Source organism: Streptomyces sp. NBC_00490 (genome assembly GCF_036013645.1).
GTDB lineage: Bacteria > Actinomycetota > Actinomycetes > Streptomycetales > Streptomycetaceae > Streptomyces > Streptomyces canus_F.
The window spans coordinates 173,015-403,700 of the sequence record NZ_CP107869.1; the positions used below are offsets into that span (position 1 = coordinate 173,015).

Here is a 230,686-nt window from a genome sequence, read left to right on the forward strand (position 1 = left end):
GCTTCCATGCTCTGGGTCAGAGCGGGATCCACCCGCAGACCGGCATCCTCCAGTGCCTGCCGGTATCCGGTGTGGCGCAGGATGGACATGTCGGACAGCGCCGCCAGTTCGTTCTCGCGCAGCGCACCGGTCTGCTCGATGCTCACCCGCAGGTCGTACCGCACGGCCGCGGCGACGATGGCGGCAGCCAACTCGCCGTAGTACGCACTGTTGACCCCCGGAACGGCGAGACCGATGATGCCGGTCCGGCCCTTGCGCAGGTTGCGGGCTGCCAGATTGCCGCGGTAGTCGAGCCGGGCCATCGCCTCGAGGACCTTCTCCCGCGTCGCCCTGCGCACGTTCGGGTGATCATTGATGACATTGGAGACGGTCATCGCCGAGACCCCGGCGGCCTTCGCCACGCCCTGGATGGTTGCCACGTTTACCCTCGGTCGATGGTGGGCGCAGACGCAGCGGCAGGCCTCAGCGCAGGTGGGCCACGGGTGCCTGGATGGTGAGGAACGAGTGCGGGGGAATCGTCAGCACCATTCCCTGGCCGGTTGACTTCACCGCGTCGAACGGGCGCGGGGCAACCGCCTCGGGCATCTCCGCGGTGTTGTGGACCTGAAGCCGGTCCGCGGTCAGCAGGCGGCCGGTCGGCTCGCCGACGGAGCCGCCCCGCAGGTCGAGTGTCACCTCGGCGGCCTCCTCGGCGTCCAGGTTGGTCAGTGAGATCAGCACCGTGCCGTCCTTGATGCTGGCGGAGGCGGAGAGCGTGTCGAGTTCGCTGTCCCCCACCCGGCGCTGGGCGTTCTGGGCCTGCACGTGCACGGCGAGCGAGGTGGCGTCCTGATGGCCCTTGTTCATTTCGAAGACGTGGTACGTCGGGGTCAGGACCAGCGCGTCGCCGTCGGTGAGCAGCATGGCCTGCAGGACATTGACGGTCTGGGCGATGTTGGCCATGTACAGGCGTGCCGCGTGCCGGTGGAAGATGTCGAAGTGGGTGCTGGCCACGAGCGCGTCGCGCAGGGCGTTCTGCTGGAACAGGAAGCCCGGATTGGTGCCGGGTTCCGTGTCCCACCAGGTGCCCCACTCGTCCAGGACCAGCCCGACCCTGCGGCCCGGGTCATAGCAGTCCATGACCGTGGAATGGCCGGTGAGGATACGGTCGATCCGCTTGGCCTCCAGCATCGTGCGGTAGTAGTCGTCCGTGTCGAAGTCGGTGGCGCTGCCCTTCGCTTCCCACGGGCCGATCACCGTGTACTGGTGAACGGACAGGCCCTGGAAGAAGTTGCGGGGCGTTGCCTCGCAGCCGAAGCAGCCGATCTGCTGCATCAGCGTCTCGGTCCACTTGTAGTCGTCGCCGGTCGCGCCGGAGGCGATGCGGTACAGCGTGTTGCCGCTGTGGTCACGGCAGTACGTGGCGTACTGGCGGGCCAGATCGGCGGAATACTCCGCGCGCATGTTGCCGCCGCAGCCCCAGGTCTCGTTGCCGATACCCCAGAACTTCACCCGCCACGGCTCCTCCCGGCCGTTGGCCTTGCGCAGCCGCACCATCGGGCTGTCGCCGTCGCGGGTCAGGTACTCCACCCAATCGCTCATCTCCTGCACCGTGCCGGAGCCGACGTTGCCGCTGATGTACGGCTCCGCACCGAGCAGCTCGCACAGGGCCATGAACTCGTGGGTGCCGAAGTGGTTGTTCTCCTCCACGTTGCCCCAGTGGGTGTTGACCATGCGGGGGCGCTGGTCCCGGGGGCCGATGCCGTCCTTCCAGTGGTACTCGTCGGCGAAACAGCCGCCCGGCCAGCGCAGGTTCGGGATGTTCAGCGCGCGCAGAGCCTGCACGACATCCAGGCGGATACCCCCCTCGTTGGGTATCGGCGAGTCCTCCCCGACCCAGAAGCCGCCGTAGACACAGCGGCCGAGGTGTTCGGCGAAGTGACCGTAGAGGTGGCGGCTGATCGTCGGGCCCTCGATGTCGAGGTTGATGACAGCGGTGGCGGTGGCAGTGGGCACGGGGTGGCTCCAGGGAGTGGGATTTGTATCGATGGAAGGGGCGGCCACGAGGGCTCCTCGGGGCCTGGGGAGCCCCGGCCGTCGGAGGTCTCCGGCGGCCGGGGCGTGGTTGACGGATGGTCAGCCGACGGTGCCGGTCACCTTGCTGCCATTCTTGGTGACCTTGTAGGTGGCGGTCTGGCCGCTGTAGAAGTGGAAGACCAGCGTGGCCGTGTCGCCGTCACGCAGCGAGTTGAGGAACAGGGGGGTCAGCACGATCGTGCTGTTGGGGTAGTCGGGCGAGAACGTCTCGTTGAACGTCTGGTAGGGGGTCCAGTCGGTCGGGCCGGCGTTGGTGCCGTCGGCGTAGGTGGCGTGCATGGTCGCCAGGTTGTTGCCCCGGTACTGGGTGGGGATGGTCAGGCCGTCGGTGGTACCGGTGGCAGCCGCCACCGACGGGTTGTCGTTGGTGACGATGTCGATGTTCCACGGCACCCCGGTGGAGAACCGGGCCTGGACCGTGGCGTCGGTGCCGTAGGCGCGGCTGCCGACCAGGCGGGTCAGCGCACTGGCGGTGAAGGTCAGCGTGGTTCCGGAGACGGTGTATTCCCTGCCCGGGCGCAGCTTGGTGTTGCCCTGCCACACGCCCAGGAAGTGGGTGCCGTTGGGGTTCAGGGTGAGCGACTCGGCGGTGATCGGGGCGGACTTGGAGACGAAGAGCTTGTCGAAGGAGGCCGTGCCCGAGCGGGTGGTCCAGCTCGACTTGATCATCGCGATGATGTCCGGGTCACGCCACTGGAGCGTTTCACGGTTCAGGTAGTTGAAGGCGTCCCACAGGGCGGTGGTGACGCCGTACTTGCGCGCCGCGTATCCCAGATGCTCGTAGTACTTCAGCTGCTCGCCCCGCTCGACTGATTCGGGCCAGAAGTAGTTGGGGCTGGTCAACAGGCCGTACTCGCCGAGGTAGACCGGGATGCCCTTGTCGATGAAGGTGTCGTGCATATCGGCGAAGGAGTCGTCCAGGTATTTCTGGGCGATGTCGCCGTACAGGGTGCCGCCGGCGATGTTCGCGCTGAACGGGTAGTAGCTGTAGAAGTGCACGGTCGCCACCAGCTGGCTGTCGTGCAGGGAGTTGATGGTGGTGGACAGGTCGTCCAGGAGGGGCTGGGCGCCATCGCCGCCCACGGTGGGCAGGACGAGCATCCTGGTCGCGTTCGCCCCGCCCGAGGCGCGGACCACGGTGTGGAAGGAGACGTTCAGCTCGTTCAGGTACTGGGTCGCCTGCGCGGTCGTGGCACCGGGGAACCGCGGTTCGTTGATGCTCTCGAAGAGCAGGGTGCGCGGCTCGGACTTGAAGGCCTCGGAGATCTGCGACCAGGTGGAGGCGAAGCGGGCCATGACATTGTCGTGGTCCGTGACGATGTTGTTGACCCAATTCACCGAGTCGTGGTGGGCGTCGAGCACGACGTACAGGCCGTCGGCCTGCGCCCAGTCCACGACCTGCTTGACCCGGGCCACGAAGGTGGCATCGATGGTGTACGGCGCGGTGGCGGACTGGTGGGTGCCCCAGGTGACCGGGATGCGGACGCTGCGGAAGCCATTCGCGGCGATGGTGTCGAAGATCGCCTTGGTGGTCAGGGGGTTGCCCCAGGCGGTTTCAGTGGGGGCGTCCAGGGAGTTGCCCAGGTTCCAGCTGGGCTGCATCTGCGCCACGGCGTCGATGGCCTTGGCCGGGACGCGGACGACCGGGTGCCGCGCCGCGCCGTGATCGTCGGTGGCGCCGAAGGCGGCGGTGCCGGACAGGCCCAGCATGACGGCCAGGGCCGTCAGCAGGGCGGCCAGGCGGCCGAGGCCGCGGCCTCTGGCGCGCCGGTGCGCGGGTGGCTGGATGTCGCTCATGCCATGTGCCTTTCTCGAGATGAGTGGATCTCTGGCGAAGTGCGGGTCAGGAAGTCTGTGTGGGGCGGGCCGGCTGCCGCAGGCGCAACAGCACGGCGGACGGTGCCGCCGGCAGGGTCACGGTGAGCTCGGCCGCATCCGGATCCCAGGCGCAGTGCGGTCGCCCGCTGCTGGGGTAGAGCAGGTCGGTGCTGACATCGGCTCCCCGCAGCCGGGGCAGCCGCAGGACTGCGGTGTCGTCCGCTCCGGGGCGGCGCCAGACCGTGAGGTAGGTGGTGGCCGGAGTGTGCAGGGCCAGGGCGATCCATGGGTCCTCCCAGGCCGGCAGGCCGAGCGGCCAGGCGGGGACGGCCTGCGGCAGGTCGGCGCGGATGGACTTGTACACCGCCACCCCCTCATGGACCAGCGCTCGTTCTCCGGCCCCGAGCTCGGTGATCTTCCCCGAGAGGTGGATGCGGCCCAGGAGGGCGTTGGCCATGGTGAAGGCGACCTCGTCGGAGGAGTGCTTGGCCTGCGGGTAGGACCAGACCGCACCCTGTTCGGGGGTGACGGCGGTGGGCGCGGAGGCGGCGATCGGCGCATAGAGCAGCAGGTCCTCCTGGTCGCTGGTGGAGTGGAGCTGCAGCCGCGAGAGCATGGCGTGGTCGGTGCGCATGCCGCCCGAGGCGCAGTTCTCGATCACCAGGTCCGGGTAGCGGTCCAGGACGCCGTCCAGCCAGTCGAGCAGGGCCCGGTTGTGGCCCAGCAGCCCGTCGGCCGGGGCCTCCTCGGGGTGGCTGCTGGTGCCGCGGGCGAAGTCGGTGTTGTGGTCGAGCTTGAGGTAGCCGACGCCCCACTCGCCGACCAGACGGTCCACGACCTGGTCGAGGTGGGCCCGGGCGGCGGGATGGCGCAGGTCGAGGTGGTACCGGTTGCCGCCATCCCCCGCACGCTGCCCGTCGCGGCGGAAGAACGCCTCCTCCGGCAGGGACTTGGCGACCGGGCTGGACACGCCGACCCCCTCTGGTTCCAGCCAGATGCCGGGCACCATCCCCCGCTCCCGGATGCGGTCCATGACCTCGTGGATCCCGCGCGGCCCGGGGAAGCGGCTGGCGGCGGGCTCCCAGGTGCCGACGGAGCTCCACCAGTGGCCGTTGTCGTCGTCGTACCAGCCGGCGTCGATGACGAAGTACTCCGCCCCCGCCTCGGCCGCAGCATCGACCAGCGGCAGCAGCTTGGCCGTGGTGGGGTCGCCCATCAGGCAGTTCATGTAGTCGTTGAAGATCACCGGCAGGTGGAGGTGGTCCCGGTGCGGGCGGCGGGTGATCCGGCGGTATCGGGTGAGCACGGCGAATGCCTCGTCGGGGCCGCCGTCCGCAGCGAGAGCGAGCGCCACCGGCACCGTGCGGAACTCGGCCCCCGGCTCCAGCAGGTGCCGCCAGCTGTGATTGGCGTCGGTGGGACCGAACAGGGCCACGTAGGCCGTCTCGTCGCGGACGCCGCACTCCGAGCGCCAGCCTCCGCCGTTGTGCTCGATCTGCCACAGCCAGGTGCGACCCGATTCACGGTCGGTCAGGCCGCCCATGGGGAGGAACCGGCTGCTGGACCGGACGCCCCGGCCGGTCATGACCCGGCCGTTGAGGGCGGGCGAGGACTCCCGCAGCGGCTCCTGCTTCCAGCGGAGCTCGGTGAACCACTCGTTATCCGCCCACATCAGGTCGGCGGAGTCCAGGCCCGCCGGTCCGTCCTGGGTGAGGCAACCGGTCACCAGCGAGCTGACCGACTCCAGTTGCAGCGCACCCGGCCCTTCATTGCGCAGGACCACCTCGCTGCGCAGCACCGGCAGGCCGTCCGGGGAGCGGTAGCGCACCTCGGCGGTGAGCCCGGTGCCGGGGTCGTGGAGTTCGACGCTCAGCGTGTGCCAGTCGCCGTCACGGCCCGCGCGGTGGGAGCGGTGCCGCAGCCGCGAGGCGAGGTCGGTGTCGATGAGGTGCCGGCCCTGGCCCCCCACCGTCACCTCGACCAGCGGCAGCGGTGCGCCGGGGCGCCTCGCGCCGTCCGCCTCCCCGGGTGTCCCGAGGTGGACGAGTCGGGCGGCGCCGTCCTCGTCCAGGGCGATCTCCATGGCCAGGGCCGGGTGGCCCCAGCGGATCGTCTGCGCTGTGCCGTGCGTCACTGGGGTACGTCCTCTCGGGTGGTGCCGGGCGCCAGGCCGCGCTCGCGCAGCCAGGCCAGTTGGATCCCGGGGGTGGAGCCGTAGCCGCCGCCGTGGTCGGCGAACGGCCAGACGGTGATGGTGCGGTCCACGCCTGCGTGGTGGTTGAAGGCGGCGTAGACGGTGGACGGCGGGCAGATGGGGTCCATCAGGCCGACGCTGAACAGCGCGGGGGCGGTGGCCCGCTGGGCGAAATGCACGCCGTCGAAGTAGTCGAGGGTGGCAAAGGTCGGCTGCGCCTTGTGCCGGCTGTGCCAGCGCAGGTACTTGACGAGCTCCTGGTAGGGCCCCTCGAAGGCGATCCGGGCGCCCTGGCGGAAGTGGCACAGGAAGGGCACGTCGGGGAGTACAGCGGCGATGTGATCAGTCATCAGGCCGGCCACGGCGAGGGAGAGTCCGCCGCCCTGGCTGCCGCCGGCCACGATGATCCGGCCGCCGTCGATCCCGGGAAGCCCGGCGACCGCGTCCACCGCGCGCACGCAGTCGGTCATCAGCCGCCGGTAGTAGTAGTTCTCGGGCGAGTCGATGCCCTTGGTCATGAAGCCCTCGGACCACTGGGTGCCGTCGCCCATCCCCCGGTCCGGGGTGTCGTGGCCCTGACCTCGGGTGTCGACGACCAGCTGGGCGTACCCGGCAGCCGACCAGAACAGGTGCTCGGTGGGCAGTCCGCGGCCGCCGCTGTAGCCCTGGTAGGTGACGACCACGGGCAGCGGGCCCTCCACCCCGCGCGGGCGCAGCAGCCAGGCGGCGACCGGCTCGCCGTTCCAGCCGGGGAAGCGCACGTCGTCGACCTCGACGGTGCGCAGTCCGTACTGCTCGGTGACCCGCTCGGTCTTCACCGCGCCGCCCTGGGCGCGGGCCTCGGCGAGGGTGCGCTGCCAGAAGGCGTCGAAGTCGTCGGGGGCTGGGGACTCCGGCCGGTAGCCGACCAGGTCTTCGGGGCCGGGGTCAGTCAGGGGCATGTCGTGTTCCTCACGTCCCGGATCGGGGGTGGGCCGGTGTGAGTCGTTGCGCATCACGGCAGCCGGAGCACGGCAACGCCTCCGGGGGGGCAATGTCACGCCCCCATCCGCTGCCTGACGGTCCGTCAAGACCTCCCAGCCGACGACCGGGACGTGCCAGGGCTCACGGCCGTGGTTGAGCAGGAAGAGCCAGGAGCGGCCGTCGTCGGCGCTGCGGCGGACCGCCTCCACGCCGGGCGGCAGGCCGGGCACGAGGGGTCGGACCTCGGCTTCGGACAGCAGGCGGCGCACCAGTGCGGAGTAGCCGGCGTCGTCCAGCCGGGTGGAGAGGTACCAGCCGGCGCCCTCGCCGTAGGCGGCGCGGGTCAGTGCGGGGCGTCCGTCGGCGTAGGCGGCGACGGTGTCCGCGCCCTCGGTGCGGAGGTACTCGCTCCAGGCGCCCGCCGCCGTGCCGTCGGACAGGCTCAGCACGGCCCCCGCCGCCAGCGGGCGGTGCTCCTCGACCCGGATGCCCAGCGCTTCACGCAGTGGCTCGGCCGGGTAACCGCCGGTCCTGGCCCGGTAGTTCTCGTCGACGACGCCGCTGAAGTACTGCACCAGCAGGGTGCCGCCCCGCTGGACGTAGCCGCGCAGGTTCTCGGCCGCGGCGTCGGAGAGCAGGTGCAGTGCGGGCGCCATGACCAGCCGGTACGCGGACAGGTCGGATTCGGGGTGGGCGAAGTCGGCAGTGACGCCGGCGTCCCACAGGGCGCGGTGGGCGCGGCGCAGGGTGCCGGGATAGTCGAGATCCTTGGACGGCAGGCCCTGGCTCTCGAGTCCCCACCAGGAGTCGGTGTCGTGCAGCACGGCGGCCTCGGCGACGACCCGTGAACCTGCCACCTCGGCCAGCCGCGCCACCGCCTCCCCGGTTTCGCAGACCTCGCGGAAGATCCGCGAGTCCGCCCCGGCGTGCGGGACCATCGCCGAGTGCCAGATCTCGGCCCCCGAGCGGGACTGGCGCCACTGGAAGAACAGCGCGCCGTCGGCGCCGTGGGCCAGGTGCTGCACCGAGTGCCGCAGGATCTCGCCCGGCTCCTTGGGCAGGGTGGCGTTCTCCCCGTACACCGTGGAGGTTCCCTGCTCCATCAGCAGCCAGGGCTTTCCGCCGCCGAAGGAACGCGCCCGGTCGCCGCCGAAGGCGGTGTCGGCGGCGGCGTCCACGCCCGGCGCGATCGGGTAGTGGTCGATGCTGACGAAGTCCAGCTCACGGCCGAAGGCCCACAGGTCCAGGTTCTGGTAGCCGGGCAGCATCAGGTTGGTGGTGACCGGCAGTTCACTGTGGGCGCGGACGGCGTCACGTTGCTCGCGGTAGGCGGCGAGGGCCTCGTCGGACCAGTAGCGCCGGAAGTCGAGCACCTGGGCCGGATTGTGGTGCCACTGGGTGGCCCGGGGCGGCAGGATCTCCTCCCAGCTGCCGTAGCGCTGGCTCCAGAAGGCGGTCCCCCAGGCCGCGTTGACGGCATCCAGGCTGCCGTGGCGCTCGCGGAGCCAGCGCCGGAAGCCGGCGGCGGCGTGGTCGCAGTAGCAGATCGCGGCGTACTCGTTGTGGACATGCCACAGGGCGAGCGCCGGGTGCTCGCCGTAGCGGGCGGCCAGGGCGGTGGCGATCCCGCGCGCGGCCCGCCGGTAGGCGGGAGCGGCCAGGCAGTAGGTGTCCCGGCTGCCGTGGACGAGCCCGGCTCCCTCGGCGGTGACCGGCATCGCATCCGGGTGCGCCAGGGTGAACCAGGGCGGCGGGGAGGCAGTGGGGGTGGCCAGGTCCACGGCGACGCCGTAGCTGTGCAGCCGGTCGAGCTGCTGGTCCAGCCAGGAGAACTCGTACCGGCCCTCCTCGGGTTCCAGTAGCGCCCAGGAGAAAACGCCGAGAGTGGCGAGGTTGACCCGCGCCCGGCTCATCAGGGCGTCGTCCTCCTTCCAGGTCTCCTGATCCCACTGCTCCGGGTTGTAGTCGCCGCCGAAGGCGAGGCCGCCCAGCCGGGCGGTGAGTCTGCTGGTGCTCACTTCACACTCTTTCGGGTAGGGGCGAGGCCGGGGACGGGCTGCGTGCGCCGTGCCGGACCGGTGACCGCGGTGAGCCGCGGTGAGCACTGCTCGGCCAGGGCCTCGGGGCACAGCGCCACCACCGAGACGTCCTCGGGGACGACCCGCCCGTAGGCCCGCAGCAACGAGAGCAGCGGCTGGATCGCGCCCTCGTTCTGGACGACGAATCCTGTGGTGTCGGGACGGTCGGCCAGGATCCGGCTGACCACCCCGGCCACAGATTCGAAGGTGCCCTCGCAGGGACGGTGCAGGACCCCCAGGCCGAGGGCCGCCGCGTCCTGGAAGCCGGTCAGGGTCCGTTCCGCGTAGCCGGAGTGGCACCGGTAGACCGTCGGCGCGTAGCCGATGAACGCGACGTCGTGATGCCCCAGCTCGGCCGGTGCTCGGCGCAGAGCGCGCCGGCGTGGGCGAAGTCGTGGTCCGCGCAGGCGAGTCCGACGGGGTCGCTGGGCAGGCCGATCAGGGCGGCGGGGATGCCGGTCTCGCGCAGGACGGCGATGCGGGGGTCGTCGAGCTGGACGTCCATGAGGATGACGCCGTCGGCGAGACCGCTGGCGGCGACGCTGCGCACCCTTCCCGATCCCTCGTCATGGGTGAGCAGCAGGACGTCGTAGCCGAAGCGGCGGGCCGCCGTGGTGACCGAGATGGCGATCTCCATCATCACCGGCACGTAGATGTCGGTGCGCAGCGGGACCACCAGCGCGAGGATGTGCGAGCGTCGTCCGGCCGGCGCCCTGGCACCGGCGTTGGGGTGGTGGTCGAGGCGGGCGATCGCCTCCTCGACCCGCTTCTCGGTGGGGGTGGAGATCGCCCGCTTGCCACTGAGGACGTAGCCAACGGTGCTCGGGGAGACGCCTGCCGCCTCGGCCACTTGGGCCACTGTCACCATGCCGGTCAGCCCTTGATCGCGCCGGTGAGCATGCCGGTCTTGAAGTGCTTCTGCATGAAGGGGTAGACCATCAGGATCGGCACCAGGGTCAGCACCACCACCGCCATCTGCAGGGAGAGCGGCGCGGTCTGGGTGTGCAGGGAGCCGAAGCCGCCGTTGGTGGCGCCCGGCATGGTCATCCCGTTGCTGACGTACTGGAGCAGCACGTACTGCAGTGGCCACTTGGTGCTGTCGGTCGGCATGTAGAGCATCACGTTGAAGAAGGAGTTCCAGTAGCCCACCGCGTAGAAGAGCGCCACCACCGCGGTGACCGCGCGGGAGGTCGGCAGCACGATCGACCACAGGATGCGCCACTCGGTGCAGCCGTCCATGCGGGCGGCGTCGATGAGGTCGGAGGCGGTCCCGGAATAGAAGGAGCGCAGCACCAGGATGTTGAAGACGGAGACCGCGCTGGGCAGGATCAGCGCCCAGTACTGTCCGTAGCCGCCGAGGGCGGTGACGACCAGGTAGGTGGGGATGAGGCCGCCGCCGACGAACATGGTGATGACGAGCACCAGCAGGATGGCGCGGTGGCCGAAGGAGCGGGAGCGGGACAGCCCGTAGGCGCACAGCACCGAGACCACCATGGAGAGCAGGGTGCCGACGACGGTGATGCCCAGGCTGACCAGGACGGCCCGGGTGACCGGCCCGTCGACGAGCATCTGGTGGTAGGCGGCCACGGTCAGTCCGTCGGGCCAGATGACCAGGCCGCCGGCCCGGTTGATGGCGCCGGGGGTGGACAAGCTGGTGACCACGACGATCCACAGCGGCACCAGGACCGCTGCGAGCACCAGCAGCAGCACGCCGCCCTTGAGGCCCTGCCCGACGGCCGTGGGCGGTTCCTCCCACACCGGGCGGTTGGGATGCCGGTCAGGACGGAGCGTCAGGGCCGGGGTCGGGGTGTCACTGAGTGTCTGGCTCATTTGCGGTACAGCCCGTCCTCACCGAAGGCGTGTGCGAGCCTGTTGGCTCCCCAGATCAGCAGCAGCGAGATCACGCTCTTGAACAGTCCGGCCGCCGCGCCGTAGCTGTAGTTGTTGGTGGCGATGCCGTAGTAGAAGGAGAAGGTGTCCAGGACGTCGGCGGTGTCGTGACCGACGGCGTTGCGCTGGATCAGGAACTGCTCGAAGCCGACGCTGAGCGCGTTGCCCAGCCGCAGCACCAGCATCAGCACGATGACGCCGCGCATGCCGGGCAGGGTGATGTGCCACATCCGCCGCCACCGGCCGGCCCCGTCCACCGCGGCGGCCTCGTAGAGGTTCTGGTCCACGGCGGCCAGCGCGGCGAGGAAGACGATGATCCCCCAGCCCGCTTCCTTCCACACCGCCTGGCCGGAGATCAGCAGCGCGAAGGTGCGGGGGTTGGTCATGATGTCCCAGCTGCCCAGATTGTGCTGGGCGAGCAGGTCGTTGAGCACGCCGGCCCCGCCGAGCATCTGCTGGAAGATGGTGATGGCCAGCACCCAGGAGAAGAAGTGCGGCAGATAGACCACGGACTGGATGAAGTTGCGGATCCGGGGGCTCATCACCGAGTTGAGCATCAGTGCGAGGGCGACCGGCACCGGGAAGAAGAGGACCAGCTGGACGAAGCTCAGCCACAGGGTGTTGCGCAGCGCCGCCCAGAAGACCGGGTCGTTGAACAACTGCTGGAACTGGTCGAGACCGGCCCAGTCGCTGTGCATCACCCCGACCAGCGGGTCGTAGTACTCGAAGGCGGTGATCAGGCCGAACAGCGGCGCGTAGTTGAAGACCAGCAGCAGTGCCACGGCCGGGAGGGTCATGATGATCAGTGACTTGTCCCGGCGCAGCCGGATCCGCCAGGTCGTCCTGGTCCCCGGGAGGCTCTTGTCCGCCCGGCCGCTCCGCGCGCCGGCCGCTCGCTCGGCTCTGCGGCTCCCCTGGGTCTTCTTGGGTTTGATGGTGGATGTCACGGTCGCGGTTCCTCCTTGCGTGGCGCCGCCTGCTGGTGCGGGCTACTGACCCGTGCCGAGCTTGTCGAGGATCTCGGTCTGGTACCACGCGTTGAGCCGGTCACCGCCGCTGCTCTTCCAACTGGCCAGTGCCGCCTGGTAGTCGGAGACCTTCTTCAGGCCGTGGGTGACGTCCTTGATGGCGTCCTGGACGGACTGGGCGTTGGCGATGGTGCTGAAGCGCGCCGGCAAGGTGATGTTCATGCCGTAGAAGACCGGCTTGTAGGCGTGCTTGCTCGCAGCAGTGCACCAGGCGAGGGAGTCGCGGGTGACCTGTTCGGCGCCCGGATTGAACACCACCGAGGGACCCGCGCCCAGGAACGGGAAGGTCTTCGACAGAGCGGTCTTCTTGCCCTCGGCGGTGTACGTGGGCAGACCGTTCTGCAGGGTGTAGTGGACGCCCTCGACGCCGTAGTTGGCCATCGTGTACTCGGCCGAGCCGAAGGGGGCGGACAGGTAGTCGGCGACCGCGAGCAGTTCCTGGATCTGGTCGCCGGAGAGCTTGGCGTTGAAGTAGCTCAGCATGCTGGTGGAGGCGCCGAGGAAGACCTGAGGGTCGGACTTGCCGTCGGCGGCGATGATGTTGAAGGCGTCCCGGCGGTAGTTCTTGTTCGCGGCGGTTCCGGACTGGTAGTCACTGAGGCTCCAGGCCCCGGTGCCGCCGCCCTGGATCAGGGCCTTGCCCGAGTAGAAGCGGGTGCTGGCGTTGTTGGTGTTGCCGGCCAGCGCGTCGGGGTGCACGTATCCCGCCTTGGCCAGCCGGTAGTGCCAGTCGAGGGCCTCCAGCATTTCGGGCATCTCGTAGAAGTGGACCAGCTTGCCGTCCACCACCTTGTATTTGTCCGGGAGTCCCCATGCCTGGTACAGGGAGGTCCAGACCTCGTCGAACGCCCAGACTCCGCCCTTGGCGTCGGTCAGCTCCTTGCCCAGGTTCATGTAGTCCTCGGCGGACTTGACCTGGTCGGCGGTGATCCCCTTGGCCTCCAGGATGTCCCGGCGGTAGAACACCGTTCCGGACAGCGGCATCCCGCTGGCGAAGGTGGGAATGCCGTAGATCTTGTCCTGCCAGGCGCTGACCTGCCAGGCCAGGGTCGGGATCGCCGCCAGGTTGGGGTACTTCTTGATCTTCTCCCCGGCCAGGTAGGGCGTGAGGTCCGCCAGCTGGGTCCCGACCAGCCCACCCATGTTGAAGGTGTTGTTCCACCAGCTGGGCAGGTTGATCCAGTCCGGCAGCTTCTTCGCCGCGGTCATCGTCGGGACGATGGTCGCGTAGTCGTTGCCGTTCGCTGGCTTCATGGTGAGGTTGATGCCCAGCGCCTTGTTCATGGCCTGGTAGAACGAGTTGCCCGCGGGCGGGAGGGTGTCCCACATGGGGATGACCGCGGTGTAGCTGCCGCCCTTGCCCGGTATGCCGGAGACGGTGGCGACCGGGTGGGCCGGGTAGGTCAGGTAGCCCGGGTCGGTGAAGGAACCTGCGGCCCCGGTCACCGAGGGAATGTCCGGCTTGACCGCCGTGCTCGCCACGTAGGCGGGAAGCGCCGCGGCCAGACCGGTCTTGCTGTTGGCGCCGCCCTTGCTGCTGGAGGACTTGCCCCCGCCGCAGGCGGAGAGCACCGGGGACAGGGCGGCTGCTCCCGCCACAGCGACCGCGCCGTTCACGAAAGTTCTGCGACTCATGGCGATGCTCATGGGCTGCCCTTCGAGGGTGGGTTGAGGAGTCGAGCGTCGTGCAGATGCGCTGTAGTGCAGCCGGACCCTTGCAGGGAACTGACGGCCTGTCCGCCGGAAGCCGTCGAAGCGCTTCGATGTTGCCGAGAGGTTAAGCGCCACTTTCCCCGGAGGGCAAGGCATGCACAGAGAAACGACAACTTAAAGTTTCCGGTGGCTACCACGAAACTTTCTCTTGACGCTGGTGTGATCGCCTGTCAGCGTCGAAGGGCTTCACCACCGGCAGGGTTGCGCGACCGCGCCTGTCGGCCCGACTGCCCGTTCTGCAAGGGATCCTCACCTGTGAGCACTGCCGCCGTGTCCGCCACGCCCCACTTCCGCGATCCCGGGCTGCCTCTGGCCCAGCGCGTCGACGAGCTGCTCTCCCAGCTCACGGCCGAGGAGCGGATCGCCATGCTGCACCAGTACTCCCCGGCGATCCCCCGGCTGGGAGTCGGCGAGTTCCGTACCGGCACCGAGACCCTGCACGGCGTCGCCCGGCTGGGCGAGGCCACCACCTTCCCGCAGGCCGTGGGCCTTGGCGCGAGCTGGGACGAGAGCCTGGTCCGCGAGGTCGCCGAGGCCGTCTCGGCCGAACAGCGCGCCTTCCACCACCACCGCCCGCCGGCCGTCGGCACCGGCCGCACCAGCCTCCAGGGCTGGGCGCCGGTGGTGAACCTGCTGCGCGACCCGCGCTGGGGACGCAACGAGGAGGGCTACTCCGAGGACCCCGCGCACTCCGCCCGGCTCGGCGACGCCTTCTGCCGGGGCATGTCCGGCGACGACCCGGAGCATCTGCGCACCGCCCCCGTGCTCAAGCACTTCCTCGGCTACAACAACGAGGACGGCCGTTGCACCACCTCCTCCGGGCTGCGCCCCCGGGTGCTGCACGAGTACGACCTGGCCGCCTTCAGGCTCGCCATCGCCACTGGCGCCGCCACCGGCGTCATGGCCGCGTACAACCTCGTCAACGGCCGTCCCTGCCACGTCAGTCCGCTGATCGAGCAGCAGCTGCGGCGCTGGGCCGAACCCACCGGGCACGAGCTGTTCGTGGTCAGCGACGCCGAGGCTCCCTCCAACCTGGTCGACCCCGAGCACTACTACGAGGACCATGCCGAGTCGCACGCTGCCGCCCTCAAGGCCGGCATCGACTCCTTCACCGACCACGGCGAGGACTCCTCCGTCACCATCGGCCGAATCACCGAAGCTCTGGACCGCGGCCTGCTCACCATGGACGACGTGGACCTGGCCGTGCGCCGCCAGCTGTCGATCCGCTTCCGCCTGGGCGAGTTCGACCCCGAGCACGACCCCTACGCCGGCATCGGCTGGGAGGTCGTCAACTCCCCCGCCCACCAGGAGCTCGCTCTGCGCGCGGCCACCGAATCCGCGGTGCTGCTGAAGAACGAGGGGCTGCTCCCACTGCCCGCCGACCGCCGGGTCGCCGTCGTCGGCCCACTGGCCTGCACCCTGTTCGAGGACTGGTACAGCGGCAGCCACCCCTACCGGATCACCGTCGCCGACGGCCTCGGCGTCCAGGGCGTGGAGGGCGTGGACCGGATCGTGCTGCGCACGGCGGACGGCCGGGCGCTGACCGCCGCAGGCCCGGAAGGGATGCTGACCGTGGCGGATGCCCAGGACAGCGACCCGTCCGCACAGTTCGACCTCTTCGACTGGGATCTCGGAGTGCTCACCCTGCGCTCGGCCGCCACCGGCCGCTACGCCTCCCTGCGCGACGCCGACCGCCGGGTAGCCGCCGACCGGGACCAGCCCGGCGACTGGTACGTCCGCGAGACCTTCCGGCTCGAACCCGACGGCGACGGGGGCGAGTTGCTGCGGAGCGTCCTCACCGGCCGGTACGCGCAGGTCCACGCCGCCACCGGCGTTGTCACCATGTCCGGAGAGTCGCCGGAGGTGGCGGCAGTCCTCACCCGCACCGTCGTCCGTGACGGCGTCGCCGAGGCCGTCGCCGCCGCAGCCGCGGCGGACACCGCGGTCGTCGTCCTGGGCAACGACCCGCACATCAACGGCCGGGAAACGCAGGACCGGGCCGGACTGAACCTCCCGCCGAACCAGGACCGCCTGCTGCGCGCGGTCCTCGCCGCCCAGCCGGACACCGTCCTGGTCGTCATGTCCAGCTACCCCTACGCGGTGGACTGGGCCGCCGAGCACGTCCCCGCGATCCTGTGGACCTCCCACGCCGGCCAGGAGACCGGCCGCGCCCTCGCACGCGTGCTGCGCGGGGATGCCGACGCGTCAGGCCGCCTCCCGCAGACCTGGTACCAGGGCAACGACCACCTGCCCGAGCGCCTCGACTACGACATCATCAAGGCCGGCTGGACCTACCAGTACCACCGCACCCCCGCCCTCTACCCCTTCGGCCACGGGCTCTCCTACGCCGACTTCAGCTACTCCCGGCTCGCCCTCGACGCCGACCGCCTGCCCCAGGACGGAACGGTCACGGCCCGGGTCTCCCTGGGCAACCGGGGCGAGCGGGCCGGAATGGAGACCGTCCAGCTCTACGTCCGCGCACTGGACGCACGCTACGAGGCGCCACTGCTGCGCCTCGCCGACTTCCGCAAGGTCCGGCTGCAACCCGGCGAATGGGCCGAGCTGGAGTTCCGGCTGCCCCTCGAGCAGGCACTGGCCCACTGGGACGTCGCCACCGGCGCCTTCACCGTGGACCCCGGCCACTACGAACTGCTCGTCGCCCGCAGCGCCGCCGACCCCGTGCTCACCGCCCGGTTCACCGTGGACGGACCTGCTCCCGCTCCCCGGCGGGTCGTCGGCCGGCCACTGCGTGCCGTGGACTTCGACGACTACCGCGACGCCGTCATCGTCGACGCCGGCCGCACCGACGGGGACGCGGTGACGCCTGCCGCGAACCAGGCCGCGCGGCTGGTCTTCCGCAACGTGGACCTCACCGGCGCGGCCACGCTGACCGCCGAGGTCTCCCGCACCGCGCCCGGCCCGGCCGGCCTGGACGTCTACGCGGACGGACTGCTGCTCGCTGCACTGCCGGTGGACTCGACCGGCGACCGGTACACCTGGACCACCGTCAGCGCCGCCCTGGGCCACCAGCACAGCACGGTCGGCGAACTGACGGTCGTACTCACCGGTGAACAGCGTCTCGCCGCGCTGACGTTCGCGCCCTGAACGGCGCCCACCCACCCGCCCACCACGCCGCCAAGGACTTCACACCGATGACCTCCGCCACCAGCCCGGTGATCCCGGGCTTCCATCCTGACCCCAGCGTCTGCCGGGTCGGCGAGGACTACTACCTCGTTTGCTCCAGCTTCGAGTACTTCCCCGGCCTGCCCGTCTTCCACAGCCGCGACCTGGTCAACTGGACCCAGATCGGCAATGCCCTGGACCGCCCCAGCCAGCTCGACCTCCCTCCGGACACCCCCTCCTCCGGCGGCCTCTACGCCCCTACCCTGCGCCACCACGACGGTCGCTTCTGGCTGATCGTCACCAATGTCGCCTCCGGCGGCGGCAACATGGTCTACACCGCGACCGACCCGGCAGGCCCCTGGTCCGATCCCGTCCGCGTCCCCGGCGTCCCCGGCATCGACCCCGACCTCGCCTGGGACGAGGACGGCACCTGCTGGTGCACCTACGCCGGGGTCGCCCAGGTCCGCCTCGACCCCTCTACCGGCGAAATCCTCGGCGAGCCCTACCCCGTCTGGTCCGGCACCCCCGGCTCCATCGCGCCCGAGGCGCCGCACCTCTACCGCATCGGCGACCACTGGTACCTGATGCTCGCCGAGGGCGGCACCGAACGCGGCCACAGCGTCTCCATCGCCCGCGGCCCCTCCCCCAGCGGCCCCTTCGAGCCGTGCCCGGCCAACCCGATCCTCACTCACCGCGGCACCAACAAGCCGGTCCAGAACACCGGCCACGCCGACCTGGTGCAGGCGCCCGACGGCAGCTGGTGGATGCTGCTGCTGGCCGTCCGGCCCCAGGGCGGCACCCCCGGCTGGCACGTACTCGGCCGCGAGACCTTCCTGGCCCCGGTCAGCTGGGAGGACGGCTGGCCCGTCATCGGCGAGGTCGGCGTGGAGCGCGCCGAGCTGCCCTGGCCGGTGTCGGCCCCCACCCCCGAGCCGGAGCGGGACGACTTCGAGCCCGGCGACCTGGCACACCACTGGATCTCCCTGCGCGACCGGCCCACCGAGCTGGTCAGCACCAAGGAGCGCGACAGCTGGCTGACCCTGCGCGCCCGCGGCGCCTCCCTGGACGAACCCGACGTGGTCCTGCTGGGCCGCCGCCAGCAGCACCTCGCCTTCCGTGCCCGCACCCTGATCGATACGGCCGAGGGCAGCGGCGGACTCGCCGTGCGCCTGGACGAGTTCCACCACTACAGCATCGAGGCGACCCCCGGGGGCCGACTCTCGGTCATCGCCAGGATCGGCTCGCTGCGCACCGTCACCGCCGAACACACCCTCCCGGCAGGCCCGGTGACCCTCTTCGTCCGCACCGGACCCGCCCCCGAGCCGCACGACGCGCGCACCGGCCCGGACTCCCTGGTCTTCGGCTTCGAGTCCGCCGACGGAACGGCGACCGACCTGGCCACCCTGGACGGCCGCTACCTCTCCACCGAGGTCGCCGGCGGCTTCACCGGACGCGTCATCAGCCTCTACGCCGCCACCGGGACCGCCCACTTCGACTGGTTCGACTACGCACCCCTGGTTCGCTAGGGCCTGCAGACACCTGTGGCGGTCCCGGTGCCTCCGGACCGCCACAGGCCCCCACCCACCCGTCCGAAGGGACAGCACGTGCACTCGACCGGCTCCACCAGGGGCTGGTGAACCGTCGTCAGCGGCGGCTCCACCCAGGAAGCCACCGGCAGGTCATTGAATCCGACCACGCTCAGATCGCCGGGGATGGTCAGCCGCAACTCCCGAGCCGCCTGGTAGCCGCCCAGGGCCCGCAGATCGTTGGCGGTGAGAACGGCGGCCGGCCGATCGGCGCGGCCCAGCAGCACCAGCGCCGCCTCCCGTCCAGCCTCGCCGGCCGGCTCCGTCCGCACGAGTCAGCGCACGCTTCCAGCCCGCACCATGACGCACCCCGTACGAACGGAGCACCCTCCTGATGAAGTTCACCGACGCCTACTGCGGGCGGCCAGCCCACCGGCTTTGGCCAGGAGCGGTATGCCCATCGGAACGAAGTCGAGCGCCTGATCGGCAAGCTGAAGATCCACAGGGCTGTTGCAACACGCTTCGACCAGCGGGCGTTTGTCTTTCAAGGCACGGTCACCCTTGCCACGATCCGGCTCTGGCTCCGCTCGTGAAGCTCAGCGAGGGAGTCGAGTCACGGTGCCGAAGCCGGCGGCACGACCGTGGTGACGGAATGCGAAAGGCTGGGCTTCCTCCAGGGCAACCGGTTCTTCGAGGGTGACTGTCACTTCGGCCCCGTGAAGCGGCCGCACCACATCGCCCCCGCGAAGCGTGACAGTGCCACATACTGCGGCGCTGCGGGTGTGGAATCGAAGGCGATCGCCGGATACTACGTCCGCACCGCCCTGTTCCTCGGACAGCAGGGTGATGTCCGCAGCGAAGCAGGCGTGGGCGCTGATCGAGCCCGGAGTCGCAAGCACGTGGCCCCGCTCAACCGCATCCGCTGTTATGCCACCCAGCAGTACCCCCACGTTCATGCCCGCACCGGCCTCGTCGATACGTACGTGACTTGCGTCGATGTCCGCCACACGGGCAGTCGCGCCACCCCCCAGACCGACGATCTCCACCTCGTCACCCTTGCGTACCCGCCCACGCTCGATCCGGCCCGTGAGCATGACCATCCTGCCCTGCTGCAGGCCAAAGACGTCCTCGACGGACATCAGGAATGGCTTCTCCACCGCATTCACCACTGACTGACCTACGGATCCACCCACGGCTCCCCCCTGGCCCCTACGTGACTACCCACAGCAGGGACTACCAAGGGCTGAGACTAACAATCTGCCCGTACAGCCGAGGGGCTGCGGCGCAGTCCAGCCTGCGACCTACCGGACACGCTCCAGGCGACTGCGGAGTCCAGCTCGTTGAGCGCGGCCAGCAGAACCTCCCCCACGACCACGGTGTCCCTGCTGGCCAGCCCGCTCGGCCTGACCTCCGAGCACGTCTCCGCCGTATCCGCCACCCGTATCGCCGCGTCCGATCCGGCGGTGGCGACGACCGTGGGCATGCTGGAGCCGCTGGTCGACGGGGCTGGGCACGCTCACCCGACGGCAGCAGGGGAAGCGCCTGCTGAATCCTGCGGGGTCCGTCATCCCGTACACGGGTTCGACCAGGGCGATGTCCTCACCGCTCCCGCGGCCCCAGCCACCCGAAAAGATCTGGCGAGGGGGCGCCCCGGGCGGCGGCCGGCCTGCGCGAGCGGATCACGGCGGTCAGCGTCTGACCGGCACGCGACACGTGCGGACAAGACCCCCGTCGCAGCAGTTCGGAGACTCCCGCCCGCAGCCGGACCTCCCCCACCTCAGTGCGCGAGGGTCCGGCTCGCCGAGATGGCGCTCGACATAGTCCACGGCGCTGTGACGCGGCGGCCGCGCGGCCGCGCTCGAGCCGGGAGTGCAACACCGAGGCCGCCATGGCCATGTGGGTGACCCGGAGCCGGTCGAGCTCACCACCGTGATCCGACCGCGGACCTCCGGCCGCAACGGGGTGAAACGGAGGGGGGGCGTAAAGGTCGCAGAGCACGTCCTGCCAACGCGCCGACCGGCCGGCCGTGGGCCACTGCTCCGCATCGATCACGGTGACCATTCCGACCTCTTCTGTTTCGATGCCGCCGGACAGCGCCGCTCCTGCCAGGCGACGGCCCCGTCGCGCTGCGCCGGGTGTTCACATGTGAACTCCGGCCTCTCGACGGCAGGAAGCCTCATGCGGGGGCGCTCGTCCCGCTGAGCTGCCCCGCACTCATCCGGCTCCCGCGAGCCTTCGTGCCGGCGCCACGCAGGGTGGTTTCAAAGTCCTGATGCTCAGGATGCTGGCGGCTCGGTAGGTCTTCGTCGGCGCGTAGGCCTCGCTGATCCCTCCGAGATCGACACCAGGCGTGGTCCGCTGCTCGTCGCCCAGATCTGCGAGCTCTCGGGCACCCGTCAGACGCCCACGGGCAAGACCATCTGGGTGGAGCAGGCGCTGCCCACCGGGACACCGGAACCATGATGCGCCGCCGCCCGGTGATCGCCGACGGCGGCGCGCAACACGCCCTCGGGCGCGTTCAGTTGCCCATGGTCAGCAGTGTCGTACGTCCTTCGTCAGGACGCCCTGTTCCGTGGCGAGCGTGTGGTCGTAGCACACCCCCGCTCCGCTGAGCCGGTACCGCTCGCTCGTCGTCGCCACGGCATGCCGGTCCTCTCGGGCCACGCCCAGCGTGAACGTCGCGTCTCCGGCGTACTTGTCGTCGCTGAGGATGCCGTCCGTGCGGGCATGGTCGTCGATGGACATGATCACGCGGAGCCGGTTGTCCGTGTCGATCGTGGAGCGGCCGTCCAGTGTGTACGTGCGGTCGGTGCGCGAGGTGTGGCCGTTCACGGTGACCTTCTGGGCGTCGGTCCAACGGCCGCTCTGGTTGTCGGTGTTCTCGTCCGGGGTCCAGTGGTGGGTGATCGCCGTGGTCAGGGACCGGTCGACCGTGGTGGTGACCCGGCCGTGGGAGGTGTCGAGGTAGCCGGAGACCTTGAGGCTGTGCGTGCCCTCCGTCACCAGGCTGCGCAGGGATCCGTCCTCGTAGGTGTTCGTCACCTTCGGCGCGGACGACGCCTTGTACGAGGTCAGCGCGCCCGTCACCACCGACTTGTGGGTGTCCTGCCACACCAGGATGTTCGTCGGGGCACTCCAGCCGGTCTGTCCGCTGGGCACCCCAAGCACGGACACGTCGACCGTGTGCGCCTTGCCGTCGTTCAGCTCACCGGCGAAGGGGGTCAGGTCGAACTCCAGCGGTCGTACGTCCAAGGCGGTCGGCGACGGGAGCACCGACCACAGGTACGGCGACCAGCCGCCGGTCCACACGTTCGGGTAGGGCGAGGCGACCCCGGCCACCTTCCCGTCGATGCTGACCTCGACCTCGCGGTACGGGCCGTCGTCCCCGCCCTGGCAGGAATACGATGCCGACGGCGTGACCGCCGAGTACCAGAACTCCTCGCAGCCGCCGCCCGATCCGGTCGCGTACACCTCGGCGAGGATCCGCTCGGAGTTGCGCGGAGTGGTGAGCTTGGCGCCGCTTGTCACGCTGTCGGCGTCGCTGAGCGGGATGACCTGGTCGGGAGCCGATGCGGCCGACGTGGCCGATGCGGTGCGGTTCGGCTCGGGGGCGTAGAAGGTGAGCGTGACCTTGACGTCGAGGACACCGGTGTAGGTGTCGTTGACAACGTTGCCGATGAGCATGTCGACGGACTGCTCACCGCTCAGCGTCTTCTCATACCGTGTCACGTCCTTCTCGACGGACCAGTCGATGCCGTCCTGCGACGGTTCCGGCGTCGACGTGCGGAACACCTCGACCCCGCCGATGTCGAGATACCCGAGCCGGTCGTACTGCCGCCCGGCCACGCTGCCGTCCATCCGCAGGACGACCTTCGACCAGTGGCCCGGGGTGCCGCAGCCGGTCGGCGGGGTGTAGGTGCCGGTGTAGGGGGTGAAGTCCTTGAACTTCGCCTCGGCGACCGTGACCGAACAGGACTTGGTGTGCGGCGTGGTAATCGCCGGGGCGGCGGTGAGCGGGTCGTGGTAGTCGGTGCCGAACTCGGCCGGCACCGTCACGGCCCCGGCGGGCGAGGCCGCGCCCAGGGTCAGGCCGAGCGTGGTGGCCGCAGCGGCGAGAGCGAGCGCCGTCCGGCGCAGTCGTCCGCGGGTCGTCAGTTGTTCCATGCAGCGCAGTGAACCCACCCGTCCGATGTCATCACCAGACATGCCAGGGAGGATTGAAGAGGTCTTGACCAATCGGCGGCCTGGCGAAACCGTGCAGCAACACATCCGACCCATGACCCCGGTCGGCGGGCTGCTCAGGGGGCACGACTCCGAACCGAAGCGAAAGTCAGTGACCAGAGCGCTTCGTCGGCGCGCCACACGGGCGCCGCCGACGGTCCCGGCCGCCACAGTCTGTTCAGCGAGGACGGCCGCCAGCGCCAACTACTCTCTGCCGGCAACCGCCGAATCTCATGAAGACCGACGTGCCCGGTCGACACGATGCCCACTTGGCGACCGCACCGACTGCCGGATTACCAGTTGCGTGCTCAGCACGACGTGGTCGTCGGCGAGAGACTTCTCTCGCTCCAGCGCCAGGCGGACCGCGGTGCCTGCGAGCTCTTCGTAGGGCACCCGAACGGTGGTCAGCGCGGGGGTCAGATCGGTGGCGAAAGGCACGTCGTCGAACCCGACCAGGGAAACGTCGGCGGGCACGGACAGATCCGCCTCACGCAGCGCGGCCAGAGCGCCGACGGCAACCATGTCGGTGCCGTCGAAGATCGCCGTGAAGTCCAGCCCCTCATCCAGCGCGGCCTGGGTCCGCTGATAGCCGGAAACCCGGGTGTACGACCCGGAGACGTCCAGATCTTCGGTGTAGGCACAAGGTCGCCGCGGAAGCCGCTGGTGGGTGCCTGGAACAGGGTGCCGGGCGCGCTGAAGAGCATGTGGTCGCGCAGGATCCCTTTCACCGGGGCGCGCGAGGACGAAGGTCTGCCCCTCGACGGCGTACACCAGGCTGACGGCGGTGTTCGCCTCGGGCCCGAGCGCCGTCGCCATGCCCCGGTACACGGAGAAGCTCGGCGAGGAGGCGACGTGGATCTGCTCGCCCTTGTTGTACATCATGTACTTGGTGAGCGGCTGGATGTGCTCGGCGCAGTTCAGCGCGCCCAGCCGGCCGAGTCTGGCCGAACGGCACTGTACAGCTGCGGGTCAATGGGCACTTGGTCCCTCCCACACCGCACGACCGGGGGCCTCCCACAGTACGGGCGCTGGGAGGTGCCGTCGAGGCGGCTTGCAGGACGTGCAAATCCCTTGCGCAGCAGGATGGTTGACCACCACCGGCGCGTCGGTGCGGTGTGCTGGGTGCAGCGCCCCGACCGTGCGGAGCCCGGTCCCTGGGAGGCATCATGACAAGCGCAGCCGCGGCCACGTCGGCCATCGACCCGGTGCTCGGCCCGGTCCGTTCCGCCCGCGAGGCCGTCCCGCCCCAGTTGTGGGAGAAACAGGTCCAACTCCTCGTGCGGGACTACCCGCACGACACAGTCATGGCGGCCAGGGTCCTCGACCAGGGCTACGCCTACCTGCTAACCGCGATGACCCACCGGGGCGAGTCCCTGGGCCTGGCCCCGAGCAAGCTCGTAGACATCGGCGTGCACACGATCATCCTCGACACCGTGGCCTACGCCGAACTACGCACCGCTTGCATGACCACGCCTCGTCTCGGTTTGACGAATCCTGCCGGTCCCCGGAGCCGCCCGCGGTCCATACGAAGGTGCTGCGGGACGAACTCGTCTCGGCAGCCGAGTGGGTCGCCCAGTATCTGAGCGAACTGCCCCACGGCCCGGTGAGCCGTCCGCTGCCTCCACCAGTGCAGTCGCGACTGCGTGAGGGCCGGCTCCGGCACCACAGCGCAGCGGCGGAGTGTGCAGGACTTCGTGCGCGATGAGATCGCGCCGTACCCGACCGGGAACGGGCACCCTGCCTTCTTCGCTTGGGTCAACTCGCCGCCCGCACCGGCCGGGATCGTCGCCGACCTGCTGGCCTGCGCCGTCAACGCGACCTGCGGGATGGGCGAGAACGCCCTGATGGACCTGGAACGCGGCACCGTCCGCATGCTCGCCGACCTGGCGGGCCTGCCCGATGGCGCGGCGGGGTACTGACCAGCGGCGGCGCCATGGCCAACCTGCTCGCCCTGGCCACCGCGCGCACCTGGTTCCTCACCCGGCGAGACTCCGCGGACGGCCCCGCCTACGACCGCGACCACGCCCGCCTCACCCTCTACTGCAGCGCCCAGGCACATGTGTCCGTCGCCAAGGCAGCCGCCTGCATCGGTCTGCCCGCCCACCGGCTGCGCCCGTCGCCACGGACCCGCACGACCGCCTGGACCCCGCCGTACTGCGCGCCGCGGTCACCGCCGACCTGGACGCAGGCCTGCTGCCCTTCTGCACGGTCACCACGCTGGGCACCACCGCCACCGGCGCCGTGGATCCGCTCGAACCGGTCTCGGAACTGTGCCGGAGCGTGGGCATGTGGCACCACGTGGACGGGGCCTGGGTCGGACTCGGCGCCGCCGTGCCAGCCCTAAGGCCCTGGACAGGGTCGGGCGCCGGGTTGCCGGCCCGGGCCCGACCCTGTGTTGGTTCAGCTCTTGCCGGTCAGGCGCCAGACCTGGTTCTTCTTGGTGGCCAGCGCACTGGCGGAGTCACAGGTCCACTGGTGGACCAGTGCTCCGACGGCGGTGGAGATCCCGCTGACGTCCACGCACTTGCCGCTGTGCACCGCGACGAGCTGGTAGTCGTTGGCGGCGACCTGCCGCAGCGTGAACTGCTGGTTCGTGCCGCCGTGACAGGTCCACTGATGGACCGCCGCGCCGTCGGCGGTGGAGGCGCCGGCGATGTCGAGGCACTTGCCGCTGTAGTGGTTCACCAGGGTGTAGGTGTCCGCCACCCCTGGCACCGGGCGGAAGTCGAACCGCTGTTCCTCACCGCCGCCGCAGGTGTACTGCCGGTACTGAGTGCCGTCGGCGGTGCTCTGGTTGGGGTCGTCCAGACAGTACCCGCTGTGCTGGGCGACGGCGGTTGACGAGAAGGTGGGCTGGTTGGTGTTGAACTGCCACCAGTCCATATTGAACAGGTACCCGCTGCCACCGGCGAAGCGCAGGTACAGATCGTGGGTCCCGGTCGCACCGGTAACAGGGCACGAGACCGTGCTCCAGGTCTGCCAGCCTCCGGTGCCCGACACAGTGCATGTCCCGACCGTTGGCCCAGTAGGACTGTCCAGGTGCAGCTCAACTCGGCCGCCGCTGGTGCTTGAGGCCACCCTGGCGGTGAACGAGCTGGCACCGGTGCCGAATGCTACGCCCTTGACCTTGATGTAATCGCCGTCTTCAATCCAGCTGACGTTCATCCCGCCCTCGCTGGAGGGTTCGGTTTCGATGCCGCTGCCCCACGCGATGGTCTCGGCTTGCTGACGGATATAAGGATCGAGCGTGCCGGCTTGCGGCGCCCCCTCCGTCGTCATATTGATCGCTGGAATGGTGCCGTCGGCGTTGTAGCTGAACTTCTCCACGGCGACCGAGCGGGTGAAGTTGCCGCCGCCTGGGAGGGCGCCGTTTTGGTAGAAGAAGTATGAGTTGCCCTTAAAGTCCACGATGCCGGCGTGGTTGGTGAAGCTGTTGCCCTGTGTGGGCATGACTGTTCCACGGTAGGTCCACGGCCCGGTCGGGCTGGGTGCCGTGGAGTAGGCGATGAACTCCGAGCAGCACTTGGCCGCGTACACCATGTAGTACAGGCCGTTCCGCTTGTAGATCCAGGGTGCTTCTTCGTACAGCGTGGGGCGGTCGGGGTTGTCGGTGCGGGTTCCGAAGCCGGCGGTGGTGAGCGGGATTTGGGTGGGGCTGCCTGCGTAGGAGGTCATGTCCGTGTTCAGCTTGACGTACCAGAGGTTCGGGTTGCCCCAGTACAGGTAGGCCTGGCCGTCGTCGTCGATGAAGACGGTCGGGTCGATCTCGCTGTTCTCTATCAGCGGGTGGCCGAGGGCGTCGCGGAACGGTCCGGTGGGGCTGTCCGACACGGCCACGCCGATGGCCATCCGGCCGGTCGCCCGGGCCGTCACCGGCACATACCAGTAGAACTTGCCGCCGCGTTCGATGGCCTGGCCCGCCCACGCGTCGGTCGACGCCCAGCTGAAGGTGTTCAGGCTGAGCGGCGAGCCGTGGTCGGTCCAGTTGACCATGTCGGCGGAGGACCACACCCGCCAGTCCTTCATCACGAAGGAGGTGGAGCCGTCCTCGTCGTGCCCGGTGTAGAGGTAGACCCGTCCGTTGTAGACCAGCGGGGCAGGGTCGGCGGTGTACACGTGCTGCACGATCGGATTGTCCGCCCTGGCCGCGGTGGGCTGCACCACGGCGGGCACGACGGCGAACACCAGCAGGAAGCCCACCACCCAGGCGGCCGCCCGGGTGAGTCTCCTACCGGTGGCGGGTGGTCTCCCTGCGGTCGGGTGAGCCGTTGGCATGAGGACGGCGGTACTGGCCATGGTGTGGTCCTTCCTGGTGCTGCGGGTCGGGGACTGAGCAGCTGGTCAGAAGCGGGGGAGGAACGTTGCTGCGCTCGGGGTGTGGTCAGTGCGGACCTGCGATACGCGCCAAGCCGCCGCGTGTCTGCGCGGCGTAGCCCGTGACTTCGGCGCTCGCGACTTCGGCGCCGGTGCCAGTGCCGGTGGTGTTCCAGTTGCTGTCCGTCGCGGATCGTCGCGTAGTCCAGCTGGATGGTCGCGGTGGAGGTGGGTCCCTGAATCCGGTGGGTGAGGGTATTGCGGGCCCAGTACAGGTCGGTGGTGGCTCGCGGTGCGCAGGGTCAGGCCGTTGTTGACGGACCACTTGCCGTGGTCCGGATTGTGGTTCGATTCCCGCTTCGGTTTCACGGTCGTTCCGTCGAAGGCGTCGCCGCCGGTCAGTGGGTTGGCCTGGCGGGATGGGGGCGGCGGAACGGGGCTGGGATACGACGTGCCCCAGGCACGGCCTACGAGTTGGGCGACGGGCCGGCCGCGCCAGGCCTGACAGGAGGACCACGGCCGCGCGGCGCGGGCGCGGGCATGGTGCGGGCGACGTCACACGATGCTCCGGGAGGCGATCGGGGCTCGCCGCACGAATGCCGGGTGCACCTTCCAAGTCCGGCACTTGGCGTGTGGGGGGAGAGCCTTACTGGTACGGATGATGCGGGTGCTGTCATGCCCGGCATGTGCACCATGCGCAAGCCGCTTCGGCCGGGCGTGGTCGATATTGCGAACGTCAACCGATCCTTCGGACGGCATGGATCCTAGGAGTTGATAGCGGACAGCACAAGATCCTTGATCGACCCATTCATGCCGAAGATTGAGGAGTGGCTCGACCGGTCGCAGCGCAGGATGCGAGCCGACAAGCTCACGAACGCCTCCAGCTACGGGGTTCACCGGGGGCGAGCGGACGACGCGGTGGGCGAGCGGCGGGGTACCGCCCTGTCTGCTCACCGACAACGAGAAGACGATGACCATCGACCGGGTCACCGGGATCGCGGTCCGTCATCCTCAAGTCGTGGCAGCGGGACGCCACTACGGCCTGCGAGTACACGCCTGCGTCCCGTTCGACCCGGAGTCCACATGGGGGCGGCGAGGCCACCGTTCGTATCACGAAGACGGATCCGATTCCGACCTCCGCGAACCCCGTGACCCCTCGCACCCTCAACTTGGGCTGTGCGGCAACCTTTTCGGGAGCGGTGGCAACCAGTACTGCAACGGTGCCTGTCCAAGCCTGCCCGTACCGCTACCTGGCCCTCGCGTCAAAGTCCCTTGCAATCAAGGGACTTGTTGTCGCCTGGTTTCAGTCTGCGAAAGTTTCTGCCCGCGGGTTTCGTCAGAGGTATTGACGTTATTTGTGGGATGCCTAGCATTCTCTTGCTCGATACTTCGACCTTTGTTCGGTATGTCGGACACGGTCGTGTCACGTCGGCGTCCGGGCAGCCTCTGACGGGGTGGACCGGAGTCGCTTGCTCAGGGATAACGAGGTCCTCATGCGCAGACATGGTTTCCGTCGCGGACGTCCGTCGGTGGTGCTCGCCGCCGTGGTCGCGGCCCTGGCCGCGTTGGCGGCGCTGCTCGTCGCCGGCCCGGCTCAGGCAGCCACCACCAGCGATGTGCGCGGTGTTGATTCCGGCCGGTGTCTCGATGTGTCGGGCGTCAGCCAGACCGACGGTGCGAACGTGCAGATCTGGGACTGCCACGGCGGCATCAACCAGCAGTGGACGTTGACGGACAGCGCCCAGCTGACCGTGTACGGCAACAAGTGCCTGGATGCCCGGGGCGGCGCCACCACGCCCGGGACCCCGGTGCAGATCTGGACATGCAACGGCAGTGACAACCAGCAGTGGCGGGTGAACCCCGACGGCACGGTCATCGGCGTGCGGTCCGGGCTGTGCCTGGAGGTCTCGGGCTGGGGCAAAGCCAACGGCACGGAGGCGCGGCTGTGGTCGTGCACCGGCGGCGCCAACCAGAAGTGGACCGGTCTGTCCGGGGCGAGCAACGCGTGCGCTCTTCCGTCGACGTACCGGTGGGCATCGACGGGCCCGCTGGCGGAGCCGAAGGCGGGGTGGGCCTCGCTGAAGGACTTCACCAGCGTCGTCTACAACGGTAAGCACGTCGTCTATGCCACGACGCACAACACCCTCGCCGGTAACGACGGGCGCTGGGGATTGACGACCTTCAGCCCCTTCACGAACTGGTCCGACATGGCCACCGCCACCCAGAACACGATCCCCTTCGACGGCATCGCGCCGACGCTGTTCTACTTCGCCCCGAAGAACATCTGGGTGCTCGCCTACAACGGGGCTTGGCCGTACAGCTTCGGCTACCGCACCTCGAGCGACCCCACCAACCCCAACGGCTGGTCCGCGCAGCAGGAGCTGTTCACCGGCACCCTCCCGAAGGGCGGCCCCCTCGACGTGACCCTCATCGGCGACAACACGAACATGTACATGTTCTTCGCCAACGACGAGGGTGACATCTACCGCGCCGGCATGCCCATCGGCAACTTCCCGGGCACCTTCGGTTCGGCCACGAAGATCATGAGCGAATCGTCGCTCGACCTGTTCGAGGCGCCGGAGGTCTACAAGGTCCAGGGCCGGGACCAGTACCTCATGATGGTCGAGGCCCAGAACTACACCGGGTACGGTCGCTACTTCCGCGCGTTCACGGCCACCAGCCTCGACGGCACGTGGACACCGTCACCGCAGGCCAACACCGTGACCAGCCCCTTCGCCGGCAAGGCCAACAGCGGCGCGACCTGGACCAACGACATCAGTCACGGCGATCTGGTTCGCACCAACCCCGACCAGACCAAGACCATCGACCCCTGCAATCTGCAGTTCCTCTACCAGGGGCACGACCCCAACATCGACGGCATGGACTACGGCCTCATCCCTTACCGGCCGGGCGTGCTGACACTGCAGCGCTAGCCGGTGGCATGACACAGGTCCGGCTCCGGTGTTCCTGACGTTCGCGGGCAACGACGCCCGCCGAACCGGGCCCGGAGCCCGACTGAACCATGCCTCGACACACCGTCAGGCCCTACCCACCCGACAACGTGACAACGCCCACCCGTGGCCGGCCAGTGCTGTCACTGCGAGGGGGCTGGGCATGCCCGCCCGCTGTGGGAGCGGTCGCGGACAGCCGGCTACGCACAGGTTCCGCACCACGCCGTTCCACCAGTACGTCATCCGCCGATGCCAACGGGACGACACAGCAGCCGAGTCGCCGACACGGACGGCGAACAGCCCCCGCCAGATTCAGCACTCACTCGCAGAACAGGACGACTGCATGAGAAAGCCTTGGATCCTGCCCCTCATCACGCTGGCCATGGCCGCGCTCGGGATGACGGCAGCAGGTGTGGCACCTGCCACCGCCGCCTCGAACACGCCCTTGCGGGTCATGCCACTCGGCGACTCCATAACCTGGGGCGTGGGAAGCAGCACGGGCAACGGCTACCGGGCCCCGTTGTGGGACATGCTCGCGGCAGACGGCCATCCGCTGGACTTCGTCGGCACGGGGCGGGCCGGTTCGATGTCCGACCCCGACAACGAAGGTCACCCCGGATACAAGATCCATCAGATCGCCGCGCTCGCCGACGCCTCGCTGACCCGCTACCGGCCCAACGTCGTGACGCTGATGATCGGCACCAACGACCTCAACGAGAGCTACCAGGTCTCCACCGCCGCCGACCGGCTGAAGTCGCTGGTCAACCAGATCACCGCTGACGTCCCCGACGCCACCGTCCTCGTGGCCTCCCTGGTCGTGTCCACCAGCGGCTCGGAGGAGCAGTACCGTGCCGCCTACAACCAGGCCATCCCCCAGATCGTGAGCGAGGCACAGGCCGCGGGCAAGCACGTCGCATACGTGGACATGAGCAGCCTGACCACGGCCGACCTGGACGACTTCCTGCATCCCAACGACGCGGGCTACCAGAAGATGGCCGACGCCTTCCACAGAGGCATCCAGTCCGCCGACAGCGCCGGATGGCTGAGGAACCCCGCCCCCGCTCCCTCACGTGTGCAGTCCGAGTTGGGCGGCAAGTGCCTGGACGTCAGCGGCTTCGGCACGGCCGACGGGACCGCCGTCCAGACCTGGAGCTGCACCGGCGCCGTCAACCAGGTTTGGTCCGCCTATACCGACGGCACCCTGCGCTCCATGGGCAAGTGCCTCGACGCCGCCGGCTTCGGCACGGCCAACGGCACCAAGGTGCAGCTCTGGGCCTGCCACGGCGGCACCAACCAGATCTGGGAGCCCTACAACGGCGGCTACCGCAACCCCGCCTCCGGCCGCTGCCTCGACATTCCGGGCTCCTCCACGACCGACGGCACACAGCTCCACCTGTGGGACTGCCACGGCGGCTCCAACCAGAAATGGACCACTCTCACCGCCGGATGACCCCCGCTCCCGGGACCCGAGCCCCTCCCCGCCCCGGTTTCTCGATCGTCTCGATCTTGTCCAGCAGCCGGATCTCGATGAACTCGGCCGACTCCGCAGGACTCGTCTCAACTCGCTCGGACGGTGTGTCGAGGGGCCGGACGTACTCGTTGCGCTCCATGGTCACTTCCCTTCGCTGGGTCGGGTGAGGGTGCACGGGAATCCTCCGCCTTGCACCTTTCACCGACCTTTCAGCCGGCGTGCGCGCCTCCCCGACCCCTGTGCCTCCCCGCGGCCCAGCCGAGGGTGGGGATGAAGTGCGTGCCGCAGGCGTCGAATTGGTCGACGTCGAGGGACTTCTGGTGCCGGAGTTTCTACCGGTAGTTCGTTAAATCCGGCGGTAGAGGTCAATGCCGTGTCCGGTGGTGACCGCGTCGATCAGGGCCTGGAGCTCGGAGGGTGGATCCTTGTCCGTCCAGGCTCTCCACCATCGGTTGAGGGTGGTGGCGGGGGTGAGCCAGGAACGGATGGCTTGTAAGGCCCTGGGCCAGCAAGGCTGTTGGGGCTGGTGGGACGGAGCCGGTCCCCCTCTCTGGCCCCTCGTTGGGGCACGGGTCCGGCGCGGTGGCATCCAGGGGTCCGGGTGGGGCGAACCACTGGTCCCAGCAGAAGGAGAAGGCGCAGTTGACCAGGGTCTGGTGGCGGCGGATCGCGCGGTCGGAGGGGACCTGAAAGTCGGCCCAGCCGAGTTCGTCCTTGATCTGCTTGCAGCTCTGCTCGATCCACGACCGCAGGCTGTAGAGGCGGACGATCTCGGCGAGGTCGGCCGGCGGGTGCGGGCCGGTGGCGGCGTGGGGTGCGTCGGGGTGGGGCAGGTTGGTGGCCAGGTGCCAGGTGGCCTTCTCCGGCAGCCGGGCTGGGTCGGTGGTGGCCACGACCAAGCGGCAGGGGGAATCGGGTCCGTAGCCGCCCAGGCGGGCATCGGCGGCCCACCAGGTCTCGGTGTGCCCGGCGCGGAAGTGACGTTCAGCGGGGTCCAGTCGCCGGGACGTTTGGCATCGCGCCAGGTCAGAGCGTGGGCCGCTTCGATGGGGATGTGCGGCTGGTCGCCAGACATTGTCCGCGGCTACTTCGGCGGCCCGTACGTTCGCTACATTCTCGAGAGAACCCTTTGACTTTCGGATCAATAACAGAGCCTGCATGAGACCGCGTCATGGGGCAGCCGCGCATCGCATCTTCAGCCGTACTCTCGCCTTACAGCAAAGCATTCTTTCACTCCGGCCGCCGCTGGCGTCTCACTTCACGGACACTTTCATTCCGAACAATTTCTCCGCATTTCGGAACGCAATCTTTTCCTTGTCTTCGCGTGGCAAATCGACTCCGCGGAACCAGTCGGTCTGCTCCTTTATGTCCGCGAACGGGTAGTCGGTCGCGAACATCACTCGATCCACGCTTATGTACTTCAACAGGAGATCGAGCAATTCGGTCTGAGGGAATGCGCTGGTGGTGACCCAGAAGTTGTCCTGAAAGTATTGCCCGATGGGCTTCTCGAGCGAGTCTTTGGTCGGCTCACCCATGTCATTGACGATCCGCTCGTAGTAGAAGGGAAGACCCTCCCCCATGTGGCCGATGATGATTTTCAGTGTGGGGAATCTGTCGAAAACCCCGTACGTGATCATCCGAATGCATTGGGTCAACACCTCCTGGTGCCAGCCATATCCAGACCCACTGAAAATGTAATCTTGGTACTCTTCCGTGTATTTAGACCGTGTGGTGCTGTAGTAGATCTTGAAGACCTCGTCAGCTGGATAGCCGGGATGTAGGTAGATCGGCACATCGAGAGCAACGGCACGTGCCAGCACAGGCTCGAAATCGGGATGATCGAGATACTTCTTCGCGATGTGTCCGTTAGTCAGTGCGCCCAAGAAGCCATCTTCCCGAACCGAGCGTTCCAGTTCGTCCGCCGCCGCCTCCGGGCTCTGCAAGGGCAAGGTGGTGAAAGCCTTGAAGCGGCCCGGATATCTGGCGATTGGCCCGTCCACGAGTTGCCGGTTAAGACGATAGGCAAGGTCGATGCCCCTTTGCCCAGGGACATTTTGCACAGAGGGTGTATGGGCAGAGAGGATTTGAACGTTGAGTCCCCCCGCATCCATATCGCCGATGCGGCGTTGGCCTAGATCCGAAAGACCAATTTCCTCAAGGAACGCTATGTGATCCCGATTGATGGAGTTCAGCTTCAACAACGTGGGAGTCGAAAAGGTCTCCTCCGTGCCGATGAAGGGCAGGTCCTGGTCCCGCCGTGAAATGTCCGAAGTCTTGTCCGAAGTCTCGTTCTCGCTCACTTCCGAGACGATGGCGTGCGTGGACAAGCCGGCACCAATGCCAAGTGCCGTGCTGGCGGTGAGAAAACTGCGGCGTCCCATGGGCTTCATGTCTGTCCCTCTCTTCAGGCGCTTATGTGGTGAGGCATCCGTACGGCATCCGTCTGCGAGACGCTTCAGGGGGTCTTCGCGTCCTGCTCGCGCACCACGGCAGCGCTCAGGTCGACGAACCGCTCGCCGGTGCGCAGCGGCTGTGGTGGAGCTGACGACCGCCCGCGTGCGCGCTGTGCGGGCCGACCGCGGCGGGCCCGCACAGTTGTCGGCGTGTGACCCCGCATGCGGCGACAGGGAACGCCGTCGCCTGCGCCCTGGTGGCCGCCTCGAACCGCAACCGGCCGGGCTGCGCTTTCCCCGATGGTGCTGCGTCGACTGCCATCACTAGCCTCCTGCATACGGAGTGCATCGCTTATCCGCATGCCGACTTCCTACCGAGCGAACCTGAGACGAACGTTAAAGAGCCGCTCACACGCCCTGCTAAATGATCAATTGTGGGAGCTTCTCGAGCCGTTGCTTCCGCCGTGGCCCGATGAAGGCGCCCGGCAAGCGGCTGGTGCCGGATCGGCAGTGCCTGCAGGGCATCTTGTACGTGCTGCGTACCGGGATCGGCTGGGAAGACATTCCGCAGGAACTCGGCTTCAGGTCAGGCATGACGTGCTGGCGTGGATCAACCCCGGGGTGTCCGAAGATCTGCCTCGGATCCAGCTTGCCCAGCTGAACGCGGCAAACGAGATCGACGGATCCTGGGCGGTGATCGACGGCAGCTACATCGACACGAAAGAGGGGGCCCTGGATCTTGAGTTCGCACCCATTTCTAGCCCCCACGTGAGCGGAGTCGAGGACCAAGGAGCCGGCGGTGCGCGGTCGCATTCGAAATATCGAGCGAGCGGCTCGGCCGGCACAGTTGGAAGATCGAGCGGTCGATCGCCTGGCTGTTCGGCTTCCGCCGGCTCACCGTCCGTACGAGCAAAAGGGACCTCACTTCCTCGCCTTCCTCGGCCTCGCAGCCGCCCCCTCACCTGCAAAGCTCGCGACGTGAGACAACCTCTTAGCTGTCAAATCCGCAAGCTGCCTGAAACCGCCACACAGTCTCCGTCGGCTCGACCGCCATCGACCCCAGTAAGCGACATGCCTGACGACAGGCTTCCTCCCCACATACTGGAAACGCGCCATCGCCGAAAGCGTCTGTGGAGGCTCCGGACTGTCTCGAATTGAGTGGAGTCGAGTTACTTGATTTCACGCTACTGGTGGTGGGGTACGGAGTTCGCACTCCGGCGGGCTGAGCACGCCCAGGGTGGAGGTGTAGCCCGCGTCGTGGGATCGCCGACTTCTCGTAGTAGGAGCGAGCGCCGGGTGAGGCGTTCAAGGCGGAGAACGCCTGGCGTTGCAGGGTATCGGCAAGCCGGTTGTTGCTTGCGAAGCGGGCCTGGACGGCGTGCGTCCTACCGGCGGTGTCAGCGGAGCAGTGGCAAAATATGCTGATGGGGGTGATCGAAAGCGACAGCCAGGCCGCCCAGTACGTACGGTTTCAGTCGCCTCACCGGAACAGTCGAGGCCACTTCACCGGCGATTTCGGGCTCGCCAATGCTCTGGCGAGCGAGGGAAAGCTCCGGTCGCGCCGAACCGGACGTGATGGTTTCCCGTCATCCGGCTCTAGAGAGTCATTGAAACTCCGTAACGTGCGGCACGGAGCCGGCCCACTTCGGCGAAGGCACTGCGGCTGCTGTCGAGCGGGGACGCGCAGGCTCCGGCACCCGGCACCCCGAACGCACCGGCCGGAGCGCCGTGGAGCGGGGGCCGAACTAGGCTGGAAGCAGCCGCTGGAAACCAGCCCTGACGGGGCACGGCTGTCCGGACGGAGGCGTGGTGCGTGGAAATAGCCGACAAGCAGGATGCCCCCACTGCCGCTGTCGTGGTGGACCCGGACGGCATGGTGAGCGGCTGGAGCGAGGGGGGCCGACTGCTGCTGGGCTGGACGGCTGAGGACACCGTCGGGCGCCCCGTGACCGACCTGCTGGTCAATCCCCCGCCACCCGGCTTCCCCGAGGGCTACGGCACCGGCCCCACAGGGTCTATCCCCCTACGCCACCGGGACGGTTCCACGGTGAACGCCGTGGTGACGGCTCACCCGCTGCTCGGCCCCGACGGGCGGACACAGGGCCACGTGGTGACCATCCAGCGCTGGGGACGCCGTCCGGTGATCGCCGACCGGGCATTCGAGCAGTCTCCCTTCGCTCTGGGCGTTTACGACCCCGAGCTGCGGTTCCTGTGGATCAACGCCTCCTCGTGCCGGGTGATCACGCACTCCGAGGAGCAGGTGCTCGGCAAGAAGTACCGCGAGGTGCTTCCCGAATTCGACCGCACGTTGTTTCCCGAACGAGACGACAAGCCCTACACCGACGCGCTCGCCCAAGTGGCGAGGACGGGAGAGCCCACGCGTCTGATCACCGTATTCCGCCCACACGGCAGCAACTACGCCAACGCCTGGGCCACCAGCATCTGGCCCGTCCGGGATACCGAGGGCAGGGTACGCGCGATCGCCAACTGGGGATTCGACATGAGCGCCGAGTACTGGGCTCGGCAACGCCTGCTCATCCTCAACCAGGCCAGCGGCGGCATCGGCCGGACACTCGACGTGATCGGCACCGCCCAGGAACTGGCCATGACCCCCGTGCCGAGATTCGTCGACCTCGTCAGCGTGGATCTGTTCGACGAGGTACTGCACGGAGAGGAACCGCCCTCCGTGTCCGCGTTCTCGCCCGGCGAGACGATCAGGCTCAGCCGTGCCGCCCAACACAGCGCGAAGGACAGCGCCGACCGGGCTCCCGGGCCCACGAATCCCGTCACGCACCGACCCGGTTCCGTCGCCGCCCGCTGCATGGCCACCGGAAGGTCCACAGTCGAGCTCGCGGCTGACCCCGGCCAGGGCGGCGAGTGGGCCTTCGGACCTGGGCTCGCCGCCGACCCGGTCCATTGGCCACCGGGCAATCCGGTGATCGACGAGTCCATCGCCGCGGACGGGCTGACGGGCCGCATCACTGTGCCGCTCCGGGCGCGCGGCGCGCTGCTCGGCGTCGTCACCTTCTCCCGCCTCGACCGGCCCGAGGCCTTCACCGCCGACGACCTGATCCTCGCCGAGGAGCTGACCGCCAAGGCAGCCGTCGCCATCGACAACGCCCGCCGGTACTCGCGCGAGCGCTCGACCGCGCTGACCCTGCAACGCAGCCTGCTGCCGCAGGGACCGCCGGTCCAGGAGGCGGTCGAAGTGGCCTCCCGCTACCTGCCCGGCGGGACCGAGGCGGAAGTGGGCGGTGACTGGTTCGACGTCATTCCGCTGTCCGGCGCCCGCGTCGCCCTGGTCGTCGGCGATGTTGTCGGTCACGGACTGCACGCCTCGGCCAGCATGGGCCGGCTGCGTACGGCGGTCCGCACCCTCGCCGATGTCGACCTGCCGCCGGACGAGTTGCTGACCCACCTGGACGACCTGGTTCTCCACCTCGCCAGCGACCTCCAGCCCGACAGCCACTTCCAGCCCAGCGGCGAGTCCGGCGCCACCTGTCTCTACACCGTCTACGACCCTGTCTCCCGGCGCTTCACGCTGGCGAGCGCCGGCCATCCGCTGCCGCTGATCGTCTCTCCGGACGGCACCAGGACACCCGTAGCCGCACAGCCGGGACCGCCGCTCGGCATCGGTGGGCTGCCTTTCGAGGCCACCGAGCTCGAGCTGCCCGAAGGTAGTCTGCTCGCCCTCTACACCGACGGCCTGGTGGAAAGCCGCGAGCACGACATCGACCAGCGGATCACCGAACTGCAGCGGCTCCTGGAACACTCGGCCACCTCACTCGAGGCCCTGTGCGACACGGTGATGAACGTCATGCTCCCCGAACGCCGCACCGACGACGCCGCCCTGCTGCTCGCTCGCACTCACGCGCTGGATCCCCACCACGTCGCCGACCGGGACATCGAGCCCGACCCCGCGCAGGTACCGCGTGCCAGGAAGTTCGCCGTCGACCAGGTCGACGCCTGGGGCCTGGAGGAGGCGGCCTTCGTCACCGAACTGGTCGTCAGTGAGCTGGTCACCAACGCCATCAGATACGGCGAACCGCCGATCAGGCTGCGGCTGATTCGCGATACATCCCTGATCTGCGAGGTCTCCGACGCCAGCAACACCGCTCCGCACCTGCGCCGGGCTCGCGCCTTCGACGAAGGCGGCCGGGGCCTGTTGCTCGTCGCCCAGCTCACCCAAGGGTGGGGCACCCGGCACACCACCAACGGCAAGACGATCTGGTGCGCGCAGACCCTCCCCCAGCCTGAGCCGCACTGAGCATCAAGCCCACGGACCGCCGCCGGCCGCACGGCACGGCAACGGCACCGCACCTGGTGCTGGGTTCCTCACCCCGCCAAGTGGTGTATCGCCCGACGCAAGCCCGTGCTTCGACTTCCTGGACCGTGTCCGCGCCGCCCTCGCCTATGCGGCACTCGGTGATGGCCGCATCGCGCTACGGTCCGCCCCAGGACGCCTTCACCAAGACGCCAGAACGCGAGCACCAGCTCAGGGTGGTGGCGGTGACGAGGCTGCTGAATCTGCGGCCGCCCCGGTTGGCCAGCTGAGACGCGGATGCTCGGCCGGGACCAGAGCGGGGCAGGCCGCGCCCGGTACGGCAGCAGGGCCCGGACCACGTGTCGCGGTCCGGGCCCTGCCCGGTGCGGTGCCGCCCTGCGGTGGCGGTGCGTCAGCTCTGTGCGGTGTTGTCGCCCGTCTGCCCGGTGCCCTCGGCTGCGGCTGCCTTTTCGCGCATCTTGCGCAGCAGCTCCGCCTTCTGGTCGGCGGCACCCTGGCGGTCGAGGTTGCGGTGCGGACCGTTGTTCTGCCGTTCGGCGCGGGACAGCTTCTTGCGCTGGCCGCCGCCCATGCCCACGGGGTTGTTGATGTTCTTGCTCACGGGTTCTCCCGGAAGGTTGTGAAGTGATCTACGGATTCATCGGTGGGGGACGGGCACGGCGACGTCGAAGGACGTCAGCAGGGGCCCATCACGCTCTCACTCGTAAATCGGCGTCTGGAAGAACATGAGCAAGACGTTACCTGGTCCCGTCGGCTCCGCATGCCAGGTTTTTCGCCGCCCCGGCGTCGGCCGGGCCTTCGGTGAGCGCCCAGGGGCAGCCGTTTCCTTCCAGAGCCAGCGGGGCTCTGCAGCGCCATTCCTGCCCCGCCTTTGCCACGCTGAGGCGGAGCGAAGGATGTGGCCCGGCTCGGGTTGCGGGCTCACGCATACGGCTGCCTGTCCTGTGCTTCCGCAGGCCCGTCGGCGACTTGCTCAATGAGCCGTCGCCGGTCCTTCGGCTCGGAGGCGCAGGCGTCCATTCCTACGGCGGCCAAGGGATGAGTGGTTCTGTCTCGAGATCGCCGTGCAGGCACAGCAGTACATGGTCGTCACCGACCAGGCAGTCGGTGTATGGAAGGGCGTGCGACAGAAGGCGGGCTGGACGGGGACACCGCGAACCCTGGTCAAGATGGGGAGACGGGCGGCCCTGGAAGGCCGGCCCGCCAGAGGGTGAGGGAGTCGCACCTGTTCAGTGCTGCTGCTCGCCGTGGTAGCGCTCGGCGAGGCGTGCGAGTGCGACAGCGGCGAGGAGGAGGCCGAAGTCGCGCAACGCGATGTCGTAGTAGTCGGGGATGGTCAGGAGGTTGACGATGATGCCGGCCAGCCACCCGGCCACCAGCCAGGCCCCGAAGCGGGGCGCGAGGGCCACGGCGATGCCCGCCACGATCTCGATCGCGCCCACTGCGTACATGGCCGCCTGGGCACTGCCGGGAACGAGGTCGTTGATCCAGGGCGCGAGGTAGGCGGGCCAGTCCACGAGCAGGTTGGCGAACTTGTCCAGCCCGAACAGGATCGGCGCCACCGTGAACGCGGTGCGCAGGATCACGAACGCCTGATAGCCGGGATCGGCGAGCAGCGCGCGCCGCGGGGCGGCGGACGGGGTGCTTGTGGTTGCGGAGGACATGGCGACCTCTCCTTCTATCGACAACTCTCATTACTTATAGAAGCTCCGATCTCTTCTTTAGTCAATGGCTGTGGGTTTTACACTGGTGTTCGTGGACGACCCGAACGAAGCACGTGACGCCGACGTCTCCGCCATCGCCGCTCTGGACGAGCCGACACGCAGGAGGCTGTACGACCATGTGGTGCGGCAGCCCGGCCCCGTCGGCCGGGACGAGGCAGCCGCGGCGCTGGGTCTGGCGCGGCAGACCGCGGCGTTCCACCTGGACCGCCTGGCCGAGGAATCCCTGCTCGACGTGGTCTATGAGCGCCGCAGCGGACGGGCGGGGCCGGGAGCGGGCAGGCCGGCCAAGCTGTACCGGCGTTCGCCGAAGCAGATCGAGGTCAGCCTGCCGGACCGGCGCTACGAGCTCGCCGGACGGCTCCTGGCACAGTCGGTGGAGGAATCCACGGCAACCGGTGCGCCGGTACAAGAGGTCCTGCACCGGAGGGCCGAGGAACTCGGCAGGCTGCTGGGCGAGCCAGGCAGCCCTGGACTTCTCGACCTGCTGGAGCGCTACGGGTTCGAGCCGCGGCACGAAGAAGACGCCGTCGTACTGGGCAACTGCCCCTTCCACGCCCTGGCCCGTGAGTCCACGCAGACGGTGTGCGGCATGAACCTGCATCTGCTGCGCGGTGTCCTTCACGGGCTGGGCGAGTGTGGGTACGTGGCCCGTCTGTCGCCCAGCCCGGGCCGGTGCTGCGTCCGGTTGGAACATGTCGCCTGATCGACCGGCGCGACACAGACCGCCAGCCGCCTATGTGCGGCGCTTGTGCAGCTCGATGGCCAGTGGTGTGGCGGTGAACATCGAGGAGTAGGTGCCCACCGCGAGGCCGATGAGCAGGGCGAGGGCGAAGTCGGTCAGGGTGTCGCCGCCGAGGACGGCCAGGGCGGTGAGGATGAATGCGGCGCCCATGCCGGTGTTGACGGTGCGGGGCAGGGTCTGCAGGAGCGCCTGATGGCAATGCGGGCGAAGGGCATCTCGCGGTAGCAGCGGGCGAGTTCCCTGATCCGGTCGAAGACGACGACGGAGTCGTTGACGGAGTATCCGATGACGGTCAGCAGCGCGGCCAGGAAGATGCCGTCAACGGGCTTGCCGGGCCAGGCGAAGAGGCCAATGAGGATCGCGACGTCGTGGGCGAGGGCGGCGACCGCCGAGGTGCCCCGCGCTGGTCGAAGCGGGCGGCTGCCTTCTCTACGTCCTTGCCGGTCAGCAAGGGTGCCTGAAGGCGCCGAAGTTGGCCGGACTCGTCGGCCCTGACGTGCTCGCGGAGCCGCTTGGGCAGCGGATCGGCAGATCGTCGGCGTTGGCCGCCGTGCCGAGTACCTGGTGGAAGGTGAGCTGGGCGGTCCGGCCGAGCACGTCGGCCGCCTTGCGCGGATCTTGCAGGCCGGGCCGTTCGACGACGATCCGGTCGCTGCCGGAGCGGGCGATGCTGGGTTCGGCTACACCGAGCGCGTCGATGCGGCCGCGCAGCACCTCCACGGTGCGGTCCGTGGCCGCACCGTCGGCGTCGGCGTCGGCGTCGGAGCTCGGGCGGGTCTCCAGCACGATCTGGGTGCCAGCCCGCAGATCGAGCCCGAGATGGACGGGCACGGTGAGCGCGGTGTACAGGGACAGGGCGACAGCAGCGAGGGCGATCAGCCCTCTGATGTGCGCGAATCGGTTCACGGCGGGCCCTCCGGAAGGCACACCGCGGCCAGGGCAGTGGCCGCGGCCAAGAAGGGTGAAGAGGTGACGGTTCAGATGCCGAAGAGCACCGGTGGTGCCCGGACCCCGTGCCGGAGTGCCGGTTGCTCCGATTCAGGCGGGCCTACAGCTGAAAATGAGAGCTGTGCGAACCGGAACGGGTCGGCGCCCATGCCAGGCGACGCACCCGGGGTGGAGATCGGCGGAGCATGACTTCCACCGGCACCGTCCCGATGGCTTCGATCGGAAACTGTGGTGACCGCAGGGCTCACACCGTCTGCGTACGGCTCACCGTGCGCCGAATCCTTCTCGGCCGCGAGCAGCGTGCTGACCGGTGCGCCATGGCGCGCACTGCCCAGGGTGGGTGGGCTGAGCAGGGCGATGAGGACGGCGAGCAGGGCGGCCCGAGCCGGGGCCCCGGGTGCGCGAGACAGTGTGCGTGACGCGGGCCACCACCGCCCCCTTTGCCTGTTCGTGGCCTTCCGCCCCGGGCAGACCGGCAGTCAGTGGGCTCAGGCTTGGATGAGGCCGGCGCGGATCGCGTAGCGGGTGAGTTCCAGCCGGTCACGAAGGCCGAGCTTGTGCAGCAGGTTCTCCCGATGCCGGTGGACGGTCTTAATGCTGATGAACAGCATCTCGGCGATCTCCTTGGACGAGTGGCCCTCGGCCACCAGCTTGAGCACCTCCTCCTCGCGCGGGGTCAGCACCTGATCGGGCGGCTCCTCACCGTGGCGGACCCGGTCGAGGTAGTTGCGGATGAGCGCGGTGACCGCCCCCGGATAAAGGAAGGGCTCGTCGCGCATGGCGGCGCGGCATGCGGCCACCAGGTCGCGGTCGGCCACGGACTTGAGCACATATCCGCCGGCGCCGGCCTTCAGCGCCTGGAAGAAGTACTGCTCGTTGTCGTGCATCGTCAGCATCAGCACCCGCACGCCGGGCTTGAGCGCGAGAAGTTCCCGGGTGGCCTGCAGACCGGTCATCCGGGGCATGGCGATGTCCATCACCGCCAGATCGACCTCATGGGTGCGGGCCAGCTCGAGGGCCTCCGCGCCGTCCCCGGCCTCGGCGACGACCTCCAGGTCCGGCTCCCGGTCGAGGATGAGCCGCACCCCGCGCCGTACCAACGCATGATCGTCGGCGAGGAGGATACGGATGGCGGATGTATGCGGCGTGGTCATGACTGCTTCCTGAGGGGCACGGTGAGCCGGACCGTCGTGCCGGACCGCGGCTGGGAGGTGACATCCAGAGTGGCCCCGATGAGCAGGGCCCGCTCGCGCATTCCGCGCATTCCCGCGCCTTCGCAGGCCGCCCCGGTGCCTCGGCCGTCGTCGACAACGGCCAGCACCACCGCCTGGCCGGTGTGGCGCAGGCTCACCTCGACCTGGCCGGCCTCGGCATGACGCGCCGCGTTGGTCAGCGCTTCCTGCGCGACGCGGTACAGCACCAGCTCCGTCTGATGGTCCAGCGCGGGCAGGCCGTTCTCGAAATGACGCACCACACGTATCCCCACGTGGGTGGCGAACTCGCCGGTCAGCGAGGCCAGCGCGCTGACCAGACCGAGGTCCTCCAGTACGCCCGGCCGGAGCCGACGCACCAGGCGCCGTACCTCGTCCAGGCTCCCCCGGGTGATCTCCTGTACGTGCCGTAGTTCACCGCGCAGGGGCTGGTCCGCGTCGTCGGCGGCCCGCTCCAGCGACAGCTGGATCGCGGTCATGCTCTGGCCCACCTCGTCGTGCAGTTCCTGGGCGATGCGGCGCCGTTCGGCTTCCTGCGCGAACAGGGCGCGGGCGCTGCTGGAGGCCCGTTCGTGTTCGAGGCGCTCGAGCATGGCATTGAAGGTGCGGATCAGTTCGGCGGTCTCACCGCGTCCCCCTTCCGGCAGCCGTTGCCCGGGGCGCAGCAGATCGACGGTGGTCATCAGCCGGGTGAGCCGGTCGAGCGGGGCCAGGCCGATCCGCAGCAGGGCCGCGTTGGCGACCAGCATGACGACCAGACCGGACACGAGGATGATCGCCTCGGTCAGGACCACCGGCACAGACACGGTCACCGGTGCCCACAGCAGCAGCGCGGTGGCGCTTCCCAGCACCACCGCGTTGAGCGCGAAGATCCGCCAGAACAGGGACACCGGGATGACGCCTTTCTCCGGGTGACACGACGTTGTCTCTACTGTCGGTCACCGCGCACCGAGCGTGAACTGCGTCCACTGGTTCCCGACCGGCGTGCCGTCCAGGCTGCCTGCTGCCGGTCCGCGCGGCCATGGGCTCCAATGCCCAATTCCCGGGCCCGGCCTGCCCACGCCGCGATGGGTCATACGACCTGCCATAGATGGGTATCGCGCCCGATGGGCTTTGCGCCGCATCGCGGCCACGGTAGAAGCACAAACCGCCACTCGTGATGTGCCGACCCTCACCGTCTCTAGGAGACACCATGTCACTCGATATGTCTCTGGCCGAAACCCGCCTTCAGCGGCTGACGGCGCACGAGGCCCTCCAGCGCCTCGAACACGAACGTGCTTCCCGCCTCACCCAGTTGCGGGCCATCGACGAGGCCGAGGCGGAAGCGGAGGAACAGGTGATGGCCGCGCAGAAAGGCACCATCCAGCGAATCCTCACCGAGGTCGAGGCTGCCGTCGCCCGTGTCCAGGACGGCAGCTACGGCACCTGCCAGGGCTGCGCCAAGCCCATCCCGGTCGAGCGCCTGGAAATCCTGCCCTACACCCGGTTCTGCGTCCCCTGCCAGCGCAACGCCGCCTGACGACCGCCCGTCCGCCTTCCCTCTCCCGCCCTGCCCCAGGGGTGAAATGGTGAACCATCAGATCATCGACGACGACCGCAGCACGACCCTGTCGATCGAAGACCTCGTCGCACTGCGCGAAAACCTGCACGAGCAACGCCTGTTCCGCCAGGAACAGCTGCAGCAGCTCTCAGCCGCGGCCACGATCCGCACCGACGCGTTGCGCGCCCAGCAGACCGCCTCCCAGTTGGAGGTCCGCGTCAAACTCACCGCCTCCGCCCGCATGGTCCTCGCCGACGTCGAAGCCGCCCTCACACGCATGGACCAGGGCCGCTACGGCACCTGCCATCTGTGCCGCGGACCCATCTCCCGAGAACGACTGGTGATCGTGCCTCAGGCCCGCTACTGCGCCCAATGCCAACAGGTCAGGGAGGCCAGCCGGTGATGACCTCGTCCGGGCCCCACCCGGTGACCGCCCGGCACCGCACCTGGCCCTGGTGCCGGCAGTGCACCGGCATCGCCCTCGACCTGGGCAGCGCCCGCACCCGCGCCTGGACATCAGGTCGACGGATGATCCTGGACGTGCCCACGGTCACCTTCCCGGGCACCGGTGCCACCTACCCCATTCAGCGCGGCAGCATCGTCGACACCCCAGGAACCGCCCGGATGCTCGACCGGCTGCTCGGCCAACGCCTGCCCCGCCTCGGCCGTCCCCTGGTCGTCCTCACCACGCCCGTCCTGGGCGGAGTCGCCTACCGGGCCCAAGCCCGCACCGCGGTCGAGATCCTGCGCCCGCGCACGGTTCTGACCGTCCCCACCGCACGCGCCGTGGCCACGGCCGCGGATGCCGACCTGACGCGCCCCCTGCTCGTCGTGGACCTTGGCGCTCACCTCACCGAGGCCACGCTCCTGGCTGACGGCGCAGTGATCGACGCTCACCACATCGCCCTGGGCACCAGTGATCTGGAGAGCCATACCCCGCCTGCGCAGATCGCCGACGCGGTCGTCGAGATGGTGACCGCCATGCTGGACCAGGACCGCACCTCCCAGACGCTCGACGCCCTCCAGCGGGGCGCGCTCCTCGCCGGCGGAGGCGCGCTGCGCCCCGACCTCACCAACCGCCTCACCAGTCGGCTGCCCGCCCCCGTCCAGCCGGTGCCCGCCCCGCACACCGCAGCCGTCCGCGGCGCCGCGAGACTTCTCCAAGCCGCCCACGCCCACCCATCCGCCACCGGAACCACCAACGTGGCGCACCCCTGTTAGCCGACCCACCGTCTCCGGCTGCGCCCGGCGACGCTGCCATGCTCACGCGGAAGGAGAAGCCCGTGGACGGCGAAATACCCCTGGCACAACCGCCCCCCGAAGAACCCCCGCGCGTCCTCCTGTGGCGCAACCCCCTGCGCCGTCGCACGGATCTCGTGCAGGCATGGATTGCCGTTGGCCTGTTCCTGACTGTCCTAGCCGGCGCCCCCGCCGCCATGTTCCTGGTCGGCGACACCGCCTACCGTCACTACAAGGAGACCGCCCGGCACCAAGCCGCCACCCGACACCACCTTCCCGCCACACTGATCCACGACGCCCCCCGCCACCCGGAACCGGGATCGGACGAGGCGAAGAGGGCCCTGTACCCGGCGACCGTCCGCTTCACCGACCTCCAAGGACACGCCCGCACCGCGAAGACCGACGTCGAACCCGCCCTGATCGCTGGCAGCACCGTCCGTGTCTGGGCCACCGCTGACGGAAAGATCACCGACCCGCCCCTGACCACGGAACAAGTCCGTAACCACACCATGGGCTGCGCCGTCCTTGCCACCATGGCTGTTCCCCTCCTCGGCGCCGCCGCATACGGCTACGCCACCCGCCGACTGGAGCGTCGCAACCTCGCCCAGTGGGACGCTGCCTGGCCAGCTACCGCTCAGCGGTGGACCACGTATCCCTGATCCGCTTGGCCCCACGGCGCTCAGGGGGTGGCCGGCCTGTTGCAGCATGCAACCGAGCAAATTGGCTGGATCAGCTTCAGAACCTGCTGCCCCAGCGGCCACCCCTCACTCGTACTGTCCTGTGCCGGCGCTCTTGAAGATGCTGTGCGCGTGATCACGGGTGCCGTGTCGTTGCCCGGGCAAGCAGCGTTGGAAGAGCGTGGAGACACGGAACGAAGAATCGCCGCCGCATGCGGCCCTGTTGGAGACGCACTGGCACGCCGCGCCGGTGCGGGACGAACCGGTCACGGGTGCTCGCGGTCAATGGTTTCGCTTGATGCTGCTGGCGTGTGCTGCGGCATGTGTGACTGTTGCTGTGGTCCTCGGGATGGCCGGGGAGCTGATGACGCCGATCCGGTGAGAGTCGGCGGCACGCTGTCAGAACCTGTCGGTGGGGAGAGCGTTGTGGCTGATCTTTCGGTCGTGACGATCGTCTCTGGCCGCTGCCTGGTGGCGCGGGTCAGCGGCGAGATGGACTACCAGAGCACTCCGTGGTTCCGGGCGCGGTTCAAGGAACTGATCGCACGCGGAGGCCGCTTCCTCGTACTGGACCTGGCCGAAGTATCGTTCTGCGACTCGGCCGGGCTGAACGAGCTGCTCGGAGCGCGGCGGCAGGCGGATGCGATCGGGGCGGTGCTGGTGCTGGCGTGCGTGCCCGCGCCGCTGCGGCGGACCCTCCAGATGACTGGAGCGGATCACGTCCTGCGAGTGTTCGACACCGTCGCCGACGCCCAAGCGGTCTTCGGCGGCTGAGTGCCGAGTGGCTGTACCCGACCTCGCCGTTCCCTCTTGGAGTGCCGTGATCGTCCGAAGCGCACCCTCGGGCTGCTCACAAGTGCTCACTTCCGCCAAGGCATGCCCCTACGCCATGAGGCGGTTCCCCGGCCGCGTCGTCGTGCCGGGGGTGCCGTCAGCCAGCGTCGGTCGCGGATGTGGTGCGGGGTGTCACGAGGCCGCAGTCGTACGCGAGCACCACAGCCTGCACCCGGTCGCGCAGTTGGTACTTGTCCAGGATGTGCGCGACATGGGTCTTCACCGTCGTCTCACCGATCCCCAGTTCACGCCCGATCTCGGCGTTCGACAGTCCCCGGGCCAGTGTGCGCAGGACATCCAGTTCACGGACCGTCAGTGCGTCCAGGCGAGGCGGCGGTGACGGAGTGCTCTGCGAGGGCATAGCGGCGAAGCGGTCCAGCAGCCGCCGTGTGACCCGGGGAGCCAGTACGGCGTCCCCGGTTGCCACCGTCCGGATCGCCTCGACGAGCGAGTCGGCCGGCCCGTCCTTCACCAGGAAGCCGCTCGCGCCGGACCTCAGCGCATCCACGACATGTGCGTCCAGATCGAAGGTGGTGAGGACGATGACGCGGCTCGACGGGCTGTTGCGGACGATCAGCTCGGTCGCTTCCACGCCGTCCATGTGGGGCATCCGGATGTCCATGAGGACGACATCGGGAGACAACCGTGCGGTCTCCGTGACGGCCTCCCGGCCGTCGGACGCCTCCGCCACGACCTCGATACCCCCCTCAGCCTCCAGAATGAGCCGGAAGCCCGTCCGGATCATGGGCTGATCGTCTGCCAACAGGACGCTGATGGGACGCATTCGACTCAGTTCTCTCGTCAAAGGATCGTAGGAAGGATCACGCCAGGTCCAGCACGGCGTGCACACAGTAGCCGCCCCCAGGGCGCGGGCCCGTGTGCAGCGTCCCGCCCACCGCGGCGATCCGCTCCCGCATACCCACCAGCCCGTGACCGGCGCCGTGCGCGACCACCGTGGCGTCCCGCACTCCCGGCGCGACGCCAACCGCGCCGTCGTCGCAGATCCGGATGGCGAGCCGCGCCGGCTGGTCCTCCCAGACGAGGTCAACCCGAGCACGGGTCGGACCGGCATGCTTCATCGTGTTGGTCAGCGCTTCCTGAACGATGCGGTAGGCCGTCAGATGGGTCCCGGCCGGCAGGGCGAGCGGTGCACCTGACACAGCGAAATCGACGTCCAGACCGGTGGCCCGTACGGAGTCGACCAGCGAGGGCACGGCGTCGACGGTCGGCTGCGGTGGCTCCTTGGAGGGGTCGTGCCGCTCCTCTTCCTCCTCGGTGCGCAACACATCCAGCAGCCGACGCAGCTCCGTCACGGTGTCCCGGCCCGTCTGCTCGACCGTCGCGTGCAGCTCATGGGCCTTCTCCGGAGCACGGTCCTGCACGCGGTCGGCGGCGATGGTCTGTACGACCATCAGGCTCACGTTGTGCGCGACGATGTCGTGCAATTCGCGGGCGATGCGCGCCCGCTCGTGCATCACCGCCGCCCGTGCGTTGGCGGCCTGCTCCCGTTCCAGCGCCGCCGCGCGTTCCACGGCCTCGTCCCGGATCGCGGTACGAGCCCTCGCAAGCCGGCCGAACGCCCAGGCCGCCAGCAGCAGGACGGCCACGGTGACGAACGCAGCCAGCCGGTGTCCGGCCGGTGCGAGCAGCGCTTCGGTCAGTGCGTCGAGGGGCACGAACACACCGGCGACGACGGTCGTGAGCCAGGGTCCCCGACGAACCGCCGTGAGGAACACGGCCGCGGCGACAGCCAGATAGGTGGGGCCGATCGAGGTGCCTTGCGGTCCGGCCACCTGCGGCACATAGGAGAGACCCTGCAACGCGGTCGCCGCCGACGCCGTGATCAGCAGACTCACCAGCGGTACGTGACGGTGCACGGCGAGCGGCACAGCGGTCAGCAGTACGAGGCCGAGCCACCAGGCGTCAGGTGTGCGGAGTGCCTGGTCGCCCGCCGGAACGGCCTCGGGCAGCGCCAGGCAGCCGGCGACCGCCAAAAGGGCCAGTCCCGTATCGGTCACCGCGGGTGGTATGCCGTGGCCGGCCAGGGACCTGATCGCTTTCATGGTGCAAGCCTAGAGCGGCACCAGCGCCGGACCGCCGTACCTGGGGTGGAGCCGACCGGCCCCCTCTCCTTCCTGGTGCCTCCTTCTCAGGAGGGAGGACCGGTGTCGCTCGCCGAACCGGCCCGGAGCGGGTCGGACCGCGGAGCCGGGGACGGGACCGTCGACGACTGCGGCGAGCCGGGAAGGAGGCTCCACCAGTCCGTAGATGAGGGTGCACCGCTCCGCGCGAAAATCCCACGTGCTGACGCCGTCGACCCTGGTCGGATCCTGGAGTGCTCGGCTCCTCCGTACGGCGGAGCCGGCCCGCCCTCTCATCTGCGTGGCGGAGCCGCCGTATAGCCGCCGAGACGGAGGATCCTGCCGCGCAACGGCGATGGACTGTGAGCACCACTGACCGAACCGATCAAAGGTCCCCACATGCTCGGAGCACGCAGCCGCCGAACACCGCCCGCCGCGCCCATCGGAATCGACTCCGCCCGTAGTGCCGTACGTCTGACGCAGGTAACCAAGGCCTACGGCAGCGGCCCGTCCGCGGTCGTCGCGCTCGATCAGGTCAGTACCGGCATCGGCGTTGGCACGTTCACCGCCGTCATGGGCCCCTCGGGCTCGGGGAAGAGCACCTTCCTGCACTGTGCCGCCGGACTCGACCAGCCGACGTCCGGGGTGGTGCAACTCGGCGGACAGAACCTCGGGGACCTCGCGGAGCGGCAGCTCACGACGTTCCGGCGGACCCGTGTCGGGTTCGTCTTCCAGGCTTTCAACCTGCTGCCCTCCCTGACCGTGGAACAGAACATCACCCTCCCCCTGCGACTGGCCGGTACCAAGGCCGAGAAGGGAGCACTGGGCGGCATCGCAGCCGCCGTGGGTCTCGCGGGACTGCTGGAACGCCGCCCCGCCGAGCTCTCCGGGGGCCAGCAACAACGTGTCGCCATCGCGCGAGCCCTCATCACCCGCCCCGAGGTGATCTTCGCGGACGAGCCGACGGGCGCACTGGACCCCGACACGGCCGAGGAGATACTCGACCTGCTCCGGCAGGCGGTGACCGACCTGCACCAGACCGTGGTCATGGTCACCCACGACCCGGCCGCTGCGCAGCGCACGGACCGGGTGCTGTTCCTGGCCGCCGGCCGAATGGTCGACTGCGTCGAGGCACCCTCCGTGGCTCGGGTCAAGAGCGTCATGAGCGAGCTGCGGAGGGCGTACTGATGCTCCGTCTCGCCCTGGCCACCCTGCGGTCGCGCGCAGGTGCCTTCGCCGCGACGTTCACCGCCCTGCTGCTTGCGGCGGCCGTGGTGAGCGCCTGCGGGGTGCTCCTCGAATCGGGGCTGCGCTCCGCACTTCCGCCGGAACGGTACGACAAGGCACCGGTCATCGTGGCCGCGAGCCCGTCCGCGGAGCTGGAGGTCAAGTCCGCGGACGGGTCCCTCTACCGAAGCGCGCAGCCCCTTCCTGAACGGTCCCGTCTCGACGCATCCCTGGCCGATGCCATCGCCGCAATCGACGGCGTCACCTCGGTCGTGCCCGACCGCCGTGCCACGGTGCGTCTGCTGGCGGGGGGCCGCTCCGTCACCGGAGCGAACGGCGCCGTACCCCAGGCACACACATGGGAGAGCCGTGTCCTGGGCGGTTACCATCTCACCGCGGGGCACCGCCCCGAGACGTCCCGCCAAGTCGTCCTGGACGCCGACCTCGCCGAACGCGCCGGCCTGCGCGTCGGCGACGACGTCCGGCTGATGTCGACGGCCACGCCCCTCACCTTCGAGGTCACCGGCCTCGTGACCCTGGACAGGGGCCGCACCCCGCGGCAGTCGGTGCTCTTCGCCTCCACGGCCGCGGTCGAGAAACTGGCTCCGGCCTCGCGCACGTCCGTCGACGCGTTCGGTGTGCTCACCGCTCCCGGGACACCGACGGGGCCGGTCGCCGAGCAGATCGAGAAGACGCTCAAGAACACGAACGCGTCCGTGTACACAGGCGGCGGGCGAGGCGAGGCGGAGTTCACCGACGTGGCGGTCGGCGCGGCAGCCCTGGTCGAGCTCGCCACCGCGATCGGCGGCAACGTCATGCTCGTGGCCGTCTTCGTCCTCTGCGCGACGACGTCGCTCGCCATCCGGCACCGACGGCGGGAGATGGCTCTGCTGCGCGCGATCGGCACCACGCCGGGGCAGCTGCATCGCATGATCGCCGCGGAGTCCGCCCTGGCCGGCCTGACCGCAGGGGTGCTGGGCTGCCCGCTCGGTGTCGGCGTCGTGTCCTGGCTCAGCGGCCAGTTCGCCGGACGCGGCATCGTGCCCCCGGACTTCCAGCCGGTGATCGGACCGCTGCCCTTCCTCACCGCTGTGACGGCCACCGTCCTGACCGCGATGGGAGCCGCCTGGTTCGCCGCCCGGCGTGCGGCGCGCATCCGCCCAACCGAGGCGCTGCGGGAGGCGGCGGCCGAGCCCGACCGTCTGGGCCGCGGACGGCTGGTGGCCGGCGGGGTCCTGCTCACTCTGGCGGTGTCCGTACTGGGCCTGGGCCTGGCCTACCGCACCGACTTCATGACCCTGGTCGGAATGGCCAATTCGCTGGTCCTGGTGCTCGTGATGGCGGCAGCGGTCCTCGGGCCGGTACTGACGCGCGCCGCGACCGCTCTGCTGGCCCCGCTGATGCTGCGTACCGGCGTAGCCGGGTGGCTCGCGGCGGCCAACTCCCGCGCGCACGCCGCCCGGACGGCGGCGGCCGTCACCCCGCTGATCCTGGCGGTGTCCTTCGCCGCGACCGTCGTCTTCACCCAGACCACCCAACTCGACAGGTCCGCTCAGGAGATCCGCTCGGGCACGATGGCCGACCAGGTGCTGACCTCCGCCGCCGGCGTGTCCCCGGACCTGGCACGCCGGGCCGCTGCGCTGCCGGGCGTGTCGGCCGCCACCGGGGTCGTCCGTTCCAGGGCCGTGGGTGTGGGCTCCCTGCTCGGTACGGAGGAAACCGTGTCCCTGACCGCGCAGGGCCTGCAGCCGTCCGCCCTGTCCGCCACGGTCGACCTGGACGCCCGCGAAGGCGACCTTGCGGACCTCGCTCCGGACACGGTCGCCCTCAGCACGACGGCGTCTTCGTGGCTCGGGCTCGGCGTCGGGGACCGGGCTCACCTGTATCTCGGCGACGGCACACCCTTCACGGGCAAGGTGATCGCCGTGTACGGGCGGGGGCTCGGCTTCGCTGACCTCACCTTCGACCACGACCTGCTGCTGTCGCATACCACCGCGGGGGTCGACCACTCGGTACTGGTCCGGTCCGGGTCCCGGTCCGGGGATGTCGCGGATCAGCTCTCCACGCTGGCTCGCGCATACCCGGGTACGGCACTGAGCGGCGCCCTAGCCGCGGACGATCTGGTGGCCGAGCAGAGGGCGATGGCGTGGGTGAACTACGTGGTGGTGGGGCTGATCATCGCCTACACCGCGCTCACCGTCGTCAACACCCAGGCGATGAACACCGCCTCGCGGCAACGGGAGTTCGCCCTGCTGCGGCTGACCGGTGCCACCCGCGCGCAACTGCTCGGGATGGTGCGCCGGGAGAGCGCCGCGGTGGTGATCGTGGGAGCGGTCCTGGGGACACTCCTCGCCGCTCCCCCGCTGGCGTTGGTTGCGCTCGCCCTGACTGGCGGGCCGATGCCCACGGTGCCGGTGCCGGGCTGGCTCGCGATCGTCGGCACGACGGGTCTGCTGGCGGTGGCCGGGGCGCTGCTGCCCAGCCGCCTGATGCTCCGTGCCCGGCCGGTGGACGCCATCGGGACGAAGGACTGACGGAGTGACGAGTGGTCGCCGGGGAGGGGCCGACTGATAGCGTGCGCTCCCCTGCGGCATGTACCAGGTCGGGGGTCCACGCCGGTTCGGGGCTGCCTCACCAGCCTCCACCTGCCGCGCCTGCTGCACAACGCCGTCACGGCCCTTGTTGCTGGCCACCCCCTTCTCCTGCGTGCCGCCGTGACCGACGCGTCGGTCACGTGCCGCCCGCGCCCGCCGGGGCGGCGGGGCGGCGGGACGGCGGGAGCGTGGTTCCCCGCCCCTTCGGGTTGCGCAGCTAGGCGTACGCTCCGTCACGATGCTCCCTGTCAGCCCGGCCGTACGGGGACCTCACGCTCGTTCCCGGACAGTGGCGTGCCTGTCCGGGAACGAGGGAGTGACTGCTACGACGCGGACGGCGAAGGCGTCACCGCGTCCGAGGGTTTGCCGGGCAGCGGCTCGAAGGCCAGGGCGTCCCAGGCGATCGAGTCGTCGCCGGTGCCGTTCGCGGTGTGCGAGCTCAGCAAGACTCTCGGCGTGCCGTGGAACTCGTACGACCCCAGCGAGACCCAGGTGTTCTTGCCGCCGGTGTCCTGAGAGATCGTCTTGTCCACGACCGTGCCGTCACCGAGGTCGATGTGGTACGTCGCCTGGTCGGTGTCGGCCTGGTGGTCGGGCAGGTGCACCATCACCCGGGCCCAGCCCTTGATCTCGCGGTCGGGCGTCCAGGTGCCGGTGACGACCGAGTCGGTGAGGTCGGCCACCCGGGTGTGCGTGAACCAGAAGTGGCCGCCGAAGCCCGCACCGAGCTGATGGAAGTCGATCTTCGACGGGTAGACGGTCGCCCCGTTCTGCTCGGCGGAGCCGAAGGTGAACTCCAGGGTGCCCCGGCTCACCCAGTTCCTCTTGCTCGCGCAGGGGTTGGTGGCTCCGACCCGGAACTTCACGGTGTTGGGCACGTCGTCCACGATCAGGGCGTTCGGCGGGAGGGCGGAGGTGCAGGCCGCCGGGTGGACCGGGGTGAGCGTCGGTTCCGGGTCACCCGCCTGATACTTCAGCACCTCCGTGCCGCACGTCGTGGCGCAGTCCGTCCACGACACCGGCTGGTGCCACCAGCACTTGAAGTCGTCCCGCTGGCAGGGGCCCTCGGGCTGGCTGGATCCCTCGACCTTGCGGGGCTTGGAGATGTCGCATTCATTGCCGGCGGGCTTGCAGAAGGTGTCGTGCGCGGGTTCGGCGTCCGGCGCACTGCCGGTGGGCCAGCGGCCGACGGCGAAGGCCTTGCCGGTGGTGCCGGTGGCCGGGTCGGTCTTCTGCTGGGAGTAGGCCGCCCAGCCCAGGACCCGCTCCGGGTAGGACCACAGGTTGGGGGTGCGGGCGTCGTCATAGCCGGACGACAGGAACATCTTCCGGTCCGCCGGGTAGATGCCGTTGGCCGGGTTGTTGAACCAGCCCAGGCCCCAGGGAGCGGCGGAGTCGGAGGAATCGGGCTGGTTGAGGCCGCTGTTGTAGGCCCACAGCGCGAACCACCAGTTCTCCAGGTACTTCGGGTCACCGCCGCCTGCGAGAACGCCCTTGTCGTAGAGCTGGTTCCACTTGTCCTGGAGGATCTGCAGACCGGCGGCGATGTTGGCCGCGTAGTCCACCGTGATCGCCTGCTGCTGCTCGGCGGTGTAGGTGGTGTCCGACTTCGCCATGCCGCTGGTCACCTGGGAGATACCGTAACCGCAGTCGGCGGCGGCCCAGTTGACGGTGTGGACGCTACCGCCGTTGCCGTAGTAACCGCCCTGGGTGAAGTTGCCGCTCTCGCCGGCCGTCGCCCGGGAGGTGGCCTGGATCAGGTTGGACTCCTGGGCGAGGACACCGAGCATGATCTGCGCGGGCACCCGGCCGCCACCCTTGAGCTCGTGGGACGGGAACAGACCCTGCGGGGTGTAGGACGCCAGGTCGGTGCCGTTCCATCCGGCGCGCCGCCGCACGTCCAGCTTGCCCTGTACGGCGAGGTCTGCAGCCCACTCGACCATGGCGGCGGAGGGCTGGAGCGACTGCAGCTTCGGGTCGTTGCGGGTGACCGCGCAGGCCCGGTCCGGGTCGGTGGTGGTGGTCGCCGGGCCGTCGTCGGAAGAAGCGGGGGACGCGGTGGTGCCTTCCGGGGTGATGCCGTCCGTGTGCATCCCGTCCGACAGGGCCGGGGACTGCTCGTCGCCCTGGGCCTGCTCCGGCGCCCTGGGCTTCACCCGGAAGCCGAGGGTGGCACCGGTGCCGGACAGGACGGCGTCGATGCCAACGGGCCGCGCGGTGCCGGCGGAGGCCTTCTTGCCGCCCGCCGCCTCGGTGCCGCTGCCGACGGCGGTCAGGGCGAGCGTGCCGGTGGTGGAGACCTCGGCGGTGGCCGGGACGTCCAGCGCCTTCCAGCTCTTCGGCAGGGCGGATTCCGTTACGGCGTCCTGCGCGTCCTTCCCGGTGAGGTAGACCCGGCCGCCGGTGCCGCGCACCGCGAGCGCGCCGAGGGCGCCGGAGCCGAGCAGTTTGTCGGAGCCTGCCGAGGTGACCCGGTGGACCTGCGTCTTCTTCCCGGCCGGGACCTGGTAGGCCAGGCCGCTGTGTGCGTCCGGCACCAGCCGGAACGGTGTTCCCGCGGTCCGGGCCAGAGTGCTGGTGTCGCCATGGGCGTCCACCGAGAGGACGGAGTTGCCCAAGGCCGCCGCGATCTTGTTCCCGAGAGGCACGGCGGAGGTCAACTGACCGGGCACGGCCTGCTGGCGTACCAGCCGCCCCTGCCGGGCGTCGACGGTCAGCAGTTGTGTGCCGTCGCCCTGCGGCCGGGAGAGCACGGCCTGTTCGCCGTCGCCGCAGCCGGGGTTGAAGTAGGCGAGGGAGACCAGCTCCGGCAGCTTGGTCACCTTGCCGTCGGCCAGGTCGACCACGGCCGCGAACGCGCGCCGCTGGAAGCTCTCCTGGTCGTTGACGGCCTGCCGGGGCGCGTAGACCACGACCGCGCGGTCGCCGGAGCCCGTCACGCAGGTCTGGCCGATCCACTGGTCTGTGTCGATGCCCGGCTCGGAGAGGGTGGCGGCGGTGCGCCACTTGTAGGCGTGTGCGGCGTCGGCGACCAGCACGTGCAGTCCGGTGGCGTCGCCGTCGTAGGTGACCATGCGGTCGCCGGACTTCTGCCACCCGGGGGGCAGTTGGGAGGTGTCGGTGACGTGGTCCGCCGGTGTCGGGACGGCCGGGTCGGAGGAGGAGGAAGTCAGGGCTGCCGATGCCAGCGGTGCGACGAGCGCCATCGCCAGCATGGACAGACCGCCGGCCGCGGCTATCCGGCCACGTCGGCTCTTCGGCACCCGCCAGCGGTGCCTTCCACCTGAATGTTTACGAGAAACGCGCAAGGTGTTTAGTCCGTTTTCACTTGTGCAGTTCGGATGCCGACCTCTATGGCTCCCCCAGGCCGACGAAGCGGAAGTTATCAATCCGATGTGTACGCACAAGGAGAACAAGGGGTGTTACCGAGCGGTATTCACGAAATTCACACCAGGTGTGGAGAGTGATTCTCATTTCCCGCCCAACTGCCCATTATTTACCGAATGCTTGACTCGTTCATTGCACGGAACTCAAGAATCGGCCCCTGCACCGTCGGCTGAGCCGCCGTCGGGCTACTTCGCGACCGGGCCCTTGTGGCCCGACACCCGGGCGATCCACGTGATGAAGTCGCCGCGGTCCTCGCCGCCCACAACTAATACTCCAGCCGTAGATCGTGATCTTCATGTCTGATTCGCGGCTTGTCGGCGGTAACGGCTGGCCTGGGCTCGGGCCTGGTGGCGGCGGCGCCAGGCGGACCAGCGGAGCCGGTGGGCTGCATCGTGCACGGGCCGGACGATCAGCGTCGTGAACAGTCGCTGGATCTCGTTGCAGGTGAGCGGGATCAGCTCGTCCGGGGCGGGATGGCGGGCGTGTTCGTCGGCGCGGACGACGGCGAGGAAGGCGTGAGCGAGCATGGCGAGGGTGACCCAGCGGGACCAGGAGGTACGGCGGCGAACCTGGTGCTCGTCGAGTGCGGCCAGGCCCTTTCCGGATTGGAAGAACTCCTCCACCCGCCATCTTGATCCAGCGACTCTGACCAGCACGGCCAACGGCACGGACGCGGGCGAGTAGCAGCGGTAGTAGGCGAGTTCACCGGTGCTGCGGTTACGGCGGATCAGCAGCTGACGACTCCCGGGGCGGGGGTCGGCGAGGTCGATGACTGCCCAGTTGTAGAAGCGGTGCCCCTTGGCCCCGGCCCCTGCCGATAGCTTCTGCCAGGCCCGCTTGGGCACCTTCTTGGACAAGATGTCCGCACGGAACTTCCCTGCACCGGTGGTGACTTCGTGCGAGCAGGCCACCGCGAGGACGTAGCCGGTGTCGCGTTCCTCCAGTGCGGTTCGCAGCTTCGGGTTGCCGCCGTAGACCTCGTCCCCCGCCACCCAGGCAGCCTGATGGCCGGCGTCCAGGAACCGGGCGACCATACGAGTGGCCAGCTCCGGCTTGGTCGCGAAGACGGTGTCCTCGTCCAGGCCCGCAGCCCGGCAGCGGTCGGGGTCCAAAGTCCAGGAGCGCGGAACGTAGAGTTCCCGGTCCACGGCGGTGTGGCCGCGCTGACCCGCGTAGACCAGATAGACAGCGACTTGGGAGTTCTCAATCCTGCCAGCGGTGCCGGTGTACTGGCGCTGCACCCCGACCGTGCTGGTGCCCTTCTTCACGTCCCCGGTCTCGTCGACCACCAGTACCGCCCGGTCGTCGTGCAGATGCTCCACCACGTACTCCCGTACGTCATCGCGTACCGCATCGGCATCCCACTTGGCCCGGCCCAACAGGTGCTGCATACCGTCCGGAGTGGTCTCGCCGGCCCACTCCGCGATTGTCCAGCAGTTCTTGCGTGGCAGGTCGGCCAATAGACCGAGCACCAACCGCGCCGCCCTGCGCCGGGGTTCGACCCGCGCGAAGCGCCCCGCGATCCGGCCCATCAGACCCTCGAACGCGTCCCGCCAACGGGCGGGTTCTATGCTGTGACCTGCGGCCACCGTCTCTTCGTCAGTCCACACAACTCACGATGATCAACGGTGGCCGCAGCCGTCTTATCGTCGGCCCTGACCAGCCAACATTACGATCTGTGCCTGGAGTAGGCGGCGGTCGAAGGGGCGACGCAGGCGCACCGTCCCGTATCAGGAGGACATATGCGACGTGGCGAAGTCTGGTGGGCAGATTTCAACGAGCAGCGGGCAGTCGTACTGCTGTCGGGAGAAGAGGCGTCCGGTTTCTTGGCGATGCAGGTCGTCGCTCCCGCGGGCACCGATCTCAGCGGCGTGGCCGTTGAGTTGGCAGTAGGTGCCCCCGAAGGACTGCCTCTCGAAGGCGTCCTGAGAGTCGCACTTCCACGTCCCGACCTCATCCCTTGCACTTGGCTGGTCACCCTGGCCAGGGAAGACCTGACCGGGCAGGCGGGCGTCCTGCCGTCCGCGAAGCTCAGCGAGATCGAGGATGCCCTTCGTCTCGGTGGACTCAAGTAGGCAGAGAGGGATGGACGCCGCCGATGGCGCGGCCGGTCTCGTCGAGATGGTCAATGGTGGCCGCGCCATATCAGCGGCGCCCCCAGTGACAAGATCACGATCTACGGCTGGAGTACTAAGCGACTCGGCAGACCTCCTTCAGCAGGGTCGCGGAGCCCTCTTTCTCCGGCGGGCTTGCGCCGCTATAGGGCGCCTGCAAAGCCTGTCAGCGGCAAGTCGTCTGGTAGCGGGGAGGTGACGTGCTTTCGGGTGCTGGGGTGTGCGGGCTGCGTACCCGTTACTCGACGGATCTGCCCGATGCGGAGTGGGCGATTTTCTGTCCGCTGGTTCCGGGGGTCAGGCCCGTGGACGGCCGGCAAAACACACACGACGGGAGATCCTGAACGCATTGGTGTACTGGTGGCGGGCCGGGTGCGCCTGGAGACTGCTGCCGCATGAACTGCCGCCCGGGCAGACGGTCTACCACTACTGGCGGCGGTGGCAGCAAGAGGGCGTGTGGGAAGTGATGTTGATGGCTCTGCGGGAACGCGAGCGGGCACAGCTCGGCCGTGATCCCACTCCCAGTGCGGCCGCCGTGGACAGCCAGAGCGTGCTGCTGGCCACCGACGCGGCGCAGCGCATTCCGCGCTCCCACCCACCTGGAGCGCGGCCGGCGCTCTGCGGCCATGACTGTCCTCCGGAGCGAGGATCATCGCCGTCTTCCACAATCCGGGGCCGGCTGGCGTTCGGGCTCCCGAAGGCACCCTCCCCCGGTCGCCTTACACGTGACGCGGCCGGGGGAGCGATTCACTCGTGACGCAGTCCCTGCGGTCGCGTCGAACGCCACAATGCCGGCAGGGTCAACAGGGCGACACCGATCGAGGCGGCCGCCCCGATGCCGGCTATGGCCACTAGGGTGCTCCAGTTGTGCGTCACAGGCCTTCCGGCGAGATCGAGCAGCGTGCTGCCCAGGGCCGTCCCGATCGACTCCGCCACGAGCAAACCAAGTCCGACGGGGAGTACGGACTGCAAGAGGACGGATGTGGCGAGCGTCCGACGGGGCGTGCCGAACGCGACGAGTACGGACAGGACCCGTGCGCGCTCGCGGACCTGTTCGAGCGCACCGAGCAGCATGCTCGCTGCGATCAGTCCCAGCACGGCGGTTACCCCGGCCAGCAGAGCCCGCCTGACTCCGTCGAGGGCAGGGTCGCCCTGGGACTTTCCAGGAAAGTCGACGCTGAAGGCCGGGTCGAGCCGTGCTGCTGCGGTGCGGATGTGATCCTGCACGTCTTTGAAACCGGTCGCATAGGTGAGGCCGACCGTGCTGACGGCGTGTGCGATGGCGGTCTGTCCGGCCGCCCGGGGCGTGGCCAGCAGGGTCCGTTCAGAGGAAACCGCTGCCGGATAGGCGGGGGTCGCACGGACGCTTGCGGTGATGTCCGGCACTGTCCAGCGGGGGCCATACATGTCCATGCGCAGTTTCATGCCGGCCGCCCAAGTGGTCATGTCGGGCATGGTGTCCGTGGACGGAGGAGCGGTGAGAAAGGCGTCCCCGTCCGAACAGGAAGGCAACTGTGCCAGCAGGCGCAAATGAGCGCAGTCGGCGATGAGGACAACCTGAGGGAACCCACCGTTCAAGGGGCTCACCGACACCTCCTTGAACTCAATCGCCCGTCGGACGCCAGGAGTCGTGGCGAGTACCGGGGCGTACTTCGCCCTTCGCGTCCCGCCGTCGTCGAGGCGGGCGATAGCAACGCGTGTCGAGGCGGAGGGGCCGCGTGCCCCTCGGGCGGTGCTGTCCACCGGGTTCTGGGAGAGTCCGGTGAGGAGGGTCTGCAGGGCCACGGCCCCTGCCACGGCAACCGCGATTCCGTTGACCGAGCGGGTGGCGGAGTCGCCGTTCAACTGCAGGCCACGTAGGGCCAGTTGCCAAGACACCGGGCCGAAGCCGCCGAACAGCCGGGTGAGGCGTTCCACGGCCCAGGGCAGCACCGCGGTGACTCCGACGAGCAGCGAGAGCATCCCGATGACCACCAGGACAACACCGGAGGTGCCGTGCAGGTCGGCAGGGCTGCGCACGGAGATCCGCAGCAAAATCAGTCCGAGCAGGGGAAGTACTATTCGCCACCACAGGCGTCGCGAGGAGCTGCCGGACTTCCGTACGACTCCAAGGGGCTCTACGGCCACCTTGTGCATCGACAGTTGTGTGATGCCGAGGGAGAGCGTGAGTACGGCGACGACCACGAGCGCCGCCAGCAGCGGCTGTGGCGTGAGATCTTCCGTGAAGACACCGAGGCCCTCTATCTGAACCGTTCCTGCGAACTGACGTCCCGTGATAAATAGGATCGCACCCAGGGCGATACCTGCCAGTGTGCTGAGCGCGACTTCGCCTGCTGCGATGGTGGCGGTCGTCCCGCGGTTCGCACCGACCAAGCGCAGGGCGGCCAGCCGCCGGTCCCGTCGCTCACCACCGAACCGTACGGCCGCGGCGATGAAGGCACCGACGGGGAGGAGCAGTACGACGATTCCTGCGATGCAGAGGAGGACCAGCTCGGGGGGAAGGGGCTTCTTCGCGTAGGCCTTACCGAAGTGGTCGAGCCGTCGCGTTTGCCCTGCATCGGTCGCCATGCGGTTCGCGACCAGATAGAAGGCGGGCTCGCCCGGGTCGAGCAGACCTGCTTCGCCGATCTCACCCGCAATGGGATGGGCGAGACGCTCGCGCAGCAGGCCGTTTCCCGGTGCGGACAGCAGTTTGTGCAGTGCAGGAGATACGACCATCTCACCGGGGCGTGGGTAGCGCTGGACTCCGGGCGGCAGCGGTGCCGCGGGGCCCTCCGGCTGCACCAGGCGCCCTCTGATCTTCTCGCCCCGGAACACGGTGTCGATGTCCTTGATAAGAACAGTGTGATCCGAGCGCGTGATGGCGCGGTCGCTGAGGTTGACATCAATACGGTGGTGGATCCGCTGGTCCCGGTGGTGTCTGGCGGTCGGCACCGACGCGGCGAACAGCAACATTGCCACACCCAGCCCCACTCCGACCGCTGTAAGGGAGGTGCGGATCGCACTGTTCCGCCCGCCGAAGAGTGCGAGTCGAGCTCCGAAGGCGAGCGCGCGGAGACCTCCGAGGCTCCGACGTGCAGGTGGGCTCACAATGTTCCTCTCGTACGACTGGGGACAGGGTGCCGTCTCGCGGCTCAGGCGTGGGCAGCGGAAGGGGCGAACGCCATCTGCGATACCCAGGTCGACTATACGCTGTGCGCATAGTCGAGTACACGGTACCCATGCATCGTCGTACAACGTGTCACACTCTCACTGATGGGGCGGACGACTCCCGTCCGACGACACCCCATCGCGTCACCAATTCCAGTCCACAAAAGACCTCCGGCCGGGACAGCGAGGATCACCCACTCCCCGTCTCGTGTACGCCCGTGGACCGGGGCACGGGTTCCTGGCGCGCCGTCATGATCGGGACCGGATCGGCAGCTGGGACCAGCGACCGCCGGCGCTGCCCTTCCCCGTCGCCCATCATGAGGTGGGACGAGGCCGACGACCTCGTTCCGCCTGCGCGAGGCACTGACCGACTCGGTGCGGCTGGACCGGGTGCACCAGAACTAGGCACTGTATGCCGTCACCCATAGGTGCGCGGCCCCCGGATTCGTGATGGCTGTCGGTTCCAACTCACCGTGCCCGTGCGCTGTCGAGGACGTCCGGCAGGGCCCGACGGGAGCTGATGCCCAGCTTCACGTAGACCTTCCGCAGGTGCCATTCCACGGTATGGGGGCTGATGAACAGCTCCGCACCGATCCGCGCGTTCGTCATGCCGTCGGCGGCGAGCGCTGCGACCTGCGACTCCTGCGGGGTGAGAGCGTTCGCCGGTGTAGCCTCTCGCGCGGTCACCTGCTCGCCGGTGGCGATCAGCTCACGGCGGGCCCGTTCGGCGAACGCGTGAGCCGGCATCGCGACGAACATGTCGTAGGCCGTGCGCAGATGCTCGCGGGCCTGCGCGCGGCGCTGTGCGCGCCGCAGCCACTCGCCGTACAGCAGGTGGGTGCGTGCCACCTCCACGACAACGCCGCCGCGGCCGAATTCCTCGATCGCCGTGCGGTATAGGCGGTCGGCCGCCTCACCGTCGGCCAGCAGCGCCTCACTGCGTGCGCTCGCACCCCGCGCCCACCCGGAGTCGGCGGCGCGGGTGAGTTCGGTAAGGCGGGCCAACGAGGCGCGGGCCTGGTCGAGTTCACCGCAACGTGTCGCGGCCTCCACATGTTCGACCAGCGACAGACCGGTGAAGTTGAACCCGTCGTGCTCGATACCGGTGCGGGCGGCCTCGATCGCCTCTTCGTAGCGGGCCAGTCCGTTGAAGAGCACGCCCTGGATGTAGCCCATGGCACCGAGCAGGGATACTTCGCCCCGCTGCGCGGCGCGCTCTCTGGCTTCTTCGATGATGCCGGCGGCGACATCCGCCTCACCCCGCCACGCGGCCAGGACGAGCGTGGCGTATTTGTGCGGGGCGTGGCCGGTCGCGGTGGCGATCGCGTCGGCCTCGTCGATCATCCGGTCGGCCTCGGCGAAGTCGCCGTAGTGGATGTGGACCCCGCCCGCGTAGATCAGAGCCGGTGGCAGGCTGCCGAGTGCTCCGATGTCGCGGGCCAGACGCACTGCGCGAGTCGAGAGTGTGTCCCAGGCATGCAGGTCCCAGGCCCAGTGGATGAACGACTCAAGCGCGACGGGGGCCAGCAGCAGCCACCGTACCGTCGCCTCCCGCGTGCGGAGCTCTTCGTGCTCGAGCAGGTCGAGTGCCTCGCGCAGGGCCGGGACGGCCGTCTCCGGGCCGTCCGCGAGCAGGGCCGCCACACCGTCCAAGAGGGCGTCGGCGGCCTTGGAGCCCGAGGAGGGCGCCCCGGACGCGCGGGCCGCGATCGCCGCGGCGCGGGCGCCTGTCGGACCATGGACCCGGCCGGCGAAGATGGTCGCACTGATCGCTTCCAGGTACGTCTCCCGCGCCAGGGGAGATCCGGCCGCGGTGAACTGTGCCGCCGCGTTCAGGAGCAGTGGTGCCGCCTCGTCGCTGCGACTGCGGGCGAACAGGATTCTGGCCCGCAGGCGTGCCAGGCGGGCCTGGTCCAGGACGCTGAGGGGATACAGGTCGGCCACCGCGGCCAATTCCGTGGCCCGTTCGGGCGCGGCGGCCGAGAAGTGCGCCTCGGCGGCCGCAAGTGCCCGGCGCCCTCGCGGCCAGGGATCGGGCGTCACCTCCACCGCGCGTTCCAGCAGAACCGCCTCGGCCGCGATGCCCCCGCGCTGCCGGGCGCGGTCGGCGGCCTGCTCCAGTCCTGCGGCGACCTCCTCGTCCGGCCCGTCGGCCGCCTGCGCGGCATGCCAGGCGCGCCGGTCAGGGTCCAGGAGGGGGTCCGTGGCCTCGGCCAGGGCCCGGTGCACCGCACGTCGATCCTCCGGCTCGGCTCCGTGGTAGACCGCCGAACGGACCAGCGGGTGCCGAAACCGTACGGGCTCGCCGAACTCGATCAGGCCGGCTGCCTTGGCCGGTGCGGTGTCCGGAGTGATACCGAGGGAAGCGGCCGCGTGGATCAATAGGCGCACGTCGCCCACCGGTTCCGCCGCAGCGATCAGCAGCAGGGTGCGGGTCGCGGGCGGCAGCGCAGCGAGCCGCCCGGCGAAATCACGCTCGACTCGGCCGGCCACCGGCCCTTGGACGACCGGGGCACTCGACGCGTCGACACCGTAGGCCAGTTCGGCGGCGCTGCGGCCGCGGGAGAATTCCAGCAGCGCCAGCGGGTTGCCGTGTGTCTCGGCCACGAACCGGTCCCGGACCCGCTCCTCCAACCGTCCCCCCACAGCTCCCTCCAGGAGCTCACCGGCCGAAGCGGCGTCAAGTCCCCTGAGTTGCAGCGCCGGCAGGCCCGCAAGCGCGGACTGCCCCTCGGGGTCGCGGACCGCGAACACCATGGCGACCGGCTCCGCGAGCAGTCGCCGGGCGACGAACTCAAGTGTCTGCAACGACACTTGATCCAGCCACTGAGCGTCGTCCACCAGCACCAGCACCGGCCGGGTCTCCGAGGCGCGGGTAAGCAGGGTCAGAACGGCGAGACCGACCAGGAAACGGTCGGGCGGATCGCCGACCGCCGTCCCGAATGCCACGCGCAGGGCGCCACATTGGGGTTGCGGCAGTTCTTCGACACCGTCCAGGAACGGCGCGCACACCTGGTGCAGGCTCGCGTAAGGGAGCTCCATGTCGGCCTCGACACCGCGCGCCCAGGTCACCTGCACCCGGGACGCCTGCGCAGCCACGTACTCCAGCAGCACCGACTTGCCGATGCCCGCCTCGCCCCGGACGACCATGACGCGGGAGCCGCCGGCCCGGAGGCCGGTCAGCAGGTTGTCGAGCGCCGTGCACTCACGCTGCCGGCCGACCAGAGCGGGAAGCGGGCTGGCGATCATGCGACTCGGCTCCTCGGCGGGATCCGGGGGAACAGTGCTCCCACAGCGGTGTTCGGAAGAATCCTTGTCACGATACCCACGGCTCCTCCCCCGCGGTGCGGACAGACCGTGTGACTACTTCCACGCCCGCAAACACGCTGAGGTTGTCACAAATCGGGGGCCTGTCCGGTCGCTCCCAACCAATGATCCCGTCCGTTCGCTGTCGTAGGAGGCCCCATGTCTTCTCTCGGACACCAGCTCACCACGTCTGTCCTCGTGGTGGGAAGCGGTGCGTCAGGCCTCCGAGCGGCCATCGAAGCCGCCGATGCCGGTGTCGCGGTCGTCGTGGTCACCCAACGGGCCCGCGAAGACGCCCCGGCCGCACCGACAGCACGTCCACCACACGGCTCACCGGCCCGGACCTGTCCCGCCTGCCCGGTGACACGGTCCTGGCGCGGCTGCCACAACTGCACCGGACGCTGCTGGAACTGCAGATGCTCGACATCGCCCACGACCCCGTCGAGGTCGCCCCGACCGCCGCATCTCCCTGGGCGGCATCTGAGTCAGGGCCGAGGACCACGGCACCGACGTGGACGGGCTCTTCTCGGTCGGGAAGCGGTCGGCGGCCCGCACCGGCCGGAAGAGGACCCTCTCGTAGAACCCCGCGCCCACGGGCGGATCGCCGGGCGCGCCGCGGTGGAGTACTCCGCCACACGCATCGGTCCATGCCACCACCGGCCGCGACCTGCGCCGCGGAAGCCGACGTGCTCCGCCTGGTGGCCGCCGACGACGACCACCACGCCCGCGCTCTGCAGCGCGCGGTACGGCGCCTGATGACGGACCACGCCGACGTGGTCCGGGACGAGGCCAGTCTCGTCGCGGGATTGACCGCACTCGACGAGATCGAGACCCGGACGGCGGACATCGGTGTGCACATCGACATCGGCAGCTTCTCGGACCTGGCGCACGCCTACGACCTCAGATCCGCCGTGCCCCCACCCGGGCAACCCTCCAGTGCGCTCGGGAGCGGTTCAGTCCCCGGGGCTGCCACCACCGGTCCGACCGCCCCGGCACCGCGCCCGCCCTGACGGACCCCATGGTGTGGTCCGCGACGAACGGTGTGCGCGGCACACCGTTGTATCCCACCCCGACCGGATCACCGAGCCGTGGCGCGGCGCGTCCGACGATGCCGGACCCGCCGTCTGAGGGCCGATCGACAGCGGCGCGAAGTCTTTGTGCGCCGCCTTGTCACAGATTCCAGGGCCGCCCGGTCAGGAGGGTACGAGCCATCGCGGCCGGTGCCGTGGACGAGGTCGCCGCAGACCCACCGGGCACCGTGCGAGATCAGTGAAGGGAAAGTCCATGAAGGTCGTAGTGATCGGCGGCACCGGACTCATCGGTTCCAAGGTCGTCTCCAAGCTCAACGAACACGGTCACGAGGCGGTGGCAGCCTCCCCGAACACCGGAGTCAACACGGTCACCGGCGAAGGCCTGGCCGACATCCTGAAGGGCGCCTCCGTCGTCGTCGACGTCTCCAACTCCCCCTCCTTCGACGACGACGCGGTGATGGAGTTCTTCCGCGCCTCCACCACCAACCTGCTCGCCGCGGAGGCCGCCGCCGGCGTCACGCACCACGTGGCTCTGTCCGTCGTGGGCACCGACCGGCTCCAGCAGGCCGGCTACTTCCAGGCCAAGCAGGTCCAGGAGGACATGATCCGGGACTCCGGAGTGCCGTTCTCGATCGTCCACGCCACGCAGTTCTTCGAGTTCGCCAAGACCCTCGCGGACTCGGCGACCACCGGTGACACGGTGTCCGTCGCCCCCATCAAGATCCAGCCCATCTTCTCGGGCGACGTGGCCGCGGCCGTCGGCCGCACGGCGGTCGGCACTCCGGTCAACGCAATCGTCGAGGTCGCCGGCCCCGACACCTTCACCCTGGAGGACTTCATCCGCCAGGGCCTTGCGGCCCACAACGACCCCCGCACCGTCGTGACGGACCCGAAGGGCCTCTACTGGGGCGCCGCTCTCAAGGAGTCCGACCTGCTGCCCGGCCCCGACGCACAGCTCGGCGAGACGCACTTCGCCGACTGGAGCAGCAAGCAGTAACGGCGAGCACGGCGCCCACGGCCCCGAAATCGCAGCGACATCACGTCAGTTCACCTCCCATCACTCGACTCTCAGGATCCCTACATGGACGCGCGCATCAACTACTTCGGCAACGCTCTCGCGGGCAAGGTCATGAAGCACCTCAACTCGGCCGGGGCCGCTGTGCACTCGGCGCTGCCCGTCGCCACCCAGGAACTGGTGAAGATCCGGGCCAGCCAGATCAACGGCTGCGGGTTCTGCACCGACATGCACACCAAGGACGCCGTCGCCGCGGGTGAGGACCAGCAGCGGCTGCACCTGGTCGCCGCGTGGCGCGAGGCCACCGTCTTCACCGACGCGGAGCGCGCGGCGCTGGAGATCACCGAACAGGGCACCCGCATCGCCGACGCGGCGGGCGGGGTGTCGGACGAGGCCTGGGCCAACGCCGCCAAGCACTACGACGAGGACCAGCTCGCCGCGCTGATCTCGTTGATCGCGATCATCAACGCCTACAACCGCATCAACGTCATCAACCAGCAGCCCGCCGGCGACTACAAGCCGGGCATGTTCGGCTGACCCGCCCGCTCCGGCCCCGCCGGACACCCACCGTCCGTCTCCCGCTCACCCCGGCCCACCGAGCGGGAGACGGACCCTCGGACACCCCCGCGTCCACACGACGCCACACCGCAATCCGCACCACCCCCGGGGTCCCACGCGAGGCCCAGCCGCGAACCACCGCACCCCGGGCCAACAAGACGCGCCACCCCTGAACCACCGCACCCCGGCCCATACGCGACGCGCCACCCACGCACCGCACCCGTGCGTCCACGAGAAACCCGACCCGCCGCACCCGCTGCCCGGCACGAACGCACCGGCCGCCTCCTGGCCCACAGTCCCAAGGAGACGACATGCACCCCTCCCCCGCCCCGGGCAATCCGGCCTTCCTGCGCATCGCCAGCGCCCGTGGCCGATGGACCCTTATGGCCACCGTGCTCGGCTCCAGCGTGGTGCTGCTCGGCTCAACCGTCACCAACGTCGCGCTGCCGCACATCGGCGACGACTTCGACGCCGACCTCGCCGCACTCCAGTGGACCGTGAACGCCTACATGCTGACCCTGGCGGGACTCATCCTGCTGGGCGGCTCCCTGGGCGACCGCTTCGGCCGACGCCGCATCTTCGTCCTGGGCATCATCTGGTTCGCCGCAGCGTCCCTGCTGTGCGGACTGGCTCCCGACACCACCACGCTCATAGCCGCCCGCGCGCTCCAAGGCGTCGGCGGAGCGCTCCTCACCCCCGGCTCACTGGCAATCATCGAAGCCTCCTTCCACCCGGACGACCGGCCGCGCGCCATCGGCCTGTGGTCCGGTTTCGGCGGCATCGGGGCGGCACTCGGGCCGTTCCTCGGCGGATGGCTCGTCGACGGCCCCGGCTGGCGCTGGACCTTCCTGCTCACAATCCCTCCGGCGCTGCTGTGCGTGCCCCTGGCACTGCGCCACGTCCCGGAGTCCGTCGGCAGGCCCCAGCAGCCCACCGTCGCGGCCAGTGCCCACACCCCCTCCCGGCGTGGCTTCGACCTCACCGGCGCGGCACTAGGCGCGCTGACACTCGCTCTGGCCACCTATGCGCTGACCGAAGCCCGTTCCGGCGGGACCGTCGCCCTTGCCGCGGCCGCGGGCAGCATCGCTGCCGGTACCGCGTTCCTGCTGGTGGAGCGGCGCAGCAGCGACCCGATGATGCCCCTGTCGATCTTCTCGTCCCGCCCGTTCACGGCCATCAACCTGATCACCCTGTGCGTCTACGCCGGGCTGGGCGGGTTCTTCTTCCTGACCGCCCTGCAACTGCAGCTCGTCGCCGGCTACTCGGCACTGGCGGCGGGCGCCGCCATGTTGCCGAGCACGGTGCTGATGCTGCTGTTCTCCGCCCGTTCCGGGACACTCGCCCAACGCCTGGGACCGCGCATCCCGCTCACCGCCGGCCCCATGGTGTGCGGGGCGGGCATGCTGATGACGGCACGGGTGGGCGCACACGCCTCCTACTTCGCCGACGTTCTGCCCGCCCTGCTGGTGATGGGCACGGGCATGGTCATCATGGTCGCGCCGCTGAGCGTGACTCTGCTGGCCTCGGTCGAGGCCGCCGACGCGGGCCTGGCCAGCGGGATCAACAACGCGGCCGCACGCGCGGCCGGGCTGGTCTCCGTGGCCGCACTGCCCCTGCTGGTCGGCATGAGCCCGGACGCCTACCGCTCCCCCGAGTCCTTCGACACGGCCTTCAACCGGGCCATGCCCCTGTGCGCGGGCCTGCTGGCCATCGGCGCAGCGATGGCGTTTGCTCTGCTGCGCGAGACCGCCGACACCTCCAACGCACGGCACGGCCGGGCGCACGGCTGGCTGATGGAGCCGCCGCTGGTGTCGCGCTTCGCCCATCACCAGGCTCTCGACTAGGTCGAGCGCCGAGATGCCCCCGCCGGGGCGCATGTACCAGCCGGTTCCCGCCACTTCCCCCGGCGGGAACCGGCTTCGTCCGTAGGCTTGGCCGGCCCTGCGGGTCGGCACGACATCAAGCCCCACCCCCTTCGTCGCAGGACAGATGCAGCACCGCCACGTCGTCCCGTAGCCCGCCGAACGGAGCGGCCAGCAGCGACACGCTGCCTACCAGGGCGTCGACGAACGTCTGCGCCTCCAGATGCGCGAGCCGACCAGCCAGCCTCAGCAAGCCCTCCTCCCCGAGCCGCCCGCCGCCCGTACGACCTTCGTAGAGTCCGTCGGTGAACAGCACGATGCCGTCCCCGTCCGGCATCGCCATCTCGCTCTCACGCCAGTCCCCTTGCCCGGGGAACAGTCCCACCGGGAGACCCGACGGCGGCTCCACCCAACGGACCTCTCCCTTGTGCCGGTGCAAAAAGCCCGGATGGCCGGCGGTGACCGTCCGCAGGGTGCGGCGGTGGGGCGACAGGACCAGGCACACCACGGTCGCGTAGGTCTCCTCCTCCCCACGCTCCTCGGTCAGGATGCGTTCGAGCAAATGGAGTTGTTCCACTTGGCTCTGCCCGCACAGCACGGCCGTGCGCCACGCCAGGCGCAGGTGGACACCGAGGGCCGCCGCGGCGGCACCGTGCCCGGACACGTCGCCCATGACCACGTGGGCGCTGCCGTCGTCGCCGCGGACCACATCGCAGAAGTCACCGCCCAGCAACGTGTGCCCGCGACCCGGCGCGTAGTGGAAGGCGGTCGTGAAGCCGCCTGCCCGCAGCGTCAGGTCGGGCAACAGACCCCGTTCCAGCACGGCGTTGTCCCGGGCGACCTCCTCGCCCGCCACCGTGCGACCCACAACGGCACGTTGCAGAGCGACCCAGATCTCCCGGCAGAACTCGTCGGGAGCGCTGCGGCGATGATCAACCCGGCCCTGCACCAAGTCGGCGACGGAACGGAAGGCATGGGACGCATGCGCGCCCTCAAGAACGAGCACGGCCGCGTCGGGGGCCTGGCGGCGTACCCAGGTGACGACGTCGGCCAGAGTCCGTCCGGCCGGTGTGCTGCCCACCAGAACGCACAACGGGCCGTGGGTGCCGGCCGTGCGGCATCCTTCCTCGACGCTCGTGTGCCAAACCAGCGCATCGGCCAGCCTGTTCCGAAGCAGACGCCGGACGTGGACCACGTCCTGTTCGTCCTGGGACAACAGAACCACGCGGAGGTCGCGGCAGAAGGAGAAGTCCCCACGGGGACGGGCCTCGCGAGCCCGATGTCCTCCACAGCGATCGACGGCCGCAACGTCCGGCCTCGGAATGGGAATGCTCATCTCTGGCTCTTTCGTGCGGCAAGAGGCGACGGCGGCTCCACGCACGAGTGTCGGCGGCTCGCGGAACGCACACCCTTTTTCTCCTGCCTGGCCCGATCTGTTCGCTCAAGAGACAGGGGCACACACGTATCTGTGACACCAAGATCTTCATCCACGAGCCGCGCCACGGCAGTTGAGGGGGACAGCGGCAACAGGCCGATGCACTGTCACGAACCGGGGCGCTGTCCAGTCAATGAAGAAAGGGCGGAACTCCTCGCGGAGCCCCACCCACTTCTACCGCCATCGCCGCCGCCAGAGGACGGAGCTGAGACCTCATGTTCAGCACCCGCAGAGACTCCCGCACCTGGTTGGTCGGGCTGCCGTGCCGGTCGGACAACTCCCGGATCGTCTGGCTGTACTACGTCGTCGGCGAGGCGTCGGACAGCGCCGAAGCCGTGCGCGCAGCGGTGCGCCGGGCCAACAGCGCCTCCGAGCGGGACGCCCGGGGCCAGCTGCCCCTGGAACCCGATCGCACCGAGGTGCGGCGAATACGACAGCACATCCTGGGCGACTTCACCCTCGAGGCCTGCTGAACCCAGGACGTGTCAGCCGCGGCCCCGCGCCAGGCCACCCGCCCCGCTGTGAGTACGACGCCTCCGGTGTCACAAGCGCGCTCCCTGTCCGGTCAGTACGGGGATTGGTGTCCCACACGATCCGAGGAGGACCGGGAAGATGTCCCAAGGCATTGATTTTCAGGCGGACCCCGCCACGGTCGCGGCGTCGCTCACGGCCGAGGCGACGGCTCTCGAGGGGCGGCTGCGCCAGCTCCGTGAGGCCGTTCACGTCGTGGACACACGTATCGCGTCCATTGCCGAGTCCCTCCAGATCCTGCGCGGCACCGCGGCTACTCACGGCGCAGGTGAGCGTCGCTCCGGATCTCCGCAGGACGCTCTGCCTCGCGGTTGAACACTGCACGAGCCTCTCAAGCCCGCGCCGGCACCTCCTGAAGCACCCATTCGTTGCCGTCCGGGTCGCTGAACTCGGCATAGGAGTGATAGTCACGACGCTGCGGGTCGGGTCCCTCGACCCGCTTCTCATCGGTGCTGCGGTGGAACACACCGCTCGTGTCATGGAAGATTCCGCCGGTCCCCACGCCCCTCGCGTCGAGTTCCCGGCAGGCCTGCTCGATGTCGGAGACGACGAGGTGCAGGCCCCGCACCGAGCCTGGGGCGGCCGCGGTGACTCCGGTCCCGAACAGGATCGAGCACGCCGATCCCGGGGGCGTCATGTGCACCACGCGATAGGAGGCGTCGATGGCATGGTCGGCATCCAATCGGAACCCGACGGCCTCGTAAAACGACTTCGCCCGGTCGACGTCCGAGACGGGCAGTACCAGGACGGCCAGCTTGAGCTGCATGACGTCGGCGCTCTCGCCGGCGGGCAGTTTGTCCGCCTCGGTTGACGCGCCCTCGCCCACAGCGCGGGTTTCGGACGCGGAGTCGTCCACCTCCTCGATCTCCACCCGATACCGGTGGATCCCGGCCCGCAGACCGTGGGCCACGACGGTCCAGCCCTGCACCACGCGCCACATCGCGTCGGTGCCTTGCAGGTACGTCCCATCCGGCGCGGCGGCGGCCTGCAGTTCGGCATCCAGTGCCGGCTGCCGTTCGTGCGGCACGTGGAGTTCCAGGGCAAAGCGGCGCAACGACCGTGTGCTGTGCGCGGCCTCGGCCGCGGGCAGTGGTACGGCGGCTATCTCGCGGAGCCCGCCGAGCAGGGTGACATGCAGCACCGTCATGAGATTGTCACCCGGTTCCCGCCCGTGCCGGCCTGCACGCTCATCGGGTCTGTCCTTCGTGGATACCCCGGCCGTCAGGCCGGGGAGGAAATGAAGCTCCTGCGGAGCAGGGCAGGGAAAGCCGGTTGGCCGCCAGGGCGGACCGGCGTGCGCCGTCCACCGGCTGACACCCGCTGCCCACACGGAAGTTGATAAAGTGTGAGACGTGACGCGGCAGGTCAAGCGGGCGTTCAAGTACCGCTTTTACCCCACCGGCGTGCAGGCGGCTGAGTTGTCGCGCACGTTCGGCTGTGTCCGCCTCGTCTACAACAAGGCCTTGGAGGAGCGCACGCGGGCCTGGTACGGCGAGCAGCGCCGCATCTCCTACGTGCAGTCCTCGGCCGCGCTGACGCAGTGGAAGAAGACCGAGGAGCTGGCTTTTCTGGCGGAGGTGTCCTCGGTTCCGTTGCAGCAGGCGCTGCGCCATTTGCAGACGGCGTTCGGGAACTTCTTCGCCCAGCGTGCACAGTACCCGCGCTACAAGTCCCGCAAGAAGTCCCGCGCGTCGGCCGAGTACACGTGTAGTGCCTTCACCTGGCGCGACGGACAGCTGACCTTGGCGAAGATGACGCAGCCCTTGGACATCCGCTGGTCGCGCCCCCTGCCCGAGGGTGCGCAGCCGAGCACGGTGACGGTGTCCCGTGACGCGGCGGGGCGCTGGTTCGTGTCCCTGCTGTGCCAGGACACCATCGCCCCGGCCCCCGCCACCACGAATGCGGTGGGCCTGGACGCCGGGATCACCTCCCTGGTGACCCTGTCCACCGGCGAGAAGGTCGCCAATCCCCGGCACGAAGGGCGTGACCGTGCCCGCCTGGCGAAGGCGCAGCGGGAGTTGTCGCGCAAGGTGAAGGGTTCGGCGAACCGGGAGAAGGCCCGCCGTAAGGTGGCCCGGGTGCATGCGCGGATCGCCGACCGGCGCCGCGATGTTCTGCACAAGCTGTCGACTCGTCTCGTCCGTGAGAATCAAACGGTCGTGATCGAGGACCTGAGCGTGCGCAACCTGCTGAAGAACGGCGCGCTCGCACGCGCCATCAGTGATGCGGCCTGGACGGACCTGCGTTCCATGCTGGAGTACAAGTGCGCCTGGTACGGGCGCGAGCTGGTCGTGATCGACCGATGGTTCCCCAGCAGCAAGCTGTGCGGGGCCTGCGGCACGGTCGCGGCGAAGATGCCGCTGAATGTCCGCGTGTGGACGTGTGTCTGCGGTGCGGTGCATGACCGTGACGTGAACGCGGCACGCAACATCCTGGCCGCCGGGCTGGCGGCGTCTGCCTGTGGAGACGGTGTAAGACCTCAACGGGAGTCCTCCCGGACGGGGCGGTCGTCGGTGAAGCAGGAACCCCAGCGGGCGACCGCTGGAATCCCCCGCCTTTAGGCGGGAGAGGAAGTCAAGAGTGGTCCTCGTCGTTGACCCAACTCATCAGCTTGCGCAGCTGCTTGCCGGTGGTCTCCAGCAGCAGTTCGGAGTCCTGCCGCTTGTACTCGGCGTACTTCTTCAGACCGCCGTGGTACTCGGCCATCCAGTTCTCGGCGAATGAGCCGTCCTGGATCTCGGCGAGGACCTTCTTCATCTCGGCCTTGGTGGCGTCCGTGATGATGCGGGGACCGGTGACGTAGTCGCCCCACTCGGCGGTCTCGGAGATCGACCAGCGCATCTTCTCCAGGCCGCCCTCGTACATGAGGTCGACGATCAGCTTCAGCTCGTGTAGGCACTCGAAGTAGGCGATCTCCGGCTGGTAGCCCGCCTCGGTCAGCGTCTCGAAGCCTGCCTTGACCAGGGCTGACACGCCGCCGGCGAGCACGGCCTGCTCACCGAGCAGGTCGGTCTCGGTCTCCTCGGTGAAGGTTGTCCTGATGACACCCGCGCGGGTGCCACCGATGCCCTTGGCGTACGACAGGGCCAGCGCGAAGGCGCCTCCTGTGGCGTCCTGCTCGACCGCCACCAGACACGGAACGCCGCGACCCTCCTCGTACTGGCGACGCACCAGGTGGCCCGGACCCTTGGGGGCGACCATGCATACGTCCACGTTCGCCGGCGGCTCGATGAAGCCGAAGCGGATGTTGAACCCATGCCCGAAGAACAGCGCGTCGCCGTCCTTCAGGTTCGGGGCGATGTGTTGCTTGTAGATCTCGCCCTGAAGCGGGTCCGGGACGAGAATCATGATCACGTCGGCCTCGGCGGCGGCTTCCGTCACCGTCACCACACGCAGGCCCTGCTCCTCGGCCTTCGCCCAGGACTTGGAACCCTCGTGGAGCCCCACGCGCACGTCCACACCCGAGTCACGCAGCGACAGCGCGTGGGCATGGCCCTGGCTCCCGTAACCGATGACCGCGACCTTGCGGCCCTGGATGATGGACAGGTCGGCGTCGGTGTCATAAAACAGCTCGGCCATGGCAATCCCCTCGCTCGTAGCCGCCCGCATCGAACCGCGGGGAGAAACACCCGCCGTCGAGCGACAGCCGAAACACTATCTCATTCAATGTTGTCACACGTATTGCACTGTGCGAGTTCAGCAAGTAGGCGACGCATCCTCGAAGGAGCGCCGGAAAACCCGCTGAACTCCAGCTTCTGGGGCCCACGGACTGGCCGACGACCCCGACACACGGTGCTTTCCAGCGCCGCGTTGCCACCACCCACGTCGCATTGGCGAGCAGGCGAGGGCGCGACCAATGTCCTGCGTCCGGGCCCGGACCGTCGTCGCACCGCCCGTCTCCAGGACCGTGCGCAGCGGAACGCCGGTGCGGTGCAGCACGGCCGCCATGCGGGCGTCGTCGGGGCGGATGACCCCGTAGATCTCAGGTACGCCCGACCCGACGGCGAACCGGCCGAGTTCTTCCAGGAGCCGGGTGCCCAGCCCCCTGTTCTGCCAGGTGTCCTCCACCAGCAGCGCTGCCTCGGCGTCACCGCCGTCCGACAGCAGATGCCCTATCGCGACGAGCCGCTCCCGCGGGTCCTGCACCGCCAGGTGCACCGAGTGGGATCGGGACAGCAGCGGCCCCAGGTAGGTATCGGGGTCGCCCATGGCCCGGTGGTAGCGATGCCACCGGGCGGCGGCGGAGCACCGGCGGTGCAGAGCGGCCACACGGGGCTCGTCGTCCTGGTCGACGCGCACGATCCGCAGTCCCTGTCGCATGTCCCTCTTCCTCGCCCTCGGCACACCGCCAGCTGGCTTTGGCCCACTCAACAGACCGCGAGACGCAGGCCGTTGTGACGTGCGCCGGTGCCACTTCCCGAGGGGCTGTCACATACGCCTGCACCCCTCGGTCTTCTCTGCGAGAGCGGGTCGGGCCCGCGGGACCGCCCGAAACGCGCGGCTCTCGCGCGTCCGCCCTGAGCGACTTCGAGAAAGGCGGTTCCATGCCGATGGGCTCATTCACCGTTCTGGACGCCGGCCCCTTCGACGGGGTGGACCCCGACGATTACGTCAGGGCGGCCATGCAGTGGCACTTCGCTCCCGAGACGGGGTCCCGGTACTGGCTGGAACGGGTCGACCGGCTCGGCTTCGACCCCCGCCACGACGTCAAGGGCGTGGCGGACCTGGCGCTCTTTCCCGATCTGACGGACGAGCTGCGCGATGTGCAGGTGTCCGATCTCGTCCCCCGCGGCTACGGTCCGCAGGCCCGACCGCTGCATGTGTTCGAGAGCGGCGGAACGACCGGGGCACCCAAGCGGGTCGTGCAGATGGTCGACTGGGCGCGGCACGGCAGCGAGCAGGTATCCCGCCGGCTCCGGGACCACGCACTGCCGGTCGGCGCGCTGTGGCTGACCGTGGCGCCGACCGGGCCGCACCTCGTGGGCGATGTGCTGCAACGGGCCGCGGCAAGTCTCGGCAGCCCCGGGCTGGGGGTCGACATGGATCCCCGCTGGGTCAAGAAGCTCATCGCCGCGGGCCGTCGCGACGAGGTCGACGCCTACACCGACCATCTCGTGGGCCAGTGTCGGCGCATCCTGCTCGGCCAGGACATCGGTGTCATAGCGGCCACCACCCCGATGCTGGAGCGCCTCGCCCGGGACAGCGACCTCGTGGAGGTCATCAACGGCAGAGCCCAGGCGATCATCTGGGGCGGCACCCACATGGATCCCGACACCCGGGACCTGTTGCGGACCGAGGTGTTTCCCGACGTGCCGCTGATCGGCATGTACGGCAACACCATGATGCTCACCGCGCTTTTGGAGCGGGTCGGTCTCTCGGCGTCGGAGCCGTGTGTGTTCGACCCCGTCTCGCCCTATGTCTTCCTGCGCATCGTGGATCCCGACACCGGGCAACAGGTGGCGGAGGGCGAGCGGGGCCAGGTGGTAGTGAGCCACGTCAGCAAGTCCATGCTGATCCCCAACAACAGGGAGCGGGACACCGCGTTGCGCATCCGCCCGGCTGACGGCCACGCCGGGGACGCCGTCGCCGACGTCGCGCCGGTTCCCGCCGTCGAGGGTGAGACGGTCATCGAGGGTGTCTACTGATGGCCCCCGTACCGACCACCGAGCCGCCGCACCTCGACGCCCTGGGCCCGCGGGGCACGTACCGCACGCGTGTGCCGAGCACGGTGACCGACGTGGCCGGTGCACCGATCGCGCGGCTGAGTCTGGTTCCGCCGCTGTACGTGGCTCGGGCGATCGATGCCCTGCGCCAAGCGCCGCCGATCGCCGCGGCCGGCCTGGAGAGCGTGTTCGCCACCGCCGGGGAGGCCTTCGCCGCGGGCACCGTGGGGGGCTTGAGCGTCCGGGAATACGAACGTCACGTCAGCCGGACCTCGGGCACACCGCTCGCCGTGGTGCGCGCCGCGACCCGGGGCACGGCGCGTTTCGTTCGGCACGCCGCCTCGTCCGCCGACCGTGGCAGGCCGCGCGGCGCCGCCCGCGACCTCAGCGACCACGTCCTGTATGAGACGCACACGGTGTGGGCGCGTCAGGGCGACGTGTTCGCCGTCAACGCGTCCGGCAACCATCCCGGCGTACACCGTGTCTGGCTGGAGGCACTGGCGCTGGGTTACCGCGTCGCCGTGCGCCCGTCCCGGCGCGAGCCTTTTACCCCCTACCGGCTCGTCGCGGCACTGCGTCAGGCGGGAATTCGGGACGACCAGCTCATGCTGCTGCCCACCGACCACGCGACCGCCGACACGCTCGTCCACGGCGCGGACCGGGCCGTGGTCTACGGCGGCGACGACGTGGTGACCAAGTACGCGCACGACGCGAGGATCCTGCCGCAGGGGCCGGGACGGTCGAAGATCCTCATCACCGCGGACACCGACTGGCGTGACCATCTGGACGCCCTCGTCGCGTCCGTCGCCGGCGAGAGCGGCACGGCGTGCGTCAACGCCAGCGCCATCCTCGTCGAGGGCGACCCGGCCCCGCTCGCCGAAGCCCTCGCGGCACGTCTGGCCGTCCTGCCCAGCCTTCCCCCGCAAGACGAGCGGGCCCGTCTGCCGGTGTGTCCGAAGGAGCGGGCGCGGGCCCTCAGCGCGTATCTGAAAACCGTGGCGGCCGGGACGCGCGCGTGGCTCGGCAGCGGCGGGATCGCCGACGACCTCGGAGACGGCAGCGCTGTGCTGCGCCCCGCCGTGCACCAGACCGCGAGCGCCCGCGCCCCGCAACTGCGCACCGAACTGCCCTTCCCCTGCGTGTGGATTGCCCCCTGGACCCGCGCGGACGGCATGGCGCCGCTGCGCAACACGCTGGTGCTGTCGGCACTGACCCGGGACCGGGACCTGTGGGAGGCCCTGGTCGCGGAACCCAGCATCGCCAACGTGTACTTCGGCGACCAGCCGACCCACTGGATGTCGCCGGGCGTCCCCCACGACAGCTATCTCTCCGACTTCCTGATGCGGAGCAAGGCGGTGTACGAGGGCCCGGTCTGAACGGCGCTCGCCTCCTCGGCGCGGGCCTGCCGAGAGCGGCGCCCGCCCCTCGGGTGGGCGGCGACCCTCGCTCCGGCCGTCCGGCGCGGTGGTCCGCGGTCACACTCAGCGCTTGACCGCGGGCCTCCGCGTCTTCGCCGTGCCGGGCGCGGGCCCGTTCTTCTTCCCTGCACTCAGTGGGGCAGGACCAGCATCACGGCCGTCCCGAGCGCCATTGCCCCTTCGCTCACGTGCCGTGACGGCGTCGCCGCCGCGGCACGGCGGGCCGCGCTCACGGCCGAGCGCAGAGAGGGCATGGGGCGGGTCAGCGACCACAGCGCATACGCCAGCAGACAGGACGCCAGCGACAGCGTGATCAGGGAGCCGCCGAGGAGGTCACCAGCGCCCAGAGCGCCGGGCCCGGTGGAGTGCGCAGCCGAACCGAGGTGTGCGTGCGCCGGTCCGGTCCCGGTGTGCGGCACGCGCAGCATCCAGGCCATCGCGGCCATACCGGCCGCGTGCGGCAGCCGGTGGGTCATCGCCGCCCTCCTGCTGGCCTCCCGGCGGCCGACAGGCAGGACAAACCACACCGTGCCGGCGGTGAAGACACCGCCGGCGACGGCAGCGGGCCCCGCGCGGAGGTCGATCCAGGGCATCGCCGCCATGGACACGGCCATGGCGGCGGCCAACAGCCGGTCCACCCGGGCGCCGAACCCGGTCCTGGGGGACCCGACGCCCGGGGCCATTCCATGCAGGAGCACCGCCACAAACAGCAGCGTCAGCAGGCAGTGCACCAGGACGACGGGCGTGCCCATGCCGGGTTCGTGCCCGGTCAGGTGGTGGGACGCGGTGCCCGCAGGTGGGCGCGCTCCGCCAGTTCCTTCTCGTCGACCAGTTCCAGCATGGGCTTGCCCGGCGCGCACATCATGGTCACCACGAACCGGGTCCGCGCGTCGGAAAGCGCGTTGCCGTCCTGGTAGTGGATGGCGTCTCCGCCGGGCTCCCAGAAGGTGTCTCCCGCCTTCACTACGCGCTCGGGCTCGCCCTCGAGCTCGAAGCGGACCGCGCCCTCGACGACGTAGCCGAAGGCGGGGCCGGAGTGCCGGTGCGGGGGCGTGCCCGGGTCGCCCGGCTCCCACTCGACGAGAATGGTCATCGCCGACGCCCCCTCCGGGACGGTGATCGGTGCGGCGTCCTGGAGCAGCTTCGCCGCCGTCATCCAGCCGGCGGTCCCTTCCTGGTCGCCGTGCCCGTGGTGGCCGTGGGCGGAGTGGTCGTGTGCTGTCGTGTTGTCCGACACTGTGTTGCACCTTCCGTAGGCGTGAACATCGTTCGTCACTGGTGACCGGGGACCGGGCGCATGTGTGACAACCGGCCTCCTCGCACAGTCCTTTCACCACGTCGACCGTGGTCCTTCGGAGCATGGGGCGGGCAGCGGGCCGGCGGGCAAATCTGGCGGATCGGGCGCGACGATTGCCACCGTGTGACCGGGAATCGCGAAAGAGATAGCGTGAGCAGATGCGGCCCGCAGCGCGTAGCCTTCCCCCTCGCGCGTAGCATGTAGGGCGCAAAGCCAGAAGGGACGACCCATGCGCGCTGGCGCCCACCCCGACACGTTCGACCGCGGTCTTGACGACTTCCTCTCGGCCAGACCCCGACTGTTCGGCATCGCGTACCGCATCCTCGGCAGTGCCGTCGAGGCCGAGGACATCGTCCAGGACGCCTGGCTGCGATGGCAGAACACCGATCGCGCGCAGATCCATGAACCAGCCGCCTTCCTGAGCACGGTCACCACCCGGCTCGCGATCAACCTGGCCCAGTCCGCGCGGGTACGCCGGGAGTCCTACGTCGGGCCTTGGCTCCCCGAGCCGGTCGACACTGCCCAGGACCCGCACCTGGGGGCGGAACGCGCCGAGGCGGTCGAGCTGGCGGTGCTGTTGTTGATGGAGAAGCTCAACCCGATCGAACGCGCCGCCTACGTGCTGCGGGAGGCGTTCGATTACCCCTACCAGCGGGTCGCCGACATCCTGGAGACCAGCGACGCGAACGCTCGGCAGCTGGTGAGCCGGGCGCGCAAGCACCTGGGCGCCGAGCGCAAGGAGCGCGTCAGCCCCGCGGCCCACCGGAGTCTGCTCGAAGGCTTCCTCTCCGCCGCGCGCACGGGAGATCTCTCCACCCTGGAGGACCTGCTGACCGCGGACGTCGTCAGCTATTCGGACGGCGGCGGCATCCGCGGCGCGTCCAGGATCCCCGTCTTCGGCCGCGAACACGTCTCGCGTTACCTGGCTGCCTTCGCCCCGCGGTTCTGGCCGGATGCCGAGACCCGGTTCGTCGAGGCGAACGGCCGGCCCGCCGTGCTCGTCGCACGGGACAACGCCCCGGTGGCCCTGTTGTGCGTGGACGCCTCCGAGGCCGGCATCGAGCGCATCATGTGGGTGATGAACCCGGCCAAGCTGAACCCCTACGTCCTGTCCCTGGGGGCCTGACCCGCCGGTCCGCCGCACGCACCGGGTCCGGGCAGTTCACCACGGGAACCACAGGTCGGCGTCGACGGCCTCCTCCTTGCGGGCGGCAAACCCGGACAGGTCGTTCTTGACCGCGTGCTGCGGGGGCAGGGCCGCGACCACCCGATGGTCGGCCCGCGTGGTGCCCTGCCCCGGCGCGTCGCGGAAGTACTCGGCGTTCACGGACCGGTACTGCGCCCACTGCGCCGGCAGGTCGTCCTCGTGGAAGACGGCCTCAACCGGGCAGACCGGCTCGCAGGCGTGGCAGTCGACGCACTCCCAGGGATTGATGTACAGCGTCCGCTCGCCCTCGTAGATGCAGTCGACCGGGCACTCGATCACACACGCCCGGTCCTTGACGTCGACGCACGGCTCCGCGATGACGTAGGTCATCGTCCCCACCTCCCCTTCGCCGGCCGGCGGTTGCGGACCGCACGGCCTTCGTGCGCCCCGCCGGTGTGCGCTATGACCGGCCCGGCCGCCGCAGTGTGACACCGACATGGGCCCGGGCCCGGGCGGCGGTGTCACAAACCGCCACTCCACCTGGTCGTAGCAGGTGACCACCCCGAGCGATGGGAGCAATCGTGGTTGCCACCGAACAACGTCTTTCCACCACAGTGCTGGTGATCGGCACCGGCGGAGCGGGCCTGCGCGCGGCCATCGAGCTGGCCGAGGCCGGCGTCGATGTCCTCGCAGTCGGCAAGCGTCCCAAGGAGGACACCCACACCTCTCTCGCAGCCGGCGGGATCAACGCGGCCCTGGCCACGATGGACTCCGAGGACACCTGGCAGCAGCACGCCGCCGACACCCTCAAGGAGAGCTACCTCCTCGGCGACCCCCGCACCGCCGAGATCGTCACCCGGGGAGCCGCCCTCGGCATCGACGACCTGGAACGCTACGGCATGGCCTTCGCCCGGGAGGAGGACGGCCGGATCTCCCAGCGCTTCTTCGGCGCCCACAAGTTCCGCCGCACCGCCTTCGCGGGCGACTACACGGGCCTGGAGATCCAGCGCACGCTCATCCGGCGCGCGCACCAGCTCGACATACCGGTACTCGACAACGTCTACATCACCCGTCTCCTGGTCCACGACGGCGCCGTCTTCGGCGCCTACGGCTTCGGTCTTGCCGACGGCAGGCGCTACCTCGTGCACGCGGACGCCGTCATCCTCGCGGCCGGCGGCCACACCCGGATCTGGCGGCGTACCTCCTCACGGCGCGACGAGAACACCGGCGACTCCTTCCGGCTGGCCGCGGAGGCCGGAGCCCGGCTGCGCGACCCGGAACTCGTCCAGTTCCACCCCTCCGGCATCATCGAGCCGGAGAACGCGGCCGGGACCCTGGTGAGCGAGGCAGCCCGAGGCGAGGGCGGCATCCTGCGCAACGCGCTCGGCGAGCGGTACATGAACCGCTACGACCCCGTACGCATGGAGCTGTCCACCCGCGATCGGGTCGCCCTCGCCTCCTACACCGAGATCAAGGAAGGCCGCGGCACGCCCAACGGCGGGGTGTGGCTCGACGTCTCCCACCTGCCCCGGCAGACCATCATGAACCGGCTTCCCCGCGTCTACCAGACACTGCTGGACCTGCAGATGCTGGACATCACCCGGCATCCCATCGAGGTCGCGCCCACCGCGCACTACTCGATGGGCGGTGTGTGGGTCCGCCCCGAGGACCACAGCACGGACGTGCGGGGCCTGTACGCCATCGGTGAGGCCGCCAGCGGACTGCACGGCGCCAACCGGCTCGGCGGCAACAGCCTCATCGAGCTGCTGGTGTACGGCCGCATCACCGGACAGGCGGCCGCCGCCTACTCGGAGTCCCTGACCGCGCAGCCGCGCTCGGCCGCCGCGGTGGCCCAGGCGCGTGCGGACGTCGACGACCTGCTCGCCGCGGACGGACCTGAGAACGTGCGCGCCCTGCAGCGCGCGATCCGCAACACCATGACCGAGCACGCGGGCGTGGTCCGCGACGAGGAGGGGCTGCGCACCGGGCTGGCGGAGCTGGACGCCATCGAGAAGCGCATGGAGAACGTCGGCGTCCATCCGGACATCGCGGGCTTCCAGGACCTCGCCCACGCCTTCGACCTCAAGTCCTCGGCACTGGCGGCGAGAGCCACACTGGAAGCGGCGCTGGAGCGGCGCGAGACGCGCGGATGCCACAACCGCAGCGACTACCCCGACATGGATCCCGTGCTGCAGGTGAACCTCGTCTGGTCCCCGACCGACGGCATCACCCGCGAGCCCATCAGCCCTGTCCCCGACGAGATCGCGGCCCTGATGGAGGACGTCTCGACGGACGGAAAGCTCGTCGAATAGGAATCACCCTGCCCGGGAGAAGATTTCCGGAATTTCAAGAAAGGTGTCACAGCGCCGATCAATTCCCGGTCATACCTCGTGCAGGCAGCAGATGAGAATGAGTGAAAGGAACGTCCCCATGAAGGTCGTAGTGATCGGCGGCACCGGACTGATCGGCTCGAAGGTCGTCAGCAAGCTCAACGAACACGGCCACGAGGCGGTGGCGGCCGCCCCGAACACCGGCGTCAACACCCTGACCGGCGAGGGCCTGGCCGAGGTGCTGGAGGGCGCGGCCGTCGTGATCGACGTCTCCAACTCTCCCTCCTTCGCGGACGACGCCGTCATGGAGTTCTTCCGCACCTCCACCACCAACCTCCTCAAGGCGGAGGCGAACGCCGGTGTCACCCACCACGTCGCCCTGTCGGTGGTGGGTACGGAACGGCTCCAGGACAGCGGCTACTTCCGTGCCAAGCAGGCGCAGGAAGAACTGATCAAGGAATCCGGGATCCCGTGGTCGATCGTGCACGCCACGCAGTTCTTCGAGTTCATGAAGGGCATCGCCGAGTCGGCGACCGAGGGTGACACCGTCAAGCTGGCCCCGGTGAAGATCCAGCCCGTCTATTCGGACGACGTCGCCGCCACCGTGGGCCGCACCGCCGTGGGCACTCCGGTCAACGGTGTGGTCGAGGTGGCCGGTCCCGACACCTTCCAGCTGGACGAGCTGATCCGCAAGGGTCTGGCCGCCAAGAACGACCCGCGCACGGTCGTCGCCGACGTGCACGCGCCGTACTTCGGCGCCGAGCTGCAGGAGACCACGCTGCTTCCCGGCCCGGACGCCCGCATCGGCGAGACCCGTTTCGGCGACTGGCTCGCCCAGCAGCAGTAGGCGCGTCTTCATGGGCCTGTCGTTCCACACACCGTGGAACGACAGGCCCCTTTTTGTACGGCGCTGTGGATCAGCCGGCGCGCAGGGCCGATTCCGCATCCGCCCCGATGAAAAAGCGTCAAAAGGCACTGTCACAGCGTCCTTGGTCCCTCGGTCGTTGAGGGGGAGACGATCGCCGGGTCTGTGAGCGCCTCGTGGCCGCATTCCGACAACCCGGGCCCCGGAGGAATGGAGTCAGAGGGACATGTATCCAGAGGCATCCCCCACAGAGGCACCCCCCGCCGACAGGAACCTCGCCGAGGCCGTCACCACCTTCGTCGAACTGCGGCCCCGGCTCTTCGGTATCGCCTACCGCGTCCTGGGCAGCGCGACGGAAGCCGAGGACGTCGTGCAGGAGGCGTGGCTGCGCTGGCAGCGGACCGACCGTTCGGCGGTGGTCAGCCCCGCGGCGTTCCTGTCGAGCACCACGACGAGGCTGGCCATCAACGTGGCGCAGTCCGCCCGCGTACGCCGCGAGACCTACATCGGGCCCTGGCTGCCCGAACCCATCGACACCAGCATCGACCCGGTGGCCGGAGCCGAACGCGCCGAGGCCCTGGAACTCGCCCTGCTCCTCGTCCTGCAGAAGCTCACCCCCATCGAGCGGGCCGCCTACGTGCTGAGGGAGGCCTTCGAGTACGGCTACCCGGAGATCGCGGCCATCCTGCGCCTCACCCCGGTCAACGCCAGGAAGATCGTGAGCAGGGCGCGCAAACACCTCACCGACGACGAGCGGGACAGTGTCGACGTCCAGGAGCACCGCAGGCTGCTCGATGCTTTCGTCGCGGCCGCCCAGGAAGGGGACGTCGCCTCGCTGGAAGCGCTCCTGACGCCCGACGCGGTCAGTCTGTCCGACGGCAACGGGCTGCGCGGCGCGGCCCGCGTGCCCGTGGTCGGTCGTGCCCGGGTGGCGAACCTGTCGACCGCCTCGTCCCGCTTCTGGCCGACGGTCGAGTTCGCATCCGTGCAGGCCAACGGGCGCACCGGGGTCCTGCTGTACCGCGACGGCCGGCCCGCCACCTTCATGACCATCGCCGCCACACGGCGGGGGATCCACCGGGTTCTGTGGGTGTTCACCCCAGACAAGATCGCCGCCTTCCTCGGATCCCGCGCCGGCTGCGCGCCCCCGCCCGCGCGTCCCGGCCACGCCGTGGCACGTGAGCTCACCCGGGAAGGGAACGGTTCCAGCTACGCAGCTTGTCGGGGTTGAGAACCGCCCAGACCTGCAGGACCAGCGAGTCCGCGATGTCGAGGGTCAGTACCGCGGCGACCCGGTCGTCGCACCGGGCGACGAGGCCGGTGCGCCCGTTGACCGATCCGGTGCACAGGGTCACGCGTCGCTGTCCCGCCAGCAGGACCAACAGGCTGCGGGCGACCTGCTCGTCGCCGCGGACGGGCCGGGTCAGCGCCCGGATCTTGCCGCCGCTGTCGAAGAAGGCCGTCGCGTCGGGGGCCAGCAACGACCGCAGTCGGGGGCCGTCCTGATCGCTGCACGCCTGCCGCACGGCGACGGTGATCTCATGCTCGCGACGCGCCGACACGGGCCGCACACGCCGCGCACCCACACTCAACCGGGCCCGCTCGACCGGTTCCACGTCCTCACCGCCCAACGCCCGCCGGGCCTGCATCTCCCGCTCCGGCCCGCCGGGCCGGACCAGCGCCGGTCGCGTCAGACACGCCTCGTCCACGACCTGGGTGAGCCAGACGCGGGGGGACGGCATCCGGACCCGCTCCGGATCGGTGAGGCGGTACCACCGACGGTAGGCCTCATCGACGACGCGTTCGGCCGCGACGCGGCTGCCGAGCGTCCGGCAGGCGACGTCCAGCAGGTGCCGCCGTTCGTCGAGCGACTCGGCGAGCGGTACCGCGCCAACGACATGATCCATGGAGCGACCCCCACGCCGACGAGAGTCCGGAGCCGCAGCCGCCGCGACGGCATGACTCAGACGTTACCCGCCCCCGTCCATACCCGGCTGATCGGCCGGCCTGATCGAGACAGAAGCTGCGGCATGATTTCACAACACACCGATGATGTGCCACTTAGTGTCACTTCCCCGTCGGTGCAAAGACGCCCGACGGGTCCGCCATCCGCAGCCGGGCGGGAGGCGGATGGGGCAGGGTCGCGCGGTCACGGGCCCGCAGTCCGTCGAACGCGATCTCCAGGAAGCGTTCCCACGCCCGCGGTTCGCGGTCCAGCAGCGGCTGGGCCGTCTGGTGGATGCCGCCGAGGAGCAGCACGATGTCGGTTCCGGTGATGTCACCGCGGACGGCTCCTTGTTCTCTGGCCCGGGCGGTGAGGTCCTCGACCGAGTCGCAGAGCCGGTCGATCGCCTCGCGTACGTCCGCGTGCTGCAGCGAGGGCCGGCCGATGACGTCACAGAACGCGCGGTCGGCGGCCAGCAGGCTGATTCCGTGTGCCATGAAGTCCTTCAGCGCATGGCCGGCGTCGTCGGCGCGCAGGAGCCGGTCCGCCGTCCCGAGCAGCCGGTCGAGCAGCTGCATCATGATCGCCGCGAGCAGGTCGTCCTTCGTCGGGAAGTGTCGGAACACCGTGCCCTTGGCGACGCCGGCCCGCTGCGCGATCGTGTGCATCGACACATCCACCCCGCATTCGGCGAAGGCCTCGGTGGCCGCTCGCAGGAGCAGCCGCCGATTGCGCACGCTGTCGGCCCTGGCCTGCACTGCCGCTGTTCTCCCGGTCATGACGCCTCCCACTATGTGTCACAACATTAACACCGAACATGACTCATGGGTCATTCTCAGTGTTACGCTGGCACAACATGACCCCTCGGTCACCTTCTCGGGCCGCCGTGTCCTGTCCCCGCACACGACGACACGGCCTGCCCGCCCCACCCCACCACCTCTTTCGGAGATGACATGAGTTCCGTTCTCGACCCCAAGGTCGTCCTCGTCACCGGCGCCTCGTCCGGCATCGGCAGAGCGACCGCACTGGCGCTGTCCAAGGCGGGGGCCACCGTGGCCGTCGGTGGCCGCAGGACCGACCGGCTCGAAGCACTGGCGCAGGAAGCTCCCGGGGAGATGCTCGTCCTGGACATGGACGTCAGCGACCCCGAGTCGGTACGCAAGGCCGTCGAGCGCACCGTCGAACGCTTCGGCACCCTCGACATCGTCGTGAACAACGCCGGCATCATGCTCACCGGCCCCGTCCTGGACGCGGACCCCGCGGAATGGACCCGCATGGTGGAGACCAACCTGCTGGGCTCCATGTACACGGTGCACGCCGCGCTGCCCCACCTGCTGCGCTCCCGCGGCGCGGTGGTCCAGATCTCCTCCACCTCGGGCCGTATCTCCTCGGCCGGCGCCGCGGTCTACTCCGCCACCAAGTTCGGCGTCAACGCCTTCACCGAGGCGCTGCGCCAAGAGGTGACCGAGCAGGGGGTCCGTGTCGTCCTCGTGGAGCCGGGCTTCGTCTCGACCGAGTTGACCGACCACATCACCGACCCCACCAGGCGTGCCGCGGTCAAGACCATGGCCGAGTCGATGCGGACCCTTCAGCCGGAGGACATCGCGGCCGCGGTGGTCTACGCCGTCACACAGCCCGACCACGTCGCGGTCAACGAGATCCTCGTACGCCCCACCGACCAGTCCCGCTGATCACCCGCGGGGCGGCAACCGCCGCCCCGCACCCCCGCTTGCAGCCGGATACGGGCACGCGGCCGTCACAGTCCGGTGCCCCGCGCGGTCTGAGCTGCGGGAGACACAAGTGGTGTCCCTGCCCCTACCCCGGCGGAGAAGCAAGCTTGACTTCCTCCCCCGCCTAAAGGCGGGAGATTCCAGCGGTCGCCCGCTGGGGTTCCTGCTTCACCGACGACCGCCCCGTCCGGGAGGACTCCCGTTGAGGTCTTACACCGTCTCCACAGGCAGACGCCGCCAGCCCGGCGGCCAGGATGTTACGCGCCGCATTCACGTCGCGGTCATGCACGACGCCGCACACGCACGTCCATTCGCGGACGTTCAACGGCAGTTTCCCGCGGACTGTCCCGCAGTTCCCGCACAGCTTGCTGCTGGGAAAGAAGCGGTCGATCACCACGAGCTCGCGCCCGTACCAGGCGCACTTGTACTCCAGCATGGAACGCAGGTCCGTCCAGGCCGCATCACTGATGGCGCGTGCGAGCGTGCCGTTCTTCAGCAGGTTGCGCACGCTCAGGTCCTCGATCACGACCGTTTGATTCTCACGGACGAGTCGAGCCGACAGCTTGTGCAGAACGTCACGGCGCCGGTCGGCAATCCGCACATGCACACGGGCCACCTTACGGCGGGCCTTCTCCCGGTTCGCCGAACCCTTCGCCTTGCGCGACAACTCCCGCTGCGCACGGGCCAGCCGCGCCCGGTCACGCCGTTCGTGCCGGGGATTGGTGATCTTCTCGCCGGTGGACAGGGTCACCAGGGAGGTGATCCCGGCATCCAGGCCCACCGCATTCGTGGTGGCCGGGGCCGGGGCGATGTGGTCCTCGCACAGCAGGGACACGAACCAGCGACCCGCCGCGTCACGGGACACCGTCACCGTCGTGGGCTCGGCGCCTTCCGGCAGCGGACGCGACCAGCGGATGTCCAGAGGATCGGCCATCTTGGCCAACGTCAGCTGTCCGTCGCGCCAGGTGAAGGCACTACGCGTGTACTCGGCCGACGCCCGCGACTTCTTACGGGACTTGTAGCGCGGGTACTTCGCACGCTGGGCGAAGAAGTTCCCGAACGCCGTCTGCAAATGGCGCAGCGCCTGCTGCAACGGAACCGAGGACACCTCCCCCAGAAAAGCAAGTTCCTCGGCCTTCTTCCACTGCGTCAACGCGGCGGAGGACTGCACGTAGGAGATGCGGCGCTGCTCGCCGTGCCAGGCCCGCGTGCGCTCCTCCAAGGCCCTGTTGTAGACGAGGCGGACACAGCCGAACGTGCGCGACAACTCAGCCGCCTGCACGCCGGTGGGATAAAAGCGGTACTTGAACGCCCGCTTGACCTGCTCCGCCATACCTCACAACGTATCAATTTCCGTGTGGGCAAAGGGAGTCGGCCGGTAGACGGCGCACGCCGGTCCGCCTGGGCGGCGAACCGGCTTCCCCTGCCCTGCTCCGCAGAAGCTTCGATTCCTCCCCGGCCTGAAGGCCGGGGTATCCACGAAGGACAGACCCGATGAACTCGCGCATCGTTACCGTGGCCGAAGGAAAGCAGCTCGCACGCTCCGTGGCGATCGGTACACACCGCCTGACAGCCGACGAGCCGGAGCCCGTCGGCACCGACACCGGCCCCACGCCGGGCGAACTCCTCCTGGCCGCGCTCGGAGCGTGCACATCCATGGCGGTGCGGGCCTACGCGCAGCGCCACGAATGGCCGCTGGACCGGGTGGACGTCGCGGTCCGCTTCGTCGCACAGGGGCAGGTGGTCAAGAACATCGGGCTGGTCGGGGAGTTGACCCCCGCGCAGCGGGACCAGCTCCTCGCGGTCGCGGGACGCTGTCCCGTCCATCGGCTGCTGACCAAGGACGTCACGATCATCACCGTGCCCACGCTGCTCGCGGAGCCCGCAGCGCTGCCGTGACGCGTCAGGCGCACACAAGAACGCGGGGTGCGGGGTCCGGCGTCACAGCCGGACCCCGCACCCCGCGTTCGTCAGGCGCGGGCCCAGGCGCTCAGGCGGTCGCCTGCGCCGCCTCGTTGATCAGACGGGCGACGTCACCGGGGCGCGAGACGCTGACCGCGTGGGAGGCGGAGACCTTCATGGCGGTCGCCCCGGCCCGCTCGGCCATGTAGCTCTGTACCTGCGGGGGGATGTTCCGGTCCCCGTCCGCCACCAGCACCCAGGAGGGAATGTCCCGCCACGCGGGCGCGGACGCGCCCTCCGCCAGCGCGGCTTCGGCCACCGGCCGCTGAGTCGCGGCCATGACGGCCGTGGTCTCCTCGGGGACGTCGGCGGCGAACTGCTCGTGGAACTTGGCCTGTTCGATGTACAGGTCCATGACCTGGCTGCCGTCGGGCAGCGTCACCGGCACGGGCCGGAGCGTGTCGCCGAGGGTGCTGCCGGGGAACTTGCCCGAGAGGGTGACGGCGCTCTCGCCCTCCTCCGGCAGGAACGCCGCGACGAAGACGAGCGCCTTGACCTCGGGCAGTCCCTTGGCCGCGTTGCTGATGACGGACCCGCCGTAGGAATGGCCGACGAGGACGACGGGGCTCTCGACGGACCGCACGATCTGCCGGACGTACTCGGCGTCGCTGGTCAGTCCGCGCAGCGGGTTGGCGACGGCGATGACCGGATAGTCGTGCGCGAGCAGCTTGTCGACGACGCCGTTCCAACTGGAGGCGTCGGCGAACGCGCCGTGTACGAGGACGATGGTGGGCTTGTGTGCACTCATGAGGATGGCCTTTCGACGTGCCGGGGGAATGTGGTCGGGGGTGCGGTGTCAGTCGGTTCCGAGAGCCTTGCGCAGCACGTGGATGGCCTGCTCGACCGCGGCGGTCGACGCCTGGGTGCCGCGGACCGTGTTCAGCATCATGAAGTCGTGCAGGGAGGCGTTGTAGCGGGTGCTGGTCGTCGGCACACCGGCCTGGATGAGCTTCCGGGCGTAGGCCTCGCCCTCGTCGCGCAGCACGTCGTTCTCGTCGACGACGACGAGCGCCGGCGGCAGGTTCCGGAGGTCTTCCAGCGTCGCCCGCAACGGCGAGGCGGTGATCTGGGCGCGCTCGGCGGGGTCGGTGGTGTAGGCGTTCCAGAACCATTCCATGGCCTTGGCCGTCAGATGCGGGCCGTGCGCGAAGGTCCGGTAGCTCTCGGTGTCCTGGGCCGCGTCGGTGACGGGGTAGTACAGCGACTGGTGCACGAAGGCCACGTCGCCCCGCTGCTTGGCCATGTGGGTCAGGGCGGCGGTCATGTTGCCCCCGACCGAGTCACCGGCGACGGCCAGGCGGGAGGCGTCGAGCCCTTCGCCGGTGCCCTCGGTGGTGATCCACCGGGCGGTCGCGTAGGCCTGTTCGATGGCGACCGGGTACTTGGCCTCCGGGGAGCGGTCGTACTCCACGAACACCAGGGCCGCCTTCACCCCGACGGTCAGCTCGCGCACGAGCCGGTCGTGCGTGCCGGCGTTGCCGAGGATCCAGCCGCCGCCGTGCACGTAGAGGATGACGGGCAGGGGGCCGGTGCTGCCGACGGGCTTGAGGATACGCACCCGCACGTCGCCGACCGAGGCCGGAACGGTGATCCACTTCTCGTCCACGTCGGGCTTCTCTATGGGCTGCGCTTGCACGTCGTCGAGCAGCTTGCGTGCGCCCTCGACCCCGAGCTCGTACAGCAGCGGCGGCTTGGCGGTCGCGTCGGCGAAGTCCTGCGCGGCGGGCTCGAGAACGATGTCGTTCATGGTGTGTTCCTTCTCTGGCGATTAAGGAGGACTTTTCACACCATGGGACCGGGCCCGGAGCAGATGTGTGACACCAAAAGGTCCCGGGCCGTCGAGTACGGCCCGGGACCGGGTTCCGGAGCGGGGGCTAGGAACGGAGTGTGCCGGGCTTCGGCAGCGGCTCGCCGTCCACGAAGAGGTCGACGTGCTCGTTGTAGAAGGCCGTCAGGCCCGCGATGCGGTTGGCGTGGATGGTCGGGAAGTCGTACGCCCAGGCGATGTCCTCGTGGACGGCGGTGGGACCGTCGAACGACCAGTAGCCGCTCGTCGTTCCCTTGTACGGGCAGCGGGTCACCGTGTCGGTCCGCCGCAGTCGGGTCCAGTCGACGTGCGCGCGGTCGAGGTAGTAGCGCGTCGGCAGGCCGGTCTCGAAGAGCTTGACGCACGCCGGCGCCTCCGCCAGGACCACGCCCTCCAGCTCCACGCGGACGCTGCTGGAGGAACGCACGGCGTCCACACGCGAGTACGGGCTCCTGGGGTGGACGAAGACGGGCTCGTCCTCCTCGAACCAGTAGTCGATGGCCGGCCACTCGAAGCGCACCGTGCCCTGGAGCGGCGCCGGGGCGTCTTTCCCCCACACCCAGGCCGCACCGGGGCGCGAGTCCCCGCCCACGGACAGAGTGTGCCGGTGCGCCGTGCCCGCACCGTGCTTTTCGCCGACCCCTTCGTCGTCGAGGACTCCGTCGACGAGGTCTCGCACCGGAATGCTGTACTGCGGATAAGCCTGCCACTCCCAGACGTACAGGGCGCGCCGAGTGTCGAAGACGGTGCGACCGCCGATCACGCCCCTGATACGGCGGGGCACCGGCTCCACGTGCCCGACGGGCACGAGGAAGCCGGGATGCACAACACTTTCAGTTTCCAAGATCATCACCTAAGTCGGTCGGATGTTCCGCGTCCGTTGCACCGGACACGGAGGAGGTGTGCGCCCGGGACACCCGCGCCCTCGGGCCGTCACGGGCCGCGGGGTCCGTCCGGCGCTGACGCGCACAGCGCTGAGCAGGGCTCATTTCGCTGTCACAGCAGGTGGCGGAGGCCGGTCTGTGCGGGGAGACAGTCCCCCGCGGAAGGGAGATCACGCCGTGCACATGCGTACCCATTATGACGCCAACACTTTTGACACTAACAAGACAACCCTCTCATGCACACTGTGCACACTGTCTCCCAGGGCCGGCAAGGCGCCCGGCCGCGACACCCCGTCACCCCAGCCGCGCCCGACCGGAACCGCGGCGCCCCTCCCCCACCGCTCCTTCGTCGGAGGATTCGCATGTCAGCCCTGCCCCTGCTCGCCCCGCTGCGACGCGTCACGACCGACGTGCTCGAAGTCGCCTACTACGAGACGGGCTCCCCCGACGGTGACACCGTCGTCCTTCTGCACGGCTTCCCCTACGACATCCACAGTTACGTGGAGGTGGCCCCCCTGCTGGCGGAAGGCGGATTCCGCGTCATCGTCCCCCACCTGCGAGGGCACGGCCCCACCAGATTCCTGTCCGACTCTCTTCCCCGTTCCGGCCAGCAGGCGGCCCTGGGGGCCGACCTCATCGCGCTCCTGGACGCCCTCGGCATCGAGCAGGCCTACCTCGCCGGCTACGACTGGGGCGGTCGCGCGGCCACGGTCGCCGCGGCGCTGTGGCCCGAGCGCGTCCTCGGTCTGGTCTGCGTCAACGGCTACCTGATCCAGGACATCGGCGCCGCCATGAACCCCATCTCACCCGAACTGGAGGCGGGTTTCTGGTATTTCTACTACTTCCTCACCGAGCGCGGCCGCACCGGACTGGCCGCTGATCCACGGGGCGTCGCCCGGGTCATCTGGAAACGCAACTCCCCCGTGTGGGCCTTCGGCGAAGCCGAACTGGAGCGGGCCGCCGAGGCCTTCACCAATCCGGACTACGTCGACGTCGTCATCCATTCCTACCGGCACCGGCTCGGCCTGGCACCGGGCGCGGACGCGTACGCCGATCTGGAAGCCCGTCTCGCCGGCCTCCCTCCGATCGCCGTCCCCACGGTCACCCTGGACGGCACCGCCGACGGCAACTTCCCGGCGACCGACGGGTCATCGACCGCTCACCACTTCACCGGCCCCCGCCTGCACCTTCAGGTCGCGGACGCCGGCCACAACCTGCCGCAGGAACGCCCCGAGGCATTCGCCGCGGCGGTACGGGACGTACGGGCCCTGCGACGGGGACATCCCCGCCACGACTGCCTCACCCGCTGACACCCGACCGCGTGGCACCGCGGCCCGGCGCCGCGCCGACGTCACATCGAACCGTGCCCACCGGTCACATCGAGTGCGGGCGGGCACGCGGCCGCCCGACCGCCTCAGGAAAGGAAAACACCATGTCGTACCCCTACCCGGAACAGAAGTACTTCGGAGACGACGGCGAGGTCAGCGCCGTGTTCCGGCCCGCCGAGACCCCACCCGACCTCGGGGAGAGCGGGCCGGGCAAGGACGCCACCCACTATCTGGCCACCACCGCGACCACCCGAGGCGAGTTCGGGCTGTACCGCGTCGAGATGAGGCCACGGGCCGGCGGCCCAAAGACGCACTACCACAAGCGGATCTCGGAGTCGTTCTACATCCTGGACGGCACCGTGCGCATCTTCGACGGTGTGCGCTGGGTGGACGCCCGCAGGGGCGACTTCGTGCACGTGCCGCAAGGCGGGCTGCACGCCTTCCGTAACGACTCCGACGCACCGGCGGACATGCTCCTGCTGTTCACACCGGGCGCCCCGCGCGAGGAATACTTCGAGCAGGTGTCGACGCTGGCGCACGCCTCGGAGGAGGAGCGCTCCGCGTTCTTCGACCGGCACGACTCCTACTTCGTGGAGTAGGTCCGCCCCTGCGGTGTCCCGCGATGCCCGCGTCCTCCCTACGGTCGTGGTCGCGGGACACCCGCCGTCGGGACGACCCAGGTTCGGGTATCTGGCAGCTTGTCACAACAACACCTTTCGTCCGGTCAACAAGGCAGGGCGCGCGGGCGCATCCGACCGCGCCGCCGACCTTTCAGCACGTCTGGCCGTCACGCCCGGCCGTCCCGCCCCCGGCCAAGGAGACCGTATGAAAGTCGTCGTTGCAGGCGCCACGGGACGGATCAGATCGAGATCGGTCACCCGTCTGCGGGACCACGGGGCGCAGGTGGTGCCCCTCTCCCGCGCCCTGGGCGTCGACGTCGGTGACGCACTCGCTCTGCGCCGAGCACTGCGCGGTGCGCAGATCCTGGTGGACGTCACCGACGCGTCCTGGCGACAGCAGGACGTCAGCACGGCGTTCTTCGCCGGCACCACCCGCAGCCTCCTGATGGCCGCGAGGGAGGCGGGCGTCGAGCACTATGTGGCACTGTCCGCCGTGGGCGCCGACCGTGTCGCCTCGGGATACCTCCGGGCCAAGGCCGTACAGGAGGGCCTGGTCCGCCGCTCCGCACTGCCGTGCTCCCTGGTGCGCGCCACCCCGTTCTTCGAGTCCGTGGAGAGCGCCGTCTGCGCGGGCCTGCACGCGGACGGAGTGCGTGTGGCCCCGCTGCTGCTGCGACCGGTCGCGGCCGACGACGTCGCCGCCGCACTCGCCCACGTCGCCGTCGCGGTGCCGCTGTTCGGCGTCCTGGAGGCCATCGGCCCCGAGGAGCGATCGTTCGAGGACCTCGCCGCCAACGTGCTCGCCGCCCAGGACCGCGTGACTCCTGTGATCGGCGACGCGCAGTCGCCGTTCTTCGGTGCCCTGATCGGGGAGCGGACCCTGCTGCCCGGACCGGACGCCCATCTGGGCCGTCACACGATGGCCCAGGGGCTCACAGACCGCTGATCTACCCGCGCCGCACCGTCCGACGGCCCGCGGCATCCACCACCCCTCTCCCGTCTCCCCCGCCCATGCCTTGAGGAAGGCCGCCCATGAGTGACCCGTCCCGGCCCACCGCGTCCCCGTCGAGCAGTGAGCTCGACCAGCTTCCCGACCGTGACCGCGAGGAGACCGCCGAATGGCAGGCCTCCCTCGACGCCGTCATACGCAACGCCGGACCCGACCGGGCGGTGTACCTGATCCGTCGCGTGCACGAGTACGCGGCCCGCGCCGGCCTGTCCGTGCCGGGGCTGCTCACCACGGACTACGTCAACAGCGTCCCGGCGGCCGCGCAGCCGGAGTTCGACGGCGACATCGCCATGGAAACCAGAATCACCGCCCTGAACCGGTGGAACGCCGCGGCCATGGTGACCCGCGGCTCCCGGCTCGGCCTGGGCGGACACATCTCCACCTACGCGTCGGCGGCCTGGCTGTACGAGATCGGCTTCAACCACTTCTTCCGCGGCAAGGAACAGGACGGCTCGGGTGACCAGTTGTTCCTCCAGGGGCACGCCTCGCCGGGCATCTACGCCCGGGTGTTCCTCGAAGGCCGGCTGAGCGAGCAGCAGTTGGACGGTTTCCGGCGCGAGGCCGGCGGTCACGGTCTGCCGTCCTACCCGCACCCCAGGCGCCTGCCGTGGCTGTGGGAGTTCCCGACCGTGTCCATGGGCCTGGGCCCTCTTGGCGCCGTGTACCAGGCACGCTTCAACCGCTATCTGCAGGCCCGCGGCATCAAGGACACCTCCGCCTCCCGCGTGTGGGCGTTTCTCGGTGACGGGGAGACGGACGAGCCGGAGGCGACGGCCGCCCTGACGCTGGCCTCCCGTGAGGGCCTGGACAACCTCACCTTCGTGATCAACTGCAACCTGCAGCGCCTCGACGGACCCGTGCGGTCCAACTCCAAGATCGTGCAGGAGCTGGAGGCCCGGTTCCGCGGGGCGGGCTGGAACGTCGTCAAGACGCTGTGGGGCGAGGCCTGGGACCCGCTGCTGGCTCAGGACACGACCGGCGACCTGGTGCGCCGCCTGGGCGAGGAGCCCGACGCTCAGATGCAGACCTTCGCCGCGCGGGACGCCGCCTACATCCGCAAGAACTTCTTCGTCGGAGACGCCCTGTCCACCCTCTCGGCCACCCTGAGCGACGCCCAGGTGGTGGAGCTCTTCGAGAACTCCCGCGGAGGGCACGAGCCGTTGAAGGTGTACGCCGCCTACCGCGCCGCCGTCGAACACCGGGGAGCACCCACGGTGATCCTCGCCCAGACGGTCAAGGGGCACACCCTCGGGTCGGCGTTCGAGTCCCGCAACGCCAACCACCAGATGAAGAAACTGACCATGGCGCAGTTCCACGAGCTGCGCGACGTGCTGGACCTGCCCATCCCCGACAGCGCCCTCGCCGGTGACGTCGTCCCTTTCTGGCACCCGGGGGAGAACTCGCCCGAGGTGCGGTATCTGCGTGAGCGGCGCGCCGCACTGGGGGGTCCCGCCCCCGCGCGCCGTGTGATCCCCAAGCCGCTGCCGGAACCCGCCGCGCAGCCGTTCGAGGCGCTGCTCAAGGGCTTCGGCCACCAGGAGGTCGCCACCACCATGGCGTTGGTCCGTCTGGTGAAGGACCTGATGCGGGACGACCGCACCGGCGCCCGCTGGGTGCCGATCATCCCCGACGAGGCCCGTACCTTCGGCATGGAGTCGATGTTCCCCACGGCAGGCATCTACTCGCCGCAGGGCCAGACCTACGAGCCCGTCGACGCCGACCAGCTGCTGCACTACCGGGAGAGCGAGACCGGGCAGCTCCTCATCGAGGGCATCACCGAAGCCGGTTCCATGGCCGAGTTCACCGCCGCCGCGACCTCGTACGCCACCCACGGCGAGCCGATGATCCCGTTCTACATCTTCTACGCCATGTTCGGCTTCCAGCGCACCGGCGACCAATTCTGGGCCCTCGCCGACCAGATGGGCCGCGGGTTCGTCGTCGGCGGCACCGCAGGACGCACCACCATGACCGGCGAAGGTCTCCAGCACGGCGACGGCCACTCGCACCTCCTGGCCGCCACCAACCCGGCGGCCGTCAGCTACGACCCGGCCTTCGCCTTCGAGATCGCGGTCATCGTCCGCGACGGCCTGCGCCGGATGTTCGGAAAGCGACCCGAGAACGTCTTCTACTACCTCACGGTTTACAACGAGCCGAAGCCCCAGCCGCCCATTCCTGCGTGGCCCGGCGTCGAGGAGGGCATCGTCCGCGGCCTGTACCCGTTCCGACCCGGCGACCCCGCCGTGTCCGACCCTCGGCTGCAGCTCCTGGCCTCCGGCACCGCCGTGCACTGGGCACTGCGTGCGCAGGAGCTGCTCGACGCCGACTGGAACGTGCGCGCCGACGTGTGGTCGGTGACGTCCTGGACGGAGCTGCGCCGGGACGCGATGGACGCCGACACCGCCCGCACGCGCGGCGAGACGCGTGTGCCCTTCGTGACTGAGGCGCTCGCCGGTGCGCCGGGTCCGGTCCTGGCCGTCAGCGACTGGATGCGCCAGGTCCCCGACCAGATCGGCCAGTGGATCGAGCAGGACTACTACTCACTGGGCACGGACGGATTCGGCCTGTCCGACACCCGCGAGGACGCACGGCGCTACTTCCGCGTGGACGCCGAATCGATCACCGTGACGGCCCTGGACCGACTGGCACGGGCCGGACAAGTAGACCCCGACACCGTCGACCGCGCCCGCAAGCACTACGGCCTGGACACCTGAAGGAGCCACCGCGGGAGCCGCGGTCAGACGGCCCGCGGTCGTACAAGACGGCGACGAGGAGTACGTCGGTGTCCGCGAACTGGTCCATCTCTCGCTCTCCTACGACCACCGGCTGGTGGACGGCGCGGACGCCGCCCGCTATCTGTCCACGGTGAAGAAGATCGTCGAGGCTGCGGCGTTCGAGGACATACGCTGACGCGACGGTGGTGGCCACGGGTGTGCCGGACACGACCGCCGACGGTCCGGCAACACACACCGGCCGGCCCCGGCCGCGGCTCCGCCACGGCCCGACGCGACGCCACTGCCCTGCGTCTCACCCACGAGGTGACCAGCGCAGATGAGTTGTGTGGCCGAAGACCACATCTATACGCTCGCAGCCGGGGGTGTACATGAAAGGCAAGAATCCGGGCCTTCTGCACGGGCGGCAGAGCGAGCGAGCGGTGCTGGACCGGCAGCTGGCCAAGGTGCGCGATGGCCACAGCGCGGTGCTCGTGCTGCGCGGTGAGGCCGGTATCGGCAAGTCCGCCCTGTTGGAGTACGTGGCCGAGAGTGCCGAGGGCTGCACCGTGGTGCGCGCGGCGGGTGTCGAGGCGGAGATGGAGCTGGCTTTCGGGGGGCTGCACCAGCTGTGCGCGCCCTTCCTGGATCGCCTCAGGCACCTCCCCGATCCGCAGCGGACGGCCCTGGAGACCGCCTTCGGGCTCAGCGCGGGCACTCCCCCGGACCGATTCCTCGTAGGGCTGGCGGTCCTCAGCCTGCTCGCCGACGTCGCTGAGGAGACGCCACTCATCTGCCTCGTCGACGACGTGCAGTGGCTCGACCGCGTCTCCGCCCAGATCGTCGGGTTCGTCGCCCGGCGTCTGATGGCGGAGCGCGTAGGCCTGCTCTTCGCCGTCCGCGAGGCGGACGGGGAACGCGCCCTGCAAGGGCTGCCCGAGCTCACCCTTGGGGGTCTGAGCGAGCCCGATGCCCGCGCCCTGCTGACCTCGGTGCTTCCCGGCCGGTTCGACGAACCGGTCCGCAGCAGGATTCTCGCCGAGGCGCGCGGCAATCCGCTGGCCCTGCTGGAACTGCCCCACAGCACCACCGCGGCCGAACTCGCAGGCGGCTACGCCTCACCGCCGATGGGGCCACTCATCGGCAGGCTCGAGCACAACTTCAGCCTGCGCGTCGAGGAACTGCCCCCGCAGACACGACGGCTGCTGTTGCTCGCAGCGGCCGAGCCCGTCGGCGATGTCTCACTGCTCCGCCGCGCCGCCGACATCCTCGGTGTGTCCATGAGCGAGGCCCAGCCGGCTGTGTCGGCGAACCTGCTGGAAGTACGCACACGGGTCCAGTTCCGGCACCCGTTGGTGCGCTCGGCCGTTTACCGCACGGCGGGACCGGACGAGCGCCGGGAGGCGCACCGGGCACTGGCCGAGGCCACGGATGCGCGGTCCGACCCCGACCGCCGCGCCTGGCACCTGGCCCGCGCCGCTGCGGAGCCCGACGAGGCCGTGGCGGACGAACTGGCCCGATCGGCCGACCGCGCGCAGGCCCGTGGCGGCATCGCCGCATCGGCGGCCTTCCTGGAACGAGCGGCTGAGCTGACGCCCGATCCCTCCCGCCGCCGCAGCAGGGCGCTGGCGGCGGCCCGGGCCAAGTACCTGGCCGGAGCGTTCGACGCCGCGCTCGAGCTGTTGAACGTGGCCGAAATGGGCGCGCTCGACGATCTGCAACACGCCCAAGCCAGCCTGCTGCGCGGGCAGATCACCTTCGGATCCCGCAGTGCCGGTGCCACCGTGCCGCTGCTGCTCACGGCGGCCCGGGAGTTCGAACCGCTCGACGCCGGCATCGCGCGCGAAACCTACCGGGACACGTTCTACGCGGCCCTCACCGCAGGCCGCTTGTCCAGCGGCCCAGGCCTCGAGGAGGTCGCCCGGGCCGCACGCACCGCACCCCCGACGCCTCAGCCCGGACCCACCGACCTCTTCCTCGACGGCCTGGCCCTGGCCACCACGGACGGCTACGCGACGGGCGCCCCGATACTGCGCCGCGCACTGAACACGCTGCGGTTGGGCGGCTTCACAGTGGAACAGTCACTGGGCTGGCTCCCGTTCGCCTGCCGCATGGCCCACAACGTGTGGGACTTCGACAGCTGGAGCACCCTGTCGGCCAAGCTCGTCCGTCTGGCACGGGAGACGGGAACCCTGTCCGTGCTCCCCTCGGCGCTCCTGCTGCGACTGGCGAACCGGGTCTTCGCCGGTGATCTGGACGACGCAGACTCGCTCGCCGCAGAAGCGGTGACAATCGGCGAGGCCACCGGCAGCCACTTCCTCGCACACTACGGGGCGCTGGTGATCGAACCCTGGCGTGGCCGCGAGACCGAGACGCTGCGGGCAATCGAGACGATCACCAGCAACCGAACCCTCAACGGCGAGGGAAAGGCACTCACCGCTCCCCAGTGGGCGCTGGCCGTGCTGTACAACGGCCTCGGGCGTTACGAGGAAGCCTGCGACGCCGCCGCCAAGGGCTGCGAGTACCCGCAGGAGCTGGGGCTCTCCCTCTCCTCCCTGGTCGAGCTGGTGGAGGCGGCAACCCGCAGCGGGCAGCGGGACCTCGCCGTCGAGGCCGCCGACCGCCTCGCGACCATCTGCCAGGCCAGTGGCACGGCCTGGGCAACGGGCACCTCCGCGGCAGCGCGTGCCCTGATCAGTGAGGGGGACACGGCCGACGCCCTGTACCGGGAGGCGATCGCCCGCCTTGAGAGCACCCCGGTGCGGACGGCGCTCGCACGCACCCGGCTGCTGTACGGCGAGTGGCTAAGGCGCGAGAACCGCCGGGCCGAGGCCCGGGATCAGCTGGCCCGCGCCCACGAGATCCTCGACCGGGCGGGCGCGGAGGCCTTCGCCGAGCGCGCCCGCCAGGAGTTGGAAGCCGCTGGGGAGACGGTGCGCAGGCGCGCCACCGGCACCCATGCGGCGCTCACGCCCCAGGAGGCCCAGATTGCCCGGCTGGCCGGCGAAGGGCTGACCAACCTCGAGATCGGCGCGCAGCTGTTCCTCAGCCCGCACACCATCGAGTGGCATCTGCGGAAGGTGTTCACGAAGCTCGGGATCCGATCCCGCAAACAGTTGGGCGCCGTGCTGCCGGGCGGGGCGGCGAGTCCCGCCTGACCCCCCGGGGGCGGCGCAGTCGGCCAGGCGATCCGCGTGCCGCGCCGCGCCCCGTCGGGAGCCCGCGCGGGCCGCACAGACGGCCTCCCCGCCACGCGGTGCGCCCACGGAACTCCTCGGACCACGGCCCGTAGCTCCGGGCTGTCCATGACCGGTCCTGTCGAGGTCCAGTCCCGTGGAGGTCCGAACCCGGCCAGCAGCCCGAGGCGTGCGGGGCCAGGGGGTGGCGGGCCCCAGGGGCGTGCGGGGCCACGGGGTCGGAGGCCCCCTGGCCCCGTGGCGGCCACGGTACGACCACGGGGTGCCCCACGGTCTGTCAGGGGCGCGGCAGTGCCCTAGTCGGCGCGAAGTTGGTGTCAGTGGCGAAGCAAGCCGCCGATCCCCAGCTACCAGAGGAGCCGATCGTGGACACATCTGTGATCGCAACCCGGCAGAGTCCGCAGTCGGTGATGGTGACCATCACTGCCGCGCCCGTGGAACTCAACGACGCGGTCTTCGTGTTCAGTCGCGTCCGGCCAGGACTGCTCAAGATCGCCAACCGGATCCTCCGAGATCCCGGCGAAGCCGAGGACGTCATCCAGGAGGCGTGGCTGCGCTGGCAGGGCACGGACCGCACCGTCGTCGCGGACCCCGGTGCGCTGCTCCGCACGACGACCGTCCGGCTCGCCATCAACGTGCTGCAGTCGGCACGCAGACGCCGCGAATCCAGCGCCACCCCCTGGCTGCCGGAGTCCACGGACACCGGGATGACACCGGAGGCCCTGGCCGAACGCCAGGACTCGGTGGAGCATGCCGTCCTGCTGCTTCTGCAGACCCTGACCCCCAACCAGCGCGCGGCGTACGTGCTGCGCGAGGCGTTCGGCTACTCGTACGACCAGATCGGCGACCTGCTCCGCCTGTCCGTGGTGAACGCACGGCAGCAGGTCTTCCGCGCGCAGGACAGACTGAACAACCGGCGGCACCGGCAGCACGTGGACGCAGCCACCCATCGGCGGCTCGTTCAGGCGATCGTCGTCGCCGCCCGCACCGGAGACCTCGACCGCCTGGAGCACGTGCTGACCGGCCAGGACGCGCCGTACTCCGGCGAGGGGACGGCCGCGTGCGACGGCGCGCCCTCCTACCGGGCCACGGCATGACCGGCACGTCGCACGAGGACGTGGTGGGCGAGGTGCGCACCGGCCCTGCCGACGACCGCACGCAGTCCAGCGCGACCGACCGGTGGGACGCCCTCGACCGCCTCCACCGCCGCGTCCAGGGGACGGTGGAGCGGCGGCTGCGCGAGGAGACCGGGTTCGGGTTGAGTGAAGTACAGGCCCTGCGTCACGTGGGAAGAATCTCCGCCGCGGGCGCCGGCGCCGAACTCATGCGGCTCGGGGATGTGGCCAACGGGCTCGGCCTGAGCCAGTCCGCCACGAGCAGGTTGATGGCACGCCTGCGCCGACAGGGCCTGATCATCTCGAGCGCCGTCGACCACGACCGGCGCGGCGTGCAGGTGCTGCTGACCCCGGCGGGACACGCCGCGCTGCGCCGTACCGCATCCCGCTACGAACAGGTCGTCCGGGACGCGGTCCGCGATCTCGGCTCCCAGGAGGCGGATCCCCTCCTGTGGCATTTCCTCATCGGCCAGAGCGACGCCCGCACGGTCAACCGTTGAGGAAGTCGCGCACGGCCGCCGTGAACTTCTCGGGACGCTCGATGTGCCCGAGATGGCCGGTCTCCCGCAGGATCACCAGCCGGGCGTCGGGAAGGAGCTGGTGCATCATGCGGGCCCAGCGCGGCCCGCAGATGAAGTCGTCCCCGCCGACCAGGACCAGGGTCGGGACGGGGAGCCGGGGCAGTTCCCCGCGGACGTCGAACGGGGGCTCCACCCCCCAGGCCGGTGCCGCGAACATCCGCAGGGATGCGCGCCCCGCGGCGAACTCCTCCTCGCGGCCCCAGTAGTCATGGAAGTAGGCCGGCGAGATGGTGCGCAGCACCCTCGTCGCGCCCTCGTCGTCGGACCGGTCGAGTCGCGTGGTGAGACCCGCAACGTAGGTGGTCACTTCCGGCCGCTCGTCGGCGTGCCGCTGGACGAAGCTCTGCATGTTGGCGACGGCGGCCGCCCAGAACTCCTCTCCCGTCACCGGTGAGGTGTCGTACAACGCCAGGTGTTCGGGGTGGTCGAGGGCGTAGCGCTGCGCGACGAAGCCGCCGTGGGAGTGGCCCAGTAGGGCCACCTCGGCGAGGCCCAGGTGCTCGATCACCGCGTGCAGGAAGTGGGTGTAGGTGGCGAGGGTGTAGTCGCGTGGGTCGGCCAGCCGGCCGGACTCGCCCGTGCCGACCGGCTCGAGGTAGACGACGGTCATGCTGCGCTCCAGCTCGGGCATGCGCAGGTACTCCCAGCCGATGCCCGGCCCTCCGGAGTGGGCGACGCACACCGGGCCGGTTCCGGCGACGTGGTAGCGCTGGTCGACGGCGGCCGTGCCGTGCTGGACGACGAGGGTGTGGGTGCCCGGGGAGAGGGGGGCTCGGGGATCGACAGCTGGGCTGGGTAGGGGCCTCGGGCCCTGTGCGGCGTTCACAACTCACAGATGGTGCGGCGACCCGGAGCCCCGCTCAAGACATTGTGTCTGTTGTCACACTGTATTTCACACCGTTGCACTCCGCCCTGGAATGTCACAGGAACTCCCTTCGGACGGTCAGATACATGAGAGGCATCGGCGACGAGTAGGGAGACGCTGCCATGAGTTGGCGCGAGAGAGCGGCCTGCCAGGATGTAGACCCCGACCTGTTCTTCCCCATCGGCACCGCGGGTCTGACGCTGGTCCAGATCGACGAGGCGAAGGCCGTGTGCGCCCGGTGCCCCGTGCGGGAGCGGTGTCTGCAGTGGGCTCTGGACGCCGGTCAGGTCGAGGGCATCTGGGGCGGCACGACGGAGAGCGAGCGCCGCGCGACGCGACGACGCTCGGCGCGTAAGGACGTCGAGCGCATCAGCGCGAAGGCGTCCTGACCCGGACAACACCGGCATGATCCTGCCTTACGGTCATGTCACACCTTCACCACTTTCTCGGTCCCTTCTGATGAGGGCACGAAACCCGGTGCGGCAGCTCGTCTCCATGCACCGTTTCGTTGCACAGACCCGGCCGCAAGGCGCTCTTGGTGATGTGTTGATGGTGGTAATGGCATGAGCGACGCAATCGAACCGGTCACTACGACGGGCAGCCCCAGCGGTGGCAAAATCGCCGACTGGGCGAGAACGCGGATGGGCATCGGGCCCACCACAACGACCGGCACTCGCAGGGCCCGTCCGGAGCACTGGTCGTTCCTGCTGGGCGAGATCTGTCTCTACAGCTTCTTCGTCCTGCTCGTCACCGGTGTGTATCTGACGTTCTACTTCCACCCGTCGTCGAACGAGGTCGTCTACGACGGCAGTTACGCTCCACTGCGCGGCCAGATCGTGTCCGAGGCGTTCGACTCGACGATGCACATCTCCTTCGACGTACGTGGCGGCCTGCTCATCCGCCAGGCCCACCACTGGGCGGCACTGATCTTCGTCGCCTCCCTGCTGGCCCACCTGATGCGCGTGTTCTTCACCGGCGCCTTCCGCAAGCCTCGCGAGCTGACCTGGGTGGCCGGTTTCGCCCTGCTCATCCTCGGCATGCTCGGTGGCCTGACCGGCTACGACCTCCCCGGCGACCTCCTGTCGGGAACCGGGCTCGCCGTGGTGAACGGGACACTTCTGTCGGTACCGATCGTCGGTACCGACCTGTCGATGTTCCTGTTCGGCGGCGAGTTCCCCGGGCACGACCTGGTGCCCCGCTTCCACGTGATCCACGTCCTGGTCATTCCGGCGCTGATGCTGGCGCTCGTCGCCTTCCACGCCTTCCTCGGGCACCGACACCGACACACCCAGTACCCGGGGCCAGGCCGTACGGAGCACAACGTGGCCGGCCTGCCGATGCAGGTGTACGTGGTCAAGGCGGCCGGCTATTTCGGCATGGTCGCCGGGGCCATCTTCACCATCGCCGCGATCGCCCAGATCAACCCCGTCTGGGAGTTCGGCCCCTATCGCGCCGATCAGGTCTCCGCCGGATCCCAGCCCGACTGGTACATGGGCATCGCAGACGGGCTGCTGCGTGTCATGCCCGGGTGGGAGGTGAACTTCTGGGGCCACACCCTGGCCCTGGACAATCTGATCCCTCTCCTCGCCGGCTTCGGCTTCCTCCTCGTCATGGGCGCCTACCCGTTCATCGAGGCCTGGGTCACCGACGACGACCACGAACACCACCTGCTGGAACGGCCACGCAACCGGCCCGTGCGCACGGCGTTCGGCGTGGCATGGCTCGGCGTCTACCTGGTGGCACTGCTCGGAGCCGCGAACGACATCATCGCCGTGACCTTCCACCTGTCGGTCAACACGGTCACCTGGACGGTGCGCATCGCCCTGTTCGTCGTACCGGTCGTCCTCTTCCGCGTGACCAAGCGCATCGCCCTGGGTCTGCAACGCCGCGATCGCGACAAGGTCCTGCACGGCCGCGAAACAGGTGTCATCACGCGCCTGCCGCACGGCGAGTACGCAGAGGTGCACCAGCCCCTCGACCCTTACCAGCTCCATGCCCTCACGGCGCACGAGCAGTACCGGCCCCTCGACCCGGGACGACGCGACGCAGACGGCCACGCGAGCGGCAAGGCGCGACGGCTGCGCGCGCGACTCAGCCGCGGCTTCTACGGCGAGGGGACACAGATCCTCAAGCCCACCGTCCAGGAGTACCGGAAGATCACCGGCAAACATCACTCCACCAGCAAAAAGGACTAAAGAAACAAAGTGTCACACCTGCGATACGCACACGGTCCTTGAAGGTGACAGCACACCGTTTCCCGAAAGGGCCTCCCATGAACCGCAGTTCCACCTACCAGCGGGTCCGCACCCCGCTCTCCCTCCTGGCCACCGCCTCCGTCGCCACCGCCCTCATCGCCACGGCAGTCGCCCCCGCCCACGCGGACAGAACCACGTCCGCACCGGACAGCGAGACGAAGCCCACGGTGGTACTCGTGCACGGCGCGTTCGCCGATTCCACCAGCTGGAACGGCGTCATCAAGAGGCTGCGGCACGAGGGCTACCCCGTCGTCGCCGCGGCCAACCCGCTGCGCGGGCTGGACAACGACGCCTCCTACCTCAAGGAGGTCCTGGCCGGCATCGACGGCCCGGTGGTCCTGGCCGGACACTCCTACGGCGGATCGGTGATCAGCGACGCCGCCCACGACGCCGCCAACGTCAAGGCTCTGGTGTTCGTCGCCGCCTTCCTCCCCGAAAACGGGGAGAGCGCCGTCGAGTTGTCGGGCAAGTTCCCCGGCAGCACCCTCGGCGACGCTCTGCGCTCCGTGCCAGTCACCCTGCCGGACGGCTCCCGCGACGCCGACCTGACGATCGAACCGAGCAAGTTCCACCAGCAGTTCGCCGCTGACGTCCCCCGCAACACCACGGACCTCATGGCCGTCACACAGCGCCCGATCACCAATGCCGCGCTGGCGGACGACGCCTCCGAGCCCGGTTGGAAGGACATCCCGTCCTGGGCCGTGGTCGCCACCCAGGACCGCAACATCCCGGCGCAGACCCAGATCTTCATGGCACAGCGCGCACACGCCCACATCACGCGTGTACGGGCCTCGCACGCCGTGAGTGTCTCCCACCCCGCCGACGTCGCCGGGGTGATCGAGGCAGCCGCTCGGACCGTGCGCTGACCCAGCACTGCCGCGGGTAAGGGGGCGCAAGCACGCTCCGCCCCCTTACCCTCCTCGCACACATGGTGGCCCCCTGGAATTCGCCGTCGGTCCACGGGGCCACCATGTGTGCGAGGAGTCAGCCGCGGTCTTCCGGAGCGACGTAGTCGAAGGTCGGGCCCGCGGTCAGGCCCTCGCCGTCGGACATCGACATCAGGCTCTGTGCCTGCCCCTTGAGCGCGTACATCGTGCCCACCGACACCCCGAGCATCGCAGGATTGCCGTTGAACGCCTGCTCCAGGAGCTGCAGCAGCTTGCCGTACGCGATGTTGAACGCCTCCTGCGCCGTGCGGATCGCGCTGCCTTCCGGATGGTCCTGCAGCCGCGGGTTGGGCCGCATCGGGCGCACCCCGGCGCGGTCGACGGTGATCGTCTCGCCGGTGGGGCCTGTCTCCGGTGTGTCCCCCGGCTGGTAGCGCCGGCCCTGTGCGAGCTCCTGGAAGCGGTAGTAGTGCGAGACCGCCTTGGTCTGCGGGTGGAACATGTCCATGTCCCCGTCCCACACGTCGAAGCGTGCCGCGCCCTCGCCCTGCTCCACGATCTCCTCCAGGGCGGAGAGCGCCGAGGCGAGATCGGTGACCGGGCTCAGCCGCCCGCCGGTGTGCCCGAAGGGTCCTGCGGCCACCTGGCGGGCGGGATCACCGGTGAAGACCTTTTCCTCGCCGAGCTCGGCGCACAGGTGTCGCAGGCCCTTCTCGATCGCGTCGTAGAACTGACCGATCGTCATGTAGGCGTCGCCCTCGGCCGGGTCGCCCGGGTGGGCGGGTTGTTCGAGGCGGAGGAACATGGTGAGCGCCTCCTGCCCGAACGGCAGCAGGGACAGCTGCAGGGAGGGGTCGGCGTGCGGCATGGGCCGCGGATGCGGCGACAGTATCCGCGGGGTGTCGACGCGAGGTTGCCCGCCCACCGCGTTCAGGAGGTTCGCCACCAGAGCGAGGTGGATCATCTCCTCGACGAACACACTGCTGACCACTTCGACGGCGTGGGCGTTCCGCTCGGGGTCGAGGGAGTAGAGGGCTGTGAGGTAGGGCGGCAGCGTGGCGTGCTCCAGCTCGATGGCCCACTGCAGGTGCTCGCGCAGGTCCTCCATCGTCGTGATCGAGCGGAACCGGGCCTGGCCGGTGGGGTCTTGAGGATTCATGGGGGTCTCACCTGGGTTTCGTGCGTACGGTTCGGCCGCAGCTGCGGACCGACCTGTGGTCACCGGCATCGCTGCCGGCGGGGACCGTGCGGGGCGGTCGGTGTTGTGGCGCGGGGCCTGTCATGCGGCTTCCGCGCGGGAGAGGCGGACGGCGGAGATGTCGAAGCTGAGCCTGACCTTGTCGCTGATGAGGACGCCGCCGGTCTCGACGGGCGTGCTCCCGCCGAGTCCCCAGTCGGAGCGGCGCACCAGGGCGGTGCCGGAGAAGCCGACACGGTGGTCTCCGCTCTCGTCCTGCGTGGCCCCCTCGAAGGCGAGGTGGATGTGGAGAGGGAGTTCGACGTCCTTGATCCTGAGGTGGCCCGTCAGGCGGAACTGACCGTCTCCGCGGTCAGCAAGGCCCGCGGAGCGAAAGAGCATCAGCGGATAGGTGGCGGCGTCGAAGAAGTCCGGGCCCGTGAGATGGGTGTCCCGGTCAGGGCTGCTCGTGTCGATGCTGCCGGTCTGGACGCTCAAGTAGGCCTCGGAGCGGCTGGGTTGATACCCGTCCAGCTTGACCAGCCCCTCGAACGCGCCGAACCGTCCGTGCACGTTCGCGATCATGGCGTGCCGGACGGAGAAGCCGATGGTGCTGCGTACCGGGTCGATGGTGTAGACACCCGTCAGCGCTGTGTACGGGACGACGGTCGACATATGTGGGTCCTTGCGGTCGCTGGTCACGACGATCAGTCGTTTCGAGCCGTCGCCGTGTGCCTGCCGATGGTGGAGCGGACCGCGGCCGAGGAGGCCCGGGCGGGGTCCGCAGAAGGACAGACAGGTGAGGGCCCGCGCGTGTGACACCGGGACCGCCGCCGGGACGGCGTTCTGCATGTCACAGCGTGTCGGCGCGTGAACGCGCCGTCACGCGCGTCGTAACGGTCAGCACCGCGGGATCGCCCGTGTCGGGTAGCGGGGTGAAGCCGTGCTCGGCCAGCTCCACGACGATGTCGTCCCGGGAGGCCGGCCACATCCAGAAGGTCTCGGTGTGCTCGCGCAGGACACCGGTCACGTCCCGCACCCAGTAGTCGAAACGTGTCCGGATGCGGCCCGCGTCGGCGGACAGCACCATGTGCCCGCCGTACTCGTGCCGGCCGAGTGTCTGAGCGGGCAGCGGGTGGACGGTGCGCACCCGCGGAGGGCGTGCGGGGGGAAGCTGCAGCAGGAAGACGCCGCCGGGACAGAGCGCTTCGGCGACGGCGGGGTAAAGGCGGCGGCGCGAGGACGGATCCAGGCACGCGAGGGTGTTGTGGCAGACGGCGACGTCCGCGACACCGCGCAGACCGGTCTCAGGGAGGGTGCAGGGGTGGACGGTGACCCGTCCGCGCACGTCGGCGGGCAAGGACGCGATCCGGGTCATCAGGGCGGCGCGCATGGACCGCGCGGGCTCGACGGCATGCACGCCGACGTCGGACCCGGCGAGGCCCAGCAGGGTGACACGGCCGGTGCCCGCGCCGATGTCCAGCACACCGACCCGCGCGTTGCCGACCGCTTCTCCGTACAGTTCCCGCACGTGCGCGGCATCGGCCTCGCCTTGCAGCACGTCGTAGAACTCGGCACTGACGGCGTAGGCCTCTGCGGAGGGCGCGCTCGCCGGACGGGCGGGCGAACGGGACGAAAGCGAGTACATGACCCACTTGACAGGTCCGCCGCCTCATCTGTGACGGGACGTGTGCCCCGGCGCGGGATCTCCCCCTGCTCGCTCCCCTCCCCCGGACTGACCGGCTGGCACCCTTAACACTGTGTGCCACTATGTTGGGTGGCATCCGACGCAGCACATGATGCTCGTCGTCCCGGCCGCCGCGGCCGCACAGCCTCCCCGGACCCCGGCCGCGGCCCCTATCACGAGGGATGTACCGACCATGCCCGCCATCCTCATCCACGGCGTTCCCGACACCCACCGCGTGTGGGACGGCGTACGCCGACACCTGACCCGCTCCGACGTCGAGGCCTGGGACCTGCCCGGATTCGGCACCCCCCGCCCCACGGGCTTCGGCTCCAGCAAGGAGGAGTACGTCGACTGGCTCGTCGAGCGACTCGAGCGCGTCGGTGAGCCCGTGGACCTGGTCGGTCACGACTGGGGCTGCATCCTCACCGCTCGCATCGCCTCCCTCCGCCCCGACCTGGTGCGCACCTGGGCCGGCGGCAACGGACCCATCAGTTCCCGCTACGTCTGGCACCCGCTGGCCGAGACCTGGCAGGACCCCGCCACCGGCGAGCGGTTCATGGCCGAACTGGACCCTGAAGCCTTCGCGAAGGACCTGGTGAACGGCTTCGACGCGCCCGCCGGACCGGTGAAGGAGATGGTCCGGCACGTCGACGACACAATGAAGGACAGCGTTCTGCGGCTGTACCGGTCCGCCATGACCATGGGGTCGGAGTGGGAAGCGGCCCTGTCGAACGTCACCGCACCCGCGCTGGTGTTCTGGGGCGAGCGCGACCCCGCCTGCCAGATCGAGTTCGGCGACGAACTCGGCACCGCCCTGCGCGCCACCCGCGTCCTCCATCTCGACTGCAACCACTGGACGGTGCTGGAGCGGCCCGCGGAGGTGGCCGCCGCCATCGAGGAGCACTGGGCGCAGGGCACCGGACGCTAGCCCGCGCCGGTCGGCGATGGGGCGCGGACCGGCGGGCCGCCTCGGACACGGCCGTGGAACACGGACGTCGTCCGCGCCCTCGTCGCGCTGCTCCGCTCTGCTCTGGCAGGTCCGCACGCAGCCTCCGCGCCCCGGGCCGGTGTCACACCCTGCGGGTTCTCAGGGTCTCACCACACGAGGACACACCAGTGTGCGGTGCGCGCGAGCGGAGACGGGAACATCATGTCGCGAGCAAGCGGCTTCGTGATCGTCGGGGGCGGCCTCGCCGCGGGCAAGGCGGCCGAGGAACTCCGGCAACAGGGCTACGACGGCCCGCTCGTCCTCATCGGGGACGAGGCTGGGGGGACGTCACCAACGCCTGCCATCCCCGGCTGGCCGGCATCTGCGGCTGGAGCACTGGGCCAACGCCCTGCACCAGCCCCGCACGGCGGCACTGGCCATGCTCGGCAAGGAGGCCGCGTACAACCGGCTGCCGTACTTCTACACCGACCAGTACGACCTCGGGAGTACACGGGGTACACCGAGCCCGGCGGCTACGATCGCGTCGTCTTCCGCGGGAACCCGGCCGAGCGGCGGTTCATCGCCTTCTGGCTGTCCGGGGACCGGGTCCTGGCGGGCATGAGTGTGAACGAGTGGAACGTCATCGACTCCGTCCGCGTCCTCGTCGAGTCCGGTGCCTCCGTAGCGGACGCGGCACTGTCCGATCCCGAGACGCCCCTCGACAGCCTTCTGCCCTGACGACCGCTGCGAAGGTCCGCGCGGCGCGGCCCGCCGGCGCAGGCGCGGGCGCCGCTGCGTACGCCCGGGAACCGTGTCACACGATCTGTCCCTGTCCGGTCAGCAGTGCATACGACCCGCCGGGCAAGAGCGGACTTTCCCATTCCAGGGAGCCGCGGCGGACATCGGCCGGAATCAGGGGTGGCGGCGCCTTGTCGGGTGCTGCGCGAAGGGGTGATGCCAGATGGACCGGGGACCGGACGACGAAACCGTGCCGATCGCGGAACTGCTCGACGAGCGACGCCGACTGCTCAACGTGGCCTACTGGATGCTGGGCCGCAGCCAGGACGCCGACGACGTCGTGGCCGAGACCTACCGGCGCTGGTACGGCCTGTGCGACGAGTACCGGATCCGCATCGCCGAACCCCGGTCCTGGCTGGTGAAGACCGTCGGCGGTATCTGTCTGGAGCGCTTGGCGCCGACCGGCCGGTCGGACCCGGACCCGGTCGGCGCGGCACCCCCTCAGGACCTGGCCGACGAGGTGAGCCATGCCCTTCTGGAGGCGCTGGACACGCTGTCACCGGCCGAGCGGGCCGCATTCGTCCTCAACGATGTGTTCGGGATGGCTCCGGGGACGGTCGCCGCCGTCGTCGGACAGACGGAACAAGAATGCGGCGAACTCGCCGCCAGAGCCCGGCACAGCCTTCGGACCAGGTGGGCACACCCCACGACACCGCAGCAGCACGATCGTATGGTCCGAGCGGTCCGGCAGGCCTGCGCGGCGGAGAACCCCGACCGCCTGACGTCCCTCCTGGCACCGGACGCCACCGTGTTCTTCGACGGAGGCGGCAAGGTCAGGACCCTGACCCGGCCCGTCCACGGCGCACGGCGCGTCACCCACAGCCTGCTGACCCTCCTGGCCGGTCGCCCCCGCACCACCCTGAACTGCCGGTCCGTCAACGGCCGCACCGCAATCGTGGTGCGCTACGCCGACGAGGTCGCCGCGGTCATCAGCCTGGACGTCGCGGGCGAGCACGTCGTGCAGATCTGGGCGGTCCTCAACCCGGACAAGCTCCGCCACTGGAACCGGGCGGCCACGCAGGAGAAATGAGGACGGCTCATGGGCCAGGACTTCGATCCGCGTGCGGCCGCTGCCTCTCTGGCCGCCGAAGCGGCCGTGCTCGAGGCACGGATCCGCATCCTGCAAGAGGCGCTTGACGACGTCGGCACCCGCATCAAGCGATCGGCGGAGCGACTGCGCCTCCTGCGCGAGCGGTCCCGACCGGAATCCGGCAGAACGCCCGAGGAACACCCGCCGACCCCGGCCCGTCCCGCGCTTCCCGACCCGGAGTCCCCTTACGGCCGACCCGACCGGCCCGCACCGTGTCCCCACTGCTGAGGCGCCGGTCACGAAAAGCGTGAAAGGACAGTGGCAGTCACCTCATCCGAGAGGGACCCCGCACCACCACCTTGCATCTTCCGGGTTCGGAACTCGTACGCTGTGACATACGATGCACCCACACACGTCCCCGGGTCCGAGCCGAGCGGCACCGCAGCTGACTTCAGTGAGGCGCGGCACGGAGGGTTGAGGATGAGAGGAAGACATGGTCTCGGCAACTCGCGCAGCGCATGAGATTGAGGTCACTGCGGAGAGCCTCCAGGAGGACCTCGCCCGCCTGGAGATTCAGAAGCGGGCACTGGAGAGGGAGCTGGCCGCCGTGGCCGCCCACCTCGACTCCGTCCAGCGTGCCCTGAGCGCCCTGACGGTCCTCATGGCCGAGCCGTCCAGCCGGCACGCCGCCGATCAGCCCGAAGAGGCGAAGGCCGACACTCCGGCCGTCGCGCCCGCCCGCACAGCCCGGAAACAGGCCGCACCGCGACGGACGGAGCCCACACAGAAGGCGAAGCCGGCGACCTCCTCGCGTGCGGAGGCCGATGAAGCACGCAGCTACGGCGCGCTCACCGATCAGATCCTGGAGTACTTCGCCGGCGTCGGTGATGCGGCGGTCCGCGCGCGCGACGTCGCCGCCGCGCTCGGCCGCGACACCGACTCCGGCAGCATCAATGCGGTGCGCAGCACGCTCGACCGTCTGGTCGGCACCTCCCGCGTACGCCGGGCCGGCCGCGGTCTCTACCGCGCCCAGAAGTCCTGACCGGGGCCCTCTCGGCTCCGGGCACGCAAGGTCACGCGGCTGCCTCGGGCACCTGCTCGCGGGGGATCGCACAGGCGCCCGAGGCACGCACCCGCTGACGGTCGGTCCGCGGGTGGGCGAGCGCTCCCACACCGGCCATTGAGCGTGTCACACGGTGTCGGAGTCGCTGTGATGAGTGTATAGCACTCCACATCGTCTTGGAATCCAATGGCACCCTCCCGGGAAGCGGCGGGCCACCCCTGATCCCTCACCTTCTCGGCGATCGCTCCCCCGCCTGCACTGACCGACAACTCGCCTACTCCAAAGGGCTGTTATGCCCTTTCGCGCAGGTCGGCCACAACACACGTGTGACGGAAGCAATCACCCTTTCCGTGGCCGCAGCGGCTGTTGCCGCCACAGCGGTGATCGCTCTTTCCCCGCTCAGCCAGGCACCGGCCGCCGCTGCCCCAGCCCCTATCGGTGACGTCGTCTGCAACGGCGGGTCCCTCAACATGCGCTTCGACCCCGGCGTCACGTTCGCCAAGAGTGCCCAGCGGCTGTACGCCGACGGCGACATGGGTACCTGCTCCTCCACCACGCATCCGGAGATCACCGGCGGCACGATCCGACTCCTGGCGAGCCTCACCGCTGCCTGCCCCCGCCCCTTCGGGCCCGGCTACGCCAAGGCGACGATCAGCTGGAACGACGGAAGCCGAACGGTCCTCCACCAGACGACGTTCAGCGGCGATGCGCAGTCCTTCTCCCTCGATGTCTGATCCATCACCGACGGCGCTTTCGCCGGCGGCACCGCCCGCGCCAACGGCCACACCACCATGTCCTGGGTGAGCCACATGTAGGTGGTGAAGCCGCGCTCCCGGGTGGTCGCTCGGCACGCACGGACCCCGGCGAAATACCGCGTGCCGTCAGGGCGTCGTCGACGGCCTGCACGTAGGGCCAGTGCGGCAGACCTTGAGGGCTGCCCTCCCATACAGGCGGCTCGAGCAGCACGAACCTCACCTCCATCGGCGGCGGGAGTGGTTCGGGTCATGAGGCGCGGCGGAAGACGGCGGCCGGGCCGATAACGCGGAAGCCGAACGTGTTCCGGATCTCATCAACGGCGGCTTCCGCCACCAGGAGGCTTTCGCGGGCGTCGTCGAGACTGATCTGCTCGGCCGTCTGGCCGGCGCCGATGAGGTCCTCGCCCCTGAGGGACAGGCCGGTCAGGCGGCCGCGCTGCAGGCCGGCCGCGTCCATCAACTGGTAGCCCATAGCGCGCAGGTCGTCGTCGTGCGCGGACCGCTCCACCAGACGCCGCGTCTTCTCCAAGCAGGAGTTGCGGGCGAAGGCGAGAGTGAGGGTCAGCGCGCGGGCTCCCGCGGGCCACTCGGCCCGCAGCCCTTCCATGGCCCGTCCGGACGAGTTCCGGTCCCCGCCGACCACAGCCCGGAAGCCGACCGGCCGAGCCGGTCCGTCAGCTCGACGAGATGACCGCGTACCCCGGGTGGGACGGGTCGCGGACGATTCTCGGCCACGTACGGGCGTTCCTGGACGAGCCTCTCCTCGCGGACGCGTGACCTTCCGACCGGGTTGTACGCAACAAGGCCGATTGACCCTGTGGTCGCTGGTGCGTTTGCCTCGAAGGGAGCCCTCGGCGCGGGGCCGGGGGTCATGCGTCACCGGGGAACACAAGGGGGAACATGTCCAAGGCTTCAGCCATGTCCGGCAGAGCAGTGACCGTGTCCGGCCTTTCCTTATGGACGGCGCTGCTGCTCGCGTTCACCGGAACGACCGCCGGTGCCGCGCAGCACGCGCCCCGGACGGAGCGGGTCAGCACCGCCGCCGACGGTACCCAGGGCGACGGCGCCTCCAGTGCGGCCGTCACCACGCCGAACGGCCGCTACATCGCGTTCCGTTCGTCGGCCACCAACCTCGTGCCCGAGGGGGTCAGCCGCCCGGGCACCTACTCCTACGTCCGTGACCTGACAACCGGCGAGGTCACCAAGATCGAGCAGGCGCTGAGCACGCCCCGGCTCAGCGCCGACGGCCGCTGGGCCGCATACACCGACTGGGGCAGCCGCAACATCAATGTCTTTCTGTCCGACCTGAGCACGGGCACCAGAATCCGGGTCGGGGCCCCCGACGGCCGGGACACCGCGTCCTCGCCGACCATCAGCGAAGACGGTCGCTACATCGCCTACCGGTGGGCTCGGGCACCCTGATTTCCCGACCCGCATCGACCTCTACGACCGTCTGACCGGCACTCGTGAGACCGTCAGCGCGGGCCCGCAGGACTCCAACCGGGACATGGACAGACCGTCGATCAGCGGCGACGGCCGCCGGGTCGCCTACCAGGACAACGGCACCGGTGACGTGTGGGTCGCCGACCGCGTCAGCGGCGCGCAGACCGAGGCCGACGACGGCACGCGCTCGACCGTGGTCCAGCTGAGCGCCAACGGCCGTGTCCTGGCGATGGATTCGGCCGACGGCTCCTATGTACGGGACCTGCGCACGGGCCGCGTCCGGCACTTCCCCGGCGTCCGCGTCCTGGCCGTCAGCCCGGACGGGCAGCGGCTGTTGACGCGGGACGCGGACGCGAACCTGACCCTGCGCGGCCTGCACGGCGGACGCGAGATCCCCGTCGGACACGGCAGCGCCACCGCGGGCTCGGTCTCCGCGCACGGCCGCTCCGTCGTCTACTCCACGGAGGACGCGGACGTCGTCCCCGATGACACCAACGGTCTGTACGACGTCTTCCAGTGGAGGTCACGCTGATGTTCCGCGCCTCAAGAGCCGTGCTCGGCACGGCAGTCGCGATCGCGCTCGCCTGGACGCCGGCGGCCGCCGCACAGGACCGGGGTCACCAGGGGCCCGACGAGCCTCGTACCGTGCGGGTGAGCACGGCCGCCGACGGCACTCAGGCCGACGGACCGTCGAGCGGGGCCTCGATCAGCGCCGACGGCCGCCAGGTCGCGTTCACGTCCACCGCGCCGAGCCTCGGCTGCGAGCGCCTCTCGCCGTGCCTGTTCCTGAAGGACCTGACCGACGGCCGCCTCACCAGGATCGACCTCGGCAGCGGCCACACCTACGACGCGCCGCTGTCGAGCGCCGACGGGAGCCGTGTCGCCTTCTCCGCCGGCACCCGCCTCCAGGCTCCTTACTTGTACGACAGCGCCACCGGCCGTTCGGAGCGGCTGTGGCCCCAAGACCCGCCCGGCCTGGCCGAGGTGGGCCACGCCCAGTCGATCAGCCCCGACGGCACGCACGTCGCGTACACCGTCGGCGGCCGCAACGGAGGCCAGACCGCCCGGCTGCTGTACGTCCGTGACACGGAGACCGGCGCCGAGGAGCTGATCTCGACCGCCGAGGAGGGCAACAAGAACGGGGCCTCGGTGAGCGGTGACGGCAACCGGGTCGCCTACTCGGTCCAGGGGGGCGCCGAGGGCGACGACCCGAACGAGGTCTTCGTCAAGGACCGGGCGACGGGCGAGCGCATCCACGTCGGCGCGGACCTCGGTGTCGCCCATCTGATCCGGATCACGGCGGACGGCCGCCGGGTCCTCCTCAACGCCAACACCGGGGTGTACGTCCACGACCTGAGCACGGGCACCTCGCGACGGGTGGCCGACAGAACCGCCTCCTCGGCCACGGCGGACGGCCGGTACGCCGTCGTCTGGGGCACGGACGGCGTGCGGGTGCGTGACCTGCGGACGGGGCTGCGAGGGGCCACCCTGTCGTGGACCGCCACGGTGATGGGCGACGCGCTGGCCGCCAAGGGGCGTGTGGTGGCGTTCAGTTCGACGGAGTCCCACCTGGTGCCGGGCGACACCAACCGGCAGTCGGACGTGTTCGCCTTCTCGGGCGGCCTGGGGAAGAACCCGGCCCCGATGCCGTCCGTCACCGAACGGCTCGGCGGACCGGCCGGGGCGTCCCACGACCCGGAGATGGATGAGAAAAAGCTCGTCACCTTCACCTCGGAGGAAGACGTCTTCATCAACGCGCCCCTCCGCGTGGTCCCGGTCAACTCCGACACGGAGAAGCCGTCGTCGGAGAGCACCCCCTGCTCCAACGGACGCCTGGTGAGCTACCTGGTCCCGTCCGCCGCCGACGGCGCCCCGGAGGTCCACATCCGCTACCGCGCCACCGGCAAGGTCACCGTCCTGGACTCCTACCAGGGCGTCCGCTTCACCTGGATGGGGCGGCCCCGGATCAGCCCCACCTGCCAGTGGATCACCTACGCGGCGACCCTGCCCGCCACCGACGCCGACCCGGACCCGCAACCCCGCGTCTACCGCTTCCATTACGACGGCGGCACCACGGACGTGGTCAGCGCGCCCTCGGGCGGTCCGGCGGGCAACCCGTCCATCGACTTCGACGGCCGGTACATCGCCTTCCAGCAGGGCGGCGACGTCTACGTCCGTGACCTGGACACCGGCGACCTGACGAAGGTCGCGGACGGCGCCTCGGCCCCCTCCCTCAGCGGCCGCACGATCGCCTTCCAGCAGGGCCGGTACGTCCTCGTCCGGGACCTCGACACCGGCGCCACCACGGCCCGGGTCAGGGGCGCCCAGCCCTCGCTCTCCCGACACGGCACAGAGTTCGCGTACACCTCGGGCCGTTCCGTGTACCTGCTCGAAATCGCCACGGGGAAGAAGCAGTTGGTCAGCGTGGACCGCTGGGGCGGCCGCAACGACCTCCCGGCGGAGCACCCCTCGGTCAACGCCGACGGCACCGTCGTCGCGTTCGAGTCGGCCTCACCCGATCTCGTGGAAGGGGACTCGAACGGGGTGACGGACATCTTCCTGCGGACAGTGCGTTGACTTGCTCCTCGGGCTGAAGCCCGAGGATTCTGGCCTTCTCTTCCGTTGCTGTGCCGTCGTCGCAGTGGCGGACGCTGATCAACGCGGTGATGTAGAAGGCGCGTTGGAGTCGGCGGAGATTGCCGCTGATCTTGCCTGTGTCACGGGGCACGGGTGCGGCGCCGCCGAAGTCGGCGCGCCCGCTGAGACGTTTCCGCAGGTCAGGAGCCTGTGCAGAGGGGGTGGGTGGGACTCGGACCCACGGCCGACGGATTATGAGTCCGTTGCTCCGCTCCAGGATGACATTCGCCCCCTCAACACTCCCCCGCCTCTCGGCATGCGGCTGGCCGCAGTGGGATCTGGAACGCCTTGGCCGCACGCCGTCGGGTGCACCGAGGTGATGCGGCATCAAGCCAAAGAGGCCAAAGCTTCGTTGGCCGTCTTCCGGGATGGGTGCGTCGCCCATATCCTCGTGCGCCGGTAGTTACCTACGGTAAGGGGTAGCGATGGGCGGCACCACACGCAGAGGGTTCCTGGGTTCGGCCGCGGCCGCCGGCGGCGGGGTCGCCCTCGCGACCCCCCAACGGGCCGCGGCACGCAACGGCGCCGCCGCACAGACCGTGGCCGTACTGGGCGGAGGCGTCGCCGGGCTCACGGCCGCCCACGAACTCGCCGAACGCGGCTTCCGGGTCACGGTCTACGAACGCAAGGCGCTGGGCGGCAAGGCCCGCAGCATGGACGTACCGAACAGCGGCACGGGCGGCCGCGGGCCCCTGCCCGGGGAGCACGGCTTCCGCTTCATCCCCGGCATCTACCACAACCTGCCCGACACCATGCGGCGCATCCCCTTCCCCGGCAACCCCAACGGTGTCCACGACAACCTCGTCGCCCCCAAGGAGATGCTGTTCGCCCGGTCGGGCGGCCGCGAGGACATCCGGATCCCGCTGCCGTGGCCCGGCAACACCCCGGCCGAACTCACCCCCGACGAGGTCCGCCGCGCCCTCACCTCGGTCCTGGACACCGCCTTCAACCTCCCCCTCCACGAGGCCCTCTACTTCGCCAACCGCTTCCTGGTCTTCCTCACCAGCTGCGATGAACGCCGCGACGAGACCTGGGAGCAGATGCCGTGGTGGGAGTTCGTACGGGCCGAACGGATGTCGTACGACTACCAGCGGATCCTCGCCATCGGCATCACCCGCAACATCGTGGCCACCAAGGCGGAAGAGGCCAGCACCCGTACCGTCGCCACCCTGCTGGAGGCCTTCGCCTTCAACCTCCTCGGGCGGGGCGCGGACGGACCGCTGGACCGGATCCTCAACGCGCCCACCAACGAGGCCTGGATCGACCCCTGGGTGACGTACCTGAAGTCACTCGGGGTCGAGTTCCACATCGGCTGGACCGTACGGGACCTGATCCTGGACACGGGCCGGATCGCCGGCGCCGTCGTGGAGGACCCGGGTGGTGCCCGCCGGACTGTCACCGCCGACCACTACATCTCGGCCATGCCGGTCGAGCACGCGCGCCGCACCTGGAACTCCGCCGTGCGCGCCGCCGATCCCCAACTGGCGGAGTGCGACCTGCTGGAGACGGACTGGATGACCGGCATCCAGTTCTATCTGACCGAACGTACGCCGATACTGCACGGCCACCTCGACCTCATCGACTCCCCCTGGTCGCTGACCGCGATCGCCCAGGCCCAGCACTGGCCGGGCCACGACTTCCCTGCCGACTTCGGCGACGGCACGGTCGCGGACTGTCTGTCCGTGGACGTCTCCGAGTGGGACCGGCCGGGCATCCTGTACGGCAAGACCGCCAAGCAGTGCACCCGCGCCGAAGTCGCCCGCGAGGTGTGGGCGCAGTTGAAGGCGGCGCTCAATGACAGCGGCCGTACGGTCCTGAAGGACTCCGTGCTGCACTCCTGGTTCCTCGATCCGGCCGTCGACGGCCTCGGCACTGCGAACCCGGTCAACGAGGAGCAGCTGCTCATCCATCCGACAGGAACCTTCCACCACCGTCCGCGATCGGCTACGAAGATCCCCAACCTCTTCCTGTCCGGCGACTATGTGGCCGTGCCCATCGATCTGGCCACCATGGAAGGCGCCAACACCTCGGCCCGGCAGGCCGTCAACGCCCTGCTGGACAGCATCGGTTCGACCGCGGAACGCTGCACCGTCACCCCGCTGTACCGGGCCCCCGAGTTCGAGTGGATCAAACGCCACGACCGCACCCGTTACCTCCTTCGACTGCCGAATCTCTTCGACGTCGGTTGACAGCCATGCTGAGCCCCTCCCCGGCGACGGGGATCCCTGGGCTCTGCCGATGCTCCGGCCGAGCCGGCGGCCGCGTGGCTGGCCGACTACACAGCCGTCGGCATCGAGTGCCTGGTGTTCCGTCCCCTGGCGGGCAGGTATGTGCCGGGCGGGCGGGGCTGGGCCACGTCAGTGCCAGGGCGCAGGCGATCAGCTGTCCGCGGGGTGGGCGTCGGCAAGGGCCTCGCCGACGAGCCGTCCGGCGAGTTCCACGCAGCGCCTCCGGGCAGGAGAGAAGTCGTAAGGCATCTTGGTGATCGCTACGGCGGCACTCATCTCTGTGCCCTCCTCCCCTTTCAGGTCGGCGTCGTAGATCTCGAAGATCTTCTCCTCGGCCGCGTCGAGACCAGCTGCCTCGATGGCCTGATTCAGGGCCATCTGGTGAGCGCATCGCTGTACGGCGAGCTCTTCGACGCGCGGGTCGTCGGGATCGACGCCGTCGTCGAGGGCGGCCTCGGCCGCCTCAAGACGGTCCTCCTCGGCCCGCAGGTCGGGGTGGGTGGCCAACACGATGAACGTGCCGGCCTGGATGGCGGCGCCCAGCGGCCCGAAGATCCGTTCCGTGACCAGCAGGGCGTCCAGATCGCAGGGGCGCAACGCGCCCGGGGGCAGGTGGCTGAGCCGGTCCGTGACCAGTTCGGAGAGCAGCCCCAGCGGGCTGCCCACCGCCTGCAGGCGCTGGACGGCCGCGCGCCGACGTTTGATGGCGGCCTCCTGCGCCGCCAAGCTTTCCTCCAGCCTGCTCAGGACCGACTCGATATCCGGGGCTTGGTCCAGGGCTTCGCCGCCGGCTTCGCCGAAGGCGGCCCGCATGTCGTCCAGGCTGATACCGGCATCAGCCATCTTGCGGATCCACAGCAGGCGGCTCATGTCGTCATAGCCGTAGCGGCGGCGGCCGTCCCCGCCGCGCTCGGGCTCCGGCAGCAGACCGATCTCGTGGTAGTGACGGATGGCGCGTGGGGTGATCCCGGCGAACGCGGCGGCATCACCGATCTTGACCTGCCGGGGAGGCGTAAGGGAGGGGTACATCGCAGACAGAGCCTTTCGTGCTGTGGTGCCCCGACCCCACCACATGCCACTACGGCATGTGCAACACCCCATCCAAGTGCCACCGGAACCAGGCCCTGACTGCCGCCGGGACCGATCAAGAACGACGAACCATCCGGGAACGCAGAGTGACCACCAGGGGCCATATAGCTCCCCGCCACGTGGCCGCGCTGGGGAATTCCCACTGACCGCCGACACACAGCATCAGCTGACACTCCGCCACCGCTGGTGAACGCCCTTTACGTCTGACCGGGCGGCATGCCGCAGCAGGCCACGGTCTGGGTCTGATCCGCGCCGGCCAAACGGCGCCACCGCAAGCACCGCAGCCAACGCCACGAACACGCCGAGAACGACCTTCCGCATCACAACTCCTCACCAAGGCCGAACGGGACATCCTGGTGAAACAGCGCGGCCGCCCCCACACCGCAGATCCGACCGACACCGCACATGTCATCCCCTGGCCGAAAAGCTGACAGCCCCAGCGGGGCCTCTTGATGAACCGCCGCCAGACCTCGCCCCCTGCACAATAAGCAGGACCACTGACGACGCACCGATACTCACGCCCACCCGTGCGAGCGAACAAGCATTTCGATCCTCCTCAAAAAAGGGGGGCCGGGCCCCTGAACACCTCCCGGACGCCCGACCACCCCTGAAGGGCACGCACCTTCCGTGCAGGGTGGGGCTCACGGGAGCAGCTGTCCGCGCACCTGGTCACGCCCGACGTCGTCGCCGAAGCCGCCGTGGATGTCGCCCGGGACAGCGCCGGACGCTGGCGCCACCCGGTCCGGCTCAACCGCATCCGCATCCGCACCGACATGGAGCCCGGCGAGGTGCCGCTGTTCGGGATGGCCTGCTCGACGAGTTGCTCCGACGTACCTGGGTGTGTGGTCTTCGCAGGCATTATGGAGGCCGACCTTGAAGGAGCCACGTCTGTGAGACTCGAGTCCGACCCCGTCTACGGCGAAGTAGATCTCACCGCGACGGCGACAGAACTGGCTTGCTTGGCAAGGGCGATAGCCGACGGCGAAGGGTTCATCAGGTCCGCGTCCGCGTCCGCGCCTGCGTCTTCGGGTGACGGCAACACCCTGGCGGGGGTCGAAGCCAGGAAGGCACCCGGCTCCGGTGTCCGCATCGTTCTTGACGCCCAGCGGCAGACCCTTGTGATCAGCGGCGACCCCGATGCCAGGGCTGTCCTGGCCGAAAATCTGCACGCCATGGCCACCGCTGAGGACGGCGGTCACCTCCACATCGAATACTTCCCCGAGCATCCCTACCTGGTGGCAGGTTCACTGCCCTTGGTGGTCAACAGCCCGCACGGAGGTATGCCGACCGGGTGAACAGGCCCGCAGCGGATGTGATCAATGGTCGTAGGCGATCAAGGAGCGAGTGGCGGGCGCGTATCGGGTTGTTGTGCCAGATTCGGGCTGCCATCGCCAGGACGCGTTGGGTGACGCGGATGGCGACGCTCTCGAAGGTCTGTCCGCCGTGTTGTTCCAGGTCGAGCTCCCCGTGAGGGGCCGCTGCGTTCCAGGTTCTGCAGGTGTTACTAGACCACCGATGCCGGGCTGCGCAGCACCAGAGCGGCTCCCAGCTCACGCACCGACAAGGCCTCCCCGCGATCGAGGATGGGTGCGGCTCTTATGGAGGAAAGGGAGAGCCGGCGGTCTGCCGAGTCGATGGCCCGTCCTCCCGAGCCGCGGCAGTGGAGGCCCGGTAAGGCAGATCGCCGTGGCCGACCACAGTCACCGCCTCGATCAGGTCGTCGGCTCTTGTCGGGGGCTTCCCGGTTGCGGAAGGATGCTTCACTCCACCCGACGTGACCTGATCAACGACTGACAGCGCGCGGGTCGGCATCAACGGGGGACGATGACATGCTGGTTGAGGCACCTGCGGAGGCCTGGTGAACGTCACGCTGGCGCTCGCCAACAACAACGCCATGCTCGCGATCCGCTTCCTGCTTGAGCTGGTCTCGCTGCTCTGCCTGGCCGTCTGGTCCTGGCGCAAGGTCCCCTCACCGTGGCGCTGGCTGCTGGTCGTCGCACTGCCCGTGGCTGCGGGCTGGGCGTGGGGTTCCTTCGCCGTGCCGGGTGACCCGTCCCGTTCTGGCGAGAGCGACATTCACACCCCCGGACCAGTGCGCCTGCTCCTCGAACTCACTGTGTTCTTCGGCGCGGTGGCGGCGCTCCACTTCGCCGGCCTGCGCCGCGCGGCCCGCCAGCTCCTTGTGATCATGGTCGGCTACCAGGTCCTCGCCTACGACCGAATCGGCTGGCTGCTCAGCCACTGATCCGCCTCCGATACGTTCGCGCCGTTGGCCGGATGGGCGCCGACGGAGTCATCCCTCCAAGAGAGCCAGGCTCATACAAGATTTTCGTAGCCGTTGATCGCCCAGAGATCGTCGTGGTTCGCCTTCTCCGCATGGATGAACCCCACAACTCACTCACCGGTCGTTCTCCTTCACGAAGAAGGCGGTCGCCTTTTTCAGGATCTCGATCGTTTGCTGCTGATCGCGGTTCTCCCGCCGCAGCCGCTTGAGCTCCTCGCGCTCGGCACTGCTCGATTCGTCGGGAGTGCCCTCGCCCTTGCTCCGCCTTCGCCTTGCGGTACCAGCCGCGCAGAGACTCGGAACTGATACCGAGTTCCCCGGCGAACGCCGTGACCGTTTTGCTCGAGGAGTCGACGAGCGCGATCGCGTCCTGCTTGAACTCTTCGGTGTATCGCTTCGTGTACTTGCTTCCCACCTGGTGCTACTTCCTCTGGAACCTCAAGATCCCAGTCTCCAGGTGTCCACGATCAAGGGGAAGGTTCAGCAACGTGTCGCACGTACCGACTGTGCTCCCCGTCAGAGATCCGGCCGCAACCGGTACATACGGCCGGTCCCGCCCGAGATCGCGCGGAGATCACAACCACATCCTCGGACTCCTCGATCGAACCGATCTCCACAGCACCGATCTGCGGCAACAGCTTCAACACGTCATCGCACACAGGCAGCATCCCGCTGGAACAGAGGGATGTCACGGCCCAGCGGACCGGTCAGCGGCTACGAAAATCTTGTATGAGCCAGGACCCGCACCCAGCGCAACTCGTCGATCCTCACGACATCACGCCCGCAAGGTCAGTAACCGCGCCGGCCGACGGGCCCAGCACCTGCTCGTTGAGCTGAAGCACGATGGGGGTCACAGGGCAGGCGTGTTGTCACGCTGGAGGTTGGGCGCCGGAGTCGGAGGTGTCGGCTGTCTCCATCGTGATGGGTCGGCGTCCGCTGCAGCAGGCCACCACCGCTGTCGCCGTGGAGTTCAGGAAGACGTTGACTTCCTCCCCCGCCTAAAGGCGGGGGATTCCAGCGGTCGCCCGCTGGGGTTCCTGCTTCACCGACGACCGCCCCGTCCGGGAGGACTCCCGTTGAGGTCTTACACCGTCTCCACAGGCAGACGCCGCCAGCCCGGCGGCCAGGATGTTACGTGCCGCGTTCACGTCGCGGTCATGCACCGCACCGCACACGCACATCCACACGCGGACGTTCAGCGGCATCTTCGCCGCGACCGTGCCGCAGTTCCCGCACAGCTTGCTGCTGGGAAACCATCGGTCGACCACCACGAGCTCGCGCCCGTACCAGGCGCACTTGTACTCCAGCATGGAGCGCAGCTGCGTCCAGGCCGCATCACTGATGGCGCGTGCGAGCGTGCCGTTCTTCAGCAGGTTGCGCACGCTCAGGTCCTCGATCACGACCGTTTGGTTCTCGCGGACGAGTCGAGTCGACAGCTTGTGCAGAACATCGCGGCGCCGGTCGGCGATCCGCGCATGCACGCGGGCGACCTTGCGGCGGGCCTTGGCCCGGTTCGCCGAGCCCTTCGCCCTGCGCGACAACTCCCGCTGCGCACGGGCCAGCCGCGCCCGATCCCGCCTCTCATGCCTCGGGTTGGCGACCTTCTCGCCGGTGGACAGGGTCACCAGGGAGGTGATCCCGGCGTCCAGGCCCACCGCGTTCGTGGTGGCCGGGGCCGGGGCGATGCGGTCCTCGCACAGCAGGGACACGAACCAGCGACCCGCCGCGTCACGGGACACCGTCACCGTGCTCGGCTCCGTCCCCTCGGGCAGCGGACGCGACCAGCGGATGTCCAAGGGCTGCGTCATCTTCGCCAAGGTCAGCTGTCCGTCGCGCCAGGTGAAGGCGCTACGCGTGTACTCGGCCGACGCGCGGGACTTCTTGCGGGACTTGTAGCGCGGGTACTTCGCACGCTGGGCGAAGAAATTCCCGAACGCCGTCTGCAAATGGCGCAGCGCCTGCTGCAACGGAACCGAGGACACCTCCGCCAGAAAAGCCAGCTCCTCGGTCTTCTTCCACTGCGTCAACGCGGCCGAGGACTGCACATAGGAGATGCGGCGCTGCTCGCCGTACCAGGCCCGCGTGCGCTCCTCCAAGGCCTTGTTATAGACGAGGCGGACACAACCGAACGTACGCGACAACTCAGCCGCCTGCACGCCGGTGGGGTAAAAGCGGTACTTGAACGCCCGCTTGACCTGCCCCGCCATACCTCACAGCGTATCAATTTCCGTGTGCGCAAAGAGAGTCGGCCGATAGACGGCGCACGCCGGTCCGCCTGGGCGGCGAACCGGCTTCCCCTGCCCTGCTCCGCAGGAGCTTCGATTCCTCCCCGGCCTGAAGACCGGGGTATCCACGAAGGAGAACACCGATGAATGGCTCCACACCTCCCCGGTGCGGAGCCGTCGCTATTTGTTCTGTCGGTTCACTCCGGGCGGGTGGAGAGACGGAGCAGGACCGCCGAAGGGGCCGACGGGAGGGAGACGTCGAGCGTCGCGGCCTCCGGGTCCCACGTGGCTTGCGCCTTGGTGGTGGAGGGGTACAGCACGTCGACGCCGACCCGGGCGCCGTGAAGGGTCGGGAACGGGAGAACGGCCGACTCGTCGGAGTCGTCACTGGGACGGCGCCACACGGTGACGTATGTGGTGTCGGGTGTGTGCAGAGCCAGGGCGACCCATGGGTCGTACCAGCCGGGGAGGCCCAGCGGCCACGCGGGGACAGCGGTGGCCAGGTCACCGCGGATCGTCTTGTGGACAGCGACGGCCTCGTGCACCAACGCGAGGGCTTCGGGGGCGAGTTCGGGGAGGAGGCCGGAGAGGTGGATGCGGCCGAGGAGGGCGCTGGCCATGGTGAAGGCGACCTCGTCGAGGGTGTCGTCGGGCAGCGGGTACGCCCACACCGCCCCTTGTTCCGGCGTGACCGCGGTGGGTGCGGCCGCCGCGATCGGGGCGTACAACTCCAGGTTCTGCTGGTCGCTGGTGGAGTGCAGTTGGACGCGCGAGAGAAGGGCGTAATCGGCGCGCTTGCCGCCGGAGGCGCAGCTCTCCAGGACGAGGCCCGGGTGGCGGTCCAACACGCCGTCCAGCCAGTCGAGGAAGGCACGGTTGTGGCCGAGCAGGCCGTCCGCCGGGGCCTCACCGGGGTGACTGCTGGTGCCGGAACCCGCGTCCACGTTGTAGTCGAGTTTCAAGTAGCCGATGCCCAGGCCGTCGACGAGCCGGTCCACCACCGAGTCCAGGTGGGCGCGGGCGGCGGGGTGGCGCAGGTCGAGGTGGTAGCGGCCGTTCGCGTTGACGCGGGCGCCGTGGCGGCGGAAGAACGCTTCGTCGGGCAGGGCGGTGGCGACCGGGCTTTCCACCCCCACCACTTCCGGTTCCAGCCACAGTCCCGGCACCATGCCGCGCTCCCGTATCCGATCCATGACCTCCCCCAGGCCGCCCTCGCCGGGAAAGCGGGTGAGGGCGGGCTCCCACGCGCCGACGGTGGTCCACCAGCCGCCGTCCCCGTCGTCGTACCAGCCCGCGTCGATGACGAAATACTCGGCGCCCGCCTCGGCGGCGGCGTCGATGTGCGGCAGCAGGCGGGCCGTGGTCGGGTCGCCCATCAGGCAGTTCATGTAGTCGTTGAAGATGACGGGAAGGTGCTGGTGGTCGGGGTGCGGGCGGCGGATCGCCCGCCGGTATCGGGTGAGGACGGCGAACGCCTCGTCGGTGCCGCCGGTCTCGGTGAGGGCGAGGGCCACGGGGACGGTCGTGAAGCTCGCCCCCGGCTCAAGACGGTGCGACCAGCCGTGCCGAACGTTGGTGGGGCCGGACAGGGACAGGAATCCCGTGTCCATGTTCTCCCCGCAATCCCACTGCCAGCCGCCGCCGTTGGTCTCCAGCTGCCACAGCCAGGTCCGCCCCGTCTCGCGGTCGCTCAGCGCGCCCATCGGCAGGTGACCGCCGGTGGAACAGGAACCCTTCCCGGCGATGGTGAAGGTCCCCATGCGGTAGGGCTGGTGGACGCGGCCGTTGATGTGCGGGACGGCCTGGCGCAACGGGCGCCGCTGCCAGCGGTGCTCGTCCATCCAGTCGCTCTCCGCCCACAGCAGGTCCGCGGTCACCAACTGCGCCGGGTCCGTGGTCAGCACGCCGAGGACGAGGGAGGTGACCGACTCCAGGTCGAGCGGGTTGCTGCCCCCGTTGCGCAGCTCCACGTATGCACGCAGGACCGGGATGCCGTCGGGCGAGCGGTAGACCACGTCAGCGGCGAGGTCCGTCCCGGGGTCGTGCAGGCGGACGGTCAACTGGTGCCAGTCCCCGTCGCGCCGGGCGTCGTGGCTGAGGTAGCGCAGCCGTTCGCCAACACTGTCGACCATGCGCCGGCCCGACGAGTCCGGGCCCTGGGCGCCCACGACGGACCCGACCAGCGGCAGCGACTCCCTCGAACCGGCCGGCCTCGGCACCATGTCGGGGGCGCCGAGGTGACGCAGTCGCGGACGGCCGTCCTGGTCGGCGTCGATGATCAGGCGCAGGGCGTCGTGGCCCCAGTCGAGGAGAACGCGGGTGTCGGTCAATGCGAGTGTTCCTTCGCTTCTTCGGTTTCGGCGGCCGGTGTGCGCGGCGAACGCCCGGCCCGCGCGTGCGCCGGTACGGCGGCAGGCCGCACGGGGGTTGGCGCGAATCGTCGGGCAGACCGATGAGCGCGGCCTGCGTGCCCTGCTCCCGCAGTACCTGGATGCGCGGGTCGTCGAGCTCGACGACCATGACGATCACGCCGTCCGCGAGACCGCTCGCCGCGACGCGCCGCACGCCCTCAGTACGTTCGTCGCTCGTGATCAGCAGGACGTCGTAGGCGTGACGGCGGTCGACCAGCGCCTTAGCGCCGGCGTCGGGGTGGTAGCCGAGCTCGGCCACGGAGCGCTGCACACGGCGCCGGGTCGCGTCGGACACTGAGGTCCTGCCGTTGAGCACGCGTCTTACGGTGCTGGTCGAGACGCCCGCGCGCCGAGCCACATCGGCGATGGTCACCATGGTGGTGTCTCGGCTTCCTTCCTGTCGGCCGGGGCTGCCCTTCCCCCGAGGGAGGGCGCGAGAGTGTCGAAGCGCTTCACTCCGCGACGCAAGTTAATGAGGCCTTTCCAGCGAAACAAGGGGTTGGACGAAAAAAGAAGCTTTCTTCATTTCGGGCATTGACACCCGATCAGGGGTGACAGCGTCGAAGCGCTTCACCACTGTTTTTCCGTCCCGCCCGTTGGAAGTCTCTCCCGTGGGTTCCTCCTTCCTACCCGACGCCGACCGGCCGCCGTTCCGCGATACCGCTCTCCCGTAGGTGAAGCGCGTCGACGACCTGCTCAACGGCTCACGCTCGACGAGAGGATCGCCCTGCTGCACCATGACGCGCCGCCTGTCGAGCGCTTGGGCGTCGCCTCCTTCCGGACCGCCACGGAGGCGCTGCACGGCGTGGCCAGCGAGCAGCGCCTTGGCCTCCGGCCCGGACGGCGGAATCCGCATCTTTCTCGACCGAAACTTCGAACTATGTTCGGCATACCGAACAGTCAGATCCTATCAACACCGCCAATCCGGACATCCTCTGACAGGGAAGACCGGAGTCGCTTGCTCAGGGATAACGAGGTCCTCATGCGCAGACATGGTTTCCGTCGCGGACGTCCGTCGGTGGTGCTCGCCGCCGTGGTCGCGGCTCTGGCCGCGCTGGCGGCGCTGCTCGTCGCCGGCCCGGCTCAGGCGGCCACCACCAGCGATGTGCGCGGTGTTGATTCCGGCCGGTGTCTCGATGTGTCGGGCGTCAGCCAGACCGACGGTGCGAACGTGCAGATCTGGGACTGCCACGGCGGCATCAACCAGCAGTGGACGTTGACGGACAGCGCCCAGCTGACCGTGTACGGCAACAAGTGCCTGGATGCCCGGGGCGGCGCCACCACACCCGGGACCCCAGTGCAGATCTGGACATGCAACGGCAGTGACAACCAGCAGTGGCGGGTGAACCCCGACGGCACCATCACCGGCGTGCGCTCCGGGCTGTGTCTGGAGGCCGCGGGCTGGGGCAAGACCAACGGAACAGGGGTACAGCTCTGGTCGTGCCACGGCGGCGCCAACCAGAAATGGACCGGCCTCACCGGGACGGGCAACTCGTGTGCTCTTCCGTCGACCTACCGCTGGACCTCAACCGGTCCCCTGGCCCAGCCGGCGAACGGGCAGGTCGCGCTGAAGGACTTCACCACCGTGAAGTACAACGGCAAGAACCTGGTCTACGCGACCACCTCCAACGGATCGTCGTGGGGCTCAACGATGTTCAGTCCCTTCACGAACTGGTCGGACATGGGGGCGGCCACCCAGACCGGGATGACCGAGGCCGCGGTGGCGCCCGAACTGTTCTACTTCGCGCCCAAGAACATCTGGGTGATGGTGTCCCAGTGGAGCCAGTGGCCGCTCTACTACCGCACGTCCAGCGACCCCACCAACCCCAACGGCTGGTCCGCCAAGCAGGCGCTGTTCACCGGCACCCTCCCCCAGAACCCCGATCCGACCCGGAAGGACGCCCCGATCGACCCGCCCATGATCGCCGACGACCAGAACATGTACCTGTTCTTCGCCGCTGACAACGGCAGCATCTACCGGGCGAGCATACCGATCGGGAACTTCCCCAGTAGCTTCGGCTCCTCGTTCACGACGGTCATGAGCGACACGGAGAAGAACCTGTTCGAGGCGCCGGAGGTCTACAAGGTCAAGGGCCAGAACCAGTACCTCATGCTCGTCGAGGCTCGGGGTGTGAACGAGCAGCGCTTCTTCCGCTCGTTCACGGCCTCCAGCCTGAACGGTTCGTGGACCCCGCAGGCCGCCACCGAAAGCAACCCCTTCGCCGGCAAGGCCAACAGCAATGCCGCCTGGACCAACGACATCAGCCACGGTGACCTGGTCCGCGACAATCCCGACCAGACCATGACCGTCGACCCCTGCAACCTGCAGCTCCTCTACCAGGGCAGGAACCCCTCCTCGGACGGCACCGAGTACCTGACGCTGCCGTACCGGCCGGGCCTGCTCACCCTGCAGCGCTGATCCACGGTGATCGCGAGGGGGTGCGGTCCGCCGACGCGTAGACGAGCCGTCTACGGCGTGGGCGCCTCCACCTGGTGACCGACATTCACCGCCGTGAGGAACCCCAGCCGCGCATCGCTGGGGTTCCTCTCGATCGTGGGGTCGCGATGGTTGGAGCGGCGGGAGCTCTGCAGGGCCAGCTCGTTCGGGCGTCCTTGCCAGGTGACGTGCTGGATGGCCTGACCGTGCGGCTGGCCGTCGGTGCGACTGAGCGTGCCCGTATAGAGGCTCGGTGATCTGGGCTTCGTCGCCGTTGCGAGTGGGCTGGTAGTACGTCTCGCGGTCCATGCCGTCGGGGAAGTAGTCGTCACCGGAGAATCCGTCGGCCGTGTCCGGGTCGTACGGGTAGTCCTTGCCGTAGCCGTGGTTCTCGGCGCCTGCTGGGCGGTGCGCAGTGGGACGCCCGGACTGTGGCCGCCCGCCTCGGCCTCACCGATCCCGCGAACTTCGGCCGCTTCTACCGCGACCGCAGGGTGTGTAGGTGGTGGTGATGGAGTGGGTATCGCGGAACTTCTCGCTGAGCTCGCCCAGGATGACGAGTTCGATCATCTCGGTGGAGGCGGCGAAGTCGGCCTGGCCCTCGGCGGTCAGCGCCATGTGCTTCCAGACGGCTTCCTCGTTCTCGTAGAGCTCGCGCTGGAAGTAGCTGCCGTCACTGCCCCGGGAGATCTCGTAGGCCAGGATGTAGAGCTCCTACTCCTGGGTTATCGGCAGGACCTTGTCCAGATAGGCCTGGTACTGCTCCTCCATTCCGGACTTGACGCGGTAGTGGAACACGTTTTCGATCTGGTTCCTTGTCAGACCCAGTTGGGGGCGTGCTCTTCGGCGTAGCGGGCGCCGAATCCGCCGTTCGGGAGGATTTCGCGGATCGCGGCGAGATCGGCCTCCGTGAGGGCGACGTCGGCGGCGCGGGCATTCTCTTCCATGCGTGCGGCGCTGCGGGTGCCCGGGATCGGGACGATCTGGTCGCCCTGGGCGAGCAGCCAGGCCAGGGCGAGCTGGGAGACGGTGATGCCCTTGGCGGAGGCCAGCTTGCCGAGCCGGTCAACGGCGTCCAGGTTCTTCTCGAAGTTGCCGGGCTGCCAGCGCGGATCGGAGTTGCGCATGTCGGTGGCGTCGTACTGTCCCGCGGGCTTCGCTGTACCGGTGATGAAGCCGCGACCGAGGGGTGAATAGGGAACAAAGCCGATGCCGAGTTCCTGGAGCAGTGGGAAGAGCTGCTCGACCTCGCGCTCGAAGAGCGAGTACTCGGTCTGCAGGACCGAGACCGGCTGGACGGCGTGCGCCTTGCGGATGGTCTCCGGGCCCGCCTCGCTCAGGCCGAAGTACTTCACCTTGCCCGCATCTATCAGCTCGCTGACGGTGCCCGCGACCTCCTCGATCGGCACGTCCGGGTCGACTCGGTGCTGATAGAAAACGTCGATCTGGTCGACGCCCAGGTAGCGCAGGCTGTTGTCAGCGACCTTGCGGATGTTGTCCGGGCGGCTGTTGAGGGCGCCGAATCCCCGGGACAGGTCGGACAGGTCGAAGCCGAACTTGGTGGCCAGGACCACCTCGTCGCGGAAGTCCTTGACCGCCTTGCCGACCAGGATCTCGTTGGAGCCGGTGCCGAAGCCGTACAGCTCGGCGGTGTCGAAGAAGGTGACGCCCAGGTCGTGGGCGCGGCGGATGGCGGCGATGCCCGCCTCCTCGTCGCCGGGGCCGTAGGCCATGGTCAGGCCCATAGAGCCGTAGCCGATTGCCGAGGCGGTCAGGCCCTGGGTGCCGAGTGTCCTGTGATGCATGCGAACCTCCTGAAGCAAAACCAAACAGTTCGGTTTGAAGCCTACGCCGGGCATTCTCCGGCGTCAAACCGAACGGTTTGGTCGGATGGTTCGCAAGCATGAGCTTCCCAACCCGCGCAGACTTCGATCCGTGACCGCATCGTGAGTGCCGCCAAGCCCGAGTTCACCCTGCGCGGGATCGCCGGTGCGTGGGACCGGATCGCCATGGCTGCTGATCGTCGAAGAAGCGTGGAAAAGCCGGGGACCGCATGCTGCCGCTCTTCGTCTTCGCGGGAGCAGCTGCGCATTCACCCTCGGTGAGAGGGCCTGGCTCGCGGGTCTGCTGCAGCAGTGCGGAAGGGCGATGCAGATTTTTCGGAGTTCGGCGGTCTGAGGCTCAGCGTGGACGGGGGAACAGGCGCTCGACGGCGGCGACCACGGCCGCGCGGCGTGCGCCGACGGAGGCGTCCGCGGCCAGCTTGGCCGCGGCGGCGCCGATCTCCGGCTGACCTGCCCAGGTGGTGGCGATCTGGTTGATCAGGGCGAGCACATCCACCGGATCCCAGGCGGGATCGATCAGGCCGGCGCGCTGCGCGTCGCGGAGCTGTTCGACCTTGCCGGTGATGGTGGCCAGCAGGGGGTCGGCCGTGTCGCTGTCGGCTTCGCCGTCGGCGAGTTCGAGGCGGCCCCACGTGATGAGCCGATAGTGGTCCGGGTGGGCCGTGAAGTGGTCGAAGAGGATGCCGGCATAGCCCGGCAGGTCCGCCGGGTCCATGCGGGTGGCCTCGATGAGCGCGGCCGTCTCGTGCCCGGTGATGTGGTGGTAGAGGGCCTCTTTGCTGCTGAAGTAGGCGTAGACCCGTTCCTTGCTGGTCCGCGCCTGCTTGGCGAGGCGGTCCACTCGGGCGCCGGCGATGCCGTAGCGGGCAAACTCATCCTTCGCTGCGGCGAGGATCCGCTGCCGCGTGTCGACGGTCGAGGAGTTCGAGGTCTTACGGGAGACGGCGGAGCGAGGCATACAGACACGATAGACGACCAAACCGTTCGGTTTGCCAGCCCCGCAAGACCTTCCCTCCGGAGGCGGGCGATCCGGAAACGCGGAACGGCCACGAACCCGGCGCGGCCATGCCGGTGCGGGATGGTCGGTGTTTCTTCAGTCGTCGAGGAGCACCACGTGCTTGCCGGGCGTCGTACCGGACTCGACGTCAGCCTGGACGGGGCTGAGATCCCGGTAACCGGCCTGGGCGGTTTTGAAGCGGAACGCCGTCGCCTGGATCTGCCTGTGCTGTCCCCTCTGAGTGAGAGCAGACAGCGAGCTGGCTTCGCCTCGCCCTCGTCGGCGGCCACCAGCAGATGCGGAGGGCCCGGCGAAGGCAATGTGCAGCAGGCGCGCAGGTCGTCTCCTGAGACGACGCTGAAGGGGGCGGCAGCACGCTCCTGTGCTGCCGCCCACCTTTCAAGGTCACACCGGCCAGAACTGGACCAGGAACCGTTCCACCCCGGCGGGCACCTCCTGCTGGGCGAGCTCGCGTACTCGCTCCTGCCCGCTCACGTAAGCGCGCACCCGCCACAGTGTGTCCGCCGTCCCCAGTTCCACGACCGGCTCGCTCGGACCGCCGTACGACCACAGCGCCATCTCCCCGGAGCGGCAATACCACTGGGTATCCGCGCTCGACTCCCAGATCTCCCGCTCGTCCGCCGGCGGCTCCTGGTCCCACACCTCCGCGGTGAAGGACGCATGATGCGTGTGACCGCCGCTCCTGAAGCACAGACGCCGCTCACGCACTTCGAGGAGTTCAGCCTCAGCGGGCTCAGGACTCTCTGCGGGCTCCTCTTCATCGGCGTCCTCGGCCCACAGGGCGTAGAACTCGACATACGGCTCAAGTTCTTGACGCCTCACCACCGGCATGCCCGCCCCCTTCGGCCAACGGTCAGTCAACGCTGCTGACCCTATTGAGATCCACACGCGCACGTCCCCCGACGGTGCTGTGAACAGCGGGATGTTCGGCCCGGCGCTTGCAGACGGCGGGCGCGCTCGAGCCGGCCCACGCCCTGGCCGAGTAGGTCGTGGATCTGGTGCCAGCGTTCAGGGTGGTCTGTGCGCAGGGCCGTCGTCGAGGGGCGCGTCCAGGACGGTGGCCCAGCAGGTGCGTGCGCCTTGACCTCGCTCAGCGCGGCTTCGCATAGGTTGATCTACTGCGGCAGCGGCTGGGCGGACCGCACGCACGACCACGTCAGCTGCGACGAGGACTTCGACACCGACCGCCGCCCGGCCCGCTGCCTGCCGCTGGGGGCCTCGGTCGCCGTCGCCCACCTTGCCGCGCGTCTTCGCGAGGCGGCCACACTCAGGACGCGGCCGACGCTCTCACCGAGCCGACCGCCCCGCACGACAAAATCCTCGCCGCGATCGGGCACGTCCTGTACGCCACAGCCGACCGAACTCGGCGCCGCGGCCGACCCGTACACCGCCGCGCGGCTGCGCCACCTCTCCCATGAGTATCTGCGCGTCCTGCGCACCGACCTCAGCCACACGCGCACACAGGCGCCGGGGCGCTGAGGCCGGTGGTGAGCAGGCGGAGCACCTCCGGTTTCCGCGGGTGCGGCGGAAAGGACGACTTCTACGGCCGCGAACCCCTGTCCTGCCCCTTAGGGGTGGCCGTGCCGGGTCCGCGGTCAGGATTAGGGGTTCGGGCGGGGCCCGGAGCGGCCTAGGCTGGCGCCGTCATGTGGACGGGCCCCGCGGGGCCGCCCGGTGAGGAGTCACGTGGATGAGCACGGACAGGAGCACGGGAACGGGCGCGGCGGACGCCGGAGACACCCTCTGGGTCCGGCGGTTCCACCCGGCGCAGGATGCGGGCGTGCGGGTGGTGTTCCTGCCGCACGCGGGCGGTTCGGCGTCGTTCTTCTTCCCGTTCTCGGCGGCACTGGCCGCCACGGGCCGCGTCGAGGCGCTGAGCGTGCAGTACCCGGGGCGCCAGGACCGGCGTGACGAGGCGCCGTTGGGGTCCCTGCCCGAGCTGGCGGACGGCGTCCACCGGGCGCTGCGCGGTTGGGCGGACCGGCCGCTGGTGCTGATGGGGCACAGCATGGGCGCGGTCATCGCCTACGAGGTGGCCCGGATGTTCGAAAGCGAGGGGAACGGCGTGCCGCTCGGCGTGATCTCGTCCGGCCGCAGGGCCCCGTCGGTACGCCGGGTGGAGAACGCGCACCTGCTCGGTGACAAAGAGTTTCTGGCCGAGGTCCGCTCACTGAGCGGCACCGCCTCGGCGCTCCTGGACGACGAGGAGATCGTGCGGATGGTCCTGCCGGGGCTGCGGGCCGACTACAAGGCGGTGGAGACGCACGAGCCGGCGCCTGAGCCGCTGTTGCGCTGCCCCGTCGGGGTGATCACGGGCGACGCGGACCCGCGGGTGACGCCGGAGGAGGCGCAGGCGTGGCGGCGGCACACCACGGGCGGCTTCCACTTCCGGGTCTTCGCGGGCGGGCACTTCTTCCTCAACGACCACCAGGCGTCGGTGACGGACACGATCAGCGAATACGTGGCGGCGTTCGCGAAGGAGGCTGCGGCCAGCGCGGGCTGACGCCCCGGCGGGGCGGGACACGGACGGCGCGGCACCACCGTGAGGAGCGGTGGTGCCGCGCCCTCGTACGCGGGCGGTTGTCCGGGAGAGGACGGAGAGCGCCCCGCACCGGCTCGGAGAGCGGCACGGGGGCCGGCGTTTTGTCAGGCGGCGCGGTCGGCGGTTGTCAGGCGGTCGGAGTGCGGAAGCGGTTGATGGCGGGCAGGTGCCGTTCGCGCAGTTCGCCGTTCCGTGCGCCGAGACCGGGCTCCGGCGCCAGGCACAGCACGCCGACCTTGCCGCAGTGGCGGTTGCGGTGCACGTCCTGGGTGGCGGTGCCCACGGCGGAGAGCGGGTACACCGTGGAGAGCGTGGGGTGGATCATGCCCTTGGCGATGAGGCGATTGGCCTCCCATGCCTCGCGGTAGTTGGCGAAGTGGCTGCCGACGATGCGTTTGAGGGACATCCACAAGTAGCGGTTGTCGTACTCGTGCCGGTACCCGGAGGTGGAGGCGCACGTCACGACGGTGCCGCCGCGTCTGGTCACGTACACGCTGGCGGCGAACGTCTCCCGGCCGGGGTGCTCCACGACGACGTCCGGGTCCTCACCGCCCGTCAGTGCCCTGATCCTGGCGCCGAATCGCTTCCACTCCCGGGGGTCCGGTGTGGACTCGTCCTTCCAGAATCGGTACCCCTCCTCCGCCCGGTCGATGACCAGCTCCGCGCCCATGGAACGCACCAGCTCGGCCTTACGGGGCCCGGAGACCACGCATACGGGAACGGCGCCGCCGTTGAGGGCGATCTGGGTGGCGTACGAGCCGAGCCCGCCCGCCGCGCCCCAGATGAGCACCGTGTCGCCCTGCTTCATGCGGGCGCCGTTGCGCGAGACCATCTGCCGGTACGCGGTGGAGTTCACCAACCCGGACGCCGCGGCCTCCTCCCAAGTGAGGTGGCCGGGCATGGGCATGAGCTGGTTGACCTTCACCAGGGACAGCTCGGCCAGGCCGCCGAAGTTGGTCTCGAAGCCCCAGATGCGCTGCTCGGGGTCGAGCATGGTGTCGTCGTGCCCGTCCGGGGACTGGAGCTCGATGGACAGGCAGTGGGCCACCACCCGGTCCCCCGGCTTCCAGCCGCGCACGCCGGGGCCGGTCCGCAGCACCACGCCGGCGAGGTCCGAGCCGAGCACGTGGTACGGCTGGTCGTGCCGGGCGGCGTCGGGGTCGCCGGAGCGGGCGTACCGTTCGAGGAACGTGAAGGTCGGGAGCGGCTCGAAGATGGCGCTCCACACAGTGTTGTAGTTGATCGCGCTGGCCATGACCGCAATCAGCGCCTCGCCGGGACCAGGCTGCGGGGTCGGCACGTCCTCCACGCGCAGGGACTTGGCCGGGTCCTTGTCGCGGGTGGCGAGCCCCTCGAACATCATGGCGTCGTCCTTGAGGATCACCGCCCCGCGGTACGACTCGGGCACCGGGAGGGCCTCGAAGTCCTCGGGCCGGGCATCGTCGGAGAGTACGGCGCTGACTATGGCTTCCACGAGGTCCCCGATTCTGGCGTGAGAAGTGACTGACCGCCGTCTGCGACTGTAGGGACCGCCGACGAGGGCCCAGAACCCCTAAATCTGCCGGGCCACCCCGTACCCGGCGGGGCCCGCCGCGGGCCTGGCAGGGGTGCGCGGGCGGTGGTTAGGGGTGCGGTCGCGTACGGGCGGGAGTGCGGGCATGGGGCGGCCGCGGTACCGCCGGCGCGAGCCGGCGGTACCGCGGCCTTTTCACGGTCGCCTGGAACGGGGGATTTTTCAGGCGACCGAGCCGGTGGCCCGCGTCCCTTGCGCACCCTCCTGCTTGGTGTCCTCGGCCGGGACGGCGGCCCGCTTGGGCATGAAGGCGAGGGCGAGCAGCGCGGCGGCCAGGGCGATGCCGGAGCAGACGAACAGCAGGGTGTGCATGGCGCCCATGAACGCGTCCCTGACCTCCTCGAGGAGCGCCGGGTCGCGGAGCTTGGCGGCGACGGCTACGCCGGTGGAGACACTGCGCCCGGCCGCGTCCGCGACCTGGTCCGGGGTGTTCGGGAGGTCGAGGCCGCCGCGGTAGGCGGAGTTGGCGACGGCGCCGAGCACCGCGACGCCGATCGCGCCGCCGACCTGGCGGAGCGCCTGCACCACGGCCGAGCCGACGCCGCTGCGCTCCTTGGACAGGGAGTTCAGGGCCGCCGCCATGGAGCGGGTCATCGCCAGGCCGAGGCCGGCGCCGATGACGACCAGCCAGATCGCGACGTAGCCGTAGCCGGAGTCCGTCTCGGTGGCGGTGCCCATGAACAGGCCGACGCTCACCAGCAGGAAGCCCAGAGCGGGAACGGCGCGCGGGCCGAGCTGAGCCGGCATCTTGTTGATGACGCTGGCCCCGACGAGCAGGCCGCCGATGAGCGGCAGCAACCGCAGGCCGGTGCCGAGCGCGTCGGATCCGAGCACCGCCTGGAAGTACTGCGGCAGGGCGAACATCAGGCCGAACATCGCGAAGCTGACGATCGTGCTCAGGACCGAGCCCCACACGAAGCCCCTGCCGCGGAAGAGGCTCAGGTCGACCAGCGGGACCTTGCCCCCCGCGGTGACGCGCAGCTCCCACAGCACGAACAGGCCGACCAGCGCGGCGCCGACGAGCAGCGCCATCGCCGTCTCGGAACTGTCCCAGCCCTTCTCGCCGGCCTCGATGGCGCCATAGGTGAGCGCGGTGAGACCGGCACTGGAGAGCACCACGCCGCCCAGATCGATGGTCACGCGCTCGCTGCTGCGGGACTCGGGCACGAGCTTCGCCACGGCGAGGACACCGAGCAGCACCAGGGGAACGTTGATGAGGAACACCGAGCCCCACCAGAAGTGGTTGAGCAGGGCGCCGCCGATGATGGGGCCGAGCGGCAGGCCGAGCATCTGGGAGACGGCGATGACGCCGATGGCCTTGGTGCGCTCCGCCTCGCTCTCGAAGAGGTTCAGCAGGACGGAGGTGGAGAGCGGCACGAGGAAGGCCGCGGCCAGGCCGAGCACGGCCCGGGCGGCGATGAGCTGCCCGGAGGAGCCGGAGTAGGCACACCACAGGGAGGCGGTGCCGAACAGCAGCAGTGCGGCGACCAGCAACTTCTTGCGGCCAAACTTGTCACCCAGTAGGCCGGCGGGCAACAGCACCGCTGCCAGGACCAGGGTGAACGCGTCGACGATCCACTGGAGCTGGCTCGTGGACGCGTTGAGGTCGGCACTCACCGTGGGGAGCGCCACATTGAGGATGGTCGCGTCCACCCCGACCGTCAGCAGGCTGACGCCGATGGCCCCCAGGGCCCACCATTTGCGGCTCTGCTCATCACTCATAACGACATCCCGTCTTCCTCATTCGTCTCGTCCGTCCGGTCGCCGCGGTTGACGGCGTCCCAGCGTTTCCACATGGGTTCGGCCTCGGAGTTCAGCCAGGTGAACATGCGGTGGGCCTCGCGCATCCTGGCCGCGCGCACCTCGCCCTCCGGGAACAACCGCAGCCCTTCGGCCGTGATGTCCACGAAGGACGTCAGGCTCTCCAGGCGCCGCTTGAGGACGCCGGACCACGCGTCCTCCGTGATGCGGTAGTACGTGGCCCGCTCACCGGCGCGGGTGACGGCCTGCACCATGCGGGCCTCGGTGAGCAGCCGGAGGGTGGTGGTCAGGGACGCGCGGCTGGCCTGCACGGCCTCGGCAATCTGCGCGGCCGTCTGCTCCGGCGGCTCGCTGATCATCAGCCACCCCATGGTCCTGCCCATGATCGGCGGCCAGCCGGCCTGCTGCATGAACCATGCCGTCACCTGCTCCATCCAGGCGCGGAGCCGCTCCGCGTCGGGATCCTGCTCTCTCCCGGCGTCGTCCGACGACATGCTGCAGCACCTCCTGTAGCTCATAGCGAGCTATAGCCGTTTCAGTCATCACTGTAATGACTGAACGAGGAAAGGGGAAGCTCGCACCAACGGTGGCACGCTGCCGGAGCGGGGAGCCGCGCGTTCAGTGGCCCGCGGGCACCGCCGTCCGCGCCGCCTCGTACTCCTCGTCGCTCAGCGTCGGCCCGCCGGGCAGGTCGAGCGTGGCGGCCCCGGCCAGTGCCGTGCGCACCTGAGGGGCCTGGAACGCGTCGTCGGCGACGCCCGACAGGGTGTTGACGCGCATCGCGGCCGCGCACACCGCGGCGTCCGCGAGCGCCGCCGTGCCGATCAGGTCGGCCTGGGCGCGCCGCTGCGCCGCGTGCCGGGTCAGACGCGGGTCGTCCGTGCTGGCGAACACATCCGGGTAGCAGATGTCCTGGGAGGTGCCCAGCGACCACGGGGTGTCCACGACCGCGCCGACGGCCCTCTGCACGGCCTGGGCGGTGCCCGGCCGCAGTCCGCGTTCGGCCACGGTGTCGCCGAGCACTGCCGCGCTGAGCGCCGCCGCGCTCATCCCATGCCCGTAGACGGGGTTGAACGCGGCGACAGCGTCCCCCAGCACCACCAGTCCGTCGGGCCACTCCACGAGCCGGTCGTAGTACAGGCGCCGGTTGGCGGTGGAACGGGACGCCTGCACGCCCGTCAGCGGCTCCGCGCGCTCCACCAGGTCGGCGATCAGCGGGTGGCGCAGGGTACGCAGGTAGGCGGTGAAGCCCTCCTCGGTCGCCGGGGGCTCACCACCGCGAGTGCCGGACAGGGTGACCATCCAGCGGCCGTCCTCGATGGGCAGCAGGATGCCGTTGCGCCCCGGCACTCCGGCGCGGTGGTCGGCGTACACGCTGACCAGCGGGAACTTCTTCCGAGCCCCCGGGGGCGCCCGGAACACCCGGGTGGCGTACGCCATGCCGGAGTCGATGACGTCCTCCTGCACCGGCGGCAGACCGAGCCCGGCGAGCCAGCGCTTCACCGGGGAGCCCCGGCCGGTGGCGTCCACCACGATGTCGGCGTCGAGCACCGACACCGTGCCCTCCCGGCGCGGCTTGTACGTGACGCCGGTGACCGCCGCCGCGCCGCCCCGCAGCCCGATGACGTCGGTGTCGCCCGTCACCGTGATCCGCGGATTCGCACCGGCCTGGTCGCGCACGGTCCAGTCCAGCAGCGAGCGACTGGCGGCGATCATGAACTGGGTCTCGGGGAAGCGCCTCTGCCAGCCGTACGCGGTCAGCGACACCAGGTCCTCGGGGAGCCCGATGCGGTGCGCGCCCGCGTCAAGGAGCCGGTCCGTGGTGCCGGGCAGCAGCGACTCGATGACCCGGGCGCCGCCCGACCACAGCACGTGGGTGTGCCGGGCCTGCGGCACGCCGCGGCGGGGGTCGGCGTTGCCGGGCAGCCGGTCCCGGTCGAGCACGGTCACCGCCTCGACGTGACGCGCCAGCGCGGTGGCGGCCAGCATGCCCGCCATGCCCGCGCCCAGGACCACCGCCCGTGTCGTTTTGGACATCGTTCCTCTCACGTTCCTTTCGGGGAAGACGATCGTGTGCGTGCGCGCCGTCAGCCGGCCGTGACGCCGGCCAGGGACTCCGCGACCACGAGGGCCACCGCGTCCCACCGCGCGGTGAGGTAGAAGTGGTCGCCGGGGAAGGTGCGGAACGTCACCGGGCCCGTGGTCTCCTCCTGCCAGCCGCGCGCCTCCCGCTGTCTGGCCCACGGGTCGCGGTCGCCGAGAAAGACGGCAACGGGGCAGCTCAGCGGGGACCCGGGCTGGTAGCGGTAGCCGTCAACGGCCTTGTAGTCGCCGCGCAGCACGGGCAGGACCATGCCGAGGACACCGGGGTCGGTCAGCAGGTCGGACGCGGTGCCGCTGAGGTAGCGCAGGTCCGCGACCAGCTCGGCGTCGGTGCGCAGGTGCAGCCGCACGTCGCGGTGCAAGGAGGGCGCGCCGCGTCCGGAGACGACCAGCCCCGCCGGGGGTGTGTCCCCGGGCCGGCACAGCCTGCGGGCGGCCTCCCAGGCCACGAGCGCTCCCATGCTGTGCCCGAACAGCACGAGCGGGGCGTCCCCGGCGTGCCGCAGGGCCTCGGCCACCCGGTCCGCAAGCACCAGCAGGTCGTCGACGAGCGGTTCCGAGCGCCGTTCCTGGCGGCCCGGGTACTGGACCGCGAGCACGTCGAAGGGGGCGTCGGGCAGCGCCTCGAACGCCCTGGCCAGCGGCTGGAAGAAGGTGGCCGAGCCGCCGGCGTGCGGCAGGCAGACGAGCTGGATGCGGCCGCCGCCGGGCCGGGGCGGGGTGTAGCGGGTCAGCCATGCTCCGGCTGCGCGGTCCCAGGGGGTCATGCCGTGTGTCCGTTTCTACTCCGTGGTGCGCGGGGCGGGGCGGGGGCGGCCCCCGAGGCGTCCCGGCTCGGGGGCCTGGTGCCATCGGGTCCCGGGGGTCCCGGCGGTTCCGGGGCGTCCGGGGCGTCCGGGTACGCCGCGGGGCTCACCGGGGGCCGCGCAGCCAGTCGTCCACTGCCTGCGCCGTCTTGGCCGCTTGGTCGGCCTCCAGCATCGAGAAGTGGTCACCGGGCGCGTCGGCGACGGTGTGCGGCAGCGCCCAGGCCACGCGCCAGCCGTCGTCGGCGGGGCCTGGCCCGCCCGGCGCCGCGAGGGGTTCGGTGGCGCGCACGAGCAGCGTCGGGGTGGCGAGGGCAGGGACGGTGTAGTCCAAGTCGGCGTACCGGGCCCGTGCGGTGATCCACGCCTCCGCGGTGCCGTCCCCGACCCGCGCCACCAGGTCGGCCCGTTCGACGAGGGCGCGCTGCACGGCGTCGCCCCAGCGTTCGCCGCCGAGGCCGTGCCCGCCGCCCCACGCCGGGGTGTCGAGCAGGACCAGCGCCCCGGGCGGGGTGCCGCGCCGCTCCAGCCGGGCGGCGACGACCGCGGCGACGTTGCCGCCGCCGGAGTGCCCGAGCAGGGCGAACGTCCGGCCCGCGGCCGCCCGCACGGCCGCGTCGGCCAGCACCTCGGCGAGGGCGTCGACGGACGCCGGCAAGGGCTCGCCCTCCTCGAAGCCCGGCAGCCCGATCGCGGCGACGGCGCGACCGCCGCGAAAGCCGGAAGCCAGACGGGCGTAGGTGTAGAAGTTCTGCTGCCAGACGAACGAGGGGAAGCAGAGCAGCACCGGCTCGTCCGGTCCGTCACACAGCCAGGCGGTGCGCGGCGCCCGGTCGAGCCCGGCGGCGTCCGTGAACGAGGGCCGGAACGCGGCAAGCCCGGCGGTCAGCTCGTGGACCTCGCGCGCCCGGCCCTCGCGGCAGGCCCGCAGGAAGAGCCCGGCGAGCCCGTCCGGGCGGGCCACGGGCGCGGCTCCGAGGACGCCGTCGGCGAGGCGGCCGGCGAGGTGCGCCGCGAGGCGTTCACAGCTGGGGTGGTCGAGGACGGCGGTGGCCGGCAGGTCCAGCCCGGTGGCCGCTTGAAGCCGCGTCAGCAGCTCGGCTGCCGGCATGGAGTCGAGACCCAGCTCGCCGAAGTCGCGGACGACGAGGACCTCCTCGGGGGAGGTGTGGCCGAGCACCGAGGCGACGTGACGGCGGACCAGTGCGGTGAGCAGGGCGATCCTGGCCTCCTCGTCCAGGGCGGGCAGCTCCGCCACCAGTCGCTCCCGCGCGTCCGGCCGCCCGGGGTCTTTGGACGGCGGCGTACCGTCCCCGGCGGCGGCCGGAGTCGGCGCCTGGGCCAGGTCCCCGGACGGGACCTGGGCCAGCAAGGTGGGCACGACGTCGCCGGCGTCCGGGTCGGGTGCGCTGGTCAGCCAGTAGCGCCTGCCCTGGAAGGCGTACGTGGGCAGGTCGGTGCGGCGGGCGCCGCGCCCGGAGAACACCGCCTCCCAGTCGAGCGGCACCCCGTGGGCGTGCACGGCGGCGACCGCGGTGAGGGCGGTGCGGGTCTCCGGCCGGTCACGGCGCAGGGTGGGGGCCAGGACGCGGGCTCCGGCGCGGCCGCCCAGGCACTCGCGCGCCATGGCGGTGAGGACGGCGTCGGGCCCCAACTCGACGTAGGCGCTGACGTGCTCGTCGGCGAGCGCGCGCATCCCGTCCAGGAAGCGGACGGTGCCGCGCACATGGCGCACCCAGTAGCCGGGGTCGGCCAGTTCGCCGGGGGCAGCAGCCCGGCCGGTGACGTTGGAGATCACGGGCACGGCCGACGGCCGATAGGAGAGGGCTGCCGCGACCTCGCGGAAGGCGTCGAGCATGGGTTCCATAAGCGCCGAGTGGAAGGCGTGGCTGACGCGCAGCCGCTTGGTCCTGCGGCCGCACTCCGCCCAGTGGGCAGCGACGTGGGCGGCGGCCTCGGCATCGCCGGACAGCACGGTGGAGCGGGGTCCGTTGACGGCGGCCAGAGACAGTTCGGCCTCGCGGCCGGCCAGCTGGGGGGCCAGTTCGTCCGGCGTGACCTGGAGGGCGTACATGGCGCCGCCGGGCGGCAGCGCCTGCATCAGGGCGCCGCGCGCGGTGACCAGGGTGGCCGCGTCGTCCAGGGAGAGGACGCCGGAGACATGGGCGGCGGATATCTCCCCGACGGAGTGGCCGATGAGGAAGCGCGGGGCGGCGCCCCAGGACTCCCACAGCCGGTAGAGGGCGACCTGGAGGGCGAAGGTGGCGGGCTGCGTGTAGGCGGTGGTGTCGAGCAGGGCGCCTTCCCGGGTGCCCGGCGCGGCGAGGACGACCTCGCGCAGCGGGTGCTCCAGGTGCCGGTCCAGGGCGCGGCAGGTCTCGTCGAACGCCGCCGCGAACACCGGGAACGCGGCGTACAGGCCCGCGCCCATGCCGGGGCGCTGGGCGCCCTGGCCGGTGAACAGGAACGCGGGCCGGTTCTCGGCCTGCGCCTCCCCCTCCGTGACGGCCGGGTCGGGCTCGCCGGCGGCGAGGGCGCGCAGGGCCCGCAGGGCCTCCTCGTGGCCGTCCGCGACCACGACGGCGCGGCGGGGCAGCCGGGCGCGGGTCATGGCGAGCGAGAGGCCGACGTCGGCGAGGGGGACGCCAGTGCGGCGGGCGAGATGGTCCGCGAGCCTGGCGGCCTGGGCGCGCAGAGCGTCCTCGGTGCCTCCGGCGAGGGGCAGGGGGGTCTCGGCGGGGCCGGCGCCAGGCATGTCCTGGGGGGCCGCGGCGGCTCCCGCGGGCGCCGCGCCCGCCGCGGACGGCTCCGGCGGCTCCGGCGCCTCCTCCACGATCACGTGGGCGTTGGTGCCGCTGATGCCGAACGAGGAGATCCCGGCGCGGCGCGGGCGGCCGGCGCGGGTCCACGAAACGTCCTCGGTGAGCAGCCGTACGGTGCCGGCCGACCAGTCGACGGCCGGGGTGGGCTCGTCCACGTGCAGGGTCCTCGGCAGCCGCCCCGCGCGCATCGCCAGCACCATCTTCACGAGGCCGGCGAGGCCCGCGGCGGGCCCGGCGTGCCCGAAGTTGGACTTCACGGCGCCCAGCCACAGCGGGTGCGCGGGGTCCCGGTCCCTGCCGTAGGTGTCGAACAGGGCGCGGGCCTCGATGGGGTCGCCGAGGCGGGTGCCGGTGCCGTGCGCCTCGACGGCGTCCACCTCGTGGGGGGTGAGGCCGGCGCTGTCCAGCGCGGCGCGGATCACCCGGCGCTGGGCCGCGCCGTTGGGAGCGGTCAGGCCGTTGCTGGCGCCGTCCTGGTTGACGGCGGAGCCGCGGACCAGGGCGAGGACCGGGTGGCCGTGGCGCCGCGCGTCGGACAGCCGTTCCACGACGACGGCGGCGGCGCCCTCGGCCCAGGCGGTGCCGTCGGCGGCGGCCGCGAACGCCTTGGCGCGCCCGTCGCTCGCCATGCCGCGCTGCCGGGTGAACTCCACGAGCAGCGCCGGTGTGGGCATCACCGACACGCCGCCGACGAGCGCGAGCGAGCACTCGCCGGCCCGCAGCGCGTGCGCCGCCTGGTGCAGGGCGACCAGGGAGGAGGAGCAGGCGGTGTCGACGGACACGGCCGGGCCCTCCAGGCCGAGCGTGTACGCGATGCGCCCGGAGGCCACGCTGGTGACGTTGCCGGTCATGGAGTAGCCCTGGACCTCGGCGGGGACGTGGGTGACGTCGGAGCCGTAGGCGGCGTAGGAGACGCCGAGGAAGACGCCGGTGGGGCTGCCCTTGAGGGACAGCGGGTCCAGGCCGGAGTGTTCGAACGCCTCCCAGGAGACCTCCAGCATCACCCGCTGCTGCGGGTCCATGGCGAGGGCCTCGCGGGGCGAGATGCCGAACAGTTCGGCGTCGAAGCGGGAGACGTCGGCCAGGAAGCCGCCCTCGCGCGCGGCGGACGCGGCGGGGCCGCCGTCGGCGGTGCCGAGGAGGGCGTCGAGGTCCCACCCCCGGTCGCCGGGCAGCGGGGACATCATGTCCCGGCCGTCCGCCAGGCGTTCCCACAGCAGGTCCGGGGAGGTGGCGCCGCCCGGGAAGCGGCAGGCCATGCCGACGACGGCCAGGGGCTCCGACGCCGCGGCGGCCAGCCGCCGGTTCTGCTCGCGCAGCCGCTCGTTGTCGGTGAGGGCCGCGCGCAGGGCCTCGATGATCTGTTCGGTGGAGGCCATCGGTCACTCCCTCTCTGTGGGGCGCTCGGCGCGCCGTTCCTGGTCGGCCGGGGTACGGCGGTGTCGCGTGGCGGGCGGTGGCCGGTTCACGAACCGCTGCCGCCGAGGGCGGCGCGCACCAGGTCCTCGACGTCCATCTCGGCGATCGCCCCGGCGTCCCGGTCGATGGCGGGCGCCGCGGTGCCGGGCGCCGACTCCTCGGCGAGCCCGAGCAGGGGGTCGAGCAGCCCGCCGGCGCGCAGCCGGGCCAGCGGGACGGTGGCGAGCAGGGCGCGCACCCGGGCCTCCTCCGGGTCGGGGCCGTCCGCGGCCGCGGCGGCCGTGTCGGGGGCGAGCTCCTGGTGCAGGTGGCCGGCGAGTTCCCGGGGCGAGGGGAAGTCGAAGACCAGAGTGCTGGGCAGGGTCAGGCCGGTGGCGGCGCCGAGGCGGTTGCGCAGTTCGACGGCGGTGAGCGAGTCCAGGCCCATGTCCTTGAACGCGCGTTCGGCGCCGACGGCCTCGGGTCCGGAGGCGCCGAGCACGGCGGCGACGTGGCCGCGTACCAGCTCCTCCAGCAGGAGCCGCTGCTCGTCGGCGGACAGGCCGGCGAGCCTGGCCTCGAGCGAGCGGGCCTCCACGGCGGCGGTCCCGGCCCGGGCGGCCTGGCGGGGTGCCTGGCGCCGGCCGCCGCCGAGCAGTCCACGCAGCATCGCGGGGCCGGGGCCCGTGGACGTGCCCGCCCGCAGCGCGGAGACGTCGAGCCGGGTGGGCACCAGCAGGGCCTCGCCCGCGCCGAGGGCGGCGTCGAACAGGCGCATGCCGTGGGCGGCGTCGATGGGCAGCACCCCGGAACGGGTCATCCGCTCCACATGGGAGTCGTCCATCCGGCCGGTGAGTTCGCTGGTCTCGGCCCAGTAGCCCCAGGCCAGGGACGTGGCGGGCAGACCGGCGGCGCGGCGGCGGTGGGCGAGGGCGTCCAGGAAGGTGTTGGCGGCGGCGTAGTTGGCCTGGCCGGGGTTGCCGAGGACGCCGGCGCCCGCGGAGTACAGGACGAACGCGGTCAGGTCCGACTCCCGGGTGAGCTCGTGCAGGTGGAGCGCGGCGTCCGCCTTGGGCCGCAGCACCTCGTCGAGCCGTTGCGGGGTGAGGGAGCCGAGGACGCCGTCGGCGGTGGTGCCCGCGGCGTGCACGACGGCGGTCAGCGGACGGTCCTCGGGTACGGAGGCCAGCAGCGCGGACAGCGCGTCGCGGTCGGCGGTGTCGCAGGCGGCGACGGTGACGGTGTGCGCGCCGAGCGCGAGCAGGTCCTCGCGCAGGCCGCCGGCGCCGGGAGCCTGCGGGCCGCGGCGGCCCGCCAGCAGCAGGTGCCGGACGCCGTGGGCGGTGACCAGGTGCCGGGCGAGGATGCCGCCGAGGGTGCCGGTGCCGCCGGTGACGAGCACGGTGCCGTCGGGGTCCGGGGGCCGGGGGACGGTGAGGACGAGCTTGCCGGTGTGCCGGGCCTGGCTCATGAACCGGAACGCCTCCGGGGCGCGGCGCACGTCCCAGGTGCGCACGGGCAGCGGCCGCAGCACGCGCCGTTCGAAGAGCCGGACGAGAGTGGCGAGGATCTCGGCGATGCGGTCGGCGCCGGCGTCGATGAGGTCGTAGGGGCGGTAGGTGACGCCGGGGTGCCGCTCGGCGACCTCGCGCGGGTCGCGCTGGTCGGTCTTGCCCATCTCCAGGAACCGGCCGCCGCGCGGCAGCAGCCGCAGGGAGGCGTCGGTGAAGTCGTGGGCGAGGGAGTTGAGCACCACGTCGACGCCGCGCCCCCCGGTGGCGGCGCGGAACGTGCCCTCGAAGTCCAGCGTCCTGGAGGAGGCGATGTGGCCGGAGTCGAAGCCCATCCGGCGCAGGGTGTCCCACTTGCCCTCGCCGGCGGTGGCGTAGACCTCGGCGCCCCAGTAGCGGGCGAGCTGCACGGCGGCCATGCCGACGCCGCCGGTCGCGGCGTGGACGAGCACGGTCTCGTCCTCGCGCAGCCCGCCGAGGTCGGCGAGGCCGAACCAGGCGGTGAGGAACGCGGCGGGCACGGCGGCGGCCTGCTCGAAGCTCCAGCCGCGCGGGACGCGGGTGACCAGGCGCCGGTCCACGACGCAGACGGGCCCGAACGGGTCGGGCAGCAGGCCCATCACGCGGTCGCCGACGGCGACGCCGCTGACGCCGGGGCCGACCTCGGTGACGACGCCGGCGCCCTCGCTGCCCAGGCGTTCCTGGGAGGGCACCATGCCGAGGCCGACCAGGACGTCGCGGAAGTTGACGCCGGCGGCGCGTACGGAGACCCGGACCTGGTTGTCCCCGAGGGGGGCCAGCGCCTCCGGGTGGGGCAGCAGCGCGAGCTGGTCGAGGTCGCCGGGGCCGGTGGTGTCCAGGCGCCAGGCGGCCTCGCCGGGCGGGGGGACGAGGAAGGATCCGGCGGGGGTCCTGGCCAGGCGGGGGACGCGGGCGGCGCCCAGGCGCAGGGCGAGCTGGGTCTCGTGCGCGGCGAGCGCGGCCCTGACGGCGGCCGCTGTGCGGGCCCGGGACTCGTCGCGCCCGTCGAGGTCGACGAGGAGGAACCGGCCGGGGTGCTCCATCTGCGCGGAGCGCAGCAGGCCCCACACCGCGGCATACGCCAGGTCCTCGACGTCCTCGCCGGGCCCCGCGGCCACGGCACGGCGGGTGACGACGGCGAGCACGGAGGCGTGAAGCTCGTCCTCGGCCAGCCACTCCTGGGCGGCACGCAGCACGCCCTCGGCGGCGCGGCGGACGGCCGCGGGCAGACCCTCCGCGGCGACGGCGGCGGGGTCGGGCACGCAGGACAGCAGCGCCACTTCGGGGGCGGGCGTGCCGGACGCGATGGCGACGGCGAGTGCGGCGGGGTCGTGGTGGACGCCGCCGAACACCCCGGCACCGCGCAGGGCGGGCACCAGCCCGTGCCCGTCGGCGCCGAGCACGGCCCAGCGGGCGCCGGACGGGGCTGCGGTGTCAACGGGCAGCGGTGCCCAGTCGACGTGGAACAGCGCGTCGCGCAGGTCGTCGCCCGCGCCGTCGCCGACGGCGGGCAGGGGACGGAACACCAGGCGCCCGACAGTGGCCACGGGGGCGCCCTCGGCGTCGGCGAGGGTGACGGTGACCGCGTCGTTCCCGGCGGCGCGCACCCGTACGCGTACGGCGGTGGGGCCGACGGCGTGCAGGGTGACGTCGTGCCAGGAGAACGGCAGGTGGGTGCCCTCGCCGAGGAATCCGCCGAAGCCGATGGCGTGCAGGGCGGCGTCCAGCAGGGCCGGGTGCACGCCGAACCGGGCGGCGTCCTGGTGCAGTTCCGGCGGGAGCGCGGCCTCCGCCCAGACGGTGTCACCGAGCCGCCAAGCGGAGCGCAGCCCCTGGAAGGCGGGGCCGAACCGGTAGGCGCCGCCCGGGACAGGCTCGTACATCCCCGCGGTGTCCAGGCGCGCCGCGCCGAGCGGGGGCCAGGTGGTGAGTGCCTCGCCCTCGGCGGGCCCGGGCGGGGTGAGGAGCGCGGTGGCGTGCCGGGTCCAGCGGTCGCCGTCGGCTGCGTCGCCGGGGCGAGCGTGCACGGTCAGGGCGCGCCGTCCGGCGCCGTCGGGGGCGTCCACCTCCACCTGGACGTGGACGGTGCCGCGTGCGGGCACGGTCAGGGGGCTTTCCAGGGTCATCTCGGCGAGGCCGCCGCAGCCCGTGCGCGCGGCGGCCTCCAGGGCGAGTTCCGCGAACGCGGTGCCGGGCACCAGGGCGGTCCCGGCGACGGCGTGGTCGGCGAGCCAGGGGTGGGTCTTCAGCGAAAGGCGCCCGGTGAGCAGCAGCCGGTCGCCCTCGGCGAGCCGTACGGCGGCGCCGAGCAGGGGGTGGCCCGCGGCGCTGAGGCCGAGGTCGCCGGCGTCGCCCGCGTTGCGGTACTCGGCCTCCAGCCAGTAGTGGCGCCGCTGGAACGGGTAGGTGGGCAGGTCGGGGACACGGTGGGCGCCGGTGTCCGCGAACACGGCGTCCCAGTTGACGGGCAGTCCGCGTGCGTGGCCCTCGGCGAGCGAGGTGAGGAAGCGCTGCGGGCCGCCCTCGTCGCGGCGCAGCGAGCCGAGCGCGACGGCGTCGGTGCCCGCGTCGTCGAAGATCTCCTGCAGGCCGACGGCGAGCACCGGGTGGGCGCTGCACTCGACGAAGAACCGGATGCCGCCCGCCAGCAGGCCGCGCACGGTCTCCTCGAACCGCACGGTCTGCCGCAGGTTGGTGTACCAGTACCCGGCGTCGAGCCCGGCCGTGTCGAGCGGGCCCGCGGTGACGGTGGAGTGGAAGGGGATGTCGCCCTCGCGCGGCCGGATGTCGGGCAGGGCGGTGAGGACCTCCTCACGGATGGCCTCGACGTGGGCCGAGTGGGAGGCGTAGTCCACGGCGATGCGGCGGGCCCGCACGCCGTCCGCCTCGCAGGCGGCCAGCAGCTCGTCCAGGGCTTCGGGGTCGCCCGAGACGACGGTGGACGACGGGCCGTTGGCGGAGGCGATCCCGATGCGGCCCTCCCAGCGGGCGAGGCGCTCGGCGGCGCGTTCCGCGGGCAGCGGCACGGACACCATGCCGCCGCGTCCGGACAGGCCCCCGGCGATGGCGCGGGCGCGCAGGGCCACGACCCGGGCCCCGTCCTCCAGGGACAGCGCGCCGGCGACCACGGCGGCGGCGATCTCGCCCTGGCTGTGCCCGATCACGGCGGCGGGCTCCACTCCGGCGGAGCGCCACAGCGCGGCCAGGGACACCATGACGGCCCACAGCGCGGACTGGACGACCACCACGTCGTCCAGCGAGGCGGCGTCCTCGCCGCCGCGGACGGCGTCGATCACCGAGCACCCGGTCCACGGCCGCAGGGCCACGTCGCAGGCGGTGAGCCGCTGCGCGAACACCGGGGAGGACTCCAGCAGTTCGGCGGCCATGCCCTGCCACTGGGAGCCCTGGCCGGGGAAGACGAACGCCACGCGGGCGGCGCCGGGCCGCGCGGTACCGGTCACCACCCCGGCGGCGGGCTCGCCGCGGCGTACGGCGTCCAGGCCGGCGAGGGCGCAGGGGCGGTCGCCCGCGAGCACCACGGCGCGGTGTTCGAGGGCGGCGCGCCCGGTGGCCAGGGACCAGCCGATGTCGGTGGCGGGCACCTCGCCGCGCCGCTCCACGAAGGCGGCCAGGCGCTCGGCCTGCGCGGCGAGGGCGGCCTGCGACCTGGCGGACAGCACCCAGGGCACGACGGGCAGCGCGAGCGGGGCACGGGCAGGGGCGTCGGTGGGGGTACCGTGCCCGTCGCCGCCGTCCGCGGTCCCGCCGCTGCCGGCCGCGTGCGCCTCCCGGGCGTTCCCGGCGGGCTCGGCCCCCTCCGCGTGCGCCACTGGTGTTTTCCCGACGGACCCGGCGGACCCGGCGCCCTCGCCCGGCTCCGGGGCCTCCTCCACGATCACGTGGGCGTTGGTGCCGCTGATGCCGAACGCCGACACGCCGGCGCGGCGCGGGCGGCCGTCGCGCTTCCACGCCACGGGCTCGGTGAGCAGCGCGACCGCGCCGGCGGACCAGTCGACGTGTGTGGAGGGGCGGTCCACGTGGAGGGTCCGCGGGAGCAGCTCGTTGCGCAGCGCCAGGACCATCTTCATGACCCCGGCCGCGCCGGCGGCGTGCGCGGTGTGCCCGAAGTTGGACTTGACCGAGCCGAGCCACAGGGGGCGGGCCGGGTCCCGGTCCCTGCCGTAGGTGGCGAGCAGGGCGCGGGCCTCGATGGGGTCGCCCAGGGTGGTGCCGGTGCCATGCGCCTCGACCGCGTCCACGTCGGCCGGCGTCAGCCGGGCGTCGCCGAGGGCGTCGCGCACGACCCGCTCCTGGGAGGGGCCGTTGGGGGCGGTGAGGCCGTTGCTGGCGCCGTCCTGGTTGACGGCGCTGCCGCGGATCAGGGCGAGCACCGGGTGCCCGTTGCGCCGTGCGTCCGACAGGCGTTCCAGCAGCAGCATCCCGGCGCCCTCGGACGGCCCGAAGCCGTCGGCGGCGTCGGCGAACGCCTTGCAGCGGCCGTCGGGCGCCAGGGCGCGCTGCCTGCTGAACGCGATGAACCCCTGCGGCGTCGGCATCAGCGCGACCCCCCCGGCGAGCGCCATGGCGCACTCGCCCTGCCGCAGCGACCGCACCGCCAGGTGCAGCGCGACCAGGGACGACGAGCAGGCCGTGTCGACGGTGAGCGCGGGCCCCTCCATGCCGAAGGAGTAGGCGACCCGGCCGGAGATGACACTGGCGAACGAGCCCACGCCGGTGTACCCCTCCAGGCCCTCGGGGACGTACTGGTGGCCGGTCACGTAGTCGACGGTGGCGGCGCCGACGAAGACGCCGGTACGGCTGCCCCGGACGGAGCGCGGGTCGATGCCCGCCCGTTCGAACAGCTCCCAGGAGGTCTCCAGCAGCAGCCGCTGCTGCGGGTCCATGATCAGCGCCTCGCGGGCGTTGATGCCGAAGAAGTCGGCGTCGAACTCGCCCGCGTCGTGCAGGAACCCGCTCTCGCGCACGTAGTTGCGGCCCTCGGCGTCGGGGTCCGGGTCGTACAGGGCCTCCAGGTCCCAGCCCCGGTTGTCGGGGAACGGGGAGATGGCGTCGCCGCCGGACGCCAGCAGCTCCCACAGGGCCTCCGGGGTGTCGGCCGAGCCGGGGTAACGGCAGGCCATGCTGACCACGGCGACCGGCTCGGGCTCCTCCAGCTCCTGGATGCGGCGGCGCGCCCTGCGCAGGTCGGCGGTGGCCCGCTTCAGGTAGTCCCGCAGCTTGTCTTCGCTGTTCATCGGCTGTCACACCCATCCATGGCCGGGTTCCTCGGGTCGCTGTGTCGGGGGCGGGCCGTGGTCACGGCGTGTCCAGTTCGTCGTCGAGCAGCGCGAACAGTTCGCTGTCGGTGGCGTCGTCCAGTTCCTCGTCGCCGTCGTCGGCCGGCCGGGCCGCGCCGGACCACCCGGCCAGCAGGGCCTGGAGCCGTTCCCTGACCCGGGCGCGGGTGGCGGTGTCGCCGTCGGGGACGGCGGCCAGGGCCTCCTCCAGCCGGTCGAGCTCGGCCAGGACGGGCGGTGCCGCGGTCGCGGGCTCGGGGGCGACCAGGTCGAGCAGGAGGGCGGCGGTGGCGTTCAGCGTGGGGTGGTCGAAGACCAGGGTGGCGGGCAGGGTGAGGCCGGTGGCCGCGCCGAGCCGGTTGCGCAGCTCCAGCGCGGTCAGCGAGTCGAAGCCGATCTCCTTGAAGGGGCGGTCGGGCTCGATGGCCTCCGGGGTGCCGTGGCCGAGGACGGACGCCACGTGGGCGCGGGTCAGCTCGACCAGCCGGTGCGTCTGCTCGTCCCGGGTGAGTCCGGCGAGCCGGGCCGCCCAGTCGGGCTCCTGCGGCGCGGCGGCGGACGCGGACGCGGCCCGCTTGCCGGGGGCCGCCTTCACCAGGCCGCGCAGCATCCCGGACAGGGTGCCGTCGGCGGCGCGCGAGCGCAGCGCGGCCGTGTCCAGGAGCACGGGCACCAACAGGGCCTCGTCGGTGCCCGACGCGGCGTCGAACAGGGCGGTGCCCTCGTCGGGGGACAGCGGCAGGATGCCGGCGCGGGCGAACCTGTTCGTGTCCGCGCCTCCCGCCATGTCGCTCGCCCCCGCCCACAGGCCCCAGGCCAGGGACCGGCCGGCGAGGCCCGCCGCCCGGCGGTGCGCGGCGAGAGCGTCGAGGAAGGCGTTGGCGGCCGCGTAGTTCGGCTGGGCGAGGCTGCCGAGCACACCGGACGCCGAGGAGAACAGCTCGAACGCGGCCAGGTCCGACTCCCGGGTCAGCTCGTGAAGGTTGACCGCCGCCGTCACCTTGGGCGTGAACACGTGCTCCACGTCCTGCGGCGTCAGGGCCTCCAGGGGCCGGTCGGCGAGCGTCCCGGCGGCGTGCAGCACGGCCGTGAGCGGCCGGTCGGCCGGAACGGAGGCCAGCACCCGCGCCAGCGCCTCCCGGTCGGCGGCGTCGCACGCCTGCACGGACACTGACGCCCCGAGCGACGACAGTTCGCGCTCCAGCCCCTCGACGCCGTCCGCCTCGCGGCCGCGGCGGCTCAGCAACAGCAGGTGGCGCACGCCGTGCTGCTTGACCAGGTGGCGGGCGAGCACCCGGCCGAGCGCGCCGGTGCCGCCGGTGATCAGCACGGTGCCGTCGGGGTCCCAGTCGACCGGGGCCGCGGCCGGCGCCGGGGACGCCGGGCGGACCCTGGGTACCAGGACCACACCCGCGCGCAGGGCCATCTCGGGCTCACCCGAGGCGACGACGGCGGGCACGGCGTCCGGGAGCACAGCCAGCGAACCGTCGTCCCCGTCCAGGTCCAGCAGCCCGAACCGGCCCGGGTGGGCGGCCATCGCTGAGCGCACCAGTCCCCACGCGGCCGAGTGCGCCAGATCACCGGCGCCGCCCCCGGGACCGGCCGCGACCGCGTCCCTGGTCACCACCAGCAGCCGCCCGCCGGCGAACCGCTCGTCGGCGAGCCAGCGCTGCACGACCGCCAGCAGGTCCGTGACCGCGTCCAGGGCGCGCCGCGCCACGGCGCCGTCCCCCCAGGGAGCCGGTCCGCCGTGGGAGACCACGGTCAGCTCCGGCAGCGGCAGCCCCGCGTCCACGGCCTCGGCCAGCGCGTCCAGGTCGTCGTACGTCTGCGGGTAGGCACCCGCCTCCTCCAGCACGTCGGCCACCCCGACCGGGTCGGCGCCCAGCACCACCCAGTCGGCGGTCTGCCCGGGCGCGGGAACCGGCGACCACTCCACCCGGTACAGCGCGTCCCGGACACCGTCCGCGGCCCGCCGCAGCTCCTCGGGGGCGACGGTGCGCGCGGCCACCGCCGCCACGGTGCCGACCGGACGGCCCGACGCGTCGCCGAGGGTCACCGTGACGGCGCCGTCGTCCGCGGGCCGCACGTGCACCCGCAGCTCCGTGGCCCCCACAGCACGCAGCGACAGGCCCGACCAGTCGGTCCACAGCACCCCGGCGCGCTCCTCAAGCCGGGCCGGCTGCAACGCGGCGTCGAGCAAGGCCGGATGGATCCCGTACCCGGCGGCCCGCCTCTCCTGATCCTCGGGCAGGGCCACTTCGGCGTACATCTCCCGGCCGTGCCGCCACACCGCGCGCAGCCCACGGAACGCGGGGCCGTAGCCCTGCCCGGCGTCGGCCATCCGCTGGTGGAAGTTGGCGACGCTCACCGGCTGGGCCCCCGAGGGCGGCCACTGCGCAAGCCGTTCGAGGGACCCGGACCCGTCGTCGCCGGCCCCTCCGGCGCCGTCGGGAACCAGCCGGGCGGTGGCGTACCGCACCCACGAAGCCGCCTCCTCCGACGTCTCCGGCCGCGCATGGACGGCCAGTTCACGCCCGCCGTCCTCGCCGGGCGCGCCCACGGACAACTGCAGCTGCACGCCGCCGGCCTCCGGCACCACCAGCGGCGCCTCCACGGTCAGGCTCTCGACCACCTCGGCTCCGGCCCGCTCACCGGCGTGCAGGGCGAGCTCCGCGAACGCGGATCCCGCGAGCACCGGTGTGCCCTGGACGACGTGGTCGGCCAGCCACGGGTGGGCGTGCAGCGACAGCCGCCCGGTGAGCAGCAGTTGGTCACCGCCCGCCACCTCGACGGCCGCGCCCAGCAGCGGATGGCCCGCGTCGGCGAGCCCGAGCCCGGCAGGATCACCGGAACCGGCGGGGCCGGACTCCAGCCAGTAACGCTGCCGTTGGAAGGCGTAGGTGGGCAGGTCGAGCTGGTGGTCGGCGCCGGTGCCGGCGAAGAGGGCGTGCCAGTCGACGGTGAGTCCGCGGACGTAGCCCTCGGCAAGGGAGGTCAGGAACCGCTCGGGTCCGCCTTCGTCACGGCGCAAAGTCCCCAAGGCGACTGCGGACTGAGCGTCGGCGTGGTCTTCGAAGGTCTCCTGCATCCCGACGGTCAGGACCGGATGGGGACTGCACTCCACGAAGTAGCCGAAACCGTCCGTCAGAAGCTGCCGCACGGTCGCGTCGAACCGCACCTCCTGACGGAGGTTCGTCACCCAGTACGTGGCGTCCAGGCTGCTGGTGTCGATCACCGCACCGGTCACCGTCGAGTAGAACGGCACCTGCGCGGGCCCGGGCTCGATGCCCTGGAGAGCCTCGACAACCTGATCCCGGATCAACTCCACCTGGGCCGAGTGCGACGCGTAGTCCACGGCGATACGACGCGCCCGGACCCCCTCCGCCTCGCATGCACCTATCAGCTCGTCCAGAGCGCCCGGCTCACCCGAAACGACGGTGGACGAAGGGCCGTTGACGGACGCGATCGATATTCGCTCACCCCACGCGGCGATCACCTTCCGTACCCTGTCCGCACCTGCCGCGACGGAGACCATGCCGCCGTTACCGGACAGGCTCTGGGCGATGGCCTGCGCCCGAAGCACCACGACCTGAGCGCCGTCCCGCACCGACAACCCGCCGGACACGACGGCGGCGGCGATCTCACCTTGCGAGTGACCGATCACCGCACCCGGTTCGACCCCCACCGAACGCCACACCGCCGCAAGCGACACCATCACCGCCCACAACGACGCCTGCACCACCACCACGTCATCCAACGACGCAGCACCAGGCACACCCCGCACGACATCGGTCACCGACCAGTCCACCAACGACGACAGCGCAGCCTCACACTCCGCAAGCCGCTCCCGGAAGACCGGCGAGTTCTCCCACAACCCCGCCCCCATGCCGAGCCACTGCGACCCCTGCCCCGGGAACACGAACACCACCCGGGGCGCACCAGGCAGGACCGCGCCCGTCACCGCGTCGGCCGAGGGGACGCTCTCGCCCAGGGCGGTGAGAGCCGTGTGGATGTTGTCCGCGTCGGTGGCCAGCAGGACCGCGCGGTGGTCGAGGGCGCCCCGGGAGAGTGCCAGGGACGCGCCGACGTCGAGCGGCGACGTGCCGGGGTGGTCGTCCAGGTACGAGGTGAGGCGGGCGGCCTGGGCGTGCAGGGCCGCCGCTGTCCGGCCGGACAGCGGCCAGGGGACGGCACCGCCCACCAGACCGGTGGGGTGTGCCAAGGCCGAGGTGCCGTCGTCGGCCGCCTCGTCGGACCCTGCGGTGTCGGGACTCCCCGTGTCCTCGGGGGCCTCCTCCAGGACGAGGTGGGCGTTGGTTCCGCTGATGCCGAACGCGGAGACGGCGGCGCGGCGCGCACGGCCGCCGGGGGTGTCCCACGGGCGGGCCTCGGTCAGCAGCCGCACCGTTCCCGAGGACCAGTCGACCTGCGGGGTCGGGGTGTCCACGTGCAGGGTGCGGGGCAGTGAACGGTGCCGCAGCGCCTCGACCATCTTGATCACGCCGGCCACGCCCGCGGCGGCCTGCGTGTGGCCGATGTTGGATTTCACCGAGCCCAGCCACAGCGGCTGCTCCGCCGGGCGGTCCTTGCCGTAGACGGCGATCAGGGCCTGCGCCTCGATGGGGTCGCCGAGGGTCGTGCCCGTGCCGTGGGCCTCGACGGCGTCCACGTCGGCCGGAGTGAGCCGGGCGTTGGCGAGGGCGGCCTCGATGACGCGCCGCTGGGCGGGGCCGTTGGGGGCGGTGAGGCCGTTGCTGGCGCCGTCCTGGTTGACCGCCGAGCCGCGGATGACGGCCAGGACCCGGTGGCCGTTGCGCCGGGCGTCGCTCAGCCGTTCCAGGAGGACCAGGCCGGCGCCCTCGGAGAAACCGGTGCCGTCGGCCGCCTCGGCGAAGGCCTTGCAGCGGGCGTCCGCAGCCAGGATCTGCTGCCTGCTGAACTCCACGAACTCCATCGGGCTCGGCATCACCATCGCCCCGCCCGCCAGGGCCAGGCCGGTCTCGCCGGACCGCAGCGACTGCACCGCCCAGTGGAGCGCCACCAGGGAGGAGGAGCACGCCGTGTCGATCGTCACCGCGGGCCCCTCGAGGCCGAACGTGTAGGCGACCCGCCCGGAGACGACGCTGTTGGCGGACCCCGTCATGGTGTAGCCCTCGAGACCGTCCGGGATCTGCTCCACGTCGGCGCCGTAACCGGTGTAGGAGGCGCCGACGAACACGCCGGTGTCGCTGCCGTTCAACGAGAACGGGTCGATGCCCGCCCGTTCGAACGCCTCGTAGGAGCACTCCAGGACCAGCCGCTGCTGCGGGTCCATCGCCAGGGCCTCGCGCGGGGAGATCCCGAACAGGCCGGCGTCGAACGTGGCGGCCCCGGCCACGAAGCCGCCCTCGGGCGCCAGTTCCTTGCCCTCCGGATCCGTCAGCCGCAGGCTCTCCAGGTCCCAGCCGCGGTCGGTGGGGAACCCGGAGATGGCGTCACCGCCGCCGTCGACGAGCCGCCACAGCCCTTCGGGGGACTCCGCGTCGCCGGGATAGCGGCAGGCCATGCCGACGACGGCCACCGGCTCATGGTCCCGTTCCTCGACCGAGCGCAGGCGGCGCTGTGTGCGGCGCAGATCGGTCATGACCTTGTTGAGGTATTCGCGGAGTTTCTTCTCGTCAGTGGTCATGTCGGCTAGGCCCCCAGTTCGCGGTCGATGAGGTCGAACATCTCGTCGTTGCTGACGGTGGAGAACTCGGTGTCCCCGGAGTCCTCTCCGGGTGCCGTCGCGGGGGCGTCTCCGCTCACCGTCCACAGCAGCCGCTCCAGGCGTTTGGCCATACGGGCCCGTGCCTCCCCATCGGCCGGCGCGGCGGCGAGCGCGGCCTCCAGGCGTTCCAGTTCGGCGAAGCCGGGCGGGACGCCGTCGGCGTCGGTCAGGCCCATCTCCTGCCGCAGGTGACGGGCCACCGCCTCCGGGGTCGGGTGGTCGAAGACGAGCGTGGCCGGAAGGCCGACGCCGGTGGCGGCGCCGACCCGGTTGCGCAGTTCCACGGCCATCAGGGAGTCGAACCCCAGGTCGCGGAAGGGCCGGTCGGGTGCGACGGCGTCGCGCGCGTTCCCGGTGAGGGTGACGTGGCCCATGACGACGCCCGCGTGGGAGCGGACCAGTTCGAGCAGCTCGCGCTCCTGCTCGGCCCGGGGGGCCCCGGCGAGCCTGGCCCGCAGCCCGCCGGCCGCCTCGCCGGCCGTGGCCGGGTCCTCGTCGGCGTCGCCGCCGCCCCGCGCCAGCGCCCGCGCGGCCTCGGGGATCTCGGCGAACAGGGCGGTGGGCCGCTTGGCGTGGAAGACCGGGGCGAAGCGGTCCCAGCGCAGGTCGATGAGGACCGCCGTGGTCTCGTCGCGGTCGAGGATGCGTTCCAGGGCGGCGGAGGCGGGTTCCGGCTCCATCTCGTGGATGCCCTCCAGACGGCCGCGGGCGCCGACGGCCCCGGCCGCCATGCCGGTGCCGGCCCAGGTGCCCCAGGCCACGGAGGTGGCGGGCAGCCCTTCGGCCCGGCGCCGCTCGGCGAGGGCGTCGAGGAAGGCGTTGCCGGGCGCGTAGTTGCCGAGCGCCGGAAGGCCGAAAGTGGCGCCGAACGACGAACAGAGCACGAACGCGGACAGGTCCGTGTCCCGGGTCAGCTCGTCCAGGTGGAGCGCGCCCTGCGCCTTCACCCGCAGCACGCGTTCCATCCGCTCCGGGCCCAGCGAGTCGATCACCCCGTCGTCCAGCACGGCGGCGGCGTGGACGACGGCGGTCAGCGGCTGGTCGGGGGGGATGGCCGCGAGTACGGCGGCGAGCGCGTCCCGGTCGGAGACGTCGCAGGCCACCAGGGACACCTTCGCCCCGGCCGCGGTCAGCTCCTCCTCCAGTTCGGTGGCGCCGGGCGCCTCGGGGCCGCTCCGGCTGACCAGCACCAGGTGCTCGGCACCCGCCCGCGCCAGACGACGCGCCAGATGACCGCCGATGCCGCCGGTCCCCCCAGTGATCAAGACGCTGCCGCGCGGCCGCCACGCGCGCACCGCGGGAACCCCGGTGGCGGGCGCCCGCACCAGACGGCGGACGTACACGCCGTGGCCGTCCCCGCGCACGGCGAAGTGGTCCTCGTCGGCGGGCGCGGCAAGGGCGGCCGCCAGCCGGGCGACCTCGGTGTCACCGGCGTCCTCGGGCAGGTCGACCAGACCGCCCCACAGCAGCGGGTGCTCCAGCGCCGCGACCCGGCCGAGGCCCCAGACCTGAGCCTGCGCCGGACGGGCCAGCGGGTCGGACGCGCCCGTGGACACCGCGCCCCGCGTCGCGCACCACAGCCGCGGCGGCACGGGCATCCCCTCCCCCACCTCGACCATCGCCTGCACCAGCGCGACGGTCGCGGCCAGACCCGAGGGAACGGACGGGTGCGCGGGGTGCGGGGCGTCGTCCAGCGCGAGCAGGGACAGCACGCCGCCGGGCGACACCTCACCCTCGGCCTCGACTTCGAGGAACGCCTGGCGCAGCTCCTCCGCACACCGTCCGCGATCGGTGCTCCCTCCGTCCACAACCAACCGCGTCACCAGGGCGCCCGACTGCTCCAAGGCGCGTACGGACCCGGCGGCCCAGGAATCGTCCGCATACGACTCAGAAACGACGACGATCCAACGCCCCCGCGGTTCCGGGCCGGCCGGGAAACGGGCGGGCCGCCACACCACCCGGTAGCGCCACCCGTCGGCCTGCGCCTCCTCCTGCCGACGACTGCGCCACGTCGACAGGGTCGGCAGCAGTCCGCTGAACGGCTCGTCGGCGCGCACGCCCAGCTCGGCGGTCAGCGTCTCCAGGTCTCCGGCGTCCACCGCGGCCCAGAACCCGGCGTCCGCCTCGTCCGACTCCCCCGCGCCCTGCCGGAAGACCGCCCCCGGGGGCTCCTCCAGCCAGTAGCGCTGCCGCTGAAAGGCGTAGGTGGGCAGCTCGACGCGCTGGGCGCCGGTGCCGGCGTACAGGGCGTTCCAGTCGACGGTGAGACCACGGACGTAGCCCTCGGCAAGGGAGGTCAGGAACCGCTCGGGTCCGCCTTCGTCACGGCGCAGGGTGCCCAGCGCAACCGCGGTCAGGGTGGTGTCGGCGTGGTCCTCGAACGTCTCCTGCATCCCCACCGTCAGGACGGGGTGAGGGCTGCACTCCACGAAGTAGCCGAAACCGTCGGTGAGCAGCTCACGGACGGTGGCGTCGAACCGCACCTCCTGACGCAGGTTCGTCACCCAGTACGTGGCGTCCAGACCGCTGGTGTCGAACACCGAGCCCGTCACCGTCGAGTAGAACGGCACCTGCGCGGGGCGAGGCTCGATGCCCTGGAGAGCCTCGACAACCTGCTCCCGGATCAACTCCACCTGCGGGGAGTGCGAGGCGTAGTCCACCGCGATACGACGCGCCCGAACCCCCTCGCTCTCGCACACACCCATCAGCTCGTCCAGAGCATCGGGCCCACCCGAAACCACTGTCGAAGACGGACCGTTGACAGAGGCGATCGAGATCCGCTCACCCCACCGGGCAATCAACTCCCGCACCCGGTCCGCACCCACGGCGACGGAAACCATGCCGCCGTTACCGGACAGGCTCTCCGCGATGGCCTGCGCCCGCAGGACCACGACCCGGGCGCCGTCCTGCACCGACAACCCGCCCGCCACCACAGCAGCGGCGATCTCACCTTGCGAGTGACCGATCACCGCACCCGGCTGCACACCGACCGAACGCCACACCGCCGCGAGCGACACCATCACCGCCCACAACGACGCCTGCACCACCACCACATCGTCCAACGACGCAGCTGACGGCAGACCCCGCACGACATCGGTCACCGACCAGTCCACCAACGACGACAGCGCAGCATCACACTCCGCAAGCCGCTCCCGGAAGACCGGCGAGGACTCCCACAACCCCGCCCCCATACCGAGCCACTGCGACCCCTGACCCGGGAACACGAACACCACACGACCCGGCTCCCCGGACACCACCCCCGACACCACACCAGCCGACGGCACACCCTCCGCCACCGCCCGCAACGCCTCCACAGCAGCATCCCGGTCACCCGCCAAGACCACCGCACGGTGCTCCAGAGCCGACCGCGTCTCCACCAGCGAACGCGCCACATCCGCAACCGCCAGAGCAGGACGCTCCGCGACGAACCCCGCAAGCCGACCCGCCTGAGCACGCAACGCCGCATCCGAACGACCCGACACCACCCACGGCAGCACACCCGAAACCAGCCGCGGATCACCGGAAGAAGGCTCCCCACCTTCGACCTCCGGCGCCTCCTCCAGGATCACGTGCGCGTTCGTCCCGCTGATGCCGAACGCGGACACGCCCGCCCTGCGGGGCCGGCCTGCGTGGCCGGTCCAGTCGACGGGTTCGGTGAGCAGGCGGACCGCGCCGGACGACCAGTCCACGTGGGGCGTGGGCGCGTCCACGTGCAGGGTCCTGGGCAGGACACCGTGCCGCAGCGCCTCCACCATCTTGATCACCCCGGCCACGCCCGCCGCGGGTCCGGAGTGGCCGAGGTTGGACTTGAGGGAGCCGAGCCACAGAGGCCGGTCCCGGGGACGCTCCCTGCCGTAGGTCGCCAGCAGTGCCTGGGCCTCGATCGGGTCGCCGAGGGTGGTGCCGGTGCCGTGCGCCTCGACGGCGTCCACGTCGGCCGGGGTGAGCCGGGCGTTGGCGAGGGCGGCGCGGATCACCCGTTCCTGGGCGAGGTCGTTGGGGGCGGACAGGCCGTTGCTGGCGCCGTCCTGGTTGATGGCGGAGCCGCGGACCACGGCGAGCACGGGGTGGCCGTTGCGGCGGGCGTCGGAGAGCCGTTCCACGAGGAGCACACCGGCGCCCTCGGACCAGGTGGTGCCGTCGGCGGCGGCCGCGAAGGCCTTGATCCGCCCGTCCGGGGCCATGCCGCGCTGGCGGCTGAACTCCACGAAGGCGTCCGGCACCGGCATGACGGCGACACCGCCCGCCAGCGCCATGGAGCACTCGCCGTCGCGCAGGGCCTGTACGGCGAGGTGCAGGGCGACCAGGGACGACGAGCAGGCGGTCTCGACACTGACCGCCGGCCCTTCCAGGCCGAGGGTGTAGGCGACGCGCCCGGAGGCGACGCTCGCCATGGTGCCGGTGACGACATAGCCCTCGACGGACTCGGGGGTCTCCCGCAGCCGGGTGACGTAGCCGGAGGTGACGATGCCGGTGTAGACGCCGACCTGGGCGCCCTTCAGAGTGAGGGGGTCGATGCCGGCCCGTTCGAACGCCTCCCAGGAGGTCTCCAGCATCAGACGCTGCTGGGGGTCCATGCCCAGCGCCTCGCGGGGGGTGATGCCGAAGAAGGCGGGGTCGAAGTCGGCGGCGTCGTGCAGGAACCCGCCTTCCCTGACGTAGCTGGTGCCGCGGTTCTCCGGGTCCGGGTGGTACAGGGCCTCCAGGTCCCAGCCACGGTCGGCGGGGAAGGGCGTGATGGCGTCCCGCCCTTGCGCGACCAGGTCCCACAACCCCTCGGGGGAGTCGGACCCGCCCGGGTAGCGGCAGGCCATGCCGACGATGGCGATCGGCTGCCCGGCGGCGGCCTCGGCCTCCCGCAGACGGTGCCGGGTCTGGCCCAGCTCGGCGGTGACCCGCTTGAGGTAGTCGCGGAGCTTCGCCTCGGTGCTGCCGTTGGACATCTTCCCCAGAACTCCTTCGCAAGCCGTTCGAGCGATTCCGGCGCGGGTGCGCCCGCGGCCGGTTTCTCCGCGTGGTGGTGACGGGACCTCAGCCGGCTTCGCCGAGTTCCTGGTCGATCAGCGCGAACATCTCGTCGTCCGAGGCGTCTTCGAGGGTTTCCCGGCCGAGGAGCGCCTCCTCGCCGTCCGGTTCACCGCTCCACTTCCACAGGAGCGCCTCCAGGCGCCGGGTGATCCTGTCGCGGGTCGCGTCGTCCGGGGTCAGGCCGGACAGGTCCGCGTCGAGCCGGTCCAGTTCGGCGAGGACCGGGGTCGCGGACTCCTCCCCGGCCCCCGGAGCGATCTCGTCCAGCAGGAACCGCACCAGGGCCGTGGGGTTCGGGTAGGTGAAGACCAGCGTGGGCGGCAGCCGCAGGCCGGTCGCGGCGCCGAGCCGGTTGCGCAGCTCGACGGCGGTCAGGGAGTCGAAGCCGAGCTCCTTGAACGCCCGGTCGGCCTCCACGTCGTCCACGGTGGCGTGCCGCAGGACCGCCGCGACCTCGGTGCGCACCAGGTCGAGCAGGATCCTGCGCCGCTCGGCCTCGGGCGCCGCGGCCAGCTCGCGGGCGAGTCCGGTGTCCGTCCCCGCGGCCGGTCCCGAGGCGGCCGCGCGCCGGGCGGGAACGCGCACCAGGCGCCGCAGGGGCGCGGGGAGCGTCCCCGCGGCCGCCGCGGCGCCGAGTGCGGGGAGGTCGAGCCGTACCGGTACGGCGAGGGTGGCGCCGTCCGCCAGGGCCGCGTCCAGCAGCGCCAGCCCCTCTGACGGGGAGAACGGCAGCACTCCCCCGCCGGCCGCCGTGCCGCCTTCGTCCTCGTTCCTCTCCGTGGTCCAGGGGCCCCAGGCCAGGGAGACGGCGGGCAGGCCGAGGGCGCGCCGGTGCCCGGCGAGGGCGTCGAGGAAGGCGCTCGCGGCGGCGAGGTTGGCCTGTCCCGCGTTGCCGAGCGTGCCGGCGGCCGAGGCGAACAGGACGAACGCCGACAGCTCGCGGTCACGCGTCAGTTCGTGGAGGTTGAGCGCGGCGTCGGCCTTCGGCCGCAGCACGCGTTCCAGCTGCGGGGCGGTCAGGGACGTGGTGAGGGCGTCGTCCAGCACTCCGGCCGCATGCACGACCGCGGTCAGCGGGCGGCTCGCGGGCACGGAGCCGAGGACGGCCGCCAGGGCGTCGCGGTCGGCGGCGTCGCAGGCCACGACGTCCACCGTCTCCGCACCCAACTCGCACAGTTCGTCGCGGAGTCCGGCAGCGCCGGGGGCGTCCGGGCCGCGACGGCCGACCAGCAGCAGGTGCCGCGCCCCGTGGGCGGCCACGAGGTGGCGGGCGACCAGCGCACCGGACGTGCCGGTGCCGCCGGTGACGAGGACCGTGCCGGAACCGGGGAACGGCGCCGCGGCGCTCTCCACCGGTTCTCCCGCGCGGACCAGGCGCGGCACCAGTACGGTGCCGTTGCGGACGGCCAGTTGGCTCTCGCCCGCCTCCAGCGCGGCGGCTGCCGCGTCCGCGAGCGCCGTGCGGGACTTCTCGTGCCCGTCGACGTCCGCGAGGAGGAACCCGCCGGCCGGGTACTCGGCCTGCGCGGACCTGACCAGGCCCCACAGCGGCGCGTTGACGAGGTCGGTGACCCGGTCGCCGGGTGCGGCGGCTACCGCGTCGCCGGTCACCAGCACCAGCGGGACGGCTTCGGAACGCTCGTCGGCGAGCCACTTCTGCACCAGGCCCAGCGCGGCCGCGGCCGCTTCGTGCACCCGCGGGGCGAGCGCGGCGCCGGGGGCGCCTTCCGGGTGGGGTGCGAACGAGGCGAGGGCGAGGGACGGTTCGGCGTCCTGCTCCCCGCCCGCGCCGATGCCCAGCTCGTCCGGGCCCACGACGGTCCAGCCGCCGGCGGGGGCGACCGCCGGGAGCGGCCGGTCGAACGGTGTCCACTCCAGCCGGAACAGCGCGTCCCGGAGCGGTCGCGCGGCACCGGTCACCTCTTCGGGGGCGTGCTCGCGCAGCCGCACCTCGCCGACCGAGGCCACCGGGGCGCCGGTCGCGTCGGCGAGGAGCAGCGACACGGCGCCGGGTCCCGCGGGCCGGATCCGCACGCGCAGCACGGTGGCGCCCACGGCGTGGAGGACCAGGCCGTGCCATTCGGCCGGCAGTCGCACCGCCGCGTCGTCGGCGCCGTCCAGGTGGTCGAGCAGGGCGGGGTGCAGGGCCGCGTCCAGGAGGGCCGGGTGCAGGCCGAACGCGCCCGCGTCCCGGGCCTGTTCATCCGGCAGCGCGACCTCGGCGAAAAGGTCCTCACCGCGCCGCCACACGGCCCGCAGCCCCCGGAACGCGGGACCGTACCCGTACCCGATGGACTCCAGCCGCTCGTACGCCTCACCGGTCCCCACGGGCACGGCTCCCTCGGGTGGCCACACACCGGAGCGTTCCTCGGCGGGGGGCGCGGACGGAGTGGGGGACGTGGAGGTGTCCACGGTGCCTCTGGCGTGCCGGGTCCACGGGGTGTCCGGCAGCGCGTCGCCGGGTCGCGCGTACAGGGCCAGTTCGCGCCGGCCGTCGGCCTCAGGAGCGCCGAGGGACAGCTGGATCTGCATGCCGCCCTTCTCGGACAGCGGCAGCGGCGCCTCCACGACCAGCGTCTCCACCCGGTCGGCACCGGCCTGCGCGGCCGCGGCCAGCGCCAGTTCGACGACGGTGGCGCCACTGACGAGCGCCGTGCCGTGGACGACGTGGTCGGCCATCCAGGGCTGGGCCCGGCGGGAAAGCAGTCCGGTGAGCAACATCCGCTCGTCGTCGGCCACTTGGACCGTCGCGCCCAGCAGCGGATGGCCCGCGTCGGCGAGCCCGAGCCCGGCCGGATCGGTGACGGACGCGGCGCCGCCGTCCAGCCAGTAGCGCCTGCGCTGGAAGGCGTAGGTGGGCAGGTCGAGCAGCGGCTCGGTGTCGCCCGTACCGGCGAAGAGGGCGTGCCAGTCGACGGTGAGACCACGGACGTAGCCCTCGGCGAGGGAGGTCAGGAACCGCTCGGGTCCGCCTTCGTCACGGCGCAGGGTCCCCAGGGCGACCGCGGTCTGGGCGTCCGTGTGGTCCTCGAAGGTCTCCTGCATCCCGACGGTGAGGACGGGGTGGGGGCTGCACTCCACGAAGTAGCCGAAGCCGTCCGTCAGAAGCTGCCGCACGGTCGCGTCGAACCGCACCTCCTGACGCAGGTTCGTCACCCAGTACGTGGCATCCAGACCGCTGGTGTCGATCACCGCACCGGTCACCGTCGAGTAGAACGGCACCTCAGCGGGACCGGGCTCGATGCCCTGGAGAGCCTCGACAACCTGATCCCGGATCGACTCCACCTGGGCCGAGTGCGACGCGTAGTCCACGGCGATACGACGCGCCCGGACCCCCTCCGTCTCACATGCACCTATCAGCTCGTCCAGAGCGCCCGGCTCGCCCGAAACGACGGTGGACGAAGGGCCGTTGACGGACGCGATCGATATTCGCTCACCCCACGCGGCGATCAACTCCCGCACCCTGTCCGCACCTGCCGCGACCGACACCATCCCGCCGTTACCGGACAGACTCTCCGCGATGGCCTGCGCCCGCAGCACCACGACCCGGGCGCCGTCCTGCACCGACAACCCGCCGGACACGACGGCGGCGGCAATCTCACCTTGCGAGTGACCGATCACCGCACCCGGCTCCACACCGACCGAACGCCACACCGCCGCAAGCGACACCATCACCGCCCACAACGACGCCTGCACCACCACCACATCGTCCAGCGACGCAGCTGACGGCAAGCCCCTGACGACATCCGTCACCGACCAGTCCACCAACGACGACAGCGCAGCGTCACACTCCGCAAGCCGCTCCCGGAACACCGGCGAGGACTCCCACAACCCCGCCCCCATCCCCACCCACTGCGACCCCTGACCCGGGAACACGAACACCACCCGGCCGGCCAGTTCTCTGTCGGTGCCGTCGGTCAGTGCGACGCCGTGGACGACGCTCGCCTCCGAGTGCCCGGCCGAGACGGCGGCCAGGGCGGTGAGGGCCCGGTCGCGGTCGGCGGCGAGGACCACGGCGCGCTGGTCGAGTGCGGCTCGGGCGGTGGCCAGGGTGCGGCCGATGCCGTCGAGGGGGGCTTCGGGGTGTGCGGTCAGGTAGGCGGTGAGGCGTTCCGCCTGGGCGCGCAGGGCGGGTGCCGAGCGTGCCGAGAGCGGCCACGGCACGGCTGTCGCGGTGAGTCCGGACGGTGTCCCGGGGGTGGGCGCGGGCTCGGTGCCGTCGGGGTGGGTGACCGGGGCCTGTTCCAGGATGACGTGGGTGTTGGTGCCGCTGATGCCGAACGCGGACACGCCGGCCCGGCGCGGGCGGTCGCCGGTGTCGGGCCACGGCCGGCGCTCGGTGAGCAGGCGGACGGTGCCGGGCGACCAGTCGACGTGGGGGGTGGGCTCGTCGGCGTGCAGAGTCCTGGGCAGCACGCCGTGCCGCATGGCCTGCACCATCTTGATGACGCCCGCGACTCCGGCCGCGGCCGAGGTGTGGCCGATGTTGGACTTGACGGAGCCCAGCCACAACGGCCGGTCCTGGGGGCGGCGTTCGCCGTAGGTGGCCAGGAGGGCGTGGGCCTCGATGGGGTCGCCGAGGGGGGTGCCGGTGCCGTGCGCCTCGACCGCGTCCACCTCGTCGGGGGACACCCGGGCGTTGCGCAGGGCGGCGCGGATGACGCGTTCCTGGGAGGGGCCGTTGGGGGCGGTGAGGCCGTTGCTGGCGCCGTCCTGGTTGACCGCCGAGCCCCGGACCACTGCGAGGACGCGGTGGCCGTTGCGGCGGGCGTCGCTCAGCCGTTCCACGAGCAGCAGGCCGAGTCCTTCGGCGGGGCCGAAGCCGTCGGCGGAGGCGGAGAAGGCGCGGCACCGGCCGTCGGGTGACAGCGCGCGCTGCCGGCTGAACTCGGCGTACCCCACGGCCGTGGACATCACGGTGACGCCGCCGGCGACGGCCAGGGAGCACTCTCCCGAGCGCAGCGCCTGGGCGGCCAGGTGCAGGGCGACCAGTGAGGAGGAGCAGGCCGCGTCCACGGTGACGGCGGGCCCTTCGAGGCCGAAGCTGTAGGCGATGCGGCCGGACATGACGCTGGCGAAGTTGCCGGTGGCGTAGTAGCCCTCGACGGACTCGGGGATCTTCGGCAGTTCCCAGCCGTAGTCCATCGAGCTGAAGCCGATGAAGGTGCCGGTGGGGCTGCCCTTGAGCGACGCGGGGTCGATGCCGGAGCGCTCGAACAGCTCCCAGGAGCCTTCCAGCAGCAGCCGCTGCTGGGGGTCCATGGCCAGGGCCTCCCGGGGGGAGATCCCGAAGAACCCGGCGTCGAAGTCGGTGACGCCGTCGAGGAAGCCGCCGCCGCGGACGTAGTTCTTGCCGCTGCGGGTGGGGTCGGGGTCGTACAGGCCCTCGACGTCCCAGCCCCGGTCGGTGGGGAAGCCGGTGACGGCGTCACCGCCGCGGGCGACGAGGTCCCACAGTCCCTCGGGGGAGCCGGCCCCGCCCGGGTAGCGGCAGGCCATGCCGACGATGGCGACGGGCTCGTTGGGCGCCGCCTCGGCCTCGCGCAGGCGGCGCTGCGTCTGGCGGAGGTCGCCCGTCACCCGCTTCAGGTACGCGAGCAGTTTCTCTTCGTTCTCTGCCATTGCCTCTGGTCCCCCAGTCGCGCGTCGAGTGCGTGCCGTGCCCGGGCTGCGGGTCAGGCGTTGCCGAGTTCGCGGTCGAGCAGGTCGAACATGTCCTCGGCCGTGGCCGATGCGAGGTCGTCGGTGGCGCCCGCGGGATCCGCGTCGTCCCCCGGGGCCGGCTCGGCCTGCGCGCCGTTGTCGCGGAGCTTCCACACCAGTGCCTCGAGGCGTTCGACGATCCTGGCCGTGCCGTCGCCACCGCCGGCGAGCGCGGCGGCGGACTCCTCCAGGGCCTTGAGCCCGTCCAGTACGGCGCCGGTGCCGTCCTGGGCGTCGTCCGACACCAGCAGGCCGCGCAGGTGCGTGGCGAGCGCGGTCGGGGTCGGGTGGTCGAAGACGACGGCCGCGGGCAGCCGCAGGCCGGTGGTGGCCTGGAGGCGGTTGCGCAGCTCGACGGCGGTCAGGGAGTCGAGGCCCAGCTCCTTGAAGGCGCGTGCGCCCTGGATGCGGTCGGTGCCGTCGTGCCGCAGGACGACCGCGGCCTCCTCGCGCACCAACTCCACGAGAGTCCTGAGCCGTTCGTGCTCCGTCATCGCGGCCAGGCGGCCGGTGAGCGCGGCCCGGGCGGCGCCCTGCCCGGTGTCCTGCTCCGCCGCGTCCTCGCGCAGGGCCGCCCGGACCTCGGGGATCTCGGCGAGCAGCGGGCTGGGGCGGCGTGCGGTGAAGCCGAGGACGAACCGTTCCCACTCGACGTCCGCGACGGCGACGGTGGTCTCGTCGTGCTCCACGGCCTGCACCATCGCGGCCGTGGCCGGCTCGGGCGCCATCTCCAGGACGCCGCGGCGGCCCATGTAGTCGGCGGCCCCCTCGGCGGCCATCATGCCGCCCCCGCCCCAGGCGCCCCAGGCGAGCGAGGTGGCGGTCCTGCCGAGGGCGCGGCGCCGCGCGGCGAGTGCGTCGAGGTACGCGTTGCCCGCCGCGTAGGCGGCCTGTCCGCCGCTGCCCCACACGGCCGAGTTGGACGAGAACAGCACGAAGGCGTCCAGGGGGGTGTCCGCGAGTACGTCGTCCAGGTGGGCGGCGCCCGCCACCTTGCCCGCGGTGACGTCCGAGAGGTCGTCGGCCGTGGTGTCGGTGAACGGGGTGTAGCCCTGCGGCACTCCGGCCGCGTGGACGACCGCGGTGAGCGGGTGTTCCCGCGGCACGCCCGCCACGAGGGCGGCGACCGCTTCCCGGTCGGCCATGTCGCAGGCCGTGATGGTGACCCGGGCGCCCAACTCCTGCAGTTCCGTGCGCAGTTCCTCGGCGCCGGGCGCGGTGGGTCCGCGGCGGCCGGTGAGCAGCAGGTGCCGCGCTCCGTTGCGGGCGAACCAGCGCGCGACGCCGGAGCCGATCCCCCCGGTGCCGCCGGTGATCAGCACGGTGCCGTCGGGCTTCCAGGCGCGCCGCGCGGGCTCGTCTCCGAGCGGGGCGCGGACCAGCCGGGCCGCGTGGACCCCGTCCGGGCGGATCGCGAGCTGATCCTCCTCGCCGTACCCGTCGGGGGCGGGGAGGCCGCCGAGGACGGCGGCCAGCCGGGCGGCGGCCGTGTCGTCGGCGGTGTCCGGCAGGTCGACGAGCCCGCCCCACAGCGCGGGCTCCTCCAGGGCGACGACCCGCCCGAGGCCCCAGGTCTGGGCCTGGCCGGGGCTCGTCCTGGGGTCGTCCCGGCCGGTGAGCACACCGCCTCGGGTGGCGGCCCACAGCCGTGCCGTGGTCCCCGCGCCGGCCATCGCCCGGGCCAGCGCCAAGGTGGCGGCGAGGCCCGTGGGGACGGCGGGGTGGTCGGGGTGGGGTGCGTCGTCGAGGGCGAGGAGGGAGAGGACGCCTGCGGTGTCCTCCCGCAGCAGGCCGGCGAGCCGGTCGAGTCCGGTGCCGGTGGTGTCCGCGGTGCCCGCGGCGTCCAGGGTCACGCGTACCGCCTGGGCTCCGTTACCGGTCAGGGCCCGTTCGGCGGCGTCGGCCCACGGATCCGCCGCGAGGTTCGCGGGGACGAGCAGGAGCCAGCGGCCGGTGAGGGCGGGGGTGGCGGCGGGGCTCCCGCCGTCGGGGCGGGGAGCCCTCCGGGTCTCGACCGGCCGCCATACGGTGCGGTAGCGCCAACGGTCCACCAGGGACCGTTCGCGTCGGCGTCGGCGCCAGGTCGACAGGGCGGGCAGGACGGCGCCGAGCCGGTCGGTGCCGACCTCCAGCTCCGCGGCGACACCTTCGAGGTCGCCGCGTTCCACCGCCTCCCAGAATTCCGCCTCCACCGGGTCGGCCGCGCTGCCGTCGTCGTCCACCGCGGTCACGGCGAGATCGTCCAGCCAGTACCGCTCGCGCTGGAAGGGATAGGTGGGCAGGTCCACGCGTGCGGCGCCGGTCCCGGCGAACACGGCCCGCCAGTCCACGCCCGGCAGACCGCGCACATGGCCCTCGGCCAGGGAGGTCAGGAAGCGGGCGGTGCCTCCGTCATCGCGGCGCAGCGTCCCGAGGGCGACGGCGTCGGTCCCGACGTCGTCGCTGGTGGCGTCGATGCCCATGACCAGCACCGGATGGGCGCTGGACTCGACAAAGAACCGGTACCCGTCCTCCAACAGCGCCCGCACCGCACCCTCGAAGTCCACCGGCTGACGCGCATTGGCGAACCAGTACTCCGCAGTCAGCCCAGTCGTGTCCTGCACCGCACCGGTCACCGTCGAATAGAACGGCACCCTGCCCCGCACCGGCACCACATCCGCAAACAACTCCAAAATCCGCTCACGCAACGGATCCACCTGAGCGCAGTGCGACGCCACCGTCGAACCCACCACCCGCGCCCGCACCTCATCCGCCCGGCACGACGCCACGAACTCCTCCAGCGCCGCCACCTCACCCGCCACCGTCACCGCCCCCGGACCATTACGCCCGGCAATCACCAACCGGCCCTCCCACCGGCCCAGACGCTCCAGCACCTCACCCGCCGACAACGCCACCGACGCAACCGCCCCACGCCCCACCAGATGCTCAGCGAACAGCGCACTGCGCAGCACCACGACCCGCGCCGCATCCCGCAACGACAAAGCCCCCGCCACCAACGCCGCCGCAATCTCACCCTGGCTGTGACCCACCACCGCCGAAGGCACCACACCCACCGACTCCCACAACGCCGCCAGCGACACATTCACCGCGAACAACACCGGCTGCAACACCTCAATGCGCTCCAGACCAGGCGCACCCGCCACACCCCGCAACACATCCGCCACCGACCAGTCGACGAACTCACCCAACGCCGCATCACACTCGGCGAAACGACCAGCAAACACCGAAGAAGAATCCAGCAGCTCACGAGCCATCCCCGCCCACTGCGAACCCTGACCGGGGAACACAAACACCACCCGACCCCGCACATCCGCCACACCGCCACCACCCCAGCAGCGGGCAACCCCGCAGCAAGCGCGGAAAGGCCGGGGCCGGCGTCCTCGCCGTGTCCGGTCAGGACGACGGCGCGGTGTTCGAGGACGGTCCGCGACACGGCCAGGGAGTGACCGACGTCGAGGGCCCGCGGTCCGTCGTGGTCCTCCAGGTGGGCGGCCAGCCGTCCGGCCTGGGCGCGCAGTGCCGCCTCGCTCTTGCCGGACAGCAGCCAGGGCACCAGCTCGGAGGTGAGGCCCGGGTTCTCGGGCTCGTCCGGGGTGAGCGCGTGCTGCGATCCGCCCGGCGTGGGCACGTCCGCCGGTCCGTCTGTGGTGCCGGCGTTGTGAGGCTCGTCCTGTGCGCTGTCCTCCGCCAGGTCGGCGGGCGGCTCCTCGAGGATGACGTGGGCGTTGGTGCCGCTGATGCCGAACGCGGAGACGCCGGTACGGCGCGGGCGCCCGCCGGTGTCCGGCCACCGCACCGGCTCGGTCAGCAGCCGCACGGCGCCCGCCGACCAGTCCACCTCGGGCGTGGGCTCGTTCACGTGCAGCGTCTTCGGCAGGACGCCGTGCCGCATGGCCTCCACCATCTTGATGAGACCGGCGGCTCCGGCGGCGGCCTGCGTGTGGCCGATGTTGGACTTCACCGACCCCAGCCACAGCGGACGGTCGGCGGGACGGTTCCTGCCGTAGGTCGCGAGGAGGGCCTGCGCCTCAATGGGGTCGCCCAGTGCGGTGCCCGTGCCGTGCGCCTCAACGGCGTCCACGTCGGCCGGGGTGAGCCCGGCATTGGCGAGGGCGGCGCGGATCACGCGCTGCTGGGAGGGGCCGTTGGGGGCGGTGAGCCCGTTGCTGGCGCCGTCCTGGTTGGTCGCCGAACCCCGGACCACCGCGAGCACCGGGTGCCCGTTACGCCGCGCGTCGGACAGCCGTTCCACGAGGAGGGTGGCGGCGCCCTCGGAGAAGCCGGTGCCGTCGGCCGACGCCGCGAACGCCTTGCAGCGGCCGTCCGGGGACAGCACGCGCTGGCGGCTGAACTCCACGAACCCGAACGGGCTCGGCATCACGGTGACCCCGCCGACCAGGGCGAGCGAGCACTCTCCCGAGCGCAGCGACTGCGCCGCCAAGTGCAGCGCCACCAGGGCGGAGGAGCACGCCGTGTCCACGGTCATGGCCGGGCCCTCCAGTCCGAAGACGTAGGAGACGCGGCCGGAGACGACGCTGAGCACGTTGCCGGTGACGGAGTAGCCCTCGACGCTCCGCTGGAGCCTGGTGTCCTGGCCGTAGCCGGTGGTCACCGCGCCGACGAAGACACCGGTGCGGCTGCCGCGCAGCGACACGGCGTCGATGCCGGCGCGTTCGAAGACCTCCCAGGAGGACTCGAGCATCATGCGCTGCTGGGGGTCCATGCCGAGGGCCTCGCGCGGGGAGATACCGAACAGGCCGGCGTCGAAGTCGGCGGCGTCCCGCAGGAAGCCGCCCTCCCGCGCGTAGCTCCGGCCCGAGCGGTCCGGGTCCGGGTCGTACAGCCGGTCCAGGTCCCAGCCCCGGTCGGCCGGGAAGCCCGAGATGGCGTCGCGGCCTTCCGCGACCAGGTCCCACAGTCCCTCCGGCGAGTCCGCGTCGCCGGGGAAGCGGCAGGCCATGGCCACGATGACGACCGGGTCGTCGTCCACGGGTGTCTCGGCGCCGGTCCCGCGGGTGACAGGGGCATCGCCGGTGCTGGTGTCGGTCTCACTGTCGGAGTCGGTGAGCAGTTCGGACAGCAGGAATCCGGCGAGGGTGTCGGGGGTGGGGTGGTCGAAGACGAGGGTGGCGGGCAGGCGCAGGCCGGTCGCGGTCTGGAGCCGGTTGCGCAGTTCCACGGCGGTCAGCGAGTCGAAGCCGATCTCCTTGAACGCCCGGCCCGGGTCCACCGCCGAGGGCGAACCGTGCCCGAGCACCGTGGCCACGTGAGCACGCACCACATCCACCAGGTGCGACACACGTTCAGCCGGCGGCATCGCCGACAGGCGCCGCCCCAGCTGCGAGCCACCGGCCCGCCCACCGTCCACAGCCGCGGCACGCGTCCGACGGGGCGGATTCGTGGTTGCGGCCAGGCCGCGTGACAGGGCGCGGGTGACCTCGCTCCCGCCCGAGGCCCACGCCTCCACCTCCAGCCGGGCCGTGACGAGCATCGGTTCGTCCACCCGGCAACCGGCCTCGAACAGGCTCAGCCCGAACGGCGCGGGCATCGGCACGATGCCTGAACGCGCCAGCCGCGACAGGTCGTTCGCCTCCAGTCGCCCGGTCAGCTCACTGGCCTGCTCCCAATGGCCCCACGCCAGCGACACACCCGGCAGCCCCTGGGCCCGGCGCACCCTCGCCAACGCGTCCAGGAACACGTTCGCCGCCGCATAACTCCCTTGCCCCGGACTGCCGAGGACGCCGGCGAGCGAGGAGTACAGGACGAACGCGGACAGGTCGAGATCTCGGGTGAGTTCGTGGAGGTTGAGGGCGGCGTCGACCTTGGGCCGCATGACGGTGTCCAGCCGCTGCGGGGTCAGATCCCCTACCAGGCCGTCGTCCAGTGCGCCCGCGGTATGCACCACGGCGGTCAGTGCGCGCTCGCCCGGTATGGACGCCAGCACCGAGGCCAGTGCCTCGCGGTCGGCTGCGTCGCAGGCTACGACGTCCACCGTTTCCGCACCCAACTCACGCAGCGTGGCGATCAGTTCGCTGGCGCCAGGGGCGTCCGGGCCGCGTCGGCTGGTCAGCAGCAGGTGCCGCACTCCACGTTCGGCCACCAGGTGCCTGGCCAGCAGCCCGCCCAGCGTTCCCGTCCCGCCGGTGATGAGTACCGTGCCCGCCGTGTCCCACGGGCGCGGCACCGTCAGCACCAACTTGCCCGTATGCCGGGCCTGGCTCATGAACCGCAGCGCCTCCGGCGCCCGGCGCACGTCCCACGTCCGCACCGGCAACGGCTCCAGCACACCCCGCTCGAACAACTCCCGCAGCTCGCCGAGGATTTCGCCGAGGCGGTCGTAGGAAATCTCGGTGAGGGCGTACGGGTGATAGGTGACGCCGGGATGCGCCTGCTCCACGGTCCGCGGGTCGCGGATGTCGGTCTTGCCCATCTCCAGGAACCGGCCACCGCGCGGCAGCAACCGCAGCGAGGCGTCCACGAACTCCCTTGCCAGCGAATCCAGCACCACATCCACACCACGCCCGCCGGTCACCCGCAGGAACTTCTCCTCAAAGCCCAGGTCCCGCGACGAAGCGATGTGATCAGCGTCGAAACCCATCTCCCGCAAGGCATCCCACTTGCCCTCACTGGCAGTCGCGAACACCTCCGCACCCCAGAACCGCGCCAACTGCACCGCAGCCATCCCCACACCACCCGTGGCCGCGTGCACCAACACCGACTCACCCGCCGACAACCCACCCAGATCCGCCAGGCCGAACCAGGCCGTGAGGAAGGCGACGGGCACGGCGGCGGCCTGCTCGAACGACCAGCCCTCGGGAAGGGGGGCGATCAGGCGACGGTCCACGACGGACACCGGTCCGAACGCCTCGGGGAGGAGTCCCATCACCCGGTCGCCGACGGAGCAGCCGGTCACTCCGGGACCGACCTCGGTCACCACACCCGCGCCCTCGGTGCCCAGGTACGCGTCGGGGTCCGGATACATGCCGAGGCCGGTCAGCACGTCGCGGAAGTTGACGCCCGCCGCGCGGACCGACACCCGCACCTGCCCCTCGCGCAACGGCTCGAGGACTTCCGGAGCGGGCAGCAGTTCGAGGTTCTCCAGCGTGCCGGGACCGGTGGTGCCCAGCCGCCACGCCTCGGCACCGGCGCCGGCGCCGGCGGTGTCAGCGTCGGCCGGAGGCAGCAACGGCCCACCGGGATCACCCGCTCGCACCATCCTCGGTACGAACAAGTCCCCGGCCCGTATGGCCACTTGGGGCTCCTCGTCCGTCACCGCGAGAGCCACGGTGTGCGTGAGCTTGTCGCGCGAGGCGTCCGCGTCGTCGACATCCACGAGCAGGAACCGACCCGGGTTCTCCGCCTGTGCGGCCCTGACCAGACCCCACACCGGAGCCGACACCAGATCAACGCCGCCGTCACCCACGGCGCCCTCCCCGCCGACCCCGGCGGACACCGCTCCACTCGTCACCACGACCAAGCGCGACCCGGCGAACTGCTCCAGCGCCAGCCACTCCTGCACCAGACCCAACGCCCCCGCGGCCACGGCACGCACCGCCCCCGCCACGTCACCCGTCACGTCACTGTCCCGGTGTGCGACGAGGCGGACCACCACGGCCTCGGGCACCTCCACGTCGACACCGACCGCATCGGCCAGGGACGCCAGGTCCGGGAAACCGGGCGCGTCCGTCAGCCGCTCCCCCGCCTCGCCGATCTCCGCGAACGAAAGGGAGGTCGTGGCGTCCCCCGGCTCGGTCAACGGCTTCCACTCGACCCGGAACAGGGCGTCCTTCGTCGGGTCGTCGACCGTACGCAGCTTGCGCGGGTCCACGGCACGCAGCACCAACGAACCCACCGACGCCACCGGCGAACCCGCCGCGTCGGCCAGGACCACCGACACCGCGTCCTCGCCCACCGGACTCACCCGCACCCGCACCACCCGCGCACCCACCGCGAACAACGCCACGTCACCCCACGCGAACGGCAGCCTGAGCTCCGCCAAGTCCTCGGCGGAAGCGCCGTTCAGCAGGACGACCGGGTGCAAGGCGGCATCCAGCAGCGCCGGGTGGATCCCGAACCGGTCCGCGTCCTGCACCGCCTCGTCGGGCAGTGCGACCTCGGCGAAGACCTCGTCGCCGGCCTGCCAGGCGGCACGCAGCCCCTGGAACGAGGGCCCGTACTCGTACCCCTTGGCCGCCACCCGCTCGTAGAACCCGTCCACGTCCACCGGCTCCGCACCCGGCGGCGGCCAGGCGGTCAGCCCCTGGCCGCCGTCCCGGTCCCCGTCCGCGAGGACACCGATGGCGTGGCGCGTCCAAACCACCTCCGGACCGGAGTGCTCGGGCTGGGAGTGCAGGGTCAGTTCGCGGCGTCCCGTCTCGTCGGGCGGACCCACCGACAGCTGAACCTGCAACCCCCCACGCTCCGGCACCACCAACGGCGCCGCCAGCGTCAACTCCTCCACCACGGCGCACCCCACCTCATCCGCCGCCCGCAGAGCCAACTCCACCAACGCCGCACCCGGCACCACCACCACACCCGACACCGCGTGATCCACCAGCCACGGATGCGAACCCAACGACACCCGCCCCGCCAACACCACCCGATCCTCAGCCGCCACCCGCACCAACGCACCCAGCAACGGATGCCCCGTGACGTCGAGGCCGGCTTCCGACACGTCCGCCGCACCGGCTCCGGCCGCCGAACGCAGCCAGAACCACTCACGCTGGAACGCATACGTCGGCAGGTCCGCCCACCGGGCGCCGGTGCCGTCGAAGAGGAGTTCCCAGTCGACGGTGAGGCCGCGAACGTAGCCCTCGGCAAGGGAGGTCAGGAACCGCTCGGGTCCGCCTTCGTCACGGCGCAGGGTCCCCAGGGCGACCGCGGTCTGGGCGTCGGCGTGGTCCTCGAAGGTCTCCTGCATCCCGACGGTGAGGACGGGGTGGGGGCTGCACTCCACGAAGTAGCCGAAACCGTCGGTGAGCAGCTCACGGACGGTGGCGTCGAACCGCACCTCCTGACGCAGGTTCGTCACCCAGTACCCGGCGTCCAGACCGCTGGTGTCGAACACCGCACCGGTCACCGTCGAGTAGAACGGCACCTGCGCGGGCCCGGGCTCGATGCCCTGGAGAGCCTCGACAACCTGCTCCCGGATCGACTCCACCTGGGCGGAGTGGGAGGCGTAGTCCACGGCGATACGACGCGCCCGGACCCCCTCGGCCTCACAGGCAGCCGTCAGCTCGTCCAGAGCATCCGGCTCACCCGAAACGACCGTCGAGGACGGGCCGTTGACGGAGGCGATCGAGATCCGCTCACCCCACCGGGCGATCATTTCCCGCGCCTGGTCCGCACCCACGGCGACGGAGACCATGCCGCCGGCACCGGACAGGCTCTGGGCGATGGCCTGCGCCCGCAGGACCACGACCTGAGCGCCGTCCTGGACCGACAACCCGCCAGCCACCACAGCGGCGGCGATCTCACCCTGGGAGTGACCGATCACCGCACCCGGTTCGACTCCCACGGAACGCCACACCGCCGCGAGCGAGACCATCACCGCCCACAACGACGCCTGCACCACCACCACGTCATCCAGCGACGCAGCTGACGGCAGGCCCCGCACGACATCGGTCACCGACCAGTCCACCAACGCGGACAGCGCAGCGTCACACTCCGCAAGCCGCTCCCGGAAGACCGGCGAGGACTCCCACAACCCCGCCCCCATCCCCACCCACTGCGACCCCTGACCCGGGAACACGAACACCACCCGGCCCGAATCCCCAGACACCACCCCCGACACCACACCAGCCGACGGCACACCCTCCGCCACCGACCGCAACGCCTCCACAGCAGCATCCCGGTCACCCGCCAAGACCACCGCACGGTGATCGAGCGCGGCCCGGCCCGTCGCCAGTGACCATCCGATGTCCGGCAGCGACACTTCCGTGCGCTCATCGGCGAACGCTGCCAGCCGTGCCGCCTGCCCCTTCAGGCCGGCTTCGGTCCTGCCGGAGAGCACCCAGGGGACGACCAGCGAGTCCACCGGGGAGACAGCGGACTCCGTGGCCGAGGGGACGTCGCTCTCCGGCTCCTGCTCCAGGATGAGGTGGGCGTTGGTGCCGCTGGCGCCGAACGCGGAGATCCCGGCGCGGCGCGGATGTTCTCCGTCCGTCGTCCATTCGACGGCATCCGTCAGGAGTTCCACGGCGCCGGAGGACCAGTCGATGTGCGGGGAGGGTGAGTCCACGTGCAGGGTGCGGGGCAGGACGCCGTGTTGCATGGCCTGCACCATCTTGATCACACCGGCCACGCCCGCGGCGGCCTGCGTGTGGCCGATGTTGGACTTCACCGAGCCCAGCCGCAGCGGCTGGTCCGCCGGACGGTCCTGGCCGTAGGTGGCCAGGAGGGCGTGAGCCTCGATCGGGTCGCCCAGCGTGGTGCCCGTGCCGTGGGCCTCCACGACATCCACGTCCGCCGCCGTCAGACGCGCGTTGGCCAGCGCTGCCCGGATGACGCGCTGCTGGGCGGGACCGTTGGGCGCGGTCAGGCCGTTGCTCGCACCGTCCTGGTTGATCGCGCTGCCGCGCACCACGGCGAGGACCCGGTGCCCGTTGCGCCGGGCGTCGCTCAACCGCTCCACGAGCAGCAGCCCGACGCCCTCGGACCATCCCGCACCGTCGGCCGCCGCCGCGAACGCCTTGCACCGCCCGTCGGGGGCCATGCCCCGCTGACGGCTGAACTCCACGAAGAGGGTCGGCGTCGACATGACGGTCACTCCGCCCGCGAGGGCCATGGAGCACTCGCCGGACCGCAGGGCCTGCACGGCCAGATGCAGCGCCACCAGTGACGACGAGCACGCCGTGTCCACCGTCACCGCCGGGCCTTCGAGGCCGAACGTGTAGGCGACGCGGCCGGTCACCGCGCTCGGGGAGGCGCCCATGAGGGCGTAGCCCTCGGTCTCGGTCTGCAGTTGTTCGACCCGGGAGGCGTAGTCGTGGTGCATGACGCCGGCGAAGACCCCGGTCGCACTCCCCTTCACCGTCGCCGGATCGATGCCCGCCCGCTCGAACACCTCCCACGCCGTCTCCAAAAGCAACCGCTGCTGCGGATCCATCGCCAACGCCTCACGCGGCGAAATACCGAAGAACGCAGGATCGAACTCCCCCGCCCCCTCCAAGAACCCACCCTCACGGGCATACGACTTGCCCACCGCACCCGGATCCGGGTCGTACAACCCCTCCACATCCCACCCACGGCCCTCCGGGAACAACGACACCGCGTCCCCACCCGAAGCCACCAGATCCCACAACTCCTCCGGCGACCCCACCCCACCCGGGAAACGGCACGCCATCCCCACGATCGCCACCGGCTCATCCACCCCGACACCACCGGCACCACCAGCACCACCGGCCACCGACGCTCCCGGAGACACACCCGCCCCCAGGCCCAGCACCTCACCCCGCACGAACCCCGCCAACGCCAACGGCGTCGGATAGTCGAACACCAACGTCGCCGGAAGCCGCAACCCCGTCACCGCGTTCAACCGGTTCCGCAACTCCAACGCCGTCAAGGAATCGAAACCCAACTCCTTGAAGGGGCGGTTGACGTCGATCCGCTCGCCGTCGGAGTGGCCGAGGACGGTGGCGACCCGGTCGCGCACCAGGTCGAGCAGGAGGCGCAGTTGCTCCTCCTCGCTCAGACCGCCGAGCGTGCGCAGCAGCGTTCCGGAGTCGTCGCCGGCACCGGCTGCGGTGCGGCGGCCGGTGGCGCGCACCAGGCCGCGGTGGATGGGGTGGAGTTCACCGGTGCCGGCCTGGGAGCGCAGCTCGGCGAGGTCGAGGCGGCTGAGGACAGGGGCGGCGTCGCCGCGTTCGGCCGCGCAGGCCGCGTCGAAGAGGGCCAAGCCCTGCTCAGAGGTCATCCGGGTGACGCCCATGCGCAGGTAGCGGGCTACGTCGACGTCGTCCAGGTGTCCGGTCAGGTCGCTGCTCTGCGCCCAGTACCCCCAGATCATGGACAGAGCCGGGAGTCCTTCGGCGCGACGGCGCCGGGCGAGGGCGTCGAGGAAGGCGTTGGCGGCGGCGTAGTTGGACTGGCCGGGGTTGCCGAGGGTGCCGGCGACGGAGGAGAACAGGACGAACGCCGACAGGTCCAACTCACGGGTCAGCTCATGCAGATGCACCGCCGCGTCCACCTTCGGCCGCAACACCCGCTCCAGCCGCCCACCGTCCAACGACCCCACCAAACCGTCGTCCAGCACCCCAGCCGCATGCACCACCCCCGTCAAACCACGCTCCGCAGGAACACCACCCAACACCCCCGCCAACGCCCCACGATCCGCCACATCACACGCCACCACCTCAACCGACAGCGCACCCAGCTGACGCAGCTCCTCCACCAACTCCACCGCACCCACCGCCTCAAGCCCCCGACGGCTCGTCAACAACAGATGCCGCACCCCACGCTCCACCACCAGATGCCGCGCCAGCAGACCACCCAACGTCCCCGTACCACCCGTGATCAACACCGTCCCGCCCGGACCCCACACCCCCTCACCGGCCCGCACACCATCGACCGATGCGATCCGGGCCAGCCGCGGCACCACCACAGCGCCCCCACGCACGGCCACCTGCGGCTCACCAGCCGCAACCGCACCCGCCACAGCCGCCGACAACACCGACACCGACTCCGGATGACCGTCCACGTCCACCAGCACAAACCGGCCCGGACTCTCCGACTGCGCCGACCGCACCAGACCCCACACCGGCGCATACACCAGGTCGATGACGTCCTCTTCGCCGCCCGCGCTGACCGCGTTACGGGTGACGATCACCAGTCGGGAGGACGCCAGCCGTTCGTCGTCCAGCCACGTCCGCACGTGGTTCAGGGCGTCGGCGGTGGCCTGGTGGACGAGGGCGGGCAGGTCGGCGTCGACGTCGTGCGGCGGTGCCTGGAGCACGAGCAGGACCGTGCCGGGGACGGAGGCGGGTTCGGAGCCGGATACGCCGGGCGACTCGGAACCCGACGCGAAGCCGGGTTCGGCGTCGAGCCCGGAGAGCAGGGCGCCGAGGTCCGCGTGGTGGCGTCCGGCCACTGCGGCGAAGACGTCGTCCGCACCCACGGTGGCCCACTCCGACGTGTCGGCGGGGGCCTGGTCCTCGGTGCGCAGCGGCACCCAGTCCACGTGGAACAGGGCGTCGCGTGCCGGGTCGGTGGCGCGGCGCAGCGCCTCGGGGGTGACAGGCCGCAGGGTGAGGGTGTCCACCGAGGCGACCGGGGCGCCGGTGGCATCACCGATCGCCACCGTGACCGTGTCCTCGCCCGCCGGGCTGATCCGGACGCGCAAGGTCGTGGCGCCCACCGCGTGCAGGCTGACCCCGCTCCAGGAGAACGGCATGCGCAGCCGGTCGTCGCCGGTGTCGCCGTCGTGCAGCAGCGCGGTCGGGTGGAGCGCGGCGTCGAGGAGGGCCGGGTGGATACCGAACCGTCCCGCGTCCTTCGCCTGCTCCTCCGGCAGCACGACCTCCGCGAAGAGCTCACCGCCCACGCGCCAGACCGACCGCACGCCACGGAACGCGGGCCCGTACCCGTACCCCGCGTCCCCCACCCGCTCGTAGAAATCGTCCACGTCCACGCGCACGCCGCCCGCCGGAGGCCAGGCCCCGAGCCCCGACTCCGCGGCGGGTGCGGAGTCGCCGGCCAGCACCCCCACGGCGTGCCGCTGCCAGGTGTCGTCCGCCGTGGCGGAATCCTCGGGCCGCGAGTAGACCGCGAGTTCCCGGCGGCCTGCCTCATCGGGCGCACTCACGGACAACTGGACCTGCACGCCTCCCCGTTCGGGCAGGAGCAGCGGGGCTTCGAGGGTCAGCTCGTCGACCCGTTCGCACCCGGCCTCGTCGGCGGCGCGCAGCGCCAGCTCCGCGAAGGCGGCACCCGGCACGAGCACGGTCCCCAGGGCGGCGTGGTCGGCCAGCCAGGGGTGGGTCTGCAGGGACAGCCGCCCGGTCAGCAGCACCTGGTCGCCGCCCGCCACCTGCACGGTCGCGCCCAGCAGCGGGTGGTCGGCGGCGCCGAGCCCGAGCCCACCGGCGTCGGCCGGGGAGAGCCCGCCCGTCTCGAGCCAGTACCGCTTGTGCTGGAACGCGTACGTCGGGAGGTCCACGCGCTGGGCGCCGGTGCCGGCGAAGACGGCGTGCCAGTCGACGGTGAGGCCGCGGACGTAGCCCTCGGCAAGGGAGGTCAGGAACCGCTCGGGTCCGCCTTCGTCTCGGCGCAGGGTGCCCAGCGCAACCGCGGTCTGGGTGTCGGCGTGGTCCTCGAACGTCTCCTGCATCCCCACCGTCAGGACGGGGTGAGGGCTGCACTCCACGAAGTAGCCGAAGCCATCATCCAGCAGCCCACGGACGGTGGCGTCGAAGCGCACCTCCTGACGGAGGTTCGTCACCCAGTACGTGGCGTCCAGGCTGCTGGTGTCGATCACCGCACCGGTCACCGTCGAGTAGAACGGCACCTGCGCGGGCCCGGGCTCGATGCCCTGGAGAGCCTCGACAACCTGCTCCCGGATCGACTCCACCTGGGCGGAGTGGGAGGCGTAATCCACCGCAATACGACGCGCCCGGACCCCCTCGACCTCACAGGCGGCCGTCAGCTCGTCCAGAGCATCCGGCTCACCCGAAACGACCGTCGAGGACGGGCCGTTGACGGAGGCGATCGAGATCCGCTCACCCCACCGGGCGATCAACTCCCGCACTCGATCGGCGTCTGCTGCAACGGAGACCATGCCGCCGTTGCCCGACAGGCTCTCCGCGATGGCCTGCGCCCGAAGCACCACGACCCGGGCGCCGTCCTGGACCGACAACCCGCCCGCCACCACAGCAGCGGCGATCTCACCTTGCGAGTGCCCGATCACCGCACCCGGCTCCACACCGACCGAACGCCACACCGCCGCCAGCGACACCATCACCGCCCACAACGACGCCTGCACCACCACCACGTCATCCAACGACGCAGCTGACGGCAGACCCCGCACGACATCGGTCACCGACCAGTCCACCAACGACGACAACGCCGCCTCACACTCCGAAAGTCGCTCCCGGAATGCCGGAGACGACTCCCACAACCCCGCCCCCATCCCCACCCACTGCGACCCCTGACCCGGGAACACGAACACCACCCGGCCGGGCTTTCCGGAGACCACGCCCGTCACCGCGTCGGCCGAGGGGACGCCCTGAGCGAGTGCGGACAGGGCGGTCAGCGCGCTCTGCCGGTCGGGCGCCGTGATCACCGCGCGGTGTTCGAGAGCCGCACGGGAGGTGACAAGGGAGTACCCGAGGTCGGCGGCGTCCGGGGCGGCGTCCTCCACGAAGGCGGCCAAGCGTGCGGCCTGGTCGCGCAGCGCGTCCGGAGTGCGGCCGGTGACCACCCAGGGGGCCGCGGGCAGGGCGGTCAGCGGTACGGACGGCCGCTCGTCGTCCGCCGAGGCCCCGGTTCGCGTGCCGGATTCCGTGCCGGTGGTGGACCCGACATGGGCCGCGCCCGCCTGCGGTTCACTCGACCCCGGTTCACCCGTCCGCGGGTCGTCGCTCTCCGGCTGGGGCGCCTCCTCGAAGATCAGGTGGGCGTTGGTGCCGCTGATACCGAACGAGGACACGCCGAAGCGCCTCGGGCGGCCGTTCCGCGGCCAGTTCACCTGGTCGGTGAGCAGCTGGACAGCGCCCGGGGACCAGTCCACGTGGGGTGATGGCGCGTCGACGTGCAGGGTACGCGGGAGGGCCTGGTTCTGCAGCGCCATGACCATCTTGATGACGCCGGCCATGCCGGCCGCGTGGGCGGTGTGTCCGAGGTTGGACTTCACGGATCCGAGCCACAGGGGACGGTCGGCGGGGCGGTTCCTGCCGTAGGTCGCGAGCAGGGCCTGGGCCTCGATGGGGTCGCCGAGCGGGGTGCCGGTGCCGTGCGCCTCGACCGCGTCCACCTCGTCGGCGGCCAGCTGTGCGTTGGCGAGGGCGGCGCGGATCACGCGCTGCTGGGAGGGGCCGTTGGGGGCGGTGAGGCCGTTGCTGGCGCCGTCCTGGTTCAGTGCGGAGCCGCGGATGACGGCGAGGACCCGGTGGCCGTTGCGCCGGGCGTCGGAGAGGCGTTCGACCAGGAGGGTGCCCACGCCTTCCGACCAGGCGGTGCCGTCCGCTGCGGCGGCGAACGCCTTGCAGCGGCCGTCGCGGGCAAGGCCGCGCTGGCGGCTGAAGTCCACGAAGACCCAGGGGGTGGGCATGACGGCGACGCCACCGGCCACGGCGAGCGAGCACTCGCCCGAGCGCAGCGACTGCACGGCCATGTGCAGGGCGACCAGGGAGGAGGAGCAGGCCGTGTCGACGGTGATGGCCGGCCCTTCCAGGCCGAGCGTGTAGGACACCCGGCCGGAGATGACGCTGACGAAGGAGCCGACGCCGGTGTAGCCCTCCACGCCGTCGGGCACGCGCTGCATGGTGCCGAGGTAGCCGGTGCCCGCGGCGCCGACGAACACGCCGGTCCGAGTGCCCTTGAGCGACGTCGGGTCGATGCCGGCGCGTTCCAGGACCTCCCAGGAGGACTCCAGGGTGAGCCGCTGCTGCGGGTCCATAGCCAGGGCCTCGCGGGGCGAGATGCCGAACAGGTCGGCGTCGAAGTCACCGGCGCCGTGGAGGAAACCGCCCTGCCGCAGGTAGGTCTTGCCCACGGCGTCGGGGTCGGGGTCGTAGAGGTCTTCGACGTCCCAGCCGCGATCGTCCGGGAAGTCGGAGATCGCGTCGGTGCCGGATTCCACGAGCTGCCACAGGTCCTCGGGTGAATTCACCCCGCCGGGGAAGCGGCAGGCGACGCCGACGATGGCGATGGGCTCGTGCTCGCGCTCCTCGACCTCGCGCAGGCGCTGCCTCGTCTCATAGAGGTCGGCCGCCACGCGCTTCAGGTAGTCGACCAGCTTTTCGTCGTTCGTCATCTGACGCGGTCCTCCTTCGAGCTTTCGGGAATTCCGGAAAGGCGCGAACGGCTCGTCCGCGGCGGGATCTGACCGTTCAGGAAATCCCGAGCTCGCTGTTGATGAAATCCAAGACTTCGTCAGCGGATGCCGACTTGAGACGATCACCGGCTGTTTCCTTGCGCTGCGCCGGCCCTGTTTCCTTCCAGGCCGCGAGCAGGGTCTCCAGGCGCCGTGCGACGGTCGAGTGTCCGGCCTCGTCGGCGGAGACCGCGGCGAAGGCCGATTCGAGCCTGGCGAGTTCGGCGAGCAGGGACTCGGTCCCGTACGCCGTGTCCTCCTCGGGCGACAGCTCCTGGAGGAGGTGTTCGGCGAGGGTGTCGGGGGTGGGGTGGTCGAAGACGAGGGTGGCGGGCAGGCGCAGGCCGGTCGCGGTCTGGAGCCGGTTGCGCAGTTCCACGGCGGTCAGCGAGTCGAAGCCGATCTCCTTGAACGCCCGGCCCGGGTCCACCGCCGCGGGCGAGCCGTGCCCCAGCACGGTCGCCACGTGAGCACGCACCACGTCCACCAGGTGCGACACACGTTCAGCCTGCGGCATCGCTGCCAGACGCCGCCCCAGCTGCGAGCCACCCGCTGCCTCACCATCCGCGGCCGCGGCACGCGTCCGGCGTTGGACAATCCTGGACGCGGTCAGAGCACGGGCCAGGGCGCGGGTGACCTCACTCCCGCCCGAGGCCCACGCCGGCACGTCCAGCCGGGCCGTGACGACGATCGGCTCGTCCACCCGGCAACCGGCCTCGAACAGGCTCAGCCCGAACGGTACGGGCATCGGCACGATCCCCGAACGCGCCAGCCGCGACAGGTCGTTCGCCTCCAGCCGCCCGGTCAGCTCGCTGGCCTGCTCCCAATGGCCCCACGCCAGCGACACACCCGGCAGCCCCTGGGCCCGGCGCACCCCCGCCAACGCGTCCAGGAACACGTTCGCCGCCGCGTATCCCGCCTGGCCAGGGTTGCCCATGACTCCCGCGAAGGAGGAGTAGAGGACGAAGGCCGCGAGATCCGCGTCCCGAGTGAGTTCGTGGAGGTTGAGGGCGGCGTCGACCTTGGGCCGCAGGACGGTGTCCAGCCGCTGCGGAGTGAGGTCACCGACCAGGCCGTCGTCCAGTGCGCCCGCGGTATGCACCACGGCGGTCAGTGCGCGCTCGCCCGGTATCGACTCCAGCACCGAGGCCAGTGCCTCGCGGTCGGCTGCGTCGCAGGCCACGACGTCCACCGTCTCCGCACCCAACTCCCGCAGTTCCCGCATGAGTTCGGTGACGCCAGGGGCGTCCGGGCCGCGCCGGCTGGTCAGCAGCAGGTGCCGCACCCCGCGCTCGGCCACCAGGTGCCTGGCCAGCAGCCCACCCAGCGTTCCCGTGCCGCCCGTGACCAGTACCGTGCCCGCCGTGTCCCACGGGCGCGGCACCGTCAGCACCAACTTGCCCGTATGCCGGGCCTGGCTCATGAACCGCAGCGCCTCCGGCGCCCGGCGCACGTCCCACGTCCGCACCGGCAACGGCTCCAGCACACCCCGCTCGAACAACTCCCGCAGCTCGCCGAGGATGGCGGCCACCCGGTCGGGCTCGACCTGCGCCAGGTCGTAGGCCTGGTAGGTGACGCCGGGATGCGCCTGCTCCACGGTCCGCGGGTCGCGGATGTCGGTCTTGCCCATCTCCAGGAACCGGCCACCGCGCGGCAGCAACCGCAGCGAGGCGTCCACGAACTCCCTTGCCAGCGAGTCCAGCACCACATCCACACCACGCCCGCCGGTCACCCGCAGGAACTTCTCCTCAAAGCCCAGGTCCCGCGACGAAGCGATGTGATCAGCGTCGAAACCCATCTCCCGCAAGGCATCCCACTTGCCCTCACTGGCAGTCGCGAACACCTCCGCACCCCAGTACCGCGCCAACTGCACCGCGGCCATCCCCACACCACCCGTGGCCGCATGCACCAGCACCGACTCACCCGCCGACAACCCACCCAGATCCGCCAGGCCCACGTACGCGGTCAGGAACACCGCCGGCACGGCCGCGGCCTGTTCGAACGACCAGCCGTCCGGGATACGGGTGACCAACCGCTGGTCGACCACGGCGACGGGGCCGAACGCGCCCTGCGGGATCAGGCCCATGACCCGGTCCCCGACCGCGTGCCCGGTCACGCCGGGACCGACCTCGGTCACCACACCGGCGCCCTCACTGCCCAGGGTCTCCTGACCGGGCACCATGCCGAGGCTGACCACGACGTCGCGGAAGTTGACGCCCGCCGCGCGGACCGACACCCGGACCTGCCCTTCAGCCAACGGCTCCAGGGCCTCCGGGGCGGGCAACAGCTCCAGGCTCGCCAGCGTGCCGGGACCCGTGGTGTCCAGCCGCCACGCCTCGGCGCCGGCGCCGGTGGCGGCGCTATCAGCGTCGGCGTCGGCCGGAGGCAGCAACGGCCCACCGGGATCACCCGCCCGCACCATCCTCGCCACGAGCAACTCACCTGCGCGCAGCGCGATTTGCGGCTCATCGGCCGCCACCGCCATCGCGACGGCCTGCGGCAGCGCGGCCCGCGAACGCTCGTCACCATCGATGTCCAGCAGCAGGAACCGGCCCGGGTTCTCCGCCTGTGCGGCCCTGATCAGGCCCCACACCGGAGCCGACACCAGATCAACGGCACCGTCACCATCGGCGCCCTCCCCGCCGACCCCGGCGGACACTGCGCCGCTCGTCACCACGACCAAGCGCGACCCGGCGAACTGCTCCAGCGCCAGCCACTCCTGCACCAGGCCCAACGCCTCCGCGGCCACGGCACGCACCGCCCCCGCCACGTCACTGTCCCGGTGTGCGACGAGGCGGACCACCACGGCCTCGGGTACCTCCCCGTCGGCACCGACCGCGCCGGCCAGGGCCGCCAGGTCCGGGAAGCCGGACGCGTCCGTCAACCGCTCCTCCGCCGGACCCACTTCGGCGACAGCGGCGAGTCCGGCCGGCTCCTCCGACCCAGCCGCCAACCCGGTCCACTCGACCCGGAACAAGGCGTCCCGCATCGGGTCTTCGGCCATCCGCAGCTTGCGTGGATCCACCGCACGCAGCACCAACGAACCCACCGACGCCACCGGCGAACCCGCCGCGTCGGCCAGGACCACCGACACCGCGTCCTCGCCCACCGGACTCACCCGCACCCGCACCACCCGCGCACCCACCGCGAACAACGCCACGTCACCCCACGCGAACGGCAGCCTCAACGGCCGGTCCGCCGCCTGCAGAAGCAGCGGGTGCAACGCGGCGTCGAGCAGCGCCGGGTGAATTCCGAACCGGTCCGCGTCCTGATGCAGGGTCTCGGGCAGTTCGATCTCCCCGAAGACCTCGTCACCGACCTGCCAGGCGGCGCGCAGCCCCTGGAACGACGGCCCGTACTCGTACCCCTTGGCCGCCACACGCTCGTAGAACCCGTCCACGTCCACCGGCTCTGCACCCGGAGGCGGCCAGGTGGTCAGCGAGGCCTCGGCCACCGGCTCCTGTGTCCCGACGGCGCCGATCGCGTGCTGTACCCACTCGGCAGCGTCCGCCGCGTTCTCGGGGCGGGAGTGGAGCGTGAGTTCGCGGCGTCCCGTCTCGTCGGGCGGACCCACCGACAGCTGAACCTGCAACCCCCCACGCTCCGGCACCACCAACGGCGCCGCCAACGTCAACTCCTCCACCACGGCGCACCCCACCTCATCCGCCGCCCGCAGAGCCAACTCCACCAACGCCGCACCCGGCACCACCACCACACCCGACACCGCGTGATCCACCAGCCACGGATGCGAACCCAACGACACCCGCCCCGCCAACACCACCCGATCCTCAGCCGCCACCCGCACCAACGCACCCAGCAACGGGTGTTCGGCATCGGCGAGCCCGAAGCCGGCCGGATCACCAGAACCGGCGGGGACGGACTCCAGCCAGTAGTGCTGGTGCTGGAAGGAGTAGGTGGGGAGTTCCACGCGCTGGGCGCCGGTGCCGGCGAAGAGGGCGGGCCAGTCGACGGTGAGTCCGCGGACGTAGCCCTCGGCGAGGGAGGTCAGGAACCGCTCGGGTCCGCCTTCACCGCGGCGCAAGGTGCCCAACGCGACCGCGGTCTGGGCGTCCGCGCGGTCCTCGAAGGCCTCCTGCATCCCGACGGTGAGGACGGGGTGAGGGCTGCACTCCACGAAGTAGCCGAAGCCATCGGCCAACAGCTCACGAACGGTGGCATCGAAACGCACCTCCTGACGCAGGTTCGTCACCCAGTACGTGGCATCCAGACCGCTGGTGTCGATCACCGCACCGGTCACCGTCGAGTAGAACGGCACCTCAGCGGGGCGGGGCTCGATACCGGCCAGCGCCTCGGTGACCTGCTCCCGGATCGACTCCACCTGCGGGGAATGCGACGCGTAATCCACCGCAATACGACGCGCCCGAACCCCCTCTGCCTCGCACACACCCATCAATTCGTCCAGAGCATCCGGCTCACCGGAAACCACCGTCGAGGACGGGCCGTTGACGGAGGCGATCGAGATCCGCTCACCCCACCGGTCGATCAACTCCCGCACCCGCTCCGCACCCACAGCAACGGAGACCATGCCACCGTTACCGGACAAGCTCTCCGCGATGGCCTGCGCCCGCAGCACCACGACCCGGGCGCCGTCCTGCACAGACAGTCCACCCGCCACCACAGCAGCGGCGATCTCCCCCTGCGAGTGACCGATCACCGCGCCCGGCTGCACACCGACCGAACGCCACACCGCCGCGAGCGAGACCATCACCGCCCACAACGACGCCTGCACCACCACCACATCGTCCAACGACGCAGCTGACGGCAGACCCCGCACGACATCGGTCACCGACCAGTCCACCAACGACGACAGCGCAGCCTCACACTCCGCAAGCCGCTCCCGGAAGACCGGCGAGTTCTCCCACAACCCCGCCCCCATACCGAGCCACTGCGACCCCTGACCCGGGAACACAAACACCACCCGACCCGGCTCCCCGGACACCACCCCCGACACCACACCCGCCGACGGCACACCCTCCGCCACCGACCGCAGCGCCTCCACAGCGGCATCCCGGTCGCCCGTCAGGACCACCGCACGGTGATCCAGAGCCGACCGCGTCTCCACCAGCGAACGCGCCACATCCGCGACCGCCAGAGCAGGACGCTCCGCGACGAACCCCGCGAGCCGACCCGCCTGAGCACGCAACGCCGCATCCGACCGCCCCGACACCACCCACGGCAGCACACCCGAAATCAGCCGCGGATCACCGGAAGAAGGCTCCGCAACCTCGACCTCCGGCGCCTCCTCCAGGATCACGTGCGCGTTCGTCCCGCTGATGCCGAACGACGACACGCCGGCGCGGCGAGGGTGTTCGCCGTCCGCCGCCGTCCAGTTCACGCTGTCCGTCAGCAGTTCCACGGCACCCGCTGACCAGTCCACGTGCGGTGTCGGTTCGTCGACGTGCAGGGTGCGGGGCAGGACGCCGTGGTGCATGGCCTGCACCATCTTGATCACACCGGCCACGCCCGCCGCCGCCTGGGCGTGCCCGATGTTGGACTTCACCGAGCCCAGCCGCAGCGGCTGGTCCGCCGGACGGTCCTGGCCGTAGGTGGCCAGGAGGGCGTGGGCCTCGATCGGGTCGCCCAGCGTCGTCCCGGTGCCGTGCGCCTCCACGACGTCCACGTCCGCCGCCGTCAGCCGCGCGTTGGCCAACGCAGCTCGGATCACTCGCTGTTGGGAAGGACCGTTCGGCGCGGTCAGGCCGTTGCTCGCACCGTCCTGGTTCACTGCCGAGCCCCGAACCACAGCCAGCACCGGATGCCCGTTGCGCCGCGCGTCCGAGAGACGCTCGACCAGCAGTAGCCCGACGCCCTCGGACCACCCCGCGCCGTCGGCCGCCGCCGCGAACGCCTTGCACCGCCCGTCGGGGGCCATGCCCCGCTGACGGCTGAACTCCACGAACACCCACGGCGTGGCCATCACGCTGACCCCGCCGGCGAGGGCCATGGAGCACTCGCCGGACCGCAGGGCCTGCACGGCCAGATGCAGCGCCACCAGGGACGACGAGCACGCCGTGTCCACCGTCACCGCCGGGCCTTCGAGGCCGAACGTGTAGGCGACGCGGCCCGATGCGACGCTGCCCTGGGTGCTGGTGACGGCGTAGCCCTCCAGTTCCTCGGGCTGCCCGGTCGCGGAGGCGTAGTCGTGGTGCATGACGCCGGCGAAGACCCCGGTCGCACTCCCCTTCACCGTCGCGGGATCGATGCCCGCCCGCTCGAACACCTCCCACGCCGTCTCCAAAAGCAACCGCTGCTGCGGATCCATCGCCAACGCCTCACGCGGCGAAATACCGAAGAACGCAGGATCGAACTCCCCCGCCCCCTCCAAGAACCCACCCTCACGGGCATACGACTTGCCCACCGCACCCGGATCCGGGTCGTACAACCCCTCCACATCCCACCCACGGCCCTCCGGGAACAACGACACCGCGTCCCCACCCGAAGCCACCAGATCCCACAACTCCTCCGGCGACCCCACCCCACCCGGGAAACGGCACGCCATCCCCACGATCGCCACCGGCTCATCCACCCCGACACCACCGGCACCACCAGCACCACCGGCCACCGACGCCCGCGGAGACACACCCGTCCCCAGGCCCAGCACCTCACCCCGCACAAAACCCGCCAACGCCAACGGCGTCGGATAGTCGAACACCAACGTCGCCGGAAGACGCAACCCCGTCACCGCGTTCAACCGGTTCCGCAACTCCAACGCCGTCAAGGAATCGAAACCCAACTCCTTGAAGGGGTGCCCGAGGGCGACGGTTTCCGGCGTGGCGTGCCCGAGCACCGTGGCGACCTGGGCCCGTACGAGTCCGAGGACCTCGCGTTCCTGCTGTTCCTCGGTGAGGCCGGCGAGGCGCTGTGCCAGGGCCGTGCCCTCGGCCGGGTTCGCCGCTGCCGCCTGGGGGCGGGAGCCGGTGCGCACCAGGTCGCGGAAGAGCGGGCGCAGCATCCCGGACGCGGCCTCGCCGCGCAGGGTGGCCGGGTCGAGGAGGACCGGCACCAGGTGGGCGTCGTCCAGGGCGGTCGCGGTGTCGAGGAGTGCGAGGCCGAGGTCGGCGGGCAGGGGCTGGATGCCCGCACGGCGCATCCACGCCAGGTCGTCGCCGTCCAGGTGGTCGAGCATCCCGGTGGACTGCTCCCACAGGCCCCAGGCGAGGGAGTGCGCGGGCAGGCCGGACGCCCTGCGGTGGGAGGCGAGGGCGTCGAGGAAGGCGTTGGCGGCGGCGTAGTTACCCTGACCCTGATTGCCGAAGGTGCCCGCGATGGAGGAGAACAGGACGAACGCCGACAGGTCCAACTCCCGCGTCAGCTCGTGCAGATGCACCGCCGCGTCCACCTTCGGCCGCAACACCCGCTCCAGCCGCCCACCGTCCAACGACCCCACCAGACCGTCGTCCAGCACCCCAGCCGCATGCACCACCCCCGTCAAACCACGCTCCGCAGGAACACCACCCAACACCCCCGCCAACGCCCCACGATCCGCCACATCACACGCCACCACCTCAACCGACAGCGCACCCAGCTGACGCAGCTCCTCCACCAACTCCACCGCACCCACCGCCTCAAGCCCCCGACGGCTCGTCATCAACAGATGCCGCACCCCACGCTCCACCACCAGATGCCGCGCCAGCAGACCACCCAACGTCCCCGTACCACCCGTGATCAACACCGTCCCGCCCGGACCCCACACCCCCTCACCGGCCCCCACCCCATCGACCGATGCGATCCGGGCCAGCCGCGGCACCACCACAGCGCCCCCACGCACGGCCACCTGCGGCTCACCAGCCGCAACCGCACCCGCCACAGCCGCCGACAACACCGACACCGACTCCGGATGACCGTCCACATCCACCAGCACAAACCGGCCCGGACTCTCCGACTGCGCCGACCGCACCAGACCCCACACCGGCGCATACGCCAGGTCGGTGACCGGGTCGCCCGGCCCTGTGGAGACGGCACCGCGAGTGACCACGACGAGGCGCGCGGAGGCGAACCGTTCGTCCGCGAGCCAGGACTTCACGAGGTCGAGGGCAGCCGCCGTGGCCCGGTGTGCGCCCGCCACGACGTCGGGGGCCAGGTCCGGGTCCGCGTCGGAAGACGCAGCGGTGAGGTCCGCGACGACGATCTCGGGGACGGCAACCGTCTCGTCGGCGGTCCCGTCCAGGGTGACCAGCGCCGTGGCCAGTGCCTCCAGACCGCCAATGGCATGGGCGGCAACAGCCCCGGCCGGTTCGCCGCATTCGGGGGCGAGCAGCGCCCAGGAGGAGGTGTCCACAGTGCCGGTCGTCAGCGCATCGCCCGGAAGCGCCTTCCACTCGGTGCGGAACAGCGCGTTGCGCAGCTTGAGGTCGTTCCCTGAGCCTGCCATGCGCAGCCGGTCGGCGGAGACGGGGCGCAGGCTCAGTGCGTCGACGGTGGCGACGGGTGTGCCGGTGGTGTCGGCGACGGTCACGGTCACGGTGTCGGCCGCGGACTCCGCGGGGGTGACGCGGACGCGGACCACGGTGGCTCCCACGGCGTGCAGCGTGACGCCGCTCCACGCGAACGGCAGGCTGACGGAAGCGTCGTCTTCGGAGGTGTCACCGGACTCGTCGAGCCGGGCGAGCAGGACCGGGTGGAGCGCGGCGTCGAGGAGGGCCGGGTGAATACCGAACCTGCCCGCGTCCCTGGCCTGTTCCTCCGGGAGTGCGACCTCGGCGAACACCTCCCCGCCCACACGCCACGCCGACCGCACGCCCCGGAACGCGGGCCCGTACTCGTACCCCGCGTCCCCCACCCGCTCGTAGAAGTCCTCCACGTCGACCCGCACCCCGGCCACCGGGGGCCACACCCCGAGCCCCGACTCCACGGCGGCAGGGACGGCGGGGGCGTCAGTGCCGAGGCCGGTGAGGGTGCCGGAGGCGTGGCGAGTCCACGTGGCGCCGTCGTCGTCCCCGTCGGCGGCCTCCGCCCGGGAGTGGATCTCGATGGCGCGCCGGCCGTCGCCGTCCCGGGCGGCCACGGTGACCTGGAGCTGGACCGCCCCGTCTGCGGGGAGGACCAGGGGGGCCTCCAGGGTGAGCTCCTCCAGCCGGTCGCAGTGGGCGGACTCCGCGCTGCGCAGGGCCAGTTCGGTGAAGGCGGCGCCGGGCAGGAGGATGGTGCCGAGGGCGGCGTGGTCGGCCAGCCAGGGGTGGGAGCGCAGGGAGAGCCGTCCGGTCAGCAGCAGTTGCCCGCCGCCCGCGACCTCCACGGAGGCACCCAGCATGGGGTGGTCGGCGGCGTGCAGCCCGAGCCCGGCCGGGTCGGCCGCGCCCTCGGAGGCGGGCTCCAGCCAGTAGCGCTCGCGCTGGAAGGGATAGGTAGGCAGGTCCAGCAGGGTGCCGGCGCCGGTCCCGGCGAACACGGCCCGCCAGTCCACGCCCGGCAGACCGCGGGTGAAGCCCTCGACCACCGAGGTCAGGAAACGCGCGGGGCCACCTTGGTCACGCCGCAGCGAGCCGAGGGCCACAGCGGTGACACCGGCATCCTCGCTGGTGGCGTCGATGCCCATGACCAGCACCGGATGGGCGCTGGACTCGACAAAGAACCGGTACCCGTCCTCCAACAGCGCCCGCACCGCACCCTCGAAGTCCACCGGCTGACGCGCATTGGCGAACCAGTACTCCGCAGTCAGCCCAGTCGTGTCCTGCACCGCACCGGTCACCGTCGAATAGAACGGCACCCTGCCCCGCACCGGCACCACATCCGCAAACAACTCCAAAATCCGCTCACGCAACGGATCCACCTGAGCGCAGTGCGACGCCACCGTCGAACCCACCACCCGCGCCCGCACCTCATCCGCCCGGCACGACGCCACGAACTCCTCCAGCGCCGCCACCTCACCCGCCACCGTCACCGCCCCCGGACCATTACGCCCGGCAATCACCAACCGGCCCTCCCACCGGCCCAGACGCTCCAGCACCTCACCCGCCGACAACGCCACCGACGCAACCGCCCCACGCCCCACCAGATGCTCAGCGAACAGCGCACTGCGCAGCACCACGACCCGCGCCGCATCCCGCAACGACAAAGCCCCCGCCACCAACGCCGCCGCAATCTCACCCTGGCTGTGACCCACCACCGCCGAAGGCACCACACCCACCGACTCCCACAACGCCGCCAGCGACACATTCACCGCGAACAACACCGGCTGCAACACCTCAATGCGCTCCAGACCAGGCGCACCCGCCACACCCCGCAACACATCCGCCACCGACCAGTCGACGAACTCACCCAACGCCGCATCACACTCGGCGAAACGACCAGCGAACACCGAAGAAGAATCCAGCAGCTCACGAGCCATCCCCGCCCACTGCGAACCCTGACCGGGGAACACAAACACCACCCGACCCCGCACATCCGCCACACCCGCCACCACCCCGGCAGCGGGCAACCCCGCAGCAAGCGCGGAGAGTGAGGGGAGGGCATCGTCGCGGCCCTGCGCCAGCACCACGGCCCGGTGCTCCAGCACCGACCGGGTGGTCGCCAGGGAGAGGGCCGCGTCGGCCGGTGACAGCTCGGGGCGTTCCTCGACGTAGTCGGCGAGGCACCGCGCCTGGGCGCGCAGGGCCGCCTCGCTGCGCCCCGACAGCGGCCACGGGACGAGCCCGGCGGCCACGGCGAGGCCAGGCTCCTCGTGCCGGCCGGCCGGTGACTCCGCTGCGCCCCGCTGCGGCTCCGTACTACCCTGCTGCGGCCTCGTACCGGCCTGCGACGGCTCCTCACCGGCCGGTGTGCCCGTCCGGCCCGGACCCGCGACCGCAGCGGCCGGCCCCTCGGGCGCGTCCTCCAGGATCAGGTGGGCGTTGGTGCCGCTGATGCCGAACGAGGACACGCCGGCACGCCGCGGGCGCCCGTTGCGCAGCCACTCCACCGGCTCGGTAAGGAGTTCCACCGCGCCCTGCGACCAGTCGATGTGCGGGGACGGCTCGTCCACGTGCAAGGTCCCGGGCAGCGTTCCGTGCCGCAGGGCCATGACCATCTTGATGACACCGGCCACGCCGGCGGCGGCCTGCGTGTGGCCGATGTTGGACTTCACGGACCCCAGCCACAGCGGACGGCCGGAGGGCCGGTCCTGGCCGTAGGTGGCCAGCAGCGCCTGGGCCTCGATCGGGTCGCCCAGCGTCGTCCCCGTGCCGTGCGCCTCCACGGCGTCCACCTCGACGGCGGACAGGCCCGCGTCGGCCAACGCAGCTCGAATCACCCGCTGCTGGGAGGGCCCGTGCGGGGCGGTGAGGCCGTTGCTCGCGCCGTCCTGGTTGGTCGCCGAACCCCGGACCACCGCGAGCACCGGGTGCCCGTTACGCCGCGCGTCGGACAGCCGTTCCACGAGGAGCGTGCCCACGCCCTCGGCCCACCCGGTGCCGTCGGCCGCCGCCGAGAACGCCTTGCAGCGCCCGTCAGGGGACAGCGCGCCCTGACGGCTGAGTTCCACGAACATGCCAGGCGTCGACATGATGGTGACGCCACCCGCGAGCGCCATGGAGCACTCCCCGGACCGCAGGGAGCGCACCGCCCAGTGCAGCGCCACCAGCGACGACGAGCACGCCGTGTCCACGGTGACGGCGGGGCCCTCGAGACCCAGGGTGTACGCCACCCGGCCGGAGGCAACGCTGGTCGTGCCACCGGTGAGCCGGTGCCCGTCCACGCCCTCGGCCCCGTCCTTCAACTGGGGCCCGTACTCCTGGAACATCGCCCCGAAGAACACACCGGTCTGGCTCCCTCGCAGCGACAGCGGGTCGAGTCCGGCCCGCTCGACCGCCTCCCACGAGGTCTCCAGCAGCAACCGCTGCTGCGGGTCCATGGCCAGGGCCTCGCGCGGCGAGATCCCGAAGAACGCCGGGTCGAAGTCGGGCGCCTCCCGCAGGAAGCCGCCGCTGCGCACGTAACTCGTGCCCGGCCGCTCCAGGGTGGGGTCGTAGAGGTTCTCCAGGTTCCAGCCCCGGTTGTCCGGGAACTCGCCGATCACGTCCCGGCGGCCCGCCACCACCTCCCACAACTCGTCGGGAGAGCTGACACCGCCAGGGAAGCGGCAGGCCATACCGACGATGGCGATGGGCTCGTCGTCCTCGGCACGCCCGGCGACGGCCTCCTCGACAGCCGGCGTGGCAGCGCCGAACAGGGTGGTCCGCAGGTGGCGCGCGAGGGCGTCCGGGGTCGGATGCTCGAAGAGCACGGTCGTGGGCAGCGGCAGCTCGGTCTCGGCGCTCAGTGTGTTCCGCAGTTGCACGGACAGGTGCGAGTCGAAGCCCTGCTCCTTGAACGACACACCGGTGTCCACCGCGTCCATCGAGGAGTGTCCGAGCGTGGCGGCGGCGTGGGTCCGCACCAGCCGTGACAGCGCTGCCTCCTGCTCGGCCTCGCTCAGGGGAGCGAGCTCGCGGCGCAACGCGTGGGCGTCCGCGTCGGCTGTCTCGTCGACCTCCGGCACGGCGGCCGGTCGCACCCTGGGCGCGGCCAGGGCGTCCACGGAGACGACGGTGTCGAGCCAGTACCGCTGCCGCTGAAAGGCGTAGGTGGGCAACTCCACGCGCTGGGCGCCGGTGCCGGCGAAGAGGGCGTTCCAGTCGACGGTGAGACCACGGACGTAGCCCTCGGCAAGGGAGGTCAGGAACCGCTCGGGTCCGCCTTCGTCACGGCGCAGGGTGCCCAGCGCAACCGCGGTCAGGGTGGTGTCGGCGTGGTCCTCGAACGTCTCCTGCATCCCCACCGTCAGGACGGGGTGAGGGCTGCACTCCACGAAGTAGCCGAAACCGTCGGTGAGCAGTTCACGGACGGTGGCGTCGAACCGCACCTCCTGCCGGAGGTTGGTCACCCAGTACCCGGCGTCCAGACCGCTGGTGTCGATCACCGCACCGGTCACCGTCGAGTAGAACGGCACCTGCGCGGGGCGAGGCTCGATGCCCTGGAGAGCCTCGACGACCTGCTCCCGGATCGACTCCACCTGCGGGGAGTGCGAGGCGTAGTCCACCGCGATACGACGCGCCCGAACCCCCTCGCTCTCGCACACACCCATCAGCTCGTCCAGAGCATCGGGCCCACCCGAAACCACTGTCGAAGACGGACCGTTGACAGAGGCGATCGAGATCCGCTCACCCCACCGGGCAATCAACTCCCGCACCCGGTCCGCACCCACGGCGACGGAAACCATGCCGCCGTTACCGGACAGGCTCTCCGCGATGGCCTGCGCCCGCAGGACCACGACCCGGGCGCCGTCCTGCACCGACAACCCGCCCGCCACCACAGCAGCGGCGATCTCACCTTGCGAGTGACCGATCACCGCACCCGGCTGCACACCGACCGAACGCCACACCGCCGCGAGCGACACCATCACCGCCCACAACGACGCCTGCACCACCACCACATCGTCCAACGACGCAGCTGACGGCAGACCCCGCACGACATCGGTCACCGACCAGTCCACCAACGACGACAGCGCAGCATCACACTCCGCAAGCCGCTCCCGGAAGACCGGCGAGGACTCCCACAACCCCGCCCCCATACCGAGCCACTGCGACCCCTGACCCGGGAACACGAACACCACCCGACCCGACTCCCCGGGCACCACCCCCGACACCACACCAGCCGACGGCACACCCTCCGCCACCGACCGCAACGCCTCCACAGCAGCATCCCGGTCACCCGCCAAGACCACCGCACGGTGATCGAGCGCGGCCCGACCCGTTCCGAGCGACCAGCCCACGTCCGGCAGCGACACTTCCGTCCGCTCGCCCGCGAACGCCGCCAGCCGTGCCGCCTGCCCCCGCAGGCCCGCGCGGTTCCGGCCGGACACAGGCCAGCACGTCACGGGAGCGTGGGTGAACGGCGCCGTGTCACTTCCCCGGGCGGCGGTCTCCTGAGCGCCGGTCCATTCCGCGGCCACGACGTGGCAGTTGGTGCCGCCCATGCCGAACGAGGAGACGCCGGCGAGCAGCGGTCGGTCGGCGGCGGGCCACGGGCCGGTGGCCCGCTGGACGCTCAGGTTGAGCCGGTCGAGAGGGATCTCGGGGTTGGGCGTCTCGTAGTTGAGGCTGGCGGGGAGCACTCGGTGCCGGAGGCTGAGCACGACCTTGAGGAGGCCGGTGATGCCGGCGGCGCCCTCCAGGTGGCCCACGTTGGTCTTGACGGAGCCGACCATCACCGGGTCGCCGGGCTCGCGGGCCGTGCCGACGGCCGCGCCGAGGGCGGCGGCCTCAACGGGGTCGCCGACCTTGGTGCCGGTGCCGTGGAGTTCGACGTACTGGACGTCCGCGGGATCGGTGCCGGCCCTCTGGTGGGCCAGGCGCAGGACTTCCTCCTGGGCGGCGCGGAGGGGGGCGGTCAGGGACGCGCCGCCGCCGTCGTTGTTGACGGCACTGCCGAGCAGCAGGCAGTGGATGGTGTCGCCTTCGGCGACGGCCCTCGAGAGCCGTTTGAGGACGACGACGACGCCGCCCTCGCCGCGCACATAGCCGTTGGCGCGGGCGTCGAAGGTGTGGCAGCGGCCGTCCGGGGAGAGGGCGCCGAAGCGCGCGACACGGTCGGTGGTCTCGGGGAGGAGGTTGAGGTTGATGCCGCCGGCGAGGGCGACAGTGCTCTCGCCGGTGCGCAGGCTCTCGCAGGCGAGGTGGACCGAGACAAGGGAGGACGACTGGCCGGTGTCCACGGTCATGCTGGGGCCGCGCAGCCCCAAGACGTACGAGACACGGTTGGCGATCATGCTGCGGTGCAGCCCGGTCATGGAGTGGGGGCCGAGGGCGTCAGCGCCGAGGCGGGCGGACAGCGCGGCGTAGTCGTCGGCGATGACGCCGACGAACACACCGGAGCGCTGGCCGGCGAGCCCCGTCGGGGGCAGTCCGGCGTCCTCGAGCGCCTCCCAGCCGAGTTCGAGTGCCAGGCGCTGCTGGGGGTCCATCAGCGCGGCCTCGCGCGGCGAGATGCCGAAGAACGCTGCGTCGAAGCCCTCGATCTGCTCCTGGTCGAGGAAGGCGCCGAAGCGCGGGGTGCGGGCGTCCTGCTCGGCGTCGGTTCCGTCGTCGGTGGCCGCGGCGCCGAGGCGTTCCGGCGGGAGCTCGCGGACGGCGTGGCCGCCCGCGCGCAGCAACTCCCAGAAGGCGGCGGGGGTGGGGGCTCCGGGCAGGCGGCAGGCGAGCCCCACGACGGCGATCGCCTCGTCACCGTCGGCCGGCCCGTCGCCGGACGGGGTCATGGAATTCTCGCGCGCCTTGTTGTCCGCCAACACTGTCTCCAGAGCTCCCCGGGAATTGCGTCGAGACCGCGATCGGGCCGAATGGAAGTGGGAATCCGAATGGGTGGGTGTCGAGGTGATGCGTTGGTTTCCCCGAATCCCAGCAGGACGACGGTGCGTGTGTCGACCGGTGCTTGGTGCTCACGGGCCCCTAGCTTGGTGCCCCCCACCCCTATGTCGCCCGGGAGTCCCCCTACGGGCAATCTGGGGATGCCAGACGCGCGTACGCTCGGATACGGTTCGTGCGTTCCGGTACCGGGATACGTCCGGTATGTGCGCAGGAACTCGCCCTTCATTTCCGGGCGAAGAGTAGTACTGGGAAACAGCACCGGGGAATGGTCAACTTCCCCTTCCCTGCCCCCTTTTTCTTACTTCTTCTTCCCTCTTTCTTCTTCCGTCGCCGGCCCTTTCCTGCCTTTCCGTCCGGACGCAAGGAGTCCTCACATGTCCGAACAGGCTCTTCCTCTCACTCCCCCTTCGGCTGCCGACGGTGGAGCGGCCTTGTTCGACTGGCTGCGCGTGATGCGCGACGAGGCGCCCGTCGTCCGGGGGAGCAACGGCAGTTGGTATGTGTTCCGTTACGCCGACGTGCAGCACGTGTTGTCCGAATACGCCGACTTCTCCTCCGACCCGACGCCGGTCTCGCCGAAGGCGGCCGAGGTGGCCAAGGGCGACCTGGCCCAGATCGACCCGCCCGTCCACCACCACCTGCGGCGGCAGATCAGCCGGGTGTTCACGCCGAGGATGGTGGCGGGCCTGGAGCCGCGCATCCGTGAGATAGGCACCGGGCTGCTGGATGCCGCCGGGGACGCCGGGGAACTTGACCTGGTGCGGCAGTTGACGCATCCGCTGCCGGTCATCGTGATCGCCGAGCTGCTGGGCGTGCCGGCGGAGGACCGTCCCGTGTTCCGGCACTGGGCGGACCGCATCATCGCGGCGAAGATCGCCGGTGTGGACGACCCGGAGACGTACGAGAGGCTCAGATCCGCGATCGAGGAGATGGACTACTACCTCGAGGGGCAGCTGGAGGAACGGCGGGCCCGGCCCGGGGACGACCTGCTGAGCCGGATGGTGACGAGCGAGCTCGACGGGGAGCCGATCACGGGCGCCGAGGCGGTCAACTTCGCGCGGCTGCTGCTGATCGCGGGGCACATCACCACCACGATGATGCTGAGCAGTTCCATCCTCTCCTTCGACGAGTTCCCGGGAGCCGCGGCGCAACTGCGCGCGGACCGCTCGCTGATACCGGGCGCGCTGGAGGAAGTGATGCGCTACCGGCCGCCGTTCACCATCACCGGCCGGTACACGACCCGGGACGTGGAACTGGCCGGGGTGACCATCCCGGAGCGCTCGATCGTCATTCCGTGGCTGGTGTCGGCGAACCGCGACGAGCGGCAGTTCGCCGATCCGGACGTGTTCGACATCCACCGCTCGCCCAACGCGCACGTGGCGTTCGGCAAGGGCATCCACTTCTGCATCGGCGCCCCCTTGGCCCGCCTGGAGGGCCGGGTCGCCCTGGAGCTGCTGTTCGACCGGTTCTCCGACATCCGGCTCGACCGCGAGGTGCCGCTGCGTTTCCACGAGCAGAACTTCTTCGGCGTCAAGTCGCTGCCGGTGTCCGTGAAGCACGCCTAGGACACGCACCCCACCGGAGAAGCACCGAACCGTTAAGCCCCGAGGCTCACTGCGAGAGGCACCGGAGACCCCATGCCTGACGAGGCGACAGCCAAGCAACTCATCCTGGACCACTGCCGGAAGATCAACGAGGGGGACGTGGAGGGCCTGCTCAAGCTGTACGCGGAGGACTGCAGCTTCGAGGACCCGGTCGGCAACGGCAAGCAGTACGGGCTCAGGGCGCTGAGCCAGCGCGCCGCGGCCGCGATCTTCTCCGGCGCGTACGAGGACGCCGCGTCGCCCGTGACCGCCGAGGGCGGCCGCTGGGCCGCCGTCCCCATGGTGTCGACGTTCAACTACCTGCCGCTCGCCGGTCCCGCGATGGCGCAGAGCGGCCTGCTGCCGCCGGAACCGCCGCCGGACCCGGAGAACAAGATGATCCGGGTCAACATCGTGATGGTGATCCGGGTCAACGACGACGGCCTGGTCGACCAGATGCAGGCCTTCTACGGCCGCGGTGACGCCACCGTCATCGACAAGGGCTGACCCACTCGGGCGCAGGGGATCCCCGCCGCCTTCGCCGCCCGGTCGGAGAGCCGAGCCGCGGTCCCACTGTCTGCGCACCGACCGGACGACCGAACCGAAGGGACCCAACCACCATGGCTCAGACGTTCACGCGGACAGCGGTGATAGGGGTGGGCGCGGTCGGCGCCACGCTCGTGGACCTGCTGGCCCGGGCGGGGCTGCCGGTCACCGCCGTGGAGGCGGACGAACGGGCGCTCGCGGACGGGAGGCGGCGGGTGACGGGTCGTACCGCCGACGGAACCGAGCCCGCGGGCGTGCGCTGGACCACCCGGGTGGCGGACGCCGCCGGGGCGGACCTGGTGATCGAGGCGGTGCCGGAACGGCTGGACGTCAAGACCGCCGTGCTCGCGGAGGCGGTCGGGGTGTGCGGGCCGGACACCGTGTTCGCCACCACCACGAGCGGCCACTCGGTCACCGAGATCGCGTCGCTGTGCGGCACGATGACCCGCACGGTCGGCCTGCCCCTGTTTCCCGCGGTGCCCACCACGGCGGTGGAGGTGGTGAGCACTCCGCTGACCGAACGGGCCGTCCGGGAGGCGATGGTGGAGCTGGCGCGGCGCCTGGGCCACACCCCCGTCCAGGTCGCGGACCGCCCGGGCTTCATCGGCGGCGCGCTGGCGATGACGTACCTGAACAGCGCGGTCACGATGTACGAGCAGCGCTACGCCTCCCGGGAGGACATCGACACGGCGATGACGCTGGGCTGCGGGCTGCCGCTCGGACCGCTGGCACAGCTCGACGTGATGGGCCTCGACGTGGCCCGGGACACCCTGGAGCTGCTGTACGAGCGGACCGGCGACCGGGCCTACGCGCCGGCCCCGCTGCTGTCGCACTACGTCGCGGCCGGGCTGCTCGGACGGAAGGCGGGGCGCGGCTTCTACGACTACGGGCCCGGCGGCGTGTCCCCCGCGTCCGCGGTCGGCGGCCCCCTCTCCGGCCGCAGCGGCCTGCCCGCGCGCCCGGTGCGCACGGTGGGTGTGGTGGGGTCCGGGACGATGGGCGCGGGCATCGCCGAGGTGTCCGCCAGGGCCGGCCACCCCACGGTGCTCGTCGCACGCAGCGACGCCAAGGCCAAGGGGGCGGTACTGACGGTCGAGCGGTCCCTGGAACGGGCGGTGGGCCGGGGGAAGGTGACCCGGCAGGAGGCGGACGCCACCCTGGGCAGGCTGGTGGCCGTCTCCCAGCTGGAGGCGCTGGACGAGTGCGACCTGGTGGTCGAGGCGGTGGTGGAGGACCTGGCGGTCAAGCGGGAGCTGTTCGCGGAGCTGGGCCGGGCCTGCCGGCCGGACGCGGTGCTGGCCTCGTCGACGTCCGGGCTGCCGATCATCGAGTGCGCCACGGCCACCGGCCGCCCGGAGAACGTGGTCGGCATGCACTTCTTCAACCCGGCCCCGGTGATGCGGCTGGTGGAGGTGGTGCGCACGGCGCTCACCTCCGACGAGACGGCCGGCACCGCGCACGCCGCGGCCGCGGCGATGGGCAAGCGGCCCGTGGGCTGCGCGGACCGGGCCGGGTTCATCGTCAACGCCCTGCTGTTCCCCTACCTGAACCGGGCCATCGGGCTCGTGGAGGAGCAGGCCATCACCCCGGACGACGTGGACGACGTGATGACGGGCGGCCACGGCTATCCGATGGGCCCGCTGAAACTGCTGGACGTGGTCGGACTGGACGTGTCGCTGCAGATCCAGCGGACGCTGCACGACACGTTCCTCGATCCGTCGCTCGCGCCCGCCCGCTACCTGGAGCACCTGGTGCGGGCGGGCCACCTGGGGAGCAAGTCAGGGCAGGGGTTCCGGGTCCACGCGAGCCGCTGAGCGACCACCGCGCCGGATCGGCGCGGGCCGCCGGGACGGTGCCCCCGCCATGGGGGAACCGTCACCGCGGCCTCACGCCACGCGGTCACACGTCACGCGGTCTCCGACAGGTCGAACTGCAGGTCGATCGGCAGCTGTTGGCGGCCACCTATCTTCAACTTGCGGTAGACCCGGGTCAAGTGCTGCTCGACGGTGCTGACGGTGATGTACAGCTGCGAGGAGATGTCGCGGTTGGTGTAGCCACAGGCGGCCAGGGCCGCCACTCGCTTCTCCGAGTCGCTCAGCTTGGCCTCGCGGGTGTCCACCAGGGTCTTCTCCGGGCCGGTGCCCCAGCCGGCCTCTCCGTGTTCGAGGCGGATCCGCGCGCACAAGGGCTCGGCACCGCACTCCCTGGCCAGCTCCCAGGCCCGCCGGGACGCCATCGCGGCCTGCCCCAGGTCCCCGAGCCGCTTGTGGGTCTCCCCCAGGTCGCACAGGGCCCGCGCCAGCTCCAGGCGGTCCCCGGACTGCCGCAGCTGGGCCACGGCCCGGGTGAGCAGACCCAGCCGCTCCCCCGGCGCGGACGCCTCGGCGAGCAGCCGCAGGGAGATGCCGTGGATCCGGGGGTTGGCGTCGTCGAGGCGGGAGATCTGTTCCAGGAGCAGCCGCTCGGCCTCCTTGCACTCGCCGGTCCCGAGCAGCGCCTCAGCCAGGTCGCTGCGCCACGGCACCCACACCGGCTGGTCGAGGCCCCAGCGCTGGGTCGTGCGGCCCACGGCCGTGAAGTCGTCCAGCGCCGCGTCGAGGCGGTTCGTGGCCAGGTGGTAGTGGCCCCGGGCCCGCAGGTACGTCAGTCCGTAGGCGCTCGCGTACAGCGCCTGCGAGACGGGCTCGTTGAGCTTGCGGGCGCCGGCCTCGTACTTGCCCATGGCGGTCTGGGCCATCACCTGGACGGCGATCAGGCCGCAGGCCAGGACGCTGCGTTTGCGTTCGGCGAGGCGGTCCAGCCCCGCGTCGATGCAGCGCTCGGCCTCCTCGGGGTTCCCCTGCGCGAGGGCGACCTCGGCGCGCAACCCGGCGATCATGGCGTACCAGCCGCCCGCGCCGCGGCGGGCGGTGTGCTTGAGGAGCACGTCGCACCAGTGGCGGGCCTGTTCCGTCCTCCCGGAGAACAGCAGGCACTTGATGGCGCTGGTGATGGGCTCCATCGTGGCGTCAGTGAGCGCGGAGCGCTGCAGCATCTCCTCGGCCGCGGTGGCGAAGTCGCCGCGCCGGGGGCCGAGGAGCAGCCTCCACGGCTGGCCGGCCCGGGAGAGCAGCGACTCGCTCCCCGGCCGGGCCGGGAGGACCCGCACCTCGCCGCCCTGGTGCGGGATGCCGCCCAGCCGGCCGTCCGTCCACGGATAGCGGCGTTCCACGATGGAGGTCATCAGGGCACCTCCCGTGCCCCGGTCCTGCCCGGCGGCGGCCTGCCCGGCGGCGGCGTGGTCGACGGGCGCGGCGCCGCCGGCGGCACGGGCGAGCCCGACGGCCGCGGACGCCACGCCGGCGCCCTGGGGCCCGCGGACGAGCACCTCGTACGCCTCCTCGAGCCGCCGGTGCGCCAGGAACAGGTCCGCGATCGCCGTCGTGTACCGCGGCGGTGCCTGGCCCGCCCGTACGGCCCCGAGCAGTTCCTCGGCGGCCGTCTCCGCGGCGGAGGGGTGGTTGCGCCGCAGGATGACCGAGGTACGCACCTTGATCTCGATGCGCCGGCCGGGCTCGTCGCAGACGCGGTGGGCCAGGTCCAGGCAGGCCACGGCCACGCCGTCCTCGTCGTCGGCGAGCGCCTCCTCCGCGGCGTCGCACAGGACCGCGGCCGCCCACGACTCGCTGACCCGCTCCAGCGCCAGCAGGTGGGGAGCGACGGCCGAGGCCCGGGCGCCGTCGGCGTACAGCAGGGTGGCCGCCCTGCGGTGGAGCTGCTGACGGTGCTCGGGGTCCATGCCGTCCAGGACCTGGCTGCTGACCGCCGGGTGCTGGAAGTCGCAGTCGTCGACCACACCGGCGGCGTGCAGGGCGCGCAGGCCCTGGGCGGCCAAGGTGCGGGGCAGCCGGCACAAGCGGCTGAGCAGATCGAGGGTGCTGGCCGCGCCGAGGACGGCCAGTCCGTCGGCGACCTTGGCGGCCGTGGGCCCGCTGCGGTCCAGGCAGGTGAGGACGGCGTGGGCAAACGTTTCCCCGGGCGCGGGGTCCAGACAGCCGGACGCACCCGCCGCCGTTCCGCGCTCCTCCTGCAGGGCGCGCAGCAGCAGCGGATTGCCCCGGGTCACGGCGTAGAACTCCTCCGCCGTTTCCTCCCGCACCGGCAGCCGGGACTGGTGGTGGGCGAGGAATCGGGCCACCGCGTCGGGACCGAGGCATCCCAGGCGGATCCTGCGGAAGTTCGGCTGGCGCAGGAATTCGGTGCGGTACGCGGTGTCCTGCTGCCGGTAGTAAAGGGCTTCCGTGAACACCATCAGCAGCCGGCTGGTACGCGAGCGGCCCGCTATGTGGAGCAGGTATTGCAGGGAGGCGCTGTCGGCGTGCTGGAGGTCGTCGATTCCGATGACGACGAGCCGGTCGCGCGCGACGGTGCGCAGCGTGGCCCAGAACCTCTGCATCCCCGCGCCCCTGCCCTGAGCCGTCCCGTCGGGCAGCCCGGGGCCGGTTGTTCCCTCTTCCTCGTCCAGCACGCGCTCGAGCCGGGTCTTGGTCTCGGGTGGCAGTGCTTCGCTGTGGACGAGTTGCCTCACCAATCCCAGCGGAACGCTCTCCTCCGACGGCATTCCGGTGGCCCGGAGAACAATCGCCCCCGCGTCACTCGACAATTCCGCCAGGGCTTCCAGAAGCTCGGTTTTGCCACATCCCACAGGTCCTTCGACGAAAATAGTTCTCGCCCGTCCCGCCGCACTGTCCCGCACAGCTATTTTCAGTGCGACGAGTTCTAATTCCCTGGCTATCAGCATACGAAATCCGGATCCCCCTTCACCGATGGACCGGCGGTACTGACAGACCGTCAATACCTTCTGCTCCGGCGGCGGTTCGGCCGCTCCGCCTCCACGAGACCGAGGTCCGCACGGCAGATTCCCCCGCCCGTGTCCATAGATCGATGAAACCCTCGGGCTCGTCAGACTGTCAACCATCCCCGGACCAAGCCCCTCCGCCTGGTCACCGACGGAAACGCGTATACCGCGACCTGATTCTGCCAATTCATACCGTAGTGAACGATCCCGTTTCCATGGGAACCACTCATTCCGCTGTAAAGCCGCGGAGGTTGAACAGATCTGAACTCTCGCCAAATGCCTGCTGACGAAGCAGTGGTCGGCCGCCTCTCACATGCGACAGGATGATTGCCCGATGACCGGACGAGCGCGCGCCGGAAGATAGGGGTATCCCCCTACCGAAGTGCGGCGGACGCGATCGGTGCGGACCCGGATCCGCACACGGGGCGCACTACGGCACACCCGTGGACCACGATTTTTAACCATCTTTTTACACGGGGCGTAATTCAGTGGCACCGACGCGCCCAGTAGGGAAACATGCCTCAGCGGGCGCCCTACTCGATCCCCTGCCACCTGACCAGTGCCGTGCCCAGCGACATCCCGCCACCGAACCCGGCCAGCAGCAACAGGTCCCCGTCGGCGAACGCCCCCTGCCTGCGCGCCGAGTCCAGCGCCAGCGGTATGGACGCGGCACTGGTGTTGCCGTGCTCGGCGACCGTGAGGTGCACGCGCGCCCGCGGCAGCCCGAGGCCGGGCAGGACCCTGTCCAGCATCACGCCGTTGGCCTGGTGCGGCACGAAGTGGTCCACGCTCGCGCCGTCCACGCCGTTCTCGGCGAGCGTGGCCCGGACGGCCGCGGGAAGCTCGGCCATCACGTACTCCGTGACCGACCGGCCGCTCATGCGGAAGGAGTGCCTGCCCTCGGCCACCGTCTGCTGCGACGCGGGCTCCCGGCTGCCGCCGGCCGGCACCTTGATGAGGTCGTGCAACGCGCCGTGGCTGGCCGCGTGCGCGCCCACCAGGCCGCGGTCCGGACCCACCGGGCCCAGCACGACCGCGCCCGCGCCGTCGCCGAACAGCACAGCGGTACGCCGGTCCGAGCGGTCGATGATGCGCGAGTAGAGGTCCGCGCCGATCACCAGGGCGTGGCTCCCGGACGCGGCCCCCGGCGACTGCAGCAGCCGCGCGGCCACCACGAGGGCGAACACGAAGCCGCTGCACACGGCGTTGACGTCGAAGGCCGCCGCGTTCACCGCGCCGATGCGCTCCTGCACCAGGCAGGCCGTGGCAGGCTGTGGATGGTCGGGGGTGGACGTCGCCACCACGATCCAGCCGAGTCGGCCGGGGGCGACGCCCGCGGCGTCGAGCGCCTCGAGCGCCGCCTCGGCGGCGAGGTCGGAGGTGGCCTCGTCCTCGGCGGCGTAACGGCGGCTGCGGATGCCGGTCTTGGCCTCGATCCAGTCGGCGGTGACGCCGGCCCGCTCGGCCACGAGGTGGTTCGGGACGGCCTCGGCGGGCAGGTACGACCCGGTGCCCAGGATGCCGACGGCCCGGTGCTCGGTCGGGGCTCCCATCATGCCGCCACCGTCGGCGTACTCGGTGCGGGGCTCCAGGAACGGCAGATCAAGACGGCCACCTCCGGCAGGGTGCGGGAGCTTCGACGTTACGGACACGGGCAGTCCCCGATAACCCCTAACCGGGGCTCCCGGGCCCCCCTAGACACTCTGCGCGCGTCGTTCACGCCGGGCACGGGTGTGCTCGTGTCCGTGGCCGGGAGATCCAGTGCGCGGGACGGCAGCCTGGTCAGGGAGGAACACTTGACCGACACCAGTAACACCGGGCAGGCCCAGGACGAGGCTCAGGCGCCACGCCGGAGCGCCCTGCACCGCCTGATCCGCCACCCGCACCTCGGCATCGCGCTCACCGAGGCGATCACGCGCGTCGTCGGCGACGACCTCCGCACTGGCACCATGGTCGAACTCGTGGCGTCACCGCCAGAACGAACCTTCGTCGGCGGCGTCCTCACTATGTGACCCCATCCCGGCCCACCTCACGACCTAATCTTTTCGAAAAGAGGCCGTCAGACGACTGCCGGCTGTTCGGCTCGGGCGCACGGCAGGCTGCAACGAGCCGCCAATTACCTTGTGGTTCATGCCGGAACGTTGGCGCCGAGAGTGGCAGCAGCCCAACCGGGCCGCAGCTCGACTATCACAATTACCTTCGTTGTAGAGCCCGGTTCGGGCTCGTGGCCCTCGGGGCCGGTATGACTCGTTGCCCCTGTCCTTGATGATCCGGGGGGTGCTGTCGCCGGTCCTGGCGGCACCGGATGGTCGCTGATGGAAGCGTGTCCGCCGACAGGCAGGGCTGCGTAATGTGGCTGCCGATCTCCGGTGCCGGGCAGGCCACCGGTGGTGACTCCGGGGAGGGAAGGCTCAAGACCTGGCTCGGCAAGCACCCCCGCTTCCATGTCCACTTCACTCCGACCGGCTCCTCCTGGATCAACCAGGTCGAGCGATGGTTCGGCCTGCTGACCGACAAGCTCATCCGCCGCGGCGTCCACACCTCGGTGAAGGCGCTGGAGGATGACATCAGGGCCCGGATCGACGCGTGGAACGAGAACCCCAGGCCCTTCACCTGGACCAAGACCGCCGACGAGATCCTCAACTCTCAACCGGGTACTACCGGCCGGGCAACCTCTGGTGCTCTCCAGCCGCACCGCCGAGTACCGCCACGCGCTGACCCCACCAGCGGGTACGAGCATCCTCCTGAACGGAGCTGCAGGCATCCGCCTTCTTCCGCTGGACCCCGCGAAGGCGGCTGCCTACCTGGAGCGCGACACCGGTGGCTCCGGTACTGCAGCCGCGGCCCGCTGGAGCCGGGTCACTGCTTCGCTGGGCACTGGTACCCCCGCAGCTCAAGCGCTCAGCACCCCGCTCGGGCTGTTCCTGGCCCGTACCATTTGCAACCCCCGCCCCGACGAGGACCTGGCCGGCCTCGGCCATCCCGACGAACTCCTCGACGAAGCCTGCTTCCCCACCCGTGAGGACATCGACACCCACCTGTTCGCCGCCTTCAGCGCCTCTGCCTACCGTCCCCCATCGCTGCCCCCCGTCCCCGCCCTTTAGCGCCCAGCAGGCCGAGCCACCCTCACCTTTCTCGCCGGCCACCTGCAGCACGGCCTCAGCGGCACGCCCAACCTCGCCTGGTGGCACCTCCGTAAAGCTCTCCCCAGACGCCGGTCCGCGTTCGCGGTGGGACTCGCAGCCTGGCGCGTGTTCGAGTTCTCGTTCGGCTTCGGGTTCGGGATCGCAAACGTGCTCGACTTCGGGCCGATCTACACGGCAGGCGGCGGAGACAGGGTCGGGCTCAAGATCGGTTTCACACGTCCCGGGTTCTGGTTCGGTCTCCTCTTCGAGCTCCCGTGCGCACTAGTGGCAGCATGTATGACCTCTTTCGGAAGAGATAGAAGCCCCAGTGCAGGGCTCCGCTGGAGCTGGAGAGGGACATCCTGGCTTGTGACCGGGCTGACTGCCGGGCTTACTTTCGGGCTACTGTTCGGGCTCACCGCCGGGCTCACCGCCGGGCTCGCGAATGGGCTCCCCGTCGGGCTTGCGGCGGGGCTCGCGGGTGGTCTGATGGGCGGGCTCAGGTCGGTACCCCCGACCTGGACAAGGCGGTGGCACCCTATGCGGTCCTGGCTCGGGACCGGCGCACGTTCTTGACCACGACGCTCGCGGGCGGCCTCGCTGGCGCACTTGCGCTCGGACTTGTGCTTGATCTCGGGAACGGAGGGAACAAGATGGGGCTCGCGGTTGCGGTCACGTTCGGACTTCCGTTCGGTCTCGCGTCGGGGCTCGTGGTCGGGCTCATCCTCGGACTCATACGGTCTGTGTGGCTGGAGTTCCTGGTAGCTCGGATCGCCTTGGCGCTACTGGGGCGTGTGCCCTGGCGTCTCATGCGTTTCCTGGCCGATGCCCACGAGTAGCGAGGCGTGCTACGACAGGTGGGAGCGGTGTATCAGTTCCGCCATCTCGAACTGCAACGCCACCTCGCAGGGCGCCAGCATTGATCGCCTGGTGCCGAAGCAATACCGCAGTGGGACTTTGCTGCTCCAGACCTGGTTGGACCAGCCCATGGACTACGTCGTACGAAACGGATCCGGACCCGGCGTTGCGCCCGTGCCTACGCCTTGGGATAGCTCTCCGGTCTGCCGCAGTCGACCGCGTTCGTCCCAACCACGTGACTACCGATGATCTTGATTGATCAGCCCCGGAGCCGCGAGACCTCACCGAACGTCGTGCCGGTCTTCGTACGGGCCCGGGACGGGGAAGTACGCCTCAAGGAACGACGTCAGCTCAGCCTGCTGAGCGGGCAGGTCATGTTCACCGGAGACCGTGTCGTTCAGACAGAAGACGAGGCGGTCCCGCCGGGCGAGCAGGGTACCCAGACGGGCTGCAAGAGCGGGGTGGGTGAGGTCGAGGTAGGTGTAGCGCAGGCGGCCCGGCACCGCGCGGGCGGTGTGGAAGGCGTAGTAGTGGTGCAGGGACGAAACGATCGACAGGTCGTCGGGGCTGCGCAACCGGTGACTCGCGGTGGCGTGGTGCTGCATGGGGAATCTTTCCTCGATCTCGTACAGGACGCTGCGCCGCAGTGCGTGCGGGGTGTGCTTCATCTTCTGGTTGATCACTGTGCCGAAGGTCGCCTCGATCAGAGCGCGGTTGTTCTTGCCCGCTGCCGCAACGGGCACGTCGTCCGCACAGGGCGGACCCGACGGGATGAGGACCGTCGAGGGAAAGAACTTGGTCAGGCCGTTGGCGAGAAAGAAGTCCTGCGGGGTCGTCGGCCTGCCGAGGAACACGTCGTCGTTGAAGTACAGGAAGTGCTCGGACAGACCGTCGATGTGGTGCAACTGGCTCTCAATGGCATGGGAGTTGAAGGTGGGCAGCAGGCGGGGGTCACTGAAGATCTCCTTGTGGCTGACGACGCGGAGACCAGGCACGCCCGCCTCCAGCCATGACGGTGTTTGCTCGTCCGTGACCAGGTAGACGGTGCGTACCCAGGGCGCGTACAGATGGAGGGAACGCAGGGAGTAGCGCAGTTCGTCACGGTTGAGGTAGCGGGCCGCGTTCGCGGCTTCGTCGTGGTAACCCGGCCCGGTACACGCCGATCGGCGGCTCAGCCACTGCGGGTCACAGCCGTCGACCCATGTGTATACGACGTCCACGGGGAAGCGGATGTCGTCGGGTGCCGGGCGGGCGAACTCCCGACGGGTGCGCACTCTCGGCGGTACGGTTCCGGCGGGTGTGAGCCACGTGAACAGCGAGTCGGAGGCGTACACCGCCAAGTCGTTGCGCCGCACCTGGTCGGCCTTGCGGTTGGGCCGCGGGGCGCGGAGCAGGTCCCCTTCCCCGGTCCAGAACTCCACGTCGCAGCCGTATTTGGGGCCCAGCGTCAGCTGCCCTCGCGGGTCACTGTGGTACCACGTCACGCGGATGGTGTCGGCGAAGGAGAGCCATCGCCAGGAACCGTGTGTGAACCCCGGCCTGGTGGAACGCCGTTCCTGCCATCGCGTGTCCAGCGAGCAGACGTAACCGGGCCGCTCCCGGCAGGCCCGCTGCAAGGCGCGCACCACGGCCCTGCGGTCGTCGGCACAGACCGCGACGGCCGCCGCAGTGTTGCTGCGGCCGCGGACCCGGAAATAGTCGATGCCCGCCTGCTCGAACGCCTGGCATACCGATGCCGCGTTGGCGTTGCGGGCGGCGAGGGGTGACACGTCGCTCTGCACGATGACCACCTTGGGGACGTCCCGCACCAGTCGCACCTCCCGGTCAGCGCCCTCGCTCAGCCTGGGCCGTGCGCGTCGCAGCCAGGTCGCCCGCACCGTGCCCAGCAGGTGCCGTGCAAGCGGTACCACTGCCACCTGCCGCTTCATCCGGGCGCGGGCCGCGACGGACGTCCGGGCCACGACGGCCCGCCTGATGCGACCGGGCACGGCGCGCCGGTACAGGCGCAGCAGCGCGGAATCCTCAAAGCCGCGGCGGACCGCGAGCCCTGATACAGCCACGGCCGAAGACGACCTACGCCCCTGGGGCGTGGCAGCAGCCATGGGTTCTGCCCCCCTCCGTCACATGGGTTCCTGACCAATGTCCCGCCTGCGCGTGCACTCACACAGGGGCCTGGGGGTCCTCGATCCGAGGCCGAACGGGGCATGTCACAGGGGCCCTTCGGATCGTCGGCGTCCAGATCTGGGACGAGCCCGTTCTTCGCGCGATGCCTGCGGCGTCTGCGCCGTCAGCTGGCACATCGTGGTGGACGTGCTGTGTGTTGTGCGAGCAATGGTCATAGCGCGAGGACGCTCCGGGCATCAGCCGCTCGGAAACTACGACGTCGCCGACCCGCAGGCTTCGCTCAGCTCGCTGACGGCCAGCCCGCTGGCCAGAAACGGGCGCGCAATGGCTCCAGCCGGCCCCTGCTTCCGCATCACGCCATGCAGTAGCAGTCGATCGCCTCTTGCCACTCACGTCCCGACCCGCACCGCTGATGGGGTTGCCCCGTCTACCAGGTCGATAGTTCCTTCCCTCGTGAGTGCGCGTGCCGCACGAAACGCGGTCCCGCTCTGGCACAGGAACGTGTCGTCGGGCCGGGCATGGACTGCTGTTGGCCGATGTCTCCTGCGACTGCCCGCCCGGTTTGAGGGCCCGCCCACCAGCACCCGCGTCTTCCGCGCGTACCCCGTAGCCGAGATCGGTCGCCTGAGCACGCCGCCGCACCACGGGGCGCCTTCGCGCCGTCATGGTGCAGATGAAGTCCATGCACGTCGTCGGCATCCGGGCCATGGACCGCGTGTCATGGAAACTCTCGACGCCTCCCGTGACGATCGGGCGTCTCGGCCGAGGGCCCCTGTGGGCGTAAACGGGCTCGGCCGGAGCGGTGGGGCCGGGGAGCGTGCCGCGGCCGCCCGATGTGCGCGGCGCGTGGCGCGTGGCCGACGACCCACTCGCGGCCACGTCCTCTCCTCAAGGCCGCTCCCCTGGGCGTGGGCGCCGATCCCACAGGGCGGGGGAACCCCGGTGGTGACGTGCTCGACGCCCACGCCTACTTCAATGATCGGACGAGGGAGAAGTACGCGAGAGGCCCGGCCGGGGCCATCCTGAAGCCGACAGGGGCCTTGTGTCGTGTCTCATCGCGTGATCCGCGTTACCGCCTCCCCGTCCCCGTCCCTCCGAAGAGTCCCGGCCGGGTAGCGGATTGCGTTACATCGGCCACCACCGGACGGCTGCGGTCAAGCAGCAGAAAGCACTGTCATCAGGGCCGCACGGCCCTCGTGGAACTGGGCACGGGAGTGGTGCAGTGAAGGCGACGGGGAGGGCCCCGTACAGAGACGCGGAGGAGCAGCTGGGGGGGTGCGCACCGCGTAATCAGGAACCGCGAGAAGCGGTTGGAGGCCCTTCCCGTCAGACGCGCTGCCGTTCGTACACGCGCGGGTCACGTCGTCAGGCGGGCGGCCAGCGAGGCCACGTCGTCGTGGAAGGCATCCTCACAACCGGCGAGGGGGTGTCGCACAGTTGCGGCAGTGCCGCCGTATCGCGGAAGGCGGCGGTGTGGTGGGGATCGCCGAGGTGGGTGAGGGTTTCGGCATAGCCGAAGCGTTCACCGAGGTCCCGGTAGAGCTCCAGGATCCTGGCGGTAGCAGTCGGCAGCTTGGTGGTGCTGCTGAGTTGATGGTGTGCGTGGCCGTTGGTGTCCCAGGTGCTGTCTTGCCTTCGCGGCCGGTGGTGCACTTGAGCAGGTCCAGGGCCTGCCGGCAGTGGGTGAGGGCTGTACGGTCGCCGCGTATGGCGTGGTACCAGCCGAGGTTGTTCAAGATCTTCGCCTGTCCGGCCCGGTGGTCGGCGGCCCGGAAATCCTCAAGTGCGTGTATGAGGTGGTCTTCGGATCCGGGTCCGTAACGGTACTCCCGGCGCTACGCCATGGCGATCGTGGTGCGGTGTGGCCCTGGCCGACCCAGTCGTCGATGCGGCCGTAGAGATCGGGGTCCTGGCCGAGGTGGCGGTGGGCGTCGTCGAGTTCGAGCAGCCGGATGTGCGCGGGGGCGAGACCGAAGTGGGCGTGGGCCTGCCCTCTCTCGTCGGGCAACCGTCGCAGGGCAAGCAGGGCGGGATGCTGGCGCAGCTCGTTGCTGTAGTGACGTGGCTTGGGGTCTCTCTGCTTCTGTGGCGCTCTCCTGGGGGCAAATATCCGGAGGGTGCAGCGGCTTTCCGTCATTCTTCCCCGGTGGGGAGCCGGACGGTGAACGTGGTCGATCCGGGGTCGCTTTCGAGTACGACGCTTCCGCCGTGGGCCTCCGCCACCGCCGCCACGATGGACAGGCCGAGACCGGTTCCGGTGCCCGCGCCCTCGGTGCGGCGCCGGTCCCCGTGGGTGAAGCGTTCGAAGACCTTGGGCCGAATGTCCTCGGCAACGCCCGGTCCGTCGTCGTGGACCTTCAGTGCCGCCACATCGGCATCGGTCCGCAGGGAGATGGTCACCGTGCTCCCGACGGGCGTGTGCAGACGGGCGTTGGCGAGGAGGTTGGCCAGTACCTGGTGCAGCCGGTGGGCGTCGCCCGGCACCGTCACGGGCTCCTCGGGCAGTTCCAGCGTCCAGCGGTGTCCGGGGCCCGCGGCCTGCACGTCCGTCACGGCGTCCAAGACGAGACGGGTGAGGTCGACGGGGCGGCGTTCCAGCGGGCGGCCGGCGTCGAGGCGGGCGAGGAGCAGCAGGTCGTCGACCACCTCACCCATCCGGTCGGCCTCGGCCTCGATGCGCTCCAGGGCCCGTACGACCTTCTGCGGCACCGGGTCCGGGTGCAGCAGGGCCAGTTCCGCGTGACCGCGGATCGACGCCACGGGTGTGCGCAGTTCGTGGCTGGCGTCGGCGGCGAAACTGCGCAGCCGTTCCTCGCTCGCGTGCCGTTTGGTCAGCGCGTCCTCGACGTGGCCGAGCATCGTGTTGAAGGCGCTGGCGACGCGTCCCACCTCGCTGCGCGGGTCGCTCTCGGGCGCGCGCGGCGGAAGGGCCACCTCGCCACTGGAGAGCGGTAGTTCACTGACCCGGGTGGCGGTCGCGGCCACGCTGCTGAGCGGGCGCAGCGACCACCGCACCCACAGCGCTCCCGCGACGCCGGTGACGGCAAGCGCCGCGCCGAAGACGATGGCGGCGACCAGTTCCAGCCGGTGGACGGTGGCCTCCACGGACTCCATGGGCAGCCCGGTGATCAGGACGTCGCCGTCCCTGCCGCGGGTCGCCATCATGCGGTAGTCGCCCAGCGAGGAGAGGTCCGTTGTGTGTCCCTTGCCGTCGGCCGGTACTTGTGCGAGCTGCCATCTGTCCCGGGCGCCGAGCGATACGGTCACCGTGCCCGTACGGCTGCCGGACGGCACCACCGCGGCGTTGGTGACCGTGTCGCCGACCAGCCGGGCGCCGAAGGTTCCGACGGCCTGGCGGCGGGTGTCACCGTCGGGGCCCTCGTCTCCGTCGTGGTCGGACGGCAGCGTCCCGCCGTGCTCCAGGCTCGCCGGGAAGCGCACCCCCGCCTCCCGCAGCTGCTGGTCGAGACGGCCGGTGAGAAAGCCGTTCAGCTCCACCACCGCCGCCACCCCGACGGCCGCGCAGCTGACCGCGAGCAGCACGACCAGGCCGGCGGTGAGCCGCGCCCGCAGCGTGTGCAGGTGCGGCAGAGGGGGCAGCCGGCGACGTGGCCTCACCGGGTCACCGGCTTGAGCACATATCCGACGCCCCGCACCGTGTGGATCATGGGTGGGCGGCCGGCATCCACCTTCTTGCGCAGGTAGGAGATGTACAGCTCGACGACATGGGCCTGCCCGCCGAAGTCGTAGGACCACACGCGGTCGAGGATCTGCGCCTTGCTCAGGACGCGTCGCGGATTGCGCATCAGCAGGTGCAGGAGCTCGAACTCCGTCGGGGACAGCTCGATCAGTTCGCCGCCGCGGGTGACCTCGCGAGCCTCCTCGTCCATGACGAGATCGCCGACGGTCAGCCGCGGACCGTCCTCCGTCTGGCGGGCCATGCCTGCGCGGCGCAGCAGACCGCGCAGGCGGGCGACGACCTCCTCCAGGCTGAACGGCTTCGTCACGTAGTCGTCGCCGCCCGCGGTGATGCCCGCGATGCGGTCCTCGACGGCGTCCCGTGCGGTCAGGAACAGCACACACACATCGGGCCGCACGGCGTGCAGCGAGCGCAGCACGGCGAAGCCGTCGGTGTCCGGGAGCATCACGTCGAGGACGACGGCGTCGGGCAGCAGTTCGCGTGCCGCGGCGACGGCCGAGACACCGTCGCCCGCCGAGCGGACCTCCCAGCCCTCGTACCGCAGGGCGCCGGAGAGGACCTCCGCGAGGTCGGGGTCGTCGTCGACGACGAGGACCCGGAGCGGGGCGCCGTCGGTCCGGGTCAGAGCGGGGCGGGTGGAGCCACGGGGGCGGTGGGTGTTCATCTCACGTACCAGAATGCCGCTTCGCCGCGCTGGGGGCCGCTCCCCGGACCTCTGAGTTCGCTCTGAGTCCGCCGTGCGGCCGGACCACCGGGTCACCCTGTCCACCTGCTGCGGGGCCGCGCCGCAGGCCACGCGCTGAGAGCGGGCTCAGAGGTTGCGTCGGCACAGTGGCGTCCCGCACGGCCGACGGTCGTACGGACAGCCGAAGGGACCCACGGATGACGACGGCATACGCACAACGAAGGGCCGCCCCCGCGCCTGCCGCGCCACGGCGCTCCGCCGCGGGCCCCGTGCTCGCCGTCCTGTGGGGAGGGGCCGCCGCCGTGATCGCCCTGTGGTGGCACGACACGGGGTCGGTCGTGGGCGCCGCCGGCTGGCTGACCGGGGCCGGACGGATCGCGGGACTGCTGAGCGGGTACGCCTGCGCCATCCTCGTCGCTCTGATGGCCCGTGTCCCGCTCCTGGAGCGGCGGATCGGGTCGGACCGGGTGGCGCGCTGGCACGCGATGGCGGGCCGCTACACGATCTGTCTGTTGGTCGCCCACGTCGTGCTGATACTTCTCGGGTACGCCGTCCAGGACGGCTCCTCGGTCCTGGACGAGACGCTCACCGTGGTCCTGGACTACCCCGAGATGCTCAAGGCCACCGCCGGTACGGTCATCCTGCTCGCGGTCGGGCTCGTCTCCGCCCGCGCGGTGCGCCGTCGGGTCAGCCATGAGTTCTGGTACTACGTGCACCTGCTCACCTACGCCGCGGTCTTCCTCTCCTTCGGCCACCAGCTCGCCCTGGGATCCGACTTCACCGCCAACGGGCCGGCGCGGGCCGCCTGGTATGCGCTGTATCTGGGCGCCGCTGCCCTGGTGGCGTGGTTCCGGATCCTCGCTCCGGTACGGCTCAACGTGCGTCACCGGCTGCGGGTCGACTCCGTGCGCCAGGAGGCGCCAGGTGTGTACTCCGTCGTCATCCGTGGCCGGCGGCTGCACGAGATGGGCGCGCGGCCGGGGCAGTACCTGCGCTGGCGGTTCCTCACCGAGGGCATGCGCTGGACCTCCACGCCGTATTCCCTGTCGGCGCCGCCGCGTCCGGACCTGCTGCGCATCACCGTCAAGGCGCTCGGTGACCACAGTTCGGCCGTCGCCCTGCTGCGGCCAGGCACCCGCGCGTGGGCGGAAGGCCCCTACGGAGCACTGACCGCCGAGCGGCAGACCTCGCACAAGTCACTGCTGATCGCGGGCGGTGTCGGCATCACACCGCTGCGGGCCCTGTTCGAGACGCTGCCCGGTGCGCCCGGCGACGTCACCCTCCTCTACCGCGCCCACGCGGCCGAGGACCTCGCCCTGGGCGGCGAGCTGGAGGCCGTCGCACGGTGGCGTGGGGCGAAGGTGCTGTACGCGCTCAACGGGCCGTACGGCCAGCGCCCCGACCTCACGGGACCCTCCCTGCGCGCGGCGGTACCCGACCTGGATGCCCACGACGTGTACCTGTGCGGCCCGCACGGGTTCGCACGGGACCTGTACGAGGCGCTGCGCACCGCCGGGGTTCCGGACCGCCGTATCCACCACGAGTCCTTCGAGCTGTGAGGCCGTCTTGCACACGTTGAGGAAGAACCGTCCGCTGCGCCGCATCGTGCTGGCGGGTGCCGCGACCGTCTCCGGGATGGTTCTGCTGCTCTCGCTGAAGCCGCACACCACGCCGGCTGTCGCCGGGGTGGCCACCGTTCCCGCGCCGTCCAGCAGTTCGAGCGGAACAAGCGGCTCGAGCGGCTCGGCCACGGGCACCGGGACCCGCACAGGAGCCTCGGTCCAGACCCGCTACGGCCCCGTCCAGGTCCGCGTCACCCTGAAGAACGGGAGAGTCACCGACGTCACCGCGCTCACCTACCCTCAGGAGAACCCGCGGGACCAGCAGATCAACGCCTACGCCATCCCGCAGCTGACCAGAGAGGCACTCAGCGCCCAGAGCGCCGACATCGACACCGTCTCCGGCGCCACGTACACCAGCGAGGGCTACCGCCAGTCGCTCCAGTCGGCGCTCGACTCCGCGAGCCGCTGACGCCTGCCTCCGCCGTCGACCGGGACCGCGCTTCGCGGCATCTCGGTCTGCAGCGGAGCCTTCATGGCGACTGGCATACCGAGCCGGGTGACAGAGGGCCGCATGCCGAGCCGCCAGTCGAGCTCACGCTCCGAGACATAGACCAATGCCGACGCTCCCTCGCACGCTGGATCTTCCCAGTCCACGCAGGCAATCTCCCTCACCTGCAGGCCTTCACTCCAGGCCCGCAGCGAGACCTCATCGCCCCGCGGCGTTCAGCCGGTCCGTCACCTGCTGCGACGCTCCAGCCCGGGACGGCTGCACCGGCCCGGTGGGCGGCGAGCAGCGCGGCGCCGGTGGCCTGCCGGAGAACCCGTCCGTCCCCACGCTCATAACCGTCCGCGACCGGACGTCCTGTACTCACAGCCGGGCGCGCTGCCAGCCGCAGGAGGATCTCACAGGCACATTCCGGGCCCTAGACATGGAGGACGTACGCCGGCAGCCCGCGGGCTCGGCGGGAACGAACTGACGCCAAGTCACCCGCGGAGTCTCCGCTGGAGGCTCGGACCGCGCCACTCAGCGGTTGCGCAGAGCGGCGAGCGTGGTGTCCAGGTCGGCCGCGCGCGGGCGGTTGTGGGGCAGCGTGCCGAGCACAACCGCCATGCCACACGTGTTCGTGAGGGCGGAGAACACCAGGCCACCCGCGACGCCCACAGCAAGGAGCTGGAAGGCCGGGTGCACGAGCAGGCCCAAAAGGAGACCGAGCAGGACCAGACTTCCGGCGGTGCAACGGACCTGGCGTTCCATACTCCAGCCCGCCCGCGTGTCGCAGGCGGCCGGCGTCTGCAGGTCATGCCCCTCGGCGGCCCAGGCGCCGGTGCCGCCAACGAGCGTGGCGGTGATGACACCCTGCTCCGCCAGCAGCTTGCAGGCACTCTCGGAGCGCGCGCCGGAGGCGCACACCACGAGGACGTCACCGCGCTCGGCGGCGTGCCGAATCTCCGGCAGCGCCCGCCGGATGCGGCCGAGCGGGATGTTCAGGGCACCGGGCAGATGGCCGGAGGCGTACTCGGCGGGGCTGCGCACGTCGATGACGGTCAGTTCATGGAGCCGGGTGAGGGCCTGATCGGTGGCGAGGGCGACGGGGGTGGGTGAGCTGGGCATGGCAGGTGTGATCCTTAATGGTTGAGATTTTTTGTTGGTCGACGCCGTCCCGAACCACCACGTAATGTACCCCTAGGGGTATTTTTAGGAGTGATCGTGGAACTGGAGCTTGAGGGTGCGGACCTGAAGTCCGTGCTGAACCGGCTGCGCCGGGCGCAGGGGCAGATCTCCGGCGTGATCCGGATGATCGAGGAGGGACGGGACTGCGAGGACGTCGTCACGCAGCTCGCCGCGGCCTCCCGCGCACTGGACCGCGCCGGTTTCGCGATCATCGCGACCGGCATGCAGCAGTGCCTGACCGACATCGAAGCCGGCCGCAATAACGGCGAGGACGCCCAGCAGATGCGCGCCCGGCTGGAGAAGCTGTTCCTGTCCCTGGCTTGACTTCCCCCTCCTCGTGAACGGGGAGGATTCCCACAGCTCGCGCCGCGGGGTTTTCTGCTTCGTCGCCGATTGCCCGCCCGGAGTGCTGCGTTGAGGTCTCCCCCGGCTGAAGCCGGGGGGCACCCACGAAAGACATCCGCTGAGAGTTCGCGTCGCGGCGGCCGTCACAGGGCGGCATCGATCAGCATGAAGGCCGCCACGGCCACCAGCGACAGGGCGAAGATCCGCTGCAGTGCGTGCGCGGAGAGCTTCGTGGCCAGCCGTTTCCCGTCCCAGGCACCGAGGACCGCGGCTCCGACGAACGGGCCGACAACCGCCCAGTCCAGCTCCTCGACCGTACCGGCGCGCGTCATCAGCGCAGCCATCGAGTTGACGGTGATGACCAGCAGGCTGGTGCCCACCGCGTTCCGCATCCGCATGCCGAGCACGCTCACCAGAGCCGGTACGGCGAGGAAACCACCACCGACGCCAAGGACGCCGGTGACCGCGCCCAGCCCGGCACCCGCGGCCGCGGCCCGGCCCGGCCGTACCGGCACGACGGTGTCCGCGTGCGGGCGGGTCCGTAGCATGCGGAGCGCGGCCGCACCGGCCACCACCGCGAAGGCCGCTGTCAGCGCGGCCGCCGGAATGCGTCCGGCGAGCGCGCTACCGAGCATCGCCGGGCCTGTCCCGGCCGCCGCGAACAGCAGCCCCGTGCGCCAGCGGACGTGCCCGTCGCGGGCGTGCGCCGACATCGCGGTGGCCGAGGTGACGGCGACGATGACCAGGCTCGCCGTGGTGGCCGCGACCGGGGTGAAGTCGAGCAGGTAGATGAGGGCGGGGACGGCCAGCACACTGCCCCCGCCCCCGAGCGCGCCGAGCGCCAGGCCGATGACGGCCCCGGCAATCAGGGCGAGAAGGAGAGCACTCACGCGACGACGCCGCTGCGGCCGTGAGCATCCACCACCGGCAGCCCCGCACCCGCCCAGTCCTTCATGCCGCCGATCACGTCCACGGCCTCCGCGCCGCGGGCGACGAGTATCTCAGCGGCCTGCTGGGAGCGATTGCCCGAGCGGCAGATCACGATCAGGGACCGTGCCTGCGCGTTCGCGGGCAGCCCGGCTCCCGCGACCAGCGCGGACAGGGGCAGGTGCACGGCTCGGGGGGCATGTCCCGCCTGCCATTCGTGTGGTTCGCGGACATCGAGCAGCACGGCGTCGCCGTCGGCTGCGGTGCTGCCGTGGCCGGTGCGTGCGGCCGCTTCCTGGGTGGTCACGCGGCCCGCGCCGCCCCGGCTTCGTCGGATGATGCTCATCCTGGTTTCTCGCTCCTGTTTCCCGTGTTTCCCGTGTCGGTTGGCCAGATCGGCCGGGCCTTTGCGGCGTCCGGCACCGTCAGGGGTTGCGCACGGTGAGTCCTGCCTTCTCAGCCGCGTCGAAGGAGTCGTCCACGGCGACGACGGCACGGCCGGCGGCGTCGAGCAAGGAGGCGGCGATGGCGGCGCGCATGCCGCCCGCGCAGTGCACCCACACCTCACCGGCGGGGACCTCTTCGATGCGGCGGTGCAGGGCGTGAAGCGGGATGTGGACCGAGCCCTCGACATGCCCGCCGGCCCGCTCAGAATCCCGCCGGACGTCCAGGACGACGACGCCCTCTGCCGGGAGCCGACCGGCGAGGTCGGCAAAGGTCGCGCGGCGGAAGGCGGCCGGTACGGCGCCCTCGGGCACCCAGTCCTTCGGCCCGCCGGTCACCGCGGCGGCCGGACGGTCGATGCCCACCCGGACCAGCTCGCGCTGAGCGGCGGCCAGTTGGCCGGGCGACTCGGCGAGCAGCGTGAGCGGCTTACCCCACGGAATCAGCCAGGCCAGATAGGTGGCGAGCTGGCCTTCGGCCTCGAAGTTGAAGGAGCCGGAGACGTGCCCGGCGGCGAAGGCGACACGGTTGCGCAGGTCGACCACCCACTCCCCCGCGGCCAGCCGGGCGGCGATCTCCTCGGCGTCCGCGAGGACGGGCGGGGTCAGATCGACGGGCTTCGGGCCGGCGGCGTTGGCAGGGCCCATGTGCGTGTAGTAGGCGGGGATGTCGTCCAGGCCGGCCAGGAGGTCGGCGACGAAGTCGTCCACGTCCCGGGTGAGGGCCTCATTGGAGGCTTTCTCCTTGCCGATGGTCGTGTCGCTGCCCTCTGTCTGAGCGGAGGAGCAGAAGCTGCCGAAGCCGTGTGTGGGCAACACCGCCGTCTCCTGGGGCAGTTCGGCGGCCAGCCGGTGCGCGGAGGCGTGCTGGGCCCGTGCGAGGTGCTCGGTCAGCCGCGGTTCGACGAGGTCGGGGCGGCCGACGGTGCCGATGAGCAGCGAACCGCCGGTGAACACTGCGACCGCCGTGCCGTTCTCCTCCAGTGCGTAAGAGGTGTGGTGCGGGGTGTGACCGGGTGTGGCCAGGGCACGCAAGGTCAGCCCGGCGTCGGCGTCGACCTCCGCGCGGTCGCCGTCGTGCACCGGTACGCGCTCGAATGAGACTCGCGCGCCGGCGGGGACGAGATACGCGGCGCCGACGACCCGCGCAAGCTCCAGCCCGCCGGTGACGTAGTCGTTGTGGATGTGCGTCTCGACGACATGGGATATCCGCACCCCGCGCCGGGCGGCCGCCGCGATCACCTGGTCGACGTCGCGGGGCGGGTCGACCGCCACTGCCGTTTGCCCGCCGCCCGCGAGATAGCTCCGGTTTCCGAGACCCGGCACCTCGATCGTGTCGACGAAGAACACGAGGTACTCCCTTCCAGTGAAGAATTACCCCTGGGGGTATGCGTTCGACGGTAACATGAGTACCCCCGGGGGTATTTTCAAGGACGAGGAAAGCCCGCAGGAACGAGAAAGGCCACACCATGCGCTACGACCGCACCGTGCACCTCGACACCGACTTCGCCATCACCGTGGACCGGGTCCGCGAAGCCCTCGTCGAGCAGGGCTTCGGCATCCTCACCGAGATCGACGTCACCGCCACGCTCAAGGCGAAGCTCGATCACGACATGGAGGACTACGTGATCCTGGGCGCCTGCAACCCGACCCTGGCCCACCGCGCCCTGGAAGTGGACCGCTCCATCGGCCTGCTGCTGCCGTGCAACGTGGTCGTCCGCTCCGACGGCGCCGGCACCGTCGTACAGGCCCTGGCACCGAACACGATGGTCGCCCTCACCGAACTCGACGCCCTCCGTCCGGTCGCCGAAGAGGCCACCCAGCGCCTCGACGCCGCCCTGACCTCCCTCACCACGACGGACGTGACCACCTGACCTCAGAGCCCGTGCCTGCCGCCGGATGCGGGCAGCCGGCCCGACGCCCACGAACCCCATGGACACGAGCTCCCGCTGGACTGACCCGCGTGCGACGCGTCAGTGCACAGCCGCACGACGCGCTCGGCGACCGGCTGTGCGGTCCCAGCCGGAGCGGCAGCAGAGCAGTCCCCGGCGTCCACGGCCCTCACGTTCCGCGCACCGAACGGCGCTGACTCCATCCACACCAGCCGAGCCCATCACAAGGCTGGGGCCGGTCACGGCACCCGCGAGGTAGTTGCGGCCACGGAGAACGCCTGGCCGCCCGCGATGACCGCCAAAGGGCCTGGAAGTCCGGATACACGAGCATGCCGAGGACTGCCCCGACGAGAGAAGACGACCGACGCACCGTGGGTGCGAAGGGGCCGTGGCGCGTAACCGAGCGGCCCCTTCGAACAGGTCCGGTGTACGACGCTCACGCGGACCCGGGCACGCCGTTCGGCACAGGGCTGGGGATCGTCGTGGCGAGATCGGCGGGCAGCGCCGGTGCGGCGGCCGCCGCCGTCTCCCGGGCCAGGAAGGTGCCGAGTTCGCCGATCGTACTCATCAGCGGTGCGGGGAAGACCACCGTGCTGTTCTTGTCGACAGCGATCTCCACCAGGCTCTGCAGATTACGCAGTTGCAGGGCCAGCGGGTGGGCCATCATCGTGTCCGAGGCGTCCCCGAGCGCGGCGGCGGCCAGCGACTCGCCCTCCGCGTTGATGATCTTCGCTCGCTTCTCCCGCTCGGCCTCGGCCTGGCGGGCCATGGCGCGCTTCATGCTGTCGGGCAACTGGATGTCCTTGAGCTCGACCAGCGTGACCTCCACGCCCCATTCGACGGTGCTGACGTCTAGGGTCTCGCGGATGCCCAGGTTGATGCGGTCGGTCTCGGAGAGCGTCTCGTCAAGGGTGTGCTGGCCGACGACCTTGCGCAGTGTGGTCTGGGCGATCTGGTTGATCGCCGCATGGACGTTCTCGATGGCGATGACCGACTTCACCGCGTCGGTCACCCGGAAATAGGCGACCGCGGACACGTCCACGCTCACGTTGTCCCGGGTGATGATGCCCTGGGACTGGATGGGCATGGTGACGATCCGCAGTGACACCCGGTGCAGGACGTCGACGAACGGGATGATGAAGCGCAGCCCTGGATCCCGGGTTCCCTTCAGCCGTCCGAAGCGGAACAGCACTCCTCGCTCGTACTGCTTGACGATTTTCACGGCCATCGCAAGTGTCACGACGGCAAGAACACCGACGATGACCAGAAGGAAGATCAGTGCTTCCATGTGCTGCTCCTCAGGATGAGAACCACGCCGGTCTCGCGCGAGGTCCCGGGGCGGGGGATGAACACGGCGGCGCGCGATCCACCGGGCACCGGCACGCTCTCCATGTGCTCGGACCGTCGTAAGAGCCGCGCCGCCGCATGAGCGGGGCACGGAAACGCGATGCGGACCGTGGGCCCGCCGTGTCTCCAGCATCGCTTGCCGCGCACGTCCGCCGCTTGGGCCGAACGGTCCCCTACGTGCCGGGATATACCCGCGGACGGCTCAGCCGTTGTCGGCGAGAAGAGGGACGGTCCACTCCAGAGTGGTACCGGTGGGACGGTGTGGAACGAGGGTGAGGGTGCCGCCGAGGTCCGCCAGGGCGAGCCCGGCGGCCAGCAGGTAGCGGATGTTGCGGACCCGCACCAGGGCCCGCTCGTCATAGACGCGGTAGCCGTTCACAGCACGCTCCGAGGAGATCAGCCCGGCCTGCTCATAGCGCTGCAGCGCACGAGCGGTCGCCCTATAATTGAAGAGTTCTTCAATTCGTAAGTTGCGGTGGTCAACAGGTGATCCACGGTACGGAGGCTGGGGTGGGCGCAGCTATCGAGGCATTGCTGGAGCGGGTCCAGGCGGCCCGAGCCGGGCTCGCGGCCGCGGTGGCAGCCCAGGACCCGTATGAGGTTGCGGCGGCGCAGGACGAGCTGGACGACGCGGTGCGGTTCGCCCGCCGGCATGGGCTCGACGTCGACGTGGACCAGTCGGACAAGGGGTGAACGGCATGCCGGTTCCGCTGTACCAGGCGAAGGCGGACTTCTTCCGTATGCTCGGCCATCCGGTGCGGATAAGGGTGCTGGAGCTGCTGCAGGATGGGCCGAAGCCGGTGCGTGACCTTCTGGCCGCCATCGAGGTCGAGGCATCGAACCTGTCGCAGCAGCTGGCGGTATTGCGCCGCTCCGGCATCGTGACCGCCACCCGCAGCGGCTCGACCGTGGTGTACGAACTGGCGGGCGGGGATGTGGCTGAGCTGCTGGCAGCGGCGCGCCGGATCCTGTCCGTACTGCTGACGGGCCGCCAGGAACTGCTGGACGAGCTGCGGGCAGCGCAGCCGGTGCGGTGATGGGCGGGCGTTCCTTCCGGCCGCCGTGGCGCCGGGGTCGGCCCGCTGCGGACATGGGGAATGTGCCGTCGCCGGTTCAGGGCCACGTCGTCTCGGTAGCGGTGGGGCGGGACGCGGTGCGGCAAGCCCGGGAGGCGGTGGCCGCACGCTTCGGTGAGGTCGGCGTCGCGCCTGGCTCCGCGTTCGCCGACGCGGTGCAGCTGGTGGTCAGCGAACTGGTCGTGAACGTGCTCCGGCACGCGCCGCGGTCCCCGGTCGACGTCGTGGGCATGACCGTCGGGGCGGGCCAAGTGGTCGTCAGTGTCGCCGACGCCGAGCCACGCCTGCCCAACCTGGCGCCGGATGCCATGAGGGCGGGACTGCAGCTGGTGGCCGAGCCGGCTGCGCAGTACGACGGTGACATCGACGCGGAACCGGCTCGCGACCATGACAGCAAGGTGGTCCTCGTCCGGTTCCGCATGCCGTCGCAGGCCACGTGAACGCGGAGACACAGGACAAGGAGTCGGCATCGTGAGTGATGAAGCAGGTACGGCCGAACAGCCGGAGAACACAGGACACAAGGACAAACGCAAGGACCGCGAGTGGCAGATCGAGCGTGGTGTCGCGATCCGGGCCGGCTTCTACATCTTCGGCACCCATCTGTTCGCCGGGTTCGTATGGCTGCTCTTCTACCTGGGCGAGCACGCGCAGAAGTAGTTGGGCACAGAGGTTCCATGCTCCCCTGCCCCTGGCCCCAGCGGCCTCCTCGTCGGTCGGCTCGAAGCCACATTGCGCGATCTCGCTCTCGCAGCCGGTGCAGGGTGTGCACGTGGCGACTTGTACCGAGTCGCCGAACCGCTGGGCCGCCTGCGGCTGCTCGCCCTCCGGTTTGGCCGGGGCAGGTTCGGTCATCGGCACGGTGTCGCAGGCCCCGCGCAGTCGGCCCATGCCCCTTCCGTGGCGTGACACCTCGTCCGCAGGCGTCCAGCACGCCATCGAGCGACCGGAGTTGCGGTACTCGGGGCGGAGGCGGCCGCCCGGCACCGGGAGCTCTGTCAACCGCCGGGCCACGAATCGGCCGTTGATCGTGGGCCGTCGTTACGACGACGGCCTTCCCTGCGGCTGGGCGGCCTGCAGATCGGCGAGCAGTTCGGCCTGGCCGGCGAGTACGCCAGAGAGGATGGTGCGGGCGACGCGGAGCAGTTCGGCGATGTGTGGGCTGGTTAGTGAGTAGTACACGGCCGAGCCCTCCTTACGGGTCACCACCAGGTTCGCCCGTCGCAACACCGCGAGCTGCTGGGACAGATGGGCCGCCTCGATCCCGACCTCTGGCAGCATCTCCGCGACCGCATGCTCGCGCTCGCTCAGCAATTCCAGGACCCGGATGCGCGCGGGGTGGCCGAGGGTTTTGAAAAACTCA

Annotated in this window: 146 protein-coding genes, 1 tRNA gene and 24 pseudogenes (2 of these 171 cut by a window edge); 79 read left to right on the plus strand and 92 right to left on the minus strand. The window is 70.7% G+C overall.

From position 1 onward, the window contains the following. The 9 genes and pseudogenes from OG381_RS00790 to OG381_RS00830 form a co-directional block, all read right to left on the minus strand. Nucleotides 1-419, minus strand: the 5' portion of a protein-coding gene (locus tag OG381_RS00790; protein WP_327714115.1) for a LacI family DNA-binding transcriptional regulator. 79 nt of this gene lie to the left of the window's left edge; 419 of the gene's 498 nt are visible here — the first part of the coding sequence; its start codon is at nucleotides 417-419; the stop codon falls past the left edge of the window. A gap of 43 nt (nucleotides 420-462) precedes the next feature. Then, nucleotides 463-1,995, minus strand: coding sequence for an alpha-N-arabinofuranosidase (locus tag OG381_RS00795; RefSeq protein ID WP_327714116.1), 1,533 nt, complete (start codon nucleotides 1,993-1,995; stop codon nucleotides 463-465). 120 nt (nucleotides 1,996-2,115) lie between these two features. Further along, the gene (locus OG381_RS00800) at nucleotides 2,116-3,873 is read right to left on the minus strand and encodes a cellulase family glycosylhydrolase (RefSeq protein ID WP_327714117.1); all 1,758 of its coding nucleotides are present in this window, start codon (nucleotides 3,871-3,873) and stop codon (nucleotides 2,116-2,118) included. A 46-nt stretch (nucleotides 3,874-3,919) separates the two neighbouring features. After that, complete coding sequence (locus tag OG381_RS00805; RefSeq protein WP_327722355.1) at nucleotides 3,920-5,977, minus strand: alpha-galactosidase; 2,058 nt, start codon at nucleotides 5,975-5,977, stop codon at nucleotides 3,920-3,922. Nucleotides 5,978-6,024: 47 nt separating this feature from the next. Next, a complete protein-coding gene (locus tag OG381_RS00810; RefSeq protein WP_327714118.1) occupies nucleotides 6,025-9,069 on the minus strand; it encodes a beta-galactosidase in 3,045 nt (1,014 codons plus the stop codon). Between the two features lie 47 nt (nucleotides 9,070-9,116). Next, nucleotides 9,117-9,997, minus strand: a pseudogene (locus OG381_RS00815) (LacI family DNA-binding transcriptional regulator); the annotation flags it as partial. 5 nt (nucleotides 9,998-10,002) lie between these two features. Further along, entirely contained in the window at nucleotides 10,003-10,959 is a 957-nt protein-coding gene (locus OG381_RS00820; protein ID WP_327714119.1) for a carbohydrate ABC transporter permease, read from the minus strand. Then, on the minus strand, nucleotides 10,956-11,966 hold the full coding sequence (locus OG381_RS00825; RefSeq protein WP_327714120.1) for an ABC transporter permease: 1,011 nt from the start codon (nucleotides 11,964-11,966) through the stop codon (nucleotides 10,956-10,958). The genes OG381_RS00820 and OG381_RS00825 overlap by 4 nt, the downstream gene beginning before the upstream one ends. 42 nt (nucleotides 11,967-12,008) lie before the next feature. Further along, the gene (locus OG381_RS00830; RefSeq protein WP_327714121.1) at nucleotides 12,009-13,682 is read right to left on the minus strand and encodes a Tat pathway signal sequence domain protein; all 1,674 of its coding nucleotides are present in this window, start codon (nucleotides 13,680-13,682) and stop codon (nucleotides 12,009-12,011) included. A 333-nt stretch (nucleotides 13,683-14,015) separates the two neighbouring features. On the opposite strand from OG381_RS00830, the gene OG381_RS00835 reads away from it, so the two are divergent. Together OG381_RS00835 and OG381_RS00840 are read left to right on the plus strand one after the other, a co-directional pair. Next, nucleotides 14,016-16,865: a glycoside hydrolase family 3 C-terminal domain-containing protein gene (locus OG381_RS00835; protein ID WP_327714122.1), complete on the plus strand. Its 2,850-nt coding sequence runs from the start codon at nucleotides 14,016-14,018 to the stop codon at nucleotides 16,863-16,865. Between the two features lie 47 nt (nucleotides 16,866-16,912). After that, nucleotides 16,913-18,409, plus strand: coding sequence for a glycoside hydrolase family 43 protein (locus OG381_RS00840; RefSeq protein WP_327714123.1), 1,497 nt, complete (start codon nucleotides 16,913-16,915; stop codon nucleotides 18,407-18,409). On the opposite strand, the gene OG381_RS00845 is transcribed toward OG381_RS00840, so the two are convergent. Next, complete coding sequence (locus tag OG381_RS00845) at nucleotides 18,406-18,741, minus strand: substrate-binding domain-containing protein (protein WP_443061849.1); 336 nt, start codon at nucleotides 18,739-18,741, stop codon at nucleotides 18,406-18,408. The two genes, OG381_RS00840 and OG381_RS00845, sit on opposite strands and share 4 nt — an antisense overlap. Before the next feature lie 81 nt (nucleotides 18,742-18,822). Between OG381_RS00845 and OG381_RS00850 the strand changes: the two are divergent. After that, nucleotides 18,823-19,002 (plus strand): annotated as a pseudogene (locus OG381_RS00850) (IS5/IS1182 family transposase); the annotation flags it as partial. A gap of 3 nt (nucleotides 19,003-19,005) precedes the next feature. Here the strand turns inward: OG381_RS00850 and OG381_RS00855 are convergent. The 4 genes from OG381_RS00855 to OG381_RS49445 all read right to left on the minus strand — a co-directional run bounded on the left by OG381_RS00855 (nucleotide 19,006) and on the right by OG381_RS49445 (nucleotide 23,560). Further along, nucleotides 19,006-19,566 (minus strand): EF-Tu/IF-2/RF-3 family GTPase, encoded by a 561-nt coding sequence (locus tag OG381_RS00855; protein ID WP_327714124.1) that lies wholly within the window; start codon nucleotides 19,564-19,566, stop codon nucleotides 19,006-19,008. Between the two features lie 92 nt (nucleotides 19,567-19,658). After that, nucleotides 19,659-19,892 (minus strand): hypothetical protein, encoded by a 234-nt coding sequence (locus OG381_RS00860; protein WP_327714125.1) that lies wholly within the window; start codon nucleotides 19,890-19,892, stop codon nucleotides 19,659-19,661. A 1,049-nt stretch (nucleotides 19,893-20,941) separates the two neighbouring features. Then, entirely contained in the window at nucleotides 20,942-22,573 is a 1,632-nt protein-coding gene (locus OG381_RS00865; protein ID WP_327714126.1) for a peptide-N4-asparagine amidase, read from the minus strand. Between the two features lie 288 nt (nucleotides 22,574-22,861). Further along, the gene (locus tag OG381_RS49445; protein WP_443062016.1) at nucleotides 22,862-23,560 is read right to left on the minus strand and encodes a substrate-binding domain-containing protein; all 699 of its coding nucleotides are present in this window, start codon (nucleotides 23,558-23,560) and stop codon (nucleotides 22,862-22,864) included. A gap of 236 nt (nucleotides 23,561-23,796) precedes the next feature. On the opposite strand from OG381_RS49445, the gene OG381_RS00880 reads away from it, so the two are divergent. The 4 genes and pseudogenes from OG381_RS00880 to OG381_RS00895 all read left to right on the plus strand — a co-directional run. Beyond that, nucleotides 23,797-24,213, plus strand: coding sequence for a hypothetical protein (locus OG381_RS00880; RefSeq protein WP_327714127.1), 417 nt, complete (start codon nucleotides 23,797-23,799; stop codon nucleotides 24,211-24,213). Nucleotides 24,214-24,324: 111 nt separating this feature from the next. Further along, nucleotides 24,325-24,549, plus strand: coding sequence for a hypothetical protein (locus OG381_RS00885; RefSeq protein ID WP_327714128.1), 225 nt, complete (start codon nucleotides 24,325-24,327; stop codon nucleotides 24,547-24,549). 14 nt (nucleotides 24,550-24,563) lie between these two features. Further along, nucleotides 24,564-24,668, plus strand: a pseudogene (locus OG381_RS00890) (hypothetical protein); the annotation flags it as partial. Between the two features lie 116 nt (nucleotides 24,669-24,784). After that, nucleotides 24,785-24,922, plus strand: a pseudogene (locus OG381_RS00895) (pyridoxal-dependent decarboxylase); the annotation flags it as partial. 108 nt (nucleotides 24,923-25,030) lie between these two features. Here OG381_RS00895 and OG381_RS00900 read toward each other — a convergent pair. Further along, nucleotides 25,031-26,926: a family 43 glycosylhydrolase gene (locus OG381_RS00900; protein ID WP_327714129.1), complete on the minus strand. Its 1,896-nt coding sequence runs from the start codon at nucleotides 26,924-26,926 to the stop codon at nucleotides 25,031-25,033. 194 nt (nucleotides 26,927-27,120) lie between these two features. Continuing rightward, nucleotides 27,121-27,436: pseudogene (locus OG381_RS49450) on the minus strand (xylosidase); the annotation flags it as partial. A 306-nt stretch (nucleotides 27,437-27,742) separates the two neighbouring features. On the opposite strand from OG381_RS49450, the pseudogene OG381_RS49455 reads away from it, so the two are divergent. The 3 genes and pseudogenes from OG381_RS49455 to OG381_RS00915 all read left to right on the plus strand — a co-directional run. Further along, nucleotides 27,743-28,089, plus strand: a pseudogene (locus OG381_RS49455) (IS21 family transposase); the annotation flags it as partial. A gap of 348 nt (nucleotides 28,090-28,437) precedes the next feature. Then, entirely contained in the window at nucleotides 28,438-29,877 is a 1,440-nt protein-coding gene (locus OG381_RS00910; protein WP_327714130.1) for a non-reducing end alpha-L-arabinofuranosidase family hydrolase, read from the plus strand. A gap of 361 nt (nucleotides 29,878-30,238) precedes the next feature. After that, nucleotides 30,239-31,345: a ricin-type beta-trefoil lectin domain protein gene (locus OG381_RS00915; protein WP_327714131.1), complete on the plus strand. Its 1,107-nt coding sequence runs from the start codon at nucleotides 30,239-30,241 to the stop codon at nucleotides 31,343-31,345. On the opposite strand, the gene OG381_RS00920 is transcribed toward OG381_RS00915, so the two are convergent. The 3 genes and pseudogenes from OG381_RS00920 to OG381_RS00930 form a co-directional block, all read right to left on the minus strand. Next, complete coding sequence (locus tag OG381_RS00920; RefSeq protein WP_327714132.1) at nucleotides 31,332-31,505, minus strand: hypothetical protein; 174 nt, start codon at nucleotides 31,503-31,505, stop codon at nucleotides 31,332-31,334. The two genes, OG381_RS00915 and OG381_RS00920, sit on opposite strands and share 14 nt — an antisense overlap. Nucleotides 31,506-31,731: 226 nt before the next feature. Beyond that, nucleotides 31,732-32,432 (minus strand): annotated as a pseudogene (locus tag OG381_RS00925) (IS701 family transposase); the annotation flags it as partial. Nucleotides 32,433-32,619: 187 nt separating this feature from the next. Next, nucleotides 32,620-33,756, minus strand: coding sequence for an amidohydrolase family protein (locus OG381_RS00930; protein ID WP_327714134.1), 1,137 nt, complete (start codon nucleotides 33,754-33,756; stop codon nucleotides 32,620-32,622). 475 nt (nucleotides 33,757-34,231) lie between these two features. Between OG381_RS00930 and OG381_RS49460 the strand changes: the two genes are divergently transcribed. After that, nucleotides 34,232-34,420: a transposase gene (locus OG381_RS49460; RefSeq protein ID WP_443061850.1), complete on the plus strand. Its 189-nt coding sequence runs from the start codon at nucleotides 34,232-34,234 to the stop codon at nucleotides 34,418-34,420. 1,152 nt (nucleotides 34,421-35,572) lie between these two features. After that, nucleotides 35,573-38,026, plus strand: a complete 2,454-nt coding sequence (locus OG381_RS00940; protein WP_327714135.1) for a SpoIIE family protein phosphatase — start codon at nucleotides 35,573-35,575, stop codon at nucleotides 38,024-38,026. A gap of 409 nt (nucleotides 38,027-38,435) precedes the next feature. Here OG381_RS00940 and OG381_RS00945 read toward each other — a convergent pair whose 3' ends face one another. Beyond that, on the minus strand, nucleotides 38,436-38,645 hold the full coding sequence (locus OG381_RS00945; protein ID WP_327714136.1) for a DUF6243 family protein: 210 nt from the start codon (nucleotides 38,643-38,645) through the stop codon (nucleotides 38,436-38,438). A 628-nt stretch (nucleotides 38,646-39,273) separates the two neighbouring features. After that, a complete protein-coding gene (locus OG381_RS00950) occupies nucleotides 39,274-39,708 on the minus strand; it encodes a DoxX family membrane protein (protein WP_327714137.1) in 435 nt (144 codons plus the stop codon). An 85-nt stretch (nucleotides 39,709-39,793) separates the two neighbouring features. Here OG381_RS00950 and OG381_RS00955 point away from each other — a divergent pair, with 85 nt between their 5' ends. Next, nucleotides 39,794-40,471, plus strand: a complete 678-nt coding sequence (locus OG381_RS00955; protein ID WP_327722356.1) for a helix-turn-helix transcriptional regulator — start codon at nucleotides 39,794-39,796, stop codon at nucleotides 40,469-40,471. A gap of 39 nt (nucleotides 40,472-40,510) precedes the next feature. Here the strand turns inward: OG381_RS00955 and secF are convergent. From secF to OG381_RS00970, 4 genes and pseudogenes are all read right to left on the minus strand, one after another. Further along, a pseudogene (secF, locus tag OG381_RS49465) lies at nucleotides 40,511-40,908 on the minus strand (protein translocase subunit SecF); the annotation flags it as partial. A 46-nt stretch (nucleotides 40,909-40,954) separates the two neighbouring features. Continuing rightward, nucleotides 40,955-41,416, minus strand: a complete 462-nt coding sequence (locus tag OG381_RS49470) for a hypothetical protein (RefSeq protein ID WP_443061851.1) — start codon at nucleotides 41,414-41,416, stop codon at nucleotides 40,955-40,957. 530 nt (nucleotides 41,417-41,946) lie between these two features. Then, on the minus strand, nucleotides 41,947-42,612 hold the full coding sequence (locus OG381_RS00965; RefSeq protein ID WP_327714138.1) for a response regulator transcription factor: 666 nt from the start codon (nucleotides 42,610-42,612) through the stop codon (nucleotides 41,947-41,949). Beyond that, nucleotides 42,609-43,559 (minus strand): HAMP domain-containing sensor histidine kinase, encoded by a 951-nt coding sequence (locus OG381_RS00970; protein WP_327714139.1) that lies wholly within the window; start codon nucleotides 43,557-43,559, stop codon nucleotides 42,609-42,611. Before OG381_RS00970 ends, OG381_RS00965 begins: the two co-directional genes overlap by 4 nt. A 302-nt stretch (nucleotides 43,560-43,861) precedes the next feature. Between OG381_RS00970 and OG381_RS00975 the strand changes: the two genes are divergently transcribed. The 5 genes from OG381_RS00975 (at nucleotide 43,862) to OG381_RS00995 (ending at nucleotide 46,899) form a co-directional block, all read left to right on the plus strand. Then, nucleotides 43,862-44,188 (plus strand): TraR/DksA C4-type zinc finger protein, encoded by a 327-nt coding sequence (locus OG381_RS00975; protein ID WP_327714140.1) that lies wholly within the window; start codon nucleotides 43,862-43,864, stop codon nucleotides 44,186-44,188. 46 nt (nucleotides 44,189-44,234) lie between these two features. Beyond that, nucleotides 44,235-44,612 (plus strand): TraR/DksA family transcriptional regulator, encoded by a 378-nt coding sequence (locus OG381_RS00980; RefSeq protein WP_327714141.1) that lies wholly within the window; start codon nucleotides 44,235-44,237, stop codon nucleotides 44,610-44,612. Continuing rightward, nucleotides 44,612-45,430, plus strand: a complete 819-nt coding sequence (locus OG381_RS00985) for a hypothetical protein (protein WP_327714142.1) — start codon at nucleotides 44,612-44,614, stop codon at nucleotides 45,428-45,430. The genes OG381_RS00980 and OG381_RS00985 overlap by 1 nt, the downstream gene beginning before the upstream one ends. A gap of 62 nt (nucleotides 45,431-45,492) precedes the next feature. After that, entirely contained in the window at nucleotides 45,493-46,107 is a 615-nt protein-coding gene (locus OG381_RS00990; RefSeq protein ID WP_327714143.1) for an Rv1733c family protein, read from the plus strand. A 462-nt stretch (nucleotides 46,108-46,569) separates the two neighbouring features. Further along, nucleotides 46,570-46,899 carry an STAS domain-containing protein gene (locus OG381_RS00995; RefSeq protein WP_327714144.1) on the plus strand — a complete coding sequence of 110 codons (330 nt, stop codon included), beginning with the start codon at nucleotides 46,570-46,572 and terminating at the stop codon, nucleotides 46,897-46,899. 157 nt (nucleotides 46,900-47,056) lie between these two features. On the opposite strand, the gene OG381_RS01000 is transcribed toward OG381_RS00995, so the two are convergent. Both OG381_RS01000 and OG381_RS01005 read right to left on the minus strand, forming a co-directional pair. Further along, nucleotides 47,057-47,743: a response regulator transcription factor gene (locus OG381_RS01000; RefSeq protein WP_327714145.1), complete on the minus strand. Its 687-nt coding sequence runs from the start codon at nucleotides 47,741-47,743 to the stop codon at nucleotides 47,057-47,059. A gap of 37 nt (nucleotides 47,744-47,780) precedes the next feature. Beyond that, the gene (locus tag OG381_RS01005; RefSeq protein WP_327714146.1) at nucleotides 47,781-49,022 is read right to left on the minus strand and encodes a sensor histidine kinase; all 1,242 of its coding nucleotides are present in this window, start codon (nucleotides 49,020-49,022) and stop codon (nucleotides 47,781-47,783) included. A 417-nt stretch (nucleotides 49,023-49,439) separates the two neighbouring features. On the opposite strand from OG381_RS01005, the gene OG381_RS01010 reads away from it, so the two are divergent. Together OG381_RS01010 and OG381_RS01015 are read left to right on the plus strand one after the other, a co-directional pair. Beyond that, entirely contained in the window at nucleotides 49,440-50,228 is a 789-nt protein-coding gene (locus OG381_RS01010; RefSeq protein WP_327714147.1) for an ABC transporter ATP-binding protein, read from the plus strand. Then, a complete protein-coding gene (locus OG381_RS01015) occupies nucleotides 50,228-52,801 on the plus strand; it encodes an FtsX-like permease family protein (RefSeq protein ID WP_327714148.1) in 2,574 nt (857 codons plus the stop codon). The genes OG381_RS01010 and OG381_RS01015 overlap by 1 nt, the downstream gene beginning before the upstream one ends. A gap of 383 nt (nucleotides 52,802-53,184) precedes the next feature. On the opposite strand, the gene OG381_RS01020 is transcribed toward OG381_RS01015, so the two are convergent. Both OG381_RS01020 and OG381_RS01025 read right to left on the minus strand, forming a co-directional pair. Then, nucleotides 53,185-56,124, minus strand: a complete 2,940-nt coding sequence (locus tag OG381_RS01020) for a golvesin C-terminal-like domain-containing protein (protein ID WP_327714149.1) — start codon at nucleotides 56,122-56,124, stop codon at nucleotides 53,185-53,187. A 417-nt stretch (nucleotides 56,125-56,541) separates the two neighbouring features. After that, entirely contained in the window at nucleotides 56,542-57,780 is a 1,239-nt protein-coding gene (locus OG381_RS01025) for an IS701 family transposase (RefSeq protein ID WP_327722357.1), read from the minus strand. Between the two features lie 210 nt (nucleotides 57,781-57,990). Between OG381_RS01025 and OG381_RS01030 the strand changes: the two genes are divergently transcribed. Beyond that, nucleotides 57,991-58,323 carry a type II toxin-antitoxin system PemK/MazF family toxin gene (locus OG381_RS01030; protein WP_327714150.1) on the plus strand — a complete coding sequence of 111 codons (333 nt, stop codon included), beginning with the start codon at nucleotides 57,991-57,993 and terminating at the stop codon, nucleotides 58,321-58,323. Nucleotides 58,324-58,627: 304 nt separating this feature from the next. Further along, nucleotides 58,628-59,119, plus strand: a complete 492-nt coding sequence (locus tag OG381_RS49475) for a transposase (protein ID WP_443061852.1) — start codon at nucleotides 58,628-58,630, stop codon at nucleotides 59,117-59,119. Here OG381_RS49475 and OG381_RS01035 read toward each other — a convergent pair. Beyond that, nucleotides 59,110-61,317 (minus strand): FtsX-like permease family protein, encoded by a 2,208-nt coding sequence (locus OG381_RS01035; RefSeq protein WP_327714151.1) that lies wholly within the window; start codon nucleotides 61,315-61,317, stop codon nucleotides 59,110-59,112. The genes OG381_RS49475 and OG381_RS01035 overlap by 10 nt on opposite strands. Nucleotides 61,318-61,980: 663 nt before the next feature. After that, a complete protein-coding gene (locus OG381_RS01040) occupies nucleotides 61,981-64,761 on the minus strand; it encodes a helix-turn-helix transcriptional regulator (protein ID WP_327714152.1) in 2,781 nt (926 codons plus the stop codon). A 216-nt stretch (nucleotides 64,762-64,977) separates the two neighbouring features. Here OG381_RS01040 and OG381_RS49480 point away from each other — a divergent pair, with 216 nt between their 5' ends. The 5 genes from OG381_RS49480 to OG381_RS01060 all read left to right on the plus strand — a co-directional run bounded on the left by OG381_RS49480 (nucleotide 64,978) and on the right by OG381_RS01060 (nucleotide 69,266). After that, entirely contained in the window at nucleotides 64,978-65,574 is a 597-nt protein-coding gene (locus OG381_RS49480; RefSeq protein ID WP_443061853.1) for an FAD-binding protein, read from the plus strand. Further along, the gene (locus tag OG381_RS01045) at nucleotides 65,466-65,828 is read left to right on the plus strand and encodes a hypothetical protein (protein WP_327714153.1); all 363 of its coding nucleotides are present in this window, start codon (nucleotides 65,466-65,468) and stop codon (nucleotides 65,826-65,828) included. The genes OG381_RS49480 and OG381_RS01045 overlap by 109 nt, the downstream gene beginning before the upstream one ends. A 274-nt stretch (nucleotides 65,829-66,102) precedes the next feature. Next, entirely contained in the window at nucleotides 66,103-66,846 is a 744-nt protein-coding gene (locus tag OG381_RS01050; protein WP_327714154.1) for an SDR family oxidoreductase, read from the plus strand. An 84-nt stretch (nucleotides 66,847-66,930) separates the two neighbouring features. Further along, nucleotides 66,931-67,401, plus strand: a complete 471-nt coding sequence (locus OG381_RS01055) for a carboxymuconolactone decarboxylase family protein (RefSeq protein ID WP_327714155.1) — start codon at nucleotides 66,931-66,933, stop codon at nucleotides 67,399-67,401. A 332-nt stretch (nucleotides 67,402-67,733) separates the two neighbouring features. Then, complete coding sequence (locus tag OG381_RS01060; protein WP_327714156.1) at nucleotides 67,734-69,266, plus strand: MFS transporter; 1,533 nt, start codon at nucleotides 67,734-67,736, stop codon at nucleotides 69,264-69,266. Between the two features lie 115 nt (nucleotides 69,267-69,381). On the opposite strand, the gene OG381_RS01065 is transcribed toward OG381_RS01060, so the two are convergent. After that, the gene (locus OG381_RS01065) at nucleotides 69,382-70,365 is read right to left on the minus strand and encodes a PP2C family protein-serine/threonine phosphatase (RefSeq protein WP_327714157.1); all 984 of its coding nucleotides are present in this window, start codon (nucleotides 70,363-70,365) and stop codon (nucleotides 69,382-69,384) included. Nucleotides 70,366-70,934: 569 nt separating this feature from the next. On the opposite strand from OG381_RS01065, the gene OG381_RS01070 reads away from it, so the two are divergent. Then, a complete protein-coding gene (locus tag OG381_RS01070; protein WP_327714158.1) occupies nucleotides 70,935-71,192 on the plus strand; it encodes a hypothetical protein in 258 nt (85 codons plus the stop codon). 389 nt (nucleotides 71,193-71,581) lie between these two features. Here the strand turns inward: OG381_RS01070 and OG381_RS01075 are convergent, their stop codons facing one another. After that, nucleotides 71,582-72,016 (minus strand): VOC family protein, encoded by a 435-nt coding sequence (locus OG381_RS01075; protein WP_327722358.1) that lies wholly within the window; start codon nucleotides 72,014-72,016, stop codon nucleotides 71,582-71,584. A 586-nt stretch (nucleotides 72,017-72,602) separates the two neighbouring features. Between OG381_RS01075 and OG381_RS01080 the strand changes: the two genes are divergently transcribed. After that, a complete protein-coding gene (locus tag OG381_RS01080) occupies nucleotides 72,603-73,811 on the plus strand; it encodes an RNA-guided endonuclease InsQ/TnpB family protein (protein WP_327714159.1) in 1,209 nt (402 codons plus the stop codon). A gap of 13 nt (nucleotides 73,812-73,824) precedes the next feature. Here OG381_RS01080 and ilvC read toward each other — a convergent pair whose 3' ends face one another. Continuing rightward, nucleotides 73,825-74,829 (minus strand): ketol-acid reductoisomerase, encoded by a 1,005-nt coding sequence (gene ilvC / locus OG381_RS01085; protein ID WP_327714160.1) that lies wholly within the window; start codon nucleotides 74,827-74,829, stop codon nucleotides 73,825-73,827. 117 nt (nucleotides 74,830-74,946) lie between these two features. Continuing rightward, nucleotides 74,947-75,570, minus strand: a complete 624-nt coding sequence (locus OG381_RS01090) for a GNAT family N-acetyltransferase (protein WP_327714161.1) — start codon at nucleotides 75,568-75,570, stop codon at nucleotides 74,947-74,949. Between the two features lie 224 nt (nucleotides 75,571-75,794). Here OG381_RS01090 and OG381_RS01095 point away from each other — a divergent pair, with 224 nt between their 5' ends. Then, nucleotides 75,795-76,895 (plus strand): phenazine antibiotic biosynthesis protein, encoded by a 1,101-nt coding sequence (locus OG381_RS01095; RefSeq protein WP_327714162.1) that lies wholly within the window; start codon nucleotides 75,795-75,797, stop codon nucleotides 76,893-76,895. Next, nucleotides 76,895-78,289, plus strand: coding sequence for an aldehyde dehydrogenase family protein (locus tag OG381_RS01100; protein ID WP_327714163.1), 1,395 nt, complete (start codon nucleotides 76,895-76,897; stop codon nucleotides 78,287-78,289). The genes OG381_RS01095 and OG381_RS01100 overlap by 1 nt, the downstream gene beginning before the upstream one ends. 173 nt (nucleotides 78,290-78,462) lie before the next feature. On the opposite strand, the gene OG381_RS01105 is transcribed toward OG381_RS01100, so the two are convergent. Both OG381_RS01105 and OG381_RS01110 read right to left on the minus strand, forming a co-directional pair. Further along, entirely contained in the window at nucleotides 78,463-79,083 is a 621-nt protein-coding gene (locus tag OG381_RS01105) for a DUF5134 domain-containing protein (RefSeq protein WP_327714164.1), read from the minus strand. Between the two features lie 17 nt (nucleotides 79,084-79,100). Continuing rightward, nucleotides 79,101-79,487 carry a cupin domain-containing protein gene (locus OG381_RS01110; protein ID WP_327722359.1) on the minus strand — a complete coding sequence of 129 codons (387 nt, stop codon included), beginning with the start codon at nucleotides 79,485-79,487 and terminating at the stop codon, nucleotides 79,101-79,103. A 370-nt stretch (nucleotides 79,488-79,857) separates the two neighbouring features. Between OG381_RS01110 and OG381_RS01115 the strand changes: the two genes are divergently transcribed. Then, the gene (locus OG381_RS01115) at nucleotides 79,858-80,754 is read left to right on the plus strand and encodes an RNA polymerase sigma-70 factor (RefSeq protein ID WP_327714165.1); all 897 of its coding nucleotides are present in this window, start codon (nucleotides 79,858-79,860) and stop codon (nucleotides 80,752-80,754) included. A gap of 117 nt (nucleotides 80,755-80,871) precedes the next feature. Here OG381_RS01115 and fdxA read toward each other — a convergent pair. Continuing rightward, nucleotides 80,872-81,165: pseudogene (gene fdxA, locus OG381_RS01120) on the minus strand (ferredoxin); the annotation flags it as partial. Nucleotides 81,166-81,344: 179 nt separating this feature from the next. Between fdxA and OG381_RS01125 the strand changes: the two are divergent. The 3 genes from OG381_RS01125 (at nucleotide 81,345) to OG381_RS01135 (ending at nucleotide 85,201) form a co-directional block, all read left to right on the plus strand. Further along, nucleotides 81,345-83,087, plus strand: a complete 1,743-nt coding sequence (locus OG381_RS01125; protein ID WP_327714166.1) for an L-aspartate oxidase — start codon at nucleotides 81,345-81,347, stop codon at nucleotides 83,085-83,087. 118 nt (nucleotides 83,088-83,205) lie between these two features. Continuing rightward, on the plus strand, nucleotides 83,206-83,952 hold the full coding sequence (locus OG381_RS01130; protein WP_327714167.1) for an SDR family oxidoreductase: 747 nt from the start codon (nucleotides 83,206-83,208) through the stop codon (nucleotides 83,950-83,952). A 244-nt stretch (nucleotides 83,953-84,196) separates the two neighbouring features. Then, on the plus strand, nucleotides 84,197-85,201 hold the full coding sequence (locus OG381_RS01135; protein WP_327714168.1) for a sigma-70 family RNA polymerase sigma factor: 1,005 nt from the start codon (nucleotides 84,197-84,199) through the stop codon (nucleotides 85,199-85,201). Here the strand turns inward: OG381_RS01135 and OG381_RS01140 are convergent. Both OG381_RS01140 and OG381_RS01145 read right to left on the minus strand, forming a co-directional pair. Further along, entirely contained in the window at nucleotides 85,155-85,877 is a 723-nt protein-coding gene (locus tag OG381_RS01140; RefSeq protein ID WP_327714169.1) for an RNA polymerase subunit sigma, read from the minus strand. The genes OG381_RS01135 and OG381_RS01140 overlap by 47 nt on opposite strands. Before the next feature lie 160 nt (nucleotides 85,878-86,037). After that, nucleotides 86,038-86,694, minus strand: coding sequence for a TetR/AcrR family transcriptional regulator (locus OG381_RS01145; protein WP_327714170.1), 657 nt, complete (start codon nucleotides 86,692-86,694; stop codon nucleotides 86,038-86,040). Nucleotides 86,695-86,868: 174 nt separating this feature from the next. On the opposite strand from OG381_RS01145, the gene OG381_RS01150 reads away from it, so the two are divergent. Beyond that, nucleotides 86,869-87,606 (plus strand): SDR family NAD(P)-dependent oxidoreductase, encoded by a 738-nt coding sequence (locus tag OG381_RS01150; protein WP_327714171.1) that lies wholly within the window; start codon nucleotides 86,869-86,871, stop codon nucleotides 87,604-87,606. Between the two features lie 163 nt (nucleotides 87,607-87,769). Here the strand turns inward: OG381_RS01150 and OG381_RS01155 are convergent, their stop codons facing one another. Next, on the minus strand, nucleotides 87,770-88,978 hold the full coding sequence (locus tag OG381_RS01155) for an RNA-guided endonuclease InsQ/TnpB family protein (RefSeq protein ID WP_327714172.1): 1,209 nt from the start codon (nucleotides 88,976-88,978) through the stop codon (nucleotides 87,770-87,772). A 161-nt stretch (nucleotides 88,979-89,139) separates the two neighbouring features. Here OG381_RS01155 and OG381_RS01160 point away from each other — a divergent pair, with 161 nt between their 5' ends. Beyond that, a complete protein-coding gene (locus OG381_RS01160) occupies nucleotides 89,140-89,544 on the plus strand; it encodes an OsmC family protein (RefSeq protein WP_327714173.1) in 405 nt (134 codons plus the stop codon). A gap of 91 nt (nucleotides 89,545-89,635) precedes the next feature. Here the strand turns inward: OG381_RS01160 and OG381_RS01165 are convergent, their stop codons facing one another. The 3 genes from OG381_RS01165 to OG381_RS01175 all read right to left on the minus strand — a co-directional run bounded on the left by OG381_RS01165 (nucleotide 89,636) and on the right by OG381_RS01175 (nucleotide 92,258). Further along, a complete protein-coding gene (locus OG381_RS01165; protein WP_327714174.1) occupies nucleotides 89,636-90,355 on the minus strand; it encodes an alpha/beta fold hydrolase in 720 nt (239 codons plus the stop codon). Nucleotides 90,356-90,403: 48 nt separating this feature from the next. Continuing rightward, a complete protein-coding gene (locus tag OG381_RS01170) occupies nucleotides 90,404-91,354 on the minus strand; it encodes an alpha/beta hydrolase (RefSeq protein WP_327714175.1) in 951 nt (316 codons plus the stop codon). Between the two features lie 127 nt (nucleotides 91,355-91,481). Continuing rightward, nucleotides 91,482-92,258: a DUF427 domain-containing protein gene (locus OG381_RS01175; protein ID WP_327714176.1), complete on the minus strand. Its 777-nt coding sequence runs from the start codon at nucleotides 92,256-92,258 to the stop codon at nucleotides 91,482-91,484. A gap of 402 nt (nucleotides 92,259-92,660) precedes the next feature. On the opposite strand from OG381_RS01175, the gene OG381_RS01180 reads away from it, so the two are divergent. The 8 genes and pseudogenes from OG381_RS01180 to OG381_RS01215 all read left to right on the plus strand — a co-directional run bounded on the left by OG381_RS01180 (nucleotide 92,661) and on the right by OG381_RS01215 (nucleotide 102,775). Continuing rightward, nucleotides 92,661-93,608, plus strand: a complete 948-nt coding sequence (locus OG381_RS01180; RefSeq protein WP_327714177.1) for an alpha/beta fold hydrolase — start codon at nucleotides 92,661-92,663, stop codon at nucleotides 93,606-93,608. Nucleotides 93,609-93,730: 122 nt separating this feature from the next. Beyond that, a complete protein-coding gene (locus OG381_RS01185) occupies nucleotides 93,731-94,225 on the plus strand; it encodes a cupin domain-containing protein (protein WP_327714178.1) in 495 nt (164 codons plus the stop codon). Nucleotides 94,226-94,451: 226 nt separating this feature from the next. Further along, a complete protein-coding gene (locus OG381_RS01190; RefSeq protein ID WP_327714179.1) occupies nucleotides 94,452-95,192 on the plus strand; it encodes an SDR family oxidoreductase in 741 nt (246 codons plus the stop codon). 86 nt (nucleotides 95,193-95,278) lie between these two features. Further along, nucleotides 95,279-97,966, plus strand: a complete 2,688-nt coding sequence (gene aceE, locus OG381_RS01195) for a pyruvate dehydrogenase (acetyl-transferring), homodimeric type (protein ID WP_327714180.1) — start codon at nucleotides 95,279-95,281, stop codon at nucleotides 97,964-97,966. Between the two features lie 22 nt (nucleotides 97,967-97,988). Further along, a pseudogene (locus tag OG381_RS01200) lies at nucleotides 97,989-98,162 on the plus strand (2-oxo acid dehydrogenase subunit E2); the annotation flags it as partial. A gap of 193 nt (nucleotides 98,163-98,355) precedes the next feature. Further along, nucleotides 98,356-101,121, plus strand: coding sequence for a helix-turn-helix transcriptional regulator (locus OG381_RS01205; protein WP_327714181.1), 2,766 nt, complete (start codon nucleotides 98,356-98,358; stop codon nucleotides 101,119-101,121). A 404-nt stretch (nucleotides 101,122-101,525) separates the two neighbouring features. Further along, nucleotides 101,526-102,257 carry a sigma-70 family RNA polymerase sigma factor gene (locus OG381_RS01210; protein ID WP_327714182.1) on the plus strand — a complete coding sequence of 244 codons (732 nt, stop codon included), beginning with the start codon at nucleotides 101,526-101,528 and terminating at the stop codon, nucleotides 102,255-102,257. Further along, nucleotides 102,254-102,775: a MarR family winged helix-turn-helix transcriptional regulator gene (locus tag OG381_RS01215; protein WP_327714183.1), complete on the plus strand. Its 522-nt coding sequence runs from the start codon at nucleotides 102,254-102,256 to the stop codon at nucleotides 102,773-102,775. The genes OG381_RS01210 and OG381_RS01215 overlap by 4 nt, the downstream gene beginning before the upstream one ends. Here OG381_RS01215 and OG381_RS01220 read toward each other — a convergent pair. Continuing rightward, a complete protein-coding gene (locus OG381_RS01220) occupies nucleotides 102,765-103,682 on the minus strand; it encodes an alpha/beta fold hydrolase (RefSeq protein WP_327714184.1) in 918 nt (305 codons plus the stop codon). The genes OG381_RS01215 and OG381_RS01220 overlap by 11 nt on opposite strands. A gap of 161 nt (nucleotides 103,683-103,843) precedes the next feature. Here OG381_RS01220 and OG381_RS01225 point away from each other — a divergent pair, with 161 nt between their 5' ends. The 3 genes from OG381_RS01225 to OG381_RS01235 all read left to right on the plus strand — a co-directional run bounded on the left by OG381_RS01225 (nucleotide 103,844) and on the right by OG381_RS01235 (nucleotide 106,842). After that, nucleotides 103,844-104,110 (plus strand): WhiB family transcriptional regulator, encoded by a 267-nt coding sequence (locus OG381_RS01225; protein WP_327714185.1) that lies wholly within the window; start codon nucleotides 103,844-103,846, stop codon nucleotides 104,108-104,110. 174 nt (nucleotides 104,111-104,284) lie between these two features. Continuing rightward, nucleotides 104,285-105,916, plus strand: coding sequence for a cytochrome bc1 complex cytochrome b subunit (gene qcrB, locus OG381_RS01230; protein WP_327714186.1), 1,632 nt, complete (start codon nucleotides 104,285-104,287; stop codon nucleotides 105,914-105,916). 77 nt (nucleotides 105,917-105,993) lie between these two features. Beyond that, on the plus strand, nucleotides 105,994-106,842 hold the full coding sequence (locus OG381_RS01235; protein ID WP_327714187.1) for an alpha/beta fold hydrolase: 849 nt from the start codon (nucleotides 105,994-105,996) through the stop codon (nucleotides 106,840-106,842). A gap of 118 nt (nucleotides 106,843-106,960) precedes the next feature. Here OG381_RS01235 and OG381_RS01240 read toward each other — a convergent pair whose 3' ends face one another. From OG381_RS01240 to OG381_RS01250, 3 genes are all read right to left on the minus strand, one after another. After that, nucleotides 106,961-108,022 (minus strand): ferritin-like domain-containing protein, encoded by a 1,062-nt coding sequence (locus OG381_RS01240; protein ID WP_327714188.1) that lies wholly within the window; start codon nucleotides 108,020-108,022, stop codon nucleotides 106,961-106,963. A gap of 120 nt (nucleotides 108,023-108,142) precedes the next feature. Then, a complete protein-coding gene (locus OG381_RS01245; protein WP_327714189.1) occupies nucleotides 108,143-108,892 on the minus strand; it encodes a YceI family protein in 750 nt (249 codons plus the stop codon). Nucleotide 108,893: 1 nt separating this feature from the next. Then, nucleotides 108,894-109,688 (minus strand): class I SAM-dependent methyltransferase, encoded by a 795-nt coding sequence (locus OG381_RS01250; RefSeq protein WP_327714190.1) that lies wholly within the window; start codon nucleotides 109,686-109,688, stop codon nucleotides 108,894-108,896. A gap of 232 nt (nucleotides 109,689-109,920) precedes the next feature. Here OG381_RS01250 and OG381_RS01255 point away from each other — a divergent pair, with 232 nt between their 5' ends. The 6 genes and pseudogenes from OG381_RS01255 to OG381_RS01280 all read left to right on the plus strand — a co-directional run bounded on the left by OG381_RS01255 (nucleotide 109,921) and on the right by OG381_RS01280 (nucleotide 114,280). Continuing rightward, nucleotides 109,921-110,655 carry an alpha/beta fold hydrolase gene (locus tag OG381_RS01255; protein ID WP_327714191.1) on the plus strand — a complete coding sequence of 245 codons (735 nt, stop codon included), beginning with the start codon at nucleotides 109,921-109,923 and terminating at the stop codon, nucleotides 110,653-110,655. A 341-nt stretch (nucleotides 110,656-110,996) separates the two neighbouring features. Beyond that, nucleotides 110,997-111,393: pseudogene (locus OG381_RS01260) on the plus strand (oxidoreductase C-terminal domain-containing protein); the annotation flags it as partial. Nucleotides 111,394-111,616: 223 nt separating this feature from the next. Next, a complete protein-coding gene (locus tag OG381_RS01265; RefSeq protein ID WP_327714192.1) occupies nucleotides 111,617-112,483 on the plus strand; it encodes a sigma factor in 867 nt (288 codons plus the stop codon). A gap of 9 nt (nucleotides 112,484-112,492) precedes the next feature. Next, entirely contained in the window at nucleotides 112,493-112,771 is a 279-nt protein-coding gene (locus tag OG381_RS01270) for a hypothetical protein (protein WP_327714193.1), read from the plus strand. Nucleotides 112,772-112,976: 205 nt separating this feature from the next. Beyond that, on the plus strand, nucleotides 112,977-113,525 hold the full coding sequence (locus OG381_RS01275) for a hypothetical protein (RefSeq protein WP_327714194.1): 549 nt from the start codon (nucleotides 112,977-112,979) through the stop codon (nucleotides 113,523-113,525). 347 nt (nucleotides 113,526-113,872) lie between these two features. Continuing rightward, nucleotides 113,873-114,280, plus strand: a complete 408-nt coding sequence (locus OG381_RS01280) for a hypothetical protein (protein WP_327714195.1) — start codon at nucleotides 113,873-113,875, stop codon at nucleotides 114,278-114,280. Nucleotides 114,281-114,548: 268 nt separating this feature from the next. Here the strand turns inward: OG381_RS01280 and OG381_RS01285 are convergent, their stop codons facing one another. Further along, nucleotides 114,549-114,908 (minus strand): hypothetical protein, encoded by a 360-nt coding sequence (locus tag OG381_RS01285; RefSeq protein ID WP_327714196.1) that lies wholly within the window; start codon nucleotides 114,906-114,908, stop codon nucleotides 114,549-114,551. Nucleotides 114,909-115,219: 311 nt separating this feature from the next. Between OG381_RS01285 and OG381_RS01290 the strand changes: the two genes are divergently transcribed. The 3 genes from OG381_RS01290 (at nucleotide 115,220) to OG381_RS01300 (ending at nucleotide 118,321) form a co-directional block, all read left to right on the plus strand. Continuing rightward, nucleotides 115,220-115,723: a TolB family protein gene (locus OG381_RS01290; RefSeq protein ID WP_327714197.1), complete on the plus strand. Its 504-nt coding sequence runs from the start codon at nucleotides 115,220-115,222 to the stop codon at nucleotides 115,721-115,723. An 85-nt stretch (nucleotides 115,724-115,808) separates the two neighbouring features. Continuing rightward, a complete protein-coding gene (locus OG381_RS01295; RefSeq protein ID WP_327714198.1) occupies nucleotides 115,809-116,276 on the plus strand; it encodes a hypothetical protein in 468 nt (155 codons plus the stop codon). Next, nucleotides 116,276-118,321 carry a hypothetical protein gene (locus OG381_RS01300; protein ID WP_327714199.1) on the plus strand — a complete coding sequence of 682 codons (2,046 nt, stop codon included), beginning with the start codon at nucleotides 116,276-116,278 and terminating at the stop codon, nucleotides 118,319-118,321. Before OG381_RS01295 ends, OG381_RS01300 begins: the two co-directional genes overlap by 1 nt. Nucleotides 118,322-118,537: 216 nt before the next feature. On the opposite strand, the gene OG381_RS01305 is transcribed toward OG381_RS01300, so the two are convergent. Beyond that, nucleotides 118,538-118,625 (minus strand) — tRNA-Ser (locus OG381_RS01305). A gap of 181 nt (nucleotides 118,626-118,806) precedes the next feature. On the opposite strand from OG381_RS01305, the gene OG381_RS01310 reads away from it, so the two are divergent. Next, entirely contained in the window at nucleotides 118,807-120,570 is a 1,764-nt protein-coding gene (locus tag OG381_RS01310) for a hydroxysqualene dehydroxylase (RefSeq protein WP_327714200.1), read from the plus strand. 189 nt (nucleotides 120,571-120,759) lie between these two features. Here OG381_RS01310 and OG381_RS01315 read toward each other — a convergent pair whose 3' ends face one another. Further along, entirely contained in the window at nucleotides 120,760-121,638 is an 879-nt protein-coding gene (locus OG381_RS01315) for a MerR family transcriptional regulator (protein WP_327714201.1), read from the minus strand. A 758-nt stretch (nucleotides 121,639-122,396) separates the two neighbouring features. Here OG381_RS01315 and OG381_RS01320 point away from each other — a divergent pair. After that, on the plus strand, nucleotides 122,397-122,993 hold the full coding sequence (locus tag OG381_RS01320; RefSeq protein WP_327714202.1) for an Imm32 family immunity protein: 597 nt from the start codon (nucleotides 122,397-122,399) through the stop codon (nucleotides 122,991-122,993). 21 nt (nucleotides 122,994-123,014) lie between these two features. Here the strand turns inward: OG381_RS01320 and OG381_RS01325 are convergent. After that, nucleotides 123,015-123,165, minus strand: a pseudogene (locus OG381_RS01325) (IS982 family transposase); the annotation flags it as partial. Nucleotides 123,166-123,556: 391 nt separating this feature from the next. Here OG381_RS01325 and OG381_RS01330 point away from each other — a divergent pair. Then, complete coding sequence (locus OG381_RS01330) at nucleotides 123,557-123,943, plus strand: YrdB family protein (RefSeq protein ID WP_327714203.1); 387 nt, start codon at nucleotides 123,557-123,559, stop codon at nucleotides 123,941-123,943. Here OG381_RS01330 and OG381_RS49485 read toward each other — a convergent pair. The 3 genes from OG381_RS49485 to OG381_RS01340 all read right to left on the minus strand — a co-directional run bounded on the left by OG381_RS49485 (nucleotide 123,933) and on the right by OG381_RS01340 (nucleotide 128,537). Then, nucleotides 123,933-124,397 (minus strand): transposase, encoded by a 465-nt coding sequence (locus OG381_RS49485; protein WP_443061854.1) that lies wholly within the window; start codon nucleotides 124,395-124,397, stop codon nucleotides 123,933-123,935. The two genes, OG381_RS01330 and OG381_RS49485, sit on opposite strands and share 11 nt — an antisense overlap. 583 nt (nucleotides 124,398-124,980) lie before the next feature. After that, nucleotides 124,981-126,189, minus strand: coding sequence for an RNA-guided endonuclease InsQ/TnpB family protein (locus tag OG381_RS01335; protein ID WP_327714204.1), 1,209 nt, complete (start codon nucleotides 126,187-126,189; stop codon nucleotides 124,981-124,983). A 215-nt stretch (nucleotides 126,190-126,404) separates the two neighbouring features. Then, nucleotides 126,405-128,537 carry an alpha-galactosidase gene (locus tag OG381_RS01340; protein ID WP_327714205.1) on the minus strand — a complete coding sequence of 711 codons (2,133 nt, stop codon included), beginning with the start codon at nucleotides 128,535-128,537 and terminating at the stop codon, nucleotides 126,405-126,407. On the opposite strand from OG381_RS01340, the gene OG381_RS01345 reads away from it, so the two are divergent. Further along, nucleotides 128,527-128,916 carry a hypothetical protein gene (locus tag OG381_RS01345; protein ID WP_327722768.1) on the plus strand — a complete coding sequence of 130 codons (390 nt, stop codon included), beginning with the start codon at nucleotides 128,527-128,529 and terminating at the stop codon, nucleotides 128,914-128,916. The genes OG381_RS01340 and OG381_RS01345 overlap by 11 nt on opposite strands. Here the strand turns inward: OG381_RS01345 and OG381_RS01350 are convergent. After that, a pseudogene (locus tag OG381_RS01350) lies at nucleotides 128,911-128,994 on the minus strand (LacI family DNA-binding transcriptional regulator); the annotation flags it as partial. The gene OG381_RS01345 and the pseudogene OG381_RS01350 overlap by 6 nt on opposite strands. 606 nt (nucleotides 128,995-129,600) lie before the next feature. On the opposite strand from OG381_RS01350, the gene OG381_RS01355 reads away from it, so the two are divergent. Continuing rightward, complete coding sequence (locus OG381_RS01355; RefSeq protein ID WP_327714206.1) at nucleotides 129,601-131,037, plus strand: non-reducing end alpha-L-arabinofuranosidase family hydrolase; 1,437 nt, start codon at nucleotides 129,601-129,603, stop codon at nucleotides 131,035-131,037. Between the two features lie 468 nt (nucleotides 131,038-131,505). Here OG381_RS01355 and OG381_RS01360 read toward each other — a convergent pair whose 3' ends face one another. The 5 genes and pseudogenes from OG381_RS01360 to OG381_RS01380 all read right to left on the minus strand — a co-directional run. Further along, nucleotides 131,506-131,673, minus strand: a complete 168-nt coding sequence (locus OG381_RS01360) for a hypothetical protein (protein ID WP_327714207.1) — start codon at nucleotides 131,671-131,673, stop codon at nucleotides 131,506-131,508. A gap of 200 nt (nucleotides 131,674-131,873) precedes the next feature. Next, a complete protein-coding gene (locus tag OG381_RS01365) occupies nucleotides 131,874-132,860 on the minus strand; it encodes an aldo/keto reductase (RefSeq protein WP_327714208.1) in 987 nt (328 codons plus the stop codon). A gap of 376 nt (nucleotides 132,861-133,236) precedes the next feature. After that, nucleotides 133,237-133,857, minus strand: a complete 621-nt coding sequence (locus tag OG381_RS01370) for a TetR family transcriptional regulator (RefSeq protein ID WP_327714209.1) — start codon at nucleotides 133,855-133,857, stop codon at nucleotides 133,237-133,239. Nucleotides 133,858-134,301: 444 nt separating this feature from the next. Further along, on the minus strand, nucleotides 134,302-134,748 hold the full coding sequence (locus OG381_RS01375; protein ID WP_327714210.1) for a hypothetical protein: 447 nt from the start codon (nucleotides 134,746-134,748) through the stop codon (nucleotides 134,302-134,304). Nucleotides 134,749-134,855: 107 nt separating this feature from the next. Beyond that, nucleotides 134,856-135,029: pseudogene (locus OG381_RS01380) on the minus strand (ISL3 family transposase); the annotation flags it as partial. On the opposite strand from OG381_RS01380, the gene OG381_RS01385 reads away from it, so the two are divergent. Beyond that, nucleotides 134,998-135,396, plus strand: a complete 399-nt coding sequence (locus OG381_RS01385; protein WP_327714211.1) for a hypothetical protein — start codon at nucleotides 134,998-135,000, stop codon at nucleotides 135,394-135,396. The pseudogene OG381_RS01380 and the gene OG381_RS01385 overlap by 32 nt on opposite strands. Nucleotides 135,397-135,607: 211 nt before the next feature. Further along, the gene (locus OG381_RS01390; protein WP_327714212.1) at nucleotides 135,608-136,420 is read left to right on the plus strand and encodes a thioesterase II family protein; all 813 of its coding nucleotides are present in this window, start codon (nucleotides 135,608-135,610) and stop codon (nucleotides 136,418-136,420) included. Between the two features lie 166 nt (nucleotides 136,421-136,586). On the opposite strand, the gene ccrA is transcribed toward OG381_RS01390, so the two are convergent. The 19 genes and pseudogenes from ccrA to OG381_RS01460 form a co-directional block, all read right to left on the minus strand. Further along, nucleotides 136,587-137,933, minus strand: coding sequence for a crotonyl-CoA carboxylase/reductase (ccrA, locus tag OG381_RS01395; protein WP_327714213.1), 1,347 nt, complete (start codon nucleotides 137,931-137,933; stop codon nucleotides 136,587-136,589). Between the two features lie 261 nt (nucleotides 137,934-138,194). Beyond that, nucleotides 138,195-139,754: a DHA2 family efflux MFS transporter permease subunit gene (locus tag OG381_RS01400; protein ID WP_327714214.1), complete on the minus strand. Its 1,560-nt coding sequence runs from the start codon at nucleotides 139,752-139,754 to the stop codon at nucleotides 138,195-138,197. Next, nucleotides 139,751-140,287, minus strand: a complete 537-nt coding sequence (locus OG381_RS01405) for a GbsR/MarR family transcriptional regulator (protein ID WP_327714215.1) — start codon at nucleotides 140,285-140,287, stop codon at nucleotides 139,751-139,753. The genes OG381_RS01400 and OG381_RS01405 overlap by 4 nt, the downstream gene beginning before the upstream one ends. 124 nt (nucleotides 140,288-140,411) lie before the next feature. Further along, nucleotides 140,412-141,830: an FAD-dependent oxidoreductase gene (locus OG381_RS01410; RefSeq protein ID WP_327714216.1), complete on the minus strand. Its 1,419-nt coding sequence runs from the start codon at nucleotides 141,828-141,830 to the stop codon at nucleotides 140,412-140,414. A gap of 50 nt (nucleotides 141,831-141,880) precedes the next feature. Beyond that, nucleotides 141,881-142,663, minus strand: a complete 783-nt coding sequence (locus tag OG381_RS01415) for a thioesterase II family protein (protein ID WP_327714217.1) — start codon at nucleotides 142,661-142,663, stop codon at nucleotides 141,881-141,883. 145 nt (nucleotides 142,664-142,808) lie between these two features. After that, a pseudogene (locus OG381_RS01420) lies at nucleotides 142,809-146,873 on the minus strand (type I polyketide synthase); the annotation flags it as partial. 116 nt (nucleotides 146,874-146,989) lie between these two features. Then, nucleotides 146,990-153,709, minus strand: coding sequence for a type I polyketide synthase (locus OG381_RS01425; RefSeq protein ID WP_327714219.1), 6,720 nt, complete (start codon nucleotides 153,707-153,709; stop codon nucleotides 146,990-146,992). Nucleotides 153,710-153,770: 61 nt separating this feature from the next. Continuing rightward, on the minus strand, nucleotides 153,771-154,538 hold the full coding sequence (locus tag OG381_RS49490) for a beta-ketoacyl reductase (RefSeq protein WP_443062017.1): 768 nt from the start codon (nucleotides 154,536-154,538) through the stop codon (nucleotides 153,771-153,773). A 24-nt stretch (nucleotides 154,539-154,562) separates the two neighbouring features. After that, a pseudogene (locus OG381_RS49495) lies at nucleotides 154,563-155,081 on the minus strand (SDR family NAD(P)-dependent oxidoreductase); the annotation flags it as partial. 6 nt (nucleotides 155,082-155,087) lie between these two features. Further along, nucleotides 155,088-164,428, minus strand: a pseudogene (locus tag OG381_RS49500) (type I polyketide synthase); the annotation flags it as partial. 106 nt (nucleotides 164,429-164,534) lie between these two features. Continuing rightward, nucleotides 164,535-170,153, minus strand: coding sequence for a type I polyketide synthase (locus tag OG381_RS01440; protein WP_327714222.1), 5,619 nt, complete (start codon nucleotides 170,151-170,153; stop codon nucleotides 164,535-164,537). 53 nt (nucleotides 170,154-170,206) lie between these two features. After that, complete coding sequence (locus OG381_RS49505; RefSeq protein ID WP_443062018.1) at nucleotides 170,207-171,016, minus strand: phosphopantetheine-binding protein; 810 nt, start codon at nucleotides 171,014-171,016, stop codon at nucleotides 170,207-170,209. Nucleotides 171,017-171,085: 69 nt separating this feature from the next. Then, nucleotides 171,086-171,907: pseudogene (locus OG381_RS49510) on the minus strand (beta-ketoacyl reductase); the annotation flags it as partial. 444 nt (nucleotides 171,908-172,351) lie between these two features. Further along, nucleotides 172,352-172,582 (minus strand): annotated as a pseudogene (locus OG381_RS49515) (hypothetical protein); the annotation flags it as partial. Nucleotides 172,583-172,633: 51 nt separating this feature from the next. Beyond that, nucleotides 172,634-173,476 (minus strand): annotated as a pseudogene (locus OG381_RS49520) (acyltransferase domain-containing protein); the annotation flags it as partial. A gap of 194 nt (nucleotides 173,477-173,670) precedes the next feature. Beyond that, nucleotides 173,671-174,138 (minus strand): annotated as a pseudogene (locus tag OG381_RS49525) (ketoacyl-synthetase C-terminal extension domain-containing protein); the annotation flags it as partial. A gap of 12 nt (nucleotides 174,139-174,150) precedes the next feature. Then, a pseudogene (locus tag OG381_RS49530) lies at nucleotides 174,151-174,486 on the minus strand (hypothetical protein); the annotation flags it as partial. A gap of 39 nt (nucleotides 174,487-174,525) precedes the next feature. Then, nucleotides 174,526-187,164: pseudogene (locus OG381_RS49535) on the minus strand (SDR family NAD(P)-dependent oxidoreductase); the annotation flags it as partial. 115 nt (nucleotides 187,165-187,279) lie between these two features. After that, nucleotides 187,280-202,495, minus strand: a complete 15,216-nt coding sequence (locus OG381_RS01460) for an SDR family NAD(P)-dependent oxidoreductase (protein ID WP_443062019.1) — start codon at nucleotides 202,493-202,495, stop codon at nucleotides 187,280-187,282. 483 nt (nucleotides 202,496-202,978) lie between these two features. On the opposite strand from OG381_RS01460, the gene OG381_RS01465 reads away from it, so the two are divergent. The 3 genes from OG381_RS01465 to OG381_RS01475 all read left to right on the plus strand — a co-directional run bounded on the left by OG381_RS01465 (nucleotide 202,979) and on the right by OG381_RS01475 (nucleotide 206,547). Then, nucleotides 202,979-204,169, plus strand: a complete 1,191-nt coding sequence (locus OG381_RS01465; protein WP_327714225.1) for a cytochrome P450 — start codon at nucleotides 202,979-202,981, stop codon at nucleotides 204,167-204,169. Nucleotides 204,170-204,241: 72 nt separating this feature from the next. Then, nucleotides 204,242-204,694, plus strand: coding sequence for a nuclear transport factor 2 family protein (locus OG381_RS01470; protein WP_327714226.1), 453 nt, complete (start codon nucleotides 204,242-204,244; stop codon nucleotides 204,692-204,694). Nucleotides 204,695-204,807: 113 nt separating this feature from the next. Beyond that, a complete protein-coding gene (locus OG381_RS01475) occupies nucleotides 204,808-206,547 on the plus strand; it encodes a 3-hydroxyacyl-CoA dehydrogenase family protein (protein ID WP_327714227.1) in 1,740 nt (579 codons plus the stop codon). A gap of 92 nt (nucleotides 206,548-206,639) precedes the next feature. Here the strand turns inward: OG381_RS01475 and OG381_RS01480 are convergent, their stop codons facing one another. Next, nucleotides 206,640-209,690 carry a helix-turn-helix transcriptional regulator gene (locus tag OG381_RS01480; RefSeq protein WP_327714228.1) on the minus strand — a complete coding sequence of 1,017 codons (3,051 nt, stop codon included), beginning with the start codon at nucleotides 209,688-209,690 and terminating at the stop codon, nucleotides 206,640-206,642. A gap of 413 nt (nucleotides 209,691-210,103) precedes the next feature. Beyond that, nucleotides 210,104-211,123 (minus strand): 3-oxoacyl-ACP synthase III family protein, encoded by a 1,020-nt coding sequence (locus OG381_RS01485; RefSeq protein ID WP_327722360.1) that lies wholly within the window; start codon nucleotides 211,121-211,123, stop codon nucleotides 210,104-210,106. Between the two features lie 243 nt (nucleotides 211,124-211,366). On the opposite strand from OG381_RS01485, the gene OG381_RS01490 reads away from it, so the two are divergent. The 4 genes and pseudogenes from OG381_RS01490 (at nucleotide 211,367) to OG381_RS01505 (ending at nucleotide 213,534) form a co-directional block, all read left to right on the plus strand. After that, on the plus strand, nucleotides 211,367-211,582 hold the full coding sequence (locus OG381_RS01490) for a hypothetical protein (RefSeq protein WP_327714229.1): 216 nt from the start codon (nucleotides 211,367-211,369) through the stop codon (nucleotides 211,580-211,582). A 395-nt stretch (nucleotides 211,583-211,977) separates the two neighbouring features. Next, a pseudogene (locus tag OG381_RS01495) lies at nucleotides 211,978-212,217 on the plus strand (IS630 family transposase); the annotation flags it as partial. 31 nt (nucleotides 212,218-212,248) lie between these two features. Next, nucleotides 212,249-212,674, plus strand: coding sequence for a hypothetical protein (locus tag OG381_RS01500; protein WP_327722769.1), 426 nt, complete (start codon nucleotides 212,249-212,251; stop codon nucleotides 212,672-212,674). A 593-nt stretch (nucleotides 212,675-213,267) separates the two neighbouring features. After that, nucleotides 213,268-213,534 carry a hypothetical protein gene (locus OG381_RS01505; RefSeq protein WP_327714230.1) on the plus strand — a complete coding sequence of 89 codons (267 nt, stop codon included), beginning with the start codon at nucleotides 213,268-213,270 and terminating at the stop codon, nucleotides 213,532-213,534. 300 nt (nucleotides 213,535-213,834) lie between these two features. Here OG381_RS01505 and OG381_RS01510 read toward each other — a convergent pair whose 3' ends face one another. From OG381_RS01510 to OG381_RS01520, 3 genes are all read right to left on the minus strand, one after another. Then, a complete protein-coding gene (locus OG381_RS01510) occupies nucleotides 213,835-215,655 on the minus strand; it encodes a stealth family protein (protein WP_443061855.1) in 1,821 nt (606 codons plus the stop codon). A 2,155-nt stretch (nucleotides 215,656-217,810) separates the two neighbouring features. Beyond that, nucleotides 217,811-219,295, minus strand: a complete 1,485-nt coding sequence (locus tag OG381_RS01515) for a sensor histidine kinase (protein WP_327714232.1) — start codon at nucleotides 219,293-219,295, stop codon at nucleotides 217,811-217,813. Then, nucleotides 219,292-220,041 carry a response regulator transcription factor gene (locus tag OG381_RS01520; RefSeq protein ID WP_327714233.1) on the minus strand — a complete coding sequence of 250 codons (750 nt, stop codon included), beginning with the start codon at nucleotides 220,039-220,041 and terminating at the stop codon, nucleotides 219,292-219,294. The genes OG381_RS01515 and OG381_RS01520 overlap by 4 nt, the downstream gene beginning before the upstream one ends. Nucleotides 220,042-220,259: 218 nt before the next feature. Here OG381_RS01520 and OG381_RS01525 point away from each other — a divergent pair, with 218 nt between their 5' ends. Together OG381_RS01525 and OG381_RS01530 are read left to right on the plus strand one after the other, a co-directional pair. Further along, nucleotides 220,260-221,621: a ferredoxin reductase family protein gene (locus OG381_RS01525; protein WP_327714234.1), complete on the plus strand. Its 1,362-nt coding sequence runs from the start codon at nucleotides 220,260-220,262 to the stop codon at nucleotides 221,619-221,621. Nucleotides 221,622-221,628: 7 nt separating this feature from the next. Beyond that, a complete protein-coding gene (locus OG381_RS01530) occupies nucleotides 221,629-222,093 on the plus strand; it encodes an FMN-binding protein (RefSeq protein ID WP_327714235.1) in 465 nt (154 codons plus the stop codon). A gap of 555 nt (nucleotides 222,094-222,648) precedes the next feature. Here OG381_RS01530 and OG381_RS01535 read toward each other — a convergent pair. Continuing rightward, a complete protein-coding gene (locus tag OG381_RS01535) occupies nucleotides 222,649-223,236 on the minus strand; it encodes a rhodanese-like domain-containing protein (RefSeq protein ID WP_327714236.1) in 588 nt (195 codons plus the stop codon). 96 nt (nucleotides 223,237-223,332) lie between these two features. On the opposite strand from OG381_RS01535, the gene OG381_RS01540 reads away from it, so the two are divergent. Beyond that, on the plus strand, nucleotides 223,333-223,620 hold the full coding sequence (locus OG381_RS01540; RefSeq protein WP_327714237.1) for a metal-sensitive transcriptional regulator: 288 nt from the start codon (nucleotides 223,333-223,335) through the stop codon (nucleotides 223,618-223,620). A gap of 164 nt (nucleotides 223,621-223,784) precedes the next feature. Here the strand turns inward: OG381_RS01540 and OG381_RS01545 are convergent, their stop codons facing one another. The 3 genes from OG381_RS01545 to OG381_RS01555 all read right to left on the minus strand — a co-directional run bounded on the left by OG381_RS01545 (nucleotide 223,785) and on the right by OG381_RS01555 (nucleotide 226,361). After that, nucleotides 223,785-224,531 carry a sulfite exporter TauE/SafE family protein gene (locus OG381_RS01545; protein ID WP_327714238.1) on the minus strand — a complete coding sequence of 249 codons (747 nt, stop codon included), beginning with the start codon at nucleotides 224,529-224,531 and terminating at the stop codon, nucleotides 223,785-223,787. Further along, the gene (locus tag OG381_RS01550) at nucleotides 224,528-224,914 is read right to left on the minus strand and encodes a rhodanese-like domain-containing protein (RefSeq protein ID WP_327714239.1); all 387 of its coding nucleotides are present in this window, start codon (nucleotides 224,912-224,914) and stop codon (nucleotides 224,528-224,530) included. Before OG381_RS01550 ends, OG381_RS01545 begins: the two co-directional genes overlap by 4 nt. A 79-nt stretch (nucleotides 224,915-224,993) precedes the next feature. Then, nucleotides 224,994-226,361 carry an MBL fold metallo-hydrolase gene (locus OG381_RS01555; RefSeq protein WP_327714240.1) on the minus strand — a complete coding sequence of 456 codons (1,368 nt, stop codon included), beginning with the start codon at nucleotides 226,359-226,361 and terminating at the stop codon, nucleotides 224,994-224,996. Between the two features lie 119 nt (nucleotides 226,362-226,480). On the opposite strand from OG381_RS01555, the gene OG381_RS01560 reads away from it, so the two are divergent. Further along, nucleotides 226,481-226,885 carry a DUF302 domain-containing protein gene (locus OG381_RS01560; protein ID WP_327714242.1) on the plus strand — a complete coding sequence of 135 codons (405 nt, stop codon included), beginning with the start codon at nucleotides 226,481-226,483 and terminating at the stop codon, nucleotides 226,883-226,885. 454 nt (nucleotides 226,886-227,339) lie between these two features. On the opposite strand, the gene OG381_RS01565 is transcribed toward OG381_RS01560, so the two are convergent. Both OG381_RS01565 and OG381_RS49540 read right to left on the minus strand, forming a co-directional pair. After that, complete coding sequence (locus OG381_RS01565) at nucleotides 227,340-228,191, minus strand: slipin family protein (protein ID WP_327714243.1); 852 nt, start codon at nucleotides 228,189-228,191, stop codon at nucleotides 227,340-227,342. A 261-nt stretch (nucleotides 228,192-228,452) separates the two neighbouring features. Further along, entirely contained in the window at nucleotides 228,453-228,770 is a 318-nt protein-coding gene (locus OG381_RS49540) for a MerR family transcriptional regulator (protein WP_443062020.1), read from the minus strand. On the opposite strand from OG381_RS49540, the gene OG381_RS01575 reads away from it, so the two are divergent. From OG381_RS01575 to OG381_RS01590, 4 genes are read left to right on the plus strand one after another with little or no spacing between them, the layout of a single operon-like run. Next, nucleotides 228,761-228,943 (plus strand): hypothetical protein, encoded by a 183-nt coding sequence (locus tag OG381_RS01575; protein ID WP_327714244.1) that lies wholly within the window; start codon nucleotides 228,761-228,763, stop codon nucleotides 228,941-228,943. The two genes, OG381_RS49540 and OG381_RS01575, sit on opposite strands and share 10 nt — an antisense overlap. A 5-nt stretch (nucleotides 228,944-228,948) precedes the next feature. Continuing rightward, on the plus strand, nucleotides 228,949-229,287 hold the full coding sequence (locus OG381_RS01580; protein WP_327714245.1) for an ArsR/SmtB family transcription factor: 339 nt from the start codon (nucleotides 228,949-228,951) through the stop codon (nucleotides 229,285-229,287). 53 nt (nucleotides 229,288-229,340) lie between these two features. Further along, on the plus strand, nucleotides 229,341-229,766 hold the full coding sequence (locus OG381_RS01585; RefSeq protein ID WP_327714246.1) for an ATP-binding protein: 426 nt from the start codon (nucleotides 229,341-229,343) through the stop codon (nucleotides 229,764-229,766). A gap of 31 nt (nucleotides 229,767-229,797) precedes the next feature. Beyond that, nucleotides 229,798-229,983, plus strand: coding sequence for a DUF6126 family protein (locus tag OG381_RS01590; RefSeq protein WP_327714247.1), 186 nt, complete (start codon nucleotides 229,798-229,800; stop codon nucleotides 229,981-229,983). Between the two features lie 381 nt (nucleotides 229,984-230,364). Here the strand turns inward: OG381_RS01590 and OG381_RS01595 are convergent, their stop codons facing one another. Continuing rightward, nucleotides 230,365-230,686: the 3' portion of an ArsR/SmtB family transcription factor gene (locus OG381_RS01595; protein ID WP_327714248.1), read on the minus strand. Its footprint extends 29 nt past the window's final position; only the last 322 of its 351 coding nucleotides appear in the window; the start codon falls outside the window, past its right edge; the stop codon is at nucleotides 230,365-230,367.

Excerpts from the sequence above, each read along its gene's own strand:
- OG381_RS00800 (WP_327714117.1), bottom strand. The coding sequence starts at position 3,873 with ATGAGCGACATCCAGCCACCCGCGCACCGGCGCGCCAGAGGCCGCGGC.
- OG381_RS00805 (WP_327722355.1), bottom strand. The coding sequence starts at position 5,977 with ATGGAGATCGCCCTGGACGAGGACGGCGCCGCCCGACTCGTCCACCTC.
- OG381_RS00820 (WP_327714119.1), bottom strand. The coding sequence starts at position 10,959 with ATGAGCCAGACACTCAGTGACACCCCGACCCCGGCCCTGACGCTCCGT.
- OG381_RS00830 (WP_327714121.1), bottom strand. The coding sequence starts at position 13,682 with ATGAGTCGCAGAACTTTCGTGAACGGCGCGGTCGCTGTGGCGGGAGCA.
- OG381_RS00840 (WP_327714123.1), top strand. The coding sequence starts at position 16,913 with ATGACCTCCGCCACCAGCCCGGTGATCCCGGGCTTCCATCCTGACCCC.
- OG381_RS00860 (WP_327714125.1), bottom strand. The coding sequence starts at position 19,892 with ATGCCCACGGTCGTCGCCACCGCCGGATCGGACGCGGCGATACGGGTG.
- OG381_RS00865 (WP_327714126.1), bottom strand. The coding sequence starts at position 22,573 with ATGGAACAACTGACGACCCGCGGACGACTGCGCCGGACGGCGCTCGCT.
- OG381_RS00880 (WP_327714127.1), top strand. The coding sequence starts at position 23,797 with ATGACAAGCGCAGCCGCGGCCACGTCGGCCATCGACCCGGTGCTCGGC.
- OG381_RS00900 (WP_327714129.1), bottom strand. The coding sequence starts at position 26,926 with ATGGCCAGTACCGCCGTCCTCATGCCAACGGCTCACCCGACCGCAGGG.
- OG381_RS00910 (WP_327714130.1), top strand. The coding sequence starts at position 28,438 with ATGCGCAGACATGGTTTCCGTCGCGGACGTCCGTCGGTGGTGCTCGCC.
- OG381_RS00915 (WP_327714131.1), top strand. The coding sequence starts at position 30,239 with ATGAGAAAGCCTTGGATCCTGCCCCTCATCACGCTGGCCATGGCCGCG.
- OG381_RS00920 (WP_327714132.1), bottom strand. The coding sequence starts at position 31,505 with ATGGAGCGCAACGAGTACGTCCGGCCCCTCGACACACCGTCCGAGCGA.
- OG381_RS00930 (WP_327714134.1), bottom strand. The coding sequence starts at position 33,756 with ATGAAGCCCATGGGACGCCGCAGTTTTCTCACCGCCAGCACGGCACTT.
- OG381_RS49460 (WP_443061850.1), top strand. The coding sequence starts at position 34,232 with ATGAAGGCGCCCGGCAAGCGGCTGGTGCCGGATCGGCAGTGCCTGCAG.
- OG381_RS00950 (WP_327714137.1), bottom strand. The coding sequence starts at position 39,708 with ATGTCCTCCGCAACCACAAGCACCCCGTCCGCCGCCCCGCGGCGCGCG.
- OG381_RS00965 (WP_327714138.1), bottom strand. The coding sequence starts at position 42,612 with ATGACCACGCCGCATACATCCGCCATCCGTATCCTCCTCGCCGACGAT.
- OG381_RS00975 (WP_327714140.1), top strand. The coding sequence starts at position 43,862 with ATGTCACTCGATATGTCTCTGGCCGAAACCCGCCTTCAGCGGCTGACG.
- OG381_RS00980 (WP_327714141.1), top strand. The coding sequence starts at position 44,235 with ATGGTGAACCATCAGATCATCGACGACGACCGCAGCACGACCCTGTCG.
- OG381_RS00985 (WP_327714142.1), top strand. The coding sequence starts at position 44,612 with ATGACCTCGTCCGGGCCCCACCCGGTGACCGCCCGGCACCGCACCTGG.
- OG381_RS01000 (WP_327714145.1), bottom strand. The coding sequence starts at position 47,743 with ATGCGTCCCATCAGCGTCCTGTTGGCAGACGATCAGCCCATGATCCGG.
- OG381_RS01005 (WP_327714146.1), bottom strand. The coding sequence starts at position 49,022 with ATGAAAGCGATCAGGTCCCTGGCCGGCCACGGCATACCACCCGCGGTG.
- OG381_RS01010 (WP_327714147.1), top strand. The coding sequence starts at position 49,440 with ATGCTCGGAGCACGCAGCCGCCGAACACCGCCCGCCGCGCCCATCGGA.
- OG381_RS01015 (WP_327714148.1), top strand. The coding sequence starts at position 50,228 with ATGCTCCGTCTCGCCCTGGCCACCCTGCGGTCGCGCGCAGGTGCCTTC.
- OG381_RS01025 (WP_327722357.1), bottom strand. The coding sequence starts at position 57,780 with ATGGGCCGGATCGCGGGGCGCTTCGCGCGGGTCGAACCCCGGCGCAGG.
- OG381_RS01030 (WP_327714150.1), top strand. The coding sequence starts at position 57,991 with ATGCGACGTGGCGAAGTCTGGTGGGCAGATTTCAACGAGCAGCGGGCA.
- OG381_RS01035 (WP_327714151.1), bottom strand. The coding sequence starts at position 61,317 with ATGTTGCTGTTCGCCGCGTCGGTGCCGACCGCCAGACACCACCGGGAC.
- OG381_RS01040 (WP_327714152.1), bottom strand. The coding sequence starts at position 64,761 with ATGATCGCCAGCCCGCTTCCCGCTCTGGTCGGCCGGCAGCGTGAGTGC.
- OG381_RS49480 (WP_443061853.1), top strand. The coding sequence starts at position 64,978 with ATGTCTTCTCTCGGACACCAGCTCACCACGTCTGTCCTCGTGGTGGGA.
- OG381_RS01045 (WP_327714153.1), top strand. The coding sequence starts at position 65,466 with ATGCCACCACCGGCCGCGACCTGCGCCGCGGAAGCCGACGTGCTCCGC.
- OG381_RS01050 (WP_327714154.1), top strand. The coding sequence starts at position 66,103 with ATGAAGGTCGTAGTGATCGGCGGCACCGGACTCATCGGTTCCAAGGTC.
- OG381_RS01055 (WP_327714155.1), top strand. The coding sequence starts at position 66,931 with ATGGACGCGCGCATCAACTACTTCGGCAACGCTCTCGCGGGCAAGGTC.
- OG381_RS01060 (WP_327714156.1), top strand. The coding sequence starts at position 67,734 with ATGCACCCCTCCCCCGCCCCGGGCAATCCGGCCTTCCTGCGCATCGCC.
- OG381_RS01070 (WP_327714158.1), top strand. The coding sequence starts at position 70,935 with ATGTTCAGCACCCGCAGAGACTCCCGCACCTGGTTGGTCGGGCTGCCG.
- OG381_RS01075 (WP_327722358.1), bottom strand. The coding sequence starts at position 72,016 with ATGCAGCTCAAGCTGGCCGTCCTGGTACTGCCCGTCTCGGACGTCGAC.
- ilvC (WP_327714160.1), bottom strand. The coding sequence starts at position 74,829 with ATGGCCGAGCTGTTTTATGACACCGACGCCGACCTGTCCATCATCCAG.
- OG381_RS01090 (WP_327714161.1), bottom strand. The coding sequence starts at position 75,570 with ATGCGACAGGGACTGCGGATCGTGCGCGTCGACCAGGACGACGAGCCC.
- OG381_RS01095 (WP_327714162.1), top strand. The coding sequence starts at position 75,795 with ATGCCGATGGGCTCATTCACCGTTCTGGACGCCGGCCCCTTCGACGGG.
- OG381_RS01100 (WP_327714163.1), top strand. The coding sequence starts at position 76,895 with ATGGCCCCCGTACCGACCACCGAGCCGCCGCACCTCGACGCCCTGGGC.
- OG381_RS01105 (WP_327714164.1), bottom strand. The coding sequence starts at position 79,083 with ATGGGCACGCCCGTCGTCCTGGTGCACTGCCTGCTGACGCTGCTGTTT.
- OG381_RS01110 (WP_327722359.1), bottom strand. The coding sequence starts at position 79,487 with ATGACGGCGGCGAAGCTGCTCCAGGACGCCGCACCGATCACCGTCCCG.
- OG381_RS01115 (WP_327714165.1), top strand. The coding sequence starts at position 79,858 with ATGCGCGCTGGCGCCCACCCCGACACGTTCGACCGCGGTCTTGACGAC.
- OG381_RS01125 (WP_327714166.1), top strand. The coding sequence starts at position 81,345 with ATGGGAGCAATCGTGGTTGCCACCGAACAACGTCTTTCCACCACAGTG.
- OG381_RS01130 (WP_327714167.1), top strand. The coding sequence starts at position 83,206 with ATGAAGGTCGTAGTGATCGGCGGCACCGGACTGATCGGCTCGAAGGTC.
- OG381_RS01135 (WP_327714168.1), top strand. The coding sequence starts at position 84,197 with ATGTATCCAGAGGCATCCCCCACAGAGGCACCCCCCGCCGACAGGAAC.
- OG381_RS01140 (WP_327714169.1), bottom strand. The coding sequence starts at position 85,877 with ATGGATCATGTCGTTGGCGCGGTACCGCTCGCCGAGTCGCTCGACGAA.
- OG381_RS01145 (WP_327714170.1), bottom strand. The coding sequence starts at position 86,694 with ATGACCGGGAGAACAGCGGCAGTGCAGGCCAGGGCCGACAGCGTGCGC.
- OG381_RS01150 (WP_327714171.1), top strand. The coding sequence starts at position 86,869 with ATGAGTTCCGTTCTCGACCCCAAGGTCGTCCTCGTCACCGGCGCCTCG.
- OG381_RS01155 (WP_327714172.1), bottom strand. The coding sequence starts at position 88,978 with ATGGCGGAGCAGGTCAAGCGGGCGTTCAAGTACCGCTTTTATCCCACC.
- OG381_RS01160 (WP_327714173.1), top strand. The coding sequence starts at position 89,140 with ATGAACTCGCGCATCGTTACCGTGGCCGAAGGAAAGCAGCTCGCACGC.
- OG381_RS01165 (WP_327714174.1), bottom strand. The coding sequence starts at position 90,355 with ATGAGTGCACACAAGCCCACCATCGTCCTCGTACACGGCGCGTTCGCC.
- OG381_RS01170 (WP_327714175.1), bottom strand. The coding sequence starts at position 91,354 with ATGAACGACATCGTTCTCGAGCCCGCCGCGCAGGACTTCGCCGACGCG.
- OG381_RS01180 (WP_327714177.1), top strand. The coding sequence starts at position 92,661 with ATGTCAGCCCTGCCCCTGCTCGCCCCGCTGCGACGCGTCACGACCGAC.
- OG381_RS01185 (WP_327714178.1), top strand. The coding sequence starts at position 93,731 with ATGTCGTACCCCTACCCGGAACAGAAGTACTTCGGAGACGACGGCGAG.
- OG381_RS01190 (WP_327714179.1), top strand. The coding sequence starts at position 94,452 with ATGAAAGTCGTCGTTGCAGGCGCCACGGGACGGATCAGATCGAGATCG.
- aceE (WP_327714180.1), top strand. The coding sequence starts at position 95,279 with ATGAGTGACCCGTCCCGGCCCACCGCGTCCCCGTCGAGCAGTGAGCTC.
- OG381_RS01205 (WP_327714181.1), top strand. The coding sequence starts at position 98,356 with ATGAAAGGCAAGAATCCGGGCCTTCTGCACGGGCGGCAGAGCGAGCGA.
- OG381_RS01215 (WP_327714183.1), top strand. The coding sequence starts at position 102,254 with ATGACCGGCACGTCGCACGAGGACGTGGTGGGCGAGGTGCGCACCGGC.
- OG381_RS01225 (WP_327714185.1), top strand. The coding sequence starts at position 103,844 with ATGAGTTGGCGCGAGAGAGCGGCCTGCCAGGATGTAGACCCCGACCTG.
- qcrB (WP_327714186.1), top strand. The coding sequence starts at position 104,285 with ATGAGCGACGCAATCGAACCGGTCACTACGACGGGCAGCCCCAGCGGT.
- OG381_RS01235 (WP_327714187.1), top strand. The coding sequence starts at position 105,994 with ATGAACCGCAGTTCCACCTACCAGCGGGTCCGCACCCCGCTCTCCCTC.
- OG381_RS01240 (WP_327714188.1), bottom strand. The coding sequence starts at position 108,022 with ATGAATCCTCAAGACCCCACCGGCCAGGCCCGGTTCCGCTCGATCACG.
- OG381_RS01245 (WP_327714189.1), bottom strand. The coding sequence starts at position 108,892 with ATGCAGAACGCCGTCCCGGCGGCGGTCCCGGTGTCACACGCGCGGGCC.
- OG381_RS01250 (WP_327714190.1), bottom strand. The coding sequence starts at position 109,688 with ATGTACTCGCTTTCGTCCCGTTCGCCCGCCCGTCCGGCGAGCGCGCCC.
- OG381_RS01255 (WP_327714191.1), top strand. The coding sequence starts at position 109,921 with ATGCCCGCCATCCTCATCCACGGCGTTCCCGACACCCACCGCGTGTGG.
- OG381_RS01265 (WP_327714192.1), top strand. The coding sequence starts at position 111,617 with ATGGACCGGGGACCGGACGACGAAACCGTGCCGATCGCGGAACTGCTC.
- OG381_RS01270 (WP_327714193.1), top strand. The coding sequence starts at position 112,493 with ATGGGCCAGGACTTCGATCCGCGTGCGGCCGCTGCCTCTCTGGCCGCC.
- OG381_RS01275 (WP_327714194.1), top strand. The coding sequence starts at position 112,977 with ATGGTCTCGGCAACTCGCGCAGCGCATGAGATTGAGGTCACTGCGGAG.
- OG381_RS01285 (WP_327714196.1), bottom strand. The coding sequence starts at position 114,908 with ATGGAAGGGCTGCGGGCCGAGTGGCCCGCGGGAGCCCGCGCGCTGACC.
- OG381_RS01290 (WP_327714197.1), top strand. The coding sequence starts at position 115,220 with ATGTCCGGCAGAGCAGTGACCGTGTCCGGCCTTTCCTTATGGACGGCG.
- OG381_RS01295 (WP_327714198.1), top strand. The coding sequence starts at position 115,809 with ATGGACAGACCGTCGATCAGCGGCGACGGCCGCCGGGTCGCCTACCAG.
- OG381_RS01300 (WP_327714199.1), top strand. The coding sequence starts at position 116,276 with ATGTTCCGCGCCTCAAGAGCCGTGCTCGGCACGGCAGTCGCGATCGCG.
- OG381_RS01310 (WP_327714200.1), top strand. The coding sequence starts at position 118,807 with ATGGGCGGCACCACACGCAGAGGGTTCCTGGGTTCGGCCGCGGCCGCC.
- OG381_RS01315 (WP_327714201.1), bottom strand. The coding sequence starts at position 121,638 with ATGTACCCCTCCCTTACGCCTCCCCGGCAGGTCAAGATCGGTGATGCC.
- OG381_RS01335 (WP_327714204.1), bottom strand. The coding sequence starts at position 126,189 with ATGGCGGGGCAGGTCAAGCGGGCGTTCAAGTACCGCTTTTACCCCACC.
- OG381_RS01355 (WP_327714206.1), top strand. The coding sequence starts at position 129,601 with ATGCGCAGACATGGTTTCCGTCGCGGACGTCCGTCGGTGGTGCTCGCC.
- OG381_RS01360 (WP_327714207.1), bottom strand. The coding sequence starts at position 131,673 with ATGGCGCTGACCGCCGAGGGCCAGGCCGACTTCGCCGCCTCCACCGAG.
- OG381_RS01365 (WP_327714208.1), bottom strand. The coding sequence starts at position 132,860 with ATGCATCACAGGACACTCGGCACCCAGGGCCTGACCGCCTCGGCAATC.
- OG381_RS01370 (WP_327714209.1), bottom strand. The coding sequence starts at position 133,857 with ATGCCTCGCTCCGCCGTCTCCCGTAAGACCTCGAACTCCTCGACCGTC.
- OG381_RS01375 (WP_327714210.1), bottom strand. The coding sequence starts at position 134,748 with ATGCCGGTGGTGAGGCGTCAAGAACTTGAGCCGTATGTCGAGTTCTAC.
- OG381_RS01390 (WP_327714212.1), top strand. The coding sequence starts at position 135,608 with ATGAGCACGGACAGGAGCACGGGAACGGGCGCGGCGGACGCCGGAGAC.
- OG381_RS01400 (WP_327714214.1), bottom strand. The coding sequence starts at position 139,754 with ATGAGTGATGAGCAGAGCCGCAAATGGTGGGCCCTGGGGGCCATCGGC.
- OG381_RS01405 (WP_327714215.1), bottom strand. The coding sequence starts at position 140,287 with ATGTCGTCGGACGACGCCGGGAGAGAGCAGGATCCCGACGCGGAGCGG.
- OG381_RS01410 (WP_327714216.1), bottom strand. The coding sequence starts at position 141,830 with ATGTCCAAAACGACACGGGCGGTGGTCCTGGGCGCGGGCATGGCGGGC.
- OG381_RS01415 (WP_327714217.1), bottom strand. The coding sequence starts at position 142,663 with ATGACCCCCTGGGACCGCGCAGCCGGAGCATGGCTGACCCGCTACACC.
- OG381_RS01425 (WP_327714219.1), bottom strand. The coding sequence starts at position 153,709 with ATGAACAGCGAAGACAAGCTGCGGGACTACCTGAAGCGGGCCACCGCC.
- OG381_RS49490 (WP_443062017.1), bottom strand. The coding sequence starts at position 154,538 with ATGGCGGGAGGCGCGGACACGAACAGGTTCGCCCGCGCCGGCATCCTG.
- OG381_RS01440 (WP_327714222.1), bottom strand. The coding sequence starts at position 170,153 with ATGGCAGAGAACGAAGAGAAACTGCTCGCGTACCTGAAGCGGGTGACG.
- OG381_RS49505 (WP_443062018.1), bottom strand. The coding sequence starts at position 171,016 with ATGATGGCCGCCGAGGGGGCCGCCGACTACATGGGCCGCCGCGGCGTC.
- OG381_RS01460 (WP_443062019.1), bottom strand. The coding sequence starts at position 202,495 with ATGACCCCGTCCGGCGACGGGCCGGCCGACGGTGACGAGGCGATCGCC.
- OG381_RS01465 (WP_327714225.1), top strand. The coding sequence starts at position 202,979 with ATGTCCGAACAGGCTCTTCCTCTCACTCCCCCTTCGGCTGCCGACGGT.
- OG381_RS01470 (WP_327714226.1), top strand. The coding sequence starts at position 204,242 with ATGCCTGACGAGGCGACAGCCAAGCAACTCATCCTGGACCACTGCCGG.
- OG381_RS01475 (WP_327714227.1), top strand. The coding sequence starts at position 204,808 with ATGGCTCAGACGTTCACGCGGACAGCGGTGATAGGGGTGGGCGCGGTC.
- OG381_RS01480 (WP_327714228.1), bottom strand. The coding sequence starts at position 209,690 with ATGGTTGACAGTCTGACGAGCCCGAGGGTTTCATCGATCTATGGACAC.
- OG381_RS01485 (WP_327722360.1), bottom strand. The coding sequence starts at position 211,123 with ATGGGAGCCCCGACCGAGCACCGGGCCGTCGGCATCCTGGGCACCGGG.
- OG381_RS01510 (WP_443061855.1), bottom strand. The coding sequence starts at position 215,655 with ATGGCTGCTGCCACGCCCCAGGGGCGTAGGTCGTCTTCGGCCGTGGCT.
- OG381_RS01520 (WP_327714233.1), bottom strand. The coding sequence starts at position 220,041 with ATGAACACCCACCGCCCCCGTGGCTCCACCCGCCCCGCTCTGACCCGG.
- OG381_RS01525 (WP_327714234.1), top strand. The coding sequence starts at position 220,260 with ATGACGACGGCATACGCACAACGAAGGGCCGCCCCCGCGCCTGCCGCG.
- OG381_RS01535 (WP_327714236.1), bottom strand. The coding sequence starts at position 223,236 with ATGCCCAGCTCACCCACCCCCGTCGCCCTCGCCACCGATCAGGCCCTC.
- OG381_RS01550 (WP_327714239.1), bottom strand. The coding sequence starts at position 224,914 with ATGAGCATCATCCGACGAAGCCGGGGCGGCGCGGGCCGCGTGACCACC.
- OG381_RS01560 (WP_327714242.1), top strand. The coding sequence starts at position 226,481 with ATGCGCTACGACCGCACCGTGCACCTCGACACCGACTTCGCCATCACC.
- OG381_RS01565 (WP_327714243.1), bottom strand. The coding sequence starts at position 228,191 with ATGGAAGCACTGATCTTCCTTCTGGTCATCGTCGGTGTTCTTGCCGTC.
- OG381_RS01580 (WP_327714245.1), top strand. The coding sequence starts at position 228,949 with ATGCCGGTTCCGCTGTACCAGGCGAAGGCGGACTTCTTCCGTATGCTC.
- OG381_RS01585 (WP_327714246.1), top strand. The coding sequence starts at position 229,341 with ATGGGGAATGTGCCGTCGCCGGTTCAGGGCCACGTCGTCTCGGTAGCG.